This is a genomic window from Wolbachia endosymbiont of Frankliniella intonsa (genome assembly GCF_029856955.1).
Lineage (GTDB): Bacteria > Pseudomonadota > Alphaproteobacteria > Rickettsiales > Anaplasmataceae > Wolbachia.
Window position 1 is genome coordinate 519,043 of record NZ_CP097148.1, and the last position, 230,686, is coordinate 749,728.

Annotated in this window: 187 protein-coding genes, 7 tRNA genes, 1 other RNA gene and 67 pseudogenes (1 of these 262 cut by a window edge); 157 read left to right on the forward strand and 105 right to left on the reverse strand. The window is 33.6% G+C overall.

Annotated features, from left to right (window positions below; all coding sequences use genetic code 11):
• Positions 1 to 29 precede the first annotated feature (29 nt).
• The gene (locus M3L71_RS02920; protein WP_280143501.1) at positions 30 to 434 is read left to right on the forward strand and encodes an IS630 transposase-related protein; all 405 of its coding nucleotides are present in this window, start codon (positions 30 to 32) and stop codon (positions 432 to 434) included.
• Complete coding sequence (locus M3L71_RS02925; protein ID WP_280144114.1) at positions 427 to 966, forward strand: IS630 family transposase; 540 nt, start codon at positions 427 to 429, stop codon at positions 964 to 966. The genes M3L71_RS02920 and M3L71_RS02925 overlap by 8 nt, the downstream gene beginning before the upstream one ends.
• Here M3L71_RS02925 and M3L71_RS02930 read toward each other — a convergent pair.
• The 3 genes from M3L71_RS02930 to M3L71_RS02940 all read right to left on the reverse strand — a co-directional run bounded on the left by M3L71_RS02930 (position 893) and on the right by M3L71_RS02940 (position 2,680).
• On the reverse strand, positions 893 to 1,267 hold the full coding sequence (locus M3L71_RS02930) for a hypothetical protein (protein WP_280143939.1): 375 nt from the start codon (positions 1,265 to 1,267) through the stop codon (positions 893 to 895). The two genes, M3L71_RS02925 and M3L71_RS02930, sit on opposite strands and share 74 nt — an antisense overlap.
• Positions 1,267 to 1,500 (reverse strand): hypothetical protein, encoded by a 234-nt coding sequence (locus tag M3L71_RS02935; RefSeq protein ID WP_246038769.1) that lies wholly within the window; start codon positions 1,498 to 1,500, stop codon positions 1,267 to 1,269. The genes M3L71_RS02930 and M3L71_RS02935 overlap by 1 nt, the downstream gene beginning before the upstream one ends.
• A 289-nt stretch (positions 1,501 to 1,789) precedes the next feature.
• Positions 1,790 to 2,680 (reverse strand): hypothetical protein, encoded by an 891-nt coding sequence (locus M3L71_RS02940; RefSeq protein WP_280143940.1) that lies wholly within the window; start codon positions 2,678 to 2,680, stop codon positions 1,790 to 1,792.
• Between the two features lie 284 nt (positions 2,681 to 2,964).
• On the opposite strand from M3L71_RS02940, the gene alaS reads away from it, so the two are divergent.
• Positions 2,965 to 5,538 (forward strand): alanine--tRNA ligase, encoded by a 2,574-nt coding sequence (alaS, locus tag M3L71_RS02945; RefSeq protein ID WP_280143941.1) that lies wholly within the window; start codon positions 2,965 to 2,967, stop codon positions 5,536 to 5,538.
• Here the strand turns inward: alaS and M3L71_RS02950 are convergent.
• The 5 genes and pseudogenes from M3L71_RS02950 to M3L71_RS02970 form a co-directional block, all read right to left on the reverse strand.
• Positions 5,498 to 6,061, reverse strand: coding sequence for an IS630 family transposase (locus tag M3L71_RS02950; protein ID WP_349292729.1), 564 nt, complete (start codon positions 6,059 to 6,061; stop codon positions 5,498 to 5,500). The genes alaS and M3L71_RS02950 overlap by 41 nt on opposite strands.
• Positions 6,040 to 6,417, reverse strand: coding sequence for an IS630 transposase-related protein (locus M3L71_RS02955; protein ID WP_280143348.1), 378 nt, complete (start codon positions 6,415 to 6,417; stop codon positions 6,040 to 6,042). Before M3L71_RS02955 ends, M3L71_RS02950 begins: the two co-directional genes overlap by 22 nt.
• A 338-nt stretch (positions 6,418 to 6,755) precedes the next feature.
• Positions 6,756 to 7,397 (reverse strand): endonuclease III, encoded by a 642-nt coding sequence (nth, locus tag M3L71_RS02960; protein ID WP_280143942.1) that lies wholly within the window; start codon positions 7,395 to 7,397, stop codon positions 6,756 to 6,758.
• A gap of 17 nt (positions 7,398 to 7,414) precedes the next feature.
• Positions 7,415 to 7,786 (reverse strand): annotated as a pseudogene (locus M3L71_RS08555) (molecular chaperone DnaJ); the annotation flags it as partial.
• A 42-nt stretch (positions 7,787 to 7,828) separates the two neighbouring features.
• Positions 7,829 to 8,572: pseudogene (locus tag M3L71_RS02970) on the reverse strand (IS5 family transposase); the annotation flags it as partial.
• A gap of 189 nt (positions 8,573 to 8,761) precedes the next feature.
• Here M3L71_RS02970 and M3L71_RS02975 point away from each other — a divergent pair.
• From M3L71_RS02975 to trpS, 5 genes are all read left to right on the forward strand, one after another.
• The gene (locus M3L71_RS02975) at positions 8,762 to 10,561 is read left to right on the forward strand and encodes a peptidylprolyl isomerase (RefSeq protein ID WP_280143944.1); all 1,800 of its coding nucleotides are present in this window, start codon (positions 8,762 to 8,764) and stop codon (positions 10,559 to 10,561) included.
• A gap of 134 nt (positions 10,562 to 10,695) precedes the next feature.
• A complete protein-coding gene (gene rpsP, locus M3L71_RS02980) occupies positions 10,696 to 11,010 on the forward strand; it encodes a 30S ribosomal protein S16 (protein WP_006015540.1) in 315 nt (104 codons plus the stop codon).
• A 10-nt stretch (positions 11,011 to 11,020) separates the two neighbouring features.
• Entirely contained in the window at positions 11,021 to 12,007 is a 987-nt protein-coding gene (locus M3L71_RS02985) for a polyprenyl synthetase family protein (protein ID WP_064085383.1), read from the forward strand.
• Positions 12,008 to 12,069: 62 nt separating this feature from the next.
• Positions 12,070 to 12,630 carry a nucleotide exchange factor GrpE gene (locus M3L71_RS02990; RefSeq protein ID WP_280143945.1) on the forward strand — a complete coding sequence of 187 codons (561 nt, stop codon included), beginning with the start codon at positions 12,070 to 12,072 and terminating at the stop codon, positions 12,628 to 12,630.
• Between the two features lie 15 nt (positions 12,631 to 12,645).
• Positions 12,646 to 13,644 carry a tryptophan--tRNA ligase gene (trpS, locus tag M3L71_RS02995; protein WP_280143946.1) on the forward strand — a complete coding sequence of 333 codons (999 nt, stop codon included), beginning with the start codon at positions 12,646 to 12,648 and terminating at the stop codon, positions 13,642 to 13,644.
• 7 nt (positions 13,645 to 13,651) lie between these two features.
• Here trpS and M3L71_RS03000 read toward each other — a convergent pair whose 3' ends face one another.
• Together M3L71_RS03000 and M3L71_RS03005 are read right to left on the reverse strand one after the other, a co-directional pair.
• Entirely contained in the window at positions 13,652 to 14,047 is a 396-nt protein-coding gene (locus M3L71_RS03000) for a hypothetical protein (protein ID WP_280143947.1), read from the reverse strand.
• Entirely contained in the window at positions 14,025 to 14,162 is a 138-nt protein-coding gene (locus M3L71_RS03005; RefSeq protein WP_280143948.1) for a hypothetical protein, read from the reverse strand. Before M3L71_RS03005 ends, M3L71_RS03000 begins: the two co-directional genes overlap by 23 nt.
• On the opposite strand from M3L71_RS03005, the pseudogene M3L71_RS03010 reads away from it, so the two are divergent.
• The 3 pseudogenes from M3L71_RS03010 to M3L71_RS03025 all read left to right on the forward strand — a co-directional run.
• Positions 14,156 to 15,162: pseudogene (locus M3L71_RS03010) on the forward strand (IS630 family transposase). The gene M3L71_RS03005 and the pseudogene M3L71_RS03010 sit on opposite strands and share 7 nt — an antisense overlap.
• 13 nt (positions 15,163 to 15,175) lie before the next feature.
• Positions 15,176 to 15,818, forward strand: a pseudogene (locus tag M3L71_RS03020) (IS3 family transposase); the annotation flags it as partial.
• A gap of 193 nt (positions 15,819 to 16,011) precedes the next feature.
• Positions 16,012 to 16,716: pseudogene (locus M3L71_RS03025) on the forward strand (IS4 family transposase); the annotation flags it as partial.
• Between the two features lie 28 nt (positions 16,717 to 16,744).
• Here M3L71_RS03025 and M3L71_RS03030 read toward each other — a convergent pair.
• Positions 16,745 to 17,606: pseudogene (locus M3L71_RS03030) on the reverse strand (IS630 family transposase).
• A gap of 57 nt (positions 17,607 to 17,663) precedes the next feature.
• Here M3L71_RS03030 and M3L71_RS03035 point away from each other — a divergent pair.
• The 3 genes and pseudogenes from M3L71_RS03035 to rnpB all read left to right on the forward strand — a co-directional run.
• Positions 17,664 to 18,293: pseudogene (locus M3L71_RS03035) on the forward strand (transposase); the annotation flags it as partial.
• Between the two features lie 106 nt (positions 18,294 to 18,399).
• Positions 18,400 to 18,780 (forward strand): hypothetical protein, encoded by a 381-nt coding sequence (locus M3L71_RS03040; protein WP_280143950.1) that lies wholly within the window; start codon positions 18,400 to 18,402, stop codon positions 18,778 to 18,780.
• Between the two features lie 159 nt (positions 18,781 to 18,939).
• Positions 18,940 to 19,289, forward strand: an RNA gene (gene rnpB, locus M3L71_RS03045) — RNase P RNA component class A.
• 354 nt (positions 19,290 to 19,643) lie between these two features.
• Here rnpB and M3L71_RS03050 read toward each other — a convergent pair.
• Positions 19,644 to 20,414 (reverse strand): response regulator transcription factor, encoded by a 771-nt coding sequence (locus M3L71_RS03050; protein ID WP_280143951.1) that lies wholly within the window; start codon positions 20,412 to 20,414, stop codon positions 19,644 to 19,646.
• A 323-nt stretch (positions 20,415 to 20,737) separates the two neighbouring features.
• Here M3L71_RS03050 and M3L71_RS03055 point away from each other — a divergent pair, with 323 nt between their 5' ends.
• From M3L71_RS03055 to M3L71_RS03070, 4 genes are all read left to right on the forward strand, one after another.
• Positions 20,738 to 21,715, forward strand: coding sequence for an NAD(P)H-dependent glycerol-3-phosphate dehydrogenase (locus M3L71_RS03055; protein WP_280143952.1), 978 nt, complete (start codon positions 20,738 to 20,740; stop codon positions 21,713 to 21,715).
• A gap of 76 nt (positions 21,716 to 21,791) precedes the next feature.
• Positions 21,792 to 22,217, forward strand: coding sequence for a phosphatidylglycerophosphatase A family protein (locus M3L71_RS03060; RefSeq protein WP_010406878.1), 426 nt, complete (start codon positions 21,792 to 21,794; stop codon positions 22,215 to 22,217).
• The gene (locus M3L71_RS03065) at positions 22,207 to 22,998 is read left to right on the forward strand and encodes a GNAT family N-acetyltransferase (RefSeq protein WP_280143953.1); all 792 of its coding nucleotides are present in this window, start codon (positions 22,207 to 22,209) and stop codon (positions 22,996 to 22,998) included. Before M3L71_RS03060 ends, M3L71_RS03065 begins: the two co-directional genes overlap by 11 nt.
• Positions 22,999 to 23,033: 35 nt before the next feature.
• The gene (locus tag M3L71_RS03070; RefSeq protein WP_280143954.1) at positions 23,034 to 24,170 is read left to right on the forward strand and encodes a hypothetical protein; all 1,137 of its coding nucleotides are present in this window, start codon (positions 23,034 to 23,036) and stop codon (positions 24,168 to 24,170) included.
• 3 nt (positions 24,171 to 24,173) lie between these two features.
• Here M3L71_RS03070 and M3L71_RS03075 read toward each other — a convergent pair whose 3' ends face one another.
• From M3L71_RS03075 to M3L71_RS03100, 6 genes and pseudogenes are all read right to left on the reverse strand, one after another.
• Entirely contained in the window at positions 24,174 to 24,962 is a 789-nt protein-coding gene (locus M3L71_RS03075; RefSeq protein ID WP_280143955.1) for a succinate dehydrogenase iron-sulfur subunit, read from the reverse strand.
• Positions 24,963 to 25,016: 54 nt separating this feature from the next.
• The gene (gene ybeY / locus M3L71_RS03080) at positions 25,017 to 25,475 is read right to left on the reverse strand and encodes an rRNA maturation RNase YbeY (protein WP_015587883.1); all 459 of its coding nucleotides are present in this window, start codon (positions 25,473 to 25,475) and stop codon (positions 25,017 to 25,019) included.
• A 330-nt stretch (positions 25,476 to 25,805) separates the two neighbouring features.
• Positions 25,806 to 26,204, reverse strand: coding sequence for an EVE domain-containing protein (locus tag M3L71_RS03085; protein WP_280143956.1), 399 nt, complete (start codon positions 26,202 to 26,204; stop codon positions 25,806 to 25,808).
• Complete coding sequence (gene ftsZ, locus M3L71_RS03090) at positions 26,204 to 27,388, reverse strand: cell division protein FtsZ (protein ID WP_012481860.1); 1,185 nt, start codon at positions 27,386 to 27,388, stop codon at positions 26,204 to 26,206. Before ftsZ ends, M3L71_RS03085 begins: the two co-directional genes overlap by 1 nt.
• Positions 27,389 to 27,632: 244 nt before the next feature.
• Positions 27,633 to 28,133 (reverse strand): hypothetical protein, encoded by a 501-nt coding sequence (locus M3L71_RS03095; RefSeq protein WP_280143957.1) that lies wholly within the window; start codon positions 28,131 to 28,133, stop codon positions 27,633 to 27,635.
• A gap of 79 nt (positions 28,134 to 28,212) precedes the next feature.
• Positions 28,213 to 29,088: pseudogene (locus M3L71_RS03100) on the reverse strand (YifB family Mg chelatase-like AAA ATPase); the annotation flags it as partial.
• A 100-nt stretch (positions 29,089 to 29,188) separates the two neighbouring features.
• Between M3L71_RS03100 and M3L71_RS03105 the strand changes: the two are divergent.
• Positions 29,189 to 30,061, forward strand: a pseudogene (locus M3L71_RS03105) (IS4 family transposase); the annotation flags it as partial.
• 27 nt (positions 30,062 to 30,088) lie between these two features.
• Here M3L71_RS03105 and M3L71_RS03110 read toward each other — a convergent pair.
• Positions 30,089 to 30,950 (reverse strand): annotated as a pseudogene (locus tag M3L71_RS03110) (IS630 family transposase).
• A gap of 61 nt (positions 30,951 to 31,011) precedes the next feature.
• Between M3L71_RS03110 and M3L71_RS03115 the strand changes: the two are divergent.
• Positions 31,012 to 31,419: pseudogene (locus M3L71_RS03115) on the forward strand (IS4-like element ISWpi18 family transposase); the annotation flags it as partial.
• Positions 31,420 to 31,613: 194 nt separating this feature from the next.
• Here M3L71_RS03115 and M3L71_RS03120 read toward each other — a convergent pair.
• Positions 31,614 to 31,970: pseudogene (locus M3L71_RS03120) on the reverse strand (magnesium chelatase domain-containing protein); the annotation flags it as partial.
• A gap of 120 nt (positions 31,971 to 32,090) precedes the next feature.
• Here M3L71_RS03120 and M3L71_RS03125 point away from each other — a divergent pair.
• Together M3L71_RS03125 and M3L71_RS03130 are read left to right on the forward strand one after the other, a co-directional pair.
• Positions 32,091 to 32,927, forward strand: coding sequence for a polysaccharide deacetylase family protein (locus tag M3L71_RS03125; protein ID WP_349292708.1), 837 nt, complete (start codon positions 32,091 to 32,093; stop codon positions 32,925 to 32,927).
• Positions 32,882 to 34,438 (forward strand): penicillin-binding transpeptidase domain-containing protein, encoded by a 1,557-nt coding sequence (locus M3L71_RS03130; RefSeq protein WP_280143960.1) that lies wholly within the window; start codon positions 32,882 to 32,884, stop codon positions 34,436 to 34,438. The genes M3L71_RS03125 and M3L71_RS03130 overlap by 46 nt, the downstream gene beginning before the upstream one ends.
• Before the next feature lie 99 nt (positions 34,439 to 34,537).
• Here the strand turns inward: M3L71_RS03130 and lon are convergent, their stop codons facing one another.
• The 5 genes from lon to M3L71_RS03155 form a co-directional block, all read right to left on the reverse strand.
• The gene (gene lon, locus M3L71_RS03135; RefSeq protein ID WP_280143961.1) at positions 34,538 to 36,994 is read right to left on the reverse strand and encodes an endopeptidase La; all 2,457 of its coding nucleotides are present in this window, start codon (positions 36,992 to 36,994) and stop codon (positions 34,538 to 34,540) included.
• A 15-nt stretch (positions 36,995 to 37,009) separates the two neighbouring features.
• Entirely contained in the window at positions 37,010 to 38,287 is a 1,278-nt protein-coding gene (gene clpX / locus M3L71_RS03140; RefSeq protein ID WP_280143962.1) for an ATP-dependent Clp protease ATP-binding subunit ClpX, read from the reverse strand.
• On the reverse strand, positions 38,287 to 38,913 hold the full coding sequence (gene clpP / locus M3L71_RS03145) for an ATP-dependent Clp endopeptidase proteolytic subunit ClpP (RefSeq protein ID WP_280143963.1): 627 nt from the start codon (positions 38,911 to 38,913) through the stop codon (positions 38,287 to 38,289). The genes clpX and clpP overlap by 1 nt, the downstream gene beginning before the upstream one ends.
• Before the next feature lie 11 nt (positions 38,914 to 38,924).
• Positions 38,925 to 40,268 (reverse strand): trigger factor, encoded by a 1,344-nt coding sequence (tig, locus tag M3L71_RS03150; protein ID WP_280143964.1) that lies wholly within the window; start codon positions 40,266 to 40,268, stop codon positions 38,925 to 38,927.
• Between the two features lie 155 nt (positions 40,269 to 40,423).
• Positions 40,424 to 40,505 (reverse strand) — tRNA-Leu (locus tag M3L71_RS03155).
• Positions 40,506 to 40,761: 256 nt separating this feature from the next.
• Between M3L71_RS03155 and M3L71_RS03160 the strand changes: the two genes are divergently transcribed.
• Complete coding sequence (locus M3L71_RS03160) at positions 40,762 to 41,361, forward strand: BON domain-containing protein (RefSeq protein ID WP_010406846.1); 600 nt, start codon at positions 40,762 to 40,764, stop codon at positions 41,359 to 41,361.
• A gap of 211 nt (positions 41,362 to 41,572) precedes the next feature.
• Here the strand turns inward: M3L71_RS03160 and M3L71_RS03165 are convergent.
• A pseudogene (locus M3L71_RS03165) lies at positions 41,573 to 41,674 on the reverse strand (IS5/IS1182 family transposase); the annotation flags it as partial.
• Positions 41,675 to 41,769: 95 nt separating this feature from the next.
• Positions 41,770 to 41,988 (reverse strand): annotated as a pseudogene (locus M3L71_RS03170) (transposase); the annotation flags it as partial.
• 103 nt (positions 41,989 to 42,091) lie between these two features.
• Here M3L71_RS03170 and M3L71_RS03175 point away from each other — a divergent pair.
• A pseudogene (locus tag M3L71_RS03175) lies at positions 42,092 to 43,417 on the forward strand (IS4 family transposase).
• A gap of 113 nt (positions 43,418 to 43,530) precedes the next feature.
• Here M3L71_RS03175 and prmC read toward each other — a convergent pair.
• Positions 43,531 to 44,382 carry a peptide chain release factor N(5)-glutamine methyltransferase gene (prmC, locus tag M3L71_RS03180; protein WP_264374995.1) on the reverse strand — a complete coding sequence of 284 codons (852 nt, stop codon included), beginning with the start codon at positions 44,380 to 44,382 and terminating at the stop codon, positions 43,531 to 43,533.
• Positions 44,383 to 44,824: 442 nt separating this feature from the next.
• On the opposite strand from prmC, the gene rpsL reads away from it, so the two are divergent.
• The 12 genes from rpsL (at position 44,825) to M3L71_RS03240 (ending at position 60,732) form a co-directional block, all read left to right on the forward strand.
• A complete protein-coding gene (gene rpsL / locus M3L71_RS03185; protein WP_010406837.1) occupies positions 44,825 to 45,199 on the forward strand; it encodes a 30S ribosomal protein S12 in 375 nt (124 codons plus the stop codon).
• Positions 45,200 to 45,204: 5 nt separating this feature from the next.
• Positions 45,205 to 45,681, forward strand: a complete 477-nt coding sequence (gene rpsG / locus M3L71_RS03190; protein ID WP_280143965.1) for a 30S ribosomal protein S7 — start codon at positions 45,205 to 45,207, stop codon at positions 45,679 to 45,681.
• A gap of 21 nt (positions 45,682 to 45,702) precedes the next feature.
• Positions 45,703 to 47,778, forward strand: coding sequence for an elongation factor G (fusA, locus tag M3L71_RS03195; RefSeq protein ID WP_280143966.1), 2,076 nt, complete (start codon positions 45,703 to 45,705; stop codon positions 47,776 to 47,778).
• Positions 47,779 to 47,790: 12 nt separating this feature from the next.
• Positions 47,791 to 48,963 carry an elongation factor Tu gene (tuf, locus tag M3L71_RS03200; RefSeq protein WP_280143440.1) on the forward strand — a complete coding sequence of 391 codons (1,173 nt, stop codon included), beginning with the start codon at positions 47,791 to 47,793 and terminating at the stop codon, positions 48,961 to 48,963.
• 12 nt (positions 48,964 to 48,975) lie between these two features.
• A tRNA-Trp gene (locus M3L71_RS03205) sits at positions 48,976 to 49,048 on the forward strand.
• Positions 49,049 to 49,067: 19 nt separating this feature from the next.
• A complete protein-coding gene (gene secE, locus M3L71_RS03210; RefSeq protein WP_280143967.1) occupies positions 49,068 to 49,268 on the forward strand; it encodes a preprotein translocase subunit SecE in 201 nt (66 codons plus the stop codon).
• Positions 49,258 to 50,094 (forward strand): transcription termination/antitermination protein NusG, encoded by an 837-nt coding sequence (gene nusG / locus M3L71_RS03215; RefSeq protein WP_280143968.1) that lies wholly within the window; start codon positions 49,258 to 49,260, stop codon positions 50,092 to 50,094. Before secE ends, nusG begins: the two co-directional genes overlap by 11 nt.
• A gap of 2 nt (positions 50,095 to 50,096) precedes the next feature.
• Positions 50,097 to 50,537, forward strand: a complete 441-nt coding sequence (locus M3L71_RS03220; protein WP_010406829.1) for a 50S ribosomal protein L11 — start codon at positions 50,097 to 50,099, stop codon at positions 50,535 to 50,537.
• A gap of 4 nt (positions 50,538 to 50,541) precedes the next feature.
• Entirely contained in the window at positions 50,542 to 51,195 is a 654-nt protein-coding gene (gene rplA / locus M3L71_RS03225; RefSeq protein WP_280143969.1) for a 50S ribosomal protein L1, read from the forward strand.
• Between the two features lie 12 nt (positions 51,196 to 51,207).
• On the forward strand, positions 51,208 to 51,726 hold the full coding sequence (gene rplJ / locus M3L71_RS03230) for a 50S ribosomal protein L10 (protein WP_280143970.1): 519 nt from the start codon (positions 51,208 to 51,210) through the stop codon (positions 51,724 to 51,726).
• Between the two features lie 26 nt (positions 51,727 to 51,752).
• Positions 51,753 to 52,154: a 50S ribosomal protein L7/L12 gene (rplL, locus tag M3L71_RS03235; RefSeq protein WP_007301986.1), complete on the forward strand. Its 402-nt coding sequence runs from the start codon at positions 51,753 to 51,755 to the stop codon at positions 52,152 to 52,154.
• 58 nt (positions 52,155 to 52,212) lie between these two features.
• On the forward strand, positions 52,213 to 60,732 hold the full coding sequence (locus M3L71_RS03240) for a DNA-directed RNA polymerase subunit beta/beta' (protein WP_280143971.1): 8,520 nt from the start codon (positions 52,213 to 52,215) through the stop codon (positions 60,730 to 60,732).
• A gap of 34 nt (positions 60,733 to 60,766) precedes the next feature.
• Here M3L71_RS03240 and dusB read toward each other — a convergent pair whose 3' ends face one another.
• Together dusB and M3L71_RS03250 are read right to left on the reverse strand one after the other, a co-directional pair.
• The gene (gene dusB / locus M3L71_RS03245; RefSeq protein ID WP_280143972.1) at positions 60,767 to 61,717 is read right to left on the reverse strand and encodes a tRNA dihydrouridine synthase DusB; all 951 of its coding nucleotides are present in this window, start codon (positions 61,715 to 61,717) and stop codon (positions 60,767 to 60,769) included.
• A gap of 7 nt (positions 61,718 to 61,724) precedes the next feature.
• Positions 61,725 to 63,146, reverse strand: coding sequence for a hypothetical protein (locus M3L71_RS03250; protein WP_280143973.1), 1,422 nt, complete (start codon positions 63,144 to 63,146; stop codon positions 61,725 to 61,727).
• A gap of 127 nt (positions 63,147 to 63,273) precedes the next feature.
• Here M3L71_RS03250 and serS point away from each other — a divergent pair, with 127 nt between their 5' ends.
• From serS to M3L71_RS08560, 3 genes and pseudogenes are all read left to right on the forward strand, one after another.
• Complete coding sequence (gene serS / locus M3L71_RS03255) at positions 63,274 to 64,554, forward strand: serine--tRNA ligase (RefSeq protein WP_280143974.1); 1,281 nt, start codon at positions 63,274 to 63,276, stop codon at positions 64,552 to 64,554.
• 31 nt (positions 64,555 to 64,585) lie between these two features.
• Entirely contained in the window at positions 64,586 to 65,857 is a 1,272-nt protein-coding gene (gene purD, locus M3L71_RS03260; RefSeq protein ID WP_280143975.1) for a phosphoribosylamine--glycine ligase, read from the forward strand.
• A gap of 183 nt (positions 65,858 to 66,040) precedes the next feature.
• Positions 66,041 to 66,106 (forward strand): annotated as a pseudogene (locus tag M3L71_RS08560) (WPE palindromic element domain-containing protein); the annotation flags it as partial.
• 74 nt (positions 66,107 to 66,180) lie between these two features.
• Here M3L71_RS08560 and M3L71_RS03265 read toward each other — a convergent pair.
• Entirely contained in the window at positions 66,181 to 66,672 is a 492-nt protein-coding gene (locus M3L71_RS03265) for an RDD family protein (protein WP_280143976.1), read from the reverse strand.
• A 137-nt stretch (positions 66,673 to 66,809) separates the two neighbouring features.
• On the opposite strand from M3L71_RS03265, the gene icd reads away from it, so the two are divergent.
• The 6 genes and pseudogenes from icd to rho all read left to right on the forward strand — a co-directional run bounded on the left by icd (position 66,810) and on the right by rho (position 72,961).
• Complete coding sequence (gene icd, locus M3L71_RS03270; protein ID WP_280143977.1) at positions 66,810 to 68,228, forward strand: isocitrate dehydrogenase; 1,419 nt, start codon at positions 66,810 to 66,812, stop codon at positions 68,226 to 68,228.
• An 82-nt stretch (positions 68,229 to 68,310) separates the two neighbouring features.
• Positions 68,311 to 69,577: pseudogene (locus M3L71_RS08565) on the forward strand (molecular chaperone DnaJ).
• A 21-nt stretch (positions 69,578 to 69,598) separates the two neighbouring features.
• Complete coding sequence (nth, locus tag M3L71_RS03290; RefSeq protein WP_280143981.1) at positions 69,599 to 70,246, forward strand: endonuclease III; 648 nt, start codon at positions 69,599 to 69,601, stop codon at positions 70,244 to 70,246.
• Positions 70,247 to 70,525: 279 nt separating this feature from the next.
• Positions 70,526 to 70,640: pseudogene (locus tag M3L71_RS03295) on the forward strand (IS5/IS1182 family transposase); the annotation flags it as partial.
• Positions 70,641 to 70,754: 114 nt separating this feature from the next.
• On the forward strand, positions 70,755 to 71,360 hold the full coding sequence (locus M3L71_RS03300; protein ID WP_280143982.1) for a cell cycle transcriptional regulator TrcR: 606 nt from the start codon (positions 70,755 to 70,757) through the stop codon (positions 71,358 to 71,360).
• Between the two features lie 194 nt (positions 71,361 to 71,554).
• Positions 71,555 to 72,961 carry a transcription termination factor Rho gene (gene rho / locus M3L71_RS03305; RefSeq protein ID WP_280143983.1) on the forward strand — a complete coding sequence of 469 codons (1,407 nt, stop codon included), beginning with the start codon at positions 71,555 to 71,557 and terminating at the stop codon, positions 72,959 to 72,961.
• 272 nt (positions 72,962 to 73,233) lie between these two features.
• On the opposite strand, the gene guaB is transcribed toward rho, so the two are convergent.
• Positions 73,234 to 74,721, reverse strand: coding sequence for an IMP dehydrogenase (gene guaB / locus M3L71_RS03310; protein WP_280143984.1), 1,488 nt, complete (start codon positions 74,719 to 74,721; stop codon positions 73,234 to 73,236).
• Positions 74,722 to 74,844: 123 nt separating this feature from the next.
• Positions 74,845 to 75,639 (reverse strand): 16S rRNA (adenine(1518)-N(6)/adenine(1519)-N(6))-dimethyltransferase RsmA, encoded by a 795-nt coding sequence (rsmA, locus tag M3L71_RS03315; protein WP_280143985.1) that lies wholly within the window; start codon positions 75,637 to 75,639, stop codon positions 74,845 to 74,847.
• Between the two features lie 77 nt (positions 75,640 to 75,716).
• Between rsmA and M3L71_RS03320 the strand changes: the two genes are divergently transcribed.
• The 6 genes and pseudogenes from M3L71_RS03320 to M3L71_RS03350 all read left to right on the forward strand — a co-directional run.
• A tRNA-Thr gene (locus M3L71_RS03320) sits at positions 75,717 to 75,789 on the forward strand.
• Between the two features lie 24 nt (positions 75,790 to 75,813).
• Complete coding sequence (locus M3L71_RS03325; protein ID WP_265030974.1) at positions 75,814 to 76,524, forward strand: triosephosphate isomerase; 711 nt, start codon at positions 75,814 to 75,816, stop codon at positions 76,522 to 76,524.
• 150 nt (positions 76,525 to 76,674) lie between these two features.
• A complete protein-coding gene (murD, locus tag M3L71_RS03330; protein ID WP_280143986.1) occupies positions 76,675 to 78,030 on the forward strand; it encodes a UDP-N-acetylmuramoyl-L-alanine--D-glutamate ligase in 1,356 nt (451 codons plus the stop codon).
• Between the two features lie 18 nt (positions 78,031 to 78,048).
• Entirely contained in the window at positions 78,049 to 78,639 is a 591-nt protein-coding gene (locus M3L71_RS03335) for a COQ9 family protein (RefSeq protein WP_280143987.1), read from the forward strand.
• 369 nt (positions 78,640 to 79,008) lie between these two features.
• Entirely contained in the window at positions 79,009 to 79,428 is a 420-nt protein-coding gene (locus M3L71_RS03340; protein WP_264685347.1) for a helix-turn-helix domain-containing protein, read from the forward strand.
• A gap of 109 nt (positions 79,429 to 79,537) precedes the next feature.
• A pseudogene (locus M3L71_RS03350) lies at positions 79,538 to 80,141 on the forward strand (ankyrin repeat domain-containing protein); the annotation flags it as partial.
• Here M3L71_RS03350 and M3L71_RS03355 read toward each other — a convergent pair.
• The 3 genes and pseudogenes from M3L71_RS03355 to M3L71_RS03365 all read right to left on the reverse strand — a co-directional run bounded on the left by M3L71_RS03355 (position 80,128) and on the right by M3L71_RS03365 (position 82,264).
• Positions 80,128 to 80,652, reverse strand: coding sequence for an IS630 family transposase (locus M3L71_RS03355; protein ID WP_349292730.1), 525 nt, complete (start codon positions 80,650 to 80,652; stop codon positions 80,128 to 80,130). The pseudogene M3L71_RS03350 and the gene M3L71_RS03355 overlap by 14 nt on opposite strands.
• Complete coding sequence (locus M3L71_RS03360) at positions 80,631 to 81,008, reverse strand: IS630 transposase-related protein (protein WP_280143348.1); 378 nt, start codon at positions 81,006 to 81,008, stop codon at positions 80,631 to 80,633. Before M3L71_RS03360 ends, M3L71_RS03355 begins: the two co-directional genes overlap by 22 nt.
• Before the next feature lie 252 nt (positions 81,009 to 81,260).
• Positions 81,261 to 82,264, reverse strand: a pseudogene (locus tag M3L71_RS03365) (IS630 family transposase).
• Between M3L71_RS03365 and M3L71_RS08570 the strand changes: the two are divergent.
• Entirely contained in the window at positions 82,258 to 82,464 is a 207-nt protein-coding gene (locus M3L71_RS08570) for a hypothetical protein (protein ID WP_458695219.1), read from the forward strand. The pseudogene M3L71_RS03365 and the gene M3L71_RS08570 overlap by 7 nt on opposite strands.
• On the opposite strand, the pseudogene M3L71_RS03370 reads toward M3L71_RS08570, so the two are convergent.
• The 7 genes and pseudogenes from M3L71_RS03370 to M3L71_RS03400 all read right to left on the reverse strand — a co-directional run.
• Positions 82,365 to 82,631: pseudogene (locus M3L71_RS03370) on the reverse strand (transposase); the annotation flags it as partial. The gene M3L71_RS08570 and the pseudogene M3L71_RS03370 overlap by 100 nt on opposite strands.
• A 511-nt stretch (positions 82,632 to 83,142) precedes the next feature.
• Positions 83,143 to 83,742, reverse strand: coding sequence for a ubiquinol-cytochrome c reductase iron-sulfur subunit (gene petA / locus M3L71_RS03375; protein WP_280143990.1), 600 nt, complete (start codon positions 83,740 to 83,742; stop codon positions 83,143 to 83,145).
• 94 nt (positions 83,743 to 83,836) lie between these two features.
• Positions 83,837 to 86,539: a DNA gyrase subunit A gene (gyrA, locus tag M3L71_RS03380; protein WP_280143991.1), complete on the reverse strand. Its 2,703-nt coding sequence runs from the start codon at positions 86,537 to 86,539 to the stop codon at positions 83,837 to 83,839.
• 51 nt (positions 86,540 to 86,590) lie between these two features.
• Positions 86,591 to 86,663: transfer RNA gene (locus M3L71_RS03385), tRNA-Val, on the reverse strand.
• Between the two features lie 64 nt (positions 86,664 to 86,727).
• Entirely contained in the window at positions 86,728 to 87,594 is an 867-nt protein-coding gene (locus tag M3L71_RS03390) for a tetratricopeptide repeat protein (protein WP_280143992.1), read from the reverse strand.
• Between the two features lie 68 nt (positions 87,595 to 87,662).
• Positions 87,663 to 88,061, reverse strand: a complete 399-nt coding sequence (locus tag M3L71_RS03395) for a DUF1284 domain-containing protein (protein WP_265014947.1) — start codon at positions 88,059 to 88,061, stop codon at positions 87,663 to 87,665.
• Positions 88,058 to 88,585, reverse strand: coding sequence for a biotin transporter BioY (locus M3L71_RS03400; protein ID WP_349292710.1), 528 nt, complete (start codon positions 88,583 to 88,585; stop codon positions 88,058 to 88,060). Before M3L71_RS03400 ends, M3L71_RS03395 begins: the two co-directional genes overlap by 4 nt.
• A gap of 85 nt (positions 88,586 to 88,670) precedes the next feature.
• Here M3L71_RS03400 and M3L71_RS03405 point away from each other — a divergent pair, with 85 nt between their 5' ends.
• Positions 88,671 to 89,261 (forward strand): nitroreductase family protein, encoded by a 591-nt coding sequence (locus M3L71_RS03405; RefSeq protein WP_280143995.1) that lies wholly within the window; start codon positions 88,671 to 88,673, stop codon positions 89,259 to 89,261.
• A 41-nt stretch (positions 89,262 to 89,302) separates the two neighbouring features.
• Here M3L71_RS03405 and M3L71_RS03410 read toward each other — a convergent pair whose 3' ends face one another.
• Together M3L71_RS03410 and M3L71_RS03415 are read right to left on the reverse strand one after the other, a co-directional pair.
• A complete protein-coding gene (locus tag M3L71_RS03410) occupies positions 89,303 to 89,668 on the reverse strand; it encodes a glycoside hydrolase family 5 protein (protein ID WP_280143996.1) in 366 nt (121 codons plus the stop codon).
• Positions 89,643 to 90,646: pseudogene (locus M3L71_RS03415) on the reverse strand (IS630 family transposase). The gene M3L71_RS03410 and the pseudogene M3L71_RS03415 overlap by 26 nt, the downstream one beginning before the upstream one ends.
• Between M3L71_RS03415 and M3L71_RS03420 the strand changes: the two are divergent.
• Together M3L71_RS03420 and M3L71_RS03425 are read left to right on the forward strand one after the other, a co-directional pair.
• On the forward strand, positions 90,640 to 90,840 hold the full coding sequence (locus M3L71_RS03420) for a hypothetical protein (RefSeq protein WP_280143997.1): 201 nt from the start codon (positions 90,640 to 90,642) through the stop codon (positions 90,838 to 90,840). The pseudogene M3L71_RS03415 and the gene M3L71_RS03420 overlap by 7 nt on opposite strands.
• 116 nt (positions 90,841 to 90,956) lie before the next feature.
• Positions 90,957 to 92,067, forward strand: a pseudogene (locus M3L71_RS03425) (IS3 family transposase).
• Positions 92,068 to 92,374: 307 nt separating this feature from the next.
• On the opposite strand, the gene M3L71_RS03430 reads toward M3L71_RS03425, so the two are convergent.
• The 4 genes from M3L71_RS03430 to secD form a co-directional block, all read right to left on the reverse strand.
• Positions 92,375 to 92,620 (reverse strand): transposase, encoded by a 246-nt coding sequence (locus M3L71_RS03430; RefSeq protein WP_280143999.1) that lies wholly within the window; start codon positions 92,618 to 92,620, stop codon positions 92,375 to 92,377.
• A gap of 157 nt (positions 92,621 to 92,777) precedes the next feature.
• Entirely contained in the window at positions 92,778 to 93,296 is a 519-nt protein-coding gene (locus M3L71_RS03435; RefSeq protein WP_349292731.1) for an IS630 family transposase, read from the reverse strand.
• On the reverse strand, positions 93,275 to 93,652 hold the full coding sequence (locus M3L71_RS03440) for an IS630 transposase-related protein (RefSeq protein ID WP_280143348.1): 378 nt from the start codon (positions 93,650 to 93,652) through the stop codon (positions 93,275 to 93,277). The genes M3L71_RS03435 and M3L71_RS03440 overlap by 22 nt, the downstream gene beginning before the upstream one ends.
• Positions 93,653 to 94,017: 365 nt before the next feature.
• On the reverse strand, positions 94,018 to 95,532 hold the full coding sequence (secD, locus tag M3L71_RS03445; RefSeq protein ID WP_280144000.1) for a protein translocase subunit SecD: 1,515 nt from the start codon (positions 95,530 to 95,532) through the stop codon (positions 94,018 to 94,020).
• A gap of 296 nt (positions 95,533 to 95,828) precedes the next feature.
• Between secD and M3L71_RS03450 the strand changes: the two genes are divergently transcribed.
• Positions 95,829 to 96,687, forward strand: a protein-coding gene (locus tag M3L71_RS03450; RefSeq protein ID WP_280144001.1) for an IS630 family transposase whose coding sequence is annotated in 2 segments (ribosomal slippage) — positions 95,829 to 96,050 and positions 96,052 to 96,687 — 858 coding nt in all. Because the reading frame shifts where the segments join, the coding sequence is not laid out codon by codon here.
• Here M3L71_RS03450 and M3L71_RS03455 read toward each other — a convergent pair.
• A complete protein-coding gene (locus M3L71_RS03455; protein ID WP_280144002.1) occupies positions 96,660 to 96,929 on the reverse strand; it encodes a hypothetical protein in 270 nt (89 codons plus the stop codon). The genes M3L71_RS03450 and M3L71_RS03455 overlap by 28 nt on opposite strands.
• 119 nt (positions 96,930 to 97,048) lie before the next feature.
• On the opposite strand from M3L71_RS03455, the gene hemC reads away from it, so the two are divergent.
• Together hemC and murB are read left to right on the forward strand one after the other, a co-directional pair.
• Positions 97,049 to 97,927, forward strand: coding sequence for a hydroxymethylbilane synthase (hemC, locus tag M3L71_RS03460; protein ID WP_280144003.1), 879 nt, complete (start codon positions 97,049 to 97,051; stop codon positions 97,925 to 97,927).
• Entirely contained in the window at positions 97,918 to 98,802 is an 885-nt protein-coding gene (gene murB / locus M3L71_RS03465) for a UDP-N-acetylmuramate dehydrogenase (protein WP_280144004.1), read from the forward strand. Before hemC ends, murB begins: the two co-directional genes overlap by 10 nt.
• Here murB and M3L71_RS03470 read toward each other — a convergent pair.
• On the reverse strand, positions 98,791 to 99,306 hold the full coding sequence (locus M3L71_RS03470; protein ID WP_280144005.1) for a hypothetical protein: 516 nt from the start codon (positions 99,304 to 99,306) through the stop codon (positions 98,791 to 98,793). The two genes, murB and M3L71_RS03470, sit on opposite strands and share 12 nt — an antisense overlap.
• A 153-nt stretch (positions 99,307 to 99,459) precedes the next feature.
• On the opposite strand from M3L71_RS03470, the gene M3L71_RS03475 reads away from it, so the two are divergent.
• Both M3L71_RS03475 and pyrE read left to right on the forward strand, forming a co-directional pair.
• The gene (locus M3L71_RS03475) at positions 99,460 to 100,644 is read left to right on the forward strand and encodes a dicarboxylate/amino acid:cation symporter (protein ID WP_280144006.1); all 1,185 of its coding nucleotides are present in this window, start codon (positions 99,460 to 99,462) and stop codon (positions 100,642 to 100,644) included.
• On the forward strand, positions 100,641 to 101,231 hold the full coding sequence (pyrE, locus tag M3L71_RS03480; RefSeq protein ID WP_280144007.1) for an orotate phosphoribosyltransferase: 591 nt from the start codon (positions 100,641 to 100,643) through the stop codon (positions 101,229 to 101,231). Before M3L71_RS03475 ends, pyrE begins: the two co-directional genes overlap by 4 nt.
• Before the next feature lie 352 nt (positions 101,232 to 101,583).
• On the opposite strand, the gene M3L71_RS03485 is transcribed toward pyrE, so the two are convergent.
• From M3L71_RS03485 to M3L71_RS03515, 7 genes and pseudogenes are all read right to left on the reverse strand, one after another.
• The gene (locus M3L71_RS03485; protein ID WP_280144008.1) at positions 101,584 to 101,748 is read right to left on the reverse strand and encodes a hypothetical protein; all 165 of its coding nucleotides are present in this window, start codon (positions 101,746 to 101,748) and stop codon (positions 101,584 to 101,586) included.
• Positions 101,741 to 102,894, reverse strand: a pseudogene (locus M3L71_RS03490) (IS110 family RNA-guided transposase); the annotation flags it as partial. The pseudogene M3L71_RS03490 and the gene M3L71_RS03485, both read right to left, overlap by 8 nt.
• A gap of 123 nt (positions 102,895 to 103,017) precedes the next feature.
• Positions 103,018 to 103,401 (reverse strand): annotated as a pseudogene (locus tag M3L71_RS03495) (transposase); the annotation flags it as partial.
• A complete protein-coding gene (locus M3L71_RS03500) occupies positions 103,380 to 103,676 on the reverse strand; it encodes an IS630 transposase-related protein (protein WP_280144009.1) in 297 nt (98 codons plus the stop codon). The pseudogene M3L71_RS03495 and the gene M3L71_RS03500, both read right to left, overlap by 22 nt.
• Positions 103,677 to 103,874: 198 nt before the next feature.
• Positions 103,875 to 104,018: a hypothetical protein gene (locus tag M3L71_RS03505; RefSeq protein ID WP_280143202.1), complete on the reverse strand. Its 144-nt coding sequence runs from the start codon at positions 104,016 to 104,018 to the stop codon at positions 103,875 to 103,877.
• Positions 104,015 to 104,875, reverse strand: a pseudogene (locus M3L71_RS03510) (IS630 family transposase). The gene M3L71_RS03505 and the pseudogene M3L71_RS03510 overlap by 4 nt, the downstream one beginning before the upstream one ends.
• Before the next feature lie 59 nt (positions 104,876 to 104,934).
• Positions 104,935 to 105,833 (reverse strand): annotated as a pseudogene (locus M3L71_RS03515) (IS630 family transposase); the annotation flags it as partial.
• On the opposite strand from M3L71_RS03515, the gene M3L71_RS03520 reads away from it, so the two are divergent.
• Positions 105,827 to 106,075, forward strand: a complete 249-nt coding sequence (locus M3L71_RS03520) for a hypothetical protein (protein WP_280144199.1) — start codon at positions 105,827 to 105,829, stop codon at positions 106,073 to 106,075. The pseudogene M3L71_RS03515 and the gene M3L71_RS03520 overlap by 7 nt on opposite strands.
• A 53-nt stretch (positions 106,076 to 106,128) precedes the next feature.
• On the opposite strand, the gene M3L71_RS03525 is transcribed toward M3L71_RS03520, so the two are convergent.
• On the reverse strand, positions 106,129 to 106,647 hold the full coding sequence (locus tag M3L71_RS03525; protein ID WP_280144010.1) for a hypothetical protein: 519 nt from the start codon (positions 106,645 to 106,647) through the stop codon (positions 106,129 to 106,131).
• 214 nt (positions 106,648 to 106,861) lie between these two features.
• On the opposite strand from M3L71_RS03525, the pseudogene M3L71_RS03530 reads away from it, so the two are divergent.
• From M3L71_RS03530 to M3L71_RS03540, 3 genes and pseudogenes are all read left to right on the forward strand, one after another.
• Positions 106,862 to 107,038: pseudogene (locus M3L71_RS03530) on the forward strand (IS481 family transposase); the annotation flags it as partial.
• A gap of 83 nt (positions 107,039 to 107,121) precedes the next feature.
• Positions 107,122 to 107,469, forward strand: coding sequence for a transposase (locus M3L71_RS03535; RefSeq protein ID WP_264336399.1), 348 nt, complete (start codon positions 107,122 to 107,124; stop codon positions 107,467 to 107,469).
• 51 nt (positions 107,470 to 107,520) lie between these two features.
• Positions 107,521 to 108,015, forward strand: a complete 495-nt coding sequence (locus M3L71_RS03540) for an IS630 family transposase (RefSeq protein ID WP_280144119.1) — start codon at positions 107,521 to 107,523, stop codon at positions 108,013 to 108,015.
• 176 nt (positions 108,016 to 108,191) lie between these two features.
• Here M3L71_RS03540 and glmS read toward each other — a convergent pair whose 3' ends face one another.
• From glmS to M3L71_RS03555, 3 genes are all read right to left on the reverse strand, one after another.
• Positions 108,192 to 110,003 (reverse strand): glutamine--fructose-6-phosphate transaminase (isomerizing), encoded by a 1,812-nt coding sequence (glmS, locus tag M3L71_RS03545; RefSeq protein WP_280144011.1) that lies wholly within the window; start codon positions 110,001 to 110,003, stop codon positions 108,192 to 108,194.
• A gap of 8 nt (positions 110,004 to 110,011) precedes the next feature.
• Positions 110,012 to 110,425, reverse strand: coding sequence for a preprotein translocase subunit YajC (gene yajC / locus M3L71_RS03550; RefSeq protein WP_349292732.1), 414 nt, complete (start codon positions 110,423 to 110,425; stop codon positions 110,012 to 110,014).
• 127 nt (positions 110,426 to 110,552) lie between these two features.
• Positions 110,553 to 110,629: transfer RNA gene (locus tag M3L71_RS03555), tRNA-Asp, on the reverse strand.
• 181 nt (positions 110,630 to 110,810) lie between these two features.
• Here M3L71_RS03555 and rpsB point away from each other — a divergent pair.
• The 6 genes and pseudogenes from rpsB to M3L71_RS03585 all read left to right on the forward strand — a co-directional run.
• A complete protein-coding gene (gene rpsB / locus M3L71_RS03560; protein ID WP_280144120.1) occupies positions 110,811 to 111,626 on the forward strand; it encodes a 30S ribosomal protein S2 in 816 nt (271 codons plus the stop codon).
• Positions 111,623 to 112,468, forward strand: coding sequence for a translation elongation factor Ts (tsf, locus tag M3L71_RS03565; protein WP_280144013.1), 846 nt, complete (start codon positions 111,623 to 111,625; stop codon positions 112,466 to 112,468). Before rpsB ends, tsf begins: the two co-directional genes overlap by 4 nt.
• Positions 112,452 to 113,195, forward strand: coding sequence for a UMP kinase (gene pyrH, locus M3L71_RS03570; RefSeq protein ID WP_280144014.1), 744 nt, complete (start codon positions 112,452 to 112,454; stop codon positions 113,193 to 113,195). Before tsf ends, pyrH begins: the two co-directional genes overlap by 17 nt.
• A 7-nt stretch (positions 113,196 to 113,202) precedes the next feature.
• On the forward strand, positions 113,203 to 113,760 hold the full coding sequence (gene frr, locus M3L71_RS03575) for a ribosome recycling factor (protein ID WP_280144015.1): 558 nt from the start codon (positions 113,203 to 113,205) through the stop codon (positions 113,758 to 113,760).
• 193 nt (positions 113,761 to 113,953) lie between these two features.
• The gene (locus M3L71_RS03580) at positions 113,954 to 114,973 is read left to right on the forward strand and encodes a substrate-binding domain-containing protein (protein ID WP_280144121.1); all 1,020 of its coding nucleotides are present in this window, start codon (positions 113,954 to 113,956) and stop codon (positions 114,971 to 114,973) included.
• A 141-nt stretch (positions 114,974 to 115,114) separates the two neighbouring features.
• A pseudogene (locus tag M3L71_RS03585) lies at positions 115,115 to 116,173 on the forward strand (IS4 family transposase); the annotation flags it as partial.
• Here M3L71_RS03585 and M3L71_RS03590 read toward each other — a convergent pair.
• The 6 genes from M3L71_RS03590 to M3L71_RS03615 all read right to left on the reverse strand — a co-directional run bounded on the left by M3L71_RS03590 (position 116,103) and on the right by M3L71_RS03615 (position 119,092).
• The gene (locus M3L71_RS03590; RefSeq protein WP_349292733.1) at positions 116,103 to 116,684 is read right to left on the reverse strand and encodes an IS630 family transposase; all 582 of its coding nucleotides are present in this window, start codon (positions 116,682 to 116,684) and stop codon (positions 116,103 to 116,105) included. The pseudogene M3L71_RS03585 and the gene M3L71_RS03590 sit on opposite strands and share 71 nt — an antisense overlap.
• Positions 116,685 to 116,694: 10 nt before the next feature.
• Positions 116,695 to 117,042, reverse strand: a complete 348-nt coding sequence (locus M3L71_RS03595; protein ID WP_280143264.1) for an IS630 transposase-related protein — start codon at positions 117,040 to 117,042, stop codon at positions 116,695 to 116,697.
• Between the two features lie 92 nt (positions 117,043 to 117,134).
• Positions 117,135 to 117,536, reverse strand: a complete 402-nt coding sequence (locus M3L71_RS03600) for a cytochrome c-type biogenesis protein (RefSeq protein ID WP_010401557.1) — start codon at positions 117,534 to 117,536, stop codon at positions 117,135 to 117,137.
• Positions 117,520 to 118,533 carry a hypothetical protein gene (locus M3L71_RS03605; protein WP_349292711.1) on the reverse strand — a complete coding sequence of 338 codons (1,014 nt, stop codon included), beginning with the start codon at positions 118,531 to 118,533 and terminating at the stop codon, positions 117,520 to 117,522. Before M3L71_RS03605 ends, M3L71_RS03600 begins: the two co-directional genes overlap by 17 nt.
• 7 nt (positions 118,534 to 118,540) lie before the next feature.
• Entirely contained in the window at positions 118,541 to 118,888 is a 348-nt protein-coding gene (locus tag M3L71_RS03610; protein WP_280144017.1) for a ferredoxin family 2Fe-2S iron-sulfur cluster binding protein, read from the reverse strand.
• Between the two features lie 78 nt (positions 118,889 to 118,966).
• Entirely contained in the window at positions 118,967 to 119,092 is a 126-nt protein-coding gene (locus M3L71_RS03615; protein ID WP_280144018.1) for a hypothetical protein, read from the reverse strand.
• On the opposite strand from M3L71_RS03615, the pseudogene M3L71_RS03620 reads away from it, so the two are divergent.
• Positions 119,086 to 120,087: pseudogene (locus M3L71_RS03620) on the forward strand (IS630 family transposase). The gene M3L71_RS03615 and the pseudogene M3L71_RS03620 sit on opposite strands and share 7 nt — an antisense overlap.
• A 320-nt stretch (positions 120,088 to 120,407) precedes the next feature.
• On the opposite strand, the gene M3L71_RS03625 reads toward M3L71_RS03620, so the two are convergent.
• Positions 120,408 to 121,706: a Na+/H+ antiporter NhaC family protein gene (locus M3L71_RS03625; protein ID WP_280144019.1), complete on the reverse strand. Its 1,299-nt coding sequence runs from the start codon at positions 121,704 to 121,706 to the stop codon at positions 120,408 to 120,410.
• A gap of 98 nt (positions 121,707 to 121,804) precedes the next feature.
• The gene (gene dnaG / locus M3L71_RS03630; RefSeq protein WP_280144020.1) at positions 121,805 to 123,538 is read right to left on the reverse strand and encodes a DNA primase; all 1,734 of its coding nucleotides are present in this window, start codon (positions 123,536 to 123,538) and stop codon (positions 121,805 to 121,807) included.
• A 145-nt stretch (positions 123,539 to 123,683) separates the two neighbouring features.
• Here dnaG and ubiG point away from each other — a divergent pair, with 145 nt between their 5' ends.
• The 3 genes from ubiG to tsaB all read left to right on the forward strand — a co-directional run bounded on the left by ubiG (position 123,684) and on the right by tsaB (position 126,693).
• Positions 123,684 to 124,850 carry a bifunctional 2-polyprenyl-6-hydroxyphenol methylase/3-demethylubiquinol 3-O-methyltransferase UbiG gene (gene ubiG, locus M3L71_RS03635; RefSeq protein ID WP_280144021.1) on the forward strand — a complete coding sequence of 389 codons (1,167 nt, stop codon included), beginning with the start codon at positions 123,684 to 123,686 and terminating at the stop codon, positions 124,848 to 124,850.
• A 107-nt stretch (positions 124,851 to 124,957) separates the two neighbouring features.
• The gene (locus M3L71_RS03640; RefSeq protein WP_280144022.1) at positions 124,958 to 126,088 is read left to right on the forward strand and encodes a cation:dicarboxylate symporter family transporter; all 1,131 of its coding nucleotides are present in this window, start codon (positions 124,958 to 124,960) and stop codon (positions 126,086 to 126,088) included.
• On the forward strand, positions 126,088 to 126,693 hold the full coding sequence (tsaB, locus tag M3L71_RS03645; RefSeq protein ID WP_280144023.1) for a tRNA (adenosine(37)-N6)-threonylcarbamoyltransferase complex dimerization subunit type 1 TsaB: 606 nt from the start codon (positions 126,088 to 126,090) through the stop codon (positions 126,691 to 126,693). The genes M3L71_RS03640 and tsaB overlap by 1 nt, the downstream gene beginning before the upstream one ends.
• On the opposite strand, the gene M3L71_RS03650 is transcribed toward tsaB, so the two are convergent.
• Positions 126,663 to 127,247, reverse strand: a complete 585-nt coding sequence (locus M3L71_RS03650; protein ID WP_264377893.1) for an AAA family ATPase — start codon at positions 127,245 to 127,247, stop codon at positions 126,663 to 126,665. The genes tsaB and M3L71_RS03650 overlap by 31 nt on opposite strands.
• Before the next feature lie 235 nt (positions 127,248 to 127,482).
• Between M3L71_RS03650 and M3L71_RS03655 the strand changes: the two are divergent.
• Positions 127,483 to 127,875 (forward strand): annotated as a pseudogene (locus M3L71_RS03655) (class II aldolase/adducin family protein); the annotation flags it as partial.
• On the opposite strand, the gene M3L71_RS03660 reads toward M3L71_RS03655, so the two are convergent.
• Positions 127,814 to 127,963 (reverse strand): hypothetical protein, encoded by a 150-nt coding sequence (locus M3L71_RS03660; protein ID WP_280144200.1) that lies wholly within the window; start codon positions 127,961 to 127,963, stop codon positions 127,814 to 127,816. The pseudogene M3L71_RS03655 and the gene M3L71_RS03660 sit on opposite strands and share 62 nt — an antisense overlap.
• On the opposite strand from M3L71_RS03660, the pseudogene M3L71_RS03665 reads away from it, so the two are divergent.
• Together M3L71_RS03665 and M3L71_RS03670 are read left to right on the forward strand one after the other, a co-directional pair.
• Positions 127,957 to 128,961, forward strand: a pseudogene (locus tag M3L71_RS03665) (IS630 family transposase). The gene M3L71_RS03660 and the pseudogene M3L71_RS03665 sit on opposite strands and share 7 nt — an antisense overlap.
• Before the next feature lie 13 nt (positions 128,962 to 128,974).
• A pseudogene (locus M3L71_RS03670) lies at positions 128,975 to 129,295 on the forward strand (class II aldolase/adducin family protein); the annotation flags it as partial.
• A gap of 176 nt (positions 129,296 to 129,471) precedes the next feature.
• Here the strand turns inward: M3L71_RS03670 and M3L71_RS03675 are convergent.
• Positions 129,472 to 130,119: a heme exporter protein CcmB gene (locus tag M3L71_RS03675; RefSeq protein WP_280144024.1), complete on the reverse strand. Its 648-nt coding sequence runs from the start codon at positions 130,117 to 130,119 to the stop codon at positions 129,472 to 129,474.
• A gap of 109 nt (positions 130,120 to 130,228) precedes the next feature.
• Here M3L71_RS03675 and M3L71_RS03680 point away from each other — a divergent pair, with 109 nt between their 5' ends.
• The 7 genes and pseudogenes from M3L71_RS03680 to M3L71_RS03710 all read left to right on the forward strand — a co-directional run.
• The gene (locus tag M3L71_RS03680; protein ID WP_280144025.1) at positions 130,229 to 130,606 is read left to right on the forward strand and encodes a TraR/DksA family transcriptional regulator; all 378 of its coding nucleotides are present in this window, start codon (positions 130,229 to 130,231) and stop codon (positions 130,604 to 130,606) included.
• A gap of 131 nt (positions 130,607 to 130,737) precedes the next feature.
• A pseudogene (locus M3L71_RS03685) lies at positions 130,738 to 131,412 on the forward strand (IS4 family transposase); the annotation flags it as partial.
• Between the two features lie 43 nt (positions 131,413 to 131,455).
• Positions 131,456 to 132,451: an IS630 family transposase gene (locus M3L71_RS03690; protein WP_280144026.1), complete on the forward strand. Its 996-nt coding sequence runs from the start codon at positions 131,456 to 131,458 to the stop codon at positions 132,449 to 132,451.
• Between the two features lie 196 nt (positions 132,452 to 132,647).
• On the forward strand, positions 132,648 to 133,274 hold the full coding sequence (locus tag M3L71_RS03695) for a TRP75-related protein (RefSeq protein ID WP_264374844.1): 627 nt from the start codon (positions 132,648 to 132,650) through the stop codon (positions 133,272 to 133,274).
• A 16-nt stretch (positions 133,275 to 133,290) separates the two neighbouring features.
• Entirely contained in the window at positions 133,291 to 134,571 is a 1,281-nt protein-coding gene (ispG, locus tag M3L71_RS03700; RefSeq protein ID WP_280144027.1) for a flavodoxin-dependent (E)-4-hydroxy-3-methylbut-2-enyl-diphosphate synthase, read from the forward strand.
• 387 nt (positions 134,572 to 134,958) lie between these two features.
• Positions 134,959 to 135,965, forward strand: a pseudogene (locus tag M3L71_RS03705) (IS630 family transposase).
• A gap of 5 nt (positions 135,966 to 135,970) precedes the next feature.
• Positions 135,971 to 136,343 (forward strand): annotated as a pseudogene (locus M3L71_RS03710) (IS4 family transposase); the annotation flags it as partial.
• Positions 136,344 to 136,362: 19 nt separating this feature from the next.
• On the opposite strand, the gene M3L71_RS03715 reads toward M3L71_RS03710, so the two are convergent.
• Complete coding sequence (locus tag M3L71_RS03715) at positions 136,363 to 136,692, reverse strand: hypothetical protein (RefSeq protein WP_280144028.1); 330 nt, start codon at positions 136,690 to 136,692, stop codon at positions 136,363 to 136,365.
• 151 nt (positions 136,693 to 136,843) lie between these two features.
• On the opposite strand from M3L71_RS03715, the gene gap reads away from it, so the two are divergent.
• From gap to M3L71_RS03750, 7 genes and pseudogenes are all read left to right on the forward strand, one after another.
• A complete protein-coding gene (gene gap, locus M3L71_RS03720) occupies positions 136,844 to 137,815 on the forward strand; it encodes a type I glyceraldehyde-3-phosphate dehydrogenase (protein ID WP_280144029.1) in 972 nt (323 codons plus the stop codon).
• A 3-nt stretch (positions 137,816 to 137,818) separates the two neighbouring features.
• Positions 137,819 to 138,577, forward strand: coding sequence for a twin-arginine translocase subunit TatC (gene tatC, locus M3L71_RS03725; protein WP_280144030.1), 759 nt, complete (start codon positions 137,819 to 137,821; stop codon positions 138,575 to 138,577).
• 456 nt (positions 138,578 to 139,033) lie between these two features.
• Positions 139,034 to 140,218, forward strand: a complete 1,185-nt coding sequence (locus M3L71_RS03730; RefSeq protein WP_280144031.1) for a hypothetical protein — start codon at positions 139,034 to 139,036, stop codon at positions 140,216 to 140,218.
• Between the two features lie 141 nt (positions 140,219 to 140,359).
• Positions 140,360 to 140,498 (forward strand): annotated as a pseudogene (locus M3L71_RS03735) (IS6 family transposase); the annotation flags it as partial.
• 562 nt (positions 140,499 to 141,060) lie between these two features.
• The gene (locus M3L71_RS03740; RefSeq protein WP_280144032.1) at positions 141,061 to 144,657 is read left to right on the forward strand and encodes an SET domain-containing protein-lysine N-methyltransferase; all 3,597 of its coding nucleotides are present in this window, start codon (positions 141,061 to 141,063) and stop codon (positions 144,655 to 144,657) included.
• 35 nt (positions 144,658 to 144,692) lie between these two features.
• On the forward strand, positions 144,693 to 146,594 hold the full coding sequence (locus M3L71_RS03745) for a leucine-rich repeat domain-containing protein (RefSeq protein ID WP_280144033.1): 1,902 nt from the start codon (positions 144,693 to 144,695) through the stop codon (positions 146,592 to 146,594).
• Between the two features lie 32 nt (positions 146,595 to 146,626).
• Entirely contained in the window at positions 146,627 to 147,784 is a 1,158-nt protein-coding gene (locus tag M3L71_RS03750) for an IS4 family transposase (protein ID WP_280144034.1), read from the forward strand.
• Between the two features lie 80 nt (positions 147,785 to 147,864).
• Here M3L71_RS03750 and M3L71_RS03755 read toward each other — a convergent pair whose 3' ends face one another.
• Complete coding sequence (locus M3L71_RS03755) at positions 147,865 to 148,785, reverse strand: Rpn family recombination-promoting nuclease/putative transposase (RefSeq protein WP_280144035.1); 921 nt, start codon at positions 148,783 to 148,785, stop codon at positions 147,865 to 147,867.
• 239 nt (positions 148,786 to 149,024) lie between these two features.
• On the opposite strand from M3L71_RS03755, the pseudogene mutL reads away from it, so the two are divergent.
• The 9 genes and pseudogenes from mutL to M3L71_RS03800 form a co-directional block, all read left to right on the forward strand.
• Positions 149,025 to 150,504, forward strand: a pseudogene (gene mutL / locus M3L71_RS03760) (DNA mismatch repair endonuclease MutL); the annotation flags it as partial.
• Positions 150,505 to 150,577: 73 nt separating this feature from the next.
• Positions 150,578 to 151,684 (forward strand): annotated as a pseudogene (locus tag M3L71_RS03765) (IS3 family transposase).
• 195 nt (positions 151,685 to 151,879) lie between these two features.
• Positions 151,880 to 152,266 (forward strand): annotated as a pseudogene (locus M3L71_RS03770) (IS110 family transposase); the annotation flags it as partial.
• A 117-nt stretch (positions 152,267 to 152,383) separates the two neighbouring features.
• Complete coding sequence (locus M3L71_RS03775) at positions 152,384 to 153,034, forward strand: IS110 family transposase (protein ID WP_280143314.1); 651 nt, start codon at positions 152,384 to 152,386, stop codon at positions 153,032 to 153,034.
• A 32-nt stretch (positions 153,035 to 153,066) separates the two neighbouring features.
• Positions 153,067 to 153,402, forward strand: a complete 336-nt coding sequence (locus M3L71_RS03780) for a transposase (RefSeq protein ID WP_280143215.1) — start codon at positions 153,067 to 153,069, stop codon at positions 153,400 to 153,402.
• A 287-nt stretch (positions 153,403 to 153,689) separates the two neighbouring features.
• Positions 153,690 to 154,160: pseudogene (locus tag M3L71_RS03785) on the forward strand (transposase); the annotation flags it as partial.
• Between the two features lie 84 nt (positions 154,161 to 154,244).
• A pseudogene (locus M3L71_RS03790) lies at positions 154,245 to 155,250 on the forward strand (IS630 family transposase).
• Between the two features lie 334 nt (positions 155,251 to 155,584).
• Positions 155,585 to 155,881, forward strand: coding sequence for an IS630 transposase-related protein (locus M3L71_RS03795; RefSeq protein ID WP_280144009.1), 297 nt, complete (start codon positions 155,585 to 155,587; stop codon positions 155,879 to 155,881).
• Positions 155,878 to 156,393, forward strand: coding sequence for an IS630 family transposase (locus M3L71_RS03800; protein ID WP_280144123.1), 516 nt, complete (start codon positions 155,878 to 155,880; stop codon positions 156,391 to 156,393). Before M3L71_RS03795 ends, M3L71_RS03800 begins: the two co-directional genes overlap by 4 nt.
• A gap of 248 nt (positions 156,394 to 156,641) precedes the next feature.
• Here the strand turns inward: M3L71_RS03800 and ligA are convergent, their stop codons facing one another.
• Positions 156,642 to 158,597 (reverse strand): NAD-dependent DNA ligase LigA, encoded by a 1,956-nt coding sequence (gene ligA / locus M3L71_RS03805; protein WP_280144036.1) that lies wholly within the window; start codon positions 158,595 to 158,597, stop codon positions 156,642 to 156,644.
• 327 nt (positions 158,598 to 158,924) lie between these two features.
• Between ligA and M3L71_RS03810 the strand changes: the two genes are divergently transcribed.
• Complete coding sequence (locus M3L71_RS03810; RefSeq protein WP_280144037.1) at positions 158,925 to 159,101, forward strand: hypothetical protein; 177 nt, start codon at positions 158,925 to 158,927, stop codon at positions 159,099 to 159,101.
• A gap of 107 nt (positions 159,102 to 159,208) precedes the next feature.
• On the opposite strand, the pseudogene M3L71_RS03815 reads toward M3L71_RS03810, so the two are convergent.
• Positions 159,209 to 160,215, reverse strand: a pseudogene (locus tag M3L71_RS03815) (IS630 family transposase).
• A gap of 76 nt (positions 160,216 to 160,291) precedes the next feature.
• On the opposite strand from M3L71_RS03815, the gene M3L71_RS03820 reads away from it, so the two are divergent.
• Positions 160,292 to 160,603, forward strand: coding sequence for a hypothetical protein (locus M3L71_RS03820; protein ID WP_280144038.1), 312 nt, complete (start codon positions 160,292 to 160,294; stop codon positions 160,601 to 160,603).
• 180 nt (positions 160,604 to 160,783) lie between these two features.
• Here the strand turns inward: M3L71_RS03820 and M3L71_RS03825 are convergent.
• Positions 160,784 to 162,111, reverse strand: a pseudogene (locus tag M3L71_RS03825) (IS4 family transposase).
• 167 nt (positions 162,112 to 162,278) lie between these two features.
• Here M3L71_RS03825 and M3L71_RS03830 point away from each other — a divergent pair.
• Positions 162,279 to 162,419, forward strand: a pseudogene (locus M3L71_RS03830) (IS110 family transposase); the annotation flags it as partial.
• Between the two features lie 110 nt (positions 162,420 to 162,529).
• On the opposite strand, the pseudogene M3L71_RS03835 reads toward M3L71_RS03830, so the two are convergent.
• Positions 162,530 to 163,601, reverse strand: a pseudogene (locus M3L71_RS03835) (IS3 family transposase).
• Positions 163,602 to 164,041: 440 nt separating this feature from the next.
• Positions 164,042 to 166,693 carry a preprotein translocase subunit SecA gene (gene secA, locus M3L71_RS03840; RefSeq protein ID WP_280144039.1) on the reverse strand — a complete coding sequence of 884 codons (2,652 nt, stop codon included), beginning with the start codon at positions 166,691 to 166,693 and terminating at the stop codon, positions 164,042 to 164,044.
• 186 nt (positions 166,694 to 166,879) lie between these two features.
• Between secA and M3L71_RS03845 the strand changes: the two genes are divergently transcribed.
• From M3L71_RS03845 to M3L71_RS03880, 8 genes and pseudogenes are all read left to right on the forward strand, one after another.
• Positions 166,880 to 167,098 carry a hypothetical protein gene (locus M3L71_RS03845; protein ID WP_264377982.1) on the forward strand — a complete coding sequence of 73 codons (219 nt, stop codon included), beginning with the start codon at positions 166,880 to 166,882 and terminating at the stop codon, positions 167,096 to 167,098.
• 10 nt (positions 167,099 to 167,108) lie between these two features.
• Positions 167,109 to 167,300 carry a hypothetical protein gene (locus M3L71_RS03850; protein ID WP_280144040.1) on the forward strand — a complete coding sequence of 64 codons (192 nt, stop codon included), beginning with the start codon at positions 167,109 to 167,111 and terminating at the stop codon, positions 167,298 to 167,300.
• A gap of 312 nt (positions 167,301 to 167,612) precedes the next feature.
• Positions 167,613 to 167,864, forward strand: a complete 252-nt coding sequence (locus M3L71_RS03855; protein WP_280144041.1) for a hypothetical protein — start codon at positions 167,613 to 167,615, stop codon at positions 167,862 to 167,864.
• A gap of 109 nt (positions 167,865 to 167,973) precedes the next feature.
• Positions 167,974 to 168,321 carry a transposase gene (locus M3L71_RS03860; protein ID WP_264336399.1) on the forward strand — a complete coding sequence of 116 codons (348 nt, stop codon included), beginning with the start codon at positions 167,974 to 167,976 and terminating at the stop codon, positions 168,319 to 168,321.
• Between the two features lie 28 nt (positions 168,322 to 168,349).
• On the forward strand, positions 168,350 to 168,850 hold the full coding sequence (locus tag M3L71_RS03865) for an IS630 family transposase (protein ID WP_280144089.1): 501 nt from the start codon (positions 168,350 to 168,352) through the stop codon (positions 168,848 to 168,850).
• 19 nt (positions 168,851 to 168,869) lie between these two features.
• Positions 168,870 to 169,876, forward strand: a pseudogene (locus M3L71_RS03870) (IS630 family transposase).
• Positions 169,877 to 169,947: 71 nt separating this feature from the next.
• Positions 169,948 to 170,230 (forward strand): annotated as a pseudogene (locus M3L71_RS03875) (IS4-like element ISWpi18 family transposase); the annotation flags it as partial.
• Between the two features lie 310 nt (positions 170,231 to 170,540).
• Positions 170,541 to 171,819, forward strand: a pseudogene (locus M3L71_RS03880) (IS4 family transposase).
• Positions 171,820 to 172,003: 184 nt separating this feature from the next.
• Here M3L71_RS03880 and M3L71_RS03885 read toward each other — a convergent pair.
• On the reverse strand, positions 172,004 to 173,278 hold the full coding sequence (locus tag M3L71_RS03885; RefSeq protein WP_280144042.1) for an ankyrin repeat domain-containing protein: 1,275 nt from the start codon (positions 173,276 to 173,278) through the stop codon (positions 172,004 to 172,006).
• A gap of 179 nt (positions 173,279 to 173,457) precedes the next feature.
• On the opposite strand from M3L71_RS03885, the gene M3L71_RS03890 reads away from it, so the two are divergent.
• On the forward strand, positions 173,458 to 174,744 hold the full coding sequence (locus M3L71_RS03890; RefSeq protein ID WP_280144043.1) for a Na+/H+ antiporter NhaC family protein: 1,287 nt from the start codon (positions 173,458 to 173,460) through the stop codon (positions 174,742 to 174,744).
• 174 nt (positions 174,745 to 174,918) lie between these two features.
• Here M3L71_RS03890 and prfB read toward each other — a convergent pair.
• Positions 174,919 to 176,020, reverse strand: a protein-coding gene (gene prfB, locus M3L71_RS03895) for a peptide chain release factor 2 (protein WP_280144044.1) whose coding sequence is annotated in 2 segments (ribosomal slippage) — positions 174,919 to 175,953 and positions 175,955 to 176,020 — 1,101 coding nt in all. Because the reading frame shifts where the segments join, the coding sequence is not laid out codon by codon here.
• Positions 176,021 to 176,175: 155 nt separating this feature from the next.
• Between prfB and mgtE the strand changes: the two genes are divergently transcribed.
• The 7 genes and pseudogenes from mgtE to M3L71_RS08575 all read left to right on the forward strand — a co-directional run.
• On the forward strand, positions 176,176 to 177,546 hold the full coding sequence (gene mgtE / locus M3L71_RS03900; protein ID WP_280144045.1) for a magnesium transporter: 1,371 nt from the start codon (positions 176,176 to 176,178) through the stop codon (positions 177,544 to 177,546).
• A 476-nt stretch (positions 177,547 to 178,022) separates the two neighbouring features.
• Positions 178,023 to 178,199 carry a hypothetical protein gene (locus tag M3L71_RS03905; RefSeq protein ID WP_280144046.1) on the forward strand — a complete coding sequence of 59 codons (177 nt, stop codon included), beginning with the start codon at positions 178,023 to 178,025 and terminating at the stop codon, positions 178,197 to 178,199.
• Positions 178,189 to 178,593, forward strand: coding sequence for an IS630 transposase-related protein (locus M3L71_RS03910; RefSeq protein WP_280143501.1), 405 nt, complete (start codon positions 178,189 to 178,191; stop codon positions 178,591 to 178,593). Before M3L71_RS03905 ends, M3L71_RS03910 begins: the two co-directional genes overlap by 11 nt.
• Complete coding sequence (locus M3L71_RS03915; protein WP_280144124.1) at positions 178,586 to 179,164, forward strand: IS630 family transposase; 579 nt, start codon at positions 178,586 to 178,588, stop codon at positions 179,162 to 179,164. Before M3L71_RS03910 ends, M3L71_RS03915 begins: the two co-directional genes overlap by 8 nt.
• A 51-nt stretch (positions 179,165 to 179,215) precedes the next feature.
• A pseudogene (locus M3L71_RS03920) lies at positions 179,216 to 180,218 on the forward strand (IS630 family transposase).
• A 12-nt stretch (positions 180,219 to 180,230) separates the two neighbouring features.
• Positions 180,231 to 181,037: pseudogene (locus M3L71_RS03925) on the forward strand (IS4 family transposase); the annotation flags it as partial.
• Positions 181,038 to 181,068: 31 nt separating this feature from the next.
• A pseudogene (locus tag M3L71_RS08575) lies at positions 181,069 to 181,206 on the forward strand (IS5 family transposase); the annotation flags it as partial.
• Between the two features lie 93 nt (positions 181,207 to 181,299).
• Here M3L71_RS08575 and odhB read toward each other — a convergent pair.
• Positions 181,300 to 182,472, reverse strand: a complete 1,173-nt coding sequence (gene odhB, locus M3L71_RS03930; protein WP_280144047.1) for a 2-oxoglutarate dehydrogenase complex dihydrolipoyllysine-residue succinyltransferase — start codon at positions 182,470 to 182,472, stop codon at positions 181,300 to 181,302.
• A gap of 150 nt (positions 182,473 to 182,622) precedes the next feature.
• Between odhB and M3L71_RS03935 the strand changes: the two genes are divergently transcribed.
• On the forward strand, positions 182,623 to 182,913 hold the full coding sequence (locus M3L71_RS03935) for a hypothetical protein (RefSeq protein ID WP_265030418.1): 291 nt from the start codon (positions 182,623 to 182,625) through the stop codon (positions 182,911 to 182,913).
• Between the two features lie 30 nt (positions 182,914 to 182,943).
• Here M3L71_RS03935 and M3L71_RS08580 read toward each other — a convergent pair.
• Positions 182,944 to 183,896 (reverse strand): annotated as a pseudogene (locus M3L71_RS08580) (IS5 family transposase).
• Positions 183,897 to 184,224: 328 nt separating this feature from the next.
• Here M3L71_RS08580 and M3L71_RS03950 point away from each other — a divergent pair.
• The 3 genes from M3L71_RS03950 to M3L71_RS03960 all read left to right on the forward strand — a co-directional run bounded on the left by M3L71_RS03950 (position 184,225) and on the right by M3L71_RS03960 (position 187,121).
• Positions 184,225 to 185,310, forward strand: coding sequence for a hypothetical protein (locus tag M3L71_RS03950; protein ID WP_280144049.1), 1,086 nt, complete (start codon positions 184,225 to 184,227; stop codon positions 185,308 to 185,310).
• 499 nt (positions 185,311 to 185,809) lie between these two features.
• Positions 185,810 to 186,505, forward strand: a complete 696-nt coding sequence (gene uppS / locus M3L71_RS03955; protein WP_280144050.1) for a polyprenyl diphosphate synthase — start codon at positions 185,810 to 185,812, stop codon at positions 186,503 to 186,505.
• Positions 186,495 to 187,121 (forward strand): phosphatidate cytidylyltransferase, encoded by a 627-nt coding sequence (locus M3L71_RS03960; RefSeq protein ID WP_280144051.1) that lies wholly within the window; start codon positions 186,495 to 186,497, stop codon positions 187,119 to 187,121. Before uppS ends, M3L71_RS03960 begins: the two co-directional genes overlap by 11 nt.
• A 15-nt stretch (positions 187,122 to 187,136) precedes the next feature.
• On the opposite strand, the gene M3L71_RS03965 is transcribed toward M3L71_RS03960, so the two are convergent.
• Entirely contained in the window at positions 187,137 to 187,346 is a 210-nt protein-coding gene (locus M3L71_RS03965; RefSeq protein WP_280144052.1) for a zinc-finger domain-containing protein, read from the reverse strand.
• 71 nt (positions 187,347 to 187,417) lie between these two features.
• Positions 187,418 to 187,924: a pantetheine-phosphate adenylyltransferase gene (gene coaD, locus M3L71_RS03970; RefSeq protein ID WP_280144053.1), complete on the reverse strand. Its 507-nt coding sequence runs from the start codon at positions 187,922 to 187,924 to the stop codon at positions 187,418 to 187,420.
• 74 nt (positions 187,925 to 187,998) lie between these two features.
• On the opposite strand from coaD, the gene M3L71_RS03975 reads away from it, so the two are divergent.
• Positions 187,999 to 188,071, forward strand: a tRNA-Phe gene (locus M3L71_RS03975).
• Positions 188,072 to 188,131: 60 nt separating this feature from the next.
• On the forward strand, positions 188,132 to 189,070 hold the full coding sequence (locus M3L71_RS03980; RefSeq protein ID WP_280144054.1) for a gamma-glutamyl-gamma-aminobutyrate hydrolase family protein: 939 nt from the start codon (positions 188,132 to 188,134) through the stop codon (positions 189,068 to 189,070).
• 231 nt (positions 189,071 to 189,301) lie between these two features.
• Here the strand turns inward: M3L71_RS03980 and ubiH are convergent, their stop codons facing one another.
• Entirely contained in the window at positions 189,302 to 190,459 is a 1,158-nt protein-coding gene (ubiH, locus tag M3L71_RS03985) for a 2-octaprenyl-6-methoxyphenyl hydroxylase (RefSeq protein ID WP_280144055.1), read from the reverse strand.
• A gap of 161 nt (positions 190,460 to 190,620) precedes the next feature.
• On the opposite strand from ubiH, the gene M3L71_RS03990 reads away from it, so the two are divergent.
• Positions 190,621 to 191,259, forward strand: a complete 639-nt coding sequence (locus tag M3L71_RS03990; RefSeq protein ID WP_280144056.1) for a hypothetical protein — start codon at positions 190,621 to 190,623, stop codon at positions 191,257 to 191,259.
• Between the two features lie 35 nt (positions 191,260 to 191,294).
• Here M3L71_RS03990 and M3L71_RS03995 read toward each other — a convergent pair.
• The 3 genes and pseudogenes from M3L71_RS03995 to M3L71_RS04005 form a co-directional block, all read right to left on the reverse strand.
• Positions 191,295 to 191,711, reverse strand: a pseudogene (locus tag M3L71_RS03995) (transposase); the annotation flags it as partial.
• Complete coding sequence (locus tag M3L71_RS04000; protein ID WP_349292734.1) at positions 191,672 to 192,223, reverse strand: IS630 family transposase; 552 nt, start codon at positions 192,221 to 192,223, stop codon at positions 191,672 to 191,674. The pseudogene M3L71_RS03995 and the gene M3L71_RS04000, both read right to left, overlap by 40 nt.
• Positions 192,202 to 192,579, reverse strand: a complete 378-nt coding sequence (locus tag M3L71_RS04005) for an IS630 transposase-related protein (protein ID WP_280143348.1) — start codon at positions 192,577 to 192,579, stop codon at positions 192,202 to 192,204. The genes M3L71_RS04000 and M3L71_RS04005 overlap by 22 nt, the downstream gene beginning before the upstream one ends.
• A gap of 71 nt (positions 192,580 to 192,650) precedes the next feature.
• Between M3L71_RS04005 and M3L71_RS04010 the strand changes: the two are divergent.
• Positions 192,651 to 192,780: pseudogene (locus M3L71_RS04010) on the forward strand (transposase); the annotation flags it as partial.
• 152 nt (positions 192,781 to 192,932) lie between these two features.
• Here M3L71_RS04010 and dcd read toward each other — a convergent pair.
• Positions 192,933 to 193,490: a dCTP deaminase gene (dcd, locus tag M3L71_RS04015; protein ID WP_007302605.1), complete on the reverse strand. Its 558-nt coding sequence runs from the start codon at positions 193,488 to 193,490 to the stop codon at positions 192,933 to 192,935.
• Positions 193,491 to 193,561: 71 nt separating this feature from the next.
• Positions 193,562 to 194,197, reverse strand: a pseudogene (locus M3L71_RS04020) (potassium transporter TrkG); the annotation flags it as partial.
• Between the two features lie 50 nt (positions 194,198 to 194,247).
• Between M3L71_RS04020 and M3L71_RS04025 the strand changes: the two are divergent.
• Entirely contained in the window at positions 194,248 to 194,595 is a 348-nt protein-coding gene (locus tag M3L71_RS04025; protein WP_264336399.1) for a transposase, read from the forward strand.
• Between the two features lie 28 nt (positions 194,596 to 194,623).
• Positions 194,624 to 195,238 carry an IS630 family transposase gene (locus tag M3L71_RS08425; RefSeq protein WP_410543493.1) on the forward strand — a complete coding sequence of 205 codons (615 nt, stop codon included), beginning with the start codon at positions 194,624 to 194,626 and terminating at the stop codon, positions 195,236 to 195,238.
• Between the two features lie 89 nt (positions 195,239 to 195,327).
• Here M3L71_RS08425 and M3L71_RS04040 read toward each other — a convergent pair whose 3' ends face one another.
• Positions 195,328 to 196,563 (reverse strand): metallophosphoesterase family protein, encoded by a 1,236-nt coding sequence (locus M3L71_RS04040; protein WP_264687211.1) that lies wholly within the window; start codon positions 196,561 to 196,563, stop codon positions 195,328 to 195,330.
• Between the two features lie 190 nt (positions 196,564 to 196,753).
• Here M3L71_RS04040 and M3L71_RS04045 point away from each other — a divergent pair.
• The 8 genes and pseudogenes from M3L71_RS04045 to M3L71_RS04080 form a co-directional block, all read left to right on the forward strand.
• Positions 196,754 to 196,841: transfer RNA gene (locus M3L71_RS04045), tRNA-Leu, on the forward strand.
• A 20-nt stretch (positions 196,842 to 196,861) separates the two neighbouring features.
• On the forward strand, positions 196,862 to 197,947 hold the full coding sequence (locus M3L71_RS04050; RefSeq protein ID WP_280144126.1) for a GTP cyclohydrolase II: 1,086 nt from the start codon (positions 196,862 to 196,864) through the stop codon (positions 197,945 to 197,947).
• Between the two features lie 72 nt (positions 197,948 to 198,019).
• Complete coding sequence (locus tag M3L71_RS04055) at positions 198,020 to 198,700, forward strand: VirB8 family type IV secretion system protein (RefSeq protein ID WP_007302609.1); 681 nt, start codon at positions 198,020 to 198,022, stop codon at positions 198,698 to 198,700.
• Positions 198,687 to 199,478: a P-type conjugative transfer protein VirB9 gene (gene virB9, locus M3L71_RS04060; protein ID WP_280144127.1), complete on the forward strand. Its 792-nt coding sequence runs from the start codon at positions 198,687 to 198,689 to the stop codon at positions 199,476 to 199,478. The genes M3L71_RS04055 and virB9 overlap by 14 nt, the downstream gene beginning before the upstream one ends.
• A gap of 16 nt (positions 199,479 to 199,494) precedes the next feature.
• On the forward strand, positions 199,495 to 201,006 hold the full coding sequence (locus tag M3L71_RS04065) for a TraB/TrbI/VirB10 family type IV secretion system protein (protein WP_280144058.1): 1,512 nt from the start codon (positions 199,495 to 199,497) through the stop codon (positions 201,004 to 201,006).
• A 1-nt stretch (position 201,007) separates the two neighbouring features.
• Positions 201,008 to 202,000 carry a P-type DNA transfer ATPase VirB11 gene (virB11, locus tag M3L71_RS04070; RefSeq protein ID WP_280144059.1) on the forward strand — a complete coding sequence of 331 codons (993 nt, stop codon included), beginning with the start codon at positions 201,008 to 201,010 and terminating at the stop codon, positions 201,998 to 202,000.
• A gap of 30 nt (positions 202,001 to 202,030) precedes the next feature.
• Positions 202,031 to 204,049, forward strand: a complete 2,019-nt coding sequence (locus tag M3L71_RS04075; RefSeq protein ID WP_280144060.1) for a type IV secretory system conjugative DNA transfer family protein — start codon at positions 202,031 to 202,033, stop codon at positions 204,047 to 204,049.
• 100 nt (positions 204,050 to 204,149) lie between these two features.
• Positions 204,150 to 204,371 (forward strand): annotated as a pseudogene (locus tag M3L71_RS04080) (P44/Msp2 family outer membrane protein); the annotation flags it as partial.
• Positions 204,372 to 204,384: 13 nt separating this feature from the next.
• On the opposite strand, the pseudogene M3L71_RS04085 reads toward M3L71_RS04080, so the two are convergent.
• Positions 204,385 to 204,576: pseudogene (locus M3L71_RS04085) on the reverse strand (transposase); the annotation flags it as partial.
• A gap of 104 nt (positions 204,577 to 204,680) precedes the next feature.
• Positions 204,681 to 205,493, reverse strand: a pseudogene (locus M3L71_RS04090) (IS630 family transposase); the annotation flags it as partial.
• An 81-nt stretch (positions 205,494 to 205,574) separates the two neighbouring features.
• Here M3L71_RS04090 and M3L71_RS04095 point away from each other — a divergent pair.
• Positions 205,575 to 206,099: pseudogene (locus M3L71_RS04095) on the forward strand (P44/Msp2 family outer membrane protein); the annotation flags it as partial.
• Here M3L71_RS04095 and M3L71_RS04100 read toward each other — a convergent pair.
• Together M3L71_RS04100 and M3L71_RS04105 are read right to left on the reverse strand one after the other, a co-directional pair.
• Positions 206,063 to 206,605, reverse strand: a complete 543-nt coding sequence (locus M3L71_RS04100) for an IS630 family transposase (protein WP_349292735.1) — start codon at positions 206,603 to 206,605, stop codon at positions 206,063 to 206,065. The pseudogene M3L71_RS04095 and the gene M3L71_RS04100 sit on opposite strands and share 37 nt — an antisense overlap.
• Before the next feature lie 10 nt (positions 206,606 to 206,615).
• Positions 206,616 to 206,957, reverse strand: coding sequence for an IS630 transposase-related protein (locus tag M3L71_RS04105; RefSeq protein ID WP_280144061.1), 342 nt, complete (start codon positions 206,955 to 206,957; stop codon positions 206,616 to 206,618).
• A 48-nt stretch (positions 206,958 to 207,005) separates the two neighbouring features.
• Between M3L71_RS04105 and M3L71_RS04110 the strand changes: the two are divergent.
• Positions 207,006 to 207,865 (forward strand): annotated as a pseudogene (locus tag M3L71_RS04110) (IS630 family transposase).
• 205 nt (positions 207,866 to 208,070) lie between these two features.
• Here the strand turns inward: M3L71_RS04110 and M3L71_RS04120 are convergent.
• Together M3L71_RS04120 and M3L71_RS04125 are read right to left on the reverse strand one after the other, a co-directional pair.
• Positions 208,071 to 208,799 (reverse strand): hypothetical protein, encoded by a 729-nt coding sequence (locus tag M3L71_RS04120; protein WP_280144062.1) that lies wholly within the window; start codon positions 208,797 to 208,799, stop codon positions 208,071 to 208,073.
• Between the two features lie 265 nt (positions 208,800 to 209,064).
• A complete protein-coding gene (locus M3L71_RS04125; RefSeq protein WP_280144063.1) occupies positions 209,065 to 209,994 on the reverse strand; it encodes an Rpn family recombination-promoting nuclease/putative transposase in 930 nt (309 codons plus the stop codon).
• 416 nt (positions 209,995 to 210,410) lie between these two features.
• Between M3L71_RS04125 and rnhA the strand changes: the two genes are divergently transcribed.
• The 4 genes and pseudogenes from rnhA (at position 210,411) to M3L71_RS04145 (ending at position 213,054) form a co-directional block, all read left to right on the forward strand.
• Positions 210,411 to 210,947 carry a ribonuclease HI gene (gene rnhA, locus M3L71_RS04130; protein ID WP_410543489.1) on the forward strand — a complete coding sequence of 179 codons (537 nt, stop codon included), beginning with the start codon at positions 210,411 to 210,413 and terminating at the stop codon, positions 210,945 to 210,947.
• A pseudogene (locus M3L71_RS04135) lies at positions 210,938 to 211,241 on the forward strand (ATP-binding protein); the annotation flags it as partial. The gene rnhA and the pseudogene M3L71_RS04135, both read left to right, overlap by 10 nt.
• A 125-nt stretch (positions 211,242 to 211,366) precedes the next feature.
• Positions 211,367 to 212,382: pseudogene (locus M3L71_RS04140) on the forward strand (IS481 family transposase).
• A gap of 45 nt (positions 212,383 to 212,427) precedes the next feature.
• The gene (locus M3L71_RS04145; protein WP_280144064.1) at positions 212,428 to 213,054 is read left to right on the forward strand and encodes a hypothetical protein; all 627 of its coding nucleotides are present in this window, start codon (positions 212,428 to 212,430) and stop codon (positions 213,052 to 213,054) included.
• On the opposite strand, the pseudogene M3L71_RS04150 reads toward M3L71_RS04145, so the two are convergent.
• Positions 213,027 to 213,887: pseudogene (locus tag M3L71_RS04150) on the reverse strand (IS630 family transposase). The gene M3L71_RS04145 and the pseudogene M3L71_RS04150 overlap by 28 nt on opposite strands.
• A 48-nt stretch (positions 213,888 to 213,935) precedes the next feature.
• On the opposite strand from M3L71_RS04150, the gene M3L71_RS04155 reads away from it, so the two are divergent.
• Together M3L71_RS04155 and pyrF are read left to right on the forward strand one after the other, a co-directional pair.
• On the forward strand, positions 213,936 to 214,427 hold the full coding sequence (locus tag M3L71_RS04155) for a hypothetical protein (protein WP_280143174.1): 492 nt from the start codon (positions 213,936 to 213,938) through the stop codon (positions 214,425 to 214,427).
• A gap of 36 nt (positions 214,428 to 214,463) precedes the next feature.
• On the forward strand, positions 214,464 to 215,144 hold the full coding sequence (gene pyrF, locus M3L71_RS04160) for an orotidine-5'-phosphate decarboxylase (protein WP_280143175.1): 681 nt from the start codon (positions 214,464 to 214,466) through the stop codon (positions 215,142 to 215,144).
• 631 nt (positions 215,145 to 215,775) lie between these two features.
• Here pyrF and M3L71_RS04165 read toward each other — a convergent pair.
• The gene (locus tag M3L71_RS04165) at positions 215,776 to 215,988 is read right to left on the reverse strand and encodes a hypothetical protein (protein WP_280143176.1); all 213 of its coding nucleotides are present in this window, start codon (positions 215,986 to 215,988) and stop codon (positions 215,776 to 215,778) included.
• On the opposite strand from M3L71_RS04165, the pseudogene M3L71_RS04170 reads away from it, so the two are divergent.
• The 7 genes and pseudogenes from M3L71_RS04170 to M3L71_RS04200 all read left to right on the forward strand — a co-directional run bounded on the left by M3L71_RS04170 (position 215,982) and on the right by M3L71_RS04200 (position 220,620).
• A pseudogene (locus M3L71_RS04170) lies at positions 215,982 to 216,988 on the forward strand (IS630 family transposase). The gene M3L71_RS04165 and the pseudogene M3L71_RS04170 overlap by 7 nt on opposite strands.
• A 69-nt stretch (positions 216,989 to 217,057) precedes the next feature.
• On the forward strand, positions 217,058 to 217,852 hold the full coding sequence (gene dapB / locus M3L71_RS04175) for a 4-hydroxy-tetrahydrodipicolinate reductase (RefSeq protein ID WP_280143177.1): 795 nt from the start codon (positions 217,058 to 217,060) through the stop codon (positions 217,850 to 217,852).
• A complete protein-coding gene (pstB, locus tag M3L71_RS04180; RefSeq protein ID WP_280143178.1) occupies positions 217,849 to 218,607 on the forward strand; it encodes a phosphate ABC transporter ATP-binding protein PstB in 759 nt (252 codons plus the stop codon). The genes dapB and pstB overlap by 4 nt, the downstream gene beginning before the upstream one ends.
• A gap of 99 nt (positions 218,608 to 218,706) precedes the next feature.
• Positions 218,707 to 219,183, forward strand: a complete 477-nt coding sequence (locus M3L71_RS04185) for an ankyrin repeat domain-containing protein (RefSeq protein ID WP_280143179.1) — start codon at positions 218,707 to 218,709, stop codon at positions 219,181 to 219,183.
• Positions 219,171 to 219,530, forward strand: a complete 360-nt coding sequence (locus tag M3L71_RS04190; protein WP_280143180.1) for a hypothetical protein — start codon at positions 219,171 to 219,173, stop codon at positions 219,528 to 219,530. The genes M3L71_RS04185 and M3L71_RS04190 overlap by 13 nt, the downstream gene beginning before the upstream one ends.
• A gap of 210 nt (positions 219,531 to 219,740) precedes the next feature.
• Positions 219,741 to 220,148 carry an IS630 transposase-related protein gene (locus M3L71_RS04195; protein WP_280143181.1) on the forward strand — a complete coding sequence of 136 codons (408 nt, stop codon included), beginning with the start codon at positions 219,741 to 219,743 and terminating at the stop codon, positions 220,146 to 220,148.
• The gene (locus tag M3L71_RS04200; protein WP_280144129.1) at positions 220,141 to 220,620 is read left to right on the forward strand and encodes an IS630 family transposase; all 480 of its coding nucleotides are present in this window, start codon (positions 220,141 to 220,143) and stop codon (positions 220,618 to 220,620) included. The genes M3L71_RS04195 and M3L71_RS04200 overlap by 8 nt, the downstream gene beginning before the upstream one ends.
• Here the strand turns inward: M3L71_RS04200 and M3L71_RS04205 are convergent.
• The 4 genes and pseudogenes from M3L71_RS04205 to pdhA form a co-directional block, all read right to left on the reverse strand.
• Positions 220,610 to 221,490 (reverse strand): annotated as a pseudogene (locus M3L71_RS04205) (hypothetical protein); the annotation flags it as partial. The gene M3L71_RS04200 and the pseudogene M3L71_RS04205 sit on opposite strands and share 11 nt — an antisense overlap.
• Before the next feature lie 10 nt (positions 221,491 to 221,500).
• Positions 221,501 to 222,827: pseudogene (locus M3L71_RS04210) on the reverse strand (IS4 family transposase).
• A gap of 112 nt (positions 222,828 to 222,939) precedes the next feature.
• Positions 222,940 to 224,370: an Asp-tRNA(Asn)/Glu-tRNA(Gln) amidotransferase subunit GatB gene (gene gatB / locus M3L71_RS04215; protein WP_280143182.1), complete on the reverse strand. Its 1,431-nt coding sequence runs from the start codon at positions 224,368 to 224,370 to the stop codon at positions 222,940 to 222,942.
• Between the two features lie 205 nt (positions 224,371 to 224,575).
• Positions 224,576 to 225,556: a pyruvate dehydrogenase (acetyl-transferring) E1 component subunit alpha gene (gene pdhA, locus M3L71_RS04220; RefSeq protein ID WP_280143183.1), complete on the reverse strand. Its 981-nt coding sequence runs from the start codon at positions 225,554 to 225,556 to the stop codon at positions 224,576 to 224,578.
• A 65-nt stretch (positions 225,557 to 225,621) separates the two neighbouring features.
• On the opposite strand from pdhA, the gene hemJ reads away from it, so the two are divergent.
• From hemJ to M3L71_RS04245, 5 genes are all read left to right on the forward strand, one after another.
• Positions 225,622 to 226,050: a protoporphyrinogen oxidase HemJ gene (gene hemJ, locus M3L71_RS04225; RefSeq protein ID WP_280144130.1), complete on the forward strand. Its 429-nt coding sequence runs from the start codon at positions 225,622 to 225,624 to the stop codon at positions 226,048 to 226,050.
• 224 nt (positions 226,051 to 226,274) lie between these two features.
• Positions 226,275 to 227,717, forward strand: a complete 1,443-nt coding sequence (locus M3L71_RS04230; RefSeq protein ID WP_349292736.1) for an HlyD family type I secretion periplasmic adaptor subunit — start codon at positions 226,275 to 226,277, stop codon at positions 227,715 to 227,717.
• A gap of 556 nt (positions 227,718 to 228,273) precedes the next feature.
• Positions 228,274 to 229,038 carry a cytochrome c oxidase subunit II gene (gene coxB / locus M3L71_RS04235; RefSeq protein ID WP_280144131.1) on the forward strand — a complete coding sequence of 255 codons (765 nt, stop codon included), beginning with the start codon at positions 228,274 to 228,276 and terminating at the stop codon, positions 229,036 to 229,038.
• Positions 229,039 to 229,053: 15 nt separating this feature from the next.
• Complete coding sequence (gene ctaD / locus M3L71_RS04240; protein WP_280143185.1) at positions 229,054 to 230,604, forward strand: cytochrome c oxidase subunit I; 1,551 nt, start codon at positions 229,054 to 229,056, stop codon at positions 230,602 to 230,604.
• A 1-nt stretch (position 230,605) separates the two neighbouring features.
• On the forward strand, positions 230,606 to 230,686 hold the start of the coding sequence (locus M3L71_RS04245; protein WP_280143186.1) for a heme o synthase. 807 nt of this gene lie beyond the right edge of the window; the window shows 81 of its 888 coding nt (coding positions 1-81); the start codon lies at positions 230,606 to 230,608; the stop codon falls past the right edge of the window.

The window sequence follows — 230,686 nt, forward strand, 5'->3', positions numbered from 1 at the left end:
TAAAGGTATAATAAAGTATTTGAGTTATAATGGCATATAGTGTGGATTTAAGGGAAAAGGCAGTATTGATGATAGAAAAAGGGAAGACAAAGGTTGAGATAGCAGAGCTCATGGAGATAGGAATAGCAACTCTGTACCGCTGGTTAAAAAAGAAAGCTGCTGGTGAAAGCTTAAAGCCATCTAAAAACGGTAGCTTTATTCGAAAAATAGACCCAAAAATACTCGAAGAATATGTTACAAAGAATCCAGATCATACTCTGGCAGAGATGAAACAAAATCTTGGATTTGGAATAAATTCAATTTGGTATAGACTAAAACAGCTAAAAATTACTTTAAAAAAGTCACACTATATCAAGAGCGCAATCAAGAAGATAGGCAGCAATTTATTGATAAAATCTCAAAATAGAACATTCCAGCATCTTATATATAGATGAAGCAGGAGTTGATAATAAGTTATACCGAGAATATGGACGTGCTCCAAGAGGAAAGAAAATTTATGCAGATATTCCAGGGAGAACTCGAGAGAGAATCAGTATAGTAGCCGGGTGGATTGGAATGAGATTTATTGCACCAATGACTTTCAAAGGTGGGTGTGAAAAAGAGGTATTCAATATATTGTTGGAGAAGATGTTATTACCTAAATTGCCACTTGGCACAACCATAGTTATGGATAATGCTACATTTCATAAGACCACTAAAACAAAATCATTAATAGAGTCTTTTGGCTTTCATGTGCTGTATCTTCCAACATATTCACCAGATTTGAATCCCATAGAACACTGTTGGCATACCATCAAAAGCCGCCTCAGACCTCTAATGTATAAATGTACAGACTTACAACTTTTGGTTGGTAATACCATAATGGAAATTTATCCATTCATTTTAGAAAATACTATACTGCTAACATACCTACTGTTAACACTCTCATATTTTCCTTGTTTGATCGAGATGTTTCCAAGAATTTAAACCCTCTCAAGTTCGTATCATGAATCATAGGATTACCCAAAATATTCGTCGTATTTTGAACACTTTCTATATTTCGCATTGTAATTCCATTGCTAGAGTTTGATTTTTTCATTTCTTCCATTACTTGTTTTAAGTTTGGTAGTTCTGTTGTTGTATTTTCAATATCACCAGCTTCCAGCTTTTGCAAGTTCTCATTACTCAAAAACTCTTTGAGATACTTTTCATAAAACTCTTTGGCATTATATCTTTTATAACTTCGTATTTTCCCACTCTTGAGATCAGAAACAATATCATCAATCATCACTTTGGATTTTCTGCATGCACTATTTCTCCTTCAGCAACAAGAATACGATAAGATGTATCGTCAAGCATACATACATACTTAAGTTTTAAATCACCTCCTCCCAATAGAAAATATATTGTTCTGTTTTGTTCTACATCTCGCAATTCTGATTCAATACTAATCCATCTATTCCTTTTTTCTTTATTGATTGATCTTTTTTTTCCTACAGTATTTTTAAATCTTCTTGACATATATGACCCCCAAGCTGACCAATATTTCCTTATGTATAAAAGATAAATTATTTAAGTCCACATCTTTTCACTAAGATTTTTATATTTTTATTATACTAAATAATACATATATTAATATCTGAATTTCTCATTGCAATTTATTATACCTTAGTAAAAACGATATAAAATTAGAGAAAGAGTTATAAAATTTTTTGGAAGATAGGAAAATTTCTTCTCCTTTGGTTCCAGAGCATATAAGTGCTGTAAGAGCTAAGTTGATGGCACTGTTGTGCCATCAAACTCTGGAATTTTACTCGACACTAATCTGAGAAGATAGATGTGCTACCGATGTAGCATTGCTGAGCAAAGATTCTATTTCTGATGTAGATCCGGAATGCTCAAGTTGAGCTTGTTCAGGAAGGTTTTTCATAGCTTTTTCAACATCGTAGCTACTTTCCCTATTTTTTCTATGCCATACAAAGTATCCTAATCCTGCAAAAGCTACTGCTAGCACTCCACCCAATATACCAACAGCAATCCCTGCTATTCCTATATACTGTCCTCCATTTATTTCGGGTAATTTAGTCCCTTCCACATCTGTGCTATTAAATATAGAATGATCTAACACTTCTTGTGAATTACTATCAAAACGGGAAACACTACTTATATCTTCAGGAGTAATTCCATAACTAGAATTTGATTCTTCTATTTCATTTATTACGTCATTAATCTCTTTAGTAGTTACTTTGCTTGATGCAAAATCGAATTCTTGTTTTGTTAAAGAAGCTGATTTGATAGTTACATCTTCCTGCATCTGATAATCAATTTCTTCAGTAGTAGATTCTCTCAATTGGCTATTTTCATCAGTTCTTTCTTTTAGCTTTTTTGAACTATCCTTACCCAATTCATCTACAAGGTTTTTTAGATATATTTTCTTAAATTCTCTATAATTATATTCTTTACCTTTTTCTATTTCTCCACTCTTAAGACCTAAAATAATTCCATCTATTGTCGATTCACGAATTGCTTGAGGAATGTCTATTGAATTTACTATTCCTGTAACCAAGCCTATCTCAGCTGCTCTAGAAGATATAGAGAGGTCTTTTACTGTTAAATTCTCTCCTTTAATTAAAAATTCTACCCTTCTGTTTTGTTTTATACTTTCCAAGTCAGATACAATTCTAATTGTTGGACCATCCATCTCCTGCTTATTTGTTGTTTCTCTCTTTCGCATGCTATTCTTAGTGTTTTGGAATTTTTTTGGCATTTCACACTCCTTAAATTAATTAATAAAAGTATTATTTTAATTAACAAATACTTCTCTATGTTAGCGGATAAAATATTTAAACCTATATCTTTTTATTAAAATTTTTATGTAAAAGTTACTTTTATTATACTAAGTAATGTATATATTAATATTCAGATTGATAAATTGATTTTACTTCTGTTACAACTTATTATGCATAGATAACCTCAGTAAAAACGATGAAGCTAAACGAAATTAGAGAAAGATTTATAAAATTTTTTGTAAATAATAATCATGAGCAAGTTCCTTCTTCTCCTTTGATTCCAGAGCATGATCCAACACTCATGTTTACAAATGCTGGTATGGTACAGTTCAAAAACATCTTTACCGGCACGCAAAAAACTGAAATGAAACGTGCCGTCTCAAGTCAAAAGTGTCTCAGAGCAGGTGGTAAACACAATGATCTTGAAAATGTTGGCTATACATCTCGTCATCACACATTTTTTGAAATGCTCGGAAATTTTAGCTTTGGTGATTACTTTAAAGAAACTGCGATAGAATTTGCGTGGAAATTTATTACTGAAGAATTGTCTCTTGATAAAAACAGACTATCCATAACTGTTTACCACACTGATGATGAAGCATATGAAATTTGGCGTAAGATAAGTGGCTTTTCAGATGATAAAATCATAAGAATTACAACAGATGATAACTTTTGGAGCATGGGCAATACTGGTCCATGTGGCCCATGTTCTGAAATCTTTTACGATCATGCAAATCAGGATTTGCATGAAGACGACAGAATTGTTGAAATTTGGAACCTGGTGTTCATGGAATTTAATAAAGATGAAGAAGGTAATTTACAAAAATTACCAAAAAAATGCATCGATACCGGAATGGGCCTTGAAAGAATAGCAGCTGTTATGCAGAACGTTCATGATAACTATGATATTGACCTATTTTCTGCTCTGGTAAGTAAATCGCAAGAGTACTGTGGACATACGGAAAATAAAGTAGCTTATAAGATTATTGCAGATCACCTTCGTGCAGCTGCATTTCTCATCGCAGAAGGAGTGCTTCCTGGAAATGAAGGAAGAAATTATGTACTACGCAGATTGATCAGGAGAGCAGTACGTTATATCCACCTACTTGGATATAATGATTCTCTATTGAACCTTGTTTTTCCTGCACTCATAGATGGCACAAGTTTGGCTTATATGGGAGATGCTTATCCAGAGCTAATCAGAGCTAAAAGCTTAATAGAAACAACGTTAAAATCAGAGGAAGAAAACTTTAAAGACACTTTAATGAAAGGCATTAATCTCTTGGACAAATTAACTGCAGATTTAAAATCAGGTGACACTCTATCTGGAGAATCAGCATTCAAACTATATGACACTTATGGATTTCCTTTGGATATCACACTTGATATTTTGAAAGAAAGGAAAATAAATTTTGACCAAAAAGGTTTTGATAATGCAATGAAAGAGCAAAAAGAAAGAGCACGTGCTAATTGGACTGGATCTGGTGAAAAGTCTGTTGAACAAGTATGGTTTAATTTAATCGATCAGTTTGGCAAAACGGAATTTGTTGGTTATGAACGTGATGAAGTAAAGGATGCAACAGTACTCGCAATAATTTCCTCTAAAAATGAAGTAATTGATTCTGCAAAAGAAGGAGAAAAGATAACTATTATACTTGATAAAACACCTTTTTATGGAGAGTCAGGTGGACAAGTGGGAGATGTTGGAAATCTTATACAGTCTGATGGAAGTATGGTAACAGTCGAAAATACCAACAAGATTAATGACTTGTATTTGCACAGGTGCGTCGGCTCAATTTGTAAAGGTAACACAGTTACAGCTAGTATTAACAAAAAAAGAAGACAAGACTTAAGAAGAAATCATTCAGCTACACATCTTCTACACTTTGCACTCAGAAAAATCTTAGGTGATCACGTTACTCAAAAAGGTTCTCTAGTCGCACCAAATAGACTAAGATTTGACTTTAGTCACAATAAGCCAGTCACTCAGGATCAGCTGTCTTCAGTAGAAGATATAGTAAACTCTCTAATCAGAGAAAATCTTTCTACGTCCACAAAAGTTCAAGGTATAGATGAGGCAATAGACGAAGGAGCGATGGACTTATTTGGTGAAAAATATGGTGATAATGTTAGGGTTGTAAAAATTGGAGATTCAAAAGAATTATGTGGTGGTACACACGTGGAGCATACCGGAGAAATTGGTTTGTTTAAGATAGCAGCAGAATGTTCCGTTGCATCTCGAGTAAGAAGAATTGAAGCTTTAACCGGTCAAGAAGCAATTAATTATGTACGCAATAACGAAATTAGCTTAAAAAAAGTTGCAGAATGCGTAAAAGCACCAGTAAATGAAATAATAAGTCGACTCAGTATTTTAAGCCAGGAGCGCAAAGAATTTGAAATCAAAATAAAAAATCTTTATAAAAAGCTTATCAGTGTAGAAACTGTAAAAAGCACCGAAATAAATGGAATAAATTTCGTAAGCCACACTTTCAATAACGTTCCAGGAAGTATAATAAGGGAATTTGCTCTACAGCAACAAAAACCGAAAACTGTAATAGCCTTCATGGTAACAGAAAAGGAAAAAACAGTTTTGATTGTCAAAGTAAGTAAAGATTTAACTAATAAGATCAATGCAAAAGAGCTAGTATCTACTGTAACCAGAAGGGATTGCGGTGGAAATGCCGAACTTGCCCAAACAGGCTGTGATAACAATAAAATAGATGATGCCATTACAGAAATCCATAGCAAAATAACAGCTTGCAAAAACTAATACACCCTACTATAGTATTTTCTAAAATGAATGGATAAATTTCCATTATGGTATTACCAACCAAAAGTTGTAAGTCTGTACATTTATACATTAGAGGTCTGAGGCGGCTTTTGATGGTATGCCAACAGTGTTCTATGGGATTCAAATCTGGTGAATATGTTGGAAGATACAGCACATGAAAGCCAAAAGACTCTATTAATGATTTTGTTTTAGTGGTCTTATGAAATGTAGCATTATCCATAACTATGGTTGTGCCAAGTGGCAATTTAGGTAATAACATCTTCTCCAACAATATATTGAATACCTCTTTTTCACACCCACCTTTGAAAGTCATTGGTGCAATAAATCTCATTCCAATCCACCCGGCTACTATACTGATTCTCTCTCGAGTTCTCCCTGGAACATCTGCATAAATTTTCTTTCCTCTTGGAGCACGTCCATATTCTCGGTATAACTTATTATCAACTCCTGCTTCATCTATATATAAGATGCTGGAATGTTCTATTTTTGAGATTTTATCAATAAATTGCTGCCTATCTTCTTGATTGCGCTCTTGATATAGTGTGACTTTTTTAAAGTAATTTTTAGCTGTTTTAGTCTATACCAAATTGAATTTATTCCAAATCCAAGATTTTGTTTCATCTCTGCCAGAGTATGATCTGGATTCTTTGTAACATATTCTTCGAGTATTTTTGGGTCTATTTTTCGAATAAAGCTACCGTTTTTAGATGGCTTTAAGCTTTCACCAGCAGCTTTCTTTTTTAACCAGCGGTACAGAGTTGCTATTCCTATCTCCATGAGCTCTGCTATCTCAACCTTTGTCTTCCCTTTTTCTATCATCAATACTGCCTTTTCCCTTAAATCCACACTATATGCCATTATAACTCAAATACTTTATTATACCTTTATCATTTGCTTTGGGAAATACTATACCTCGGTATCTTTTAACCGTGAACGGAATCGTCAAGGTATTATGCAAATAGGGGTAGAGAAGACTTAACTGTCAAATGAGCATATCAGGTAATAAGAACTCGATTACAGCTCCATGCTCTGGAATGACATCATTTTATTCATCAAAGTAGCAGCTTTATAACGGCAGTGCACAGAGGCGTCATCAAGTAGCCCTTCATTGTCATCACAGTGTCAGCTACTCGGACGACACAATCATAGAGATCAGCTACTTGGATGATAAAAGTAAGAAATATCGAAGTGTTGTGCTAGACTTTATACCTCTTGCATTCAAACTCACATAAATCATGAATTATGCATGTTTCACACGAAGGTTTTTGCGCTTTGCAAACATATCTACCATGCAAAACTAGCCAATGATGAGCATAAAGTAGGTATTTTTTTGGCACTAGATTCAAAAGAGACTGCTCTGTTTTAAGTACATCTTTTTCTTTCACAAGCCCAACTCTATTGCTCACTCTAAAAACGTGAGTATCAACTGCCAATGTTGGAATACCAAGCCCTGAATTTAAGAACACATTAGCGCTCTTTCTCCCAACCCCTGGTAAAGATACCAAATCATCGAAATTAGTAGGCACTTTGCTATTGTGCCTCTCAATCAATATTTTACTGAGCCCGATTATATTTTTTGCTTTGGAATTATATAAACCAATACTGCTTATGCATTTTCTCAGCTCACTTTGCCCGAGATTCAACATTTTTTCTGGCGTATCAGCGATACTAAATAGCTCCTTTGTAATTTTATTAACACTTATATCGGTCGTCCGCGCTGACAGAACTATTGCAACTAATAACGTAAAATGATTGGTATAATTTAGCTCTATTTTTGGCGCAGGATTTGACTGTTGAAATTTTTCAAATATTAATTCTACTTTTTTGAGTCCATGCATAGAGCTAAAAGCTTATACTATACTGTTTGCTGTGCAAATTCAATTGCTTGAGGATTAGATAGTCCTTCAATATTAACATCAGACATATCAGTTTTTACCTCATCAAAATTCCTTTCAGCAAACTCGCTTGCCACTTCTGCAAAACATTTTCTAACAAGAGGCATGATAATTGGCATTAACAGTTTTCGTGGATCATACCGTCCTAACAGATCAGTCTCCTTTTGCACTCTATCTCTTGGATCCTCTTCTAGTAAATCTTTCATGTGTTTTTCAGTGTATATTTCACAAACTTTTGAAAATGTATGACTAAATATCTCAGTAGCTAGCAGTGCTAACAATGACAAAGCACCAAATATTGTCACATCAACATAAAGACTATTAGAAATAAACCCTCTATAATCAAAGAACCTGTTCATAATCTTTTGAGGAGGAAAGAAGTAAAAGCAAATTTGTAGGCTAGTATTAAGTTTACGCTCGCAATTTTTCCAAAGTCGCCTACATTTTTCCAACCAGGCAAAAGAAGATCTCTCAACAACCCATCTTTTTGGCAATACAGCAAAGATGCTTCACCTCAACAGTTGCACCAATAGTTACTTTCATCTGTGTTGCAAAATTTTCTCCAGTGTAGCCTGCATCAACCAGTATGTTTTTAACTTCAGAGAGACTTTCTTTAGCATTTTTAACCATTGTCAAAGCACTGCTACGATCAGTTATTTCTGCCGTTGTTATATGAATTGCGTGTGTCAAACCTTGTGTATCAACTGCGATATGACGCTTTATTACTGAAATTTTCTTGCCAGCATCATAACCTTTTTCTTCAGAAGTATCGGTATTTTTTACACTTTGGGCATCAATGATGCAGAAGATTGTTTTTGTATTCCGACCACTGTTCTCTCCAACCAATTTTTTTTAAGACAATTTCTAGAACATTTTCTCTATCTTCATTCGTTTTTTTTACTCCATTTCTTGAAGTAATCGTAAAAATTTCGCCATCTTGGAAACTCTTTTGGAAGCATTCGCTATTGACAGCCACTTTTTAGTACATAAAGCACACCACAAAATAACTCATATAAACCTAATCTTCTTGTCTTTGTTTTCTTTCGCACGCTTTCTAAAATTAGTCTAATCTTTTCGAATTTTTCACAACTTATGTCACTTGGATATGTATTCCTCATACTTTACCTCATGTCAACTATACCTCATCTTAACATATTCAGAGATCACTTACAGGCTCTTAGGTTAATATAAGCTTCCATTCAATTTAATACACTACAATATTACATATATTAGCTAATTTGTTAATAGATTTACAAATATTAAATTATTGCTATTCTAAATTTAAGTGTTAGTTAACTGAGTTTACAATGAGTATTAGAAATTTTTTTACCAAGGCAGTCGTTCTCCTTTTAGTTTGCTTATTAATCTTTATGGGGATTGGCAATCTTTTATCAAATGATGATGAAAGGAAAGAATTAGCTAAAGTAGGAAAGGAAGTTATAACATCAGATGAATATAAATTACTATATCAAAATTATGAAAAGCAAATTTCTGGATCTGATGTAAGCAAAGAACAAGTAAAAAAGCTGAAATATGATTTACTTAACGCACTTATAGAGCAAAAACTATTGTTTAACCTAATTAGCGAACTTGGATTAAAAGTTGGAGAAGAATCTATCAAAAGCCATATAAAAAATACCAAGTACTTTCAGGACGATAAAGGAGAATTTGACCATAATAAATTCCATCAAACTCTAAATAGCCTGCATATAACAGAAAAGGAATATATAGAAAAACTAGAGAAAATCCTGCCTGCAATGATGTTCATGACTTCGTTATTTAAAGATAATTATCCGGTAACTTTTGGTGAGAGTGTTGATGAGCAGATATACAAAAATCGCTACCAAACTAGAGTAGTTGATATTGTTAAAATAACTGAGAATGCAATTACAGACGTTCCTGAACCAGATGATCAAGCCTTACTTGATTTGTATGAAAGAAATAAGTCCAATTTTTATTACCCTGAGTATCGAACTGCGCAATACATTTCTCTGGATCAAAAATATTTTGAAGATCAAATCAGAATTTCAGATGAAGAGGTTGATAGTATAATAGAACATCAGGAACTTAAAAATCAAAGAGACATATTCAATGTGATATTTCCTACCAAAGAAAAAGCTGAAATAGCAAGAAGAGCACTTGAAGAAAGTAAAGCAAGCTTTGAAAAAATAATAGAAGAGTTTAATAAAGTGAAACTCGATGAAACCAGAGTAAATAATATAACTAAGGATTTCTTACCTGAAAATATGAGAGAAAAGGTATTTGCTCTCAAAACAGGTGAAGTAAGTGAAGTTTTAACAAGCAATTTTGGATGGCACGTAATAAAGGTAGAAAGCATACATCAAATCTCTGATGAAGACTTGGTTGATTTAAAAAAAGACATAAGGTCAGTTTTAACCAATCAAAAGTCTTTTGAAAAAGTCAATGATTTCATAAATCAAGTGAATTATAAGATATACAATGGTGCAACGATTGAAGAAATCTCCAATAATTACAATTTACCTATACAAACCATTGGTCCAGTAGATGCTAGTGGGAAAGACCAAAGTGGTAATGAAGTAGGAAATTCCAGTGATTTCATTTCTTTCATTTTTTCACGCGAGAAAGATCAGAAGAGTTATTTTAAGGGTGTTGGAGATACTGTTGTTGGTGTGAAAATCAGTGATATCGTTCCTCCTAAATTACAAAATTTTGAAGAAAGTAGGGAATCAGCCATAAAGCTTTGGCGTAGTGAATTTATAAAAGAAAGAATGTTTAAAATGGGACAAGAAGTAGCAGTTCAACTAAGAGAAAAGACAGATTTGGAAGAAATGCAAGGTATAAAATTGGTTAAAGGCCAGCAAATACAACGCAATGAACAAAACTACCCTTTTTCTTTCATAGAAGAGATTTTCAATATGAAAACAACTAATTCGGTAACAGATCCTATTCAATACAATAATGAAATTATAATAGGCGTTCTAAAAGAAATGCATTCATCAAATGGTAAATTAAACATGCTTGATACCGGAAAACGTGTGATGATATCGCTAAAGGAACAGTTAATTAGCTATCTAAAATCAAAGTATAGAGTAGAAGTTAATCATGCTATGATTGATGATATATAAAAAAGTTTATTATCTTCCTTTTATGAGTGATTGGAGGGGGCTATATTGTATTTTTAGGTAAAAGAGGTACAATTAGTTTGACTTTAGCTGTTTATTGTATTTAAATTGTAATTAATATATGAATAAAGGTTGACATGGCAGTTAAAATAAGGTTAGCAAGGTTTGGGGCAAAGAAACGTCCTTTTTATAGGATAGTTGTAGCCGATTCACGAGCACCAAGAGATGGGCGCTTTATTGAGAGAATAGGACAATATGATCCAATGTTGCCAAAAGACAATAAAAATCGTGTCGTGGTAAAAGCTGATAGATTAAAACATTGGCTAAGTGTAGGAGCGCAAGCAACTGAAAGGGTAATGTGGTTCATTAAAAAAGGCATAGTAGATTTAGAAACAGAATCGAAAAAAATAGAAAAGAAAAAAGTTGAGAAAGTACAAGGGCAAGAAGCATAAGTCCTATTAAATGCTAAACACTGATTTAACAAAAAGTAGTAAATTAGATGATATTGTATCTTCTGATTTATTGGCTATGAATGACTTTATCTTCAAAAATGTCAATGATGAAGGTACTAAGCTTGCTACCGATATTACATCTCATCTTATTAATTCAGGAGGAAAAAAGATAAGGCCTAAGCTCATTTTTATTATTTGTAAAATGCTGAATTACTCTGGAGAGAGTAGGATCAACATTGCTGCATCGGTAGAATTTATACACAACGCTACTTTACTTCATGATGATGTGCTTGATGAAAGTAAGGCACGCCATGGAGTTGCAACAGCAAATAAAATTTGGGGGAATAAATCAAGCATTTTAGTTGGTGATCTATTATTGACCTTAGCATTTAGATGGCTTATAGAATGTGGGAATTTAAGTGTTCTCTCTATTTTATCTAAGGCATCTAATTTGCTTGTCAAGGGTGAGATAAAGCAGATGACAACGCGTTTTGACCCTAACACAATTAGGAAAAATTATTTTAATATCATTGGAGAAAAGACAGCATCTTTATTTTCTGCATGCTGCGAGGCTGCATCAGTAGTATCTGGAGCCACAAGTGACGAAACAGAGAGGCTAAGGAATTTCGGGTTTAATTTTGGTATGGCATTCCAAATAATTGATGACGTGCTAGATTATACTGCTAATCAAGGCACTTTAGGAAAGCAACTTGGAAAAGATTTCTTTGAAGGTAAAGTTACTTTACCTTCTATTATAGCATATGAAAAAGGCAGCCCATCAGAACAAAAATTCTGGGAGAAATCTTTTTCTTCAGCTAGACACAATTTTGACCAAGCATTACAATATATTAATCATCATAATGCCATTCATGTTTCTATGGAAGAAGCTAAACACTATATTAATATGGCGCAAAGTAATATTGATACTTTTTCTGATTCTCTTTATAAAACTGCTTTGATTGACTTTTTAAATGCAAGCATAGAAAGACAAGGATAGCTAACGCTTGATATTTTTAGATTGATTGTTATATATTTATTAAGTTTGTAAGGGTGAATGATATGTCAGATAGTAATAAAGAGAAAAAAAAGAAATTTGCAGATATGGTCAGTAAACCAAAAGGGGATGATCAAGAAGATCAGCAAACAGGTGATTTAAGTGAAGAGCTTAATATATTAAAAGAACGTGCAGTTCAGCTTGAAGATCATTTACGTCGCGCTGTTGCCGATAATGAAAACGTTAAACGTATAATGCAAAAGCAAATTAGCGATGCAAGTGATTATGCAGTAACAAAATTTGCACGTGATATGATCGACTCTTGTGACAATTTAAAAAAAGCAATGGAAAACTTGAAAGATGATGATCCTATTCATGAAGGAATAAAAGTGGCGCACCAAAAGATTGTGAGTGATCTAAAAAAACATGGAATAGAAGAAATAGATCCAATAGGTAACTCTTTTGACAGCAATTTACATCAAGCTGTTGTGGAAAGAGAAGATAATGAAAAAGAGCCTGGCACTATTGTAGAAGTACTACAAACTGGTTATACAATTAAAAATAGGTTGCTTCGTCCTGCAATGGTTATTCTTTCTAAAAAATCTGCTGATTGCGAAAGTAACTAATAACACACTCAAGGTATGGAAGAAGTTGTCTTCTCAGGTATTCAGCCAAGTGGAGCATTACACTTGGGCAATTATCTTGGTGCAATTAAGCAGTGGATAGGCTTGCAGGATAAATATAAATCTCTTTTTTGTGTTGTTGATCTGCATGCAATCACAGCAAATAAGCTTCCCGCAAATGAATTAAAAAATAATATTTTTAAAGCAGCAGCAACTTATATTGCATGTGGAATAGATCCGGAAAAGTCGATTATTTTCAATCAATCCGCAGTTAGTGGTCATGCAGAATTGGGCTGGCTGCTAGGGTGCTATACACCAATTGGTTGGCTTAATCGTATGACTCAATTTAAAGATAAGGCTGGAAGCGATAGACAAAAAGCTTCTCTTGGGTTATATAGCTACCCAGTACTTATGGCTGCGGATATATTGCTGTATCAAACTAAATATGTTCCTGTTGGCGATGATCAAAAACAGCATTTAGAACTTGCACGTGATATTGCATCAGCTTTTAACAATCATTATAAATGTAGTCATTTCATCATACCTGAAATCTTAACTTTGGATTGTACATCAAGGATAATGAGCTTAAGAGATGGAGCAAGCAAGATGAGCAAATCTGATTCTTCAGAATACTCATGCATTAACCTTGACGATACAGATGACTTGATTGTCAAGAAAATAGAAAAAGCAAAAACAGATTCAATTCTAGGCTTTGATTTTGCTACTTTAAAGTGCCGTCCAGAAGTAAACAATTTGGTAAACATTTGTTCAGTGCTTAGTGATTTAAATGTGGAAAAAGTGTGTGAAGAAGTGAATAAACATGATATGAAACACTTTAAAAAAGAGTTAGCTGACTTAATCATCAGTGTTATATCACCCATACGTGAGAAGTTGAACGGTCTTTTGAAGGATCAGCTCCATTTACATAAAATATTAAAAGAAGGTACAGAAAAAGCAGCAGAGATTGCAAATAACAATATAAAAAAGATCAAGGATATTATAGGGTTTGTTCAATAGGTTACAACTATTTCTTCCCACGGCTTTCAAATCGTGCAGCTATTTTCTTTACACTAACATGAGTGAGAAGAGGTTTTTTACTAACCGGAAGTTTAGAATCGGACTTTGCTGTTATGGGGTTCATTTTAGATCTTTTATTTCCTACCGGAAATGAGTGAGATTGGGAGGCAGTTTTTTGCGATGGTGCAGGATCTTTCTTCATACCGATATCTGCTTGTGTTGCAGGGGTGGCTTTGCTCTTAGCAACTTGATTTTCCTCAAATTTTCCTACTATTGACTTTACTCTACCGTCCTTCTTGCTATTTACTTTTTCTTTTATAATAACCGCTTTTACTTCTGATGCTGCTTTATCAGCAGATTTTTTCAGGATTGGTTTACTTTCAGCTGATTTTTGCGAAGTCACTTCTACTATTATTGGTTTCGTGCTTATACCAATTCCCGCTATAGAAAGAACAGATAGAGAATAATGGGGAAAAAGTCATACTAGAGTAAGTGAAATAGCGAGGTATAAATGGCATTAAGGTCAAAACTATTAGACGAAAGAGTTGTAAATTTAGCGAAAGAAATGTTAAAAAAGGTAAGAAATAACGCATATGTTTCAAAAAAGTTACAAGCGGTGATAGCAGGAAAAGAAAGTAGTATAAGCGCTGTGGCAAGAATATGTAAAATTTCAAGGACTGCTTTGACTGAATGGATAAAGCATCTAAAATTTGGTAGAGTAGAAAAATTATTTGCCCCGTTTCAGCGGAGAAGAAAAAGCAAATTAAACAAAAATCAACGTGAGCAAATTGAAATATGGGTAGAAAGAAATCCAAATATTACTATTAAGGAAGTACAAATAAAAATCTCAGAGGAATTTGCCCTAAACATCAGCAAATCAACAGTGCACCGTGAGATACAAAGGATGAAATTTTCTTACATAACACCGAGGCCAATGGACCATAAACAAGATAAAAACAAGCAAGAAGAGTTTAAAAGATACTTCAATAAAATAGTCAATTTCCACCCTAAAAGGGAGGTGTATTTTTTGATGAATCACGATTTGGGACTCATTCAAAAATCGGACACGGATGGTTTAAAAAAGGGTTCAGAACGCAGGTTAAAATGAAAATTGGTAGACAAAATTTCTATATCTAAAGTGCGGTAAATCCAAGAAGTGGTAAGAAAATTAGCCTACTTGCTCCATATGTAAACACTGATTGTATGAATATATTTCTGGAGCAGATGTCGAAAGATTTAGGCACGAAAGAAGCCTTTCTTGTAATGGATTGTGCAAGTTGGCATAGATCAAAAAGTTTGAAAATTCAGGAAAACATTACCATCATATACTTGCCTCCTTATTCACCGGAACTGAATCCTGTTGAAAGGTTGTGGCAATATATCAAATACAATACTTTACGCAATAGTATCTACGATACCATAGGTTTACTTGAAGATGTTTTGTGTAATTTTATTGTCAATATTTCCAGTACTACTATTAAACGAGTTTGTAATGTTTCTTATTTGTTCCGTCAGTAATGGATTTTGGTATGAATTAAAGGTTTTAGGTAAAAATTATAACATCAAAACAGTGCAAAATGTTATGCAGGAAAATGGCATTCAAGCCCAACTTAGACGAAGGTTTAAGACTAAGAAACTTCAAACAGACAATAGAGTTATAACTCCTAACATATTGGATCAGAATTTCACCACTGATCAGCCAAACAAGATATGGGATTACATACATAAACACCAACGAAGGATGGCTATATTTGGCAGCAATAATAGATTTATATTCACGCATGGTAGTTGGTTGGTCAATGAGTAATTCAATAAATAAGCAATTAGTTATAGATGCTTTATTGATGGCTGTTGATAGGCGCAAACCCGTTAAAAATCTACTATTTCATAGCGATCAAGGATCACAGTACACCTCTAAAAATTATCAATTTTTACTGAATACAAAAAGTATTATTTCTAGCATGAGTCACAAAGGTTGTTGTTACGATAATGCTGTTTCGGAGAGCTTTTTTAGTTCACTAAAGAGGGAATTACTCATTGATACCTCACAACACTCCGCACAAGAAGCTAGAACCGCAATATTTGAATACATAGAAATTTTTTATAACAAACAACGTAGACATTCTACTATTAACTATTGCATTCCTGAAAAATTTGATTCATCATTTTCATGAAAAAAACGTCTTAACTACCTGTCTACTTTTTCTGGGTAAGGTCAAACATTCAACGACTCAAACAAGCACAGTAACAGTGGAGCCAACCATACGCGTCAAGTTAAGGAACTGTGGTAATAAACTTAGTGTAAGGAAGAGAAAGAAAAGATATAAGTTCTCTTAAATCTAACAAAGAAAACGGAGAACTTATACAATGAAAAGAATAGTTTGCATCTCAAAAAAGCTCAAAGAATTTTTTAATGAAAAAGCAGATAAAATCTCAGCTACAACAGGGTTCATAAAAAGAAAGAGGAAGCTAAAAGGCTCGTAGTTCATAAAAGCCATCGTTTTGGGTAATATAGGGGTTGATAATTGTAGTATAGAGACAGTGTGTCAATTATTGAATGAAGACTCGATAAATATAACAAAACAAGGTCTGGACTTTAGATTTACCAAGGAAGCAGTGGAATTTATGAAAAGAATGTATAATGAATCTTTAACGTTACTTAAAAATACCTTACAAGTTGATTGCAGAATCTTGAAGCACTTTGGAGGTGTTAAATTATTAGACAGCAGCTACATTAGCTTACCTAACAGTATGGAAGACATGTATAAAGGTTATGGTACCAGCTACAGTGGTTATGAAAGCAATACTAAGTCTGGAATAAAGTTACAATTAGTTTTTGACTACCTAAACCAGACATTAGACCAGCTTAATATAACTGAAGGAATAAGGTCAGATCAGGGTTATAGAAGCCATTTAAGCAATATATCGAACAACGATTTACTAATATCTGATTTGGGTTATTTTGTGCCAAGTTCTTTTAAACACATCAATGAAATAGGAGCTTATTTCATAAGTCGTTATAAATCCGATACTAACATATATGATATAGAGACAGGTCAAAAAATAGATTTATAGCTCTTTTCATAATAGTCCGGAAAGTTCATAGAAAAGCAGAATCAACAGCATGACGAAAAGATGTGAATAGAGGGATGTTTTTCCTAGCTCTATTTTTTATAGCAAACCAATGATGCTCAATTTTATTGAAATCTGGGGAATACGTAGGAAGATACAAAATTTCAGCACCAACTTCTTTAGCAAGTTCAGTAATCTTATTAGACTTATGAAAAGTAGCATTATCAAGGATAACAGTTTGTCCAGGTTCCAAAATCGGTGTCAAAAACTGCTCAAACCATTTATTAAAGATATCCATATTACAATGGCCCTCAAATGTTAACGGAACAACTATTTTTCTACTATTTAGAGCTGCAATCATGCTAATTCGTTGAGTTTTCTTTCCAGATTTTAGGGCATAAAATCGCTGTCCTTTCTGAGAATATCCATAGGGATAGTCTTCGGTATTATCAATACCAGATTCATCTATATATACTAAGTTTTGAGGTTCTTTCGTTGCTATAATTTTCAAAAATTCAGCACGTTTTTCTTCATTCCTTTCTTTGTATCCATATGTCTTTTTTTGCGTGTGAGTCCAATTTTTTTAAGAGCTAGATGAATCGTTGGGATACTAACATTACTCCAAAGCTTAGCCATTTCCGATAGAGTTTTTCCACCATGTTTTTTTGGCAAATTCAGTAAATTTATTCCAGTCGGTAATTTTATGATTATAACCTCCATTTCCAAGTTTTTTCGACTGAAAATCTCCTGTTTCTTTTTTTTCTTTGCTGCCACTCCCATAATGTAGTTCTTCCAATTTTAAATCTTGCTGCTACCGTTTCTCTGCTTTCCCCTTCGTCTAGTACCTCCATTGCTTTTTTTCTTAAATCATAACTATATGCTGCTGGCATACTTACCTTCACTACTATAAACTCTTATTTTAAACCGTTTGGACCATTATGAAAAGAGCTATACTAGAACATTTGGGAGATCGATCTTTTCTAGAACAGGAGGTATTGTTAGGAAAAGAGACAAGGGTTAAAGTAAGAATTATATTTAAAAAACTAACTGAAGAACAAGCTGTGGCTAGAAGAAGAAAGGCTAATAGGTTAGCAAGATCACATGGATACACATCTTCTCAAAGGAACCAAAAGTTACTAAATTGGTCAATATTTATAACTAATGTTCCAAAAAGTAAGATTAATGCTGAGCAAATACTAGTAGTTTACCGAATAAGATGGCAAATTGAATTATTGTTCAAATTATATAAGAGTAATATAAGGATTGATAAGCTGAGAGGAAAGCCATACAGAGTATTATGTGAGCTATATGCCAAATTGTGTGCAATTCTTATATTTCATGGAATAGTGGGTTGCACAGAACTGAAAAAAAATACGGAGCTTAGCTTAACAAAGGCATTTATTGAGCTAAAAAGACGGGTTAGAGAGTTATTTTTAGCACTAAATAATAAAATTAAAGGCTTAAATATTTTTCTCAAAAAGCTTACCATAACTTGGTCGCAGTTTTCATTAAAAGACAAGTGCAGAAAAACTAGGGTATCCACCTTAACTTCTCTAAATTTGCTCACAATCTCTTAACTTGACGCGTATGGTGGAGCCAACTGTGCCAACAACAAGCTCAGAGAGAACTACACAAACAGTGTCTACTATGCCGAGTACTAGAACAAGGGAGTTGACAACTCCTATGTTCACTACAACTTTATTTTCTCAATCTACTTCTTCACCACAGCCTACTCAACTTGCTATAGGGTCTAATAGGGCAGGAATGATAGGGGGATCTTTAGTTGGATCAATAGGTGTTGCTGGAATTATAGGATTCATAGCATATAAATGTATTAAGAAATATCACGTTTATTATAATACTACTCATGTGTTAGAATTAGCTGATTTGGAATCGCATTCAAATGGTAGCGATGAAGAAATTTTTATCGCTAGTAACAGAATTAGCCATATATCTATGCAAACTATGGATCAATCTGGAACGGTGCTAAACAGTATATCGGTGGAGAGTAGTAGTCGGTCAAGAAGTAGCTCATCGTCTTCAAGCGGTGTACCAGGATCTTGACTGACTGAGCTAGAGTCTAAAAGTGAAAAAAAAGCTTATCTTGGGATAGCGATGATGTACCGGAATATCACCTTTAGCTATTTGTCTGAATGTTTTTAGTATGTAGACTGTTAGGAAATTTTCTTTTGCTTTTGTGATTTTAATGTTAAAGTATAATTTCTAGGTGAAATAAGTAGCTGCTGTTGTGTGATAAACACAGCAGAGGAAAGTCCGAGCTCCAAGAAAAGGTAGTGACGGGTAACGCCCGCCGGAGGTAACTCCAGTTATAGGGCTACAGAAAATTACCGCCTAAAATATTATTAGGCAAGGGTGAAAAGGTGTGGTAAGAGCGCACCATAACAATGGCAACATTGGTAGTAAAGTAACCAACACTAGGAGCAAGATTAAATAGAAGTAGATTTTATGTTTTTCTCATATCTACTCGGGTAAATCGCATGAAGTAAATGGTAACATTTACTCCAGATAAATAGCTACATAAACAGAACTCGGCTTATATTTCACCTAGGCAATGCATGAATGTCAGCCATACTATGTAAATGTATCAAACATTTCACATATCCTGTACGCTCAATTTGACCACCTATATTCCTTTTACTTCTTGGCTTATCTCTTTTTTTATTTCCTTTTGAACTTAACAAAGCTTGAATTTTAACCGAGCTTTTCCTTTAACTCGTCATTCTCTATCTCTAAAGCCTTACTTTCTTACCTATAACTTTTTAGCTCCGCTTCCAACTTTTCTATTTTTTGCTGCAAGTCTTTGTAAAGTTCTAAAAGACTGACCACGTTACCTCACTTTTAGGATTAGTTTTTATCTTACTAAATCTACCTTTTCGCTTCTTCAATCAACAAGTAAATAAAGCATTTCATGCGCTGTCCTTGACTTGTTCTGCTTGATAGTCACTACTGCTTTCGCTTATATTAACACTAGAGTATTCTTCATCGTCAACATACTCTTTTAGAACATATCCTCTACCCCAAACGGTTTCTATGTGGCTTATTCCATCATTTGCACTTTCAAGTTTTTTACGTAATTTACACATAAAAACATCAACTATTTTGTTGTCTGAAGGTTCGTCCAAGCCATTGTAAAGATGGTTTAAAAACATTTCTTTTGTCAACACTGCTCCTTTACGCAATGCCAGCAATTCTATCATGGAATACTCTTTGTTAGTAAGGTGAACTGTTTTGCCTTTTACCTCAACAATCCTCTGATCAAAATTGATATTCATATTACCAATCTTTATCACTGATTCGGGATGGCCTTTAGTACGTCGGACTATGGCCTTAATTCGAGCTAATAATTCGCTCTTGTGAAATGGCTTGGTTAAGTAATCGTCGGCACCATACCCAAGTCCTTTAGCTTTATGGTTGGCAGCGGAGATACACGAAAGTATTAAAACAGGAACTTTGATTTTTGCACTTCTTAATCTTAACAGTATATCATATCCATCAATATCACCAGGCAGGTGTATATCTAGAATAACTAGATCGTAACAGTCTCCACCCGAGGAAACCATATTATTGTTATAATCTTGTGCAGAAGTAACAACGTCGCAAAAATGTCCATCAGAAGTTAAGGCATTAACTACAGTCCTTGCACTTACTTGATCATCTTCAATTAATAATATACGCATATTTTACACCCCATAAATAATTTATAATTTTAGTAATATATATAACCAAGGAAAGTAACAAATCAAATTTTTATTAATGAATAATAGAAATTACACTTATTAATTAATAGTTAATGTGTCGTTCCAAAATTATACAAATAGATCTAAAATACAATAGATATACTATAATAATACTATTTTTAGTAAATATTGAATAGAAGCTGTTTTTATTAAAAGAATACTTAGGTTAATAGATATTTAAACTATTTTATACTTTTATGTTATATTTTTAATTTACTTATTCTACAGTTTTAAATTATAAGTAATACTTTCAGGAATATTGAGTGGTAATATCAGTTTTAGGTGCTGGCGCATGGGGTACAGCAATTGCGATTTCATTAAGTGGTAAGAAAAATGTAATTTTGTGGACTCGCAATAAGGCCATATTTGAATCAATTAAAGAGAAAAGAGAAAGTGACAAGCTACCTGATTGTCCAATTTCTGATAATGTATCAGTAAAATTAGCTATTGAAGATGCAGTGAATGCTTCAGTAATAATTCTAGCTGTTCCCACTCAGTCTCTAAGGGAGATATGTCATCAATTGAATGATTGTAACCTAAAAAAAAATGTAGCAATAATTTTGGCTTGTAAGGGAATAGAAAAATCTACATTAAAATTACCTAGTGAAGTAGTCAATGAAATTTTACCTAATAATCCTCTTGCTGTTTTTTCTGGTCCTAGCTTTGCTATAGAAGTTGCAAGAAAATTACCATATTCGATGGTTCTTGCATGTCAAAATGAAGTATTAGGTTTAAAATTAGTATCAGAGCTACAGCAAGAAAATATTAAATTGTACCTTAGTAGCGATGTTATAGGAATACAGGTTTGTGCAGCGTTAAAGAATGTTTTTGCTATAGCATGTGGGGTTGTTCTAGGTAGGTTTGGGTTTAATGCTCATGCAGCATTAATTACGAAAAGTATGAGTGAAATTAAGGCTTTATACTCAGCAAAAGTTGGTGACGGCAATGTAGATATAAATACACTACTTGGACCAGCATGCTTAGGCGATTTGGTTGTGACATGCACATCATTAAATTCAAGAAATCTATCTTTTGGATCTAAAGTAGCTAATAGTAATGGTTCTAGTGCTCAGCAGATTTTATCAGAAGGTAAGTCGGTAATTGAAGGTTTTAACACTGCTAAGTCTGCATTTGATTTAGCAGAAAAGCTAAAGATAAAAATGCCCATATGTGAAGCGATCTATAGATTGCTATATGAAAATACTTCTATAGAAGATACTATTTCTGTTCTTGTAAATTAGTTTTATATTTCGGTATATTGTGAAATTTTTATATAAATTAATATCAACATGGTGGCTATCTGGCACGGTAAAACACATGCCAGGTACTATAGGCAGCTTGGCTGCTTACCCAATTGTTCCTATATTACTCAATGACAGAATTTTAGGTACAGCAATTATTTTTTTTTTATTCTTAGTTGGATTATGGTCTACAGGCAATTATATACAACATTACAAAGCTCCGCATGATCCAAAAGAGGTAGTAATTGATGAAGTAGTTGGTCAATTGCTGACAGTACTTCTAGTTTCAATATTATTAGAACAAGAAATGAATAGCTCTGTATTGTTGGTGTGCTTTTTCTCCTTTAGGTTTTTTGATATAATAAAAGTGTGGCCTATAAATTTGATTGATAAAAATACAAAAGGTCCTTTGGGTATTATGCTAGATGATGTTGTAGCTGCAATTTTAGCCTTTGTTTTTATAGGAGCATTTTATTGTTTATTGTTGGTTTATGCAGAATAAAAAAATTTGTTATTCAAGCTTAATTATTCAGAACCTAAAGGATTATATACTTTATGCAACGAATTTGTCCAAGTGGGAAATACATGACGAATTTGATAATGTTATATTTACAGTAAATGGTACCAGAGAATCGTTATTTAATTTTGTGTTTTGTGAAGATCAATGTACTGAGCTTTCCATATGCAGAACTCTAGATTATCTCAAAGCACGAAATATAGAAGCAACATGGATAATAAGTCCACGTATAAAAATAGGGGGTATTTTAGAAAAATGCGAAATAAAACACGTTAGCACACCAAAAAAAGTTTTACTCAATATGAAAGATTATTTTTTGCCTGATGATGCTGTTCCAAATTTGAAGTTCAATGTTGTAAATAGTAGTGAGCTCTTAGAGCAATTAGATTTACACACTTCTAAAATTTTTTATCATAGAATTAGTATTGTTAGCACATTTTTTCGCCAATTATCGAATTATGATGATAAGAGCTCAAGGTTAAGATTTTTTCTTGTAATGCTAAATAACGAAATTGTTGGAACATGCGGTCTTTATATTCAAGACAGCATAGCTGGTTTTTATAGCGATGGAGTTTTACCAATTTACAGGGGTCGTGGAATAGGAACTCAAATGGTTCTAGAAAGAATAAAGATAGCCAGGCAATTTGAGTGCAAATACATAGTAGCACATTGCATGAAACCTTCTGTAAACCTTTATAACAGATTAGGCTTTAGGGTATTGGGCAATCTTCACTTATATACCTCTTCAGTACAATCTCTTTGCTGAGAGGTTACAAATTTTTATATTTGTTTTAGAATACTATGTTTTTTTTGTATGAAATAGTTTTACTACTAATTCTAGTATTCTTCTTTTTCTCATATTCTAAATTAAAAATTAGTAATAAAATTAAGGACTTACAACATCAAAATGTTATCATAAATAATTTAATAGATACTGTGAATGATGGATTTTATATTTGGGACGCAAAAAAACGTATAGAAAAATTTTCTCCCAATTTACTAATTTTGCTTAATACTGTTTTTTATTCATTTAATGAGTTTGTAAATTTTTTTGAGCAATCAGAAAGCTTAATTAAAAGTTTTGCTGAGGCAAAGGAAATAAATAAATCTTTTACTCTAGATTTAAAGTCAAAAGACAGTGAGGTTTATTGCACATGTTATGGTAAAAGCATAATAGATTATTCTAATAATGTGATTGGTGTTTTGTTATGGATAAGGAATATCTCCGATTATAAGATAAAAGCTAATGAACTTGAGTTAGAAAATAGTAAGCTTATGCGAGAATTGGAGAGCTATAAAAAAATTTTTGACTCTTTACCATTTCCAATACTGAAGCACAATAAGAATAAAAAAGTAAGGTTTTATAACTTATTTTATGATAAATATATAGGCAGCTCTAAAAAATTTACTGTTGCGAGTGGCTCCTATAACGTAAAACCAGGAGAGTGTGTAATAACTTACAAGAACGAACCTAAGGTTTTTAATTTTGTTGAAGTTCCAGTGCAAAATTCTAATAGCATAGTAATGTATGGAAAAGATATTAGTGATGAAAAAAAATTACATACTGAGCTAAGCAATTGTTTAGCTGCACAAGAAAGTTTGCTTGAGAAGCTATCGATTGCTGTGGCGATATATAGTAAGAATCAAAAGCTAAAATTTTATAATAATGCTTTTATAAAAACTTTTCAGTTTGATCCAAAATTTTTGGAGTCTTATCCAACTTATCACGAGATTATGCTTCACCTATTTGAATCTAAAAATCTTTTAGGAAAAAAGGATTTTCAAACTATTAATAATCAAAGACATGAGTTGTTCAAAAGATTACTGGAATCATATGGTGAAACAATACATTTCATGAATGGAAGAACGTTTAGAGTATTAACAATACCCTATGCTTCAGAGGGTCTACTATTTTCTTACGAAGAGTGCCAGAAATAACACTCAAATTCCTTCTCTCTCTACCATAAGCTGTTTTACTTTCGCTATCGCTTTTGCTGGGTTAAGCCCTTTCGGGCAGGTTTTTGTACAATTCATTATTGTATGACAACGATACAACTTAAATGGGTCGTTTAAAGAAGAAAGTCTTTCTTCTTTCTTATTATCACGACTGTCAGCAATCCATCTATAAGCTTGCAGTAATATCGCTGGCCCTAAAAATTTATCACCATTCCACCAATAGCTTGGGCAACCAGTCGAACAGCAAGCACATAGTATACAATCAGACAGACCATCCAATTTTTTTCTATCTTCAGGAGATTGAAAGTATTCTTTATTTTGTAAGGCAGATTTATCTGTTTGTAACCAAGGTTTAATCGATTTGTATTGCTCATAAAATTGGCTTAGATCTGGAACTAGATCCTTTACTATATACATATGAGGTAGTGGATATATTTTTACTTCACCTTTTATATCATGTATAGATTTAGTGCATGCAAGAGTGTTGGTACCATCAATATTCATTGCACAAGATCCGCATATTCCTTCTCTGCAAGAGCGTCTAAAAGTTAAGGTTGAATCTATTTCATCCTTTATTTTTATTAATACATCAAGTACCATAGGGCCACAATTATCCATATCGATAAAAAATGTGTCTATTCTTGGATTTTTATCATCATCAGCAGACCAACGATAAATTTGAAATCTTCTAATATTTTTTGCTCCAGTAGGAGTAGGATAAATCTTGCCCTTTTTATTAACTTTAGAATTTTTTGGTAAAGAAAAATGAACCATATTGCTTACCTTTTACAGCTAAAACCCCTTTTTTGTAAATAACATATTTTGGTATTATCTACCATACTTTTCCTTTTCAAATTCAAGCAAAGCTAAAATCTTGCTCTCTAAACTTTTCATTATAATTTCTTCATCTTCTTTTTGATGATCATAGCCAAGTAAATGCAGCAATCCATGAACTAACATGTGTGCAGTGTGAGTGAGGATAGATATACAGTACTCATGAGACTCTCTTTCTATTGTATCTACTGCAATTGCTATGTCTCCTAGATCACATTCACTAGATAACTGTTCGCATGGAAATGATAGTACATTAGTTGGCTTATCTATTTCTCTAAACTTAAGATTAAGTTGATGTAGCAAGTTATCATCAGCGAGAGCTATTGATATATTTGGTTTATAATGATCTATTTTTAATTCTTTTAGAGAAGCATTAATAATATTTAATACAAAACTCTGTGGGTCCTTCGTAATACTATGCCACCTCTTATCAAGAATATTTACTTCTAACATGAATAAAGCACCAGAAAGGACATTATCCCATCACTTGACATTGGAACCAAAAAAAGAAGAATTATAGACCATCGTATCATACACACAACTATACGAATATTGTACACTAGAAGTATGTCATCCCAGTCTGGGATCCAGGAATTCTGATTAGACATTAGGTGAGTGAATATAAAAGCTATATTAAAACACAACATTTTTAATGTGGTCGCATTACAGCTGGATTCCAGTGTCAAGCACTGCTTTGTGTTTGATGAAAAATCGGCTACTTCGAAACAAACACTCATACAGCTGTATGTTGTGTGCTGAGGTAATATTGTTTGGCAACAGGTATTACACATCACTCATCCTTATTATTTCATTCCACTCAGTCTCTAAAACTGGAGAAACTGATAAACGTGATTGTTTTAATATAACCATATTTTTCAAAAGTGGGTTTTGTTTTATACTGTTTAACGTCACTTGATTACTTAAAGGTTTCAAAAGTTTTACATTCACTAGTCCAAATTTGGAATTATAAACATGATAATACTCCTTTAATACTTCAACTATTCCAAGTATAACTCTCTCTTTACCTGTATGATAAAAAAATGCAAGATCGCCTAATTTCATAGCTCTCATGTAATTTTGAGCTTGATAATTGCATACACCATTCCACTGCGTCACCTGCTCCTTTTCCATTTTTTGCCAGGAGTATTCTCTTGGTTCTGACTTTAGTAGCCAAAATTGCATTATTTTTTTCTTCTTAAATAAGCTGGTATATCATAAACATTGCTGCCCCACTTAACTCTTTCATTTGTTTGCTCAGTTGAAGCATATTCTTTTGTTTCTAATATTGGAATTTGATTATAAGGCCATTTAAAATTTTTTTCCTCTGCTGGGATCTTGTTTTGATTAACAGATGAATTGTCGTTACAGCTATCAATGCCAGTTGCAAGAACAGAAACTCTAACTCTTCCTTCCATCGCCTGATCAAAAGTAGCACCAAATATTATATTTGCATTTTCATCCACTTCTTCACGCACTCTATTTGCTGCAGAATCAACTTCAAATAGAGTCATATCTCCACCACCAGTAATATTAATCAATATTCCTTGCGCACCTTTCATTGATACATTATCAAGCAATGGATTAGATATCGCAGCTTCTGCAGCACTAATTGCCCTATCTTCTCCTTCTGCCTCTCCAGTACCAATCATTGCTTTACCCATCTCACTCATTACTGTTTCTATATCAGCAAAATCAAGATTAATCAGTCCTGGCATGATCATCAAATCAGTTACTCCTCTTATGCCAATATGCAGAACATTATCGGCGAGTTGAAATGCGTCAGCAAATGTAGTTTTCTCGTTAGCAATTCTAAATAAATTTTGATTGGGAATGACAATAAGTGTGTCTACATATTTTTGCAACTCTTCAAGTCCAAGCTCTGCAATGCGCATACGTCGCACACCTTCAAAACCGAACGGCTTAGTTACAACTCCAACAGTCAGTATCTTTTTTTCTTTTGCTCCTTTATCTTTAACTACCGCTCTTGCTTCTCTGGCTGCTTTTGCAATTACCGGTGCAGCACCTGTTCCAGTACCACCACCCATCCCTGCTGTGATAAAGAGCATATGGCTATCTTTTATATGCTCCATAATTTCATCAATTGATTCTTCTGCTGCACCTTTACCAACATCAGGCAAAGCACCAGCACCAAGGCCCTTAGTTAAGTTAATACCAAGTTGAATTTTTTTATCACATAATGACTTCTCTAACGCTTGAGCATCGGTATTTGCTACAACAAAATTTACTCCTTGTAAATTGGATTGAATCATGTTGTTCACAGCATTTCCACCAGCACCACCCACTCCCACAACGGTAATCCTTGGGTGTAATACAGGTAGCTCTGGTAAACTAAGGTCGATTGACATTTAAATTACTCAAATATTAGTGAATTCACTTGATAACAAGTTACTATCTTTGTTAACAATATGCAAACATTTTTCATTTTGATATATGCAAATAGTAAACAAGATTTACTTATTCTTAACATTAATAGATATAATGACTACATACTTTCAAATAACACTACTTAAAATGCAAAAAAAAACGGAAAGTACTTGTGTGCTTGTAAGTAAAAAAGGGATAGAAGCCTATCCCTTTGCTTTGTGAAAGTTACTTAGAGAATGCTTTTGCTCCCCCAAATGATAACACAACAGCATCAAAGAATTTTGTACGGACATTTGCATCATCAATAAATTCTAGATTACCATTAGAAACTTTAGGATTATCATCCTCTTTTTGACAAGCATTAAGTACACCTTGCTTTACTACCTCAATTTGACTTGCCTTATTATTGTTTTTATATGCAAGCATAGGTGCAGCTATTATGGCTGCTACTGCAGCAAGAACTACCAAACTAGCAATGAGTGGATGAGCAACTGCAAATGCAGACATTGCAGTAATAGCAGGACTAACAAGTGTTTCAGCTTTTGTTCCAACTGTACCAACAAAAGTTGCATAAGCTGGACTTAAAAAATAAGCAGCTGTAAGTGAAGCTACTGCTATAACTGCTAAAGAAATAACAATTGTCTCACCTTTATGTCCTGTTACAAAATTGTAGCCTTGACTACGAACATTTTTAACTTTCTCTTTCATTTTGTCTATTATTTGCATAAACCTACTCCTAAAATATTAAAATTTCACTAATGGCAGTATATGGCAAAAAAAGTTTTCTGTCAAGCAGATTAATGTATTTATACATTCTTATTCTGTAATTCAGCGCTTCTGCAGTGTGTGCTCTTTTTATTTCCTCACTTTTCGCAAGATCTGCAATGGTTCTTGCGACTCTTAATACACGTGTATAGCCTCGATTGGAAATGTAATTTTCTTTCAGTACGTATTTTAGCAATTCTAACCCTTCCTGATCTGGTTCAGTGAATTTATTTAATGCTTCACCACTGACTTCTGCATTGCAACGAATATTAAATTTACTATAACGCTCAGTTTGAATTTTTCTCGCTGCTATCACCCTTCCTCTTATAGCCTCGGTACTTTCTCCCTCCAGAGAGATTTCAGGAGAAAGTATGCTAACGTTTGGCATTTCAATGCATATGTCTATTCTATCAAGCAATGGTCCTGATATTTTGTTTTTGTAATCTGTGCCACACTTTGGAGCTTTGTTGCACGATCTACTTGCATCACCTAAATAACCGCACCTGCAGGGATTCATTGCAGCTATAAGTTGAAAATTAGCTGGATAAGTAATGTGAGCATTTGCACGTGCAATAGTAACTTTTCTATCTTCAAGTGGTTGACGTAGAGAATCAAGTACAAGCCTTGGAAATTCAGGTAGCTCATCAAGAAATAACACACCATTGTGAGCCATGGTGATTTCCCCAGGCTTTGCATTTTTTCCTCCTCCTATCATCGCTGGCATGGAGCATGAATGATGAGGTTCACGAAAGGGACGAGTTACTTTAAATGTTTCGTTACCGGCTTTTGTTATGCTAGAGATAATATTAACATCAATCATCTCCTGCTCAGTCAAATCAGGTAATAGCCCTATAAATCGCTTAGCAAGCATTGATTTTCCAGTACCAGGAGGTCCAACAAGGAGCATATTGTGTCCACTGCCATTAAGTTAAGGGAAAGTGATGGACTGTATTGTAAAATCAGGTAAGATCCACAAATTAAAAGAAGTAATGACATGAGTAAAAAAAAGAATAATCATGTTTATAAAAAATAAATTGATGAGTTTAAACTTTATAAACGCACACAGAGCATCCTCAAAAGACTTCTCACGAAAAAGAAATCTGCCCTTCATTAGTGTATTTCTCCTGATTTTTAGAAAGAGTGTAAAGTCATTACAAGTAATGCTTAATGAGTTTGTTCTGCATACAAGAAAAGATTACACAATTACGGCAAGTGCATTTACTCAAGCAAGAAAGAAGCTAAAGCATACTGCGTTTTCAGAGTTAAATGATGATATAGTTTCCCTATACTAACAAGATCAGGAATTTAAAACCCACCATGGCTTCAGAGTACTTGCATTTGATGCTTCAATACTGATTCTGCCAAAGAGCGACAAAATAATAGGCGAGTTTGGCTCAAGAGCAGTATGAAATCGAATCCAGAGATTTGAAGACTATACAAGTGCAACCTTTGAAGTTTGCTACGATGTGCCAAATAATATTGCAATAAAATCTGTGCTAAGTAGAGGTGACAGCTATGAGGTTGATTTAGCGATCGGTATGCTTGAATCCATAAAATCAGACGATTTGTTAATCTGTGATAGAGGATACGTATCTTATCGATTTCTTGCTGAGCTTACAGGAAGGAAAATCAATTATATAATTCGCTGTTCAAGTTCGTCTTTCAATGAAATAAACGCTATGTTTAAGCCGGAAAGCCCATCTAGTACGGTGGTAGTGTCTACCGCACCTATTAAAGTAGCAAGACAGCTACGAAAGCTAGGATTACCTGATGAGATGAAATTCAGGTTAGTCAAAATAATACTTTCTTCTGGAGAAGTTGAAGTATTAGTAACATCTCTGTTAGATGAGAAACGTTTTACAGTTGAAGAGTTTGAGAGATTATATTATAGCTCTTTTCATAATAGTCCGGAAAGTTCATAGAAAAGCAGAATCAACAGCATGACGAAAAGATGTGAATAGAGGGATGTTTTTCCTAGCTCTATTTTTTATAGCAAACCAATGATGCTCAATTTTATTGAAATCTGGGGAATACGTAGGAAGATACAAAATTTCAGCACCAACTTCTTTAGCAAGTTCAGTAATCTTATTAGACTTATGAAAAGTAGCATTATCAAGGATAACAGTTTGTCCAGGTTCCAAAATCGGTGTCAAAAACTGCTCAAACCATTTATTAAAGATATCCATATTACAATGGCCCTCAAATGTTAACGGAACAACTATTTTTCTACTATTTAGAGCTGCAATCATGCTAATTCGTTGAGTTTTCTTTCCAGATTTTAGGGCATAAAATCGCTGTCCTTTCTGAGAATATCCATAGGGATAGTCTTCGGTATTATCAATACCAGATTCATCTATATATACTAAGTTTTGAGGTTCTTTCGTTGCTATAATTTTCAAAAATTCAGCACGTTTTTCTTCATTCCTTTCTTTGTATCCATATGTCTTTTTTTGCGTGTGAGTCCAATTTTTTTAAGAGCTAGATGAATCGTTGGGATACTAACATTACTCCAAAGCTTAGCCATTTCCGATAGAGTTTTTCCACCATGTTTTTTTGGCAAATTCAGTAAATTTATTCCAGTCGGTAATTTTATGATTATAACCTCCATTTCCAAGTTTTTTCGACTGAAAATCTCCTGTTTCTTTTTTTTCTTTGCTGCCACTCCCATAATGTAGTTCTTCCAATTTTAAATCTTTCTGCTACCGTTTCTCTGCTTTCCCCTTCGTCTAGTACCTCCATTGCTTTTTTTCTTAAATCATAACTATATGCTGCTGGCATACTTACCTTCACTACTATAAACTCTTATTTTAAACCGTTTGGACCATTATGAAAAGAGCTATACTTGCGCTGGGGAGTAGAAACATTTTTTTCTAGGCTGAAGGGAAGATTAAATTTAGAGAATTTCACAGGAAAAAGTATTGAAACTATCAAGCAGGATTTTTGGTCAACTATCTTCATCAGTAATCTAGAAAGTATCATGATAGAAGATGATGAAGAGACATTGAGCTCACAGAATAGTAAACTAAAAAAAAGCATCAATAAATCTGTCTCATTTAATGCGATTAAAAACTTATCCTTTGATATTTTTTCTACAGAGTCAGACATAGACTGCATTATGTATCGACTATCACAGTTATTTTTGATGAACACTTTAGTGGTGAGAAAAGGGAGAAGAGTTAATCGTCATAAGATATCTGATATTCGTTCACTCAACTACCAGAAAAGAGCTAGAAAACATGTGTTTTAAATTCAAGATATCTTTTCAGTATCATTGTATTAGTACATTCTTTGCAAAATAACCTGCAATTATTACTTTTTTAAATAACTTGCACTTTTCAGACTCCCTTTTCTTAAAAATTCACCCTAGTATTTACCATAATTATCAATCACTTCAAATTTTTTGTCCAATCTTAACTTCTCTTTCCCTTAACTTAATGGCAGTGAGATTGGTATGACTCTGCTGTCTAGTGCAAGCTCGCCCATAATTATATAAGACTGAACTTTTTCAACTGGTATCACATTCATTACAACAAGCAATCCAACAGCAATAGCTAAATCATAATGACTACCTTCTTTAAGCAAATCCGCAGGGGAAAGATTAACCGTAATCCTTTTTGGAGGTAACAGAAGATTGATTGAATTTAACGCTGCTCTGATGCGCTCTCTGGATTCTGCAACAGTTTTATCCGGCAGTCCAACAATATTAAAAGCTGGAATACCATTTGCCATGTGAATTTGTGCATTAACATTTACTGTGATGGTTCCCTGAAGTGCAACGGTATTTATATTTGCAATCATACTATATTATATAAAGTTATTAATATAATATATTGATAAAGTAACGAAGTAAACGGCAGCTGTTAAAAGTGGTTTAATTTAGCAAAAAAGTGTAGTAGTCTATCACTTTGCTGATTATATATGTTTATAAGAATAATCGCTTTTCTTTTGCTATATTCAAGCGCAGTTTTCTGTAGTGATTGTAACTTTAACTTACCATATCGTGGGCTCAGTTGTGATTTGGATCTATCATATAGAAATTTAAGTAATATAAAGAAATTATTGAATAACAAAGATAAGTTTGTTGCACTTACGTTTGATGATGGACCGTCTTATAATAGAGCAGGAGATATTATTAATATTCTGGAGAGCAATAAAACAAAAGCGACATTTTTTGCGCTTGGTGGACGTATAAATAAAAAAACATGTGAGATAGTAAAGAAAATCCATGAAGCAGGTCATGAGTTAGGCAATCACTCTTGGTCGCATAGGAAGTTGACATCACTTTCAAGTGAGGAACAATTGCAAGAGCTGGAAAAGACAAATATAGCAATTAAAAATGTAACAGAACAGAATGTAAAATGGTTTCGTCCACCATATGGATGTCACAATGATAATTTGATCGAAAATACTAATCGATTAAATATGTGTTCCATACTATGGACAGTTGATTCTCTGGACTGGCAAGGCGATAAATCAGAGATTCTGGTTGAAAGAGTTTTAAGCAATGTACATAATGGAGCGATTATATTGTTCCATGATCACGATAACAAATCAAATACAGTTGAAGCTTTACCTCAGATTATTAAAATACTAAAAAAATGGGGTTATGAGCTTGTTACCTTAAGTGATTGGGAAAAGAGAATTTGTGATGTGGTGAAAGCTAGAAATATGCCAATAAAAGGAGAAGGAGTGCATTCTAAAGGAATTCTATGTGGACAAAAAACAAGGTCTTCAACCGCAGGGCATTCATATTAGGTGGTATTCAGCTTGCTATTTCTGCTATTTTTAGTTATAGGTTGTATACTTTACAAGTACGAGATAGACAAAAATATGAAGTGCTATCCAATAATAATAGGATAAAAGTTGTTACTATTGTGCCTAAACGAGGTAGGATTTTGGATAGGAATAGCGTTGAACTCGCAGTAAACAAAATTTCGTATATTGTTTTATTTGATGGGCAAAAAACCTTTACTAGGGAAGTTGATTTGCAGATGTTATCAGAAATTAAACCTGATGCAACAAAATCATCAGATACAAAAATAACTGCTCTTTATAAACGTTATTACCCGTTTGGTTCGATATGTTCTCATATAATCGGATATACAAAAAGACAGCAAGACATAAATGAAGCAGGGGTTAGTGGAATTGAATATACATATGATCATGTATTAAAAGGCAAGACCGGAAAATCTGAGCAGGAAATAAATTCTAAGAAGCGTATCATGAGAGAGTTATCTAGCATACCGAAGCAAGACGGACAAGATATACAGCTGACAATTGATGTTGATTTACAGAAGAAAATTGCAGAGATATTTAAAGACCACCAAGGTTCCACAGTGGTAATTGATGTAAATAACGGAGAAATTTTAGCATTATATAATTCACCTTCTTACGATAATAATCTTTTCACTAGCAGATTGTCAAATGAAACTTGGAAAAATTTAAACAATCTTTCATTACCGCTTGTAAACCGTGCATTATCATATCAAATTCCACCTGGTTCAATATTTAAAATAATAGATGCGCTTGCGGGTTTAAAAGATGGAATAATAACACCAGAAGAAAAGTTCTCGTGTAGGGGCTATATGAAAATAGGTGAACGAAAATTTCGTTGCCTAAAAAGCAAAGTCCATGGATATGTATCTTTAAACGAGGCAATGGCCTTCTCATGCAACACTTACTTTTATAATATAGGAAAAAAAATAAATGTAGATTCTCTACTAGAAATGGCTAGCAAATTTGGTATAGGAAGTGGAGCATTAATTGGAATGTTTAAGGAAGAAGCTCCGGGATTGTTGCCTGATGTGGATTGGCGTGCACGCAAGCTATATTCAGAGTGGTATTTAGGTGATACCATTAACTTAGTTATAGGACAAGGGTATTTACTTACAACTCCATTACAGCTTGCGGTTCTTGCAGCGAGGGTTGCAACAGGAAAGGAGGTAATTCCCCACATTGAGATGAGTAAATCAGGGCAAGACTTTCTTGATATTGATGTGAATCATGAGCATCTTAGTGTGGTTCGAAAAGCTATGTTTGACGTGGTGAATTCTAACTATAGAAAAGGACTAGGCAGTATACAAATTGCTGGCAAAACCGGAACACCAGAGATAAACTCTAAAGGTGAAAGTCATAAATTGTTTATCGCTTATGGCCCCTACCATGATCCGCGCTATGCAATCTCAGTGTTTATAGAACATGGTAAAACTCCACGCCAAGATGTTGCAATTGCTAGTGAGATATTGCAATATATGCTTGAAAAATGAACTTATGAAATTGCCATATATGTTACTTGTAATTTATATATTCAAATCAGAGCTTTGAGGTTAAAAAAAAGAAACGAAAATTGCATAAACCTTTTCAATTTAGTGCTTTAATGTTTCTGATGAAGGGAAGGTATTATCCTTATTTTCTATGGAGGTAGACACACTAATTTCGTTATTATCATCAATTGAAGTAATAGGGTGCATCAAAGCAACTTTTATAACTTCATCAATATTCTCAGCAAAAATTACATTGATTTCTTCTTTTATATTTGCAGGAATCTCTTGCATATCTTTCTCATTTTCACCTGGTATAATCACAGTTTTGATTGATCCTCTTAGCGCAGCAAGCAATTTTTCTCTCAAACCCCCAATAGCCAACACTCTACCACGCAATGTTACTTCACCTGTCATAGCAACACTTTTGTTAACTGGTATATTTGTCATAAGAGAAACAATAGATGTACATACTGCACTGCCAGCAGAGGGACCATCTTTTGGCACAGCACCCTCAGGTACATGCAAATGTATATCATTATTTTGAAATTTTTCGGGTTTTATACCGAAAAATAAACAATTTGATCGCACATAACTATACGCAGCTTTTATAGACTCTTGCATAACCTCTCCAAGCTTTCCTGTGTATTTTATTTCCCCCTTGCCCGGAATTAGGACTGACTCTATCATTAAAATATCACCACCTGTTTCAGTATAGGCGAGACCAGTTACTACCCCTACCAAACTCTCATTTTCTGCAATGCCAAAGGTATACTTACGTACCCCTAGGTAATCTTGTAAATTACCAACCTCTACGGATATTTTCTTATTTTTATCAGTTAATATTGCTTTAACTGCTTTTCTCATGAGCTTTGCAAGTTCCCTTTCCATGCTTCGCACGCCGCTCTCACGTGTATATAAACGTATCAACTCGTATAATGCTTCATTAGTTATTTTCCACTCCTTCTGATGCAAACCATGCTCTTTTTTTAATTTTGGAATAAGGTGATGCGTAGCAATACTGATCTTCTCATCTTCGCTATATCCAGATAATTGTATAATTTCCATCCTATCACGCAAAGGATGTGGCAAATTTAAGCTGTTTGCCGTAGCTACAAACATTACACTTGAAAGATCAAATTCAACTTCCAAGTAATGATCCGTAAAGTGTTTATTGTGCTCAGTATCCAAAACCTCAAGTAATGCAGATGCAGGATCACCACGCGAATCAGAACCCATCTTATCTATTTCATCAAGCAGGAAAAGCGGGTTGCATGAATTAGCTTTTTTCATGTGTTGAATGATTTTACCAGGCATTGAGCCAATATAAGTTTTCCTGTGTCCTCGTATTTCAGACTCATCACGTATACCACCAAGAGATATGCGAACAAAATCTCTTCCTACTGCTTTTGCCATAGACTTAGCTAAAGAAGTTTTACCAACACCAGGTGGTCCAACTAAGCAAAGTATAGGACCCTTTATCTCTTTTACTCTCTTTAATACTGCTAAAAATTCTATTATTCTATCTTTTACTTTCTCTATGCCATAATGATTTTCATCTAAGATTTTTTTAGCCGCATTTAAGTTAATTTTTGCATCTTTGTACTTTCCCCATGGCAAATCAAGCAACCAATGCAAGTAACTAGATATAACTGTTGCTTCAGGAGAAATGGGATTCATTTTCTTATATCTCTTTAAGTCAGTTATGGCTTTCTCTTTTGCTTCCTCAGAAAGCTTTGTTTCATTTATCTTTTTTTCAAATTCATTGAGTATATTCCCTTCATCTCCATTTTCAAACTCACCTAATTCTTTCTGTATAGCTTTTAATTGCTCATTAAGGTAGTAAACTTTTTGAGTACTTTCAACCTGTGATTTAATTGTCTTATACAAGCGGTTTTGTGCACTCAAAATACTTATTTCTCTCTCAATAAGAGCAAAAACTTTTTTTAAACGCTCTTTTGGGTTATAAACTTCAAGTATGTTTTGCTTATCTGATACCTTTATATTTAAGTGCGAAGCTATCACATCTACAATTTGATTAACCTCTTTAACTTGATCAATGGGGTCAATAATAATCTCGGGTCGACTTTTCTTGCTTAGTTTACACCAATTGTCGAATGCATCTATAACAGAACGCCTTAAAGCTTCTAAATCAATATTATCTTCATTTTCTCCATACTCATAATGACCATCTAACGCTACTCTGGCCTGTAACAAAGTGTGAGAGCTAATATATTCTATAACTCTTCCCCTTCTTACCCCATGAATCATGACTTTTACTGCATTGTCAGGCAGTTTTATTAATGGTTGTATAATGTTTGCTAACACGCCTACTTCATAAAGATTCTCTGGCTCTGGATTATCAATAGAACCATCTTTTTGTGCTATGAGAAAAATCTCGTTTTGGTGACTACTGCTACTTATTGCATACTCTAGTGCATGAACAGATTTTTCTCTACCTACGAATAAAGGCAACATTATATTTGGAAAAATTACTACATCTCTTAGAGGTAATACTGGTAATACAGTAGAATTAAAGTTTACAGCACGTCCAATACTCATAATATATGCCTCAAATTAATCATTAACCGTTATAACACTACCCTTATTATTATGATTAATCGTCGCTTTACCTAATTCTACCATTTTCTTAGTAACCGTTATAGCGCTACCTTCAAAACCTCCATTGCCGGATATATACATAACATCAAGCAAAAGTGACTCTAAGATAGCACGTAACATCCTTGCACCTGTTTTATAGCTTATAGCTTTTTTAGCAATAGCTGATATTGCTTCATCTGAAAACTCAAGGTTTACTTTACTAAATGCAAGCAATGCTTTATATTGTTTTACTAGCGCATTTCTTGGCTCTGTCAACACATGTATTAAATCCTCGTGATCCAGCTCATCTAGAACAGCAGTTATTGGAACCCGTCCTACAAATTCGGGTATCAAACCGAATTTGATTAAGTCCTCAGGTTGAACATCGCGTAAAGCATTTTTTTTCTTTTGTGCTTTAGACTGACTTATATCCGCTCCAAAGCCAACTGATGTTCCCTTTTTTCTTGCCTCAATAATTTTATTTAGGCCTTCAAAAGCTCCTCCACAAATAAATAGTATGTTACTAGTGTCTACTTGTATAAACTCTTGTTGCGGGTGTTTTCGCCCTCCTTGTGGAGGAACATAAGCAACCGCACCTTCCATGATTTTTAGTAGAGCTTGTTGGACCCCTTCACCTGAAACATCACGGGTTATTGAAGCGCTTTCAGACTTTCTTGTGATCTTGTCTATTTCATCGATAAACACTATACCATGCTGTGCCTTTGCAACATCATAATTTGCAGCTTGTAATAGACGTGACAACACGCTTTCTACATCATCACCTACATAACCTGCCTCAGTCAAAGTTGTCGCATCGGCCATAGCAAATGGCACATCCGAAACTTTAGCAAGTGTTTTTGCTAGCAAAGTCTTACCAGAACCAGTAGGGCCAATAAGCATTATATTTGACTTCTCAATGTCAATATCACTTATAGAATGAAGTTGCACCATGGATTGACAATGGTTATACATAGCCACAGATAAAACGCGTTGCGCATGTTCCTGACCTACAACATGCTTACTAAGAAAAATTTTTATATCTTCAGGTTTCTTTAGTAATAGCTTCATATCAGATATATGATCTGAATTAAAAGCTCTCTCTTTCTTTTGACTTATTGCTTTATGGGATAACTCTATGCATTCATTACAAATGAACACCTTTAAACCATCTGAAGAGTTAGTAATCAATTTATCTACTTCGTTTTGTGCCTTGTTACAAAAAGAACAGTAGTGTAAATCATTATTTTTATCCATTAAACTACCTTTTGTTTAACTTTAATGTTTTCAATCTTAATATCTTTACGCTCAGCTATTACTTTATCAATCAAGCCAATTTCCATTGCTTCTATAGGATCCAAAAATTTATCTCTTTCCATCATTCCTTCAATCTTCTTGAGTGAATGCCCAGTATGTTTTTCATAAATTTGATTTAGCTTTTTCTTAATTCGCAAAATTTCCTTAGCATGTATTTCTATATCAGTTGCTTGACCTTGATAACCACCAGATGGTTGATGTATCATAATTCTTGAATGAGGTAGAGAGTGGCGCTTACCTTTCGCACCAGCTGCAAGCAACAAAGAACCCATAGATGCAGCTTGACCTATACATAAAGTTGAAACGTCTGGCCTTATGTACTGCATTGTATCATAGATTGATAAACCAGCAGTTACAACACCGCCTGGCGAATTAATATACATATGAATGTCTTTATCAGGATTTTCCGATTCTAAAAATAAAAGCTGTGCTACTATTACGCTGGCCATGTTGTCTTCAATAGGGCCAGTTACGAAAATTATTCTTTCTTTTACTAGCCTTGAATATATGTCATAAGCCCGCTCACCGCGACTAGTTTGTTCAACTACAATTGGTATAAGAGTCATACCTTTTCCTATCAAATATTATCAAATAATTCCTTTAATTCTTTCACAGAAACAATCTGTTCTTCTTTACTAGCTTTTTCTATCATATAATCTGTCACTTTATACTCAAGCGCTTGCCCTCTAACTAATTCCTGAAATTGTCCGTCTGATTTAAAATGTTTAAATACTCTGTCAAATGATACATCTTTACTGACATATTGATTTACAATAACATTCATAATATCACTTTGAGTTAATGATATTTCATGTTCTTTACTGAACTCCATAAATAGCATTGCAAGCTTTACACGTCTTTCAGATTCTTTACAAGAATCATCCTTAGCATTCAACTCTCTTTCCACTCTCTGCTGTTCCTGTTTTACTACTTCTATAGGCAAATCAAAACTATAACTAGCATCCAAACAATCAAATAGCTCTTTCTTAATTAAGAGATCTCCCATTTCTTTACACTGATTATCAATTACTTCTTTTACATGATTTATTAGCGAAGAATGATCTTCAAAACCAATTCTCCTAGCTATTTCATTATCACTTTGCAAATCTTCGGCAATCTGAATATCATTAACTCGAACAGAAAAAGCAGCCTCCTGCCCCGCAAGGGAAATTACCTGGTAATCTTCAGGAAATCTCAACTTAAAGCTTTTTGTTTCCCCTTTTTTCATGCCAATTAATTGATCTTCAAAACCATTTATAAATGTTCCAGATCCTAAATTAACAGTAAAATTTTTGCCACTTCCACCTTGAAAGAGCTTATTTCTAATTCGCCCTTCAAAGTCAATTATCAGTTTATCCTCGTTTTTTGCTTGATAAGAAGCATCATCAACAGAGACAAAGTTAGGAAATTTTGTTTTTATAGAATCAATAAATTCTTTTATGTCTCCCTCTTTGATTTTTGCCTTAACTTTCTTCAAATTTATTTTATCAAGATCTATTACTGGCACTTTTGGCATCGATTCAAAAGATAATTTGTACAGAAAGTCGCCTTTTTCATCCTTTTTATCCAGGTTTGGTAATGACATAATATCAACCTTAGGATGGATGTGAGACTTAACTTCGATTTTTTTCATTAAATCACTTGAGCAATAGTCAATCGTATCTTTTATCACATATTCCAAAGCTTCGTTTTTATAATTTGTAACAACAAGATCGTAAGGCATCTTTCCGGATCTAAATCCAGGCAATTTTGCATCCTTCGCTATTTCTTGTAATCTAGAGTTTATCTTTTGTTCTATATAATCACTACTAACTATTATTTCATACTCATACTTTAGTTTATCTACACTAAGTTCCTTATAGGTATATATATTACTTAATGTATCTGCTTTGACTGCATTTTGAGTTATATTACTAGACATTACAACCTGTTATCAATATTTTATTTATGTTTTAATAAAGCCATTTTAACAGAATTTAAGTTAAATACAATCCTTAAGAACAGGTTCTTATACAAACAAAAGTGTACTTAGTGATTATAAATTTTCTCTTAAAACCTGAGTTATATGACTTTAAGTGCGGATAGAGGGACTTGAACCCCCACGAGCAAGCTCACCAGGACCTAAACCTGGCACGTCTACCAATTTCGCCATATCCGCAAGAACCCTTCATTAACTTATAGATAACCACTTCTGTCATCTTATGCAATTTAAAGATTAGATTTTAGTACCACAGACTGAACTTATAATACTGGTTAACTCCACTATGAATCTAAGCCTGAATTGCTTTAACTAACATTATTGAGATAAGTACTGTCTTAGAAATATTCAAGGCTTATTCAATTTATAGTATTTACACAATAAAAAAAGCTTATTAATATTCCTTAATTTAAGCTCTAAACTCTGGAAATTAATAATGAGATTAATAGCAAGCTTCTTACTCGCAATTTTTCTGATTACACAGAGTGGCTGTACGACTCTTGTGAGTGGTATAGTGGTAACAGCAACTGCAGCGGCTACAGCAATAACAATGCAAGATAAATCCTTGGGAAACATTATTGATGATACAACTATAGTAATAAGAATCAATAAGGGACTCTTAAAACACGGACTGTTCTCATCTATAAAAGTTAAAGTGAGTGAAGGAAGAGTATTACTCATTGGAAATGTTGATAATCATGAAAAGCAACTCACAGCAGAGAAAATAGCTTGGCAGCAAAAAGAGATTAAAGAAGTGATAAATGAAATAAGAGTCACACCAATTAAAATGGCTTCTATGCTAGATGTTACTGTAGATGGTATGATAACAGCAGAGATAAGCACGAGGCTTCTGGGAAAAAGAAATATTAAATCAATTAATTATAGCGTTAATACAGTTGATAGAGTCGTTTATTTGATGGGTATAGCTCAAAATAAGGCGGAATTAAAAGCTGTAATAGCAATTGCAAGAAAAGTAAAAGGAGTAAAGCAAGTTGTAAGCTATGTGAGATATAGACATAGCAAATTGCGTCATTGATGAAAATTTACTTGAGTGTTAGTACCATGTAGCTAAGCCATAAAACTCCTTTACAAATTTCGTCAGTTCATTCTTATGGTATGTATAACAATGTTACAAAAAATAATATCATAGAATTCAATAGAATAATTCCTAGAAAATCTCTACATACTAAAAAAAGTAAAATGCTATTTAACACTCCCAAGCTTAAGAATAAATAGCAAACATCTATATCTTGTGCGATATGGCGTTTTATTCCTGAGATTTTTTTACCAGCGTCATAGCCTTGTTCTTCATCAGTGTCTGCATTCTTTACACTCTGAGTGTCAATTATGCAAAAGCTGATTTTTTCTTTCCAAACATTGTTTTGTCGGACCACACTAACTATTTTTTTAACATGCACTCCAAAATACTTTTTTTTATTTCCTTTTACTTTTTCACTCCATTTTTGAAATAATCATAACAATTGCGCCATTTTGGAAACTCTTTTGGTAGCATCCTCCACTGATAACCACTTTTAAGGGCGTACAACACTCCGCAAATATATCATACAAATCAAGTTTTCTTGGTTTTGTTTTTTCCACAAGACTCCAGATCTGGTGAAATAATCTCAAACTTCTCTCGACTTATGTCACTTGGGTATACCATACGCGTCAAGTTAAGGAACTGTGGTAATAAACTTAGTGTAAGGAAGAGAAAGAAAAGATATAAGTTCTCTTAAATCTAACAAAGAAAACGGAGAACTTATACAATGAAAAGAATAGTTTGCATCTCAAAAAAGCTCAAAGAATTTTTTAATGAAAAAGCAGATAAAATCTCAGCTACAACAGGGTTCATAAAAAGAAAGAGGAAGCTAAAAGGCTCGTAGTTCATAAAAGCCATCGTTTTGGGTAATATAGGGGTTGATAATTGTAGTATAGAGACAGTGTGTCAATTATTGAATGAAGACTCGATAAATATAACAAAACAAGGTCTGGACTTTAGATTTACCAAGGAAGCAGTGGAATTTATGAAAAGAATGTATAATGAATCTTTAACGTTACTTAAAAATACCTTACAAGTTGATTGCAGAATCTTGAAGCACTTTGGAGGTGTTAAATTATTAGACAGCAGCTACATTAGCTTACCTAACAGTATGGAAGACATGTATAAAGGTTATGGTACCAGCTACAGTGGTTATGAAAGCAATACTAAGTCTGGAATAAAGTTACAATTAGTTTTTGACTACCTAAACCAGACATTAGACCAGCTTAATATAACTGAAGGAATAAGGTCAGATCAGGGTTATAGAAGCCATTTAAGCAATATATCGAACAACGATTTACTAATATCTGATTTGGGTTATTTTGTGCCAAGTTCTTTTAAACACATCAATGAAATAGGAGCTTATTTCATAAGTCGTTATAAATCCGATACTAACATATATGATATAGAGACAGGTCAAAAATAGATTTACTAGAACATTTGGGAGATCGATCTTTTCTAGAACAGGAGGTATTGTTAGGAAAAGAGACAAGGGTTAAAGTAAGAATTATATTTAAAAACTAACTGAAGAACAAGCTGTGGCTAGAAGAAGAAAGGCTAATAGGTTAGCAAGATCACATGGATACACATCTTCTCAAAGGAACCAAAAGTTACTAAATTGGTCAATATTTATAACTAATGTTCCAAAAGTAAGATTAATGCTGAGCAAATACTAGTAGTTTACCGAATAAGATGGCAAATTGAATTATTGTTCAAATTATATAAGAGTAATATAAGGATTGATAAGCTGAGAGGAAAGCCATACAGAGTATTATGTGAGCTATATGCCAAATTGTGTGCAATTCTTATATTTCATGGAATAGTGGGTTGCACAGAACTGAAAAAAAATACGGAGCTTAGCTTAACAAAGGCATTTATTGAGCTAAAAAGACGGGTTAGAGAGTTATTTTTAGCACTAAATAATAAAATTAAAGGCTTAAATATTTTTCTCAAAAAGCTTACCATAACTTGGTCGCAGTTTTCATTAAAAGACAAGTGCAGAAAAACTAGGGTATCCACCTTAACTTCTCTAAATTTGCTCACAATCTCTTAACTTGACGCGTATGGTTTATTAACACTCCTCATATATCCTAATTTATACACTCTATTTCTTACTTTATGCCTTTCTTGAGATTATGAACGGGTTCTTAGAAAGCTAGCGTTCTACTAGTCATGTTCTTTATCTTGCTTTACAACAATGCATCTTTTCATTCCAGCCAAGTCGTATACGTATTCCTGAAAAACCAGTCCATATAAGGGTATTATTTTGTCAATATTGCTTTGATCTTCGCCTATTTCCAATATCGCAAACCCATCTTTTTTAAGGCACTTTTTCAATATTGGAAAAATACTCAGGTAACAGCTCAATCCATCGATACCACCATCAAGAGCAATTCTTGGCTCTTTTTGCACTTCAGCTTGCAGATCTTTTAACTTACTTCTTTTAATATATGGAGGATTGCTTATTATGAGATCAAATAAATCTCTGCATTCTGTCCACGAATTTGGAAATATTTTAGCTCTGTTGAGAAGATTATGTTTCTTTGTGTTCTGGCAGGTAATTTTGTATGCTTCCAGGCTTTTTTCAAAACCAACTCCAATAGCATATTCATACTCACTAAGTACGGAGATCAACAAACAGCCTGTGCCTGTGCCAAAATCTGCAATTTTTATTTTTTGCTTCTTATTTTGGTAATATTTTAACACTGTTGAAATTACTGTCTCACTATCTGGTCTTGGATCTAGAACATGTTGGTTAACTATAAAATTTTTACTCCAGAATTCACGATTACCTATTATTTGCGATATTGGATATCTTTCTGCTCTTTTTTTTGTTAATTTCCAGAATAGAAGTTCTTTGTTTCTTGGTACCTGATTGATGTGATTCATGATTGTGAATGATCTTTCTACTCCAAGTACGTACTGCATGATGATTTCACAATCCAAATGTGGTGATTCAATTCTATGTGATGATAGTAGCTTTGACCCTTCTTTAATTAAAGCGCTGATTGTTTTCATTATTCTAAAAACGTGTTCCTTGTATTCAAGAACAGCAAAATTGAGTATAGAATTTTGAACTTAGGGTAGCTGCATTAAATCTAAGTGTCAAGAGTAGGATTGTAAAAATCATCCGGCTTTACTGGTAATTCGGTTAGTTCGGTTGGTATTTTTGCATTAATGTTAGAAGCTCTTGGCTCTATTATAAGCATTATTTTCTGCATATTCTCTGATAGCCATCACAGTATATTACTTGTTCCATATCTATATTAATTCGACCACAGCAAGTGATAATTTCTTAATATTAAAACCAATATGCGCTTTAGCATATAATTATCAGTAGCTTTCAAAGCAATTAGGCTGAGATTATTAGAGTAGTAATGTTTATTTTTATATTGACTATTGAGGTTTATTATTTTATAACTAATACTTAGTTATTTTTAGAGTTTTAAGTTTACAGTATATGCCTACGATAAATCAATTAATATGTAAAGGTAGATCGGGGTTAACTCGCAAGAAGAAGGTGCCAGCTTTGGGAAAATGCAATCCTCAAAGAAGGGGTGTTTGCACTAAGGTATATACTACAACTCCTAGAAAGCCTAATTCAGCACTACGTAAGGTAGCTAGAGTAAAGATTAGTGGATACGGTGAAGTGACGGCTTATATACCTGGAGAAGGTCATAATTTACAAGAGCATTCCGTTGTTTTAATACGTGGTGGGCGAGTTAAGGATTTGCCGGGTGTACGTTATCACATAATAAGAGGTGCTCTTGATCTACGTGGCGTGCAAAATCGAAAGAAAGCTCGTTCAAAATATGGTGTAAAGAAATCTGGTTAAAATTTATGGCACGTCGTAATAAAGCAAAAAAAAGAACAAGCCCTGACTCTCGTTATGGTAGTGTCTTGCTTATGCGTTTTATTAATATAATTATGAAATGTGGTAAAAAATCTATTGCAGAAAAGATTGCTTATAGTGCTTTGTCCTTAGCTGAAAAGAAAATAGGCAAAGATGCCTTATCAATTTTTGAAACAGCAGTAGAAAATGTTACCCCTTCTATAGAAGTACGCTCTCGGCGTATTGGTGGTGCAACTTATCAAGTCCCCGTTGAAATTCGTCAAGATAGAGCAATTTCTTTGGCATTAAGGTGGATTGCTAGAGCAACTTCTTCTGCTCGAAAAAAGAGCGGTGGAACTACTGTTTATTGTTTGCAGTCTGAAATATTAGATGCTTATAATAAATGTGGTGGTGCATTTAAGATGTGTGAAGAAAAGTATAAAATGGCTGAAGCTAATAAGGCATTTTCTCATCTTCGTTTTTAATATTAGCTGATTGATTGTGGTATGGAAGTTTTAATATCTAGGTATAGAAATATAGGAATAATGGCTCATATAGATGCTGGCAAGACCACCACAACAGAGCGTATTTTATTTTATACTGGTAAACAAAATAGGATTGGTGAAGTGCACGATGGTGCAGCTTCTATGGATTGGATGGAGCAAGAGAAGGAGCGTGGCATTACAATTACCTCTGCTGCAACAACATGTTTTTGGAATGATCATAGGATTAATATAATAGATACTCCTGGTCATGTTGATTTCACTATTGAAGTTGAGAGATCTTTGAGGGTTTTGGATGGTGCAGTTGCTGTATTTGATGGAGTTGCTGGAGTTGAGCCTCAGTCTGAGACAGTTTGGCGTCAAGCTGATAAATATACCGTTCCTCGTATCTGCTTTGTTAATAAAATGGATAGAATCGGGGCAAATTTTTATCGATGTGTCGATATGATAAAAACGAAGCTTGGCGCATCACCTTTAGTTATTCAGTTGCCAATAGGAAGTGAGAAAGATTTTAAAGGCATAATCGATCTTATTTCTATGAAAGCTATTATATGGCAAGAAGAAACATTAGGTGCTAAATTTTCTCATGAAGATATTCCTTCTGATTTGCTTGATAAGGCTCAAGAGTATCGGAATCTTTTATTAGATGCTGCAGCTGAAATGGATGATGAGGCGATAAATACTTACTTTGAATCTAACGATCTGCCAGTTGATTTATTGAAAAAGTGTGTGAGAAGTGGGACCATTAAAGGAAAATTTGTCCCTGTATTATGTGGGTCAGCTTTTAAAAACAAAGGCGTGCAATCACTTTTAGATGGTGTGGTTGATTTTTTACCCTCTCCTATTGATGTTGATGTAATTATTGGAACTGATCCTAAAGATTCAGAAAAGAAAATTGAGATCAAACCTTCAGAAAAAGAGAAATTCGTTGCTCTTGCGTTTAAAGTGATGACGGATAAATTTGTAGGTAGCTTGACGTTTATTCGTATTTATTCCGGTAAGTTAAAATCTAAATCTGCTGTGTTAAATGCTGGAAAGAATGAGACTGAAGGAATTGGTAGAATGTTGCTTATGCATGCAAATAACAGAGAAGATATAAACGAAGCTAAAGTTGGTGATATAGTTGCCTTAGTTGGATTAAAGAAAACAATTACTGGTGATACTTTATGTTCATCTGATTTTCCTATACTATTAGAGCGTATGGAATTTCCTGATCCTGTTATTGAAACTGCTATAGAACCGAAAACCACCTCAGATCAGGAAAAATTAGGTATTGCTTTGAATAGATTGGTTGCAGAAGATCCTTCTTTAAGGATATCAGTAAATGCGGAGAGTGGGCAGACTATATTGAAAGGTATGGGTGAGCTGCATCTTGAGATTATTATTGATAGAATGAAGCGCGAGTTTAATGTTGAAGCTAACGTTGGTGCGCCTCAAGTTGCATATCGTGAAACTATCACTAAATCTGTTGAAATTGATTACACTCATAAAAAACAATCAGGTGGTGCTGGTCAGTTTGCTAAAGTTAAAATAAAATTCGAACCTCTTGAGCCTGGTTGTGGCTTTCAGTTTGAAAGTAAAATTGTAGGCGGTGCTATTCCAAAAGAGTATATACCTGGAGTGCAAAATGGCTTAGAGTTCATAAAAGAAGGTGGTATAATTTCCGGCTTTCCATTGATTGATTTTAAGGCTACTCTTCTTGATGGTGCTTTTCATGATGTTGATTCTAGTCCTTTGGCTTTTGAACTTGCTGCTAAAGGTGCTTTTAAGGAAATGGCAAATAAAGCTGGTCCAAAAATGCTAGAACCTATAATGAAAGTGGAAATCATTACTCCTGAAGAATATATGGGTGATGTTATGGGTGATATAAATAGTAGAAGAGGCAGTGTTGTTGATATGCTGGATTTAGGTAATAATAGCAAAATAATTACTGCTTCGGTTCCTCTTGCAAATATGTTTGGTTATATAAATGTTTTGCGTTCTATATCTCAGGGAAGAGCTCAGTATAGTATGCATTTTTCTTGTTATGAACAAGTGCCACAATATGTGGTTGATGAGTTAAAGTTAAAATATAATTAAAGGTTAGTAATTATGACAGCGATAGTAGAAGCATTTGGAAAGCCCCATGTAAACGTGGGAACGATAGGACATGTGGATCATGGGAAGACAACGTTAACAGCGGCGATAACAAAGCATTATGGTAATTTTGTAGCATATGATCAAATAGATAAAGCGCCAGAAGAAAGAAAGAGAGGTATAACAATAGCAACAGCGCATGTTGAATATCAAACAGAAAAGAGACACTATGCACACGTTGATTGCCCTGGACATGCTGATTATGTAAAGAATATGATAGTAGGTGCAGCGCAGATGGATGCAGCGATATTGGTAGTGTCAGGGGTTGATGGGCCGATGCCACAAACGAGAGAGCATATATTGCTGGCAAAACAGGTGGGTGTTGGATATATCGTGGTATATATAAATAAAGCTGATGTTGCTGATGCTGATATGATAGATTTGGTAGAAATGGAAGTGAGAGAGTTGCTGAGTAAGTATGGATTTCCAGGTGATGAAGTGCCTATGATAGTTGGGTCTGCGTTAAAAGCATTAGAGGATGATGGTAGTGAGTATGGAAAGAAATCAATAGATAAATTGATGGAGAAGTTAGATGAGTATGTGGCAGTACCTCCAAGGCCTATAGATTTGCCGTTTTTATTGCCAATAGAAGATGTATTTTCAATATCGGGCCGAGGAACGGTAGTAACAGGAAGAATAGAGAAGGGGGAGATAAAGACAGGGGATGAGATAGAGATAATAGGTCTGAAAGCGACGCAAAAGACGATATGTACTGGTGTTGAGATGTTTAAGAAGTTGCTAGATAAGGGAAGTGCAGGACTCAATGTAGGAATACTACTAAGAGGAACAAAGAGAGAAGAAGTGGAGAGAGGGCAAGTATTGGCAAAACCAGGGACAATAACTCCGCATAAGAAATTTAATGCGGAGGCGTATATATTGAAGAAAGAAGAAGGAGGAAGGCATACACCATTTTTTGGAAATTATCAGCCACAGTTTTATTTAAGGACAACGGATGTAACTGGGAGCATAAAATTGCTAGATGGAAAGGAGATGGTAATGCCAGGGGACAATGTAAGTATAGAAGTGGAGTTGCAAGTACCAATAGCAATGGATAAAGGATTACGTTTTGCGATAAGAGAAGGTGGTAGAACTGTTGGTTCTGGCGTTGTTTCGGAAATTTTAGAGTAAACTTTGAATTATAGGAGTGTAGCTCAATTGGTAGAGCGCTGGTCTCCAAAACCAGAGGTTGTAGGTTCAATTCCTATCGCTCCTGCATTAATATTATGGTAGAAATGTTAAAAAACCTGTATGTTTTTTTTTGCGACATAAAGCAAGAAATAAGGAGAATTGCTTGGATAAAAAAACAGCAGCTATTGTCATCTTTGTTTATTGTAATAACTGTTATATTATGCTTTTCGATTTTCTTTTGCTTCGTAGATTTTATGTCTCTTTACGTAATTAAGACTTTATTTGGAATTATTTATGGAATATAAGTATAAATGGTATATCATTAAAGTCGATTACGGGTATGAGAAGGATATATGCGAGTTGGCAACCAATACTGTTTACTTTAAGGAGGTGTTTATTCCTTATCAGACAGTATGTGATGTAAAATCTGATATAAAAGAGTTATGTGAAATATATATATGTATGCATCTATGTGATGAAAGTAAAAATATTTTGAATCAAATGACTGGGTTTTGTGGTGATGAGTCTGGTCATTTTGAGATGATTTCAGATGATGAGGTAATTTTAAAACGTAAGGAATTTAATAGATATAAGTGGTACATTTTAAGAGTTGCCTCTAATTATGAAGAGAAAGTGCGCCAATATATATTAGAAAATTCTATGAGATTGAATATTAATAATTATTTTAATAGGGTTTTTATTCCTTGTGAAGAATTAAGTGAGATGGATTTAAAATCTAAAAAAAATGCTAAACGAAGGAAGTCCTTTCCTGGTTATGTCTTTTTATATATGAATTTATGCGATGAGGTATTAAATTTTATTAATAATATACCAAAATCTCTTAAGGTTTATGGATTTTTGAAAAATGGTAATGTTCCAAAGGTGATTGAGGATAATGAGATTCGCTCAATGTGTAGTGCGCTTTACAATGCTCAAGAAACGAAAAAGTTGAGTTATGGTTATGAGAAAGGTGAAAAAGTAAAAATTAATGATGGTCTTTTTCAAAATTTTACTGGTAAGGTAGACATGGTAAATGATGAGAAAAAAATTATTAATGTTGAAGTATCAATCTTAGGTAAGCCAACAATAATAGAGCTTGATTTGGCTCAAGTAGAGAAAATAGAGGATTAATTATGAGTAATGTAGTTGCTAAGATTAACTTGCTTATGGAAGCTGGAAAAGCAGTTCCAGGACCGAAAATTGCTTCAGTACTTGGCCCGCGTGGTATACCTGTTCCTAAATTTTGTGAAGCTTTTAATAAAGCTACTAGCGCTGCTAACGCTAGTTATAAAGTAGGTGATTTAGTAACAGTGAGAATTTCCATAAAGGATGATCGCTCTCATGATTTTACTGTCAGCGGTCCGCCTGTGGCTTATTTGCTTAAGCAGGAAGCTAAATTAAGTAAAGGTTCTGGTAATTCTGGTAAAGAATTAGTGGCTAAATTATCTATGTCTGCTATCATTAAAGTGGCAAAGTGTAAGATGGTTGATATGAAAGTGGATAATGAAGATTCAGCAGTGAAGATGGTTATAGGCACTGCAAAATCTATGGGTATAGAAGTTGTGGAAGGTTAGGTAAATGAGTACATATAATGATAATTTTAAGCAGTGTTTGGAGAAGATTGTTGAGTCTGCTTCAGCAAAATTTAATGAATCAGTTGATATCGCAGTCAATTTAGGTGTAGATTCACGTAAATCTGAAGAGCAGGTGCGTGGTACAGTAGTTTTGCCCAAAGGTATCGGAAAGAATATTAAAGTAGCTGTTTTTGCTCAAGATAAACATTTATTAGAAGCTGAAAAAGCTGGTGCTGATATTACAGGAGGAGAAGATTTAGTTGAAGAGATAAAAAAAGGTAGAAAGTTGAATGTTGATTGGTGCATCACTACTCCTGATTTCATGGCAAAAATCACTCCTATTGCAAAAGTATTGGGTGCTAAAGGGATGATGCCTAACCCTAAATTTGGTACTGTGACTTCTAACATTGCGGAAGCTACTAAAACCATTAAGTCTGGTCAAATAAAATTGAGGACGGATAAAAATGGGGTTATTCATGGTAAATTAGGAAGTATTAAATTTGATATTGATGATTTGTTGGAAAATTTAAAAGCCTTTCTTAAAGTAATTAGAGATAATAAACCTGCTTCTGTGAAAGGAGTTTACTTTAAAAGCATTTTTTTAAATTCAACTATGGGTAAAGCTCATAAAATAAACAAAGTAGAAGATATAATTTAAGGGAGCGAAATTGTGAAGCGTAAAGATAAGGATGAATTTATACAAAACATAATCAATGTGTTTGTAAATAATGATTTCTTAATATTGGTAAATTTCAAGTCTATGAGTGTTAGCAATTCATTAATTCTTAGGAATAGTCTAAAATCTGTAATGGGTGGGATGTTAGTAGTTAAAAATACTCTAGCTTGCTTGGCTTTGGAAAGGACTAGTAAATTTTCTTATTTATCAGGTAAATTTTCTGGTTCTGTTGCTATTATATACTCTAGCGCTATAGTAGAAGCTGCAAAGTTAATAGTTGATTTTATTAATGCTAACAAAGAAAAAATGTCTGTGATTTGTGCGGCTCATATAAATGAATTATTAACAGTGGAAGATGTTAATAAATTGGCTAAGCTTCCCTCTCTCGATGAATTACGTGTTAAAATTATGCGTTTAATATCTTATGATATTCCTGCTCGGTTAGCATTGTCTATTAATTCATCTTCTATGAGGCTTATGAGAGTTTTGGATTACTATAGTTCTAAAAAATAAATTTGTTGTTAAATAAGGTGGTAAGTATGAATAATGTAACAAGTGATTTGGTTGATAAAATATTATCTTTAAATCTATTAGAGGCTTCTGAACTTGTAAAAGTTCTAGAAGAAAAAATAGGGTTGCCTAGTGGTTCTTTTCTTGGTGGAGCTGTTGGTGCTGGGGTGCCTATTAGTGATAATGCTAATGCTCCTGTTGCTCAAGAAAAAGCTGAATATAAAGTTGTAATCAAAGAGATTGATGCAAGCAAAAAAATAGGAGTGATTAAAGCTATTAGAGAAGTTAATTCTACATTGAATTTAAAAGAAGCGAAAGAATTAGTTGAGTCTTTACCCAAAGATTTGACTGCTAATGTTTCTAAAGACGAAGCAGAAAAAATAAAGCAAAAACTTATTGAAGCAGGAGCAACTAAAGTTGAGCTTGAATAAAATGTTAGTATATTAATTTTATGTTGATATAGCTCTTTTAATTAGTGAAGGTATTTTAATGGTTGATTCTTCTTATATGTGTGCTTCTAGTGCTTTTCTTCCTAGAGTTTCTTATTCCAGGTCGATTGATTTAAAAGATTCTTTGTTGGATTTGGTTAAAGTCCAAAAGGGGTCATATAATTCCTTTACTCCTAATAATGAGAGTAATGAAAGACTTGAAGCTATCTTTCATACAGTTTTTCCAATATCTGATCCTTTCCATAGGGCTACTATCGAATTTTTGAATTGTAGGGTAGATGATCTTAAGTATAGTGAATCTGAATGTATAAAACGTGGTATAACTTTTTCTGCTCAGGTTATTGCTTCTATACGTCTTGTTATTATGCAGGATGGTGTTTCTCTTGAAAAATATCAAGAGATTAAAGAAGATGATGATCATTCTAAGCTTGCAACTGTTATAAAATCTGCTGAAGAGCAGGAGGTTCGCTTTTGTGAACTGCCTATGATGACTGATAAAGGTACTTTCATCATCAATGGCGTAGAGAAAGTTATCGTTTCACAAATGCATAGATCTCCTGGAGTGTTTTTTGATAGTGATAAGGGAAAAACTTACAATTCTGGCAAATTAATCTATTCTGCTAGAGTTATTCCTTATAGAGGTTCTTGGCTTGATATTGAGTTTGATGTTAAAGATCATTTGTATTTTCGTATTGATAGAAAGAGAAAGTTGCCAATATCAGTTTTATTAAAGGCTTTGGGCTTATCAAATAATGACGTACTTAATAAATTTTATGAAAAAATAGAGTATATAAAACATAAAAGTGGCTGGAGAGTACCTTTTTCCCATGATAAATTCAAGGGAGTGAGGCTTCCTTTTGATTTGAAGAATGTTGAAGGCAATGTGTTACTTAAAGCTAATGTTCGTATTACTTCAAAATTAGCTAAAAATCTATATGATAACGGATTGAAGGAGTATCTAATTCCTTATGATTCTATATGTGGTTTATTTCTTGCAGAAGATTTAATAGATAGTGCTAGTTCTACAAAAGTCTTATCTGCTGGTGAATCTATAAGATTAGAGGATATAAAAAAGCTTGAATTATTATCTATAGATAAAATATCAGTGTTGAACATAGATAATGTTTCTGTTGGACCTTACATATTAAACACACTTTTCTTAGATGAAAACATGTCTTATGAGAACGCTCTATATGAAATATATAAGGTTTTGCGTCCTGGTGAAGTTCCTGTTTTAAAGATAGTAGAGGAGTTTTTTCGTAATCTTTTCTTCAGTTCGGAATATTATGATTTGTCTAACATTGGTAGATTAAAACTTAACTCTTGCCTTGGGTTAAATTATGAGGAAAATTTAACTACTTTAACACATGAAGACATTATTGAAATTATAAGAAAAATAGTATTGTTACGTGATGGTCAAGGATCTGTAGATGATATTGATCATTTAGCAAATAGAAGAGTCCGTTCAGTTGGAGAGTTTATAGAAAATCAATTTAGAACTGGATTATTAAAATTGGGACGGGCAGTAGTTGATTCTATGTCTACTTCTAGTTTAGATAAAGTCTCTCCATCTGATTTTATAAATCCAAAAGTGTTAACCAATGTCTTAAGAGATTTTTTCAACTCTTCCCAATTATCTCAATTTATGGATCAGACTAATCCATTATCTGAAATAACACATAAAAGAAGGTTGTCAGCGTTAGGTCCTGGTGGTTTAACAAGAGAGAGGGCGGGATTTGAAGTGCGTGATGTTCATCCAACTCATTACGGAAGAATTTGCCCTATTGAAACTCCTGAGGGGCAGAATATAGGCTTAATTAACAGCTTAGCTATATACTCTCGTATTAATAAATATGGGTTCATTGAAAGTCCTTATAGGAAAGTAGTTAATAAGGTTGTTACTGATCAAATTGAGTATCTGTCTGCTATAGATGAAGTTTTATATTATATAGCCGATACCAGCGCAAAGCTTGATGAGAACAACTGCTTTGTTGATGATATGTTATACTGTAGGTATGCTGGTACCTTTGTAATGGTAAATAGTAATCAAGTAAGTTACATTGATTTATCTCCTAAGCAGGTAATATCGGTTGCTGCTTCTTTAATTCCATTTTTAGAAAATGATGATGCTAATAGAGCGTTAATGGGTTCAAATATGCAGCGTCAAGCTGTACCTTTATTGAAGCCTACTGCTCCTTTGGTTGCTACTGGCATGGAATCTTTCGTAGCTTCTGGCTCTGGTGCTGTGGTTTTAGCAAAACGTGGTGGCATAGTTGACAGCTCAGATAGTAACTCTATAGTTATACGTGCTTTTGACAAAGGAGGAATTAACTACTTGGATGTAGATATTTATCATCTAAGAAAATTTCAGCGCTCTAACCATAATACTTGTATTAACCAGAAACCACTGGTGCATGTGGGTGATTGTGTTAAGGAAGGTGATGTGATAGCTGATGGTCCTGCTATTAATAACGGTGAATTGGCACTTGGCCAAAACTTGCTAGTCGCTTTTATGTCTTGGCAAGGTTATAATTTTGAAGACTCAATCATTATTTCTAGTGAAGTTGTTAAAAAAGATCTATTTACTTCTATTCATATAGAAGAATTTGAATGTGTTGTACATGACACTCCTTTAGGGTCGGAAAAAATAACTCGTGCCATACCCGGTGTTAATGAAGAAAATCTTTATCACTTGGATGATAGTGGTATAGTAAAGGTTGGTACAAGAGTTGGTCCAGGTTATATTTTGGTGGGGAAAGTTACACCTAAGCATTCTCTTTCATTGCCTCCTGAGACAAAATTGTTAATGACAATTTTTGGTGAAAAGTCATTTGATTGTGTGGATTCCTCTTTATATACATCTCCAGATATTGAAGGGATAGTGATTGATGTGCAGGTCTTTACACGCAGAGGGGAAGAAGAAAACGAAAGGGCGTTTCTTATTAAACAAAAAGAGGTAAACGACTTTGAGAAAGAACGAGACCATATAATCAATGTTATTAATCAATATTTCTATGATGAATTAAGAAAAATTCTTATTAATTCTGGCTCTCAAGATCGAGAAAGTATTAATTTTATTGAACGTGAGGGATGGTGGGATATAGGATTGAAAAACCAATCTATTTCTAAGCAAGTTGAGAGCTTAAAAAAAGATTTTGATGAAAAAGTATCACATGCGATAGCAAACTTTAAGCGAAAAGTAGAAAAATTGCATGAAGGCTATGATCTGCCTCAAGGTGTGTCGATGTCAGTAAAAGTTTTTATTGCTGTAAAACATAGTTTGCAGCCAGGGGATAAAATGGCTGGTAGACATGGAAATAAAGGTGTGATTTCTCGAGTTGTTCCAGTAGAAGATATGCCTTATTTAGAAGATGGTACTCCTATTGATATTATTCTTAACCCTCTTGGCGTTCCTTCGCGAATGAATGTAGGTCAAATATTGGAAACGCATGTAGGTTGGGCTTGTAAAAAATTAGGAGAAAAAGTAGGCAATATTCTTGATGAGATCAATAAAATCAAACGTGCTTTTTGTGAGGCAATTAGATCTCTCAGTGATGATGATTTTGAAAAATTTGCAGCATTATATCTTGATAATAAAAAATTTGAGGATATTAATGATGATGAAATAACGGCTTCTATTTTAGATACGCCTAATAAGGATGAATTAAATAATGAATTGACTACATTAGTAGAGAATTATTTCAACTCTTGTAAAGATGCACACAGTAGTTTACGTCACTTCCTGATTGAGGTTTATAGTTGTGGCAGTAATTTATCTATTTGTAATAACATTCGCGATATTAATGATAATCACCTCATTGAATTTGCGTATAAGTTGCGTGATGGCATTCCTGTTACTGCACCTGTATTTGAAGGTCCAAAAGATGAACAAATAGTAAAGCTATTTGAACTTGCTGGATTGGATAACTCTGGGCAAGTTGTATTATATGATGGTTGCTCGGGTGAGAAGTTTGATCGCAAAGTTACAGTTGGTTACATGTACATGCTTAAGTTGCATCACTTAGTAGATGGTAAAATTCATGCGCGTTCAGTAGGACCTTATAGTTTGGTTACTCAACAACCTCTTGGAGGAAAGTCTCATTTTGGTGGTCAGCGTTTTGGTGAAATGGAATGTTGGGCATTGCAAGCCTATGGTGCTGCTTACACTTTACAGGAAATGTTAACTGTGAAGTCTGATGATATTAATGGCAGGGTTAAGATTTATGAATCGGTAATAAAAGGTGACAGTAACTTTGAATGTGGAATTCCTGAATCCTTTAATGTCATGATAAAAGAGTTGCGTTCCCTGTGTTTTAATGTGGATTTGAAGCAAAATGACATAGTAATTGAAGATATATCTCATACTAACATCGCGCAATCTTTTAATGAGGTTAGCATTTCCATTGCTAGCCCTGAAAGTATTAAACGTATGTCTTATGGAGAGATAACAGATGTTTCAACTGCAAACTACCGTACATTCAAAGTTGAGAAAGGTGGATTATTTTGTCCTAAAATTTTTGGTCCTGTCAATGATGATGAATGTTTATGTGGAAAGTACAAAAAAAGAAGACATAGGGGCCGTATATGCGAAAAATGTGGAGTAGAAGTTACATCTTCTAAAGTAAGAAGAGAAAGAATGGGTCATATAGAGCTTGCATCTCCTGTTGCTCATATATGGTTTTTGAAGTCACTTCCTTCAAGAATTGGAGCATTATTAGATATGTCTCTTAGAGATATCGAAAGTATTTTGTATAGTGATAATTATGTTGTAATAGATCCTCTTGTTTCCTCTTTTGAAAAAGGTGAAATTATTAGTGAGAAAGCTTATAATGAAGCTAAAGATAGCTATGGGGTCGATAGCTTTATAGCTATGCAAGGTGTTGAAGCTATAAGAGAATTGCTAATACGCCTTGATTTACATGAAATTAGGAAGAATTTAAGACGGGAGTTAGAGTCTGTTGCTTCTGAAATGAGAAGAAAGAAAATTATAAAGAGATTACGTATTGTTGAAAATTTTATCAAGTCTGGAAACAGACCTGAGTGGATGATACTTACAGCTATACCTATTTTACCACCTGACTTGCGTCCCTTGGTATCGCTTGAAAGTGGTCGACCTGCAGTTTCTGATTTAAATCATCATTATAGAACTATTATTAATAGAAATAATAGATTGAGAAAATTGTTAAGTTTGAATCCTCCTGAGATTATGATTCGTAATGAGAAAAGAATGTTACAAGAGGCAGTTGATTCTCTTTTTGATAATAGTCGTCGTAATGCTCTGGTAAATAAAGCTGGCGCTACTGGGTATAAAAAGTCTATTAGCGATATGCTGAAAGGAAAGCAAGGTCGTTTCCGTCAGAATCTTTTAGGAAAAAGGGTAGATTATTCTGGACGTTCTGTAATAGTTGTTGGTCCAACTTTAAAACTAAATCAGTGTGGATTACCGAAAAGAATGGCTCTTGAGTTATTCAAGCCTTTTGTTTACTCAAGGCTTAAAATATATGGAATCGCTCCAACTATTAAATTTGCTAGTAAGTTAATAAGAGCAGAAAAGCCAGAAGTCTGGGATATGCTTGAAGAAGTAATAAAAGAGCATCCTGTTTTACTAAATAGAGCGCCTACGCTACACAGGCTTGGTATTCAGGCTTTTGAGCCAGTCCTTATTGAAGGTAAAGCAATACAGCTTCATCCACTTGTTTGTACAGCATTTAACGCTGACTTTGATGGTGATCAAATGGCAGTACATGTGCCAATTTCATTGGAAGCTCAACTTGAAGCTAGAGTGTTGATGATGTCAATTAATAACGTTTTAAGTCCTTCTAATGGAAGACCGATTATAGTTCCTAGTAAAGATATAGTGCTTGGTATATACTACCTAACTTTACAGCAACTTAAGAAGGATGATTTACCACTTTTTTGTGCTTTTTGTGAAGTTGAGCATTCCTTAAACAACGGTACTCTGCATATTCATTCTCATATAAAGTACAAAATGGAACACATCAATAGCGATGGAAACATTCAGTATAAAACTATTTGTACAACTCCTGGACGTTTAATATTATGGCAGATTTTTCCTAAACATGAGAATCTAAGCTTCGATTTAATAAATCAGGTATTAACAGTTAAGGAAATAACTAGTATTGTTGATTTAGTATATCGTAGCTGCGGTCAAAGTGCTACAGTGGTATTTTCTGATAAATTTATGACACTTGGCTTTGAGTATGCTACATTTTCTGGTACTTCTTTTAGTCGTTGCGATATGGTCATACCTGAAACTAAAGCTACACACGTTGATTATACAAGGGGTGAAATTAAGAAATTTTCTGCACAGTATCAAGACGGACTAATCACTAAAAGTGAGAGGTATAATAAAGTTATAGATGAGTGGTCTAAGTGCACAGATATAATAGCGAATGATATGTTAAAAGCGATATCTGTGTATGATGAAAATAGTAAGTACAATTCAATATATATGATGGTTAGCTCAGGTGCAAGAGGTTCTACTTCCCAGATGAAGCAGTTAGCAGGAATGCGAGGGTTAATGACCAAACCTTCTGGTGAAATTATAGAAACACCTATAATTTCTAATTTTCGCGAAGGATTAAATGTATTTGAATACTTTAATTCTACTCACGGTGCACGTAAAGGTTTAGCTGATACTGCACTTAAAACTGCAAACTCTGGATACTTAACTCGTCGCTTGGTTGATGTATCTCAAAATTGCATAGTTACAAAACATGACTGTAAAACGAAAAATGGCCTTATTGTAAGAGCTATAGTTGAAGGTAGTACTATAGTTGCATCTCTAGAGAGTGTTGTACTGGGTAGAACAGCTGCAAATGATATATATAACCCAGTAACCAAAGAGTTATTATTAAAAGCAGGTGAATTAATTGATGAAGATAAAGTAAAGCAAATCAACATTGCAGGTCTTGATGCTATAAAAATTAGATCGCCTTTAACTTGTGAAATAAGTCCTGGTGTGTGTTCTTTGTGTTATGGAAGAGACCTTGCAACTGGTAAAATTGTTTCAATAGGTGAAGCAGTTGGTGTTATCGCTGCTCAATCTGTTGGAGAGCCAGGTACTCAGTTAACGATGCGTACTTTCCATATAGGTGGGGTAATGACTAGGGGTGTTGAATCCTCAAATATTATAGCTTCTATTAATGCTAGAATAAAACTGAACAATAGTAATATAATTATAGATAAAAACGGAAATAAAATTGTGATAAGCCGTTCCTGTGAAGTCGTTTTAATTGATAGCCTTGGTAGTGAAAAATTGAAGCACAGTGTGCCTTATGGTGCTAAACTTTATGCAAATGAGGGTGAGTTAGTAAAAATTGGTGATAAAGTTGCGGAATGGGATCCGTATACACTACCTATTATTACGGAAAAGAGTGGTACAATATCTTACCAGGATTTAAAAGATGGAATTTCAATCACTGAAGTGATGGATGAATCTACAGGAATATCAAATAGAGTAGTAAAAGATTGGAAATTGCACTCTGGTGTAGCTAATTTACGTCCTCGTATTGCACTGCTTGATGATAATGAAAAAGTAATAACACTTTCAAGTGGTGTGGAAGCATGTTACTTTATACCAGTTGGTGCAGTGCTTAATGTACAGGATGGCCAAAAGGTTCATGCAGGTGATGTTATCACAAGAACGCCTAGAGAGTCAGTTAGAACTCGTGATATTACTGGTGGCTTGCCTAAGGTTATAGAATTATTTGAAGCACGTCGTCCTAAAGAGCATGCTATCGTTAGTGAAATAGATGGCTATGTAACGTGCTCTGAAAAAGACCGTAGAGGAAAACGCAGTGTAGTAATTAAACCTGTAGATGAGCGAGCTTCTCAAGTTGAGTATTTAGTATCAAGAAGTAAGCATGTAATAGTCAATGAAGGTGATTTTGTGCGTAAAGGTGATTTATTGATGGATGGCGATCCTGATCTTCATGATATTCTACGTGTGCTTGGGTTAGAAGCGTTAGCACACTATATGATTTCTGAAATACAGCAAGTTTATAGATTGCAAGGTGTGCGCATAGATAACAAGCATTTAGAAGTGATCTTAAAGCAAATGCTACAAAAAGTAGAAATTACCGATCCTGGTGATACTATGTACTTAATTGGAGAAAATATCGACAGGCTGGAAATTGATAGAGAAAATGATGCTATGAATAACTCTGGAAAACGACCTGCTCATTATCTTCCTATTCTGCAGGGAATTACTAGAGCAAGCCTTGAAACTAATTCCTTTATTTCTGCTGCCTCTTTCCAAGAAACAACAAAAGTACTTACGGAAGCAGCATTTTGCGGAAAGAGTGATCCTTTGAGTGGGTTAAAAGAAAATGTTATAGTAGGAAGGTTAATTCCTGCTGGTACGGGTCTGATTATGAATAAGGTGAAAGCACTTTCGCTTTGTGAAAATATAGATAAATATGAAAAATATTTTGATATTGAGACTTATGACGAAAAATTGCTGAGTGATAATAGTTATCAATTACATTCTGATGAAGAAGAGAGTGTGGTGGCATCGCACTATGATCAGTCAAATTGAATATAGCTAATGAGGTAGTATGTTTAATCTGTTTTTAACTAAAAAAATCAATTATATTTTCTTTCACCTCTGTGCTGTCTATTATGTTATTTACTCTTACACGAAATTCAGATGAGTTTTGAAGCCCGCTACTGTACCATCCTATATGTTTGCGGGCCATCTTTATTCCTGTATCGCTTCCATAGTACTCAAGAATACTGTCATAATGCTTGAGTATTATGCTTAATCTCTCTGAGGCTGTTGGCTCATAAACTTTATTTCCACTCAAAAAGTTTATTGCTTGATTAATCAGCCAAGGTTTGCCGTAAGCACCACGACCTATCATCACTCCGTCTGCCCCTGATTCTTTGAGCGCGTTTTGAATATCGTCCAAATTTTTAATATCCCCATTTACTATAACCGGAATTTTTACCTGCTCTTTGACATTTCTAACGAATTTCCAATCTGCTTGACCATTATAAAGCTGTGCCCTTGTTCTTCCATGTACAGTAATCATCTGTGCTCCCAAATCCTCTGCAATTTTTGCCAAGCGCGGAGCATTACGATTTTCGTCATTCCATCCAGTACGCATTTTTACTGTAACTGGCACACTCACTGACTTGACTACAGCTTCTATTATCTCAGCAGCCTTTTTTTCATCACGCATAAGTGCTGACCCTGCGTAACCGTTTACAACTTTTTTAACTGGACAACCAAAATTTATATCTATGATTTTTGCACCCATGCCCTCATTTAACTTTGCAGCTTCCGCCATAACATCAGGCTCACAACCAGCAAGTTGTACAGCGGTTAGTTCATCGACTTTTGCTTTTTGCATGCTCTGGCGAGTTTGCATGATCATAGCTCTGCTTGCAATCATTTCTGAGACTAGCAAACTTGCACCAAGTTTCTTTACAATACTCCTAAATGGATAGTCAGTCACTCCAGACATTGGCCCTAAAATAACTGGAGAATCAATCGTCAAACTTCCTATTTGTAGGGACATAGGCTTTCTAGTCGCTAGAAAATGCATTTTTAACACTATTACAAGCTGCTATTATAACATCTTGCACAGATGAATTTACTTTCTCTATAAGAGAAGGCTCTACCTCTACCACCTCGCACCTCTCATAATGACCAGGCGTTAAGTATATCGTTTCTTGTTTTTTATCACCCCACAACTCGTCATTTAATTTATAACTCTCACGATTAAATATCTGATTTAGTTGATCATCATTTATCATTTGTAGATTTGGCTCAAACTTTTTTTGCTCCTCGCTGTTGTTATCTTTATAGTAAACATTAATTTCAATATTAGCTAAAGAAGCTAATATACTAATTTCTTCAATAAAAATAAAATAACTTTGACTTTTTATTGCTTCAAGATAAGCTTGATAGAGTTCAGGTTTGTTAAGGAATGATTCTGTAATAAATCCACTATTATACTGGGTATTGTATTCATTTTCACCAAGGCCATAAAGAGCTTCTGCATATTCTTTTAAATTATGTATAGCTTGATCGCGTGATATATTAAGTTTACTAACAGCTTTACTAACTAACTTTTCTACATTATCTTCAGCATTTTTAATTTCCTTATTCATTTGTTCAACCAACTTCCTTATTTTATCAGACTTACCAGTTAAATCGCCTGGATTATTTAAAAACATATTAAAAACCTTTTCTAGCTGCTCCTTTAAAGGAGTTGGCATACTTGAATCACTTAAAGATTTAAATTGACTTAAAAATTTGTTCCATTCCATTCTCATATCTTGTGCTCTTTCACCCTTATATTGACCGGAGCTGCTATCACCAAACACTGCATGAAAAAAGCAGTTTCCATCACCTGTAGTATTATATCGAACAATTTTTGTTTGTTTAGGTTGCTCACTTTCTATTGAGCCCATACTCACACCACTATCTGTAGATGGAGAATAGGAATTTCTACGTACCCTCTTATCCGAATCATCTGTTTTTCTTGATATAACATCTAGTCCACTGTACAATGATTGACTTTTTATTAATTCTCCATTTTTAACAGTATTATCCAACATTACCAGACTATCCATACTTGTTAACTTTGGCTCTTTTGGATTCTGTTCTCGTAACTCAACTCCTTTTTCTTCACTCTTTTCTTCCTTTATAATTCCTTTTCCATCAACATAATCTTTTACCAAGTAAAATAAAGGTTCAATAACCATCTTGTATGTTGCTGTAAGCACTATTCCCATTAAGATCCAAGCTACAGGATGAAAAATTAGCATAGCAAGCGGTAAAGTTAAGAAAGTAGATCCTATTATTAACCCCAAACAGCCAATAGTAACTGTAGCTGCTAAGTATATACCAAGCGCATAAATGGCAAATCTTCCGCCAGCCTTAAGTTTAGTGAAGTGAGTACTCTCTTTAGATTTATTGTATCTTTCTATGATGGCTAACATATTATATTTCGCGTTTATCAATTCTAGCAAATTATGAAGGTAAAATCAATATTAGCATTTATATGTAAAAATATTGAGCATTCAAAGCTTTTGAAGTAGAGTAATGATGTTAGTAATAGCACAACATATGCATGATATAGAACATATACGCAAAAACCCTAAAGGATTTGAAAAAGCAATAAAAAGCAGAGGGGTGAAAGAATTTACTGCAAAAGAAATATTAGAGATAGACCATAAAAAAAGATCACTGACTACTAAATTGCAAGCTTTAAACAAGCAACGAAACGAGGTCACGGAAGAAATAAAGAGGCTTAAAATGAACAAAAGCCCATGTGAAGAACAAGTAAAGTTATCAAAAAGCATCACAAGTGAGATAGAGACAATCAGCCTCAAGGAGCAAACAGAAAAAAATAAGTTAGTGGATATTTTATCTAACTTACCAAATATTTCTGCACAAAATGTACCAATAGGTGAAGATGAGAGCTCCAACGTAGAAATCAGAAAATATGGAAAGAAAAGAAAATTTGATTTTACACCAAAATTTCATTATGAACTCGGAGAAAGGTTAGGCTTGATGGATTTTGAACAAGCAGCAAAAATTTCTGGATCAAGGTTTACAATACTAAAAGGACAGTTAGCTAAGCTTGGACGAGCATTAATAAATTTTATGCTGGAAACACATGTTAATGAATTTGCCTATACTGAGGTGTATCACCCAGCCCTGGTGAAAAACGAGGCGATGTATAACGTTGGTCAGCTACCAAAATTTTCTGATGACTCATATTTAACTACCGATAAATTAAGATTAATTACCACAAGTGAAGTAGTTTTAACAAATTTAGTTGCTGACAAAATAATAGAAGAAAAAGAACTGCCTATTCGGTTTACTGCATATTCAGAATGTTTTCGTAAAGAAGCTGGCAGTGCAGGACGAGATACAAGAGGTATGATAAGGCAACACCAATTTGGTAAAGTGGAGTTGGTAAGCATCACAACTGAAGACCAGTCAAAAGACGAGCTTGAACGTATGACAAATGCTGCTGAGGAAATATTAAAAAAATTAGAACTACCGTATAGAATAATGCTGCTTTGTAGTGGTGATATGGGCTTTGCTGCACAAAAGACTTATGATATAGAGGTATGGTTACCTGAGCAAAATAAGTACAGAGAAATATCAAGCTGCTCAAATTGCGGTACGTTCCAGGCAAGAAGAATGAATACTAAATACTTCTTAGAAACTGACAGAAAAACAAAAAAATACGTTCACACTTTAAACGGCTCAGCTTTAGCCATAGGAAGAACAATTGTTGCCATAATGGAGAATTATCAAAATTCCGATGGGTCAGTTACAATACCAAACGTGTTGCAAAGATACATGAGTAATGATACTGTTATAAGCAAACAATAATTTTGACATATAGAAAAGCGAGGAAATAAAGATGAAGGTTCTGGTTATAGGTTCTGGTGGGCGTGAGCATGCTTTACTTTGGGCTTTAAAGAAGTCTCCTACCTTGACTAAGTTATATGTTACTCCTGGTCGCCCGGCCATGGAAAATTTTGGAGTTCTTATGAATATAAATATTCAAGATTCAGTGGATGTTACACAATTTTGCAAGAAAGAAAATATAGAGCTAGTGATTATTGGTCCAGAGCAGCCGATAATTAATGGGCTTGCTGATGATTTAACTGCGGAGGGGATAAACGTTTTTGCTCCAAGTCAAGCAGCTGCAAAACTTGAGGCATCAAAGTCTTTTACGAAGGAACTATGTAAACAATATGGTATACCGACCGCCAAGTATGAACGTTTTATTGATGAAAGGTTAGCTAAAAATTTTGTCCGTAGTAATAAAATAAAATTGCCGCTTGTAATTAAAGCAAATGGAATTGCAGCAGGGAAAGGTGTCATAATATGCCACACAGAAAATGAGGCTTTTTCAGCAATAGATTCAATGCTAGTGGAGAAAAATCTTGGTGAGTCAGGTGAAGAAATAATCATAGAAGAGTTTTTAATTGGAGAGGAAGTAAGTTTTTTTGCTCTTATTGATGGGTTGAAAGTAGTAACCTTTGGTTGTGCAAGAGATTATAAGAAAGTTGATGAAAATAACGAGGGCCAAAATACTGGAGGCATGGGGTCATATTCATCACCTTCGATTATAAGTAAGGACATGGAACAAAAAATTATACAAAAAATAATATATCCTACAATTCAAGCACTGACTAACATGGGAACATCCTATAAAGGAGTACTCTTTGCTGGTTTAATGATTTGCAAAGATAGTCCAAAGCTTCTTGAGTATAATGTTAGGTTTGGGGATCCGGAAATACAATCTATTTTACCTAGACTTGATCCAAATTGTGATTTGTTAAAGTTGATGTTGTCAGTTGCAGAAGGCAAGTTAAATACAAAAATGGTGGAGTTTAATCACAAAACTACAGTTTGTGTAGTTGTTGCAAGTAAAGGCTATCCTGGTGATTATCAAAAAGGAGAGGTAATTAAAGGATTGGATAAAATTGAAAACATTCCTGGTGTGCTAGTTTTTCATGCTGGTACTAAGTTGGATGAAAGTGGTAATTGGATTTCCGATGGCGGAAGAGTGCTAAATATAGTAGCAGAAGGAAACACTGTGGAAGAAGCTAAAAGTAAAGTGTACTCAGCGTTAAATTTTCTAGAATGGTCAGGTGGGTTCTTCAGGTATGATATTGGTAGTTAATTTAGCTTATGCAGAAACAAAAAAAGTCACTTTGTAAGCAGTAAAATAAAGAAAAACATGATATCTGTTCAGATTCATGTGAAACCAGTGCTTCTTTTCTTGTCATGAAAGTAGCTGACACTGGGATCAAGGTTGATGAAAGCACACTAGCATAGAAAGTGGTTACAACGTTTTCGATGAGATTATATGGAAAACTGGATTCCAGTGTCAAGCACTGGAATGACACCGTCTATTATGCAAATTACCTGCTAATTGCAATGTTCGTACAGATGTGGGTCACGCGCTGGAATAACACCCTTGGTGATAACAACTAAAGAAAAACATCAACTAGGTTCATAGTCTATCACTACTGTTTTTGCAATTTTGTCATTAAGGAAATGTTTATGCTTATCAAATGTTGCAAACAATATGATAATAATTGGTAAAATTATAAATAGACTAGAAATACTCAATATTGTATAAAAAATTATAAAATATAACACTCCAAAAGTTCCTGTTCTGATTATTGTTTGTGTTATAGTGATTTTTTCAAGTGTATTTTTGTCTTTTATATGCATACGAAGCAATAATTGTCCCGGAGTTCCGCCGAATTCTATTATCGTAAATGCGTAAAATGCTAATGCCAATATTAGCGCTGTTACATTAAGAATTGTTCCGTTGTCTGAAATTATTTTAACCGCATTGGGTGTTAAAGAACCTAAGGTACATCCAACGTTAAATCCAATAAAATACTTTATCGCCGTTAATAAAATATGATCAAACGCAAATGCAAAAATGCGTCTCGTAACTCTTGCATAGCTTATTTTAGTATCCATACAACCCCACCCGCATTACTAACTGACATAAGAACATGTTATTAAATAACTGTAAATATTTCAACTTGTACAGTACTAGCTACTTGTGTCACTCTATCATTTGAATTAACATTAAGTCATGTGTAATTAGGAAAGTTATGTCAACACCAATCACAGTTGCGTATGGTGACGGTATCGGACCAGAAATTATGGAAGCGGTGCTGTCGATATTGCGTGAAGCGAAAGCAGAGATCTCAATAGATATTATTGAAATAGGAGAGCGTGTTTATAGTAAGGAATGGTCTCATGGAATTTCTCCGAGTGGTTGGGAATCTATCGAAAGGACAAAGATATTACTCAAATCTCCAACAACAACCCCTCAAGGTAAAGGGCACAAAAGCTTAAACGTTGCGCTCAGAAAGAACTTAGGGCTGTATGCAAATATTAGACCATGCATTTCGTATCACCCTGTTATAGAAAATAAATTCGATAAATTTGATGTTGTTGTAATACGTGAAAATGAAGAAGACGTTTATACGGGAATAGAGCATAGGCTCACTGGTGATTCTTACCAATGCACTAAAATTATTACTAGATCTGGATCAGAGAAGATATGCAGGTATGCTTTTGAATACGCGAAAAAACACAACAGAAAAAAAGTAACTTGCCTGACTAAAGACAACATAATGAAAATGACTGACGGCGCTTTTCATGCAGCGTTTGATCGTATTGCAAAAGAATACCCAAATATAAAGATAGAACATTATATAGTTGATATTGGAATGGCAAAAGTTGCTACAGAGCCCGAGAATTTCGATGTTATAGTAACTGAAAATCTATATGGCGACATATTATCAGATATAGTGGCACAAACCTCAGGTTCTGTAGGGCTTGCAGGAAGTAGCAATATAGGTAATGAATATGCAATGTTCGAAGCGGTTCACGGCTCTGCTCCTGATATTGCAGGAAAAAACATAGCTAATCCTTCTGGTCTTTTAAATGCTGCAGTGCATATGTTGGTCTATATCGGTCAAGTGAGTAATGCAAAGCTAATTTACAATGCATGGTTAAAAACCTTAGAAGATGGAATACACACTGCTGATTTATATAAGGAGAAAAAGAGCAAGCAGAAAGTTGGGACAAAAGAATTTGCACAAGCTGTTATAGATAATCTAGGGAAAAAACCCATAACGTTATCTGAGCTTATAATTAGCAGTGATTCGGATAGTAAAATAAATAAAGTACAAGACAATTACGAACAAGATTACAAAGTTAAAAAGCTAGTGGGTAGTGATATAACGCTTGCTTGGGACAAATCCAACAATTTTGATCAAATAGTTAGGTTATTTGAATCGAGTAATCTGAAAATGATAGCAATATACTCAAAAGGACTTGCAATTTGGCCAGGAGGCTCAAAGTCTTCGAGTGACCAAATAACCTGCAGGTTCATTGCAAATAATGAAATTACAAATAGTGATGTGAATAACTTGCTAGTCAAATTTGAGGAACATAATTTTGATGTGGTGAGAATGGATAAGTTGTATTTGTATGATGGGAAAGAGGGTTTCTTCTCTTAGTGGTTGCTTGATATTTTTATGCTTGTGTGAAACATTAAATATATTATACTAATAGTATCGTGTATCTATGTGAGGCGTAGTAATGAGTCAACATTTTAAGTTAACTGGTCAGGAGTTTTATGATAATAATGATCTGTTTAACGTACTAGAGATAAAAGCTGAACAAATTGTAGGTAAGGATTACCAAGCTCTTAGCAAGTTTCTGAAAAAACAATATAATAAATTGATACTTGTAAACCATCCTGACAAAGGTGGAGACAAAAATAGATTTGATCGAATTTATAAAGCTTATCAAGAGCTAAAAAAATATATTGAGCCTTTGGAATCAGGAAATCCTTGTGTGAAAGTCAGTATTGATGCTGAAAGTGATGGACATTTAACGGCAAGAGAGTTTCACTATAGGAAGAAGCTATAGGTAAGGATTTTGATAAATTAATCTCTATATTAAAAAAGAATGATCGTTCGTTTGAAAAAGATCTAGAAAAATTCATGGAACTCCAAGCTCAAATAAATAGGATTTTGCAAAATCCAAATTTAGATAATTTTAAGAAGAGTGTAGAAAGTGCAAAATTAACGAAAGAGCTATATCAATATATAACAAAGCCAAGCATACAATTATTCAATTATATTACTCCTCTAGAAGAAAAGAGAAGCCTAGTTAAAGAAGATAAGAAAGCATTAGCGTTGAAATTTATAGAGCGTAAAAATGCTCTACTGCTTGTCCCAAAATAAGTCTTCTGCCTTTAGCTCTATTAACTACAGTTACTATAGGTTGCTATTTTTCATGGTGGATCATAGCATTTAATATCATTGGTAATAAAGTCACTGGTTCATTAGTGAATTATTATATGGAAAAGTATAAAAACTCAGAAATTTCTACTGATGAATTCATAAGTAAAATTAGCTATATCGAGCTAAGCAGTAAACTTCTTATCAACTATCCTTTAGCTGCTTTTTCTGTTTATTTAGTTACAACAAATTTCATTGCTAATGGATTAACTGTTGGTGGGGCTATACTTGTTCCACTATTGTTATTGGCAGTATTAATTGAAGCATTAGCTCCTATTTTCTCAAAAGGCTGTGAAATATACACTGAAAAACACATGAAAGATTTACTAGAAGAGGATCCAAGAGATAGAGTGCAAAAGGAGACTGATCTGTTAGGACGGTATGATCCACGAAAACTGTTAATGCCAATTATCATGCCTCTTGTTAGAAAATGTTTTGCAGAAGTGGCAAGCGAGTTTGCTGAAAGGAATTTTGATGAGGTAAAAACTGATATGTCTGATGTTAATATTGAAGGACTATCTAATCCTCAAGCAATTGAATTTGCACAGCAAACAGTATAGTATAAGCTTTTAGCTCTATGCATGGACTCAAAAAAAGTAGAATTAATATTTGAAAAATTTCAACAGTCAAATCCTGCGCCAAAAATAGAGCTAAATTATACCAATCATTTTACGTTATTAGTTGCAATAGTTCTGTCAGCGCGGACGACCGATATAAGTGTTAATAAAATTACAAAGGAGCTATTTAGTATCGCTGATACGCCAGAAAAAATGTTGAATCTCGGGCAAAGTGAGCTGAGAAAATGCATAAGCAGTATTGGTTTATATAATTCCAAAGCAAAAAATATAATCGGGCTCAGTAAAATATTGATTGAGAGGCACAATAGCAAAGTGCCTACTAATTTCGATGATTTGGTATCTTTACCAGGGGTTGGGAGAAAGAGCGCTAATGTGTTCTTAAATTCAGGGCTTGGTATTCCAACATTGGCAGTTGATACTCACGTTTTTAGAGTGAGCAATAGAGTTGGGCTTGTGAAAGAAAAAGATGTACTTAAAACAGAGCAGTCTCTTTTGAATCTAGTGCCAAAAAAATACCTACTTTATGCTCATCATTGGCTAGTTTTGCATGGTAGATATGTTTGCAAAGCGCAAAAACCTTCGTGTGAAACATGCATAATTCATGATTTATGTGAGTTTGAATGCAAGAGGTTAGTATCTCCTCTTTTTTAATTCAAGTAGCTCACAGAGGTGAAAAAGATTACTTTACACATTTTTCCATTTTCCTTATCATAAGAATTAAGGTATTTTATTATCTTCAATCTGTGCAGATTAAACGACAAAAGTATTATACAGTTGGCGTCTTATTTTTAATTTTTTGCACTATGTGCACCTTATGTCTTCACAATATTTCTAGGTTTTTACCTACATAAGCTGAAACGAGCTTATAAAACGTTTAAGACAGTATAGAACGCCAATTTTCAGGATTAGAGAGTAACAACTAGCTAACGTGAGAGATCTTTTCCCTGGTTGGAAAAATGTAGGCGACTTTGGAAAAATTGCGAGCGTAAACTTAATACTACCCTACAAATTTGCTTTTACTTCTTTCCTCCTTAAAAGATTATGAACAGGTTCTAAGAGATAAGAAATATAAACCAAAAAGCCATTGGATGACAAAGTTAATGCTTTTTTAGTTTTAATGGTTTATATTTTATTTCTATAACAGTAAAGGAATATTAAAATGGGAGATGTTTTTTCGATGTCAATGGAATCTTCTAAAGACAATAAAGATAGAAACGAACAATTTCTCATGCAAGTAGCTGCTTGGTTGGTTGATAACACTAGCTTAACTTTTGATCAAATAGCACAATGTTGCAAGTTATCCCTTGAAAAAGTACAAGACATAGCTGATGAGGAAATAGAAGTTGAAAAGTATGACCCTATTATTTCTGAAATAATTACTGAAAAAGAAATCGATAATTGCAAAAAAAATCCAAATCGTGTACCAAATTTGATTATAAAAAATATGAAAAAAAGGGCAAAGACGACTAGCTTTCTTGCCTTTGCTTCCACAGCAAGGCGTAGAGATAAACCTAATGCGATTTATTATTTGGTAAAAAAATTTCCTATCTTGAACAATAATGTGATAGCTAAGCTAGTTAGTACAACAAATTACACAGTTGAGCAGGTAAGAGATGGATCTCATCATAACATACTCAATATCAAACCTCAAGATCCTGTACTACTTGGTTTATGTAGCCAGGAAAATTTAGAAGCGGAAGTAGAAAAAGCGAAAGTAGAAGAAGAGAAGAAACAAAGATTAAAAAATATAAATAACAGCTATTGATGATTCTCAAATTCTTGTACTTTGTTAATATTAAATTGACTTGACTTGTTAGTTTTTATCAGTATAATGTAAGTAAAGTATCTAGTTTAATAATAATTAAGTCTAAATACGCACTAAAAACTAGCTCAGCCTAATTTATTGTTTTATACTCACATTTTAGGTTAGTAAGCATCAATTAAAATTTTTGGAGGATTATGACAACAATCAATGAAGATGTCTTAGCAAAAGGAGAGGTTGTAGGTCAACCTGAAAAAAGCGAACAAATTCATAGTGCTGACGCAGTAAAACAAATGACCAGTGAAGGTGCTGAAAAAAACAAGAAAACGTTGGACCTGAGCGAATTGAAAGAGAAAACAGCAGAAGAATTGTTAGAGCTAGCTGAAGAAAGAAAAATTTCAACTAGTGGTAAAGGCAATGGCAGGATGCTAAAACAGGAAATGATATTCAGTTTAATGAAGAAAATGAGTGAAGAAGGAGGCATAACCACAGGAAGTGGAGTGGTGGAAATATTGCCTGATGGTTTTGGTTTCTTACGTTCATCAAGTGCAAATTATGCTCCAAGTACCGATGATGTTTATATTTCCAATGGCCAAATAAAGAAGTTTAATTTACGTACAGGAGATATGGCATGTGGAGAAATAAGGCCACCTGGTGATAAAGAAAGATATTTTACTTTAACTAAGGTTCAAAGTATAAACTCTACTGAAATCAGTGAATTAAGAAAGTACGTACACTTTGATAATTTGCTTCCGCTTTATCCTGAAAAAAGCCTCATCCTTGAAAACAACAGTAGCGTAGATAATAAAAAAGATATAAACATGCGTGCTGTAGATATAGTTACACCTCTTGGAAAAGGACAAAGAGCATTGATAGTTGCTCCACCTCGTACAGGAAAAACGATATTGCTTCAGCAAATGGCTCACTCTATAGCTACAAATCATCCTGAAATAGAACTAATAGTATTACTTATAGATGAAAGACCCGAAGAGGTGACAGATATGATACGCTCTGTAAAGGGTGAAGTGGTAAGCTCTACATTTGATGAACCTGCCTACCGTCATGTCCAACTTGCTGAAATAGTAATAGAAAAAGCTAAAAGAATGGTTGAACACAAAAAAGATGTAGTGATTTTGCTTGATTCTATAACTCGCCTTGCACGTGCTTATAATGCAGTCATTCCTTCGTCTGGAAAGGTTCTAACCGGTGGTGTAGATTCAAATGCGCTGCAAAGACCAAAACGCTTTTTTGGAGCAGCTCGTAATATTGAAAATGGTGGTTCTTTGACAATCATCGCTACAGCCCTTATAGAAACTGGTTCAAAAATGGATGATGTTATTTTTGAAGAGTTTAAAGGCACAGGTAATGCTGAAATTATACTAGATAGAAAACTTGCTGATAAACGTATATTCCCTGCTATTGATATTACAAAATCCGGAACAAGGAAGGAAGAGCTATTAGTTGATAAGGCCATACTAAATAAAATATGGGTATTGCGTAGGATACTTAACCCTATGGGATCTGTTGAAGCAATGGAGTTTTTACGTGACAAATTACTTTTAACAAAGAGCAATGCTGACTTTTTTAACTCCATGAATCACTAAAAGTAAGCCAATTCTGATGGAGCAAAAAAGCAAAGCTCTCTTATAGCTAAAATAATTTGGATTTATCAAAATATATTAAGCTGGCAATCTACCTTAAGTTGCTATTCCAACTTATAGCACTGATTTTGATCAAAAATTTTATGTAGTCAGTTTATTTACAATCGATTTTCCAGTGTCAGCCACTTAGATGACATCTTTTTGACTCTTAATATTAATATGTTTATACAATTGTGTGCCAGTGTTGAAATGACCCACTCAAAAGGGGATTGTATTTACTCTGAATCAGATGATAAATTAGATGCTTGGTAAGCGTAATTTGGAGCTTCCTGTGTAATGATTATATCATGAGCATGACTTTCTCTTAACCCTGATGAAGTAATAGTGACAAATTTGCAGTTTTTTTTCATCTCTTCTATATTACGGTTGCCAGTGTAACCCATTGCAGCTTGCAACCCACCAATTAACTGACAGATCACTCCTGAAGCTGGACCTTTAAAAGGGACTCTTGCTTCTACTCCTTGTGGGACTAAATCAAGTTTTGAATCTTGAAAATAACGGCTAGCTGACCCTCGTTTCATTGCACTAATAGATCCCATTCCTCGATATTCCTTATATGCTCTACCCTTATACATGATAATCTCACCTGGGCTTTCCTCAGTACCAGCAAAGATTGAACCTATCATCACAGTATCAGCACCAGCTGCAATAGCTTTTGCAACATCTCCCGAATATTTTATTCCACCATCAGCAATTAGTCTGACGTTTTTTGTTTTACAAACCTCTGCAATATTCTTGATCGCAGAGAATTGTGGCATACCAACGCCTGTAACTATTCTGGTAGTACAAATTGATCCTGGCCCTATTCCAACTTTCACTGCATCAACACCAGCATCAATTAACGCTTCAACAGCCTCCTTTGTTGTAATATTTCCGCCGATTAATTGCGTATTCGGATACATCTTTTTTATTTCCTTAATGGTGCTGATAACGTTCTCGGAATGACCGTGAGCGGTATCTACAATAACCACATCAACTTCTTCTTCGACCAAAGCTTCACATCTTTCTATACCGTCTTTTTTACCAGTACCAATTGCAGCGGCAACTCTGAGTCGACCTTTACTGTCTTTACATGAATTTGGATATCTATTGTATTTTTCGATGTCTTTAACTGTGATTAGACCTATGCAACAAGAATTTTCATCAACAACCAAAAGCTTCTCTATTCTATTTGCATGCAACAATTTCATTGCTGAGGCGCTGTTTACTGCCTGCTCTCGAACTGTTACTAACTTATCTTTTGTCATCACCTCGGAAACTTTTATATTCATGTTCTGGTCTTCAATAAACCTCACATCTCGATTAGTTAAAATTCCCACTAACTTGCGTTGATCAACTACAGGAATGCCGGAATAATTATACTCTCTCATTAATGAAACTGCTTCTGCAACCGTTTTATCTGGGGAAATTGTAATTGGGTTATACACGATCCAGCTTTCATATTTTTTCACCCTTCTTACTTCTAACACTTGTTCATCTATTGATAAATTCTTATGTATGCAACCTATTCCACCATGTTGGGCAATAGCTATTGCAAAGCCTGATTCAGTGACAGTGTCCATTGCAGAGGATATGAGAGGGATATTTAGTTCTATATTATTTGTTAGATAAGTTCTTGTGTCTGCATCACGAGGCAATACATCAGAATAGGCCGGTAAGAGAAGTACATCGTCAAACGAATAACAAGCTTCCATTTTTTTCATATGCTTTATTTAAAGCTTATACGCCAATTAATGAAATTGCAATAGAGCTTTTGCAAAATTAGCCTGGCTCCAGCTATTTTTAGATCAAAATAGGATAGAAGAGGGATGTAGCTCCTAATATATTTATCGCAAAATTACATTATTTGCTAGCAAACAGAACTGCTCAATAGTTAAGCTTTCTGGACGTTCGTCTCCACTCAGTTTAGCATTCTCAAGAATAGTTGAGACATCACTAGTTATACTTTGCAAGCTATTTCTCAGCATCTTTCTTCTTTGAGCGAACACAGCACGTGTTAGCTTTGTTAAGGTTTCTAAATTTACTGCAAATCTTGGAGTAGGTAAAGGTTTTACTGTAATTACTGAAGAATATACTTTTGGTCTTGGAAAAAATTCCTTAGGTTCAATATCAAATTCCTTCTTTATGTCGCATAGTAACTGGCTTAGCACTGATAGGGAACCATAATCTTTAGAATTAGGTTCTGCTGTAATACGCTCTGCTACCTCCTTTTGGAACATTAACGTCAAATTCGTAAAAAATTTTATATTATTTAACCACTTTAAAAATAACGCTACTGAGATATTGTAAGGCAAGTTAGCAATGACTTTGACTGGACATTCTACCAGCTCTTTTTCTACAACATTAAGTGCATCTGCTTCTATAATTCTATATTTTCCCTGATGCTCATTTAGCAATTGTTCGTGATGTTTCACTAAACTACTATCTTTTTCTATAGAAAGTAGAAACTTTGGATTATATGCTAATATTTCTCTTGTTAACGCACCATACCCAGGACCAATTTCAATAACATTAAAATCTTTCAGGATACCAGCTAAGGCAACTATTCTTTTTATTATCTCATTCGATAAAATAAAATTTTGCCCTAGACTCTTTTTTGGCTTCAGTAAAAATTTTCTCATATAATCTTATTATGCAGTATTTTAAAAATTAGTTGACGAAAATTCATCAATAATTGTATATTGTCAGTGTATTTAATGCCGGCTTAGCTCAATTGGTAGAGCAACTGACTTGTAATCAGTAGGTTGTCAGTTCAAGTCCGACAGCCGGCACTCTCATTCATATAAGAAAAATTGATGTCTTTTTTAATAGTAGCAAATTGGAAAATGAATGGAACACGTTCTTCATTTGTTAACTTTATAGGCAAACTTAACAACAAGAGCAACGAAATTACCTCTAAATTAGTAATTTGCCCTCCTTTTACATCATTTCAAAGCAATATAGAGTTGAACAACAATATTAAAATAGGAGGACAGAATTGCCATCATAAAGAGTTCGGTTCTTACACAGGTGAAATTAGTGCAGGAATGTTGAAGGAACTAGGATGTAGTTACGTAATACTTGGACATTCTGAAAGGGCTCATGAAAAAGATAGTGAAATAAAACTTAAATCGAAAACAGCAATAGAATCAGGATTACACCCAATCATCTGTGTAGGTGAAAACTCAGAAGATTATAAAAATAAAAAAACAAAAGAAGTAATAGAATATCAATGCAAAAATCGTTTGCCAACACAAGGTGAATATACCATAGCATACGAACCGATATGGGCAATAGGAACAGGAAATGTGCCAAATAATGACGCAATTGCTGAGGTGATAGAGATAATAAAATTGTGTACTGGTAAAAAACACATTATATATGGTGGCTCAGTCAGCTCAGAAAATATAGGAAACTTGCTCAGTATTCCAAATCTATTGGGAGTTTTAATTGGTAGTGCAAGCTTAGATTTTGATCACTTTTATCAAATTATACAACAAGTCGAGAAAAAATTTTCTCTTAATTAATTCTAAAGGATAAATACTCTTATTGTCATGGCAAGGGAGTTGGCAAAATGTGTCAAGGAGTTTTCTATTGGCTAAGGTTGTGACAATAAAGTTAAGCACTGCCAAAAACTATGGAAGAAGTCATTATAATTTGTATTATATCTTTATAAAATGGTTCGCATAAGTTATCTAGAAGTGGAACTAAACAAATACAAAAATCAAAGTGTTGCGGTTTTCGGCCTTGGTAAAACTGGTTTGTCCGTTATTAATTCTCTAACAAAAAGCAGTGCAAAAATATATTCATGGGATGATAATAAAGAGCAAATAGCAAATGCAAAAAAGATATATAAAGAGTGTAACTTTACTCATCCCAATGAGTATAATTGGCATGAGATAAGCACACTAATTTTGAGCCCTGGAGTGCCAATACCAGCGCATTGGGTAGTAAAACTTGCAAGAAGCTTTGACTGCAAAATAAAATCAGACATTGAGCTATTTCTTGAAACTAAAACTACAAGCCAGAAGGTTGTAGGCATCACTGGAACAAATGGCAAATCAACCACCACGTCACTAATAGGGCACATATTAAAATCCACAGGGAAAAAAGTAGCTATTGGCGGGAATTTAGGTGTGCCTATTTTGGATTTAGAAAGAGATGCAGAAATTTATGTAATTGAATTCTCCTCTTTTCAATTGGAGCTAATAAATAAAATGAATGTAGACATTTCTGTATTGCTCAACATCACACCAGACCACATAGATAGACATGGAAGTATGAATAACTACATAGCAACTAAATTAAAACTGATAAACAGTAGCAAGATTGCCGTGATAGGATGTGATAACAAAATTAACGCTGATGTATTCAATAAATTCACTGGGAACAAAATTCCAATCTCAGCTTCGATGTCACCCTCTTTGTCATCCCAGTGCCTAGGCACTGGGAAACTAGAGAATCATAGCTTATCAGTAAGCGACGTGAAAATAAACCTAGTATCCAATGTAGAAAATATAGTAGCTGCACACGCTGTGTGCAAGTTACTTGGAGTAGATAGCAGCACTATTGTCAATGAAATCAAATCCTTTCCAGGGCTAAGACACAGAAATGAATTTCTTGGCAAAATACATAATGTACTTTTTATCAACGATAGCAAAGCAACCAATGCAGAATCGACCGAAAAGGCAATTTTATCTTATAAAAACATATATTGGATTGTTGGCGGAAAAAGAAAAAAAGGCGGAATAGAATCATTAAGCAAGCATTTCACCAAGATTAGAAAAGCTTTTCTTATTGGAGAATCAACTGAAGTTTTTGCAAACATTATGGAGAACAAAATAGATTATATGAAGTGCTATAATCTAGAAAACGCATTTAAACTGGCTTTTGAAGAGGCCATAAATAGCAAAGAAGAAGTAGCGATATTACTTTCTCCTGCATGTTCTTCTTTTGATCAGTGGAAAAATTTTGAAGAGCGCGGTGAAGCATTTTGCAGAATGTTTGAAAATCTCAGGTATAATTATATGTGATGTTTAGTATAATATTGTATGGAACAAAAGTTAATAGTAGATGAGATGATTAAGGTTATTCCATTTGAAGGAATAAGTGATGCAACCTTATTGAAAGTGTGCACGAACCTTAACCTAGCCAATAGTTTTTGTAAATTTCAAAATGGAATATATAGTGCTTTGGAGTACATAGAAGAGGACTTAAATAGCTCAATGGAAACTGAACTTTGGAATTCCAATTTAGAAGATATGAAGGTAAGAGAGCGGGTAAAGTTAGCTGTCCAAATACGCCTTTCAAACTATGCTAAGTTACCAAATTACAGAGAGTTTTTAAAAAACGTTTTATCATTCTCTATATTACCAAAAAATGCATACTTTTCTAGTAAACTCTTGTACAGAACTGTTAGCGCGATTTGGTATGGCATTCATGATCAATCAACAGATTTTAACTACTATACAAAAAGAGCAATATTAGCTGTAGTGTACTTAAGTACGATACTTTTTTTTATCAATGATTATTCAGAAGATTTTGCAGATACCCTGTCGTTTCTTGACAAACGTATCAACAATGTCATGACATTTCAAAAGTTTAAAACCCGTTTGAATAGAATGGTAAGAAACTTCTTATAGCCTCTTTACTTATACGAGTTACTCGTATTTATACCTAAAGCTGCCTTGATTTTCATGTTAAGATAATTGAACATCCACTAACAGTGAGCTTAACAAAGAACTTGATTGAAAGCAATACATTAGAAAGTAGTTTTGCTGGAAACTTGAAGTAGACAGAATTGATACACATAAAGCTGATCCATGTACAAAAGTATCTGTTCAGATACACGAATAATGCTGTGTGATCCATAGAGGTTATTACAATAAGAATGTAAGATCAAATAGAAATTTGGATTTGCAGTAGTTTATAGACCTTATTACAATTGCAAAGGATAAATTAGTTAATCTAGGGTTAAACTACGTCTGAGTTGGATAAAACTATACAAAGAGTTGGGTCATGCAGGAAAGGTATGTCAGCATTATGGTATTTCACGTTTTACCTTACGTAAATGGTACAAACGTTATGAAGAGTTAGGTGAAAAAGGATTAGTAGATCTCAGTAGTAAGCCTAAAACTTCACCTTTGCAAAAGATCAATGAATCAGATGAGCAGCTTATTCTTCATCTAAGACAAACTAGAAAGCTAGGGGCAAGGCGTATTCAAACCGAGTTAAGACGTCTATATGATTTATCCTTGTCATTGGCTACTATACACAAAATTTTCAAAAAACATGATGTAAGTCTTCTGCATGTTAAACGTCATTATCGCAAACAGGTCAAGCGTTATAACTGTAAAGTACCTGGAGAGCGTGTGCAGATGGATGTGTGCAAAATATCTTCAGGGCTTTATTCAGGAAATTGTGGACTTTAATATATCGGATTTAGTAACTTCAATAAATTGTGATATCTCTCTTACAGATTCATTCAAACTTAATTAAGTGGGAGTATTGTTAATGCGAAAAGGGTTTAATTAAAATGGTATGGCGTGTGAGGAAGACATACATCAATCGGTAGAAAGTGGATTTGATATTAACTCAAAAGATGTAAGCGGAGTCACTCTCTTGCATAAGTTTACAAAAGAAGGCGATTTAGTTGGAGTAAAATCATTATTAGAGCAAGAAGCTGACTTTAATGTTGTGGACAATGAAAATAGAAATCCACTGCATTATGCTATTATGCATGGACACAAAAAAAATTGCTAAACTTCTTGTTAATCAACTGACAATTAATTCTAGAGATAAAAATGGATTTACTCCACTTCACCTTGCTACACTACAAGATTACACAGAATTAATGGATTTTTTAATAACAAAAGGCGCAAAAGTTAATGAAAAAGATGCTGAGGAAGGCTATACTCCTCTTCACATAGCTTCATTATACGTTTCTAAAAAGAGCGTCCAGATTTTAATTGATAGCGGAGCAAATCTTGAATGTGAAGATAATAACTTTCGTACTCCTTTATTTTTGACCATTTATCAATGTACTACACATTATGAAAGTAGAGCAGAGATTATAGAATATCTGATAAAGAAAGGTGCAAACATAGAAGCAAAAGATGCAGAAAATAATACTACGCTTTTTCTATAGTATTTTCTAAAATGAATGGATAAATTTCCATTATGGTATTACCAACCAAAAGTTGTAAGTCTGTACATTTATACATTAGAGGTCTGAGGCGGCTTTTGATGGTATGCCAACAGTGTTCTATGGGATTCAAATCTGGTGAATATGTTGGAAGATACAGCACATGAAAGCCAAAAGACTCTATTAATGATTTTGTTTTAGTGGTCTTATGAAATGTAGCATTATCCATAACTATGGTTGTGCCAAGTGGCAATTTAGGTAATAACATCTTCTCCAACAATATATTGAATACCTCTTTTTCACACCCACCTTTGAAAGTCATTGGTGCAATAAATCTCATTCCAATCCACCCGGCTACTATACTGATTCTCTCTCGAGTTCTCCCTGGAACATCTGCATAAATTTTCTTTCCTCTTGGAGCACGTCCATATTCTCGGTATAACTTATTATCAACTCCTGCTTCATCTATATATAAGATGCTGGAATGTTCTATTTTTGAGATTTTATCAATAAATTGCTGCCTATCTTCTTGATTGCGCTCTTGATATAGTGTGACTTTTTTAAAGTAATTTTTAGCTGTTTTAGTCTATACCAAATTGAATTTATTCCAAATCCAAGATTTTGTTTCATCTCTGCCAGAGTATGATCTGGATTCTTTGTAACATATTCTTCGAGTATTTTTGGGTCTATTTTTCGAATAAAGCTACCGTTTTTAGATGGCTTTAAGCTTTCACCAGCAGCTTTCTTTTTTAACCAGCGGTACAGAGTTGCTATTCCTATCTCCATGAGCTCTGCTATCTCAACCTTTGTCTTCCCTTTTTCTATCATCAATACTGCCTTTTCCCTTAAATCCACACTATATGCCATTATAACTCAAATACTTTGTTATACCTTTATCATTTGCTTTGGGAAATACTATATATGCCATTATAACTCAAATACTTTATTATACCTTTATCATTTACTTTAGGAAATACTATACTTGTATAACAAGAAAGAAAGCACTGGTCTCACATGCATCTAAACGGATACATAACCTTTCATTCACAATTCATCTTTGAATAGCCTAATTTCCTTTAGCTATAAAATACAGCAATCTGATTTTTATACCAAAATCCATTACTGACGGAACAAATAAGAAACATTACAAACTCGTTTAATAGTAGTACTGGAAATATTGACAATAAAATTACACAAAACATCTTCAAGTAAACCTATGGTATCGTAGATACTATTGCGTAAAGTATTGTATTTGATATATTGCCACAACCTTTCAACAGGATTCAGTTCCGGTGAATAAGGAGGCAAGTATATGATGGTAATGTTTTCCTGAATTTTCAAACTTTTTGATCTATGCCAACTTGCACAATCCATTACAAGAAAGGCTTCTTTCGTGCCTAAATCTTTCGACATCTGCTCCAGAAATATATTCATACAATCAGTGTTTACATATGGAGCAAGTAGGCTAATTTTCTTACCACTTCTTGGATTTACCGCACTTTAGATATAGAAATTTTGTCTACCAATTTTCATTTTAACCTGCGTTCTGACCCCTTTTAAACCATCCGTGTCCGATTTTTGAATGAGTCCCAAATCGTGATTCATCAAAAAAACACCTCCCTTTTAGGGTGGAAATTGACTATTTTATTGAAGTATCTTTTAAACTCTTCTTGCTTGTTTTTATCTTGTTTATGGTGCATTGGCCTCGGTGTTATGTAAGAAAATTTCATCCTTTGTATCTCACGGTGCACTGTTGATTTGCTGATGTTTAGGGCAAATTCCTCTGAGATTTTTATTTGTACTTCCTTAATAGTAATATTTGGATTTCTTTCTACCCATATTTCAATTTGCTCACGTTGATTTTTGTTTAATTTGCTTTTTCTTCTCCGCTGAAACGGGGCAAATAATTTTTCTACTCTACCAAATTTTAGATGCTTTATCCATTCAGTCAAAGCAGTCCTTGAAATTTTACATATTCTTGCCACAGCGCTTATACTACTTTCTTTTCCTGCTATCACCGCTTGTAACTTTTTTGAAACATATGCGTTATTTCTTACCTTTTTTAACATTTCTTTCGCTAAATTTACAACTCTTTCGTCTAATAGTTTTGACCTTAATGCCATTTATACCTCGCTATTTCACTTACTCTAGTATGACTTTTTCCCCATTATTCTCTATCTGTTCTTTCTATAGCGGGAATTGGTATAAGTTTTTTTTGATGCTTGTGAATAGCTGCAAATCTCTTCCTATTTGTTGCAGATATCCTTTTACAAACCCTACTGTTTGTCTTAAACCAATTCTAAAGAAACTGACGATTATATGAACTAAAATCACAACTTTATCACTATAAATATAGTTGCCGCCCTGCATTTTTGGACTATTTTCATACCAATTTTCTATGGCGTCATTGATATAACAAAAAATGCTTCCTCTTTCTTGGAGAAATTTGTTATATTCATGGCAGTTACTGACTCTCATTTTTTGTGGCATATTTTTTCTTCAACAGTTAAATGGCTATTTATAATGAATTTTGTCAGTAACTGCCAGTTCTTTTCACTTGAGCGATGCAACAAAGCCATCCCGATTCCAATGAAATCACTCTTTCCCTTAATTCATATTGATATGGTGACTCCATTTATTCCCTCACTTTCAGCTTTTTCTTGATTTACCATATCTCTTCCCCTCTTGTCTCTATCTTTATGTATTAAGCTATATAACTCAAAATCTTGATAAAATGCAGAAAAGTTTTTTTAATTTCAGCTCCATCCTCGAAGAGTTAGAAAATAACTTTAAGCAAGTTAGTCAGAATTTTTCTGACGCAAAGGAACAAGTTTTAAATTTAGCTGTCAACTCTGAAGATTTGGCAGGCAAGTTTCTTAATTATCACCCAAATATGTGCATAGTATAAAATTAGCTTGATAGACTTCAAGAGCTTTGCCTATGAAGTGAGTGTGCTTCTTGAAATGCAATATACTTTTATTACTTTAATTATGAAAATCAGTTAAGCCTTCTTGCCAATTACTAAAATATTTTCACTTGGAAAAAAGTAGTCAGGTATAGACATATTTTTTGGTGCAGGACCGCCAATTACTCGGCCTGATGTGTCATAATATGAACCGTGACAAGGGCAGAACCAACCGTTGCCGTCTTTTGTAGCGTGATCAACTGGTACACATCCAAGATGGGTGCATATTCCAATCATAATTAACCATTCATCTTTTCCTTTGTATACTCTTTTTTCATCTGATTCAGGATCTCTCAAATTTTCTGCATTTATGGCTCTTGCAGCCTCAATCTCTTGTTTTGTGCGCTTGCGGATAAATACTGGCTTACCTTGCCATTTTACCTTTTTTCCTTGTCCTTCTTGAATATCAGATAGATTAACCTCAACCGTAGACATCGCTAAAACCTCAGCAGAAGGATTCATAGACTTAACCAATGGCCAAAGACCGCTTGCAGCTCCTATACCTGCCATGGCACACGTAGTTAATGTGATAAAATCTCTTCTACTCTTATTTTTGGCAAAATCTTTAACAAGAGATGTTTTTTTATTCTTCTCATTCGTCAATGACTTTTTATTTTTAGTTAACTTCTTATCCATCAATCTCTACTTGAACATAGACATATATTTTAATTTAAATATTATAGATTAATCAATAGAAATTTGCACTATTTGCTCAACCTTTGCTATACAGTTAAGAAGAAACAGAGTTTTCAATTTCGGAAATACTATCTTCAGTGGAATCGGGATCCTCAATTTTCGCTACTGAGACCACCTTTTCTCTACTCTCTGTTTTAAACAGAGTGACTCCTTGAGTGCTACGTCCTGCAATTCTGATATCATTTACTGAAATACGAATTAACTTTCCTTTATCTGTAATAAGCATGATATTATCACCCTGTTCAACTGGAAAGCTAGCAACAACATTACCGTTTCTGTCGATAGTAAGGATATTTGTAATACCAACACCACCTCTATTTGTTACCCTATACTCGTACGCAGAAGTTCTTTTACCAAAGCCATTTTCAGTAATAGTTAATATGAACTCCTCATTCATTGCAAGTTTTAAGAACAGTTTGTTATCTATTCCTAAATCATTCAAAGTCTTTTCCAATTTAGAATCAATGGAGTTATTAATTGCAGTCCCCAGTCTTTTTGCAAGTGGAACTTTTAAGTAAAGTTCTTTTGTTTCTGTTGCTACACCTATCCCATTTAATATGGTCATAGATATCACGCTGTCATTCTTTGCAAGTTTGATACCTCTTACGCCATCTGAATTGCGACTTTTAAATTGACGCACATCACTTACAACAAATCTGATACTTTTGCCGAATCTTGTTGAAAGAAAAACATGATCAATTTCATTGCATACTTTAACTGATATTAACTTATCTCCTTCATCGAGCTTGATTGCTATTTTTCCATTGCTTGGAATATAGTGAAAATCTGCTAAAGAGTTGCGCCTTATGTTCCCATGAGCAGTAGCAAAAACTATGTTTTGATTTTCGTCATTTTCACTTGGTAATGGCATTATATTAGTTATAGTTTCACCATCGCTAAGCGGGAATATATTAACAAGTGCTCTTCCACGTGCAGTTGGCTCTGCAATAGGTAACTTATAAACTTTTAATCTATAAACTCTGCCAATATTAGAAAAGAATAAAAGGCTAGTGTGGGTATTCCCAACAAATAATTTTGTGGTTACATCCTCTTCTTTTAATCCTTGTCCTAGCTTTCCTTTTCCACCACGACGCTGAGTTCTATAATGAGAAAGCTTCACACGCTTGATATAACCATTCATAGTTACGGTTATCACCATATCCTCTTGTGGAATTAGATCTTCAGCTTCAATGTCCGTATCTGATTCCTCTATTGAAGTTTTTCGCGGCACAGCAAATCTGTTCTTTATTTCTTGTAGATTGTTTTTTATTTCTTTCATCAACTTCTCTCCTGAGCCAAGAAAAGCGATATATTCTTTTATCAGGTTGATCATTGAACTTAGCTCAGCTTCTAATTTGTCTTTTTCAAGGCCTGTTAAACGTTGCAATTTCATGTCAAGAATAGCTTTCGTTTGCAGCTCAGTTAATCTATACACTCCGTCTTTCAAAAAGCTTGTGCTGTCTGAGATTAATCCAATAATTGTGTTTATCTCAGCTGAAGTTTTCCATTCTTTATTTAAAAGTTCTCTACTTGCTTCCGCAGGATCTTTTGCACCACGGATGATTTTTATCACTTCATCTATGCTCAAGACCGCAATGTAGAGCCCTATATATATATGAGCTTTTTCCCTAGTTTTTCTTAGACGAAACTCTGTTCTCCTGATTAATACTTCTTTTCTAAAATCAATAAAAGCAGCTATAATTTCTTTCAACGACATCAAAGCAGGCCTGTTGTTGTTGAGGACTAAAGTGTTAACACTAAAACTACTTATTAGTGGAGTTAGTCCCAATATTTGATTAAGTATAAAACTTGCTTCAGCATTTCTTCTGAGGTCAATTACTACCCTAATACCAGACTTATCAGATTCATCCCTAATTTCTGTTATGCCATCAATTCTTTTTTCTTTTACAAGCTCACCTATCTTCTCAATTAATTTTACTTTATTTACCTGGTAAGGTATTTCATCAATCACTATTGCTTGCCTATCTTGTGACAGCTCTTCCATGTGAGTCTTGCCTTGCACAACAATTGATCCACGACCCGTTGCAAATGCTGATCTTATTCCAGAACTTCCAAGAATCGTTCCCCCAGTTGGGAAATCCGGTCCTGGCATCACTTCAAGTAACTCATCCAAAGTAACTTCAGGATTATCTATATATAACATACAAGCATCTATTATTTCTCCAAGGTTGTGAGAAGGAATATTGGTTGCCATACCAACTGCAACACCGCTTGCACCATTTACCAATAGATTCGGAAATTCTGCAGGCAGTACAACAGGCTCTGTTTCATTTCCATCATAGTTTGGCCTAAAATCAACTGTATCTTCGTCAATATCATTTAGTAAAAAATGCGACACTCTGTGGAGCCTTGCTTCTGTATATCGCATTGAAGCTGGCGGATCTCCATCTATCGAACCAAAGTTACCTTGCCCATCAATAAGTGGTAAAAGAAGAGAAAAATCTTGAGCCATCCTGACCAAGGAGTCATAGATAGCCATGTCACCATGTGGGTGATATTTTCCCATTACATCCCCGACTATACGAGCTGCTTTTTTATACGGTTTACCGGCATCGAACCCAGCCCTCGACATCGCGTATAATATGCGCCTATGAACAGGTTTAAATCCATCTCGCACATCAGGTATAGCTCGACTTATGATCACACTCATTGCGTAGGAGAGATAAGAATCCTCTAGCTCTTTCACTATTGAAACTGGTACTATGTTGTCTTGCATTTTCTATACTTTGATTGAAATAATTGTAATATTAATATTCAACTAGGCTAATGGGCAATGACAGACTTGAACTGCCGACCTCCTCGGTGTAAACGAGATGCTCTACCAGCTGAGCTAATTGCCCCTCTAGATATAATTCTATAGTTCAATGTTGTTGTTGTAAACAAAAATAGCGATACAAGCAACTCTTATGGAATCGCTGAGTGCGCACTATGGAGTTGTATAAATTTTAGCCTTGCTGCTACCTTGTATAAAGGTATTCTTTCACTTGCATTTTTTGACATGTTCAACAACTTTGAATAACATGCTGTGGCATTTTTAAAATCTGAGAGCTTATCTAGAATAACAGCTAAATTATAGGTATAAAAAATATTGTTTTGATCTAAAGAAATTGCTGCTTTCATATATTCTTTAGCTTTTACGTAATCCCCTTTTTTCATATAGATCAAACCTAAATTTGCTGATAAAGGGGCGCTATTTCTGAGTGTATCATACAATTTCAACATTTCACTCAATGCTAAATTAGGATCATATTGTGAGATTATCGTCAGAAAATTCTTTAATACATAAGGGTTGCTAGGATATTCTTTTAACAGTCTTGTGTAAATCTCTACAGCTTTTTTAAATTCTTTGTTAGCGTAATAGATGTTCCCTAGTCCAATTAAAGCACTTTCATGATAAGGAAATTTTGCGATAATCTGATTGAGGAGAGAAGTAGCTGTTTCACTATCTCCTAACTCAAAGGAATCTTTTGCTTTTTTTAAAATAGAGTATATGTCAAAATTCTTGCCAGAATTCTGCGAAATTTTCATATTAAATTTGTCACTTTTTCTCTCGATAACATCAAGATCTTTATATTTTTTATCAGCTTTTATATGCTTGACAACACTATCAAAGACCTTCTGTATCTCCAAATTTTCACTAGCATAGGTAACAGAAGACCTCCATAAAATCACAACGCAAATTAACATGCAGACAAACATAGATCCTAGTGTTGTGGAATTGGCTGCAGGGCGTAACCAGTAAATCTTATTTCTTTGAACTATACGCAACACATTACAAATTCATAAATGCTAAATTACTTATCTAATATAATAACAAAGATATTATTAATTGGCAGATACTATTTAGAATGAGTTAAAAGAGCACTTCTACACATTCCATATGGTTGCCAATTACACTCCTCACATGCGTAGTCAAATTTCTCTAAAGACATTTTCTTTCTAATTCTTTTTAATGCTTTACTCCAGGTCAAAATCTCGCCAATTTTTATTCCTAAAATTTCCATATGCCTTCTATCTAGCTCTAAAACTTTAGCTTGTGTGGTACATTTACCTTGTTTAGTCTGGTTTGGGCAAACACTACAAATAGTGTCAAGATTATCAACTACTTCGATTTTAGTATTAGGATCACTAATTACTTTACTTGCTATCTTTTTGTAATTTTCTACAAAGCTCTGAGAATATCCATACCCTTGAAATGCAAGAGTGCACATAAAATGATGAGGACGAAACCTTATCACTTTTTCAAATACTCCAAAGCTGCTACAAGTAGAAAAATTTTTACCAAACCAGGAAGGATGAATGGTAAAACACCTACCATTATTGCTTGTTTCAGACCCACGTAAATAGTAAGCCAACTAATACCACAAATAAAGATTACGAGTGTACCCGCCAGACAACTTAAAGAATTACACATAAATGATTTATATTTAGACTTAAGTAATTCATTTACTCTGCTCATTACTACAACAGCAACTAAACAGCCAATCAAATATCCACCTGTTGGCCCGAGAAAAATGTGATAACCACTAGAAAAATTCGCAAAAACAGTAAATCCTGCTGCACCAAGTGATAGATATGTAAGCACAGAATAGAATGCTGTTCTGCGGTTAAATTTAAGCCCAATAAGCATTACTCCTAAAGTTTGCAATGTGATAGGCACAGGATGCAATGGTATGCTTATTTGAGCCATCAAGAATAAAAGTAAAACGCAAGACAATATTTGAGCCAGTGTTGATCTGCTGCTAGATTGTGTTATAAACATACTTTCCCAATAAAAATAACTTATTAAATGTCATATATGTGTATGAGAGGTTTTGCAATTTAAATTTTGCTCATATTGTGCTACAATGAATTATTTATGCACTATTAAACTAAAAATGATGAGTAAACAAGATATATTATCGTTGATGAAAGCAAGACACAGCGGACGTTCATACGATCCTACAAGAGCAATATCTCAGGAAGACATGGATATTTTAATGGAAGCTGTAAGGCTGACTCCCTCATGTTTTGGTGATGAACCCTGGAGATACGTAATATGCAACAAACAGAACAATCAAAGCGCATGGGAAAAGCTGCTAAATTGCCTTGATGAATCTAATCAAAAGTGGGCAAAAGATGCACAAATACTAATTATATCTCTAAGCGCTAAGAATTTCCGTAAATCTGACAAAGGTGAAAATTTTTGGGCTAATCACGATACTGGTGCAGCAAATTATGCACTTATGCTACAGGCTGCAGCTATGAACTTAATGGCTCATCAAATGGGTGGATTTGATAGAGATAAAATAGTAGAAAAATTCAACATATCCGATGATTTTAATGTAATGTCAGTGATAGCGGTTGGTTACGAAGAAGATGGCGCTGAAACAAGTAAGAAAAAAAGAAGACCAATAGAAGAAATATTTTTTTATGATGAGTGGCCAAAAACTAGTTAACTTACTTTGACCACCCCTCTCTCAATACCTTAAAAATAGGATTATCTGGTAAGTAATTTTTTTTTCATTGTACCTTTTTCAATTGCTTGCCAGTCTTTCCACGAAAGCTTCTCGTTTCCAAGTTCATAGTCCATACCTTCCCACACGTCTTCACGAAAACCATAAACAGCAAAGTGCCAATTATATTCATTAAAAATAGAAGTAAGATCTCGAAAATAGTTCTCTAATCCTTTTGAACAGCGATGCCCGCCAAACTCTCCAACAAAGATCTTATAATTTGGTATATTATATTTCTCTTGGAAAACTTTGACTGGTTCTATATATGATCTGAGTGTATTGCTATTCCAGTACTCTGTTTTATTTGTGTCATACCAAAATCCATTACTGACGGAACAAATAAGAAACATTACAAACTCGTTTAATAGTAGTACTGGAAATATTGACAATAAAATTACACAAAACATCTTCAAGTAAACCTATGGTATCGTAGATACTATTGCGTAAAGTATTGTATTTGATATATTGCCACAACCTTTCAACAGGATTCAGTTCCGGTGAATAAGGAGGCAAGTATATGATGGTAATGTTTTCCTGAATTTTCAAACTTTTTGATCTATGCCAACTTGCACAATCCATTACAAGAAAGGCTTCTTTCGTGCCTAAATCTTTCGACATCTGCTCCAGAAATATATTCATACAATCAGTGTTTACATATGGAGCAAGTAGGCTAATTTTCTTACCACTTCTTGGATTTACCGCACTTTAGATATAGAAATTTTGTCTACCAATTTTCATTTTAACCTGCGTTCTGACCCCTTTTAAACCATCCGTGTCCGATTTTTGAATGAGTCCCAAATCGTGATTCATCAAAAAAACACCTCCCTTTTAGGGTGGAAATTGACTATTTTATTGAAGTATCTTTTAAACTCTTCTTGCTTGTTTTTATCTTGTTTATGGTCCATTGGCCTCGGTGTTATGTAAGAAAATTTCATCCTTTGTATCTCACGGTGCACTGTTGATTTGCTGATGTTTAGGGCAAATTCCTCTGAGATTTTTATTTGTACTTCCTTAATAGTAATATTTGGATTTCTTTCTACCCATATTTCAATTTGCTCACGTTGATTTTTGTTTAATTTGCTTTTTCTTCTCCGCTGAAACGGGGCAAATAATTTTTCTACTCTACCAAATTTTAGATGCTTTATCCATTCAGTCAAAGCAGTCCTTGAAATTTTACATATTCTTGCCACAGCGCTTATACTACTTTCTTTTCCTGCTATCACCGCTTGTAACTTTTTTGAAACATATGCGTTATTTCTTACCTTTTTTAACATTTCTTTCGCTAAATTTACAACTCTTTCGTCTAATAGTTTTGACCTTAATGCCATTTATACCTCGCTATTTCACTTACTCTAGTATGACTTTTTCCCCATTATTCTCTATCTGTTCTTTCTATAGCGGGAATTGGTATCAGCAGAACAAATATATCCTGGATAGAAAAATTTCCCCTGGTTTAGTTTTAAATTTGTATAAACAAAAGGCTCGTATATGTGAAATGAATAAAGAACATTGTGATCATTAAGTGGTTTTAATTTATCGAAAGCCTGAGGATCGCCATAACTACTGCTGTCTATAATGCACCCCATAAACTAGACAAAAAAATGGTTGATCCGAGTAGGAAGGTAAAGGGGTAAAAGAATGGAAACAAAAAAATATGAACCAGAGTTAAAAGCAAAGATAGCTTTGGAAGCAATAAAAAATCAAAAAAGCACAGCTGAGATATGTAGTGAATATAAAATACCATCAACAAATCTATATGATTGGCGTGATAGAGTATTGGCAAGGTTAAAAGACCTATTTGTTGAAGAAAGTGAAAGTGCGAGAAAACAAAGAATCTTAGCGCAAGAAATAGAAAGTTTACATAAAGTAATAGGAGAATTGACAGTGGAAAATAGCTATTTGAAAAAAATTACTGAAATAAGCAAAAGATAGAGTAAGGTTTATAGAAAAAGATTCTGATCTGTCAATTAGGAAACATGCTGATTTATTGGGGATTTGCAGATCTAGCCTATATTATAGGCCTATAATTAATAACGAAAGTGAAGTAGCAAATTTGATTCAAGAAGTATATTTGGCTTCTGATTGCCGTTATGGATATCGTAAAATTACTGCTGAAATCATAGCGAGTGGGGTAGTAGTCAATCGCAAAAAAATCTTAAGAATTATGAAAAAAATGAAGATTAGTGGGCTGTATTGTAGAAAAAGATGTAATACAAGTATTAAAGAAAAAAAGCATAAAATATATCCTTATCTACTCAAAGATTTGATTATTTGTAGAGTTAATCAGGTATGGGCTACTGATATAACATATATTATGGTAGAAGGTAAGTTTGTCTATTTTGTGGCAATAATGGACTTGTATAGTCGCTATATTATTGCTCATTCATTATCACCATATCTCGATGCTGGATTTTGCCTTTATACTCTCAAAGAAGCTCTAAAACAAGGTAAACATGAGATTTTTAATAGTGATCAAGGGGTACAGTTTACTTGCTACAACTTTATTACGGAATTAGAGCATGCTAATATTAAAATCAGTATGGACCATAAAGGACGTTGCTTCGACAATATATTTGTTGAGCGCTTATGGAGAACTTTAAAGCAAGAAGCTATATATTATTATAGACCAAATAGTATCAGAGATTTGAATCTTATAATAAATGACTTTGTTGGTTGGTATAACTATAGAAGGCTACATCAGACTCTAAATTATAAAGTTCCTGCTGATCTTTATTATCATAAACAGTAAATGAATATATTGATAAATACTTTAAATGTGTGTCGACGTATTTATCAACATATTCATTTTAAAAATCGGATCACTTTAAAAAAATGGTCTAGACAAATGGGTGCACTATACTAGTATGACTTTTTTCCCCATTATTCTCTATCTGTTCTTTCTATAGCGGGAATTGGTATAAGATTTGCCCGAGCACTAAAAAACAAAATCAATAGCCTAATTAATATTGGGCCAAAAGGTTTGTAGAGCCTTTCTTATGTCGTGCTTGATCAGAATCGGGTTTAAATCTTGCGATTATGGAGGCAAGAACAAAATTTTACACCCAATATTTTCTATCAAATTTTTTGTCCTTGCAGATTCTCGCATTGTCGAGAACAATAGTCTGTCCAGGTTTAAATACAGGGACAAGTACATTTTCTACATAAGCATCAAAAATCTCGCTGTTGCAGTAGCCATCAATTATCCATGGTGCTTTAACTTTTCCTTCATTCAGTGCTCCAATTATGCTTACCCTCTTTCTTTTAAACCTTGGGCAAATAACCTCTTTCCTCTTTGAGACCAACCATATTCATAAAATTCATTATCCTCTATTCCAGACTCATCTATGTATATCAAGTTTCCTTTATTTATTTCTTCTACTTTTTTTATGAACTCTTTGCGTTTCTCTTTATCTCTTTCTCGATAAAGAAAAGTTTTTTTTATATGTATAGTTTACTTTGCTAAGGTATAGTATTTTCTAAAATGAATGGATAAATTTCCATTATGGTATTACCAACCAAAAGTTGTAAGTCTGTACATTTATACATTAGAGGTCTGAGGCGGCTTTTGATGGTATGCCAACAGTGTTCTATGGGATTCAAATCTGGTGAATATGTTGGAAGATACAGCACATGAAAGCCAAAAGACTCTATTAATGATTTTGTTTTAGTGGTCTTATGAAATGTAGCATTATCCATAACTATGGTTGTGCCAAGTGGCAATTTAGGTAATAACATCTTCTCCAACAATATATTGAATACCTCTTTTTCACACCCACCTTTGAAAGTCATTGGTGCAATAAATCTCATTCCAATCCACCCGGCTACTATACTGATTCTCTCTCGAGTTCTCCCTGGAATATCTGCATAAATTTTCTTTCCTCTTGGAGCACGTCCATATTCTCGGTATAACTTATTATCAACTCCTGCTTCATCTATATATAAGATGCTGGAATGTTCTATTTTTGAGATTTTATCAATAAATTGCTGCCTATCTTCTTGATTGCGCTCTTGATATAGTGTGACTTTTTTAAAGTAATTTTTAGCTGTTTTAGTCTATACCAAATTGAATTTATTCCAAATCCAAGATTTTGTTTCATCTCTGCCAGAGTATGATCTGGATTCTTTGTAACATATTCTTCGAGTATTTTTGGGTCTATTTTTCGAATAAAGCTACCGTTTTTAGATGGCTTTAAGCTTTCACCAGCAGCTTTCTTTTTTAACCAGCGGTACAGAGTTGCTATTCCTATCTCCATGAGCTCTGCTATCTCAACCTTTGTCTTCCCTTTTTCTATCATCAATACTGCCTTTTCCCTTAAATCCACACTATATGCCATTATAACTCAAATACTTTATTATACCTTTATCATTTGCTTTGGGAAATACTATAGTTATATACTGTGCTTCTACACATATTACCAAATTCTTCAATTATCTTTTCAATTCCAATATCCTGATTTCCATTCAGAAATTTGATAAATCTATTCATATCTTTAATCTTATGGCCATATCCTTTGTGATAGCCTGAAGATGGTTTCTGTTTCTTTTTTCCTTTTCCTCCACTATATTGGTTTTATGCTCACTAAATTGGTGAGCATGTTACAACGTTTTTGACGACGAAAAGACTGGATAACTACTTTCATGACAACCATTTAGTTGTCTTTTCTCGTCTATCTTATTTTGTCACTCTGCTGAACAGATACTAAAGTACTAGCTTTTGTGGGTTGATGCACAATTCTATCAGAAGTTTTGTGACTATAATTGCAGAAAACATCGAGCACAGGATTCCTATCGATAAAGTGACAGAAAACCCTCTAATTGCTCCGCTACCAATAATGAACATTATTCCTGCAGCAATAAGTGTAGTGAGATTTGAATCAAGAATTGTTTTTATTGCGTTTTTAAATCCTTCTTCAATGGCACGAGCTGTTCTTTTTCCTGCTCTTATTTCTTCGCGGATGCGTTCAAATATTAAAACATTTGCATCCACTGACATGCCAACAGTTAGCGCAATTCCAGCAATTCCAGGGAGAGTAATAGTTGCTTCAAGTAAGGTAAGAATGAGTAGTATAGAGATTACATTAAAAACGAGTGCAACAGACGCTAATAAGCCTAATTTGCCGTAAGTAATGATTATAGATAAACCAACGGCTATGATAGAGATTATTGCTGCAATTTCTCCTGCTTTTATTGACTCTTCTCCAAGGCTTGGACCAATGTTTTTTTCTTCAATTATTTTAAGTGGTGCAGGTAGTGCACCTGATTTTAAAAGTATTGCAAGTTCACTCGCTTGTTTTTCAGTGAAATTACCGCTAATTTCTCCCTCTCCATTTAGAATAGGTTCACGTATTGTTGGTACAGTTAAGACTGTGTTATCTAAAACAATTGCAAAAGGCTTTCCTACATTTTCTTTAGTAATTTTTGCAAATTTTTTACTTGCTATGCTGTCGAATTTGAAATGTACTGTTGGTTTACCTAAATTGCCAAATCTAACTGATGCGTTAACTAATGAATCACCGCCTATTTCAGTTTTGCGGAATATCGGGTAGGAATTACCCAAAGAATCCTTGAGCATAATCGTAGTGTCATGATCGATATCTTGCATTTTAGCTACATTGGTGTTTGCCAAATGGAAGGCCAGCTTGGCTGTTTTGCCAAGCAGAGATTTTATCTGCTGAGTGTCTTCTACTCCAGGAACTTGGACTAATATCTTATTTTGTCCTTGTTTTTGCACACTTACTTCCTTAGTACCAAGCTTATCTAAGCGTCTTTGAACATTAACTATTGACTCTGAAACTACTTCATTGATTAATGAATTCTTATAATGCGGTTTATATGAAATGAAAATTGCAGTATTTTTTCTACTCAATTCTAAATTTGGGTTTATTTTATGTATTAACGTTGAAACTTTTTTGTAATCATCAATATTATTTAAAGTTACAACCACTTGTTTATCGTTTTTTGCGCTAAATTCAATCTTTTGTGTTAACAGACCTTCTTTTATTTCATCGGTTAGCATGCTTAGTTTCTCTTTGAAGTAAAAATCTAAGTCTACATTTAGAAGCAGAGATGATCCACCTTTCAGGTCAAGCCCTAAATTTATTCTCTTTTTTGAGGTAAAGAACTTATTATCAATAAAATTTGGCAGTATTATATATAAGGACAGCAAAAAAATTAGTAACACTGAAAGAGATTTAACTATTATCTTGTTTGGCATAAATTTAAACTATATTAGTGCATTGTAGACCGAATAGTTGCTAATCACAAGCACCTAAAAGATTAGGACCGCCTAAAGCCCTGATCTATAATTGATGGTCTGCGTTTGTTTTTCTAAAATATCATTATAAATCCATGAATGAGGTTCAGAGGTAGCTTTAAGATTCTCTATTTGTTTATTTTTTCTAATGCTATCAATCGGAAGGTAAATGCATAAACCAAGTATTGAGAAAGTATAGCTCTTTTCATAATGGTCCAAACGGTTTAAAATAAGAGTTTATAGTAGTGAAGGTAAGTATGCCAGCAGCATATAGTTATGATTTAAGAAAAAAAGCAATGGAGGTACTAGACGAAGGGGAAAGCAGAGAAACGGTAGCAGCAAGATTTAAAATTGGAAGAACTACATTATGGGAGTGGCAGCAAAGAAAAAAAGAAACAGGAGATTTTCAGTCGAAAAAACTTGGAAATGGAGGTTATAATCATAAAATTACCGACTGGAATAAATTTACTGAATTTGCCAAAAAAACATGGTGGAAAAACTCTATCGGAAATGGCTAAGCTTTGGAGTAATGTTAGTATCCCAACGATTCATCTAGCTCTTAAAAAATTGGACTCACACGCAAAAAAGACATATGGATACAAAGAAAGGAATGAAGAAAAACGTGCTGAATTTTTGAAAATTATAGCAACGAAAGAACCTCAAAACTTAGTATATATAGATGAATCTGGTATTGATAATACCGAAGACTATCCCTATGGATATTCTCAGAAAGGACAGCGATTTTATGCCCTAAAATCTGGAAAGAAAACTCAACGAATTAGCATGATTGCAGCTCTAAATAGTAGAAAAATAGTTGTTCCGTTAACATTTGAGGGCCATTGTAATATGGATATCTTTAATAAATGGTTTGAGCAGTTTTTGACACCTATTTTGGAACCTGGACAAACTGTTATCCTTGATAATGCTACTTTTCATAAGTCTAATAAGATTACTGAACTTGCTAAAGAAGTTGGTGCTGAAATTTTGTATCTTCCTACGTATTCCCCAGATTTCAATAAAATTGAGCATCATTGGTTTGCTATAAAAAATAGAGCTAGGAAAAACATCCCTCTATTCACATCTTTTCGTCATGCTGTTGATTCTGCTTTTCTATGAACTTTCCGGACTATTATGAAAAGAGCTATAACTATGGTAGCTGTTATGTGAATAGCAAGAAATTCACTATAACTTGGATCTTTCCAACCGAGAGGACTAGATAGAGAAGGATGAGAGGAAAATCTGGGAATTGCTACTACTGAACTTAATGATGTTAGAATAATAGCGACAGTGGCACCTACAAGAGGTAAAATATTCTTTTTATTAAATCTGCCATTAGAATCTTTTAAAATATCAAACATACATACTCGTCGATTACTAAATGTTCGTGATACTATGCACTAATTATAAAGTATTCAATAACTAAACTGGAGATAATAAAAAATGGACATAGAATATAGACATATAATATGAAGGATATATGCTAGTTAAAATAGGTACGAGAGGAAGCGACCTTGCGATCATCCAAGCTTTGGAAGCAAAACAAAGATTATTAGAGTCTTTTCCTAATCTATCCGTTGAGATCATTAAAATCAAAACTTCTGGTGATAAATATGCTAATGTAACCCTTGCTGAAATAGGAGGTAAAGGACTGTTCCTCAGGGAGATTGAGGCTGAATTACTCAAAAATAATATAGATATGGCGGTTCATTCGCTAAAAGATGTACCTGCGTTTTTCTCGAAGGACTTAACAATTCCTTGTGTTTTAGAGAGGATAAGTCCATGTGATGTATTTATTTCTCATAAATATAAGAGCCTAAAAACTTTGCCACAGCAGGCTACAATTGCAACTTCTTCAATAAGAAGAAAAGTTCAGCTGTTAAATCTCAGGCCAGACTTAAATGTAGTGACACTGCGTGGAAATGTGACAACTAGACTGCAAAATCAGAATTTTGATGGAATGATTTTAGCTGAAGCAGGGCTGATAAGATTAAAAAAATATCACTTAATTACAGAGTTATTGCCACCAAAAGTCATGTTAAGCGCAGTAGGGCAGGGGGCAATTTGCATTCAATGCCGAAAGAATGATATAAAAGTTATCGATCTTTTAGAGAAAATTAATAATAATATGTCTTTTATAAGGGCAAAATCAGAGCGCAGTTTCATGAAGACAGTAAATGGTTCATGCTTTACACCGCTTGCAGCTTTAGCAGAATATGTGAGTGAAAACATGCTACATCTTTATTGTATGTTAGCGGGCGAGAGAGTTATATACTTTACTGAACGCACTTCGTTTGTAGAAGATGCAGAAAAAATGGGTATGGATGCAGGATTAGAGTTAAAATCAAAATGCTTATAAGCTTACCTAAAGTATGTGGAATCTACCGTTATAATGTTTCAATGTCTAAAATGACTTGGTTAAATGTTGGTGGCCAAGCTGATGTACTATTTAAGCCACGTGACATTGAAGATCTAATGTGCTTGATAAAAGATGCGGAGTTACCAATTAGCGTTATCGGTGCAACATCCAACATAATAATTCGAGATAGTGGCATTCGAGGAATAACGGTGAAATTAGGCAAGGAATTTGCGTATATTAAATGTAAAGATAATAGCTCCATAGTTGCAGGTGGTGCTGCACTGCTTAGTAACCTTGCCTACTTTGCAGGGGAACAGCAAATTAGTGGGCTTGAGTTTCTTGCTGGAATTCCAGGAACAGTTGGCGGTGGAATAGAAATGAATGCAGGTGCATATGGTAGTAATATCGCAAGTGTTGTACAATCCATAAAAGCAGTAAACCTAGAGGATGGAAACCTATATGAGTTCTCCAGCGAAGAAATGGGATATTTTTATCGTGGACATAGTCTAAAAGGCAGGTGGATTTTTATTGAAGCCGAATTTAAAGGAGTAAGTTCAGAGTATGAGCTTATATTTCAAAGATTGAAAGAAGTTATTGATAAAAAAAATAAAAGCCAACCAGTAAGAGGAAAAACTGCTGGTTGTATATTCAAAAATCCAATAGGCTGCAAGGCATGGAAACTGATTGATGAATCTGGCTGCCGAGGATTAGATAATGGTGTAGCTAAAATTTCTAAGAAACATTGTAATTTTCTACTCAATTACAATAATGCAACTGCACTTGACTTAGAAAACCTTGGCAACAGAGTACAAGATGCAGTGAAAGATAAATTTAACATTGAACTTGAGTGGGAGATAAGGGTTTTAGGTAGCTAAATTTATAGTTGTATCTCTTGGCTGTTCAACGCTATCTATTTGTAAAGTCTCCTTATTGTTATCATTTGATGCAGTATGGTTGTTATTCTTTTCCTGCGAAAAAAAGGTTCCTTTTACTTTTTCAACTATAGGTGGTAGATATATCATTGCAAGCACTGTTAGGGTTGGTACAGCAAGTCCTATTATTGCACCAAGGTTAGCTGCTGAGTTTATATCTAGCTTTATACCAGGAACAGCATTTATAGCTGCACTTAGAACAATTCCGATTACTACCTGAGGAATAAATAGTATACTGAATAACTTAAATAACTCTAAGTCTGAATCTCGATCAGCGAATATGGACATGAACAACGCAATGAGTATAGAAATAAATGCTGCAGAAACAACAGTAGCAATGCTGCCTATAATAAGAGGAGATAAAGGTGCACTTAATGCATAACATACAAGACCTGTTGTAGCACCTGTAAGCGCTCCTATTGGTACTCCTATTGCCTCTCCTATCATAGCTGGTATAAATAATACATCAGTTATTAAATTTGGCATATTTTAAAAACTTAACCAATAATAGAATATTCACTATTTTTCTCTTATTTGTCAAGTTATCTTAACCTAATTCCAAAAATTGTTGTATAGTATCAATTTGAAGTTTTGTTTTTAATGCATAAGTTCACAATACTCTTTTCTATACTGTTTGCGGTAATTGCTTACTATTTAAACAATGAAGTAATATTTGAAATAGCAAAGCTATTTAGTGATATATTTATCAGTTTATTGAAATTGATTAGTTTACCTTTAGTTTTTCTATCAATAGTTTCAACAATTTCTGGACTTAAAGACTCAATTGAAATTAAAGTATTACTTAAGAAGACGCTTTTTTATACGCTGCTTACAACCATTATAGCTGCATTTGTTGCGCTATCTTTCTATTTATTCATAGATCCAGTAAGAAAAAATTTCATAAGTAACACAATAGAAAGTGTGAGTGACAGCAATCACAATTACTTTTCATACTTAAAATCACTCATTCCTTCGAATTTTGTGCAAGTTTTTCTTGAAAATAACGTTATTGGCAGCATACTGATCGCTTTTTTAATGGGTGGAGCTATTATCTCACTTTCAAGAGAAAAGCAGGACGTATTACATCAAATGTTTTCTGCACTGTTTGATACACTGCTTAAAATTGCTCAAGGATTATTAAAGTTTATTCCTCTTGCTGTATGGTCTTTTATCACATGTTTTTTACATGAGTTAAAGGGTGGCAGCGAATTCCACAGTCTTTTTTGGTATTTTGCTTGCATAATGTCTGCAAATTTCGTGCAAGCATTTGTGGTTTTACCACTACTCATGTGTTATAAAGGTATATCACCAATTCAGACGCTAAGAGGAGTTATGCCGGCACTTACGCTTGCATTTTTTTCTAAATCATCCAGCGCGACGCTGCCTACAACTATAGAATGTGTGCAAAATCAGCTAAAGGTGCCAAAGAAATTGTCGTCTTTTATTCTACCAATATGCACAACAATCAATATGAATGCGTGTGCTGCATTTATTTTGATTACAGTGATGTTTGTTGCAGAGATGAATGGGCACACATTTTCCTTAAGTGAGATGTTCATATGGATTTTTTTAGCTACAGGAGCTGCAATTGGTAACGCTGGAGTGCCGATGGGGTGCTATTTTATGGCAACTAGTTATTTGGTATCAATGAATGTTCCTTTGTACATTATGGGATTGATTTTGCCTATTTATACAATCATTGATATGTTTGAAACTGCAATAAATGTGTGGTCTGATATCTGTATAACCCAGATAATTAATAAAGAATTTCAAACTCAAGAATGATATTAGATAATACAATAATAAAAGAATTTGAAGAGGCTGGTGCGATTTTGCACGGACATTTTGTACTCTCGTCAGGGCTGCACAGCAACACTTACATACAATGCGCTAAAATTTTTGAAAATCCAAGCAGAGCAATGAACGTTTGTGAGCTATTGGCGAATAAAATAAGAAAAGAGCTTATTGAACCCATAGATTTAATACTATCTCCTGCGATTGGTGGAATAATCGTGGGTTATGAGATTGGTAGACAGATTGGAATCCGAACAATATTTTGCGAACGTGTTAATGGTAAATTTGAATTACGCCGTGGATTTGAGATTAAACAAGGTGAGAAAATCTTACTAATTGAAGATGTGATTACCACAGGTAAATCTTCACTTGAAGCAGTAAAATGTGGAGAAGAGAAGGGAGGTAAAGTTGTTGCTGAAGCTTCTTTGATAAAGAGAAGTAGTGAGACAAAACTACCTTTTTCTGTTATATCTTTGATTGAACTAAACATTCAAAACTATAGCGAGAAAGAACTGCCAAGTGAATTAAAACAATTACCTATAATGAAACCTGGAAGTAGAGAATATTTAACAAAGTAATTCTATATATGGCTCAAGTGGTTCAGTAACTTTTACGTGTTATATTTTTTTCACCAAAGTTAGATATTACAGTTTATTTTCCCTGTATTCGTTCAGCAGAATGGCAAAATAAGATAGACAAATAAAGATATAAAGTAAAACAATAATAGGTGTCATTCCAGCGCGTGACGATGGAATCCAGAAAGGAACAATGGATCCCAGTGTCTGAGCACTGGGATGACAAGGTAGGAAGCACTGGGATGAAACCTTTTTGCTTCAATATTTTGCACAGTAGCCATGCAACTTGACAAATACTTTTCTCTTGATTTAGCTAAGGTTTTTATGAATTTTGCCCATAAAAACCCTGTTATAACTAAAAATACACTAAATCTTGGTTTGCACATGTTTCATTTTTTGCCATAAGAGACAATAATTCTGCACTCTCATTGAAACTATTTGCAGCAGTTTTTAAAACCTCAGATTTTGCTTCTATGAGTTCGCATTCAATCTTGTCTATTCTCCTAAGAAACTCACTCAACTAACTCTTCTTGTTGAACTAATATGTAGCCAAATTCCCTCGCTTTTTTGATCAAATTTTTTACAATTCTATCTTTATAGCGTGTTTCATAGTATTCCATTCCTTTTTCTACATATTCCTGTCCGTATTTGAGCATACTATAAAATATGCATGCCATTTTTCTTGCAGTAGCTGTTATTTCTTTTGGTTCTCCCAGTCGTTTTTTCAATCTTCTGTAGTATGCACCCAACGCACTTTTACTCTTTCCTACAGAATGAGCAGCTATTCGCAAAGCATTTGCAGCACGGTTAATGACTTTACGTGTTCTTGTATTAAACACTTTTTCCCCTGTAACTTTATTAGCAGGACTGAGTCCCAACCACGACGAAAAGTGCTTTTCTGTTGGCCATTTACTGTGGTTTATACCAACTTCTGAAATTATGGTTTGTATACTTAATACATCAAATCCAGGAATTTTAGTGAAATCCATACCAGTGATTCGGTGCAGTTCCTCATACAAAGCAAAGCTTGGCTTACTTTTGCTATTTTTATTCTTTTGCTTACTTAGCTGTTTGCTTTCACAAGACTTTGTTTCAAACGTTTTATAATAGGCTTCAATATTTCTATCACATTCTGCTATTTTTCTTGATAAATATTATATAGTTCAAATTCTTGCTTTAGCGTGAATAAGTGTTCTTCTCTATAGTCACCAGCTAACGCTTTTGCAATAGTAGACTGATCATTTTTCATTCGCACGTCCCTGAATTCTGCTAATTTTTCAGAATCTCTTTCGCCTTCAATTATAGCTTCAATGATTTTCATACCAGTTATCCCAGTAATATGACTAATAACCTTGTGTAATTGTATATTCATTTGAATTAATGCCTTCTGCATACGTAGAATATGCGTAGATGCACTTTCAGTGAGATTTCTGCGCTGCCGCACGTAACTGCGCAATACACACATCTGATTATCTGGCCTAAACGATCCATAAAGCAGTCCTTAGCTATGCAGTTGTTGGAGCCATTGGCAATCTTGAACGTCAGACTTCCTACCAGGTACATTCTTTACATGCCGTGCATTTACCAATCTTACCTCGAATTTATATGACTCAAGTATTTGAAATAAAGTAATCCAGTATACTCCTGTTGATTCCATAGCTATAGTATTTTCTAAAATGAATGGATAAATTTCCATTATGGTATTACCAACCAAAAGTTGTAAGTCTGTACATTTATACATTAGAGGTCTGAGGCGGCTTTTGATGGTATGCCAACAGTGTTCTATGGGATTCAAATCTGGTGAATATGTTGGAAGATACAGCACATGAAAGCCAAAAGACTCTATTAATGATTTTGTTTTAGTGGTCTTATGAAATGTAGCATTATCCATAACTATGGTTGTGCCAAGTGGCAATTTAGGTAATAACATCTTCTCCAACAATATATTGAATACCTCTTTTTCACACCCACCTTTGAAAGTCATTGGTGCAATAAATCTCATTCCAATCCACCCGGCTACTATACTGATTCTCTCTCGAGTTCTCCCTGGAATATCTGCATAAATTTTCTTTCCTCTTGGAGCACGTCCATATTCTCGGTATAACTTATTATCAACTCCTGCTTCATCTATATATAAGATGCTGGAATGTTCTATTTTTGAGATTTTATCAATAAATTGCTGCCTATCTTCTTGATTGCGCTCTTGATATAGTGTGACTTTTTTAAAGTAATTTTTAGCTGTTTTAGTCTATACCAAATTGAATTTATTCCAAATCCAAGATTTTGTTTCATCTCTGCCAGAGTATGATCTGGATTCTTTGTAACATATTCTTCGAGTATTTTTGGGTCTATTTTTCGAATAAAGCTACCGTTTTTAGATGGCTTTAAGCTTTCACCAGCAGCTTTCTTTTTTAACCAGCGGTACAGAGTTGCTATTCCTATCTCCATGAGCTCTGCTATCTCAACCTTTGTCTTCCCTTTTCTATCATCAATACTGCCTTTTCCCTTAAATCCACACTATATGCCATTATAACTCAAATACTTTATTATACCTTTATCATTTGCTTTGGGAAATACTATACTGTTGTAACTTTACACTTTTTCAACCACCGTGCTAAGTTATGAAGGTCTTCATACCAAAATCCATTACTGACGGAACAAATAAGAAACATTACAAACTCGTTTAATAGTAGTACTGGAAATATTGACAATAAAATTACACAAAACATCTTCAAGTAAACCTATGGTATCGTAGATATAGCTCTTTTCATAATAGTCCGGAAAGTTCATAGAAAAGCAGAATCAACAGCATGACGAAAAGATGTGAATAGAGGGATGTTTTTCCTAGCTCTATTTTTTATAGCAAACCAATGATGCTCAATTTTATTGAAATCTGGGGAATACGTAGGAAGATACAAAATTTCAGCACCAACTTCTTTAGCAAGTTCAGTAATCTTATTAGACTTATGAAAAGTAGCATTATCAAGGATAACAGTTTGTCCAGGTTCCAAAATCGGTGTCAAAAACTGCTCAAACCATTTATTAAAGATATCCATATTACAATGGCCCTCAAATGTTAACGGAACAACTATTTTTCTACTATTTAGAGCTGCAATCATGCTAATTCGTTGAGTTTTCTTTCCAGATTTTAGGGCATAAAATCGCTGTCCTTTCTGAGAATATCCATAGGGATAGTCTTCGGTATTATCAATACCAGATTCATCTATATATACTAAGTTTTGAGGTTCTTTCGTTGCTATAATTTTCAAAAATTCAGCACGTTTTTCTTCATTCCTTTCTTTGTATCCATATGTCTTTTTTTGCGTGTGAGTCCAATTTTTTTAAGAGCTAGATGAATCGTTGGGATACTAACATTACTCCAAAGCTTAGCCATTTCCGATAGAGTTTTTCCACCATGTTTTTTTGGCAAATTCAGTAAATTTATTCCAGTCGGTAATTTTATGATTATAACCTCCATTTCCAAGTTTTTTCGACTGAAAATCTCCTGTTTCTTTTTTTCTTTGCTGCCACTCCCATAATGTAGTTCTTCCAATTTTAAATCTTGCTGCTACCGTTTCTCTGCTTTCCCCTTCGTCTAGTACCTCCATTGCTTTTTTTCTTAAATCATAACTATATGCTGCTGGCATACTTACCTTCACTACTATAAACTCTTATTTTAAACCGTTTGGACCATTATGAAAAGAGCTATACTATTGCGTAAAGTATTGTATTTGATATATTGCCACAACCTTTCAACAGGATTCAGTTCCGGTGAATAAGGAGGCAAGTATATGATGGTAATGTTTTCCTGAATTTTCAAACTTTTTGATCTATGCCAACTTGCACAATCCATTACAAGAAAGGCTTCTTTCGTGCCTAAATCTTTCGACATCTGCTCCAGAAATATATTCATACAATCAGTGTTTACATATGGAGCAAGTAGGCTGATTTTCTTACCACTTCTTGGATTTACCGCACTTTAGATATAGAAATTTTGTCTACCAATTTTCATTTTAACCTGCGTTCTGACCCCTTTTTTAAACCATCCGTGTCCGATTTTTGAATGAGTCCCAAATCGTGATTCATCAAAAAACACACCTCCCTTTTAGGGTGGAAATTGACTATTTTATTGAAGTATCTTTTAAACTCTTCTTGCTTGTTTTTATCTTGTTTATGGTGCATTGGCCTCGGTGTTATGTAAGAAAATTTCATCCTTTGTATCTCACGGTGCACTGTTGATTTGCTGATGTTTAGGGCAAATTCCTCTGAGATTTTTATTTGTACTTCCTTAATAGTAATATTTGGATTTCTTTCTACCCATATTTCAATTTGCTCACGTTGATTTTTGTTTAATTTGCTTTTTCTTCTCCGCTGAAACAGGGCAAATAATTTTTCTACTCTACCAAATTTTAGATGCTTTATCCATTCAGTCAAAGCAGTCCTTGAAATTTTACATATTCTTGCCACAGCGCTTATACTACTTTCTTTTCCTGCTATCACCGCTTGTAACTTTTTTGAAACATATGCGTTATTTCTTACCTTTTTTAACATTTCTTTCGCTAAATTTACAACTCTTTCGTCTAATAGTTTTGACCTTAATGCCATTTATACCTCGCTATTTCACTTACTCTAGTATGACTTTTTCCCCATTATTCTCTATCTGTTCTTTCTATAGCGGGAATTGGTATCACTACATATCTCAGCTGTGCTTTTTTGATTTTTTATTGCTTCCAAAGCTATCTTTGCTTTTAACTCTGGTTCATATTTTTTTGTTTCCATTCTTTTACCCCTTTACCTTCCTACTCGGATCAACCATTTTTTTGTCTAGTTTATGGGGTGCATTATAGACTCCATCAATGATTTGACCGTTCCTTCCAAGAACATGCTTGCATACGGGCACTTAGGCACCATTGAAAATGTCGATCATAACTGCAGAGGCGCTCCCTCTACAACTATACTTGAAAATTACTAAAAACTTAAATTTGTGTGTTTCTTTCTGATTTGACAGATTTTGTCTGTTCGATGCTTGCATTTCCTTTACTTGTTTTTCTAATTTTTTTAAAAAATTTATTATTTTTGTTCCTTGTAATTTTATTATTGTTTCCTTAAGTAGTAACGTTGATATTGGCATTGCTATTTCTTCTATCTCTTTTTCTGTTTTCCTTTCCAATTCCACTACTTTTTCTATTCCTTCGTCTGATATTTCAGTGTCTTTTTTTAGTTCTATTTCAAATTTTCTTTTTTTTAACTCTGATTTTGCTTCTTCTAATGATTCTAATGCATTCCATAGCTTTTCACCAGAATTCTGACTCCGTTTTGGTGACATAGACTGACTGCCTTTGAACTTTTTTGGTGATATGGGCTGATTTTTACCATCTTTAAGCTTTTTTGAGTTTTCACCAGCACTTACTTTAGCCATAATAAACCTCGCATATTAAATAATGCTATTACATAATATCTTTAAAGCTCAAGGTCAAATAGTATCTTTACATAATATAAATCATAAACAGAAAATTTTAGTGTAAATTGCCATATTTACTTTGTGCTACGGTTTGAGATAGAATAACAACTTGCTTCAAATATGGAAAGGCAGTACAAACTCTATAATCAAGTTACTGAACTCTCATTTACTCCTCTTTTTTTGTAAAACAATCTACAATTCATTAGAAGATCTTCAGATAGACGTTGATCATTGGTTGTGTTTTTACAATGAGACAAGACCTAATTCTAGTAAATATTGTTATGGCGATGTAGACTTTCCTGAATAGAAAACATATTGCTTTTAGAAAAATATTAGTAGAATTACATAAGAGACTGATATTAGTTTTCAATTTTTCTGTTATAGTATTTCCCAAAGCAAATGATAAAGGTATAACAAAGTATTTGAGTTATAATGGCATATAGTGTGGATTTAAGGGAAAAGGCAGTATTGATGATAGAAAAAGGGAAGACAAAGGTTGAGATAGCAGAGCTCATGGAGATAGGAATAGCAACTCTGTACCGCTGGTTAAAAAAGAAAGCTGCTGGTGAAAGCTTAAAGCCATCTAAAAACGGTAGCTTTATTCGAAAAATAGACCCAAAAATACTCGAAGAATATGTTACAAAGAATCCAGATCATACTCTGGCAGAGATGAAACAAAATCTTGGATTTGGAATAAATTCAATTTGGTATAGACTAAAACAGCTAAAAATTACTTTAAAAAAAAGTCACACTATATCAAGAGCGCAATCAAGAAGATAGGCAGCAATTTATTGATAAAATCTCAAAATAGAACATTCCAGCATCTTATATATAGATGAAGCAGGAGTTGATAATAAGTTATACCGAGAATATGGACGTGCTCCAAGAGGAAAGAAAATTTATGCAGATATTCCAGGGAGAACTCGAGAGAGAATCAGTATAGTAGCCGGGTGGATTGGAATGAGATTTATTGCACCAATGACTTTCAAAGGTGGGTGTGAAAAAGAGGTATTCAATATATTGTTGGAGAAGATGTTATTACCTAAATTGCCACTTGGCACAACCATAGTTATGGATAATGCTACATTTCATAAGACCACTAAAACAAAATCATTAATAGAGTCTTTTGGCTTTCATGTGCTGTATCTTCCAACATATTCACCAGATTTGAATCCCATAGAACACTGTTGGCATACCATCAAAAGCCGCCTCAGACCTCTAATGTATAAATGTACAGACTTACAACTTTTGGTTGGTAATACCATAATGGAAATTTATCCATTCATTTTAGAAAATACTATAGTTAATTCTTGCTTGCTAGATTAAGTTGTGTCTGGTAACCATAATGGCAAATCTTGTTAATTTGAGGCGTGGATTTTAGCCTCTCTCATCCTTACATTAGTTACATATTCTTTCGCAGAGGGCTAATGAATTTATTAGTAAAATTCAGTAATTTATAACTGACAATTAGAGCTGTTAATTAGCAACTCACTTTAAATAAGTTACTCAACTGTGACGGATTTAGCTAAATTTCTCGGACAATCTACATCTAACCCTTTTTTTTCTGCAATAGAATAAGCAAGAAATTGCATAGCAACACTGTAGATAATTGGAGAAACAAAATTATCAACTTCTGGAAGTTGCACCACATCTATGCAAATTTCCTTTAAGAGCGGTGCTCCTTGCTTATCACTAAAGGCAATTACTTTACCTTTTCTTGCAATAATCTCTTGTATATTGGATAGCGTTTTAAAGAATAAATTATCGTAAGGAATAATTGCGATAACAAGTACAGTAGAGTCTATCAAGGCGATAGAACCGTGCTTCATTTCTCCCGCTGCAATACCAATTGTGTTGATATATGAAAGCTCTTTTATCTTCAATGCACCTTCCATTGCAACTCCATATGAGCTTCCTCTCCCAATTATAATTATATTATTGTGCTCTAATATACTGCCTGATATATGTTGTATTTCCATCACATTCAAAACATGCTCTACATGTTCGGGAATGGAATTAATAGCACCGCTTAGTTCCTTTATCCTCTCTCTACCCAGTATACCTTTTATTTTTCCAAGCTCTACAGCAAAGCATGCTAAAATTGCAAGCTGCGTAGAAAAGGTTTTTGTCGAAGCAACACCAATCTCAGGTCCAGCAAGAGTATGCAATACAATATCTGAGGCTTTTTCTATGCTGCTATTAAATGTATTAATTATGCTAATGATCATTTGTTTCTGCAATCTCGCATAACGTAGTGCTTCCATAGTATCTGCAGTTTCACCAGATTGAGAAATGAATAAGCCAATACTACCTTCTTCGAGCTTGACGCTGCTATACCTAAATTCTGACGAGATTTCTAGATATACCCGAATTTGAGCAATACTTTCCAGCCAACACTTTGCTATTAGTCCAGCAAAATAGGATGAACCGCATCCAACTATAGTAATGTAACCTAGTTCAGAAAATAATTCTTTGTTGATTTCTTTATATTGTTTATAAAATTGATTTATTGTTTTGTTTAATGCATACGGTTGCTCAAAAATTTCTTTTAGCATAAAGCTAGGGTAACCATTTTTACTAATTAGAAAATTTCTTGGACTGCTATTTTCTGTTCTGCGTTTAACTTTTATACCATTATTATATATACTGAATTCGTTAGATTTTATTACTGCAATATCATTATCTTCTAAATGCAATATTTTTTCTACAAATGAATTCAAAGTATTAGTATCAGAAGCAGCAAACACTTTATTACAGTTATATCCTATTGCTAAAGGCAAATTTCTTTTTGCAACAAATAAAGTATCTGGATATTCTGCAAATAATAGAGCCAAAGCAAGTGAACCTTGTAAATTGTTTAGACACTGTAATATAGAATCAACTGGTGACAATCCTTCATTAAGATATGCAGTTAATATGTTTGGTATTACTTCTGTATCAGTGTCGGTATGAAAAGATACTCCCTTTTCCTCCAGATCCTTTTTTAATATATTGTAATTTTCAATTATGCCATTATGAGCAACAACAACATTATTTATATAAATGGGATGAGCATTTTTAAGATTTGGAGCTCCATGTGTAGCCCAACGAGTATGTGCTATACCAACTTTGCTACTAGATATCTTGCTCTCATGAACAACTTCACACAATCTTTCAACTTTACCTTCTGATTTTTTTACTTCTATCTTACCTCTATTATTTATAATTGCTATACCTGAAGAGTCATAGCCTCTGTATTCCAATTTTTGCAACGCGGTTAGTAAAGTTGTTATTACTGAATCACCGCTACTTACTATACCTAATATTCCACACACTTCTTAAATTATGAAGCATTTTTGTCTTTTTTACTTTCCTCTAGTTTATTTTTCTTGCCATTCTTTTCAACTTTGCTTTTTTCAATAGATTTAGCTACTGGCTTTTGAATTTCTTTATTTAAGATTTCAGATATAGCAGACTTTAGGATTGTTATTTCAATTTTTGGTGCTATTTCTAGTATTAGTTGTGCATTTACTTCGTCAACTTTGTTTACTTCACCTATTATTCCACTAGAAGTTATAACCGTATCACCACGTTTTATTTGATCTATCATCCTTTTATGTTCTTTTAGTTTTTTGTGATTGGGGCGAATAATGAGAAAATAAAATACTACAAATATTAAAATGAGTGGAATAAAGTTAGCAACAGATGCTGATACATTATTAGTCGCATCTGCCGCAAAAACCTCAGAAATGAACATATTTAATCCCAATTATTAATAAAATTAAATAGATTAAGCAGCAATTACAATATCATGTCAAGTCTCTGAAAGAAATTAATTAAAATTAATAAGAAACTTAAAGAATTTTAAGGTGTTTCTGCTGTAATGGCGGGAGTGATGAGACTTGAACTCACGACCTCATGCGTGACAGGCATGCGCTCTAACCGACTGAGCTACACCCCCCATTGCTTTTTAACGTTTGCAACCTTAAAGCTAATCAACGTGTTGCCACTTGTCAATATTTTTTGTTTGCGCTTTTTTGTCTTTTTTATTACCATGTAAATAACTTAATTTCACACATGGCTTATGCAAGTAGTCCCGTTAGGGTTATGCCATGGAGGATAAACTATTTGGAGGAGTAAATATGACAAATTTGCCTAAAGTTACTATACGTGATTTAGCTGAATCTGGTGTGCATTTTGGCCATAAAGTTAGTCGCTGGAATGCGAAAATGGCCCCATATATATATGGTATACATCAACAGAATCGTATACACATAATAGACTTGCGAAAAACATTACCATTGTTAGAGGCGGCGATGAAAGCTTTATACGATGTTGCATCTCAAGATGGCCGCATTTTATTTGTTGGTACGAAATTTCAAGCTTTAGATATTGTTGCAAGTGAAGCAGTTCGTTGTGGTCAGTATTATGTAAATGATCGATGGCTTGGTGGTATGCTTACTAATTGGAACACTGTTTCTTTTTCGATAAAAACTTTGATACAATATGAGAAAATATCCAATGATAAAGATAGAATCTTAACAAAAAAAGAATTAGGAAACATTGAAAAGAAAAGAAAAAAGCTTGATAAAGAATTGGGTGGAATTAGAGAAATGGGAGCAGTTCCTGATATTTTATTTATTATTGATACTAACAAAGAGCATATAGCGGTTAAAGAGGCTAAAAAACTGGGTATTCCTGTAGTTGGAGTGCTTGATACCAATTCTGACCCAGATGGTATTGCCTATCCTATACCAGGAAATGATGATTCAAGAAAATCAATAGAGCTCTATTGTAAATTAGTTGCTGATTCTATATTAGCTGGAATAGAGTCTAGTTTGACAAGGTCTAGAGTTAAGGATGATGAGCTTATTCAAGAAAAAGAAGAGGATATTGTGCAAACTAAAAAGAAGCGTATTAAGGTTGAAACAGCAAAGGAGGTAGTAGTAAGTAAATGAAGATGGATTCAAGTAGTATAAGGGAATTACGCGATAGAACAGGGCTTGGCTTAAGCGATTGTAAGAAAGCGTTAGAAGAGTGTGATGGTGATATTAAGAAAGCCGTTGATAGGTTACGTACAATAGGATTTGCTAAAGCTGACAAAAAGTCTGATAGAGTAGCTTCGGATGGGCTTATTGCTATGTTCTTGGCTAAAAATTATGGTGTATTGGTTAAAGTCAATTGTGAAACTGATTTTGTTGCTAGAAATGAGAAGTTCATAGCATTAGTTTCAAATTTAGCATCAATTGCTTGTCAAGAACGTTGTACTAGTCTTGATGAGTTAAAAAATGCCAAATATGAAGATGTTGGTACAGTGCAGCAAGCTATTATGAGTGGTACATCGGTTCTTGGTGAGAAGTTAGAGTTAAGCAATCTTTGCTACCTAGAGACTAAGGATGGGATTATTGCTGGCTATGTACATGGTAATATGCATGGCTTAGGTAAGATTGGTGCTTTAGTAGCATTGCAATCATCTGGTGATAAACAAGAGATTGGAAAGCAAATAGCTATGCATGTAGTTGCTATGAAACCTGAAGCTTTATCTATAGATGATTTAGATCAAGAAAAATTAAACAATGAGCGTTCTATAATTGAGGAGCAAGTAAAGAGCTTAAATAAACCTGAAGAGGTAGCGAAAAAAATAGTGGATGGACGAATGGCTAAATACTATGAAGAAGTTGTTCTGCTAGAGCAGAAGTTTATAAAAGATGATAAAATGAAGATTGCTGATTTTATAGAATCAAGTGCTGTTAAATTAGCTAATTATAAGTTACTTACTTTGGATGGTGCAAATAAGTAACAAAACTTCAGAATTAAAGTACCCCAGAGTGTTATTCAAAATCTCTGGGGAGGCTTTGATGGGATCAAAGCTATTTGGCCATGATATGGAAGTTATAGATAAACTATCCAAAGACATAGTTGAAGTTTGTAATCTCGGAGTTCAAGTTTGTATTGTTGTTGGTGGTGGGAATATTTTTCGTGGTGCATCAGCATCTTTAAGTGGCTGTGAAAGAGCAAGCAGTGATTATATTGGAATACTTGGTACTGTCATTAATGCTTTAATTTTGCAAAATTTTTTAGAAAAAAGCTCTATAGTCTCTAGGGTGTTGTCTGCTATACCCATGACTACTATATGTGAGCCTTATATAAGAAGGAAGGCTATTCATCATTTAGAGAAAGGTAGAGTAGTCATTTTTGCAGCAGGCACAGGTAACCCATTTTTTACTACAGATACAGCTGCAGCTTTACGTGCTGTTGAAATGAATTGTGATGTTATTTTAAAAGGTACTCAAGTAAGTGGTGTATATTCTGCCGATCCAAAAAAAAATGAGAATGCTGTGATGTATGATAGGCTTTCTTATACAGATCTGCTAACTCGTGATTTAAAAGTTATGGATGCATCAGCAATTTCACTTGCTCGTGAGAATTCTATCCCAATTGTAGTTTTTTCTTTAAAAAGAGAAAAAATGGTTGATATTATTAAGGGTCAAGGCACTTATACTATAGTTTCAGATTGTAAACATTAGGTAATTTATGTTAAACGAAATAAAAGCTAAAACAAAAGAAAGAATGCTAAAAACTATTCAGTCTTTTCACGATGATATGAAAGGTGTACGTACTGGTAGAGCTAACGCATCATTACTTGATGGTATAGTTGTAAATATCTATGGTGGACATCAAAAACTGAACCAAGTTGCAGGAGTTTCAGCTATAGATAACAAAACTCTATCAGTTAAAGTTTGGGATGCTAATGTTATCGGTGAAGTAAAAAATGCGATAATCAATGCTAACCTGAATTTAAATCCTGTTGTTGAAGGAAATACTATACGTATAGTTCTTCCAGACTTAACACAAGAAACTCGTGAAAAATTAGTGAAATTATTGCATCAATTTTCTGAAAATGCACGAGTTGCAATTAGAAATATACGCAGAGATGTTATGGAAGAAATAGAGGAAATGAAGAAAAATAAGGAAATCTCAGAAGATGATTTTCATGTTGCCAAAAAGGAAATACAAAACATTACTGATGATAATGTAAAAAAAGTCGATGATGACTTATCTATTAAAGAAAAGGATATATTGCATCATTAAGTTAATATGAAAGAATTTTTCAGTATTGAAAAAAATAAGAGGATTCGATATAGATACAGTTGTATGAATGCTATGATTCAGATCTCATCATTACGCACACATTTGATCGTTATACCTTTTGAAATCTAGAAAAAAAGCTTTTCAGTTTGATTTTTTATTACGATAATTAAGTTTACACTCTTGAGCGAAAATGATGCTGAAACGCCTTTTCCTTATTTTTGCATTTGTATTACTCATCCCACTTTCAAATGTTGATGCCAGAAGATATATCAGAATTGTTGGATCTTCAACTGTTTTTCCTTTTATCTCATTTATATCTGAAGAATTCAGCCGTATATTTTCCTTTAAAACTCCAGTTGTAGAATCGATAGGAAGTGGATCAGGGTTCAAAATGTTTTGTTCAGGAATAGGGGAAGGCACACCAGATATCACTACTTCATCTCGCCCTATGAAGGAAGTAGAGAGAGAATTATGTAAAAGAAATAAAGTGAATGAAGTAATAGAGATCATAATTGGCTATGATGGAATTGTTATTGCAAATTCAAATCAAAGCCATAGATTTGATTTTACAAAAAACGACCTGTTTGAAACTTTATCTTCATATTCTGAAGACAATGATAGATTAGTAAAGAATAACAAGAAATTTTGGTCTGATGTAAATCAAGCTCTACCAAAAACAGAAATTAAAATCTATGGCCCACATCAAAATACAGGTACACATGAAACTTTGATTAATTTTATTATGCTTGATCAATATTCATGTATGAACTCAAGGATTTTCAAAGAGAATTATCAAGAACAAGAAAAAAGAAAGAAAGCATGTAGTAATATCAGAGATGATGGAAGATATATAGAAGTTGGAATTAATGAAAACATAATAATACAAAAATTGAAGAGCAATAAAAATGCTTTAGGAATATTTAGCTTCAGCTTTTTAGCGAAAAACCAAGATGAGATTCAAGGAAGCACAATCGCAGGAATTGAGCCAACTTATAAAAATATATCATCGGGGGAGTATATGTTAGCAAGGCCTTTATATCTTTATATAAAGAAAGAACACTTAGATACTGTTGATGGATTAAGGGAATTCATTAGAGAAGTTGTAGACTCTATTAGTACTGAAGGTGGATATTTATCTAGGCTTGGCTTAATTCCACTTTCAAGCGAAAATATGAAAAAAGTCTTGGAAAAGGTTCGTGATATAATATTATGACTTTGATATTTTTTTATTGGAAGTGTTAAATAAACCATACGCGTCAAGTTAAGGAACTGTGGTAATAAACTTAGTGTAAGGAAGAGAAAGAAAAGATATAAGTTCTCTTAAATCTAACAAAGAAAACGGAGAACTTATACAATGAAAAGAATAGTTTGCATCTCAAAAAAGCTCAAAGAATTTTTTAATGAAAAAGCAGATAAAATCTCAGCTACAACAGGGTTCATAAAAAGAAAGAGGAAGCTAAAAGGCTCGTCGTTCATAAAAGCCATCGTTTTGGATAATATAGGGGTTGATAATTGTAGTATAGAGACAGTGTGTCAATTATTGAATGAAGACTCGATAAATATAACAAAACAAGGTCTGGACTTTAGATTTACCAAGGAAGCAGTGGAATTTATGAAAAGAATGTATAATGAATCTTTAACGTTACTTAAAAATACCTTACAAGTTGATTGCAGAATCTTGAAGCACTTTGGAGGTGTTAAATTATTAGACAGCAGCTACATTAGATTACCTAACAGTATGGAAGACATGTATAAAGGTTATGGTACCAGCTACAGTGGTTATGAAAGCAATACTAAGTCTGGAATAAAGTTACAATTAGTTTTTGACTACCTAAACCAGACATTAGACCAGCTTAATATAACTGAAGGAATAAGGTCAGATCAGGGTTATAGAAGCCATTTAAGCAATATATCGAACAACGATTTACTAATATCTGATTTGGGTTATTTTGTGCCAAGTTCTTTTAAACACATCAATGAAATAGGAGCTTATTTCATAAGTCGTTATAAATCCGATACTAACATATATGATATAGAGACAGGTCAAAAAATAGATTTACTAGAACATTTGGGAGATCGATCTTTTCTAGAACAGGAGGTATTGTTAGGAAAAGAGACAAGGGTTAAAGTAAGAATTATATTTAAAAAACTAACTGAAGAACAAGCTGTGGCTAGAAGAAGAAAGGCTAATAGGTTAGCAAGATCACATGGATACACATCTTCTCAAAGGAACCAAAAGTTACTAAATTGGTCAATATTTATAACTAATGTTCCAAAAAGTAAGATTAATGCTGAGCAAATACTAGTAGTTTACCGAATAAGATGGCAAATTGAATTATTGTTCAAATTATATAAGAGTAATATAAGGATTGATAAGCTGAGAGGAAAGCCATACAGAGTATTATGTGAGCTATAGTATTTTCTAAAATGAATGGATAAATTTCCATTATGGTATTACCAACCAAAAGTTGTAAGTCTGTACATTTATACATTAGAGGTCTGAGGCGGCTTTTGATGGTATGCCAACAGTGTTCTATGGGATTCAAATCTGGTGAATATGTTGGAAGATACAGCACATGAAAGCCAAAAGACTCTATTAATGATTTTGTTTTAGTGGTCTTATGAAATGTAGCATTATCCATAACTATGGTTGTGCCAAGTGGCAATTTAGGTAATAACATCTTCTCCAACAATATATTGAATACCTCTTTTTCACACCCACCTTTGAAAGTCATTGGTGCAATAAATCTCATTCCAATCCACCCGGCTACTATACTGATTCTCTCTCGAGTTCTCCCTGGAACATCTGCATAAATTTTCTTTCCTCTTGGAGCACGTCCATATTCTCGGTATAACTTATTATCAACTCCTGCTTCATCTATATATAAGATGCTGGAATGTTCTATTTTTGAGATTTTATCAATAAATTGCTGCCTATCTTCTTGATTGCGCTCTTGATATAGTGTGACTTTTTTTTAAAGTAATTTTTAGCTGTTTTAGTCTATACCAAATTGAATTTATTCCAAATCCAAGATTTTGTTTCATCTCTGCCAGAGTATGATCTGGATTCTTTGTAACATATTCTTCGAGTATTTTTGGGTCTATTTTTCGAATAAAGCTACCGTTTTTAGATGGCTTTAAGCTTTCACCATCAGCTTTCTTTTTTAACCAGCGGTACAGAGTTGCTATTCCTATCTCCATGAGCTCTGCTATCTCAACCTTTGTCTTCCCTTTTTCTATCATCAATACTGCCTTTTCCCTTAAATCCACACTATATGCCATTATAACTCAAATACTTTGTTATACCTTTATCATTTGCTTTGGGAAATACTATAGCTACTTGCATTTGTTGTAAACTCACTTTTACTCTATAGTTATCTTTTTACTACCTTATCTATTTTCTGAACTGATTTTCGTATTAAAAAACATCCAATAAGAAGAATTATAAAAGGAATAAACCATAAAATGTAGGTACTAGATTTTACAGGTGGTACAATGATAATTGAATCTCCATAAGAATTTTTTAACTCTGAAACTATTTGCTCGTTAGTATATCCATCACTGATCTTCTTGCGAATTGTCTTACGCATACCATATGCAACTTGAGACTCAGATTCGGATAATAATTCACCAGAGCATACTGGACACTTTATTACTGCAAATAAGCTACTTGCTCGCTCTTCCATGCTTTCGTCTCTTAGTTTATCATCCAAAGTAAAAGCATTTATGCTTAAATGGAATATCAATGTAAAAAGTAAGCTAATTACTATTCTCATTCCTGGTGAATTGAGTGATAAAATCAGTAGTGGATAATTTTCCAATAAAGCCTGAACCTACATTATTGTCGTACTTTATTGAAAATTGAATGTCGTTATCAGTGATTTTTTCTGATAAGGAAGATATTGATTTTTCCAATTTATCTGCAGTCTTTGAATCATTAGTCATAAACGAAATTAATTCTTTATAATTTGATATGGCTACATTGATTTTATCTTCAAATGAAGATGTAACTAAATTGTAATTACTTACTCCACCATTCGCAGCAATAGAAAAGTTATTACTCTCAATCAAAAATTTTTCTATGTTGAAATTAATCTTAGAAGCTGAAATATGGTTTACAAATTCATAATCTAATTTAGCGTCGACACTAAGGTAATTTTCAGGACTTGCAGTATGTTTATAACGGTAAGTATAAAAATCAAATTCTAGTTTAGTATTTTCATTCAGTTCTTTATCAAAGTGAAATTGAATGTAATTACTTTTATCATTCACTTCAGTTATAACACTTTGCTGATTTTCTAAAACATCACATTTTAATCCATAATCTTCGTAACGAAATGTATCTATATAGTCTATTACAGTGCTATTTGTGTTGAATTTTAATGAAGATAGTAAATCATTTAGTTTAACAACAAAGTGGCTACTCACGTGTGTGTGACACTTTATATTCTTTTTCTCATCACTACGGACAGCAATGTTTACTTTATTGCTTGGTATATAGATATATACTGACTTATCAAATAATCTGTTTTTTATCACTAAAGCTTCAGATGAAACAGTTAATTGCTCATTAGAAAATTTTGGATTCGTTACACGAAAAACTAGGTTAAAAGGAAATCCCTTAAAATCATGTGAAATATCAACTTTTTCGTCATTAATGTAATCAGTTAAAAGACTTTTTAACTTAAATGCAGAAAAATACCAAAAACCACTATACGCTAGAGGAATAAACAAAGGTAAGGAGATGAGAATATAGATAAAAATTTTACGCATTATCCTCTTATTTATCTAATGATATATTTCTTGTACCTCTGGGCAAGGTTACGCACAAACCGTCAATATCTTTTGTGATTTTTATTTGGCATCCAAGCCTCGATGTCTCTGTTAAACCGAAAGCTAGATCCAGCATGTCATTTTCCTCATCAGATATAGGATTATGTGTTTCTACAACATCATAAAATTTTGGATCAACAATCACATGGCATGTAGAGCAAGCAAGAGAACCTTCACATGCACCTTCAAGCAGATCTGGATCACTTCTATGGGCTAAATTAAGAAGAGTTTCTCCCTCTGCAGCTTCATAACTTTTCTTACTTCCATCAGGTAAAATAAAAGTAACGGATGGCATACTATTAAAATCTCTACTAATTTCTCTATATTCTACAAATAATAACTAATATTTGCAAACTCTTTGTAATTCCATTGCCTATCTCTTGTCATCTATATTCCTATCAAGAAAGTTACACCAATTCCCGCTATAGAAAGAACAGATAGAGAATAATGGGGAAAAAGTCATACTAGAGTAAGTGAAATAGCGAGGTATAAATGGCATTAAGGTCAAAACTATTAGACGAAAGAGTTGTAAATTTAGCGAAAGAAATGTTAAAAAAGGTAAGAAATAACGCATATGTTTCAAAAAAGTTACAAGCGGTGATAGCAGGAAAAGAAAGTAGTATAAGCGCTGTGGCAAGAATATGTAAAATTTCAAGGACTGCTTTGACTGAATGGATAAAGCATCTAAAATTTGGTAGAGTAGAAAAATTATTTGCCCCGTTTCAGCGGAGAAGAAAAAGCAAATTAAACAAAAATCAACGTGAGCAAATTGAAATATGGGTAGAAAGAAATCCAAATATTACTATTAAGGAAGTACAAATAAAAATCTCAGAGGAATTTGCCTAAACATCAGCAAATCAACAGTGCACCGTGAGATACAAAGGATGAAATTTTCTTACATAACACCGAGGCCAATGGACCATAAACAAGATAAAAACAAGCAAGAAGAGTTTAAAAGATACTTCAATAAAATAGTCAATTTCCACCCTAAAAGGGAGGTGTTTTTGATGAATCACGATTTGGGACTCATTCAAAAATCGGACACGGATGGTTTAAAAAGGGGTCAGAACGCAGGTTAAAATGAAAATTGGTAGACAAAATTTCTATATCTAAAGTGCGGTAAATCCAAGAAGTGGTAAGAAAATCAGCCTACTTGCTCCATATGTAAACACTGATTGTATGAATATATTTCTGGAGCAGATGTCGAAAGATTTAGGCACGAAAGAAGCCTTTCTTGTAATGGATTGTGCAAGTTGGCATAGATCAAAAAGTTTGAAAATTCAGGAAAACATTACCATCATATACTTGCCTCCTTATTCACCGGAACTGAATCCTGTTGAAAGGTTGTGGCAATATATCAAATACAATACTTTACGCAATAGTATCTACGATACCATAGGTTTACTTGAAGATGTTTTGTGTAATTCTATTGTCAATATTTCCAGTACTACTATTAAACGAGTTTGTAATGTTTCTTATTTGTTCCGTCAGTAATGGATTTTGGTATAAGATAGATACCACCAGCATCTCACAGAGTTGCAAGTATAGAATTTTCTTAGTTTTAGATTTTACTAAATATATTACTGAATTAACATTATTAAACTTGATCTGCCATTTCTTCTGATCTTAAGTTATAATTTTACTAATGCCATTTGATTAATTGCAACTTCAGCATTGCTATCTTTCAATAAATTTGCAGGACTATTACAATGGTATATGATTGCAGCAACAACAGATTAATTTATATATGAATATGGCTCAACTTTACAGCATAATCAGTTAGCATAATTTGCACAAAGCTACAGAAGAGTTGTTTATGGTAATTGAGGAGCTACAACCACATGACGTCTACCATTAATAACTATTTCACTTATTGCAACTGCTGCAAAAACAAAACAATAATATACTTTTGTCAGTACAGCAATAGGTGAAAGAGAGGCAATGCTGCTTGCTAGCAATATTTGAGAACCATAAGGTAAGATACTTTTTGTGATCGCAGTAAATATTTCTAATAAATACGCACTACGGTGTGGTGCAATGTTATATCTTTGTGCAAGTCTTTTCGCAATATTACTAGTTAATAAAATAGCAACAATATTGCTGGAAACTAAAATAGTAAACAAAGATGATATTCCTGCAATCATAAGTTCAGCTTGACTTCTTGTGAGATTCACCTCATCGGTGAATTTATCTATATTTTTCTGACTGTATTCGTACATTAAGTGGCTTAATCCACTACTGAAAAGAATAAATATCATTACCTCATTCATCTTATTAAAACCCCTACATATATCATGAGAATAATCAATAATAGAATAATCAAAAAAAGCTATTCCTAATATTCCAGCAACAACCATATTAACAGCTAATGTTACCAGTGTGTTTATTTCAAATAAACCCATAATTATTAAAGATATATAAGGGATAATTTTGACTATGGATAAATAATTCAGACTTGAGAGAGAAACAACTTCTGTGCTATTTGAAATCATTACTAGATAAGTAAGTATTATAAGACCTGTAACAGATCCTGTCTTTAGGGTTAGTTTTAGTTTATCCTTTACTGAAGCTCCTTGTGAAGAAGTAGCAGCAATAGTAGTGTCAGATATCATTGAAAGGTTGCTGCCAAACATAGACCCACCTATCACAGCTCCAACGCCCACCGCACAATCAAAAGCTCCATTTTGTGCTAGATTCACAGCTATTGGTGTTATAAGTGCAATAACTCCGATTGATGTGCCTATTGCACTTGCAATAAACGCAGAAATTAAAAACATTCCAGGAAGTAATAATTGTGCTGGAAGAAAGCAAATAGTTAAGCTAGCAATAACATTTATACTACCAAGCGATTGAGTAACAGTAGAAAATGCCCCAGCAAGGAGAAAAATCAAACACACGGTAAGAGTAGTTTTATTCCCCATACCTTTTATAAGTGTATCAATACTATGCTGAATTTTGTTTTTATTGAATAGAACAGCAAAAAATAATGCTGGTAATAAGCAAACTAACGGTGAAATTTGATGAAGAGGATTGCCAAGTCCGATAAAAGAAAAATAAATACCACTTCCAAGGTATAAAGCTAGAAAGATAATGAGAGGAAGAAATGAAAACACTTATCGTAGTTGAACAAACCAGAAATATACTAGAATAAGCTATTTTAAGCAACTACTAATACAGTGTTTTTCTAATAATTTTGAACATCTTAAGCCATCTACTTTTGAATAAATTCCATTTGCATTTCTTGTATACTATCCTCTATTTGCTTTATTTGTTCTATTAGCCTTTCCTCTAAGTCAAAATTACCGCCCAGCCTTGCTTTAATTTTTTCTTCTTGTAATACATTTAATTCTTTCCGTAATACTATGTTATTCCAGACAGTTTCTGCCGATCTCTTCTCACTTAATTGACTATTTAGTACGCTAGTTTTTTCAAATATAAACTTTATAACACTAGACTCCTGTAGTAGAATTTCTTTATTAAAGTTGCTCTTACTAGTTACCATATTAATTACGCACTGTTGTAATTTTTTCATCTCATTAGTAAATTCGAAATGAGAAAATTGCTCAAAAAATATAGGACGGTTCAAGATTTCAGGAAATTCTACGGCTATACGCAAAATTATGGCCTGATTTTGCTCTGCTTCAATTAGCTCTGGAGATTTATTGTAAAGATACTCACCTTTTGTTGCTTTGCTATTAAAAATCAGCTTTTTAAAGTTTCTTCTTAATTCACTGACCTTATTGTAAAAATAATCTCTATAATACCTTCTAATACTGCTGTTACCGATAGCATTGACATATTTCATGAACTTGTGCTCAAGAATTGAATATTTTTCCGGAGCAAATTTTTCATAATTTTGCAAATTGCTACCAATTATGTGATGCCATAAATATTCAGAGTGCAGTTCTGTTGAGTGGTTAAAAGCAGAGAGTACTTCTTCTGTCTTATATTCTAGCTCATTGCATATATCGTATGGGTCCTTATTGTTTGGCAAAGTCACGAACTTCAATGTGTATCCAGGCTCCAGTATCGGTAGAACAAGTTCTGCAATTCGAATAGCAGCATGACGTCCGGCACTATCGCCATCCATACAGATGGAAATTTCTTTAGCAAATTTCCATAGATTTTTTATCTGCTCTGCAGAAATTGCGGTACCAAGCGGAGCAACTGTATTGCTAATTCCCGCTTGATGTAGTGCTATTACATCCATATATCCTTCAACAACAAATAGATGCTGTTTTTTGCGTATTTCACTCAAAGCAAAGTTTAATCCATATAAATTTTCTCTTTTCTTAAAGAGCTGATTCTCTGGGCTGTTTAAATACTTCGGCTGTTGCTCAGAGTTCAGCGCACGTCCGCCAAAACCAATAACTTTGCCCGTGATGTTGTGTATAGGAAATATCAGCCGATCATAGAAATAATCACGAGAATTCTTATTTATTAACCCAACATCGATCAAAATCTCGTCTTTAATACCAGAGGAGTTCAAATATTCCTTCAAGCCAGAACTTGGTGCATAACCTATCTTAAATTTATCTATGATTTTGAGTGAGATCTTGCGCTGCCTTAAATAAGCCATAACACCTCGATTTTTCTGCGCGAACCAACTTGCAGCTAAATTCAGTGCTGAAAACAGTTTGTCATTTTCTTTAGCAAAGCTGAGGTTTTTGGGTAACTCAACACCTGCAACAGATGCCAATTTTTCCAACGCTTCCTTAAAACTTAAGTCTTCAGTTTGTGAAATAAATTCAAACACATCACCATGAGCTGAGCAACCGAAACAATAATATAAACCCTTAATATTGCTGACCGAAAAAGATGGAGTTTTTTCGTTATGAAATGGGCAGAGTCCAACAAAACTATCTCCTCTTTTTATTAACCTAACTTTTTTTCCTACTATGTCGGACAACAATAATTTTGACTTTATAATATCTATATGATCCATTTTACCGAATTAGTAGTGGTAGGATAAAAATTATATAGAATTTATGCATATCTGACTCTAAATTTATTGAGAAAGATCAGGAGAGCTTGACAAAAAGCTCAAAATAAATTACCCATATAAATACCCTTAAGTTGCAATTTCTTATATGTCAGATGTGATATCAGTTGCTTCAGACCACGCAGGTTATGAACTAAAATCAGAAATAAAGGCTTACTTGGAAACTTTAGATTATACAGTGATAGACCATGGCTGCACTGCTGAACAAAAGAGTGTAGACTACCCTGACTATGCTGCTGAAGTTGTAGAAGATATAACAAACAAAAAAGCAAATTATGGAATATTAATTTGTGGTACAGGTTTGGGCATGAGTACCGTGGCAAATCGTTTTGAAGGAATCTATGCTGCTTTATGTAATAGTGTTGAGATCGCAAAATTAGCTCGCGAGCATGGCAACGCGAATATACTTTGTCTTGGTGCAGGGTTTACTGCGAGTGGATTAGCAAAAGACATAGTCAAACAATTCCTCGAAACAGAATTTTCAAAAGAAAGTAGACATAAAGAACGCCTTGATAAACTTAGCAATATTAGCAAGAAAAAAACCACAAAAACTTATAACGAAGATGAAATATCAAAATTCGCTAAAATAGCAGGTGAATGGTGGAATGAGAATGGCAAATTCAAGCCATTGCACATGATGAATCCTGTGAGAGTATCATACATCATTGAGAAAATAAAAGAATTAAAAAAATGCGATTTAAAAGAACTATCATTGCTCGATGTTGGTTGTGGTGGTGGCATTTTGTCAGAGTCAATGGCTCGTATTGGTATTAGCGTTGCAGGAATAGATGTATGTGAGGAAAACATAAAAGTGGCACAGTCGCATGCGAAGAAAGTAGGGTTAAATATAGAATACACACACACTAGCATTGAAGAGCTAAGCAATGACAAGAAGTGTGACGTGGTTTTGTTGATGGAAGTGGTTGAACATGTCGATAATTTAGAGTTTTTCATGAAAAAAGCAATAGAGCTGTTGAAGCCAGAAGGGCTAATTTTTATATCGACGATAAATAGAACTATTAAATCCTTCTGTCTTGCAATAGTCGGCGCAGAGTACATATTAAACTGGCTGCCAAAAGGCACACATAATTGGAATAAATTTCTCAAGCCATCAGAAATTGCAAATCATCTAAGGGAAAACAACGTAATACTGCAAAACATGGCTGGTATGGAATATAATGTAATAAAGCGTGAATGGAACTTGACCAAAGGTGTGGATGTTAATTATATACTTTGTGGAAACGTTGTAACTTGAAATCTCATTCAAGTACTAGAAGGTAATGCAAATATTTTAGGCAGTTTTACTTTACTTAGCAGCTAATTTATCATATGTATTTACATAGGATATCGCTATATTAGAATATGTTACAATTACTAACCTTACTTGCTGTTATCACTTCGGTTGTATTTTTTGGTCATCTAGTTCCAATGGAAGTGAAAACCTTCTTGTATTCAATAAGCCTTAGTATAAAAGAGATCTTACTATTTATAATGCCTTTTATTGTTTTTGCATTAATCTTTAGTAGTGTTAACAATCTTAAGCAGTCGGCTATAAAGTTTATATTGTTACTTATTATAACGATTTTCTTGTCGAATCTAGCTTCAAGTTTAATAGCTTATTCTGTTGGGCATTTCATCACACAAAACACTTATTCAATACAAGATATAACATATGAAGAAACAATTGTTCCTTTATGGTCATTTAGGATACCTGCATTGCTTTCTAATTTTTGTGCCCTTGCTTGTGGATTTGTGTTAAGCATATTAGTGTCCACAATATTACCAAAAAAAAGCAAAGAGCTCTCGAACAAAATGTTAGATTTAACTCTCTTTATTTTGAAGACATTTTTGACGCCAATTATTCCAATGTTTGTACTTGGTCTTGCTTTAAAAATGGAACATGATCAGGTTTTACCCATAATATTTAAGGATTACTCAATAATTTTTATTATTATATCATCTGCAACTTACCTTTATGTTTTTCTCTTATATGGAGCAGCAAATTCGTTCAAGATCACAAGCTGGATAGCTAGTATAGGTAATATGATACCAGCATTTATTACTGCAATGAGCACAATGTCTAGTAATGCAGCTATGCCGCTTACTCTTGAAGGAAGCAAAAAAAATGTAAAGCAGCATGATATAGCATCGTCTGTTGTGCCAATAACTGCTAGCTTTCATTTGGTAGGTGATTGCTTTTTTATTATAATACTATCAATGATAATGACTTTTGGTGGTGCATTGTCTGCAACAGACTATGTGACTTTCCTTCTCTACTTTCTGTTATTTAAATTTGCTATTGTTGCAGTTCCAGCGGGAGGAATTATGGTAATGTTGCCTGTTCTTGAGAAGTATCTTAAATTCTCTCCAGAGATGCTTTCATTAATTACAGCATTGTATATAGTATTTGACCCAATAATAACTTCAGCAAATGTTATGGGTAACGGTGCGTTCACTATGATGTTTACAAAGCTCTATGATAAGCTTAAGTGATGTCCATTCTAGCAATTAATACTGTAGGTGCTGGTAGTTCAATAGCAGTAATTGATTACGATGGTAATTGTTTTGTAGAACGCAATTCTGCAAACAATAGTCATGCAGAATCATTTTTTCAAATACTGAATACTTTGTTTGATAAGCATAATTACAGCTACGATAAAATAGACCATTTAGCAGTGATAGTTGGACCAGGAAGTTTTACTGGAATCAGAGTTGGTATATCAACTGCACAAGGTATAAATCTTGCTACAAATAAGCCGTTATATGGGGTTAGTGAGCTGGAAGCTCAAGCATATGCAATATCGCTACTTTGTGCAAATAGCAAAAAAAATATTAAAGCTATAATCGAAGATGATCAAAAGTTTTATACACAGTTATTTGATTTCAATTTGTTACCGCTATCAAATCCTGCTTTAGTAAGTGAACTCCAGCCTGAAACGGACTGCATTACATATATGGATTGCAGTTTACCAGAGTTAAATGCTAGCCATGCAGGGCTATTAGTCCGTTATAGACTAAAAAATAAACAAAAATTAAATGGTGTTGAGGCTCTATATTTAAATGAGCCTCAGTATATGAAATCGTTGCCTATTGCGTAAACACTATTAATTTGGCCAAGTTTGTACATCTGACTTACTATTTCTTCTGCTACTTCTTTTATACTCATATTTGAATTTTCTATCTCTATAGCATTTGGTGGCACAAATAAATTTTCCGCTCTAAATTTAATACTATTTATATTGGTAACCTTCCTATTTTTTCTTTGCTTTTTTAATATAGTACGCTCTTGTAATATCAATGGATTGCACCTAAGTACTATGGGAAGGATTTTTGTGCTCATTTTTTTACTAAGTTCTACTATTGAGTTATATATTGTTATGTTGTCATTATTATTTTTCATTAAGTCATCAAGAAATATATAATTTTTTGAATCAATTGGATAGGCTTCTACTGCCTGAAGCATAACCTGCACAATGTTATATATTCTATTTTGAACTTCTTTGGAAGTTTGATTATATTCAAATCCACTTACAATTAGTGCATTTATCATACTAGATAATACTATTGCTGTAGAAAGTTTACCACTTCCTGGAAGACCAGTGATATATATGAAAAATTTTGTTAGCTGTTTTTTTATGTCAATATTTACCATATTACTCTTAATATTAAAACCTATAATTATAATAACATAAAAACAAGGCTTTAAAACATATGAAATATTACATAAAAAGCAGTTTTTATAGTTAAAATATTATGCAATCTAGAAATGTAAACTCTAATCACCTAAGGCAAGTAAAAGTGCTTATTATTTTAAAGTAGGTTCACTTTTTAGTTTATAATAAACTTTTTTTCACGTATAAATCCTTAGAAAATTTTAGTCAAGAGCTATGTTATTAACAAATAGTGAGTTGAAAAGAGACCTAGTTAACGCCTATCAGATTTTATCTTATCTTAAATGAGATGATCATACGTATACTCATCTCTCTGTACGTTCTGAAGATAAAAAGTCATTTTATGTTTATCCGTTTGGTATACGTTTTTATGAAGTAGATGAAAGTTCATTGATGAAAGTATCGTTTGATGGGAATATAATTGAAGGCAAAGAATATCAATATAATAAAACTGGCTATGTAATCCATGTCTTCATTTATCAAGCAAGGAAAGATATTCAAGCAATTTTTCATCTACATACACCTTCTATTGTAGCAGTTTCTTCTCTCAAGGATGGATTACTCCCAATAAGTCAGTGGGCACTGCACTTTTATAATAAGTTATCTTATACCAATTCCCGCTATAGAAAGAACAGATAGAGAATAATGGGGAAAAAGTCATACTAGAGTAAGTGAAATAGCGAGGTATAAATGGCATTAAGGTCAAAACTATTAGACGAAAGAGTTGTAAATTTAGCGAAAGAAATGTTAAAAAAGGTAAGAAATAACGCATATGTTTCAAAAAAGTTACAAGCGGTGATAGCAGGAAAAGAAAGTAGTATAAGCGCTGTGGCAAGAATATGTAAAATTTCAAGGACTGCTTTGACTGAATGGATAAAGCATCTAAAATTTGGTAGAGTAGAAAAATTATTTGCCCCGTTTCAGCGGAGAAGAAAAAGCAAATTAAACAAAAATCAACGTGAGCAAATTGAAATATGGGTAGAAAGAAATCCAAATATTACTATTAAGGAAGTACAAATAAAAATCTCAGAGGAATTTGCCCTAAACATCAGCAAATCAACAGTGCACCGTGAGATACAAAGGATGAAATTTTCTTACATAACACCGAGGCCAATGCACCATAAACAAGATAAAAACAAGCAAGAAGAGTTTAAAAGGTACTTCAATAAAATAGTCAATTTCCACCCTAAAAGGGAGGTGTTTTTTTTGATGAATCACGATTTGGGACTCATTCAAAAATCGGACACGGATGGTTTAAAAGGGTTCAGAACGCAGGTTAAAATGAAAATTGGTAGACAAAATTTCTATATCTAAAGTGCGGTAAATCCAAGAAGTGGTAAGAAAATCAGCCTACTTGCTCCATATGTAAACACTGATTGTATGAATATATTTCTGGAGCAGATGTCGAAAGATTTAGGCACGAAAGAAGCCTTTCTTGTAATGGATTGTGCAAGTTGGCATAGATCAAAAAGTTTGAAAATTCAGGAAAACATTACCATCATATACTTGCCTCCTTATTCACCGGAACTGAATCCTGTTGAAAGGTTGTGGCAATATATCAAATACAATACTTTACGCAATAGTATCTACGATACCATAGGTTTACTTGAAGATGTTTTGTGTAATTTTATTGTCAATATTTCCAGTACTACTATTAAACGAGTTTGTAATGTTTCTTATTTGTTCCGTCAGTAATGGATTTTGGTATTACCATGATTATAATTCCCTGGCACTTGATGATACAGAAGGAAAAAGATTAATAGCTGATTTGAAAGAAAATTTTGTGATGTTAATGCGCAATCATGGATCTATAACATGTGGTCAGACTATACAAGAAGCAATGTTTTATACGTATCACTTAGAACAATCTTGTAAAACTCAATGCCTGACGCTAGCAATGAATAGGGAGTTGTCAATTCCAAGTGAAGAAATTTGCTCAAAAGCCGTAAAGGATCTTCTGTCTTTCGAAAGCAATCTTGGTGAGAGAGATTGGTACGCATGGGTTAGGTTGATTAAAGGTAAGTTATAAAAGTTTCTGACTCTTCGATAGATATTAGATTTCTTGCATAATCAGCCAGTCTGAAATCCAATAATGGTTTCACACTCTGTAACTCTTCAATTCATGCAAGAAGTCTAATGTCTCCATCTCTACTTAAGTTAACACCCTTAACTAAGCAGATACAAGTAAATAACTAGTAAGTTTTTTCAATCCTGCTCCACAGCAAATTTTAATGCTATGTGAGTAGTTATAGTGCTGTTAACAATTAAAATGACAAAAACTAAGATGGTGATTAGTAGTGTATAAATATTCAAGGATAAATTTTCAAATTGAGTTAGCAATTTGAAATATACAAAAGTTGGCATTATCATTGGCAAAGCAAGAATTTGCGACACTCCTGATGCTAAGTTATTTCGACCAATCATCAATGCATTTCCAGTAGCTGAAATATTAATGATTATCAGCGTATTAAATAATAAAGACACTCCAACTGCTATTGAATGTTCAATATTATTGCCTAGAATTGCAAAGCTGAACATGAAAGAAATCACTGAAATCGGTAACCCAAATAACAACCAGTGAGCGAAGATTTTATAAGCAACTATCAGCCTAGAAGAGAGTGGCTGTACAAAGATTTGCTCTAATATTCCATCATGATAATCAGATGTAAATAAATTATTTGTAGAGATCTGCAAAACAAATGTAGCACATATCCATGTTAATGTTAATATAACTTCTTGTTTACTGTTGTTTTCAAGTGTATATGAAGATAAACTTAACATTATAATAAAAATACATACTATATAAGTAAGATTATTATCATTTATTACTAATTTTTTTACCGAACTAATCATACCAGGATTTTAAATGTTTATTATAAATTATAGTGTTTACTTTGAGGGTAGTATAATTTTTTTTTGTTTATAAGTTATATAAGTTTTAATATATTTTATTGATAATGCTATGGAAAAATTAATAAAAATAAAGTTACCGGAAGATTACTTTCCTTCAGAAAATGAAGAATATATGAACGTAAAACAACTGGAATACTTTAGCTTAAAGTTAAAATCAATACTCTCTGAACTGGAGAAACAAGATCTAGAAGATAGTAGTATTTATTCTGATAGTGAAAATGGAGAATTAATTAAGCGCCGAAAAGATAGAAAAGAAAAAATTAAGGAGGCGTTGGAAAAAATAAAATTAGGCATTTATGGTTACTGCGATGGAACGGGAGAAGAAATAGGAGTCGAAAGACTTAAAGCTAATCCGCTTGCTATGTATTGTATTGAAGAACAAGAGAGAATAGAAAAAGAAAAGAACGTGTATAACATTAATGATTAGAACTTGTCGGGAGTGTTAAATAAACCATACGCGTCAAGTTAAGGAACTGTGGTAATAAACTTAGTGTAAGGAAGAGAAAGAAAAGATATAAGTTCTCTTAAATCTAACAAAGAAAACGGAGAACTTATACAATGAAAAGAATAGTTTGCATCTCAAAAAAGCTCAAAGAATTTTTTAATGAAAAAGCAGATAAAATCTCAGCTACAACAGGGTTCATAAAAAGAAAGAGGAAGCTAAAAGGCTCGTCGTTCATAAAAGCCATCGTTTTGGATAATATAGGGGTTGATAATTGTAGTATAGAGACAGTGTGTCAATTATTGAATGAAGACTCGATAAATATAACAAAACAAGGTCTGGACTTTAGATTTACCAAGGAAGCAGTGGAATTTATGAAAAGAATGTATAATGAATCTTTAACGTTACTTAAAAATACCTTACAAGTTGATTGCAGAATCTTGAAGCACTTTGGAGGTGTTAAATTATTAGACAGCAGCTACATTAGCTTACCTAACAGTATGGAAGACATGTATAAAGGTTATGGTACCAGCTACAGTGGTTATGAAAGCAATACTAAGTCTGGAATAAAGTTACAATTAGTTTTTGACTACCTAAACCAGACATTAGACCAGCTTAATATAACTGAAGGAATAAGGTCAGATCAGGGTTATAGAAGCCATTTAAGCAATATATCGAACAACGATTTACTAATATCTGATTTGGGTTATTTTGTGCCAAGTTCTTTTAAACACATCAATGAAATAGGAGCTTATTTCATAAGTCGTTATAAATCCGATACTATAGTATTTCCCAAAGCAAATGATAAAGGTATAACAAAGTATTTGAGTTATAATGGCATATAGTGTGGATTTAAGGGAAAAGGCAGTATTGATGATAGAAAAAGGGAAGACAAAGGTTGAGATAGCAGAGCTCATGGAGATAGGAATAGCAACTCTGTACCGCTGGTTAAAAAAGAAAGCTGATGGTGAAAGCTTAAAGCCATCTAAAAACGGTAGCTTTATTCGAAAAATAGACCCAAAAATACTCGAAGAATATGTTACAAAGAATCCAGATCATACTCTGGCAGAGATGAAACAAAATCTTGGATTTGGAATAAATTCAATTTGGTATAGACTAAAACAGCTAAAAATTACTTTAAAAAAAGTCACACTATATCAAGAGCGCAATCAAGAAGATAGGCAGCAATTTATTGATAAAATCTCAAAAATAGAACATTCCAGCATCTTATATATAGATGAAGCAGGAGTTGATAATAAGTTATACCGAGAATATGGACGTGCTCCAAGAGGAAAGAAAATTTATGCAGATATTCCAGGGAGAACTCGAGAGAGAATCAGTATAGTAGCCGGGTGGATTGGAATGAGATTTATTGCACCAATGACTTTCAAAGGTGGGTGTGAAAAAGAGGTATTCAATATATTGTTGGAGAAGATGTTATTACCTAAATTGCCACTTGGCACAACCATAGTTATGGATAATGCTACATTTCATAAGACCACTAAAACAAAATCATTAATAGAGTCTTTTGGCTTTCATGTGCTGTATCTTCCAACATATTCACCAGATTTGAATCCCATAGAACACTGTTGGCATACCATCAAAAGCCGCCTCAGACCTCTAATGTATAAATGTACAGAATTACAACTTTTGGTTGGTAATACCATAATGGAAATTTATCCATTCATTTTAGAAAATACTATAGTTTTGTTGTATTCTGTATCTATCAGGGAGTTAAGCTTGATAAAGAGAAGAAAAACGACTTGTCTCAAGATAAACCAAACGGAAAAGTTGATGCAAGCAATGTCGTTAGTCATGAAACACCACTGATTGACTTGTTGAGTTGATAATGCTCTTCTTGTAAGGGTGTTACGTAAAATTTGTAACACCTTAAATTTCCTTTAGATTATGTAGGTTTTGGTAGTAAATTTTTTAGAAAGATGTTTGTATTATAAAGTTGGTAGAGATTCTGATTTACTTGAAGTTTGTTAATCGGTATCTTTTAAAATGCAATATTCACTATAGTATGCTTAAGATCTTTTCTAAAGTTTTATTTATATTAATACTTTTGGTTTCTAGTTTCTTTACTGTACATAATGTTGAAGCGAAGTCTAATGTAAAGTTCAGTAAGAGGTACATACCTCCTGGTAACCCTGGTGGTGCAAACTTTCATGCAGACGAGGATTTTGCTGAGTCATATAAACTGTATGAGAAGCGTAGGGAGCTCCTCAAGAAAAAAAAGTTACAAGATCTAGCTATAAATAAAGAAGATCTAATCAAAAAATTAAAAGAAAAAAAAATTGCTAGCCTTGATAACGAGCCAAACAACGTGGGAGCTTGCATAGTTGAAGATGGGGAGGATGCTATGATCAATCAGCATGGTATTAATCTTGCACGTTTAAAGGGTGCTGTATTTATAGATCAAGAGCCAGTTTCTCAGTATGAAAGTAAGCAGCATAAAAGTGAACAACAAAAAGGGAAAAAAGTTACTTCAACACGAGAAAAAAAAGTTTCCCCTATAAATGTTACTATAAAAGAAAGTCCATCAAGAAGAACGTGCTCTCATGATTCTATTACTGATCTAAATAGAACACCACAGCATAGTTTAAATGGCTCAAGTTCATTTGGAAGTGTAGTTGACACAGTAAAATAGTGTCACGATTAATAATATGCTAGATAGAGACCTGACATTGAGTGATGATGCATATGAGCCATCGCCGGTTTCCAGGCATAAAACTCATACTGTAAAAGTTGGACAAGTGAAGATAGGTGGAAATAATCCTATAGTTGTTCAATCCATGGCACTTGGTGCACATATAGATTCTGACAACATAAAAAGCAGTGCTCAGAAATATGCAAAAGAAGTAATAGAACTAGCGCATGCAGGTTCAGAATTGGTGCGAATTGCTTTGAATTCAGAGGAAGTAGCAAAAGCAATACCTTATATAGTAGAGGAAATAAATAAAGAAGGCTTTGATGGTAAGATATTAGTAGGCTGTGGACAATATGAGCTCTACAGGCTGATTCAGGATTATCCAGACAACATTAAAATTCTGGGTAAAATTAGGATAAATCCAGGTAATATAGGCTTTGGTGATAAACGTGATGAAAAATTTGAAAAAATTATAGAGTATGCAATAACGCATGATCTTCCTGTCAGAATTGGAGTAAATTGGGGTAGTCTTGATAAGTACCTTTCACAAAAATTAATGGATGAAAACTCCTTATCTAGTAATCCAAAAACTTCTGATGTTATATTACGTAAGACGCTTGTAATGTCTGCTCTTGGTAGTGCAAAAAAAGCTGAAAAGATTGGCCTTAATGCAGAGAAAATAATCATTTCATGTAAAGTCAGTAGAGTGCAAGATTTAATTTTAGTTTATACTGCACTTGTAAAATCTTCCAATTATGCGCTGCATTTGGGTTTAACCGAAGCTGGTATGGGTAACAAAGGCGTAGTAAATACCACAGCAGGGCTTACTTATTTATTGCAAAATGGTATTGGAGACACTATCCGGGCTTCTTTAACTCAGCGCCCTGGTGAATCACGCACTAATGAGGTGGTAGTATGTCAGGAAATACTGCAGTCTATAGGTTTGCGCTACTTTAACCCTCAGGTGAGTTCATGTCCTGGTTGTGGACGCACAAGTAGCGATCGTTTTCGTATATTAACTGAGGAAGTAAATGGCTACATAAAAACTCATATGCCGGTATGGAAGAAAAAGAATCCTGGTGTAGAGTATATGAAAGTTGCTGTTATGGGATGCATAGTAAATGGTCCTGGAGAGAGCAAACATGCAAATCTGGGGATCAGCCTGCCTGGGTATGGAGAAAAACATGTTTCAGCAGTCTACAAAGACGGCAAATATTTCAAAACTTTACAAGGTGATAATATTTTTGAAGAATTTAAGGAAATTATTAGTGATTATGTGGAGAAGCATTACACATGAGCCTTTCACAAGTTTGTACTTAGACTACATTCTGTTTAGTGAACGTCAAATGAGACAATAAAGAACGTAAATTTAAAAAATAGATAATAGGGTTTCTTCTGCCTTTTTTTTATATGGTAAATTTCTTAATATTTAGATTGGCCCAGAGTAGTATAGAGATGTTATTCCAGTATCAAGGACTGAAGTTTCCTGATCTACAATATTTGTACAGTTATGAAATAGATGCAATTTGACATAAAAGCTTTACTTTTTGAAATTTTGGGTTACGTTTAATTTAACATATTTCAGTGGGGAATTTATTGTAATACCAATTCCCGCTATAGAAAGAACAGATAGAGAATAATGGGGAAAAAGTCATACTAGAGTAAGTGAAATAGCGAGGTATAAATGGCATTAAGGTCAAAACTATTAGACGAAAGAGTTGTAAATTTAGCGAAAGAAATGTTAAAAAAGGTAAGAAATAACGCATATGTTTCAAAAAAGTTACAAGCGGTGATAGCAGGAAAAGAAAGTAGTATAAGCGCTGTGGCAAGAATATGTAAAATTTCAAGGACTGCTTTGACTGAATGGATAAAGCATCTAAAATTTGGTAGAGTAGAAAAATTATTTGCCCCGTTTCAGCGGAGAAGAAAAAGCAAATTAAACAAAAATCAACGTGAGCAAATTGAAATATGGGTAGAAAGAAATCCAAATATTACTATTAAGGAAGTACAAATAAAAATCTCAGAGGAATTTGCCCTAAACATCAGCAAATCAACAGTGCACCGTGAGATACAAAGGATGAAATTTTCTTACATAACACCGAGGCCAATGCACCATAAACAAGATAAAAACAAGCAAGAAGAGTTTAAAAGGTACTTCAATAAAATAGTCAATTTCCACCCTAAAAGGGAGGTGTTTTTTTTGATGAATCACGATTTGGGACTCATTCAAAAATCGGACACGGATGGTTTAAAAAAGGGTTCAGAACGCAGGTTAAAATGAAAATTGGTAGACAAAATTTCTATATCTAAAGTGCGGTAAATCCAAGAAGTGGTAAGAAAATCAGCCTACTTGCTCCATATGTAAACACTGATTGTATGAATATATTTCTGGAGCAGATGTCGAAAGATTTAGGCACGAAAGAAGCCTTTCTTGTAATGGATTGTGCAAGTTGGCATAGATCAAAAAGTTTGAAAATTCAGGAAAACATTACCATCATATACTTGCCTCCTTATTCACCGGAACTGAATCCTGTTGAAAGGTTGTGGCAATATATCAAATACAATACTTTACGCAATAGTATCTACGATACCATAGGTTTACTTGAAGATGTTTTGTGTAATTTTATTGTCAATATTTCCAGTACTACTATTAAACGAGTTTGTAATGTTTCTTATTTGTTCCGTCAGTAATGGATTTTGGTATAAGATGGCAAATTGAATTATTGTTCAAATTATATAAGAGTAATATAAGGATTGATAAGCTGAGAGGAAAGCCATACAGAGTATTATGTGAGCTATATGCCAAATTGTGTGCAATTCTTATATTTCATGGAATAGTGGGTTGCACAGAACTGAAAAAAAAATACGGAGCTTAGCTTAACAAAGGCATTTATTGAGCTAAAAAGACGGGTTAGAGAGTTATTTTTAGCACTAAATAATAAAATTAAAGGCTTAAATATTTTTCTCAAAAAGCTTACCATAACTTGGTCGCAGTTTTCATTAAAAGACAAGTACAGAAAAACTAGGGTATCCACCTTAACTTCTCTAAATTTGCTCACAATCTCTTAACTTGACGCGTATGGTTTATTTAACAATCCCGCATTTCCAAATTTTGTGAAGATTCAAATTCTTCTTGCATATCCAGTATGTCTTCTATTACTTGCTGATCTTCATCTCTTTCTTCTAATTGAAATGCTGCTGCTGCTTGAGGTGTTTCTAGCAGTTTTTTTAATATTTCTGTGCGCAGTTTCTCTGGTATTGATTTCCACTGTAGCATTACTAGCATTTCATTGTGCAGCACTGACATTTTCTGTAGTGTTTTCACTTTTTCTGACAGTCCTTTATTTTCTTTTTGCAATGCTTCTATTTTTCTTTGCTGATACTGATTATCTGAATTTGTCATTGGTAATCCATGCATAACCTACTCCAAGTTAAAATTTAGATATTATTAATTAAGTGATACAGTTTCTTTAGTCAATCAATATATTATAACATTAGGATTAACAGCTAAAAGAATAGAATGAAATATCAGGCAATATCCTCTATAATAAAACTTTTAAGATGGAAAAATGACAATTCGTGTAGGAATTAATGGTCTTGGTAGAATAGGCAGAAGTGTATTGCGTGCTATTTTTGAAGTAGAAAACTATAGCGAGCAAATAGAAGTTGTGGCGGTAAATGGGTCTCTCAGTGCTGAGCAGCATGCACATTTGATTAAATATGACTCTGTTCATGGCAAATTTAACGGCGATATTGATTTTAACGAGTCTGAAAATTGGCTATCTATAAATGGCAGGAAATTTTCTTTATATAGAGAACGTAGCCCTGAAAATATTCCTTGGAATGTTGATGTAGTGCTTGAATGCACTGGTGCATTCAACAAGCGTGCGGAAGCAGCAAAGCATAATGCAGAGAGAGTAATTGTCTCTGCTCCAGTTTCAGATGCTGATGTAACTGTAGTTTACGGCGTAAATAACGATATGCTAAAAAAGGAGCATAAAGTGATCTCAGCAGGTTCTTGTACTACAAACTGTCTGGCTCCGATTGTACACATTTTACACTCCAATTTAGGTATAAAAAGCGGTTTTATGACCACTATACATGCCTATACGAATGATCAAAATATTCTTGATGGCAACCATAGAGACTTACGCAGGGCAAGAGCTTGTGGCCTTTCTATGGTGCCAACTACAACTGGAGCAGCAAAAACAATTGGTTCTGTTATTCCTCAGTTAAAGGGTAAGCTAGATGGTACTGCTATTAGAGTTCCGGTTAGCAACGTTTCTATGGTTGATTTTAAATTTACGACTGATAAGAAGGTAACAGCTGGAGAAATAAATGAAATGTTTAATAATTCAGCAAATCATGTGCTTTCCGTATGTAACGAGCCTTTAGTTTCAATAGACTTTGTCCATAACCCTTATAGTGCAATTGTGGATTTAGCTGGTACATATGTCACAGGTGATATCTGTAGAGTTGCAGCGTGGTACGATAATGAATGGGCTTTTTCACTGAGAATGTTAGATATAGCTTTATTGTAAAGTATGAACGAAAACTCACAAAAATATGCTTCATTTTATGAGCACTTTGCGGAACTTAGAAAAAGGGTTATTTTTTGCTTTCTATTTTTTTGTGTTACCTTCGGCCTTTGTTACTACTTTAAAGAAAATATATACCGCTTTTTACTTGCACCTTTAATAGAAGTTACAAAAGATAGCAATGATTTTTCTCTAATCTATACAGACTTAACAGAAGCGTTTTTTGTATATCTCAGGGTTGCAATAATGAGTGCACTGTTGTTTTCTTTTCCTGTGTTTGCATGGCAATTCTATATGTTTCTAGCACCTGGCTTATATAAAAGAGAAAGGGCAGTGTTATTGCCATACTTAATTGCAACACCGGTTTTGTTTGTAACGGGAGCCGATGTAGTTTACTACTATATATTTCCCTTAGCCTGGAAATTTTTTATTGCTTTTGAACATAGCGGTAAATCTTTCGGTATACCAATAGAGTTTATGCCATCAGTTAGTGAATATTTAGACCTTGTTCTTCAATTCATGTTTGCTTTTGGTACTGCATTTCAAATTCCAGTCATACTAACCTTAATGGTGAGAGTAGGGCTAATCACTGCACAAAGTTTGTCAAATAAACGCAGAATTGCGATAGTGGTAATTTTCATTATTGCTGCAATCTTAACTCCACCTGATGTACTAAGCCAAGTAGGGCTTGCAATTCCAATGTTGGTATTATATGAGCTGTCTATTCTGATATGTAGATATATTGAGAAGAAAGCAAAGGATTGAATCAAGAATATTATTTATAAACAAAGAATGAGCACCGGAGCGCTTTTTCTTGTTTGAGTGTTTTTGGCACCACAGCATTTTATTGATTTATTGACTTGTTTGCTTAAATATATAATAATTAAAGTATATTATTATTTTGAATAGGACAATTTTATATGCCAAGGTATGAAGAGTTAAACGAAACACAACAAGGATCATATGATAAGTTACAGACTTCGATAAAAGAAGGTGAGAATATTATCGAGAAGCTACTTGTATGAGACTGTGTTATATAGCGAAACTAGATTTCACTTTTACACACCTAGATAAGGGGTAACAGCAGACACTAGAATGACAAAATCGTTATTCTGCTACTCATTATCGCCGTATAACTATAGCTATATGTGAACTAAAAAAGTAATATTCACTAGATCTTAATATTTTAGATCTATATTTCAATAAAATATTACAATTAGTATGCATGATCCATTTAAAAGTGAGGATTACAAAAAAAATCTTGATTCTCTGATCAAAGCTATAAATCTAGGAAATCCAGAGAAACAATGTTATAAAACAGTAACAGATCTGTCTAATGCTTTAGCGGGTTTTACAGATAAGGCAGAAGATGTAGCTAAGCTTGTTATACGTGATGACTTGAATAATTGTGTAAAGAAGGCAAATAAAAAGCCATTAATTTTTAGGATATTCAATAGAATATTAGGAAGAGATGTTTCGATTAGGAATATAAGTAATTTTATAAAAGATAAATTGCCTCCTTCAACTGCTAGAACAGCAATCGAATATACAGATGTTATTCAAAAAATTTCAGATTTAGAGCGAATAGAAAGAAGTCAAGATAAATATAGGTCATATGGAATAAATTTCGAAAATAGACAGCAAAAGAAAAATCTCTTATATGAGCGAGAAGATTCAGGTTATGGAGGTTCATTAAACGAAGATCCTGAGTATGAAGAAATATCAAATTATCAAGAGGAAAAAAGTAAATCTTTAACAAAAGATTTGCGTAATCTACAATCAATTAAAGAGGAGCCGATTTATGCAACAATCTCTAAAGAACATATAGAAGCAAAAAGAGAACATATGAAGAAACAACAACTTCAATCTCTTGCACCACCAAAACCACCAAGAGTACCACCAGTACCAGAGAAAATGTTTACTGCCAATCAAAAAATTAGACAAGAACCGAAAAAAGATAAACCTGCAGTACCACCAAAGCCTAAAGATTTAGGCGAAAAAGTAAGCACAGAGCAAAAAATAGTAGTGGAAAAATCAGCTGAGAGTAACCCTATACTACCACTAAAATCTGAAAATCAAGATGGTAAAGAATCAGCAAAAAAATCTGATGGACCAAAAGTACTAGTAGTTGCTATGAAAAAAGAAGTGACTCGCGAGAGTAGTAAAGTAAAGGCATTAAAAGAAAGATTTGAGCGAAATCAAGTAAAGAACGTGTTGCCTGCTGAAAACAAAACTACTTCAGTAACACAAGCGGATATCAGTGTGAAGAGAAAACAATCTTGTTCATTTCCAGTAGGGAATAAAAAATCTTCGATCAACCATCTTGCCAGCAAAAATTTACCTTCCACGAATGTAAGTGTAAAAGAAATGGTTGCACGAATTGAAAAGAGAAAAGATGGAAGATAGTAATATTTTGGTATTTCCCTACTCATGAAAATTAGCTCTTATCATAACATTTTTACAGCCATAAGAGGAATTTTTTCGGTTCTGTCGCATTTGTAGGGAAGTAGAAAGAAGAATGATATAATTGTCTAAAAAAAAGCAAAGATGTTTCGTGTCAATCAAAAATTGTTGCCATATTTCAAAGGATTTAGCTTTTCAGAGGATGTTATCTGTATACATGAAATGTCTATTCTCTTTGAGCTATCGAGATTTGGAAGAAATGATGAGTATAAGGGGAGCAAAATTTCTGTAACAAAGCTAGGTAAATTAGTTCATATGTAAATTTAGCAAAAGTAAGCTAATATAGCTGATTTTAGCGTATAGTAAAATTATTATAAATAAAAGTTCGCACGGTACACTTGGTAGACCATAAGATTCCAAAGAAAAAAGTTCTCACAATAGCTTATTTTGGTTGCTGGAAATGGTTATCTTATTAAAATTTTTAGTGAAATATGTTGCTAGATTAATATTGATAACAAAAAGAAAATTGGGGGTAAGTTAAAGCAAAAACAAAATTTAAAGATGGAATGAAGCTCTTCTACAAGCTTAGCTCAAAAACTTAAATAAAATAGCCTGAAAATAAAATGTCAAAATATGCGTAGAAATTACTTGCATTGCCGATTTTATTTATTATAATGGGTAAATATTAGGTTTTGTATATGGAGGCGGTAAGGGTTCTATGTCGCACATAGCATTTCCAATAGATTATTTAAAAAAGAGGAAATTGGCTTCAGAAGTATTGAAAGAAGTGCAATATGTAAAGCAGATGGTTTCGCAACGCAGGACTCTCCTCGTCAAACGCTCAGATGACAATTAATCCAGTTGACAGATTTGCTAAGGCTATAGGTAAAAAAAATGTAGCTCCTTTTAGGGAATTTTTAGATACAGAAGAAGGAAAAAAAATGTTTTCGACTGTATTCGAAAATAATGTTCATACTCGTATGTCCAGTATCTTAAATGGAGCGAGGACTAAGGCAAAAGATGCTTTTAAGGATTTGTATCATCTTTGGTTTGATGAGAAGAAAGGATACCTAAAAAAATTGAAGGAAGCAGGAGTAGATCTGGCTCGCGTGTCCGGTATCTTACATGCAGCAGGGGCTAAGGCACCAAAAGCTTTTGAGGATTTGTGTGATCTTTGGTTTGATGAGAAGAAAGAATACCTAAAAAAATTGAAGAAAGCAGGAGTAGATCTGGCTCGCGTGTCCAGTATCTTAAGTGGATCAGGGGCTAATGCACCAAAAGCTTTTAAGGATTTGTGTGATCTTTGGTTTGATGAGAAGAAAGAATACATAAAAAAATTGAAGGAAGCAGGAGTAGATCTGGCTCGCGTGTCCGGTATCTTACATGCAGCAGGGGCTAAGGCACCAAAAGCTTTTAAGGATTTGTATGATCTTTTGCTTGATGAGAAAGGAGAGAAGAAAGAATACCTAAAAAAATTGAAGGAAGCAGGAGTAGATCTGGCTCGCGTGTCCAGTATCTTAAGTGGAGCAGGGGCTAATGCACCAAAAGCTTTTGAGGATTTGTGTGATCTTTGGTTTGATGAGAAGAAAGAATACCTAAAAAAATTGAAGGAAGCAGGAGTAGATCTGGCTCGCGTGTCCGGTATCTTACATGGAGCAGGGGCTAAGGCACCAAAAGCTTTTGAGGATTTGTGTGATCTTTGGTTTGATGAGAAGAAAGGATACCTAAAAAAATTGAAGGAAGCAGGAGTAGATCTGGCTCGCGTGTCCGGTATCTTACATGGAGCAGGGGCTAAGGCACCAAAAGCTTTTAAGGATTTGTATGATCTTTTGCTTGATGAGAAAGGAGAGAAGAAAGAATACCTAAAAAAATTGAAGGAAGCAGGAGTAGATCTGGCTCGCGTGTCCAGTATCTTAAGTGGAGCAGGGGCTAATGCACCAAAAGCTTTTAAGGATTTGTGTGATCTTTGGTTTGATGAGAAGAAAGAATACATAAAAAAATTGAAGGAAGCAGGAGTAGATCTTGCTAGTGTGTCCAGTATCTTAAGTGGAGCAGGGGCTAATGCACCAAAAGCTTTTAAGGATTTGTATTATCTTTGGTTTGATGAGAAGAAAGAATACATAAAAAAATTGAAGAAAGCAGGAATAGATCTGGTTACTGTTTCCAGTATCTTAAGTGGAGCAGGGGCTAAGGCAAAAGATGCTTTTAAGGATTTGTATTATCTTTGGTTTGATGATGAAGGAGGGGAGACAAAATATCTAAGAGTTCTAGAAGAACAAAGAATAGATCTGGTTACTGTGTCCAATATCTTAACTCGAGCAGCGGCTAAGGCAAAAGATGCTTTTAAGGATTTGTATCATCTTTGGTTTGATGAGGAAGAGGAGAAGACAAAGTATCTAAGAGTTCTAGAAGAACAAGGAATAGATCTGGCTAGTGTGTCCAGTATCTTACATGGAGCAGGGGCTAAGGCAAAAGATGCTTTTAAGGATTTGTATCATCTTTGGTTTGATGAGGAAGAGGAGAAGACAAAGTATCTAACAGTTCTAGAAAAACAAGGAATAGATCTGGTTACTGTTTCCAGTATCTTAAGTGGAGCAGGGGCTAAGGCACCAAAAGCTTTTGAGGATTTGTATAATCTTTTGCTTAATAAGGAAGGAGAGAGGAAAGAAGACCCAAAACATTTGGAGAAAGGAGGAAGAAGTTTTGCTAGTGTGATCAGTAACTTAGGTAAGGCAAAAGATAAAGGTTTGTCTTATAGAGAGGGAAGAGAAAATTCAGAGGAGTATAATTCTCAAGCTGAAGAACAATTATTGTTGCCAGAAAAGAATGATTTTACAATTACAGAAAGTAATCCTTTAATCGATAAGGATTCGTTGAAAAAGTATACGTTAGAAGAGTTCAAGAAAGAACTTGAGAAAGAGGGAAAAATTGAGTATAGGCCAGGTGTTGAAGCTGAAAGTAGAAGAGGCATTTATAAGAATAATGTAGAGAAAGGAGAGCCTAAAATTTTGATCGCGCAAGTTGCTGCATTGAAAGGAGAAAAGAATTGGGGAGTATTTGCAAAGGATGAAATAAAAGCAGGAACTTTTTTAGGGACTTTTGCAGGAGAGAGGATGAGCCAAGATGAAAATCTGGAAAGTTTATATGTGTTCAACGTTGGTAAGAAAACCATCATAGATGGAGAGAAAAAGCGCAACTGGGCAAGTTACCTAAATCACGGATCAATAAATAACGTTAACCTTCAGCACTTTATAGAAAAATTCCAGAACAAAGGACAGGTTACGTTTTATGCAAAAGTGGATATTTCTCCCAATTCACAACTACTTTTTGATTATGGGGAAGGTTATTTTTCTAAATTAGGTAATTACAACCCCATTTACTTACATCCAACAGATAACGATCTAACACCATCACAGCGTTATAATAGTGTAAAAGATGTTTACTATGATCATGTTATTGAGCTTGATGAAAAAATTGCTCAAGGTTTAGGGTATAGTAGGGAAAAGTACTTTGTAGTACCTAAATTGTTTCAAAAAATATATAATAATGAAGATATATCAGATGATAAAACATTATCAAAGGGGTTAAATACACCAATTTATGCAGTAAAATTAAATGGAGATAAAAAATGGGAGTTTTATAGTTATGATAAACAACAACAAGCAACGTCCTTGATGCTTGCATGTTATTCAGGGAGAGAAGGTTCAGTAAAGTCTTTATTAAGAGAAAACAGTATTGATATTACGCGCAGTACGTTACATGGTGGACGTAATGCACTATTTTTTACGATTCTAAGTGATACGGACGATAAAGGTACTAAAGAGAGCATTTTAGGCTTCTTGGTTAACAAGATAAAAGATCTATATAAGAGTAATAAAGTAAATGAGTATGTAAGTGAGTTGTTATATGCTCCTGATGGTTCTGGTAAAAATCTATTTGATCATATGATGGATAAAGGTGAGTACTCATTGTATAAAGCATACTATGAGAAGAGTAGTAAACCGTGGCAAAAAAAGGTGGCAGAAGAGTATATAGCTGATCAGGGGATACTTAGTATTGTACTGAGCTTAGGTACACAAGAGCATGTGGAAGTGATAGATGCATTATTAAAGCGATTATCAGCATCTTTTACTAGAACATGCCTCAAAAATGATGTAAAGGATAAGGAAAATGTTGACTATAGGAAAGAACAGTTGAGTAAATTAAAACAGCTTACAAACCTTAGTGAAGCCATGAAGAAAGAGATGATAGAAATATTAGAGGAGAAATATGGATCATCTACTGATGAGAAAGAATTAGAAACATCAGATCAGCACAGTCAAATTGAAAAAAGGAGGAAAGTTTTCGGCCACAATCTAGCCGCTACTGATGAGAAAGAATTAGAAACATCAGATCAGCACAGTCAAATTGAAAAAGGAGGAAAGTTTTCAGCCGCAATCTAGCCGCAAGGGAAATTTTCAGTCCTGATATAAACGAATTGAAATTACTGGAATCAACTGTAGTGAGCAAAGGGGAAACTTTTCCGAATTGGGTTGATGTAGGAAGAGATCGGTTAAAGGGCTGGGGATCTAGATCTAAAAAAATTCAGAGTATTGAGGAATATTTAGCACAATTTAAACCTGGTATTGATAAGTTTTTGGATCTATCCAATATAGGTTTGGAGGATTGTCAAGTTCAAGAATTAACTGAATTTCTAAAAGCAAACAAAAATGTGGAGATTGATTCCTTAGACTTTTCTAGTAATAACCTTAGCCCAGAAGGAGCAGTAGAGTTAATAAATGCTCTAATAGAAAGTAAGCAAGGAGCATTTTCTCTAGATTTATCTAACAATGATATAGGTTCATACGGTTCTAAATCACAAGCTATTGCCTTACTTGCTAAGCTCATTAGGAGCAATAAGATTACCCATTTAATTATCAATGATATTGGACTCATTACTCCCGATTACAGTAAAATATTTGGAGCTTTGAAAAGTAATACCAGCATAGAAAAATTAGATCTTTCTGGAAATTACGTATCTCAAGGTTTTAGCAAAAGAATTGCTAAGCAAATAGCTCGTGGTTTACATAATCATCCAAAGCTGGTTTCATTGAACCTAAGTGAAACAGGTATAACTGATAGTGTGATGGAAGATGTTGTAAAGTATTGTACAGAATCAAGTATAAAAGAACTAGATATAGGGAACAATGAAATAACTGAAGAAGGAATGGATTCATTAGTAAAGCTTGTGCAGCAGTTTAGAGAATTGGAGAGTTTGAAGTTATATGATAATTTTATAGGTGAGGGTATAAAAAAGTTAGTAAATGTATTAGAAGATACCCGTATTAGTATTTTAGACCTTTCTCGCACTTCCTTACATGATGCTAAAGACGTAACAAGTGCAATGATAAAATTAGTCGATAAATCAAAAATTACTACTCTTAATCTTCTTGGTAATTCTTTAGATGAGGAAGTGATAAAAGAAATATTTATTGCTATATCAAACAAGCAAGAGAAGGTGCTTAAGGAGCTTAATTTATCACATAATTTCATAACGAATGAAATGGATGAAGATGATTTATGGAACAAGCTACATAATGGATTAGGCAGTAATAATTCTTTAGAATTCTTGAGTTTATCGGATATGGATATAACAGATAGTGGTTTAGAAAAAGTAGTTAATGCATTAAAGGGCAGTAACATTCAGGGTTTAAATATTGATAATTATGGTGGTATAGGTCAAACTACCATACAAGCGTTACCAGGGCTTTTAGAGAGTAGCAAATTACGCTTTTTAAGTATTGCTAATTGTGGTGGATATACTGTAAAACATCCTTCTTTGGAAATAAAAGGGTTATTTAATACCTTAAAAAAGGATCGATCTTTAATATATTTAGATATTTCAGGCTATTCTCTTAATGGGGGGTCTATTGATATTATTTCTGAGTATTTAGGTTCCAATATCGGTCTTAAGTATCTTAACCTTGCTCATAGCAAGTTGGAAGCTGGAGATTCAATAAAAAGTTTATTTCAGTCGTTAAAGAATAATAGTCAACTTCAGTACCTGGATATCAGAGGTATTCCAATAACTAATGAAGTAGCAGACGAGATAATCGAATATGTAAAAGTAGAAAACATAGTAAAGTTTTTGTATGTAAGTCAAGACCAATTATCTCCTGATAAACAAGAAGCTTTTGTAGATCTATTTTCAGAAGTTTCTGTAGTAATAGATTCTAAGCCAGTGATTCGAAAAGATGTTATCAGTTCAAAACGCAAGCTCTCTGATTTGGGTATCAATCAAGAACCATCAGCTAATCAAGATGAAAATGGTCCTCCTACAAAAAAACAGCAGGTGAGTCTAGAGCCCATAAGTGTTGAAAGTAGTATCAGAAAGGTATAAAGAACTGTTATTGCAAGAAAATGTAGGCAATAATGGATCAAATAGAAAGAGTACTAAATTTAATAAAAGATGAGGATTTAGAAAGGCTAGGAAAATTAAGTGAAGTAGATAAATGTAATACTAAATTGTTGGGCAAGATTATATTTAAAGGTCTAATGAAGTTAATATTAATGGGGCAAAAAACAAGCCCAAGAGCGCTAGAAATGGTAATAAACAGGTGTATAATGGATAAGAATAGCGATAAAAGTACAGTAACATACAGTGGTTTGTCAAAAAGGTTAAAAGTTATAAATCCAGAATATTTTAAGGGAGTATATATTGATTTGATGAGCAAGATTAAAAAGCTATTACCCCAAAAAACATCAAATAACTTACATAAGTTTGATTCGACGATCATAAATTTATCGGGATATCTCATAAAAGATGGGCTAAAAATAGGCGGTAAAAGTAACGACAGTCAAGTTAAAGTGAGTGTAGGATTAAAGGATCAATTGCCTACAAGTATAAGATTTTGTAAAGGACAAGAAGAAAGTAGTGAAGATATAGCATTAGTGAGAGCCATTAATGAAGCTAAAGTTGAAAAAGAGGATATTTTATTATTTGATAGAGGAATCAGAAAAGTTGGGACTTTTGCCGAATTTGATGAAAAGGAGTACAAATTTATCACAAGAGTTAAAGTAGGAAGAAAACATGATGTTATAAGCAGGAACAAAGTTATAAGAGAACAAAAATCGGATGGATCAGAGATTTTAGAAGATATAATAGTTAATCTTTATCGTGCACGAGGTAAAGTAGCAGAAAAGCATGACCTACGTTTAATAAAAATTCGAAATAAGGCAGGAGATGAAATATGGTTTTTAACCAACTTGCTTGAAATGCTAGCTTATGAAGTAACAGAGCTATATAGGCGCAGGTGGGACATAGAGGTATTCTTTAAATTTATAAAGCAAAATCTTGGATATAAGCACTTTTTAAGCCATACTATGAATGGCATGAAAGTGTATATTTACATGATTATTATTACGGCTTTGTTATTTCTTGTTTATAAAATCAAAAATAATCTACACGGATTCAAAATAGCACTATTACAATTCACATTGGATCTTAATGATTCTTTTATACGTTCAATTGTTTTACTATCAGGAGGGAATTTACATGCCGTCAATCACCTTGTATCACGCCACTTATAGCACTTTCAACACTTATGGTCTAGAGCCTCAAAGTTATTTAAGTAATGCTTCAGTCCAAGGTCATTTGACTAAGAATAAGGTTAAATTAATTTCTTAATATCATCTAAAGAAAGTCCGGTTATTTCAGCAATAACATCAATAGATACACCGGCCTTAAGTGAGTTTTTTGCCACAGCAATTTTAGCCTGTTTTTCGCCTTCTGCTTTGCCTTTTTCATGGCCTATTTGGATGCCTTCTTGTCTACCTTCTTGTCTACCTTTTTGAGTGGCATCATCGAGTTTTTGTTCCAAGATAGCAGCTTCTTTTTGTAAATCCATTACCCTTTCTTCATAAGCTACAAGATCTTTCTCATTCCAATGAAACTTATCTAACTCGTCATATGCTAGCTTTATTATTGGTGACTTTTCTGCTATTTTTCTTAAATCTTCATCCGTAGTTTCTTCTGCATATTTGAAGAAAAATAGCCAACGATCTACCACATTTTCTAGCTGCTCTTCTCTACTCTTAGGAAACTTTGGCAGCTCAATGAAGATAAATTGAAAATCTTTTAAGTCATGCTCGTTAGTTTTTTCATCTCTTATGGTATGGCTAGATATATAATCAGGCTTATCAGGAAATAAATTACAATTGGAAATAGCAATAAAGAAAACCTTCTTTAAATCAATGTACTTACCACCTTTATCAGCCTGCCTTGAGTAAGCCTTAGCAGCATAAAGTTGGGCACGTTTTTCGAAGCCTTTATCACGAGCGAGTTGCATTTCAATCACGTATCTGGCCCCAGTGGAATCTCTGCACAGAACATCAACAATACTCTGCTTATCAGAGGCAATTTCAGGGTCCATAATGGTGCTGAGGAACTCAACATCTTGAATAGCATTGACTCCAGTAAACCCCAAAATATCATTCAAAAAGTGGATAAGGATATTCTTATTTTTTTCAGTACCAAAAATTTTCTTAAATGTTAAATCAAGCTTAGGATCTAAAAATTTTGAAAGAGCCATGAGAAATTAAGATAAAAAGCATTAATAATCATACACAATTCTGAAGAAATATTCAACTAAAATTCAAATATGTTAGTCAGAGAATGATCTACTCAGAAGGACTAGCGTTTTAAGCTTTATAGGGTTTCTATACATCTTTATTACAATTATTTCTGTTTTGAAATCAGTGAAGATGCCTAATAGAGATTGATTTTTATTAACATTGAAGCTATATCTTCATCAGACTGAGAGTTGAAAATATGGCAATAATTCTTTTAGACACAAAAACTATAAATCGTATAGCAGCGGGAGAGGTAATAGAAAGGCCAGCAAAAGGAATTAGTAGAAAATGCAATAGATGCTGGAAGTTCAGAGATAGAGATCAAAATAGAAAGTGGTGGGCGTAATCTTATAACTGTAACAGACGATGGAAATGGAATAGAAAAGGAAGATTTGGAACTTGCGTTTATGCGCCACTCTACTTCAAAATTAAGCGATAGTGAGTTAATAGAAGTCAAACATCTTGGCTTTAGGGGAGAATTCAATTGCAGCAGTAAGTAGAATGAACTTATCGTCTAAGGCAAGTGGAGCAAAGGAAGCATGGTCTATAAGTTATGAAGGAGGAGAAAAAATAGGAGAGGTTATCCCTTGTTCTTTGCTACAGGGTACATATATTGAAGTTCGTGACTTATTTTTTGCCACTCCAAATAGACTAAAATTTCTAAAAACCGAAAGGGCAGAAACACAAAGTATTGTTGATATTGTGAATAACTTAGCGATGATTAATTATAGTATTGGGTTTACTCTCACTTCCGGTAATAAAAAGCTCTTAAAATATGTTAAGCAAACTTCGCTGTTCAACAGATTATGTGAAATAGAAGAATTTCAAAACAATTCACTGGAAGTTAAAGAGGAAGAAGAAGGCATCAAACTTAAGGGACACATCTGTAAACCTAATGTCAATCGTGGCAACTCAACTCAAATTTATACGTTTGTTAATGGAAGGCCAATCAAGGATAATCTACTTATTGGTGCAATTAGATATGCGTATCACGATTTTATTCCAAACAATAGGTATCCTTTTGCATTGTTGCATTTAGAAGTACCATATGACCAAGTAGATGTAAATGTGCATCCAAATAAATCGGAAGTAAGATTTCAGAATAAAAGGCTAATATATGAAATAGTGAGAAGAGGGATAATAAAAACACTATCAACGAGATTTGCAGCGGGTGATCAAGGTATTGAAGAGGAGATAATTTTTAATGATAGTAAAAGCCAAGAGCAGGTTGATAGTCAAGAGAAAAAAGATCAAAAAGAGTTTTATGAAAAGAGACCAAGTCTTTTAGAAAATCGTCTAATGAAATAATTCAATTCACCAGATGAAAGAAGGCAAAGCTTACCAGAAACGTTTAAATATGGAGAATCTCCACCCCAAAAGGGAACGATGGTTTTAGAAAGGAAGCAAATTGATTTGGTAGAGCTCTAGGATATGCACGTTGTCAGGTCCACAATACTTACATTATTGCTGAGGCTGGAGATAGGCTGATTATAGTAGATCAACATGCAGCCTATGAGAGGTTGATATACGAGTGCTTAACAAGCATAAAAAGACAAAAACTTCTCATTCCTGAAATAGTTGAAATTAAAAACCAAGCTGGAATGGAGATGGTTAAAACTTATAAAGATAAGCTTTTTGAAATGGGTTTTGGTATTGAAATAGAATCAGAAGATAAAGTAAGGGTATATAATTCACCCCATAAACTAGACAAAAAAATGGTTGATCCGAGTAGGAAGGTAAAGGGGTAAAAGAATGGAAACAAAAAAATATGAACCAGAGTTAAAAGCAAAGATAGCTTTGGAAGCAATAAAAAATCAAAAAAGCACAGCTGAGATATGTAGTGAATATAAAATACCATCAACAAATCTATATGATTGGCGTGATAGAGTATTGGCAAGGTTAAAAGACCTATTTGTTGAAGAAAGTGAAAGTGCGAGAAAACAAAGAATCTTAGCGCAAGAAATAGAAAGTTTACATAAAGTAATAGGAGAATTGACAGTGGAAAATAGCTATTTGAAAAAAATTACTGAAATAAGCAAAAAGATAGAGTAAGGTTTATAGAAAAAGATTCTGATCTGTCAATTAGGAAACATGCTGATTTATTGGGGATTTGCAGATCTAGCCTATATTATAGGCCTATAATTAATAACGAAAGTGAAGTAGCAAATTTGATTCAAGAAGTATATTTGGCTTCTGATTGCCGTTATGGATATCGTAAAATTACTGCTGAAATCATAGCGAGTGGGGTAGTAGTCAATCGCAAAAAATCTTAAGAATTATGAAAAATGAAGATTAGTGGGCTGTATTGTAGAAAAGATGTAATACAAGTATTAAAGAAAAAAGCATAAAATATATCCTTATCTACTCAAAGATTTGATTATTTGTAGAGTTAATCAGGTATGGGCTACTGATATAACATATATTATGGTAGAAGGTAAGTTTGTCTATTTTGTGGCAATAATGGACTTGTATAGTCGCTATATTATTGCTCATTCATTATCACCATATCTCGATGCTGGATTTTGCCTTTATACTCTCAAAGAAGCTCTAAAACAAGGTAAACATGAGATTTTTAATAGTGATCAAGGGGTACAGTTTACTTGCTACAACTTTATTACGGAATTAGAGCATGCTAATATTAAAATCAGTATGGACCATAAAGGACGTTGCTTCGACAATATATTTGTTGAGCGCTTATGGAGAACTTTAAAGCAAGAAGCTATATATTATTATAGACCAAATAGTATCAGAGATTTGAATCTTATAATAAATGACTTTGTTGGTTGGTATAACTATAGAAGGCTACATCAGACTCTAAATTATAAAGTTCCTGCTGATCTTTATTATCATAAACAGTAAATGAATATATTGATAAATACTTTAAATGTGTGTCGACGTATTTATCAACATATTCATTTTAAAAATCGGATCACTTTAAAAAAATGGTCTAGACAAATGGGTGCACTATAATCCCTCGATACGTTTGAATAGTTGTGTGGGACATATATATGCACCCGTTTACAATCTTAAATTAATAAAACTATCGAGGTTATCATGGTTAGATCTCATCAAAATTTTATTGGTATTGACATCGGAAAATTCAAGAATGTTGTTGCAGTTCACAAGCAGAAGAATGCTGTCGAATTTGACAATAATACTTCTGGTTGGCAACAATTGTGTCAAAAGTTCTCAGATATCTTACCTAATTCTTTAGTGACTTTAGAAAATACAGGAAAATATGAGCTTGGTTTGTCGAATTTTCTTATTGACAAGAATATCACTGTACATCGAGCTAATACCCGCAAAGTAAAAAGTTTTATTTTATCTCACGGAACTTTAGCAAAATCCGATAAATCAGATGCAAGGGCTCTTGCTCAATATGGATTTGAACGCCATAGAACTCTCTCTCTATTTGTACCTACTTCTGAAAAACAATCAACATACTGTAATTGCGATTGAATGATGGAGAGACATACTCCATTATTTTAGCACGAAGTAACAAGTTCAATGAATCTGTTCTTCAAAAATAATTTAAACCTTTACAGTAGGAGTAGTCTTATGAAATATTATAGCGGATTAGATTTGTCACTCAAAGAAACTTTTGTAAGTATCGTTGATGAGAAAGGAAAAATTGTTAAAGAAGAAATTGTTGCAAGTGAGAGCAGTGCAATAGCTGAGTTTCTGCTTAGTCAAAGCAGAGAATACGAATCCATAGGAATAGAAAGTGGGCAATTGTCAATATCGATGTGCAAAGAGTTAAGGAGCTTTGAATTACCAGTAATTTGTGTAGATGCGAGGCATATGGCAGCATCATTGTCTGCGAGAATCAATAAAAACGATAAAAATGATGCAAGGGGTATAGCACAAATGATGAGAGCTGGGCTGTATAAAGAGGTATTAGTAAAATCAGATGAGTCTTGTCAAGTTAAGGTAACGCTCGGAAGTAGAAGGCAGTTAATGTATTGCAGAGAGCAAATTATGGGAACAATAAGAGGGCTATTGAAGATATACGGAATAAATCTTGGCAAGAAGTCAAAGATTGTAATCTTTTCTTTAAAAGTGCAAGAAGCAATAAAAGATCTAGATAAAGTCAGTAAGGATTCAATTGAAGCATTAGTTTGTAGTTTGGAAATAATAGAAGAATCAATAAAAAGCTTGATAAAATATTATCAGAGAAAGGCAAGAAAGACGAAGATTGCAAATTATTAACTACTGTACCAGGAGTTGGTATTATAGTAGCAATGACGTATAAGGCTACAATTGATAATCCACATAGGTTTGAAACATCTGATACAGTCGGAGCCTATATGGGATTGACGCCAAGACAGTACGCTTCTGGAGAAGTTAATCGTCATGGTAGCATATCAAAGATGGGACCGGTAGAATGTAGAAATATGTTGTATGAAGCTGCGCATACAATACTGACAGTTAGCAAGAAAAAATTCAAATTAAAAAGCTGGGGAATAAAGCTTGCAAAAAAGAAGGGTGTAAAGAAAGCAGTAGTTGCATTAGCAAGAAAACTAGCTTTAATTATGCATAGAATGTTGGTTGATAAAACAGAATTTTATTATCAATAAACACTAAAGGAGTATAGGACAATAATTTTATTGAAAGTAAAGATAGTAATGCCGATGGAAGGGATAAGCAAGAGCTATGGTTGAAGCGTAGACTTCGTAAACAACATGTTGCCATCCACTTCCGCCCTAACAAGTATAGTGCGGCTTGGCTAAAATTAAACTAGCCATATCAGACCGCGGAGAGAACCATGGAAGCATGCTATTTTTAATTTATATCAAGGATTATGGAGGAAATATGCTATTTTGATCTATGTGAAAATTATTGTTGACTTGTACGCAATTAGAGAACCTTGGTTGCACTTTGTCAACGTCGTGATGACATCACGCAAATGAGAACTCAGGAAAAATGTAGACTGGAAGCACCTGAAAACGACCATATAAGGGAAAGTTGTCAAAAAACTATTGAATTCTTTAATGGCCAAATAGATGAACTCAATAATGCTATACAAAAAATCATTGATGAAAGCCATGAGTTACAAGAACATCAAAAAATCCTTAAAACAGTTCCTGGAATAGGTAAAAAGTTATCACAAGATTTTCTGTGTTTAATACCAGAGCTTGGTTGCTTAAACAGAAGGGAAGTAGCAAGTCTTGCTGGAGTTGCACCTCATCCTAGGGAAAGTGGTAAAGCTGTTGGTTATCGAAGGATTATAGGTGGTAGAAGTAATGTCCGTAAAAAGCTTTTTACAGCTGCGATGTCTGCTGCAAGGTCCAAATCTGTACTTGGTGCCTTTTATTCCAAGCTTGTTGAAAGTGGTAATACCAATTCCCGCTATAGAAAGAACAGATAGAGAATAATGGGGAAAAAGTCATACTAGAGTAAGTGAAATAGCGAGGTATAAATGGCATTAAGGTCAAAACTATTAGACGAAAGAGTTGTAAATTTAGCGAAAGAAATGTTAAAAAAGGTAAGAAATAACGCATATGTTTCAAAAAAGTTACAAGCGGTGATAGCAGGAAAAGAAAGTAGTATAAGCGCTGTGGCAAGAATATGTAAAATTTCAAGGACTGCTTTGACTGAATGGATAAAGCATCTAAAATTTGGTAGAGTAGAAAAATTATTTGCCCCGTTTCAGCGGAGAAGAAAAAGCAAATTAAACAAAAATCAACGTGAGCAAATTGAAATATGGGTAGAAAGAAATCCAAATATTACTATTAAGGAAGTACAAATAAAAATCTCAGAGGAATTTGCCCTAAACATCAGCAAATCAACAGTGCACCGTGAGATACAAAGGATGAAATTTTCTTACATAACACCGAGGCCAATGCACCATAAACAAGATAAAAACAAGCAAGAAGAGTTTAAAAGATACTTCAATAAAATAGTCAATTTCCACCCTAAAAGGGAGGTGTTTTTTTGATGAATCACGATTTGGGACTCATTCAAAAATCGGACACGGATGGTTTAAAAAAGGGGTCAGAACGCAGGTTAAAATGAAAATTGGTAGACAAAATTTCTATATCTAAAGTGCGGTAAATCCAAGAAGTGGTAAGAAAATTAGCCTATTTGCTCCATATGTAAACACTGATTGTATGAATATATTTCTGGAGCAGATGTCGAAAGATTTAGGCACGAAAGAAGCCTTTCTTGTAATGGATTGTGCAAGTTGGCATAGATCAAAAAGTTTGAAAATTCAGGAAAACATTACCATCATATACTTGCCTCCTTATTCACCGGAACTGAATCCTGTTGAAAGGTTGTGGCAATATATCAAATACAATACTTTACGCAATAGTATCTACGATACCATAGGTTTACTTGAAGATGTTTTGTGTAATTTTATTGTCAATATTTCCAGTACTACTATTAAACGAGTTTGTAATGTTTCTTATTTGTTCCGTCAGTAATGGATTTTGGTATAAAAATCAGATTGCTGTATTTTATAGCTAAAGGAAATTAGGCTATTCAAAGATGAATTGTGAATGAAAGGTTATGTATCCGTTTAGATGCATGTGAGACCAGTGCTTTCTTTCTTGTTATACAAGTATAGTATTTCCTAAAGTAAATGATAAAGGTATAATAAAGTATTTGAGTTATAATGGCATATATAGTATTTCCCAAAGCAAATGATAAAGGTATAACAAAGTATTTGAGTTATAATGGCATATAGTGTGGATTTAAGGGAAAAGGCAGTATTGATGATAGAAAAAGGGAAGACAAAAGGTTGAGATAGCAGAGCTCATGGAGATAGGAATAGCAACTCTGTACCGCTGGTTAAAAAAGAAAGCTGCTGGTGAAAGCTTAAAGCCATCTAAAAACGGTAGCTTTATTCGAAAAATAGACCCAAAAATACTCGAAGAATATGTTACAAAGAATCCAGATCATACTCTGGCAGAGATGAAACAAAATCTTGGATTTGGAATAAATTCAATTTGGTATAGACTAAAACAGCTAAAAATTACTTTAAAAAAGTCACACTATATCAAGAGCGCAATCAAGAAGATAGGCAGCAATTTATTGATAAAATCTCAAAAATAGAACATTCCAGCATCTTATATATAGATGAAGCAGGAGTTGATAATAAGTTATACCGAGAATATGGACGTGCTCCAAGAGGAAAGAAAATTTATGCAGATATTCCAGGGAGAACTCGAGAGAGAATCAGTATAGTAGCCGGGTGGATTGGAATGAGATTTATTGCACCAATGACTTTCAAAGGTGGGTGTGAAAAAGAGGTATTCAATATATTGTTGGAGAAGATGTTATTACCTAAATTGCCACTTGGCACAACCATAGTTATGGATAATGCTACATTTCATAAGACCACTAAAACAAAATCATTAATAGAGTCTTTTGGCTTTCATGTGCTGTATCTTCCAACATATTCACCAGATTTGAATCCCATAGAACACTGTTGGCATACCATCAAAAGCCGCCTCAGACCTCTAATGTATAAATGTACAGACTTACAACTTTTGGTTGGTAATACCATAATGGAAATTTATCCATTCATTTTAGAAAATACTATAGCTTCCTCTTTCTTTTTATGAACCCTGTTGTAGCTGAGATTTTATCTGCTTTTTCATTAAAAAATTCTTTGAGCTTTTTTGAGATGCAAACTATTCTTTTCATTGTATAAGTTCTCCGTTTTCTTTGTTAGATTTAAGAGAACTTATATCTTTTCTTTCTCTTCCTTACACTAAGTTTATTACCACAGTTCCTTAACTTGACGCGTATGGTTTATTTAACACTCCCATTCTTCTATCAGTTAATTCATTCCCGTCAGATTAAGTTGTGTTTAGCACAATTTGTTCCACTGTTCTTCATATAAAATTTCCACACCCAATTCCATTGCTTTTTTATATTTTGAACCTGGATCTTCTCCTGCAATTAAATAGTCAGTTTTAGTAGAAAGGCTTGAACTGATCTTTGCCCCTAAAACTTTAGCTCTTACTTTTGCCTCCCCTCTGCTCATAGCACGTAGCTTACCAGTAAACACTATAATTTTGTTATTCAAAAAAGAATCGCTGGAGTTGGAACTCACGGGAAGAATTTGCAGACATGCAGTAAGATCATTTAACATTTTAATGTTACGTTCCTGAGAAAAAAACGATTTTAAAGATTCAGCTACTTTTTCTCCTATACCATCTATACCTACCAACTCAACATCATTTGATGACATCGAATTATACCAGTTATCATAAGATACATAATAATTTGCGAGCAATTCTGCTGCAACTTGGCCGATAAATCTGATACCCAAAGAAAATATGAACCTATCTAGAGTGATTACTCTTCTGTTTTGTATAGCACTTAATAGATTAGCTATTGACTTCTCGCCCCAACCATGATGCTCTTTTAAGGAAAACTCTTTTAATCTTTCCTCTAAAATAAAAATGTCTGGAATTTGTCTTATTAGTTCCAGGTCATAAAAAAACTTTATTTGTTTTTCACCAAGGCCAACAATGTCAAATGCATCTTTTGACACAAAATGTTTTAGTTTTTCTACTATTTGAGCCTTGCAATTAAATTCTTTAGGACATCTTACTGCAACTCCTTCAATCTGCACTTTACTACCACATTCAGGACATATGTCAGGAAACACAAATTCAGGCATATTTGCATGACGAGAACCTTCATCTACTTTGACAATTTGAGGAATTACATCTCCAGCTCTTTTAATTGTTACAACATCTCCTTCTCTTATGTCTTTACGTTTTATCTCATCTTGGTTATGTAGACTTGCTCTGCTAACTAGCACTCCGCCAATATTGACTGGTACCAAATCTGCAACTGGAGTTAAAACCCCCGTTCTACCCACCTGTATAAATATTTTATTTAACTTTGTCTTTGCATAAACCGCAGAAAATTTATATGCAAGCGCTGAGCGTGGCGCTTTGTGTGTACTTCCCAGACGACTTTGTAGCACCAAATCATTCACTTTATAGACTATCCCATCGATATCATAATCCAAGTTATAACGATAATCATAGATCTCGTTATAGAACTTTAGCATTCCATTCAAACTACTTGTTAAGGAACGATGCTCATTTACGCAAAAACCAAGTTTCTCAAGTTTTTCTAGTACTTCACTTTGACTTTTCTCTATTCCACCAATTAAAGAATAAGCAAAATATCTAAGAGGCCTTTTTGCTGTAATGTTCGCATTCAATTGCTTTAAAGAACCAGCAGCTGCATTTCGAGGATTAGCGAATTCATTATTTTCATTTAACTTTAAAAAGTCGCTGTTACTGATATATATTTCACCCCTTACTTCTAGTCTTCCTTGCACATCTTGTAAAAACTTAGGAAAGCCCTTTATTGTTGCAACATTGTGAGTTACATCCTCTCCTACAAAACCGTCACCTCGAGTTGCAGCTTTAACAAATTTCCCATCTTCATAAATTGCAGAAAATGACAATCCATCAATTTTTGGCTCACATAATATCTCTATTTCATCTGCAATTAAAAATCTCTTTATTTTAGACAAAAATTTTTCTACACCTTGTTCATCATAAGCATTCTCAAGAGAAAGCATAGGTTCTTGATGTTCCACCTTAGAAAATCTCTCATCAGGCGTAGCACCAACACTATCTTGTGTTGCATAAGCTTCTGGCTCTATTACAGCTAACTTTTTTTTCAGTTCATCATATTCAGCATCACTTATCTCTGGCTTACTTTTTTGATAATATAAGATATTATGATAATTAATTTGATTTTGCAGTTTTTCTCTCATCTTTTCCAAGTCAGTCATGATACCAATATAATGCTCTTTGTCGTAAAGTCATGAATTTTTTCAAAAGTTACTATAAATTTATACTACTGCCCTGAAAAGCAATACTAATATTAATATAATTTTTGTACTTGTATATTAATGTTAGTATAGTTTTTAAATTAAGGAGTATATTATATGGCAAAATATAGTAATAATTCGAACGATCAACCAAGCTATTATAATCTAAGATCACATTTTGACATGTTCAATTCACTACCAAAAAATTAGGAAAGTCAATCGAGTTACGACACACAGAATAAAGTATGGAAAGTACACAGGAACCAGCCAAAAAATTCAGAAGGTCAATTGAGTTCTGAAACTTTAGCATATGGTGTGATTGATACATTAGGAGGCTGGTTGGGCATAGATAAAGCAGCAAAAAAAGCAGCAGAACAAGTAATATCTAAAACGGGTAACGATTTAAAACTAGAAGCTAGAAAAGCAGCTCAAGATGAAGTAAAAAAATTGAAGGAAAAATGCTGACGTTAGCTGAAGATAAAGCTAACAGAGTAGCTAACCAAAAAGCTCAGGAAGTAGAAAAAAATATATTGAAGTCCATTGATAAGACAGTAAAGTCATACCAAAATCCATTACTGACGGAACAAATAAGAAACATTACAAACTCGTTTAATAGTAGTACTGGAAATATTGACAATAAAATTACACAAAACATCTTCAAGTAAACCTATGGTATCGTAGATACTATTGCGTAAAGTATTGTATTTGATATATTGCCACAACCTTTCAACAGGATTCAGTTCCGGTGAATAAGGAGGCAAGTATATGATGGTAATGTTTTCCTGAATTTTCAAACTTTTTGATCTATGCCAACTTGCACAATCCATTACAAGAAAGGCTTCTTTCGTGCCTAAATCTTTCGACATCTGCTCCAGAAATATATTCATACAATCAGTGTTTACATATGGAGCAAGTAGGCTGATTTTCTTACCACTTCTTGGATTTACCGCACTTTAGATATAGAAATTTTGTCTACCAATTTTCATTTTAACCTGCGTTCTGAACCCTTTTTTAAACCATCCGTGTCCGATTTTTGAATGAGTCCCAAATCGTGATTCATCAAAAAAAACACCTCCCTTTTAGGGTGGAAATTGACTATTTTATTGAAGTACCTTTTAAACTCTTCTTGCTTGTTTTTATCTTGTTTATGGTGCATTGGCCTCGGTGTTATGTAAGAAAATTTCATCCTTTGTATCTCACGGTGCACTGTTGATTTGCTGATGTTTAGGGCAAATTCCTCTGAGATTTTTATTTGTACTTCCTTAATAGTAATATTTGGATTTCTTTCTACCCATATTTCAATTTGCTCACGTTGATTTTTGTTTAATTTGCTTTTTCTTCTCCGCTGAAACGGGGCAAATAATTTTTCTACTCTACCAAATTTTAGATGCTTTATCCATTCAGTCAAAGCAGTCCTTGAAATTTTACATATTCTTGCCACAGCGCTTATACTACTTTCTTTTCCTGCTATCACCGCTTGTAACTTTTTTGAAACATATGCGTTATTTCTTACCTTTTTTAACATTTCTTTCGCTAAATTTACAACTCTTTCGTCTAATAGTTTTGACCTTAATGCCATTTATACCTCGCTATTTCACTTACTCTAGTATGACTTTTTCCCCATTATTCTCTATCTGTTCTTTCTATAGCGGGAATTGGTATCAGTAGAAGCAAATGCTGAAAAAGCAGTGAAAAAAGTAGGACCAGAAGTTGCAGATTTGCTAAAGCCAGAAATAAAAACTCAGGTAGAAGAAGAAGTAAAAAAATATACTGAAGAAAAGATTGAAAGCCTTATCAAACCTGAGATCACAAGCAAAATAGGTGATTTTCTCACTGAACAAAGTGAAGAATCAAGCAAATTTCTAGAATATGAAATGAATAAGTTAATCGAAAATGCACATAGGGATTTGGATACAATCATCGAACAGACAAAATCTGTCAAATCAGAAAGAAACACACAGATTTAAGTTTTTAGTAATTTTCAAGTATAGTTGTAGAGGGAGCGCCTCTGCAGTTATGATCGACATTTTCAATGGTGCCTAAGTGCCCGTATGCAAGCATGGTGTTGGAAGGAACGGTCAAATCATTGATGGAGTCATTTAGACTACCTAGGTTAGGAGATTGTACTGTCAACCATACGCGTCGAGTTAAGAGATTGTGAGCAAATTTAGAGAAGTTAAGGTGGATACCCTAGTTTTTCTGCACTTGTCTTTTAATGAAAACTGCGACCAAGTTATGGTAAGCTTTTTGAGAAAAATATTTAAGCCTTTAATTTTATTATTTAGTGCTAAAAATAACTCTCTAACCCGTCTTTTTAGCTCAATAAATGCCTTTGTTAAGCTAAGCTCCGTATTTTTTTTCAGTTCTGTGCAACCCACTATTCCATGAAATATAAGAATTGCACACAATTTGGCATATAGCTCACATAATACTCTGTATGGCTTTCCTCTCAGCTTATCAATCCTTATATTACTCTTATATAATTTGAACAATAATTCAATTTGCCATCTTATTCGGTAAACTACTAGTATTTGCTCAGCATTAATCTTACTTTTTGGAACATTAGTTATAAATATTGACCAATTTAGTAACTTTTGGTTCCTTTGAGAAGATGTGTATCCATGTGATCTTGCTAACCTATTAGCCTTTCTTCTTCTAGCCACAGCTTGTTCTTCAGTTAGTTTTTTAAATATAATTCTTACTTTAACCCTTGTCTCTTTTCCTAACAATACCTCCTGTTCTAGAAAAGATCGATCTCCCAAATGTTCTAGTAAATCTATTTTTGACCTGTCTCTATATCATATATGTTAGTATCGGATTTATAACGACTTATGAAATAAGCTCCTATTTCATTGATGTGTTTAAAAGAACTTGGCACAAAATAACCCAAATCAGATATTAGTAAATCGTTGTTCGATATATTGCTTAAATGGCTTCTATAACCCTGATCTGACCTTATTCCTTCAGTTATATTAAGCTGGTCTAATGTCTGGTTTAGGTAGTCAAAAACTAATTGTAACTTTATTCCAGACTTAGTATTGCTTTCATAACCACTGTAGCTGGTACCATAACCTTTATACATGTCTTCCATACTGTTAGGTAATCTAATGTAGCTGCTGTCTAATAATTTAACACCTCCAAAGTGCTTCAAGATTCTGCAATCAACTTGTAAGGTATTTTTAAGTAACGTTAAAGATTCATTATACATTCTTTTCATAAATTCCACTGCTTCCTTGGTAAATCTAAAGTCCAGACCTTGTTTTGTTATATTTATCGAGTCTTCATTCAATAATTGACACACTGTCTCTATACTACAATTATCAACCCCTATATTACCCAAAACGATGGCTTTTATGAACTACGAGCCTTTTAGCTTCCTCTTTCTTTTTATGAACCCTGTTGTAGCTGAGATTTTATCTGCTTTTTCATTAAAAAATTCTTTGAGCTTTTTTGAGATGCAAACTATTCTTTTCATTGTATAAGTTCTCCGTTTTCTTTGTTAGATTTAAGAGAACTTATATCTTTTCTTTCTCTTCCTTACACTAAGTTTATTACCACAGTTCCTTAACTTGACGCGTATGGTACTATCAACCGTTCCAAGCTGAAGCGTTTCCCTGTAACAAATTATATGTAGGAGTTAGCATGAAAAAAGCAAAAAGTAAATTAGAAATAGTGAATCCTAATGCAGCAGGAATAGACATTGGTTCAGCTGTACACTATGTGTGTGTACCTGAAGGAGGAGATGAGCAACGCGTTCAGAAATTTGGTTGCTTTACTGAAGACTATAGTGCACCCATTTGTCTAGACCATTTTTTTAAAGTGATCCGATTTTTAAAATGAATATGTTGATAAATACGTCGACACACATTTAAAGTATTTATCAATATATTCATTTACTGTTTATGATAATAAAGATCAGCAGGAACTTTATAATTTAGAGTCTGATGTAGCCTTCTATAGTTATACCAACCAACAAAGTCATTTATTATAAGATTCAAATCTCTGATACTATTTGGTCTATAATAATATATAGCTTCTTGCTTTAAAGTTCTCCATAAGCGCTCAACAAATATATTGTCGAAGCAACGTCCTTTATGGTCCATACTGATTTTAATATTAGCATGCTCTAATTCCGTAATAAAGTTGTAGCAAGTAAACTGTACCCCTTGATCACTATTAAAAATCTCATGTTTACCTTGTTTTAGAGCTTCTTTGAGAGTATAAAGGCAAAATCCAGCATCGAGATATGGTGATAATGAATGAGCAATAATATAGCGACTATACAAGTCCATTATTGCCACAAAATAGACAAACTTACCTTCTACCATAATATATGTTATATCAGTAGCCCATACCTGATTAACTCTACAAATAATCAAATCTTTGAGTAGATAAGGATATATTTTATGCTTTTTTCTTTAATACTTGTATTACATCTTTTCTACAATACAGCCCACTAATCTTCATTTTTTCATAATTCTTAAGATTTTTTTGCGATTGACTACTACCCCACTCGCTATGATTTCAGCAGTAATTTTACGATATCCATAACGGCAATCAGAAGCCAAATATACTTCTTGAATCAAATTTGCTACTTCACTTTCGTTATTAATTATAGGCCTATAATATAGGCTAGATCTGCAAATCCCCAATAAATCAGCATGTTTCCTAATTGACAGATCAGAATCTTTTCTATAAACCTTACTCTATCTTTTTTGCTTATTTCAGTAATTTTTTTTTCAAATAGCTATTTTCCACTGTCAATTCTCCTATTACTTTATGTAAACTTTCTATTTCTTGCGCTAAGATTCTTTGTTTTCTCGCACTTTCACTTTCTTCAACAAATAGGTCTTTTAACCTTGCCAATACTCTATCACGCCAATCATATAGATTTGTTGATGGTATTTTATATTCACTACATATCTCAGCTGTGCTTTTTTGATTTTTTATTGCTTCCAAAGCTATCTTTGCTTTTAACTCTGGTTCATATTTTTTTTTGTTGCCATTCTTTTACCCCTTTACCTTCCTACTCGGATCAACCATTTTTTTGTCTAGTTTATGGGGTGCATTATACACCATGGATAATTGATGGCTACTGCAACAGCGAGATTTTTGATGCTTATGTAGAAAATGTACTTGTCCCTGTATTTAAACCTGGACAGACTATTGTTCTCGACAATGAGAGAATCTGCAAGGACAAAAAATTTGATAGAAAATATTGGGTGTAAAATTTTGTTCTTGCCTCCATACTCGCCAGATTTAAATCCGATTCTGATCAAGCACGACATAAGAAAGGCTCTACAAACCTTTTGGCCCAATATTAATTCGGCTATTGATTTTGTTTTTTAGTGCTCGGGCAAATCTTACTTCTGTTAGCTATAGCAGATATAATGTTCTTGCAACAACTAATTCACTACGGCAACTGCACCGTGACAGTGTTTGTATTTTTTTCCAGAGTTACAAGGGCACTTGTCATTTCTTGAAACTTTTGGAAGTCTGCTATTTTTAGTAGAGCGTGACCTATTGCCTATTTCTTGATTGTCTAGCAACTTAAAGTGCGCTAGGCGGTGAATGGTAAGCTCCCCCCACTTTTCAAGCATCGACTCAAACATTAAGAAAGCTTCGCGTTTAAATTCATTCAGTGGGTCTTTTTGCCCCATGGCACGCAAATTTATGCTTTGTCTTAGGCTCTCTAAGACCGAAAGGTGCTCCCTCCATAAATGATCAAGTGTCATGATCATCACTTGTTTCACTATCGTATTCCACAAATCTGTAGTTTGTTGACTATTGAAATATTTTTCTTTCTCAGTAAAAAATTCTTGTATCTTGTCATTTATATAATCCAAGGCTTCTTGTTTATTCAAAAACTCTTCTAGATTAAGCGTTATCCCGTATCTTATGTGGAATTCTTTTGCAATATCTTCAACATAATCTTCGTAATAACCACTTTGTACTATACCTTCTATTATATCCTCATTTACTTCACTATATACTTCAACTAAATCATTGATTTCATTGTTTAAAATATGATTTCTCTGCTTAAAAATAACTTTACGTTGATTGTTGATTACATCATCAAACTTTAGCAAAGACTTCCGCACATCATAATTTCTAACTTCAACTTTCTTCTGTGCTTTTTCAAGTGCTTTATTAATCCATGGATGATGAATAGCCTCGTTGTTCTTTAGTCCCACTCTTTGCAAAAAATTCCTCATTCTATCAGAACCAAATATCCTCATTAAATCATCTTCAAGTGATAGAAAGAACTTAGAAAGTCCAGGGTCACCTTGACGGCCAGAACGGCCACGCAGTTGATCATCTATTCTCCTGCTTTCATGCCTTTCGGTTCCAATAACACATAAGCCACCAGCTTTTATAGCAATTTCCTTATCTTTTTTTACTCTTTCGACTATTTCTTGATATTTTTTTTCTCTTTCATCAGCATTTTTTATTTTCTCGAGCTCTATTTTTTCAATCATTTCAACATTTCCACCAAGCTGAATATCAGTTCCACGTCCTGCCATGTTTGTTGCTATAGTAATGCTGCCTGGTATTCCAGCTTGCGCTATTATATACGCTTCTTGTTCATGATAACGAGCATTCAATACTGAATGCTTAATAGAATGGCTTTTCAAAAGATCGGAAAGTTTTTCAGAATTTTCAATACTCACAGTGCCAACAAGCACTGGTTGAAGGCGTTTGTGGCATTCTTCTATGAACTTCAATACAGCATTAAATTTTTCTTTTTCTGTGCCATAAATTTCATCATCAACATCTATTCTCTTAACAGGCACATTAGTTGGAATTTTTACTACATTTAATCTATATATATCACGAAACTCCTCTGCCTCTGTTGCTGCTGTTCCTGTCATACCAGAAAGTTTGTTGTACATACGAAAGTAGTTCTGAAATGTGACTGATGCTAAAGTTTGACTTTCATGCTGAATTTCAAGATTCTCCTTTGCCTCCAGTGCCTGGTGAAGACCATCAGAATATCTCCTACCTTCCATCATGCGCCCAGTAAACTCATCAATAATTACCACCTTACCGTTTTTCACTATATAATCTTTATCAGCAGTAAAAAGCTTATGTGCACGAAGTGCTTGATCTATATAATGAGTCAGTATAATATTGCTAGTATCATAGATCGAGGAATTTTCAGGAATGAGGTTATACGATCTTAGTAATTCCTCCACTCGTGAAATGCCATTTTCAGTGAGGAACACTGCTCTACTCTTTTCATCGACTTCATAGTCAGAATCAACTAATTTGATTACTATTTTATTGATATGCTTATATATCTGATTATTTTCCTCAAGTGGTCCAGAAATAATGAGCGGAGTACGCGCTTCATCAATCAGTATGGAGTCTACTTCGTCTACTATTGCATAATTGAAGCCTCTCTGAACCATATCTTCTTGAGAAAATTTCATATTATCTCGTAGATAATCAAAGGCAAGTTCATTATTTGTTGAGTATACTATATCTGCGCTATAAGCCTTTTTTCTCTCGTCGTCTTTCAAATTATTTGTAATAAATGCAACAGAAACTCTAAGAGAATTATATAATTTACTCATCCACTCTGTATCTCGTTTTGCAAGATAGTCGTTAACAGTGACGACGTGCACACCTTTTTCTTCTAAGGAATTTAAGTATGCAGCTAAAGTTGCAACAAGTGTCTTCCCCTCTCCTGTTTTCATTTCTGATATCATGCCGTTATGGAGCACCATTCCACCAATTAGCTGAACGTCGAAATGCCTCATGTTAAGGAATCTTCGCGATGCTTCGCGTACAACCGCAAATGCAGGTACAAGAAGGTCATTGAGTGTTTTTCCGTTTTTCAGTTCTCGTTTAAATTTCGCGGTTTTACCAGCAAGCTCCTCATCAGATAAGCTCTGCATTTCTGGCTCTAGCGCATTAATCTGCTGAGCAATTTTTCTGAAGGATTTTATTATCTTCTTGTTCGTTGATCCAAATATCCTTTTTATAAAAAAAAGTGACAACGTAAAGATGAAGAATATAAGAATAGTTGTTAAAACTAACGTAGAGTCTGGCATAAACTTAGGTAAAGTTTTATTTAATATGAGATTATATTACTAAACGTAACCTGCGGCAATTAGATTCAGAAAATCTTTATTTACAAACTAAGGAAAAGATTCTTGCAGATGAAATGTAAAAGAGTCTATTTATTTTATTAAATATTATAATTAATAATTAAACTTTCTTGATAAATTATTAAAATAGTGTTAAGCTACATTTATAAAACGGTTAGTGGAGTTACAATATCAAGCAATATTATAAAAGTAAAATTAGAGAAAAATAGTTGTCCTTTTGAAGAATTAGAAGAATTTTTTGCTTCATTAAAATTTGGTACAAAAGGGTTTAAAGATTCTTCAATAAAATTAGTTTGCCAAGGATGGGAAGATTTCACCTTAATTCTACCAAGAGAAGCAGTACCTTAATTCTTTCGCTTTGAAGCTTTTATCTTTGCTTAGTAAGGGAAATGAGCTGGCTTTACCTATTATATTAAAATACCTTTCTTGCAGAACTGTATTTAAAGATTTTGGTCAAAAACTACAGGCTAAAATGGATCAAGATATAAAAGAACAAAACGATTCTAAAATTTCTCAGGAGATTGAGTTATGCAAAAAAAAGACATTTTAAATCTTCTAAATGGTGGTAAATCATTATTAGACGTTCAATTGAATCAGCGGTATAAAAAATACTATTCGTCAATAGATAATGAGATTGAAGAGTGAAAGACTAAAATTTTAAAAGAACTAGAAGATTATATTAGCAATACTAACGTTAATAAAATGTATCGAAGCCTTAATAGTAAAAAGAAAAACGAAGAATCATTAAAAGAAGTAGCGTTAGGATCTTGTTCATTGGGTGGAATTTGCGTATTAATATTTTTTTCACTTGGTTTTTTTTATTTTTTTAGCAACAACCATTGATCCACCTGCTCATATGAGTATGTATAAAGTAAAGGTTTTTAGGTGTATAGGAGCTTCACCTTTAGTTTTTGCAGCATTAGCACTAACAGTAGCAGGTGTAGCTTACTTAACAAGTTGTTATCTAAATCATAGTTTTACAAAAGAAATACAAGACTATATAGAGCAACCAATAAAATGTATGGATAAGGCAACTAATAATAAAGAATTAGACAATTTTCCTTCTGACAATTATGAAAAAGTACAACCTTCAGCACCGCTTGAGGAACTATAGTATTTCCTAAAGTAAATGATAAAGGTATAATAAAGTATTTGAGTTATAATGGCATATATAGTATTTCCCAAAGCAAATGATAAAGGTATAACAAAGTATTTGAGTTATAATGGCATATAGTGTGGATTTAAGGGAAAAGGCAGTATTGATGATAGAAAAAGGGAAGACAAAGGTTGAGATAGCAGAGCTCATGGAGATAGGAATAGCAACTCTGTACCGCTGGTTAAAAAAGAAAGCTGCTGGTGAAAGCTTAAAGCCATCTAAAAACGGTAGCTTTATTCGAAAAATAGACCCAAAAATACTCGAAGAATATGTTACAAAGAATCCAGATCATACTCTGGCAGAGATGAAACAAAATCTTGGATTTGGAATAAATTCAATTTGGTATAGACTAAAACAGCTAAAAATTACTTTAAAAAAAAGTCACACTATATCAAGAGCGCAATCAAGAAGATAGGCAGCAATTTATTGATAAAATCTCAAAAATAGAACATTCCAGCATCTTATATATAGATGAAGCAGGAGTTGATAATAAGTTATACCGAGAATATGGACGTGCTCCAAGAGGAAAGAAAATTTATGCAGATATTCCAGGGAGAACTCGAGAGAGAATCAGTATAGTAGCCGGGTGGATTGGAATGAGATTTATTGCACCAATGACTTTCAAAGGTGGGTGTGAAAAAGAGGTATTCAATATATTGTTGGAGAAGATGTTATTACCTAAATTGCCACTTGGCACAACCATAGTTATGGATAATGCTACATTTCATAAGACCACTAAAACAAAATCATTAATAGAGTCTTTTGGCTTTCATGTGCTGTATCTTCCAACATATTCACCAGATTTGAATCCCATAGAACACTGTTGGCATACCATCAAAAGCCGCCTCAGACCTCTAATGTATAAATGTACAGACTTACAACTTTTGGTTGGTAATACCATAATGGAAATTTATCCATTCATTTTAGAAAATACTATAGAGTAAGTGAAATAGCGAGGTATAAATGGCATTAAGGTCAAAACTATTAGACGAAAGAGTTGTAAATTTAGCGAAAGAAATGTTAAAAAAGGTAAGAAATAACGCATATGTTTCAAAAAAGTTACAAGCGGTGATAGCAGGAAAAGAAAGTAGTATAAGCGCTGTGGCAAGAATATGTAAAATTTCAAGGACTGCTTTGACTGAATGGATAAAGCATCTAAAATTTGGTAGAGTAGAAAAATTATTTGCCCCGTTTCAGCGGAGAAGAAAAAGCAAATTAAACAAAAATCAACGTGAGCAAATTGAAATATGGGTAGAAAGAAATCCAAATATTACTATTAAGGAAGTACAAATAAAAATCTCAGAGGAATTTGCCCTAAACATCAGCAAATCAACAGTGCACCGTGAGATACAAAGGATGAAATTTTCTTACATAACACCGAGGCCAATGGACCATAAACAAGATAAAAACAAGCAAGAAGAGTTTAAAAGATACTTCAATAAAATAGTCAATTTCCACCCTAAAAGGGAGGTGTTTTTTTTGATGAATCACGATTTGGGACTCATTCAAAAATCGGACACGGATGGTTTAAAAAAGGGTTCAGAACGCAGGTTAAAATGAAAATTGGTAGACAAAATTTCTATATCTAAAGTGCGGTAAATCCAAGAAGTGGTAAGAAAATCAGCCTACTTGCTCCATATGTAAACACTGATTGTATGAATATATTTCTGGAGCAGATGTCGAAAGATTTAGGCACGAAAGAAGCCTTTCTTGTAATGGATTGTGCAAGTTGGCATAGATCAAAAAGTTTGAAAATTCAGGAAAACATTACCATCATATACTTGCCTCCTTATTCACCGGAACTGAATCCTGTTGAAAGGTTGTGGCAATATATCAAATACAATACTTTACGCAATAGTATCTACGATACCATAGGTTTACTTGAAGATGTTTTGTGTAATTTTATTGTCAATATTTCCAGTACTACTATTAAACGAGTTTGTAATGTTTCTTATTTGTTCCGTCAGTAATGGATTTTGGTATTACAACTTTTGGTTGGTAATACCATAATGGAAATTTATCATTCATTTTAGAAAATACTATAGAAAGTATCATGATAGAAGATGATGAAGAGACATTGAGCTCACAGAATAGTAAACTAAAAAAAAAGCATCAATAAATCTGTCTCATTTAATGCGATTAAAAACTTATCCTTTGATATTTTTTCTACAGAGTCAGACATAGACTGCATTATGTATCGACTATCACAGTTATTTTTGATGAACACTTTAGTGGTGAGAAAAGGGAGAAGAGTTAATCGTCATAAGATATCTGATATTCGTTCACTCAACTACCAGAAAAGAGCTAGAAAACATGTGTTTTAAATTCAAGATATCTTTTCAGTATCATTGTATTAGTACATTCTTTGCAAAATAACCTGCAATTATTACTTTTTTAAATAACTTGCACTTTTCAGACTCCCTTTTCTTAAAAATTCACCCTAGTATTTACCATAATTATCAATCACTTCAAATTTTTTGTCCAATCTTAACTTCTCTTTCCCTTAACTTAATGGCAGTGCTCTTGTCATCTCCACTGCCATTAAGTTAAGGGAAAGTGATGGACTGTATTGTAAAATCAGGTAAGATCCACAAATTAAAAGAAGTAATGACATGAGTAAAAAAAAGAATAATCATGTTTATAAAAAATAAATTGATGAGTTTAAACTTTATAAACGCACACAGAGCATCCTCAAAAGACTTCTCACGAAAAAGAAATCTGCCCTTCATTAGTGTATTTCTCCTGATTTTTAGAAAGAGTGTAAAGTCATTACAAGTAATGCTTAATGAGTTTGTTCTGCATACAAGAAAAGATTACACAATTACGGCAAGTGCATTTACTCAAGCAAGAAAGAAGCTAAAGCATACTGCGTTTTCAGAGTTAAATGATGATATAGTTTCCCTATACTAACAAGATCAGGAATTTAAAACCCACCATGGCTTCAGAGTACTTGCATTTGATGCTTCAATACTGATTCTGCCAAAGAGCGACAAAATAATAGGCGAGTTTGGCTCAAGAGCAGTATGAAATCGAATCCAGAGATTTGAAGACTATACAAGTGCAACCTTTGAAGTTTGCTACGATGTGCCAAATAATATTGCAATAAAATCTGTGCTAAGTAGAGGTGACAGCTATGAGGTTGATTTAGCGATCGGTATGCTTGAATCCATAAAATCAGACGATTTGTTAATCTGTGATAGAGGATACGTATCTTATCGATTTCTTGCTGAGCTTACAGGAAGGAAAATCAATTATATAATTCGCTGTTCAAGTTCGTCTTTCAATGAAATAAACGCTATGTTTAAGCCGGAAAGCCCATCTAGTACGGTGGTAGTGTCTACCGCACCTATTAAAGTAGCAAGACAGCTACGAAAGCTAGGATTACCTGATGAGATGAAATTCAGGTTAGTCAAAATAATACTTTCTTCTGGAGAAGTTGAAGTATTAGTAACATCTCTGTTAGATGAGAAACGTTTTACAGTTGAAGAGTTTGAGAGATTATATTACTTGCGCTGGGGAGTAGAAACATTTTTTTCTAGGCTGAAGGGAAGATTAAATTTAGAGAATTTCACAGGAAAAAGTATTGAAACTATCAAGCAGGATTTTTGGTCAACTATCTTCATCAGTAATCTAGAAAGTATCATGATAGAAGATGATGAAGAGACATTGAGCTCACAGAATAGTAAACTAAAAAAAAAGCATCAATAAATCTGTCTCATTTAATGCGATTAAAAACTTATCCTTTGATATTTTTTCTACAGAGTCAGACATAGACTGCATTATGTATCGACTATCACAGTTATTTTTGATGAACACTTTAGTGGTAAGAAAAGGGAGAAGAGTTGATCGTCATAAGATATCTGATATTCGTTCACTCAACTACCAGAAAAGAGCTAGAAAACATGTGTTTTAAATTCAAGATATCTTTTCAGTATCATTGTATTAGTACATTCTTTGCAAAATAACCTGCAATTATTACTTTTTTAAATAACTTGCACTTTTCAGACTCCCTTTTCTTAAAAATTCACCCTAGTATTTACCATAATTATCAATCACTTCAAATTTTTTGTCCAATCTTAACTTCTCTTTCCCTTAACTTAATGGCAGTGATAGTTAACCTCTGCTCCATAGTTTATTAAGAGCTCTACTGCTTCCACATTATCATTCGTAGCAGCAATATGTAAGGGAGATCGCCCAATTAACATATCCTCTATATCAACACTTGCTCTATATCGTAATATGGCCTGTAATAGGCTCCCTAATATTGATGTATTATTCCTTGCAGCAGCCCAATATAAAGGAGTCCATCCAAATACATCAACTGTCTCAATATTTTCGTCAATATTCTTATCGTTTTGTATTATACAATCCACCATTGCTTCATCAACATTTGCAACAGCAATATGTAAAGGAGTAAGTTTAAGCGCCCCATTCTTCTTAACATCTGCTCCACTATTCATTAAGAACTTTACTACTTCTTTATGGCTATTCCTGGCAGCCTCATATAAAGCAGTCAATCTCGCTAGATCCTCTGCATTAACATCTGCATTATTTTTTACTAAGATTTTTGTTATTTCTATATCGCCATTTACAGCTGGCTGATATAAAGTAGTCCGTTCAGATGAATCCAACTGATTAACATTTGCCCCTTCTTCTATTAGCTTGCGTGCTACTTCTGTGTTCCTATTTTCAACAGCCCAATGTAAAGCATTCCATTCGGAAAACGGACTTGGTGCATTAATATCGATTCCTTTTACTTTAAGCATAGAATTGATTAAATTGTTCAGCTTAAAATCAATAGCTAAATATAATAACGTGTATGAAAAGCGTTCATGCAAACAATCTATTTCAAACCAATAATTTATATTAAACTCATTTTCTTCCCACTCTTTATACACATTTCCACTTTCTTTCTTTATTCTATTTAGTGTTTCTAGTATCTTTTGTGTATCCAGCATCACTGGTACCTTTTCTGAGATCTTTCGTGCATTTAGCACATCCTCTAGCGCCACTGCTTTTGGTTCTTCTGATGTCTCTTGTACACCTAACTTTTTTATCATTCTTTTTACCATCTGTTGCGCATTTGATACCCTTGACTCCTTTAGTATCTTTTTTGCTTCTTCTTTTGTCTGCGGTACATTTACCACCTTTAGTCTCTTTTTTAATGGCTGTTGTGTCTCTTTTACTCTTGGAATCTTGCTTGATACTTCTAATCCATGCGATATCTCTTCTAACATTCTTGATGTTTCTGCTTGCCCTAGTATCTTTACTTCCTTTAATAGCTCTTTTATTCTTTCAATTACATTGTCTTTACTTAAATTTACCTCTTGATCAATTACACCTAATATTATGTTCCACTGTTCATATGTCATTACCATAGCTTTACCTCATACTACAGAGTATTTTTTGATGCTATATATTATGGTAGAATAGTCAACGCATTTTCCATAGCGTAACTTGAGAGTCTAAAAGGACTGTTATTAACTTACAGAAAACCAAGCTTGCCTGAAACCACTTAATTGATTATAATCATAAGTTTTAAGGCAGTAAAATGACAGCTTTTTTTCCTTTGGTTATTTTTTTAATCTTATACCTTGGAAGTGGTGTCTATTTTTCCTTTATTGGAATTGATAATCCTCTTCGCCAAGTTTCACCGGTAATTTGCCTACTACCGGCGCTATTTTTTGCTGTTGCATGCAGTGCAGGTAAAATTCAACGTAACATCGATACTGTCATCGAGGGTATGGGCGATAAAAACACCCTTACTATGTGTTTAACTTTTCTATTTTCTGGAGCATTTTCTGTGGTGACTCAATCAATTGGTAGTGCAGATACTGTTGTTGATTTAATTCTCAATTTCCTTCCAGCAAGATTACTACTGCCTGGAGTATTTTTGGCTTCCGCTTTTATATCAACTGCAATTGGTACGTCTATGGGAGTTGTTTTATTAATGGTACCAATAGCTGTTAACTTAGCAAAAAGTGGGGCTTTTGGTCTTGAAATAGGAACTGCAACTGTAGTTGGAGGTGCCGTATTTGGTGATAATCTTTCAATGATATCTGACACTACTATTGCAGCTGTTTCTTCACAGGGGGCCACGATAAAGGATAAACTTAAAGTGAATTCTAAAGTAGCATTTGTTGCCAGCATTATAACGCTTGTCTATCTGGCAATTATGGCAGATAGTACAAAAATTATTCTTACATCAAATTTAGATTATTTATCAGTAATAAAGATTATTCCTTATATTTCTTTAATAATCATGGGGTTATTTGAAGTTACTACTTTAGTAACAATAACTATAAATATAATTGTTGCTAGTGTATTAGGGATGACTTTTTTTGACTATACTATCATTCAACTCTCTCATGACATATATGACGGTTTCAAAAAAGTAAACGAGATAGTGATATTTGCTCTATTTATTGGCGGATTGAGTCATATAATGTACAAGCAGGGTCAAAAGGCATTACACAAACTTATCGATGAAAGCAATATCACAAAAACTAAAGCTGAATTTGTAATAGCGGGCATAGCATCTATGTTTACTGTTTTAGTTGCTAATAATACCATTGCTATTTTATTAAGTGGCGATATTGCAAAAAGGCTCGCGCAAAAGCATAATATTCCGTCATACCGTAGTGCATACTTGTTAGACATTTTTGCTTGCGTTACAAAAGGCATTTTGCCTTATGGTTCCCAGCTGCTGCTAGCAGGTAGCATTGCTTCTGTCTCACCTATTTCTTTGTTAACACAAGTTTATTACTGCTTTATTTTAGCAGCAGTTACAGTAGGTGAAATAATCATCAATGGCAGACGTTGCGCAGCTACAACTTAATGTACGAAGATTTCTCTTCATATTACATTTTTGTGCCCATAAGAAACGAGTTGCCATTTTCATCAGCTACTTGTATAATGGATATATTCACAAAATTGTTCCATTTTTCTCAATAGATTTTGGTTTTCTTTTCCCCTTATTAGCAGAGCATAAAACTTAGCTTTTTAATAAATCTCATTTTAACTCCAATACACTAACTATGAAACAATCTATATTGCCATCAAAAACGGAATTTATATTGCCAACTTCATGTCCAGTCCTTAAATCCTTTACCATTTGATATGGATGCATAACATACGATCTGATCTGACTGCCCCAACCTATATCGCATTTCTTGCCATATTCTTCGGCCATTTTCTGTTCTTTTTTTTCCAATTCAATTTGATATAAACGTCCTTTAAGTAGTTTAAGTGCTTCATCTTTATTTTTATGTTGAGAACGACCATTTTGGCATTGAGCTACAACGCCTGTTGGAATATGCGTAATACGTACCGCGCTTTCAGTCTTATTTACATGCTGACCACCTGCTCCAGAAGCACGGTAAGTGTCGATCTTTAAATCCTTTTCATCCACAACAATATCTATTGAATCTTCAATCACTGGAGTTACTCCTACACTTGCAAAACTGGTATGACGTTTACCATTTGCATCAAATGGTGATATTCTAACCAATCTATGAACTCCACTTTCGCTTTTTGCCCACCCGTAAGCTTTTTCTCCGATGATCTTTATTGTTGTAGATTTTATACCAACTGCATCACCATCTAATTTTTCTACAACTTCAACTTTAAAATTGTGATAAATTTCTGCCCATCTTGTATACATGCGCATGAGCATCTCAGTCCAATCATTGCTCTCTGTTCCACCAGCTCCTGAGTGGATTTCTAAAAAGCAGTTATTGTTATCTGCTTCACCAGTAAATAAGGATTCTGTCTCTTTAAGTTTGATTAATTTCTCTAGCTTTACTAACTCACCTTTAACTTCAGAAAAAAATTCTTCATCATTCTCATCAATAGCAGATTTCATCAAGCTGATAGCATCGTTGTAATTGCTTTCTAGCTTTGAAAACGATTCTATGTCATGATTAATTTTAGAGCGTTCTTTTAAAATTTCTTGTGCTTTTTGATTGTCTTGCCACAGATTATCATTCAACGCTTGAGAATCCAGCTCTTCAAGACGCAACTTCAATTTTTCTATGTCAAAGACACCTCCTGATAAGAGAAATACTTTTATTTAAGCCTTGAAAGTATTCAAGGATTTCTGGATGGGTTTTCATTATACTTTAGACTTTAATATATTTATTATCACTAACAATAACAGCAAATAAAATAGAAATTTAACCATATAATAGTTAATTCAAAATAATTTTATTATACTTGAATGTTCAATAAAATCAAGTGTGTATATTTATTAAAAAAATAAGGTAAAGTAATGAATATTAAAACAAGTTCTCATTATGGTTTAGACAAAAAGGCTATTGATGATTTAATAGAGTCTCTCGATAATCAAGAATTAGAGAATGTTCGTAATATTGTAAAAACGATAGATAGCGTTCAGTTAGCTTATTTTTTATCTACTTCGATCAGTGATCACAGGGAGAAATTAGTTAATATCCTCGATCAACATTTGTTAAGTGATGCCTTAGTACATGTAGTACCAGATTTACAAGTAGAGATCATAGAAATACTGGGAATAGAAAATACAGCAAAGTTACTAATGCTTCTTGATATAGAAGACATAGTAGCTATAGTGAAAGATTTAGATAGAAAGTCTATAGAAAATATACTTAACTACTTACCCAATGCAACTCAAAAATTAGTAGAGGAATTGTTATCATACCCAGAAGAAAGTGCAGGAAGGTTGATACATAAAAATATGGTTATAGCTCCATATTATTGGACGATAAATCAGCTAATGGAATTCTTACGCAACTATAAAAAAATACCAGAAACATTTTATCAAATTTTCATCATTAACTCAAAATTAGAACCCATAGGTATTTTCAACTTAAATAAGGTAATATCTCACTCAGGAGAAACAATAATAAAAGAGATAATGAGTAAAGATATAAAAATAATAAAAACTGGAATGGACCAAGAAGAAGTAGCAAGAATATTTAAAGATTACGCTCTATTATCAGCTCCAGTAGTAAATAAGAATGGTAAAATTATAGGTGTAATCCTTATTGAAGATGTAATCAAAATTGTTCAACAAGAAGCAGAAGAGGATGTGCTTAAAATAAGCGGTGTATCTTCTAAATCTGATATAAATGCCCCTATACATAAAACTATAATTAAAAGACTACCTTGGTTACTGTTTAACCTCTTAGCTGCAACAATATGTTCTATAGTAGTTGGCTTTTTCGATAACGTAATACAAAGTTTTATAGTACTGCCAATAATTATGCCAATCATTGCATCGATGAGCGGAAATGCAGGATCCCAAACAGTAACACTAACTATCCGGGCAATCGCAACAAAATATCTAACTGAGCAAAATGCAAAAAGAATACTGATGAAAGAATTTTTAATAGGTCTTATAAACGGGGTGATCTTATCTACTATTTCATTAGTAGTGTTAGCAATAAGGTTTCACAATGTCAAAGTGGAGATGATTTTTGTGGTCTCCATGATTATGATGTCAATTATTGCAACGTTCATCGGAACTTTCATTCCTATAATGCTTCATCGTTTAAGATCCGATCCTGCTGTTTCGTCTTCAATCTTAACATCAGCAACAACTGATATTCTCTCAGCTCTTATATTTTTTGGTCTAGCCACGATCTTTTTATTAAATAGCTGAATCTTGCTATATAAAAAAATTGCTTTACAAGCTTTAACTGCCACGTTATCATTACTCACAGGTGAATTGAAGAAGAAAATAACAGTCGATAAAGAAATAAAAGTACATGAAACTGAGCTGCTTTAGTTTTAAAATAAAATGCTAGAATATGCAAAAAAGTCCTTGCTCTGCTAAATCTTTTTAGCTATAGCGCAATTTAATGTAATCAATATGTGGGGTATGGTGTTAGATGCACTGTATTATGTATGTCATTGGGAAAGCAATACTAGCTTTCTCAGGCATATATCTAGTTTAGTAAGAAATAAAAAGAAAAACACACTGTTACTCAGCAATTAAAGTTACTTAGGGTTACTATAAAGTTTCTACAGTAAATTGCTTTGGTACAACTGCATAAGAATCAAATGTTGGAACCAATCTTCAGAAAAGAGGTTTACGACAAAACAATCAAAATATGAATATTAAAATATAGGGGCTTTATGTTAGGTAAAGAAAATACAAAGGGACAAGTAATAGATAATCAAATGGATTATGTAGATGATGAGTCAACAATAGGAGCAAAAGGAGGTATTAATCATGAAGATAGATCATCTATAGTATTTCCCAAAGCAAATGATAAAGGTATAACAAAGTATTTGAGTTATAATGGCATATAGTGTGGATTTAAGGGAAAAGGCAGTATTGATGATAGAAAAAGGGAAGACAAAGGTTGAGATAGCAGAGCTCATGGAGATAGGAATAGCAACTCTGTACCGCTGGTTAAAAAAGAAAGCTGCTGGTGAAAGCTTAAAGCCATCTAAAAACGGTAGCTTTATTCGAAAAATAGACCCAAAAATACTCGAAGAATATGTTACAAAGAATCCAGATCATACTCTGGCAGAGATGAAACAAAATCTTGGATTTGGAATAAATTCAATTTGGTATAGACTAAAACAGCTAAAAATTACTTTAAAAAAGTCACACTATATCAAGAGCGCAATCAAGAAGATAGGCAGCAATTTATTGATAAAATCTCAAAATAGAACATTCCAGCATCTTATATATAGATGAAGCAGGAGTTGATAATAAGTTATACCGAGAATATGGACGTGCTCCAAGAGGAAAGAAAATTTATGCAGATATTCCAGGGAGAACTCGAGAGAGAATCAGTATAGTAGCCGGGTGGATTGGAATGAGATTTATTGCACCAATGACTTTCAAAGGTGGGTGTGAAAAAGAGGTATTCAATATATTGTTGGAGAAGATGTTATTACCTAAATTGCCACTTGGCACAACCATAGTTATGGATAATGCTACATTTCATAAGACCACTAAAACAAAATCATTAATAGAGTCTTTTGGCTTTCATGTGCTGTATCTTCCAACATATTCACCAGATTTGAATCCCATAGAACACTGTTGGCATACCATCAAAAGCCGCCTCAGACCTCTAATGTATAAATGTACAGACTTACAACTTTTGGTTGGTAATACCATAATGGAAATTTATCCATTCATTTTAGAAAATACTATAGTACCATACTTAATTAAAAAAGATAGTAGTCATAAAGCACAAACAATAGTCTCACATGTATCTGGTGAGAGTGGTAATACCAATTCCCGCTATAGAAAGAACAGATAGAGAATAATGGGGAAAAAGTCATACTAGAGTAAGTGAAATAGCGAGGTATAAATGGCATTAAGGTCAAAACTATTAGACGAAAGAGTTGTAAATTTAGCGAAAGAAATGTTAAAAAAGGTAAGAAATAACGCATATGTTTCAAAAAAGTTACAAGCGGTGATAGCAGGAAAAGAAAGTAGTATAAGCGCTGTGGCAAGAATATGTAAAATTTCAAGGACTGCTTTGACTGAATGGATAAAGCATCTAAAATTTGGTAGAGTAGAAAAATTATTTGCCCCGTTTCAGCGGAGAAGAAAAAGCAAATTAAACAAAAATCAACGTGAGCAAATTGAAATATGGGTAGAAAGAAATCCAAATATTACTATTAAGGAAGTACAAATAAAAATCTCAGAGGAATTTGCCCTAAACATCAGCAAATCAACAGTGCACCGTGAGATACAAAGGATGAAATTTTCTTACATAACACCGAGGCCAATGCACCATAAACAAGATAAAAACAAGCAAGAAGAGTTTAAAAGATACTTCAATAAAATAGTCAATTTCCACCCTAAAAGGGAGGTGTTTTTTGATGAATCACGATTTGGGACTCATTCAAAAATCGGACACGGATGGTTTAAAAGGGGTCAGAACGCAGGTTAAAATGAAAATTGGTAGACAAAATTTCTATATCTAAAGTGCGGTAAATCCAAGAAGTGGTAAGAAAATCAGCCTACTTGCTCCATATGTAAACACTGATTGTATGAATATATTTCTGGAGCAGATGTCGAAAGATTTAGGCACGAAAGAAGCCTTTCTTGTAATGGATTGTGCAAGTTGGCATAGATCAAAAAGTTTGAAAATTCAGGAAAACATTACCATCATATACTTGCCTCCTTATTCACCGGAACTGAATCCTGTTGAAAGGTTGTGGCAATATATCAAATACAATACTTTACGCAATAGTATCTACGATACCATAGGTTTACTTGAAGATGTTTTGTGTAATTTTATTGTCAATATTTCCAGTACTACTATTAAACGAGTTTGTAATGTTTCTTATTTGTTCCGTCAGTAATGGATTTTGGTATCAGATCAGGGTTATAGAAGCCATTTAAGCAATATATCGAACAACGATTTACTAATATCTGATTTGGGTTATTTTGTGCCAAGTTCTTTTAAACACATCAATGAAATAGGAGCTTATTTCATAAGTCGTTATAAATCCGATACTAACATATATGATATAGAGACAGGTCAAAAAATAGATTTACTAGAACATTTGGGAGATCGATCTTTTCTAGAACAGGAGGTATTGTTAGGAAAAGAGACAAGGGTTAAAGTAAGAATTATATTTAAAAAACTAACTGAAGAACAAGCTGTGGCTAGAAGAAGAAAGGCTAATAGGTTAGCAAGATCACATGGATACACATCTTCTCAAAGGAACCAAAAGTTACTAAATTGGTCAATATTTATAACTAATGTTCCAAAAAGTAAGATTAATGCTGAGCAAATACTAGTAGTTTACCGAATAAGATGGCAAATTGAATTATTGTTCAAATTATATAAGAGTAATATAAGGATTGATAAGCTGAGAGGAAAGCCATACAGAGTATTATGTGAGCTATATGCCAAATTGTGTGCAATTCTTATATTTCATGGAATAGTGGGTTGCACAGAACTGAAAAAAAATACGGAGCTTAGCTTAACAAAGGCATTTATTGAGCTAAAAAGACGGGTTAGAGAGTTATTTTTAGCACTAAATAATAAAATTAAAGGCTTAAATATTTTTCTCAAAAAGCTTACCATAACTTGGTCGCAGTTTTCATTAAAAGACAAGTGCAGAAAAACTAGGGTATCCACCTTAACTTCTCTAAATTTGCTCACAATCTCTTAACTTGACGCGTATGGTTTATTTAACACTCCCCTTTAGACTCAAAAAAACATTTGGATTTAGTTTTAAGAATAAATCTGAGATAAACCGCTCTTAAGAGATGCTCTTAAAATGCTACTTGATTAACAAATTTTCTGATATCGGTATGCCTATTTTCGAACTTATCTCATAAATCTCTTACATCACTCCTCCTCATTCCTTGCCATTCAACAAAGCCACCCACCTTGAAAACTTCAGAAAAACTTACTTGTCGCTTTTAACCTGCTTAAATTTCCAAAACCAATCTATTTGGATCTTCTATGTAATTTTTGATTTTCACAAGGAAAGTAACTGCTCCTTTGCCATCAACTATTCTGTGATCGTAAGAGAGGGCAATGTACATCATAGGTCTGATTTCAATTGAGTTACTCACAGCAACTGGCCTGTTTTGTATAGTATGCATTCCAAGTATTCCAGATTGCGGAGGGTTTATTATCGGAGTAGAAAGAAGTGAACCGTATACGCCACCGTTTGAGATAGTAAATGTTGCACCTTCCATTTCCGATACTTGCAGCTTACCTTCTCGTGCTTTTTTGCCAAGGTCAACTAAGGTCGATTCAATTTCAGCAAATGACATTTGATCAGCATTCCGAATAATCGGTACAACAAGACCTTTATCAGTGCCAACAGCAACACCTGTGTCATAGTAATTTTTATATACAATTTCATCACCTGAAATCTCAGCGTTAATCTCACGAATTTCTTTCAGTGCTTGCACTGATGCCTTTATAAAAAACGACATGAAACCTAGTTTTATTCCGTATTTCTTTTCAAAAATTTCCTTATATTTTGCTCTTAGATCCATGACATTTTTCATGTCAATTTCATTGAACGTGGTCAGTATTGCAGCGGTATTTTGCGATGCTTTCAAACGAGCAGCAATGACTTGCCTTATTTTGCTCATTTTCACTCGTTCTTCTCTTCTCTCTCCACTTGCTACACTTTTTGGCGATTCATATTGTTTTACCGCAGGTTGTTCAGCTTTACTCATATGGTCTATCACATCTGCTTTGGTTACTCTGCCTCCCATGCCAGTTCCTTTTATACTTTCTGCACTGATTGCATTTTCTTCCATAATTTTACGAGCTGAAGGGGCATCTTTTTTATCAGCGCTTTCGCCTTTATCTTCTTTTTTCACTTCTTCTTTTACTTCTCCTACAGCAAGTTTTGCCAGTAATTGATCAGGGCTGATTACATCATCTTCTTTCACAAAAAATTCGGTTATTTGTCCTGAAGCTTCTGCAGTTAGTTCTAGCGCCGTTTTATCAGTTTCAATTTCAAAGATCAAGTCATCTACTTTTATTGCTTCACCGATATTTTTCTTTATTTTTACTATACCTTCCGTAACCGATTCACCACCAAGAGTTTTTGGTGCTCTGACTTCTATAATTTTTCTCATAAAACAACTTCTTTATAAAACTTTCTATAAATTTATACATGAAAAGAAACATAAATAAACTAATAAATTCATTAGGCCTTTTATCATAATGCTTGATTATTTCTTTTTATATATTTAAAATTAAAATACTAAGTAAATTGAAATAAGATTATGGATTTTGATAAAGCAGGCAATGCAGAAGATTTAGATAACGAAAAACTTCAACTGATATGTAAGGCTTATAACAGAAGATTACTATCAAGTCAAAGAGTTGTTGATGGCATCAATTCAATGAATTACAGTAAACTTAAAATCTTATGCAAGTATAATAATAAGTTTAGTTACAAAGGTATTGAAGAATTACTATCAGATAAAGAAATTGTTAATAACATCAACGATTACGATGATGAAATGTTTAGGTCTATGATAAATCATGCAACTTCGGAGGGCTTTGTTGCATAGCTCCTGATAGGGCAGGTAGGTACAGTAAATTCATGCAGCTAATTCGAACTTAGCCATACCTATATCAGTGAATTTATTAAGCAAATAGCACTTAATTAGTAGTTCTTTTTCACGATTTATTTCAGATTTATTCTTGAGACTAAACCCAAACGTTTTTTCAACCTATAGAAAAAACATTCAACAAAGGATCTTAGTCCATATTTTGTTTCTTGTGTCCATTTCTTTATACCGTTCTCATAGTTTTCACATAATTTAATCACATTAATGTTGCTATTTCTTTCTAATTGATAATCAATTTTCTCATAGATTTTCGCACCTTTTATTGGTCGAATGATTGGTTTTATATTATGTCCTTTACGCACTTTATACATACTAGCTTTATCATAAGCTGCATCTGCGCGAACAGATGAAATATTATATTTATCTACTGTTCCCTTTAACATATCGCATGATAATCAAGTGTAGTACCATTAGTGCACTTCATATCTATAACTTTTATTATTTATCCTTAAAATAATATGTAACTTTCTTACTTGATCATATCCATTATATTTTCTTACTTTTGCATTTTCTTTATTACGTTGATGGGTGTTGTTATAGATACAAATACTGGTGCTATCTATAGCTATTTCAATGTTTTCCATACCATTTTTATCAATTCTACAATCATCAATTTTCAAGTTAAGCTTTTTGAATCTTCTAGAAGCTTGAGTATAGCTAATGACTTTGAGGTCTTTTCCCATTTGCTCTATACAACCTTTTACGAAACCAACTGCTTGTCTTAAGCCAATCCTAAAAAAATGGACTACTATATGTATCAAAATTACAACTTTATCACTATAAATGTTATTGCCACCTGCAACTTTTGGACTATTTTCATACCAATTTTCTATGGCTTGATTAACAAAATGAAAAACATTTCCTCTTTTTTGAAGAAATTTGTTATATTCGTAGCAGTTACTGACCTTCATTTTGACTGGCATATTGGTGGTTAAATACCTGTTTTATAATGATTTCTGTCAGTAACTTCGAGTTTTTTTACTTGAGCCATCCAACAAAGCCACTTCGGAGCACAATATTCTAGAAATACTAAAAGGTGGAGAGGTTTGCAATACCAATAATGAATTTGAGAGTAGTGATAGTGAGGAAAATGAAGAAGATTATGGATATTATGATAATTCTGATTACGAGGAAGATGAAAAAAATGATCTGAATAACTTTGCTAAAGAAGCACTAGGAAATAAAGGAACTAATGAAAAACGTATTGATGATGGTCAGTCTCATAATATTAATCACGTAATATTTATATACATGACTAATAGTAAGAAGTTTGCTGATAAAGATTTTACAAAGTTATACGACAATAAGGAAATTCTTGAACGCATTAATTCAGTTACTGATGAAAGATTTGAACTCATACTTAGTATTGATAGGTTTGACGGTACCAGTATTATAGAATTACTAGAAAATCAAAATGCTGCTAGGAACATCGATCTTATTGATAAAGAAACGTTGAAATATATAATTGAGAATGATAAATTTAGTCTTAAAGATATCATAAAATTACTAGAAAATCAGGAAGTTGTTGAACGCATTAATTCGGTTGGTCCTAAAAAATCTAAAATCATACTTAATAGTGATAAGTTTAATGATACCAGTGTTATTGTAGAACTACTAAAAAATAAGGAAGTTGCTGAGAACATCAATCTTATTAGTGAAGGACTGCTTAAATACGTAGTTAAGAGTGTTAGGTTTAGTAAAGTACTAAAAGATCGAGAATTTATTAAGCTTACTAATTTGATTGATTCTGAAAAATCTAAATCCGTATTTAGGAAATTTGATCATACCATTATTATAGAATTACTAGAAAATCAGGAAGTTGTTAAACGCATCAATTCGATGAATAGTGAAATATTTAACTTGATATTTAAATATCTTGATAAAGGATATATTATGAATTTACTGAAATATCAGAGTTTGTTTGATCAAATCAATTCTGTTGATGGGAGTAAAGTTAGTATCATGATAAGTAATAATTTTTATACAGATGAAGAGATTGTAGAAATACTAAAAGATCAGAGTTTACTCGCTCGAGTCAATTCTATTGATCTTGAAAAAATTGAACTTATATCTAATAGTAGTAAGTTTTATCGCCCCATGATTATGGATTTACTAAAAAGTCAGAATTTTATCGATTCTATTAATACTGAAAAATTTCGACTTCTACTTAATAGTATCAAATTGCATGGCAAAAGGATTATAACACTACTAAAAGATCAAAATGCTGTTAAGCATATCAATTCTGTCAATAATGAAGAGCTAAAAGCAATAACAGATAATGTTACTGGTAAGGTATTTGTCAATATATTTAAAAATTTTAAACCTAGCGTAAAGTAGACTTTGAGGCTTGCTATACTCCTGCGTAAAGCTGGTAAAATTACAGATATTAATATCGATTACTTGAACAACAAGGAACGTATTTACGAAGATATAATTAAATATGTTCCCCAAGAGCTGGACATAAATATAGAGTCACTTATACCACTCCCTACATTTAAAAGATATACTGAATGCGAAGAACCTGTGTCAAAATTATATAATTTATCTTTAGAGCAGGTTATTGAGAATATAAATCCACATAAAAGAGCCAGGTATTCCTAACACCACTAAATTCATTTGTTTATAATAATTTCACTATATCGTAAAACCATCTATATCAGACTATTTTTACTATATTTTCTTGGTAAAATCACTGGCAGCTGACACCGAGGTTGAGAAAATTTTTGTAATATAGACTATCAATGATTTTTCAGTAATAATATAGTTTTAGGTGGATATAGTGAACGTTTCATACAGAGATATAGACATTAAGCTAATTAGAACAGGTTGAATTCAAATGTTGAATCTAGAATCTCTGCCAAAACATCTAGCAATTATTATGGATGGTAATGGTAGGTGGGCAGACAATCAAGGAAGGGTAAAAATTGATGGCTATAGAAAAGGCAGTGAGGTTGCATTTGATATTGCTAAGCATTGCACAGTCCTGGCCATACCTTACTTAACTTTGTATGCATTTTCCATGGAAAATTGGCTCAGATCTGAAAACGAAACAGACTACCTATTTAATTTATTTTACTCCACTTTAACTAATGAAGATAAAATGAAATTCATTTACAATTGTAACATTAAGTTAAATTTTATTGGTAATTTAAGTCTATTGCCCAGTAAAATATTCGATCAAATCAAAAAAGCAGAAGAAGTGACACATAAGAAGGATGGTCTATTACTCACTGTTGCAGTTAGTTATGGAGCAAAGCAGGAAATTATACATGCTATCAACAACGTCATAAAAGGAAATATTGATTGCGTATTGGAAGAGGAATTTGAAAAATTTCTGTATACTAAAGATTTGCCAAAATTGGATTTATTAATTCGCACTGGTGGCGAAAAAAGGTTAAGCAATTTTTTATTATGGCAAGCAGCTTATGCTGAATTGTATTTTTGTGATACTTTGTGGCCCGATTTTTCTTGTCAAGATTTGACCAAAGCACTAGAAGATTATACAAAAAGAGAAAGAAAATATGGTAGATAATAACTTTATGGTTAGAATATTGTCCTCAATAGTAATATTACTCATATTTTCTTTTGCTACATATTTCAGTGATTTATCATTTTATCTACTAATTTTTTCAATTGCAGTTTTATCTTCTTTTGAATGGTATAATCTAACTCAGGGCAATAGAATCTTATACATTTTCGCATTACTATTAATCGCACTACCAAATGCCTCGCTAATATGCCTATATAATCTACCACACGGAAAATATGCATTAGTATGGCTTATCTTAACTATTTGGAGCATCGATATTGCTGCCTATTTTTTCGGCAAAAATTTTGGTAAAACTAGAATTTGTCCAATCATTAGCCCTGGGAAAACTTGGTTAGGACTTTTTGGTGCAGTCTTAGCTGGAATAGTGTGTGCAATTTTTGGCTCAATATTTTTGAGTTTATTTCCAATTTTTTATTCTCCAATAATTGGTTTGATAGTTGCTATTCTAGCCCAACTTGGAGATTTCACTGAGTCACTCATCAAAAGAGTTTACAATGTTAAAGATAGTGGAGGTATTATACCAGGCCATGGAGGAGTACTCGACCGTATGGATAGTTTCATTTTTACTGCCCCTCTCATTGCTATTTACATAAGCTAGAAAAATGAAGTACTATTAACCTTTGGTTCTTTCCTTCTTGCTTATTACTTTCACTTCAACAGATTGAAATTCTTCGGCACTCACTATTTCATCCATTGACTTATTACAATAAGGACAATACATTTCTCCTTCTTTGTGTAAGTATACTATTGGATGACCAGAACCATCATCATTCTCATCACCACGGCAGCAAACTATTAGATTATTATCCCTCACTTTTAACATGTCTCTCCTTTATCTTACAATATTTTACACATCTAACATACTCGTTTGGAAATAAAAAAGACAACAAATACTTATTCTCCATTTTCTACCCTATTTAGATTAATCAATTCACTTTGGACACTTTTTGACACAAAGTTGCTAACATCTCCTCCTAATCTCGCTATTTCCTTTACAAAACTTGATGAGATAAATTGAGTATCCTCAGATGCAGGAAGAAATATAGTTTCGATTTCAGGAAAGAGCTTATAATTTACCCAACTCATTTGAAACTCGTAATCAAAATCCGATACTGCTCTCAGTCCTCTAATAATAACAGAAGCATTTTGCTCTTTGGCAAACTTCACTAGCAACCCATTAAAGGATATAATATCTGCATCAATTCCTGCTCCTTTCACTTCATTTTTAGCCATGCTTGTGCGCAGTCTTATGTCAAAATTAGTATGTTTATTAACATTCTCTGCAACACCAATTATAAACTTATCGACTAGCTTACATGCTCTTTTTATTATGTCAAGGTGCCCAAAAGTTATGGGGTCAAATGTACCAGGATAAATTCCTATTTTGTTACTAATGTTCATTCTTTGTTTCTATACTTCAAAAACTTTTGATGGACATGATAACGTTTTTTATCTAAAAATGAAAGTACGTAGTTGGCCTGATAGCTCAGTTGGTAGAGCAAAGGACTGAAAATCCTTGTGTCGCTGGTTCGATTCCTGCTCAGGCCACATTCTTTTTCTTAATGTTCTATAATATATTATAATATTAATATAATTATTTAGGAAATAATGTATAAATGTTACAATAGAATATTTAATATACTATTAATTACATTTCTACTATTAAGTAATATCGCTTATAGTGAAAAAGTAAACAAAGAATTATCTGCTTTGACAGTGGAAAATGCAGTAAATTATAATATAATTGTTGGTTTATTGCAAACAGATGAATCTCAAAATATCTATGAGATATTCAATAATTTTGGGGTTAAAACTATATTCATTGACTACGACAAAATAATTAATCTAAAAGAAATCCAAGAAGAGTTCGCAAAACAAGATGAAATATTGGCAAAAAAGCTGATACTAGATCGAATAAAAGTTGAAGTTGCAAAATTTATCAAAGAGCAAAAGATAAACAGAATATTTATTTCAGATAACTTTCATTCAGCTCTTAACCCTTACCGCCAGCTTGTGAATGAAGCAATTGTAAAAACAGTAGATGACAATCCTACAATTCATTTACTTGCCATATGCGGTGGTTTACAAGACATTATGCATGCAAAAGAAATTGAAATAACAAATGTTGTTAATGATGAGAAGAATCATTTAAAATCATCATCCTATCCACAAAAAGAGAATATATCTCTTCAGCAGATAAAAATTGTTCCAGGTAGTCGTTTGGAAAAAGTGGTAGCTAGATTTTTACTACCTAATCAAAATGGCTGGTTTTCAACTTATTTTCCGAATGCTCATTCAGGTACAGTAAGTAATACTACAGAGAATAGAAGAAGGCTAGAGCTACTTGGATATAAAATTGCAGCATTTGGCAATGACGGGGTAATAGAAGCTATCGAAGATAAGCATGGTAATATTTACTTTCAAAGTCATCTAGAAGCCCTTGTTGTCAAATCAGATAAAAACTCTCGTTTGTCAAGCCAAAAGGTACGTCAGGTTTTAACACTAGTTGCTATAGCGATTATAAATGATTTTCTTCATCGCGTTTAATGCTAAAATAAGGAAAATCATTTAATGTCATTCCAGTACCCTTTTTCTTGTCATTCCAGTGCGTGAAGCTGGAATTCAGTTTTTCATTTCATCAAATTTAGCATAAGCTCAAGTTTGCTTATAAATTTTTCTTGATGCCAGTGTCTGGGCACTGGCATGACATTATGGAATTTGGGCTCCAGTGTCAACTACTCTAATGACACCTGATTATGATGAAAGAAATCTAATGATTTATATAAACCCCATAGCATGTCGAACGAAGCGTTTTTTAAGAAAATCTGAATTTTCAACTACCATTAAACCAAGATTGCTCAGAACTTTAACGCAAAGTATTCTGTTGGAAAATATTCTATTTAGTCCATCAGTTGCAAGTGCCATAGTAAAATTATCAAAGTATCTATCACGTGAAATTTTCTTCAATAGATAATTACTGCCAACATCAATGCCAGAGGATTTTGCAGCAGTTATTTGTCTAATAACACTCTCTACATCTCTTATTCCAAGATTCAGTCCTTGACCTGCAACTGGATGGATTGAATGTGCTGCATCGCCAATAAGCAAAATTCTGCTTTTATGAAGCTTTCTCGCAAAAGTAAAACTCAAAGGGTAAGATTTTCTTTCACCCTCTAATTCAATTTCTCCCAAATAAGAACCAAATCTTTTTTTGAGTTCTATGATAAACTCCTCTTCAGATAAGCTCATCAGCATTTTTGAAATTTCGCATTTTTCTGTCCAAACTATTGAAGAAGTATAGCCACCTTTCATTGGCAAAATTGCAAATGGACCACCAGGAAAAAACCTCTCTACAGCTAAGTTTTGGTGATGTAGTTCATGTTTTACATTAAATACCATGCTATTTTGTTTATAATCAAATTTTATCATTGGTATAGAAAACAACTCTGGCAACTTAGAGTTTTTACCTTCAGCACAGATAAATAGTGATGATATCAATTTTTGATCATTATCAAGAGTAACTTCCATGTATCCTTCGTCACAAGAGATTGTCTTATAGGAACGTGGAGAATATATATTGAGTTTATGCAAAAAATTGTTATTGATTGCATTCCATATAATAGCGCTCTTGATTACGTAGCCCATTGGCTCTTCACCAACCATTTTATGGTCATAATGCACAGTAAATGGACTATCTCCATCTAATATGCATATATCAACTATTGGTTCAGCTTCGCCTTCTAAGAGCCGCCAAATCGCTAATTTTTCTAGTATTTTTTTTGATCCTTGAGAAATAGCAAATGCTCGATTATCATCAACTGCACGTGGTAAACTATTTTTCTCAATTACGGCTACAGATACAGAGTCATTACTCAGGCCAATAGCAGTAATAAGACCAATTAGCCCACTACCTGAAATGATTACATCGTAATTCATTTTATTAACCTAAAATTACATTCTAACCATTTTTAAAATAGTTTAAACAAACTTTGTAGACACTGAACTTCTCATTACTATCTTAGTTATAACCAAAATAGTAATAAAATATTAATTATTTTACACTAAATTAGGTCTAATCTTATTAAAGGAGCTAGATTATGACTACAGATTGCAAAAAAGAATTATCAAATTGCATTTCTAGGTACAGAGAAGAAATTGTAAACAACAAAAAAGCAATTGAACAAACCATAACTGGCAATAATAAAATTAATATAAGCGATTACTTTTATCAGGGTGATACAATCTGTAACAAAGAGCTGTTTAACATAGGAAGTGAGTGTCAAGATACAAAATATGGTAGTCGACAAGAATATACGTATGATGAGTGGAAGGAAAAAATTGAAAAATCTCACGCTAAAGATTTTCTAGGGATGTTACAAAACGAAGTAAAAAATAAAATATCAAAGAGTCTTGAGGATTATAAACAGTATCATGAAAATGCTACTGAAGCTATAAAAAAAGAATTAGACATAGATTCGAAATTAAAGGCAATATTCAAAGAAAAGCAACAACCAGAAACTGATGAAACTCGAGCATATTATGACGTTATACGAGGTTTATATGAAAATGGAGACATGCGCTCTCAACTAAAGTGCAATGATCTTGATTGTTTTAATAGAACAATAGAAGATAATCTATCTCAAAAACAATCCGAGCTAGCTGCTATAAAGGATGACTTTTTGGATAATACGCAAAATATTTTTCAACATATTCAAGTTGAAGATAGTATTTTTTAGAAATAGGGAGTGTTAAATAAACCATACGCGTCAAGTTAAGAGATTGTGAGCAAATTTAGAGAAGTTAAGGTGGATACCCTAGTTTTTCTGTACTTGTCTTTTAATGAAAACTGCGACCAAGTTATGGTAAGCTTTTTGAGAAAAATATTTAAGCCTTTAATTTTATTATTTAGTGCTAAAAATAACTCTCTAACCCGTCTTTTTAGCTCAATAAATGCCTTTGTTAAGCTAAGCTCCGTATTTTTTTTCAGTTCTGTGCAACCCACTATTCTATGAAATATAAGAATTGCACACAATTTGGCATATAGCTCACATAATACTCTGTATGGCTTTCCTCTCAGCTTATCAATCCTTATATTACTCTTATATAATTTGAACAATAATTCAATTTGCCATCTTATTCGGTAAACTACTAGTATTTGCTCAGCATTAATCTTACTTTTTGGAACATTATAGTATTTTCTAAAATGAATGGATAAATTTCCATTATGGTATTACCAACCAAAAGTTGTAAGTCTGTACATTTATACATTAGAGGTCTGAGGCGGCTTTTGATGGTATGCCAACAGTGTTCTATGGGATTCAAATCTGGTGAATATGTTGGAAGATACAGCACATGAAAGCCAAAAGACTCTATTAATGATTTTGTTTTAGTGGTCTTATGAAATGTAGCATTATCCATAACTATGGTTGTGCCAAGTGGCAATTTAGGTAATAACATCTTCTCCAACAATATATTGAATACCTCTTTTTCACACCCACCTTTGAAAGTCATTGGTGCAATAAATCTCATTCCAATCCACCCGGCTACTATACTGATTCTCTCTCGAGTTCTCCCTGGAACATCTGCATAAATTTTCTTTCCTCTTGGAGCACGTCCATATTCTCGGTATAACTTATTATCAACTCCTGCTTCATCTATATATAAGATGCTGGAATGTTCTATTTTTGAGATTTTATCAATAAATTGCTGCCTATCTTCTTGATTGCGCTCTTGATATAGTGTGACTTTTTTAAAGTAATTTTTAGCTGTTTTAGTCTATACCAAATTGAATTTATTCCAAATCCAAGATTTTGTTTCATCTCTGCCAGAGTATGATCTGGATTCTTTGTAACATATTCTTCGAGTATTTTTGGGTCTATTTTTCGAATAAAGCTACCGTTTTTAGATGGCTTTAAGCTTTCACCAGCAGCTTTCTTTTTTAACCAGCGGTACAGAGTTGCTATTCCTATCTCCATGAGCTCTGCTATCTCAACCTTTGTCTTCCCTTTTTCTATCATCAATACTGCCTTTTCCCTTAAATCCACACTATATGCCATTATAACTCAAATACTTTGTTATACCTTTATCATTTGCTTTGGGAAATACTATAGTTCAAACTTTTTGCTGGGTGATTTTGGATAATGCAACTTTTCATAGAAAATAAGTGAATTTGTTAAAAGTGTCAGTGCTGAAGTTATATATCTGCCTCCATATTCTCCTGATTTTAATCAAACCATTGGTTTGTTATAAAAAATTGAGCCAGAAAGAATATCCAGCTATTCGAACTATTAGAAAAAGAGCTATATATGAGCATGTTTTAGCACAGACATTATTTTTGTAACTAGGCAAATGCAATCAGTGTTAGCGGCTTGAAAGGATATCAATTAATAAAGAAATGCATCTAAAGTAATCACTTAACTAACGGCAAAGTGATACCATGTTGGTTCATATATTTTCCTTTCATATCATCATATGATTTCTCGCATTCACTTTCGCCGCTTAAAAACACAAATTGGCATGCGCCTTCATTAGCGTAAATTTTTGCAGGAAGTGGAGTGGTGTTCGAGAATTCAAGTGTGACGTGACCTTCCCATCCAGGTTCTAAGGGAGTAACGTTTACTATAATACCACACCTTGCATAAGTTGACTTACCAACACAAATTACCAGTACATTCCTTGGTATACGAAAATACTCCACTGTGCTGGCAAGTACAAAACTATTTGGTGGAATTATACATACATCTGTTTCCTTATCTATGAAACTATTCTCAGAAAAATTCTTGGGGTCTACAATAGCTGAATTAACATTAGTAAAAACCTTAAACTTATTATCTACTCTCGCATCATATCCATAAGACGATAATCCGAAAGATACAACACCCTTACTGCTTTTATGATTCACAAAAGGTTCTATCATTCTAGAGTTTTCAGCCTTTTCCCTTATCCATTTATCTGGCATAACTGCCATAATTGTCCTTTAAAGTTTTGTAATACTTATAATAATATGTAATAGAATTTAAATGTAAACCTGAATTAGCGTTACACTCTGGAATGGCAAAGTTTCCAGTATAAACTACCTATACAAAAATAAATTGGCAATATTTCAAGCCTGCCAAGCAGCATCAAAAACGATAGAAATAGCTTTACTCCACCACTAAAAGAGGAATAATTACCTGAAGGACCTATTAGGTTACTAAATCCTGGGCCAGAATTTGTAAGCATTGCAGAAACAGAGCTGATGCTAGTTATAAAGTCCGCATTGCTCAAGTAAGACATCACTATTGATGATATAGCGAACGTTAACATGTAAATTGCAAAAAACGTAAAGACAGATTGGACTTCATCATTTTCCAGTATTTTACCATTGAGTTTTACTCTATCGCTTTCACTTGGATTTAATAAAGAGCTAAAGTAATTCCTTATAGATTTTAGAAAAATGACTAAACGGAAGATTTTGATTCCACCACTAGCAGAACCACCACATCCACCAATAAAGGCTAAAAAGAAAGCTAAGACTGAAATAAAGCTCCAATTCAAGTAGTTGCACATTACATAGCCAGTTGATGTGATAAAGGAGGTAATGGTGAATGTGCTGTACCTAAATGATAAAAATACTCCTAAGTCAAAATTTTTATATAACCAAAAACAAGCAAGCAAAGATGAGATAACAACTATAGTATTTCCCAAAGCAAATGATAAAGGTATAACAAAGTATTTGAGTTATAATGGCATATAGTGTGGATTTAAGGGAAAAGGCAGTATTGATGATAGAAAAAGGGAAGACAAAGGTTGAGATAGCAGAGCTCATGGAGATAGGAATAGCAACTCTGTACCGCTGGTTAAAAAAGAAAGCTGCTGGTGAAAGCTTAAAGCCATCTAAAAACGGTAGCTTTATTCGAAAAATAGACCCAAAAATACTCGAAGAATATGTTACAAAGAATCCAGATCATACTCTGGCAGAGATGAAACAAAATCTTGGATTTGGAATAAATTCAATTTGGTATAGACTAAAACAGCTAAAAATTACTTTAAAAAAAAGTCACACTATATCAAGAGCGCAATCAAGAAGATAGGCAGCAATTTATTGATAAAATCTCAAAAATAGAACATTCCAGCATCTTATATATAGATGAAGCAGGAGTTGATAATAAGTTATACCGAGAATATGGACGTGCTCCAAGAGGAAAGAAAATTTATGCAGATGTTCCAGGGAGAACTCGAGAGAGAATCAGTATAGTAGCCGGGTGGATTGGAATGAGATTTATTGCACCAATGACTTTCAAAGGTGGGTGTGAAAAAGAGGTATTCAATATATTGTTGGAGAAGATGTTATTACCTAAATTGCCACTTGGCACAACCATAGTTATGGATAATGCTACATTTCATAAGACCACTAAAACAAAATCATTAATAGAGTCTTTTGGCTTTCATGTGCTGTATCTTCCAACATATTCACCAGATTTGAATCCCATAGAACACTGTTGGCATACCATCAAAAGCCGCCTCAGACCTCTAATGTATAAATGTACAGACTTACAACTTTTGGTTGGTAATACCATAATGGAAATTTATCCATTCATTTTAGAAAATACTATAGCTATTAAAAACGTCTGTATCGCAGTAGCCTTCAAAAATCATAGGCGCCATAATTTTTCCCTTATTAAAAGCTGCAATCATACTAATACGCTGACTTTTGTGTTATCAATTCCAGATTAGTCGATATATACAAGAATTTCAGTGTTTTTTGTTGCTATGAGTTTTTTAAGCTCAGAACGTTTTTTCTGCGTCCTTAAATAGTCCTAATTTTAATTTGTTTTAAGTTTAAAGTCTTTCGTTAGGTTTGCAGAATACATTTCCTTATTATCTTGGTTATAGAAAGTAAATTTGTGATCGTCTAAACCTAATATTGCAAAGCCAAAGCCGAAAAAGTTTCTAACTTCGTGTGCTAAGTAATTTCTACTATTTGGATAGTTAAATTCTACGTTTTGATAAACAGGTTCTTGATCTTGAGCGTGTAATAATGCACCGCCGTTTCCAACTATAATCTGATCTGGAACATTATCCATTAATAAAATCTGGGCTATATGAATGTGGCCAGAAACTATGGTAGTAACATTGCTTGGAAATTTATCTCCAAAAGCTTCAATTTGTGTAAGATTACCATGGCTTTTTAATGTCAAAAATTCTTTTTTTGGAGATCTCCAAAGTGGTTTATGAGTCAAAAACCACGTGGGCTTATCTTGTATCAATTTATCAAACTGCCTCTCAAAAGCATCAACTGTGCTTTGGGTTGTAAAAATTTCCTCACCGGATGAAGAGTCGAAGATAAAAAACTTCATCGGCCCAGCATCTAAGAACCAACTGGAAATAAGATCTTCACATTTTTGAGAGAAAAAGGGGTATGAATCTAAATATCTGAACCATCCTTCATAAGCTCTATTACAACTCTCATGATTTCCACGAACAAAAAGAAAAGGAGATTGTGTTAAAATATCTTTTGCAGGCTCAAACCAATCAGCGTACCAAGCTTCTTTGCTATATCCATAAATATCGCCGCACTTTTTTGTGTTTCTACATTTCGTTTGTCTATAATGATAATCACCAACATGGATAATTAAATCTGGTTTATGAAAAGCGATTGAATCTAAATTTTTTTTCAAAGGCCAGCTATCTACAGAATTACATTCTTGCTGAAATAACATATTTATTCTACATCCTGTATCGCCAATGAAGGCAATTTTGCTGATCTTTTCTGCTAATACGGGAACTTTTATATTGTCAATACTAATGTTTTGAGCATTTGTTTCTACTATCAGTTCACAAACTGTTTCGGTATTGTTAATTGAGCTGCGACTTAGCATTTCTACTTCCTTATTATCGACGTAAGCAATGGGACACATGTTATTGTCTATAATCGCACGTATGCTTAATTTATTTTCTGGAATGATTTGAGACCATGTGTACAATATTTGTGCATGAGTGGAGTGAAAGCTAATTGTGAGAGATAGAATTAAAAAAATGAAGATATTAGCTATTTTCATTTGTATAAAAACCTAAATTAATAATTAGTAGTAAGATTATCTTAAATGATTAAAGTTTGTAACCATAAAGTTCATAGTTAAATTATACAGGTATTTCCTAAATTATCCTAGTACCAGATTGACACTTTAGATGAAAAATCCTAAAATGATTAAGTAATTTAAAGTAATTATATAGAAACTAGAATAAAGTGCGGTCGTGGTGGAATTGGTAGACACGCAGCGTTGAGGTCGCTGTGGCTCACAAAGCCTTGGAAGTTCAAGTCTTCTCGACCGCACCAAGTTGTTTGGTGTAGGTGAAATGTTTATAGGAAATCAAAGTAGCAATAAGGTAGAAAGAGCTATCAGCGAAATCAGGCGTGGTCTTCCAATTTTAATATATGATGATGAAAATAACTATCTATTGCTTGCTGCTGCTGAAACTTTAGAAAAAAATTTATTTAGTCAATATAAGCTTATATCAGGTAATGTGTATGTTACTTTGACTGCAAGTAAGGTAAAATACATATGTCAGAGTAAAGAACATAGTAGCAAACGTCTGTTGATAAGCAATTTTGATGAACTGCTCCATTTAATAAACTGTTCAAAGGAAGATTCGATAAAAGAGTTGCAATGCTCAAAGACAATAGATGCGTATGCTGTTGCCTTGCTTAAGTTCTCAGAATTATTGCCATACGCGTTAGTGGCTGATATGACTTTTGAGAATAAACATGAAATGCGAAATTGGTGTGAAGAAAATGACATTATTGCACTAAATACGTTACTTGTGAATGATTTTCAACAAAATCATAGTGTGTATGAAGTGTGCAAAACATCATTATTTTTAAAACAGACTCAAGAAGTAGATATCATATCTTATAGAACCAAAAGTGTCGGAAGAGAACATTATGCAATTATAATTGGCAATCCAGATAAAGATAATGAGCCATTAGTGAGAATCCATTCTTCATGCTATACAGGAGACTTATTAGACAGCTTATCATGTGATTGCAGAAGCCAGTTACATCAAGCGATTCAAATAATGACCGACTTTGGGAATGGCATTATATTATACTTGATGCAAGATGGGAGAGGCATTGGTTTAACTAATAAGTTAAGAGCATACAGTATGCAAAGAAAATATAATCTTGATACTGTTGATGCAAATAGAGTATTGGGTTTTGAAGATGATGAAAGGAGCTTTGCTGTTGCAGCTAAAATACTTAAGAAATTGAACATTAACAAAATACAATTACTTACAAACAATGGTAGAAAGTTATCAGAGTTGAAAAATAACGGTATAGAAGTTACAAAGTGTATACCACTTATTATGGAACGCAATGAATATAATGATTCATATATGGAAACAAAATTTGGCAAGTTAGGCCATGGATTAAGGGTTTATTAGCTTTTTTGTTATAACTACTTTGTTAGCTTGCTATGTTAATTAATATAAGTTAAGATTTTTAAGAATATTGAGATGCTGAAATTTTTAAAACAAGAAAAAAGTAATGAGTCATTGGATAAGGATATAAATTGGAATTCAAGTCGCTATAGCACAGTTGTTGCTCAGAGAAATACTTTACTTTTATTTACATTAATATTACTAGTTGCAATTTCTATAAGCATATTAGCTATATTTAAAATTAGCACAAGTAGCACTATTGAGCCATTCGTTATAGAAATTGACAAAAAGTCAGGAATAGTGCAATTGGTTGATCCTGTTACAGTAAAACAATATTCTGCAAATGAAACGCTGAACGATTATTTTATTTCAGAGTATATAAAAGCAAGGGAGGTTTTTGACCCATATAATTATAATTATAATTATTATACAAAAGTAAGGTTGTTTTCTTCGCCTAGTGTATATAGTGAATTTAGCAATTATATAAAATCGCAGAATATGAATGACCTTTTTAATTTATATTCAGATGCTAAAGGTGAGTTGAAAATTCGTTCAATTCAAAAATTAGGTAATGATGCTCTTCAAGTGAGATTTTCTATAGAATTTACACGAAAAGATGGAAATTCCTCAAGGAAAAATAAGATAGTTGTGATGTCGTATAAATATGCATCGCTTGAAATGAATGATCAGCAAAGATATATTAACCCGTTAGGGTTTCAAGTTATTTCATATAGAGTAGATGATGAATATGTGTAGGATATTGTTAGTTTTAGCTTTACTAATAAGTGGCAACTTAAATGCATCTATTAATAATAAACCTATTTCTGTAGATAGTAGAATAAAGACTTTTGTATATAGCCCTAATGAGGTGTTTACAGTAATTTTTAGTCAAGGTTACTATTCTTATATTGAGTTTGCAGAAGGGGAAAAAGTCAAAAATATTGCTGTTGGTGATGCATCAAGTTGGAAAATTAATCCTTATGATAATAAACTGCTTGTCATGCCATTTGAAGTCAGTAGTCGCACTAACATGATTATTACGACAACTAAAAAGAGAAATTACATTTTTGATCTAATTTCAAGACCAAATTACGATAAATACCCAGATGCTGATGCTAAAAAAGTGGATCATGATTATTCCGTTGAAAAGGATATATCTTACGTAATACGTTTTTATTATCCTCAAGAAGAAGATGAATTTGATGTTGATTTAGATGAGGTTTCTTTACCTACTCAAATACAATACATTACAGAAAAGCCAGAAAAAATAATACAAGAAAATAATACGAGGTACAACTATACATATATTGATGAAGGTGGTAACGTAGATATAGTTCCAATTGAGTTATTCGATGATGGTTATTTAACCTATTTAAAGTTTAGAAATAGTAATAAAATTCCTCAGATTTTTATAGAAGGCGAATCCTGTAAAAGGCTGTTATTTGATGATTATGTTGTAATAAAAGGAGTACATAAAAAGCTATTAATGCGTTATGAAGGTAGTGAAGTTGAAGTTATAAATAGGTCACTTTAGTTGTGGTACATATAATATGAGCAAAGAAAGGCATAATAGTGTAGAAGATGAATCAGAGATAGAAAGCAAGGTAGTAACAGTTGGCTCTAATCAAGGTTATAAGGCATTGATGATAGTTATGGTAGCGCTCTTAGTTGGTGGAGTGTACTATCTTTATTTTAGTACTTCTAATAAAGAGGGTCCAGAGATTGTTAAAAAAGAGGAAACAAAGCAAAACATTCAAGAATTGAAAGGAAAGTTAGAACAAGTTCCAGATAATGTAGTAGTTTCCGAGAGGATAGCAACTGATCTCTTGCCACCCTTACCTCCTCTTCCTATTCCACAAGTCATACCAGAAGTAAAACAAATCAAAAAAGAGGAAGTGACAAAAAAAGAAGAGCAACTAAAAGAAATTCCCTTGTCAAATATACCTGTTTTACCAAAGCAAAATTTTCCTTCTGGTAATGTTATTAGCAATTTGCCTACTTCATTTCCTACAATAGGGGGTGGCGGTTATCCTAGAGACAGACGTAGTGCACAAATGTTAGCAATTTCAGGTAGTAGTGGGGAAGGTAAAGCTACAGATGCTGTTTTATCCAATACCTCAGCACAATCGAGCAAAGCTACCAAAGCTGGAAAGCTTGGTTTAATGATTATTCAAGGTAAGGTTATTGACGCTATTCTTGAAACTGCAATAAGTTCTGACTTACAAGGAATGCTACGTGCTGTTGTTAGTAGAGACGTTTATGCAGAAACTGGTGATACAATTTTAATACCAAAAGGTTCAAGGTTAATAGGTGGTTATTCATTCGACTCAAATGTTGCAAAAGCCCGCGTGAACATAAATTGGAATAGGATCATTCTTCCTCATGGTATAGATGTTGCTATTTCATCATCTGGTACCGATGAGCTTGGAAGGGCAGGGATAGCTGGAATAGTTGATAATAAAATAGCAAGTGCATTATTCTCTTCAGTGGCACTTGCTGGTGTTTCGATTGGCTCATCCTTTATAGGACAAAAAGCCTCTAATCTTATCGATGCGCTAACTGCCATGGATGCAGTGAAGTCTATTACTGCAACTGAAATAGATATTTCTTCTCTCAAAGGGGCTATTGTTGAGAGATTGGAGAATTCTATAAAAACTGAAGTTGGGAGGGTAGGAGACGAAAAATGGAAATTGGGTATTAGGGCTATTGAAAAAATTCGAAATGCTAAAAGTGATCAGGATTTGCTGAGAATAATAAAGGAAGAAATAGCAAGTGTGATAAAAAGTTCTGGAGCTAGTGGAGTTGATACAATTACTAGTGACAATATCGGTATAACTTTAGACGATGTACGTCAACTGTTGAGGCAAACTCAGAAAAGAAGCAAATCTGTTTATGATGAAGCAATTGGGAAGTCAATCAATGATTTTTCCAAAGACATGCGAGATATAGTTGATAGGAGTGTAGATAAAAAACCAACTATTTATGTTAATCAAGGAACTGCATTGAAAGTATTTGTTAACCAAGATATAGTATTTCCTCCACAGTCAATATTAAATAACTGAAATGAGCTATGCTGCACTTGATACATACTTGGAGCCATTACAAGGGATATTTCAAGAGGAAGGTGTAAATGAAATATCAATAAATAAACCGAAGGAAGTATGGATTGAAAATCGCGGTGAAATAAGATGCGAAAAGTTAGAAATATTTGATCTTAATCATTTAAAATCTCTTAGCAGGTTGATTGCTCAAGCTACAGAACAAAAACTGAGCGAAGAGACACCGCTGCTTTCAGCTACATTACCAAATGGTTATCGTATACAGATAGTGTTTCCTCCAGCATGTGAGCCTGATAAAGTAGTCATTTCAATTCGTAAACCTTCTTCTATGCAATTGGCATTGGATGATTATGAAAAAATGGGGGCTTTTTCTGAAACTGTTATAGGAGTAACCGATAATCCAGTAGATCGTCACCTAGATTTGCTACTGAAACAAAAAAAAATAAAAGAGTTTTTAGAATATGCTGTAATAAGTAAGAAAAATATCATAATTAGTGGTGGAACTTCCACTGGTAAAACCACTTTTACTAATGCTACTTTGCGTGCTATTCCATCTGAAGAAAGAATTATTACTGTTGAAGATGCAAGAGAGATAGTTTTGAATGATCATCCCAATAAAGTCCATTTAATTGCTTCTAAAGGAGGGCAGGGCAGAGCAAAAGTAACCACTCAAGATTTGATAGAAGCGTGCTTACGTTTAAGACCAGACAGAATAATAGTTGGTGAGCTGCGTGGAGCGGAAGCTTTTAGTTTTCTCAGGGCAATAAACACTGGCCACCCAGGGTCAATATCAACTCTTCATGCGGATAGTCCGGCAATGGCTCTTGAGCAAATAAAACTTATGGTTATGCAAGCAAATCTTGGAATTCCCCCAGATCAGATCATACCATACATTAGAAATGTAATTGATATCGTTATTCAGCTAAAAAGAACCAGTGGAGGCAAAAGAACCATTTCTGAGATATTATTTACTAGATCTTCAAATGAAAATGCTTAAATTTATACGTAAGTTAAGAAAAAGTAGTTTATGAGTAATGGAAATCACCTACGCAATATTCTCATAGGAGGTGTAGTATCTTTTAGCATATTTGAATTTTGCTTCTATTTGTCTGGTATATTATTCTACCTGTTTGTTGACGGTCCAGATGGTGTAGATTTTAGAGCAATTAATCCTAGCTTGACACCTTTTCCTCAATCTCTCTGGCCGACAATTTTTGATCATATACAATATTGTTGGCATCATCCAGAGCTATATAGCTTTGAGCTCAAAATTAAATTAGTTGTATCTTCTGTACTGCCTCAAATTGTTTTGATGATTATTTTGTGGAATGTGAGAGAAAGACTAATTGAGTGGCGGCCATTTAAAAAGAAAGAATCACTTCATGGAGATTCACAGTGGGCATCAGAGAAAGACATACGAAAAGCGGGATTAAGAAGCAAAAAAGGTCTATTGCTTGGTAAAGATAAGAGAGGATATTTTATTGCTGATGGGTTTCAGCATGCATTGCTCTTTGCACCTACAGGCTCTGGTAAAGGTGTTGGTTTTGTAATTCCTAATTTGTTATTTTGGAATGATTCGGTAATTGTGCATGATATAAAATTAGAAAACTATGAAATAACAAGTGGTTGGCGAGAGCGACAAGGACAAAAAGTATATGTATGGAACCCAGCGCAGCCAGATGGGGTAAGCCATTGTTATAATCCACTGGAATGGATTAGTGAAAAACCTGGACAGATGGTTGACGATGTGCAAAAAATAGCTAACCTAATCATGCCTGAACAAGATTTTTGGCAAAACGAAGCAAGAAGCTTATTTGTTGGGGTGGTACTATATTTACTTGCTGCACCAGAGAAAGTTAAATCTTTTGGTGAGGTTGTGCGTACGATGCGTAGCGATGACGTAGTTTACAATCTTGCTGTAGTTTTGGACACAATGGGTAAAATAATACATCCGGTAGCGTATATGAACATAGCAGCTTTTTTGCAAAAGGCTGACAAAGAAAGATCAGGTGTTGTGTCAACTATGAACTCGTCTCTTGAATTGTGGGCAAACCCATTGATCGATACTGCAACTTCATCAAGTGATTTTAATATTTTGGATTTTAAAAGGAAGAAAACTACAGTTTATGTTGGTTTAACTCCTGATAACTTAACTAGGCTCAGGCCTTTAATGCAGGTTTTTTACCAACAGGCAACTGAGTTTTTATGTAGAAAATTGCCATCGGATGACGAGCCTTACGGCGTATTATTTTTAATGGATGAGTTTCCAACACTTGGAAAAATGGAGCAATTTCAAACGGGCATCGCATACTTTCGTGGCTATCGAGTAAGGTTATTTTTAATTGTTCAAGATACTGAACAGCTTAAAGGAATATATGAAGAAGCAGGAATGAACTCCTTTTTATCAAACTCAACCTATAGAATAACTTTTGCAGCCAATAATATTGAAACGGCTAATTTGATATCTCAGCTTATAGGAAACAAAACTGTACAACAAGAATCATTAAACAAACCTAAATTTTTAGACTTGAATCCTGCATCAAGATCATTGCATATCTCTGAAATACAGAGAGCATTGCTCTTACCTCAAGAAATTATTATGCTGCCACGTGATGATCAAATAATTTTGATAGAATCGACTTATCCAATTAAGTCAAAGAAAATTTTGTACTATAGTGATAGCACATTCACAAGAAGGCTGATTAAACCAACACGTTTGCCTACACAAGAGCCATATGATCCAAACAAGGTCTTTTCTTCTGCTAACAAAGATAAGATTAGTAATGAAGAAGAGAGTAATGCTATTGAAGATGCTGATTATCCTGTTGAAGCTAAAACTGAAGATGCAGTATACGATGAGCCAGAGATTGAAGATGGATTTGAAGACGAGGATATTGATGATAAATTTGAAGGTGGTGATGGTTTTGATGATGAGGAAGACGATGATGGGTTTGATGATGAAGACAGTAAGGATGAATTTGACGATGATGATGAATTTGAAGATGAGGACAAACTAGACGGCAATAAAATCGAGGATAGATGTTAATTTTACCTATTTTTTAGCTTAGAAAATAATTAGTTTTTTCATATTAAATCATTTTTAATTAATTAGTACTAGATTAGCTATTTTAACTAGAGGAATAGTCATGATGAGTAAAAAAACATTAGCAGTTACAGCACTTGCTTTATTGTTGTCACAACAATCTTTTGCAAGTGAAACGGAAGGATTTTACTTTGGTACTAGATGTTACGGTCAATATTTGAACTTTGGTAAGTCGAAAGCAAAAATTGGAAGTAAAGATGCTACAGATGCCAATAAGGTATCTGTAAATGACAGGGGTGCTCAGAGTACAGAAGGTCAGCTACTAATACCAAAATCCATTACTGACGGAACAAATAAGAAACATTACAAACTCGTTTAATAGTAGTACTGGAAATATTGACAATAGAATTACACAAAACATCTTCAAGTAAACCTATGGTATCGTAGATACTATTGCGTAAAGTATTGTATTTGATATATTGCCACAACCTTTCAACAGGATTCAGTTCCGGTGAATAAGGAGGCAAGTATAGCTCTTTTCACAATAATCCGAACGTATCGTAATACGCTACTGGCCCACTATCGTCATAAATACATATCTTATCACGTTCGAACTATTATAAGAAAGGCTATATATGATGGTAATGTTTTCCTGAATTTTCAAACTTTTTGATCTATGCCAACTTGCACAATCCATTACAAGAAAGGCTTCTTTCGTGCCTAAATCTTTCGACATCTGCTCCAGAAATATATTCATACAATCAGTGTTTACATATGGAGCAAGTAGGCTAATTTTCTTACCACTTCTTGGATTTACCGCACTTTAGATATAGAAATTTTGTCTACCAATTTTCATTTTAACCTGCGTTCTGACCCCTTTTTTAAACCATCCGTGTCCGATTTTGAATGAGTCCCAAATCGTGATTCATCAAAAAAACACCTCCCTTTTAGGGTGGAAATTGACTATTTTATTGAAGTATCTTTTAAACTCTTCTTGCTTGTTTTTATCTTGTTTATGGTGCATTGGCCTCGGTGTTATGTAAGAAAATTTCATCCTTTGTATCTCACGGTGCACTGTTGATTTGCTGATGTTTAGGGCAAATTCCTCTGAGATTTTTATTTGTACTTCCTTAATAGTAATATTTGGATTTCTTTCTACCCATATTTCAATTTGCTCACGTTGATTTTTGTTTAATTTGCTTTTTCTTCTCCGCTGAAACAGGGCAAATAATTTTTCTACTCTACCAAATTTTAGATGCTTTATCCATTCAGTCAAAGCAGTCCTTGAAATTTTACATATTCTTGCCACAGCGCTTATACTACTTTCTTTTCCTGCTATCACCGCTTGTAACTTTTTTGAAACATATGCGTTATTTCTTACCTTTTTTAACATTTCTTTCGCTAAATTTACAACTCTTTCGTCTAATAGTTTTGACCTTAATGCCATTTATACCTCGCTATTTCACTTACTCTAGTATGACTTTTTCCCCATTATTCTCTATCTGTTCTTTCTATAGCGGGAATTGGTATAAACAAGTATGAAGGAGATTATAATCCACCTTTTGCTGCAAATGTAGCACTTGGTTATACAGGGGAATTAGGTAATAATAGCTATAGAGCTGAATTAGAAGGAATGTATTCTTACGTGAAAGTGGATAATGTTGGTTTAACAAGCGGCCAGATGACAATATCGTACACAGAAGGCGGCAATCAATATGGATCAATTATTAACCATGACAAAATTGAGAACATATCTGTAATGGCAAATGTTTATCATCATTGGAAAAGTGAGAGTTTCTCTTTTTCTCCTTATGTTGGTATTGGAGTTGGTGCAACAAGAATGACAATGTTTGAAAAATCGTCAATAAGACCTGCAGGTCAATTAAAGGCTGGCTTTGATTATCATATAAATGAAGATGTAAATATGCATATCGGATATAGAGGTTTTGGTGTTATTGGTAGCAGTGAATACAAACCGGAAACTTTAAAGTTGGATGCTAAAACAAACAAAATGTCTCAACAAACAGGTGATAATAAAATGACTACTATAGTATTTTCTAAAATGAATGGATAAATTTCCATTATGGTATTACCAACCAAAAGTTGTAAGTCTGTACATTTATACATTAGAGGTCTGAGGCGGCTTTTGATGGTATGCCAACAGTGTTCTATGGGATTCAAATCTGGTGAATATGTTGGAAGATACAGCACATGAAAGCCAAAAGACTCTATTAATGATTTTGTTTTAGTGGTCTTATGAAATGTAGCATTATCCATAACTATGGTTGTGCCAAGTGGCAATTTAGGTAATAACATCTTCTCCAACAATATATTGAATACCTCTTTTTCACACCCACCTTTGAAAGTCATTGGTGCAATAAATCTCATTCCAATCCACCCGGCTACTATACTGATTCTCTCTCGAGTTCTCCCTGGAACATCTGCATAAATTTTCTTTCCTCTTGGAGCACGTCCATATTCTCGGTATAACTTATTATCAACTCCTGCTTCATCTATATATAAGATGCTGGAATGTTCTATTTTTGAGATTTTATCAATAAATTGCTGCCTATCTTCTTGATTGCGCTCTTGATATAGTGTGACTTTTTTTTAAAGTAATTTTTAGCTGTTTTAGTCTATACCAAATTGAATTTATTCCAAATCCAAGATTTTGTTTCATCTCTGCCAGAGTATGATCTGGATTCTTTGTAACATATTCTTCGAGTATTTTTGGGTCTATTTTTCGAATAAAGCTACCGTTTTTAGATGGCTTTAAGCTTTCACCATCAGCTTTCTTTTTTAACCAGCGGTACAGAGTTGCTATTCCTATCTCCATGAGCTCTGCTATCTCAACCTTTGTCTTCCCTTTTTCTATCATCAATACTGCCTTTTCCCTTATAGCTCTTTTCATAATGGTCCAAACGGTTTAAAATAAGAGTTTATAGTAGTGAAGGTAAGTATGCCAGCAGCATATAGTTATGATTTAAGAAAAAAAGCAATGGAGGTACTAGACGAAGGGGAAAGCAGAGAAACGGTAGCAGCAAGATTTAAAATTGGAAGAACTACATTATGGGAGTGGCAGCAAAGAAAAAAAGAAACAGGAGATTTTCAGTCGAAAAAACTTGGAAATGGAGGTTATAATCATAAAATTACCGACTGGAATAAATTTACTGAATTTGCCAAAAAAACATGGTGGAAAAACTCTATCGGAAATGGCTAAGCTTTGGAGTAATGTTAGTATCCCAACGATTCATCTAGCTCTTAAAAAATTGGACTCACACGCAAAAAAAGACATATGGATACAAAGAAAGGAATGAAGAAAAACGTGCTGAATTTTTGAAAATTATAGCAACGAAAGAACCTCAAAACTTAGTATATATAGATGAATCTGGTATTGATAATACCGAAGACTATCCCTATCGATATTCTCAGAAAGGACAGCGATTTTATGCCCTAAAATCTGGAAAGAAAACTCAACGAATTAGCATGATTGCAGCTCTAAATAGTAGAAAAATAGTTGTTCCGTTAACATTTGAGGGCCATTGTAATATGGATATCTTTAATAAATGGTTTGAGCAGTTTTTGACACCTATTTTGGAACCTGGACAAACTGTTATCCTTGATAATGCTACTTTTCATAAGTCTAATAAGATTACTGAACTTGCTAAAGAAGTTGGTGCTGAAATTTTGTATCTTCCTACGTATTCCCCAGATTTCAATAAAATTGAGCATCATTGGTTTGCTATAAAAAATAGAGCTAGGAAAAACATCCCTCTATTCACATCTTTTCGTCATGCTGTTGATTCTGCTTTTCTATGAACTTTCCGGACTATTATGAAAAGAGCTATAAATCCACACTATATGCCATTATAACTCAAATACTTTATTATACCTTTATCATTTGCTTTAGTAAATACTATAGCATGCATTTTTTATAGTATTCTAAAGTATGGGCAAGAGTATGTTAAAAAAGGAATGAACTATTATGAAACACGTTACAAAGAGAGAGTTAAAAAAAACTTGATCAAAAAAGCACAGGAATTTGGCTACATCTTAGTTCAAAAAGATGAACTTGTTGAGGGAGTTTCTTAGAAGCTTTAACAGCAGACAAGTTAGCAATAGCGTCAACTATTAGGTTATCAATCTTTTTCTTTTCTTCTTGACTCATAAGGCGATAGAAGTATTCCACTCCTTCACTCCACTTAAATTCTACAGCTTTATTAAAACCCTCTGCTGCATCATCATGTTTTTCAAACCCTCCAGTTTTTTTATCAATCCAGAAAGTAAACACAGGGTCTACACTTTTCATAGGATCCAATAATTCATTTCTGACATATTTGCGGTTGTTAGTTGCAGGCTTGCCATCATCATCTACTTCTTCGGAAGAGAAGCCACTTTTGTAAGACTCAAGTTGTTTCTGAAAAAGTTGAGGAATCTTATCTGTCACACAATACCTGCATGCCATATTATATCTACAAAGTGGATTATTTATTTCTCCTATTTTCTCTTCAGTCAATTTCTGACCTAAAACAGCATTATTTAGTCTTACACCCGACCAATAACTCTCGTCTTGGAAAACCTTATACAAAAACTGCAGCTCATCGTCTTTGAGATACTCTACCTGCTCTATATAAGTCTTTACCCATTTTTCAACAGACAAGCGCCTACCAGCAGTGATATTAGAGTCTTTATGTTGAATAGAATCTTGCAATTTTTTAAGTACTACAGCACGATGCTCTATTTCTCTTGGCACTTTACCCCCTATATAAAAATATTTACTGCATTATGCAAAAGTTAGAATCAAATAGCAACACTAAAATTATCAAGGATAAGAAAATTTTATGAAAAACATTTTTTATATTTAGATATTATGCGTTTAACTGATACGTAGAATTGGTGAGAAAATCAAATAGGCCATAGCGAGAATAGCGGAAGAGTTAGATGTAGGCTTTAATATATCAGACTAATGGATAAAGAAGTATAATAAGTTGAAAAGCGCTCTAAGGGAGCTACAGTACTTAAGCTTTTTCCTTGAGCTGTGAAATATCAGCTTGAGAAAGTCCTGTAGATTCAGCTATTAAGTCAACAGACACTCCAGCCTTAAGTAGGTTTTTGGCCACAGCTATTTTAGCTTGTTTTTCTCCCTCTCCCCTACCTTTTTGATGGCCGATTTGGATGCCTTCTTGTCTGCCTTTTTCTTGACCAACTTTAAGACCCTCATCAAATTTTTGAGCTAAAGCAGCTATCTCATCCATTATGCGTTTTTTCATTTGTTCATATGCTAGTAACTCTTCTTCTGACCAATTAAACTTATTCATCTCTTCATAAGCTCGTTTTATTATTACGTCACTACCAACTATCTTATCCAGATCCTCTTCCCTTGTTTCTGCTGCATATCGGAAAAAATAACACCATTTTTCTACTATATTTTCTAGTTGGTCTTCTTTTGTCTTTGTAAATTTTGGTAGTTCTATGAATACGAAGTAAAAATCCTTTAAGTCATGTTCAAAGCTATTTTGATCTAAAATGACATGATTAGATTTGTACTCAGCCTTATCTGGAAAAATAATACAATCAGCAACAGCTATGAAGATAATTTCCTTGAGATTATGATAATTATCACCTTGATCAGCTTGACTTGAGTAGGCTTTGGCAGCATAATACTGAGCACGCTTTTCGAAGCCTTTGGTCTTAGTAAACTGCATTTCTATGATGTATCTTGAACCTTGAGAGTCTTTACAAAGAACATCGACAATACTCTGCTTTTTAGCGGCAATTTCATGGTCTAAAATGGTAGCTAAGAATTCAACATCGTGAATAGCAGCTAAGCCAGTAAAGCCTAAAATATCGTTCAAGAAATGAATGAGAATATCTTTGTTTTTCTCAGTGCCAAATATTCTTTTGAAGGCATAATCATTGCGAGCATCAAGAAACTTCGAAAGAGCCATGAGAAAGTAAGATAAAAAGCATTAATAATTATACACAATTGTGAAGAAATATTCAACGTTTTTGTGCTAAAGTCTATTAAAGTTAGCTAAATTTCAATAGTTGGCAAAAAATTACCTTCATAGATGACCATAGAATGCTACTGCGCACCTTAGATGTTTATTTTATTATCTTTTACAACTCCCTCCATAAACCCCAGCAAATGAATTGATGAGCTATTAAGAGATTAAAAATATTTATTTTCAGTGTGAGAGATTAACCTCCTAATAAAAATACTAGCCCAAAAGCTCAATTACGATTTACCTAATATCGAGAGGACAGGTTTGTCAATCCCTCACACCTTACATTTTAAAATATTCAAAAAATAATATCAACATATTTCGGTAGCAAATTTACGTTGAATCTATATCCTGTAAGTATGGGCGAAAAAAAGAAGGTTACAATATATACAGATGGAGCATGTTCCGGAAATCCAGGTCCTGGTGGATGGGTAGCTGTGATGATGTATGAAAATAAAAGTGTCTTTATCAAAAAACGTATCTCTGGAGGTGAAGAAAACACAACGAACAATAAGATGGAGTTAAAGGCTGTGATTAACGGGCTAAAGATGTTGAAAGTTTCTTGCAAAGTTGTTTTACACACTGATAGTCAGTATATTAAACAAGGTATAACAGAGTGGATCAATAAGTGTAGAACAAATGGTTGGAAGACAGCCAATAAAAAATCAGTAAAAAACGTTGAGTTATGGAAGGAATTGGATGAAATTGTCTTGCAGCATGATATTAACTGGAAGTGGGTTAAGGCTCATAGTGGTAATACCTATAATGAAGAGGAAGATAGACTTGCTAGAAAGGAATCTAAAAAGCTAAAATATAGAGATTGTGAGGTCAAGAAATCACCAAAAAATAGAGGGAACTCTAAGTTTCATAGATTGGGTGGAGTATTATGGCAATAATTCTTTTAGACACAAAAACTATAAATCGTATAGCAGCGGGAGAGGTAATAGAGAGTCCAGCAAAAGGAATTAGTAGAAAATGCAATAGATGCTGGAAGTTCAGAAATAGAGATCAAAATAGAAAGTGGTGGGCGCAATCTTATAACTGTGACAGATAATGGAAATGGAATAGAAAAGGAAGATTTGGAACTTGCGTTTATGCTCCACGCTACTTCAAAATTAAGCGATAGTGAGTTAATAGAAATCAAGCACCTTGGGTTCAGAGGAGAAGCTTTACCTTCAATTGCAGCAGTGTATGTGTGATTCATAGAGGTTATTACATCAAAAATGTAAGATAAAATAAAAACTTTGACTTGTGATAGTTTAAATACCTTATTAAAATAATATGAATAAATTCATCAACAAGAGGCAATCAGTAAATGGATACCAAAGTTAAGTTGCGTCTGAATTGGATAGAATTATACAAAAATTAGGTCATGCAGGCAAAGTATGTCAACACTATAACATTTTACGCTTTACCTTACGAAAATGGTACAAACGTTATGAAAAGCTAGGTGAACAGGGATTGTCAAACCTTAGTAGCAGGACTAAAACTTTACCCTTACAAAAAATCAACAAGTCAAATGAACAGCTCATTCTTCATCTGAGAAAAGCTAGAAAATTAGGAGCAAGACGTATTCAAGCTGAATTAAAGCGTTTACATGATATCTCTTTTGCATTGGCTACTATACACAAAGTTTTGAAGAAACACGATGTAAGTCTTTTACGTATTAAGCGCCACTATCGCAAGCAGATTAAGCGTTATAACTGCAAAGTGCCAGGAGAGCGTGTACAAATGGATGTTTGCAAAATATCTTCGGGGCTTTATCAATATACTGCTATAGATGATTGTACGCGTTATAAAGTTATCGCATTATACTCAAGGCGTACTTCAAAAAATACTCTGGATTTCCTAAAACAATTAAGGGAAAGGGCTCCATTTCATTGTCAAAGGATTCAGACCGATAGAGGACAAGAATTTTTTGCTTACGAAGTGCAAGAGTGTCTAAAAGAATGGAAAATAAAATTCCGTCCAATTAAGCCGTTTTCCCCACATTTAAATGGTAAAGTAGAAAGAGCGCAGCGTACAGATTTAGATGAATTTTATAGTAGCGTTAACATTAAGGATTATGAATTGCAAGTCAAGCTTAGGGATTGGGAAGAATATTATAATAAACAACGTCCTCATAGCTCTCTTCAGGGAAAGACTCCTTGGGAAAAATATAAAGAACTGGAAAAAACAATTCCTTGTCTAAGTGAAATACAAAAAAATTATATCTCATCAAAAGAAACATTTGTCATGCAAAATTACAAACACAACCAAGAGTTAAAGTCACTTCAAAAAATAAAACCTCTTAACAGGTATTTTAAGTTCAGACTTGATCTGACAAATTAGTTGCAATAACCTCTATGAATCACACAATTTAACTCGATTAATGATGTGCCAAATGGGTCATCAATTATAAAAGAGATAAGAAAGCGCAATATGGTTGAACCTGAATCATTACCTTTTATGTTCGGCATTCTTAATCGATATAATGACTATGGTTGGTCTGATGATAATGGCTATTTCAAAACAGAATTAGGGCAGTGGTATAAAGATACAGCAAAAACCGACTATATGCTGCAGCTCCTTGCAGGTAGTAATACTTATGATTGTACGTATTCTAGTTTTTATCATCCACCACAGTTGTACTTCTTACAAGGAAGTAACGGTAAATTTCTGTACAGAAAAGCATTTTTACGTCGTAGTCACAGCTCAGATCAATACAGTTACCCATATGCACTACTTGGAGTAATATTTGTAAAAAACACTACAAACAGCGATAAAACGCGAACGCTTCATTTTAGTGCTTCATCACGTTGGAGTTCAGGATATGAAGGAGCAGGGTTATTCGTAGGAACACCTAGTCACGTTAATACTAATAAATCGGCAATCTCAAGAATAACTTGGACAAATATTTACAACTACTCAACTAATTCTGCAGTATTTAGTAGTTCAAATAATATTATAGCTCTTTTCATAATAGTCCGGAAAGTTCATAGAAAAGCAGAATCAACAGCATGACGAAAAGATGTGAATAGAGGGATGTTTTTCCTAGCTCTATTTTTTATAGCAAACCAATGATGCTCAATTTTATTGAAATCTGGGGAATACGTAGGAAGATACAAAATTTCAGCACCAACTTCTTTAGCAAGTTCAGTAATCTTATTAGACTTATGAAAAGTAGCATTATCAAGGATAACAGTTTGTCCAGGTTCCAAAATCGGTGTCAAAAACTGCTCAAACCATTTATTAAAGATATCCATATTACAATGGCCCTCAAATGTTAACGGAACAACTATTTTTCTACTATTTAGAGCTGCAATCATGCTAATTCGTTGAGTTTTCTTTCCAGATTTTAGGGCATAAAATCGCTGTCCTTTCTGAGAATATCCATAGGGATAGTCTTCGGTATTATCAATACCAGATTCATCTATATATACTAAGTTTTGAGGTTCTTTCGTTGCTATAATTTTCAAAAATTCAGCACGTTTTTCTTCATTCCTTTCTTTGTATCCATATGTCTTTTTTTGCGTGTGAGGCCAATTTTTTTAAGAGCTAGATGAATCGTTGGGATTTTAACATTACTCCAAGGCTAAGCCATTTCCGATAGAGTTTTTCCACCATGTTTTTTTGGCAAATTCAGTAAATTTATTCCAGTCGGTAATTTTATGATTATAACCTCCATTTCCAAGTTTTTTCGACTGAAAATCTCCTGTTTCTTTTTTTCTTTGCTGCCACTCCCATAATGTAGTTCTTCCAATTTTAAATCTTGCTGCTACCGTTTCTCTGCTTTCCCCTTCGTCTAGTACCTCCATTGCTTTTTTTCTTAAATCATAACTATATGCTGCTGGCATACTTACCTTCACTACTATAAACTCTTATTTTAAACCGTTTGGACCATTATGAAAAGAGCTATACAATGTAAATTTAAAGAAATTGATCAGAAAAATAAAAACTTATCTCAAGAGTTAAAAAGGAAATTTGAAGAGCTAGATAAAGCAGATGGTTTAATTAAAAATCAATCTTTTGAGTTAGACAGAATAAGACAAGATTGTAATAACGAAGTGAAAAATTTAAGAAATTCACTTTTAGAGCGAGACAGTCAAATAAAACAACTTCAATATGTGATAGATAAGATAGAAGAATCGATAAGAGAAAATGAAACAATTAAAGATTATAGCAAAAAAATAATATTAGGGGAGACTCAGAAAATAAAATTTATATTAGGGCAACTTGTTCAATTCACGCCAGGTGAAGATTATAGACCATTAGAAGAAGCTTCACTGGGAGATCTTGGATATGAATCATTCATTGCCACCCCAACCAAATCGCCAAATTCACTATTGACAGAATCTTATGAACTTAATCAGAGTGAAGGTATTTGCAAAACGTAATAACTAGCTTTATTATAAAAAAAATTATACAAGATAATGAACCCAATAATATGCGCACTGGATACACAAGATTTGAATGAAGCCATATCTTGGGCTAATGGTCTGCGTGATAAGGTTGGCATGGTAAAACTTGGGTTAGAATTTTTTGCTGCACATGGTCCTTCTGGAGTGAGAGAAGTTGCAAAATGCAATGTACCAATTTTTTTAGATCTAAAATTGTATGATATTCCAAACACTGTAGCTAGAACAGTTGAAGCAATAAAAGCTCTAGATGTTGAAATGCTAACATTGCATATCAGTGGTGGAACAAAAATGCTTAAAGAAGCACTAAGTATAGTGCAAGGAAAGAAAATAAAGCTAATTGGAGTAACAGTACTAACTAGTATGGGCAATGAAGATCTGAGTGAACTCGGAGTAGCAAGGGAAGCAAAATCACAGGTAATTTTGCTAGCCAAGATTGCAAAAAAGATTGGACTGCATGGAATAGTTTGCTCTGCACTAGAAGCTCAAGAAGTGCGCCAAGAATGTGGTAAAGACTTTAAAATTATTACTCCAGGAATCCGTATGAATTCAGCTCATAATGATCAAAAAAGGACAGCAACACCAAAAGAAGCAATAAATTCAGGAGCTGATTATATCGTAATTGGCAGACCAATTACAAAAAGCGGCAATCCCGCAAGTAGTGCAGAATTAATATTGAAATCCCTTACTGATTGAAGCAGGAGAGCGGCAAGATAGATAAGGTACCATAGAATAAAAGCAACAAACGGTATGTATACGTTCAGCAGGGTGGCAAAACAAGGTAGACGAGAAAAGATAACTAAATGGGTGTCATCCCAGTGCTTGACCATTTTTCTTTTTTTTCTGGATTACAGCGTCACGCGCTGGAATGACAGGGCTGTGAGTGTCATCGAAGTAGCCGATACAGGCCTTTTTCTTCTGTCATCCCAGTGCCCTGACACTGGGATCAAGTTAAATTTACAGGTATAAAAGTAATCAACGTTTCTGGTGATGATAGAAAAATGGATCCCAGCACAGGATACCATTTATTGTTTTGGCAAATTTGTACAGCTACGTACTTTATTTGCACATTCTTCTGAACAGATACTCAGTGAAAAAAAAAGTGCTTGACACAAAAAATGGATGCTGTATAGTACTGACAATTAAGTATAATATTTACCGCGGTGTAATACTACACTACTTTTTTTACTTCAACAAGTAATCATTATTATTTTTTTCTCACTACCAAGTAGCTTACGTTCATTTGTATCTACCATGAAGCCAATGCTGGAATCCAGAAAAAAGACCGGTGAATGGCAGTATACATATACAGTTGTATGAACGTTGTTTACCACAAGGGCGCCATCCCAGCACTGGTATCCATATTGTAAACAAGCGTTTGAGTTATACTAAGCTGCCATTCACCGGTCTTTTTTCTGAATGCAGGTTGCATGACAACAAAAAGGTACTGATACCAATTCCCGCTATAGAAAGAACAGATAGAGAATAATGGGGAAAAAGTCATACTAGAGTAAGTGAAATAGCGAGGTATAAATGGCATTAAGGTCAAAACTATTAGACGAAAGAGTTGTAAATTTAGCGAAAGAAATGTTAAAAAAGGTAAGAAATAACGCATATGTTTCAAAAAAGTTACAAGCGGTGATAGCAGGAAAAGAAAGTAGTATAAGCGCTGTGGCAAGAATATGTAAAATTTCAAGGACTGCTTTGACTGAATGGATAAAGCATCTAAAATTTGGTAGAGTAGAAAAATTATTTGCCCCGTTTCAGCGGAGAAGAAAAAGCAAATTAAACAAAAATCAACGTGAGCAAATTGAAATATGGGTAGAAAGAAATCCAAATATTACTATTAAGGAAGTACAAATAAAAATCTCAGAGGAATTTGCCCTAAACATCAGCAAATCAACAGTGCACCGTGAGATACAAAGGATGAAATTTTCTTACATAACACCGAGGCCAATGGACCATAAACAAGATAAAAACAAGCAAGAAGAGTTTAAAAGATACTTCAATAAAATAGTCAATTTCCACCCTAAAAGGGAGGTGTTTTTTTTTGATGAATCACGATTTGGGACTCATTCAAAAATCGGACACGGATGGTTTAAAAAGGGGTCAGAACGCAGGTTAAAATGAAAATTGGTAGACAAAATTTCTATATCTAAAGTGCGGTAAATCCAAGAAGTGGTAAGAAAATCAGCCTACTTGCTCCATATGTAAACACTGATTGTATGAATATATTTCTGGAGCAGATGTCGAAAGATTTAGGCACGAAAGAAGCCTTTCTTGTAATGGATTGTGCAAGTTGGCATAGATCAAAAAGTTTGAAAATTCAGGAAAACATTACCATCATATACTTGCCTCCTTATTCACCGGAACTGAATCCTGTTGAAAGGTTGTGGCAATATATCAAATACAATACTTTACGCAATAGTATCTACGATACCATAGGTTTACTTGAAGATGTTTTGTGTAATTTTATTGTCAATATTTCCAGTACTACTATTAAACGAGTTTGTAATGTTTCTTATTTGTTCCGTCAGTAATGGATTTTGGTATCAGCTTATAAAGATGACAAAGCTTCAAAAAAAGCCTAACATAGTGGAAAAAGCTTTATGAAAATCAAAGTTGGAGTAATAGGCTGCTTAGGCAGAATGGGTAAGAAAATACTCAATGAATTAATTACGAATACCAAAGTGGAAATAGCAGGTGCTGTTGCTCGCTTGGGCAGTGAGTATATAGGCTTAGATATTGGGCCTATTGTAGGCAATAATTGCAATTTAGGAATCAAAATCACAAGTTCTATTAGTGAGGTATTTGAATCGTCCGATGTTGTAATAGATTTTACAACTAAAGAATGTATGCTAGAATGCCTTAAGGCGGCCGTGAAATTTAAAAAACCTCTAGTTAGTGGCACAACTGGAATAGAAGGTCTAAATTTAAAAGAATATGCTGCTAAAGTTCCAATATTATGGTCAGCAAATATGAGTATAGGAGTTAATGTGTTGCTGAAATTGGTAAAAGAAGCTGCCAAACTTTTAGGTAATGAGTATGACGTTGAAATTTGGGAAATGCATCACAATTTTAAAAAGGATTCACCATCTGGAACAGCTATAGAGTTTGGTAAAGCAGTTGCTAACGCTGCAAAAGTGGATTTTGAGCTCAATCAATATTCACATAATAATTCAAATATAAGAGGGAAAGGAGGAATAGGCTTTGCAGTATCTCGTGGAGGTGGAGTAATAGGAGATCACAGTGTCATGTTTGTCAATTCCGATGAACGAGTAGAATTAAATCACAAGGCAATTGACCGCACAACGTTTGCTAGAGGGGCTATTCAAGCAGCAATATGGTTGTGCGAGAATAAAAAGGAAATTCCAGGACTTTATTCAATGCAGGATTTGGTATGAGCGATAAATACGCTTTCGTTAAAAATTTAAATCTTTGGTATGGCTCCAAACAAGTTTTATTTGATATAAATTTGAATATTTGCAAAAAGAAAGTCACAACTTTTATCGGACCTTCTGGGTGCGGTAAATCGACATTTTTGCGTTGTTTTAATCGTATGAATGATTACGTACCTGGATGTAGAGCGACTGGTGAACTGGTAATCGATGGGCTGGGTAATATATATTCACGTGATATGGATGTTGTATTGCTCAGAGCAAAAGTTGGTATGGTATTTCAAAAACCCAATCCTTTTCCAAAGTCAATATATGATAATGTTGCTTATGGGCCTAAATTGCATGGCATGGTGAAAAATAAGCAAAAATTAGATGAAATAGTAAAAAGTAGTTTAACTAAGGTTGGTTTATGGGAAGAGTTGAAAGATAGATTGCAAGATAGTGCACTAAATTTATCTGGTGGCCAGCAACAAAGATTATGCATTGCTCGTGCAATTGCAGTAAAGCCAACTATTTTATTAATGGATGAACCATGCTCTGCCCTTGATCCAATGGCAACCAACGCAATCGAAAATCTTATACAAGAATTGAAATTGAGGTTCACCATAATTATGGTAACTCATTCGATGAAGCAGGCTAAAAAATTATCTGACAGCGTAATTTTCTTTTGCAATGGCAAGATTGTTGAATTCGGAAGTACTCAAGAAATCTTTGAAAATGCTCAGTCTCCTTTAACGAAGGAGTATATTCTGGATCATTAGCTTAATAGTTGATATTTTAATTTTTTTCTATGTATAATTTTATCAAGTTTGTTGTGATAGGTGGTTAAAATGTTTAGTACAAGTGAAGCAACAAAAAAGTTGTTTAAAGCTATTGAATTTCAAAATGCTAGTGGTGAAAGAATAACACCTGAGGAAGCTTGGAATCATTTTCAACAAGCATTGAAAGAAGGAGCGAATGTTAACGCTTTTGAGGATGGGATGACACCTTTGATGTACATTATTTCAGCTTTTGTTACTAGTAATAACGAGGAACATCAATATTTAGAGCTTATGGCTAAGTTGCTTGTAGAGCATAAAAAAATTGATGTAAATATTAAAAGCAAGCAAGCTGTTATTAAGAGAAAACCAAAGGAACATGATGGTTATCCAGTTTACGAATTTGAGGGGAGAGAAGTAGTAGATAAGGATATAAGGGGTTGTGTATACCTTGACAATTTACAACCTGTTAATGAAGGATTTATACCTCAAAATTATGCTCGTGCAGAGGAGGAAATTAAGACCGGCAAGAAGGAAAAAATACAGCTCTACACATTGCTTGCAAGTTGGGAAATGTAAACATGATAGAAATATTACTTACACATCCAAATATCAAACCTAATATTAAAAACTATGAAAACAAAAGTCCAAGAAATTGTATTGCAGGACATGTCAAGAAAGCAATAGAACCAGAATTCCTAAAGATAGAAGCAGTCGCTCAAAAAAGGAAACAAACTAATTATGCTTGTGCTTTTTTGTTATCTGGAGTACTTGCTGTTGGTCTATGTTTCACAGTTTATAACCCAGTTCCGTTTGCTGCAACTCCGTTGCTTTTTTTTGCAATAGGATGTGGTTGTCTGTATAGAGCAAATACAGTTCTTAACGATGTAAATTTCTCTCAGGTTGATTTCGAACATGCTAAGTGATTTATCTGTTCAGGTAAGGTGTAATTCCAGCACTTGATGCTGGTTTTCATTTAATCTCATTGAATTTAGCATAAGCTCAGTTTACTTGTAAATTTTTCTGGATCCCAGTGTCAGCTACTAGGATGACAGGAGTATGAAATGGGTCTACTTGACCATTTATAGTATTTCCCAAAGCAAATGATAAAGGTATAACAAAGTATTTGAGTTATAATGGCATATAGTGTGGATTTAAGGGAAAAGGCAGTATTGATGATAGAAAAAGGGAAGACAAAGGTTGAGATAGCAGAGCTCATGGAGATAGGAATAGCAACTCTGTACCGCTGGTTAAAAAAGAAAGCTGCTGGTGAAAGCTTAAAGCCATCTAAAAACGGTAGCTTTATTCGAAAAATAGACCCAAAAATACTCGAAGAATATGTTACAAAGAATCCAGATCATACTCTGGCAGAGATGAAACAAAATCTTGGATTTGGAATAAATTCAATTTGGTATAGACTAAAACAGCTAAAAATTACTTTAAAAAAAAAGTCACACTATATCAAGAGCGCAATCAAGAAGATAGGCAGCAATTTATTGATAAAATCTCAAAATAGAACATTCCAGCATCTTATATATAGATGAAGCAGGAGTTGATAATAAGTTATACCGAGAATATGGACGTGCTCCAAGAGGAAAGAAAATTTATGCAGATATTCCAGGGAGAACTCGAGAGAGAATCAGTATAGTAGCCGGGTGGATTGGAATGAGATTTATTGCACCAATGACTTTCAAAGGTGGGTGTGAAAAAGAGGTATTCAATATATTGTTGGAGAAGATGTTATTACCTAAATTGCCACTTGGCACAACCATAGTTATGGATAATGCTACATTTCATAAGACCACTAAAACAAAATCATTAATAGAGTCTTTTGGCTTTCATGTGCTGTATCTTCCAACATATTCACCAGATTTGAATCCCATAGAACACTGTTGGCATACCATCAAAAGCCGCCTCAGACCTCTAATGTATAAATGTACAGACTTACAACTTTTGGTTGGTAATACCATAATGGAAATTTATCCATTCATTTTAGAAAATACTATAGAACTTTAGCATATTCTTCCAAGCCTTGCTTTTCTTGCACTAATTCAGCTTTTTCTTTACTTAACTTTTGTATCTCTTTTTGCGCTTTCCTTAACTTCTCCTATAACTTTTCCTTCTCTACTTTTCTCCTTTCAAATTCACTCTCTACCGAATCACTTAGCTGCTTGAGTTTTTGTGTTACTTCAGCAAAAACTTCATCTTTTTCCCTTACCTTTCCATTTAATTCCTCCACCTCTCTCATTTTTGCTGTAATTGTTCTAATATAGTTTGATTATTTCCAGTTAATCTTGTATTTTCTTTTTCCAATTTATTAATTCTTTCGTTTAAGCTTTCATCTACAACTTGTGCACTTTTGTCTTGCATTTCAGTACTGCCTATTTGAGCTTCTTTGCTGCCAAGCTCAATTTCTTGAGTTGTTTGAATGTTAATATTTCTATTGCTATTTTCTATCACAATCTCAGATGATTTATGATTGCCTTTCTCCTTATTTCTAAATTTTATTTGATACAAGAATAAGTTACCTATTTTTACATCTTTATTTGCTTTCAATTGATCATCAGTAACACGATTACGCTCGATAAGTTCTATACCATTAGCATCAATATTAATTATAATAGTGCACTTTTTTCCGTCCTCATCACACCAATTCAGAGTCATTTCGTATGCACCATCAGTTACAACATAGTGCCTTATTCCTTCTTCAGAAACAAAACCGTGCATTCCATTTTTTCCATTGCTATGCAGAGTTGAAAATCCTGAAATTCCATTATCTTGACAGAAATTACTATTCAAAAACTCAATGACTTTGAATTTGTTTTTATTAGCTCCCAATTTAACTTCTGCACAACTACCATATATTGACACTGTTTCAACACCCATACGCGTCAAGTTAAGAGATTGTGAGCAAATTTAGAGAAGTTAAGGTGGATACCCTAGTTTTTCTGCACTTGTCTTTTAATGAAAACTGCGACCAAGTTATGGTAAGCTTTTTGAGAAAAATATTTAAGCCTTTAATTTTATTATTTAGTGCTAAAAATAACTCTCTAACCCGTCTTTTTAGCTCAATAAATGCCTTTGTTAAGCTAAGCTCCGTATTTTTTTTCAGTTCTGTGCAACCCACTATTCCATGAAATATAAGAATTGCACACAATTTGGCATATAGCTCACATAATACTCTGTATGGCTTTCCTCTCAGCTTATCAATCCTTATATTACTCTTATATAATTTGAACAATAATTCAATTTGCCATCTTATTCGGTAAACTACTAGTATTTGCTCAGCATTAATCTTACTTTTTGGAACATTAGTTATAAATATTGACCAATTTAGTAACTTTTGGTTCCTTTGAGAAGATGTGTATCCATGTGATCTTGCTAACCTATTAGCCTTTCTTCTTCTAGCCACAGCTTGTTCTTCAGTTAGTTTTTAAATATAATTCTTACTTTAACCCTTGTCTCTTTTCCTAACAATACCTCCTGTTCTAGAAAAGATCGATCTCCCAAATGTTCTAGTAAATCTATTTTTGACCTGTCTCTATATCATATATGTTAGTATCGGATTTATAACGACTTATGAAATAAGCTCCTATTTCATTGATGTGTTTAAAAGAACTTGGCACAAAATAACCCAAATCAGATATTAGTAAATCGTTGTTCGATATATTGCTTAAATGGCTTCTATAACCCTGATCTGACCTTATTCCTTCAGTTATATTAAGCTGGTCTAATGTCTGGTTTAGGTAGTCAAAAACTAATTGTAACTTTATTCCAGACTTAGTATTGCTTTCATAACCACTGTAGCTGGTACCATAACCTTTATACATGTCTTCCATACTGTTAGGTAAGCTAATGTAGCTGCTGTCTAATAATTTAACACCTCCAAAGTGCTTCAAGATTCTGCAATCAACTTGTAAGGTATTTTTAAGTAACGTTAAAGATTCATTATACATTCTTTTCATAAATTCCACTGCTTCCTTGGTAAATCTAAAGTCCAGACCTTGTTTTGTTATATTTATCGAGTCTTCATTCAATAATTGACACACTGTCTCTATACTACAATTATCAACCCCTATATTACCCAAAACGATGGCTTTTATGAACTACGAGCCTTTTAGCTTCCTCTTTCTTTTTATGAACCCTGTTGTAGCTGAGATTTTATCTGCTTTTTCATTAAAAAATTCTTTGAGCTTTTTTGAGATGCAAACTATTCTTTTCATTGTATAAGTTCTCCGTTTTCTTTGTTAGATTTAAGAGAACTTATATCTTTTCTTTCTCTTCCTTACACTAAGTTTATTACCACAGTTCCTTAACTTGACGCGTATGGTACACCTAGGCACTCAATTTTAATTTTTCACTCAAAACCAAGTTTACGACATCAGGGCTGGCTTTTCCTTTGGTGGATTTCATGACTTCACCAACAAAGAACCCATACAATCTTGTTTTACCACCCTTATATTCTTGAACTTTATCTTGGTTGTCATTGATGATTTTATCTATTACCTCTGAGATTTGACATGTGTCAGTTATTTGCTTGAGATTCTGCTCTTCTATAATAAGGGATGCAGGCTTTCCAGTTTCAAACATAATATCAAAAACTTGTTTACCAAGTTTAGCAGAGATCGTTCCATCGACGATAAAGTCGAGGAGTTCGGATAAAGCATCTGCTTTAATTGGAGAGCTAACAATATCAATATTTGTTTTATTTAAACGACCGAAAAGCTCGACGGTTAACCAGGTAACTGCAATCTTTGAATCATGCTTTTTTGCTAATTTTTCAAAATAATCGGCAATTTCTTTATCAGAAGTGATAACGTCCGCATCATATTCATTGATACCTAATTCCTCTATGTATCGAATTTTTTTTTGATCTGGCAACTCGGGTAAAGATGATTTAATAGAATCAATTTTGTCTTGGCTTATTTCAACAGGTAGCAAATCAGGTTCAGGGAAATATCTATAGTCACTTGAATCTTCTTTGCTTCTCATCACTTTTGTTTTTCCTAAAGTGACATCAAACAATAAGGTATCTTGACTTATTTCTCCTCCGCTTTCCAAAATTTTGATCTGCCTTTGTGCTTCATAATCTATAGCTTGTACAATATAACGTATTGAATTTAAGTTTTTTATTTCACAACGAGTGCCAAATGTGCTACTACCCTTTGGGCGAACAGAAACATTTGCATCACAGCGAAGTGACCCCTTTTCCATATCACCATCACATGAACCGATGTAACGCAAAATCTGCCTCAATTTTTTCATGAATTCTGCAGCTTCTGCAGATGAACGAAGATCTGGCTCTGAAACAATTTCCATTAAAGCAACACCTGCACGATTTAAATCTACGTAAGTTTTGCTTTCTTCATGAATACTCTTTCCTGCATCTTGCTCTAAGTGAATTCTTGCGATTCTTATTTCTTTTTCATTATTATTGATAAACACTTTACCATTTTTAACTATCGGCTCAAAGAACTGGGTTATTTGGTAACCTTGTGGTAAATCGGGATAAAAATAATTTTTACGATCAAAGTAAGAGCACTTATTAATTTCTGCAGAAAGTGCAAGACCGGTACATATTGCTTGCTCTATGCAGAAATAATTTAATATTGGCAATGTACCTGGCATTGCTGCATCAACTAGAGAAACTTGAGTATTGTGCTCAGTGCCAAATTCCGTTAGTGAACTAGAAAATAGCTTTGTCTTAGAAGAAACCTGAGCGTGTACCTCAAGTCCAATTACTGTCTCCCAGTTTTCTTTTGTCATGTATTTTATTCAATTAATAACTTTATATTCTGCAAACTAGCACAAAAAGTCAAATAAAACTCATTTAACCTATGATCCAAGAGAGGTGTATATCAATAATATAAGAGTTACTACAGTTTCTATTGACTGGGCTGTTATATAATAAAGTTAAGTGCTGCCAAAAAATATCTATAGTAGGCCAAAACATAATTTTGATGGCAACTGATTAGCTAACAAATTTATAAACATCAGTATATAGTTCATCAATGCCTGGCTCTTTACTATTTTTAGCAAAATCTTCTGACTTTTTTACTAAATCTCGTATTTCCTTATCAATAGCTTTGCATTCTTCATCAGAAGCGATTTTATTGTCTGTTATATACTGCTTTAGGGTGCTTATAGGATCATGATTTTGCTTCATATCTTCAACTTCTTCTTTTGAGCGATAAGTAGCAGGATCTGACATTGAATGTCCACGATATCGATATGTCTTCATTTCAAGCAAGAGAGGTCCTTTTCCCCCACGTACGTGCTCAGCTATTTCACTTGTTAACTCATAGACAGAGAAAAAATCCATTCCATCAACTTGTTTTCCAGGAATACCAAAACTCTCTCCTCTTTTATATAGTTCAGTTACTAAAGTTGATCTTTGTACAGAAGTTCCCATTGCGTATTCGTTATTTTCTATGATATAAACCACAGGTAACTTCCACAAAGATGCCATATTAAATGATTCATATACTTGTCCTTGATTTGCAGCACCGTCACCAAAATATGTGAATACAACGTTATCTTTTTTCTTGTATTTATTAGCAAATGCTATTCCTGTGCCAATTGGGACTTGTGCACCTACTATTCCATGTCCACCAAAGAAATTTTTTTCAACATCAAATATGTGCATGGAGCCACCTTTGCCTTTTGAACACCCTGTTTCTTTGCCGGTTAGTTCTGCCATCACAACATTCGGATCAGAATTACATGCAAGCATTAAGCCATGGTCTCTATAGCTTGTGATAAAAGCATCACCAGATTTTGATGTAGCTTGAGTCCCAACTGCAACTGCTTCTTGCCCTATTGATAAGTGACAGAATCCGCCTATTAATCCCATTCCGTATAATTGTCCTGCTTTTTCCTCAAATCTGCGTATGAGAAGCATTTTTCTGTAGAATCCAATCACCTGTTCTTTAGTGAAATTTTCTGCTTTCATATTGACTTTCTTTTATTAAATTGAGATCATACCAGAAATTTTTAACATTTTATAATACTATCTATATGGACTACTATCACTGGCTTGAAGCTTTTCACGTTATCTCTGTAATTATGTGGGTGGCAGGTATGCTCTATTTGCCAAGGCTTTATGTTTACCATGCATCTGTAAAACCAGGGTCAGAAAATGACAGCTTACTTCAAATAATGGAGAAGAGACTCCTTAGATATATCATAAACCCTGCAATGCTTTTCTCCCTTAGTTTTGGAATTATGCTAATGATTATTAGGGAAGCATATCGCGAAGGGTGGTTTCATATAAAAGCGCTAGCATTATTCTTAATGTTTGCTATTCATGTCCTACTTGCAAAGCATAGGAAAAATTTTGCAGTGGGCTTGAATAAGAAAACTCACGTTTATTTTCGTGTTTTAAACGAAGCAGTAACAGTGTTAATAATAATTATAGTTATTATGGTTATTGTAAAACCTTTTTGATTTTCTAGCCTAATGCTGAACCATTGAATGGAGTATAAGAATTGTTACTAAATATTTTATTCTGATGTTCCGTAGTCTAAGTAAAGTACTTAAGGTATAGATTATTTGTTTTTGTGTGTTATCCTGGTTAACAAGAATTCGCAGTAGTATTATAATGAGTAAGTTAAAAAAAGCTTAGTGCTGGACTTTCTTTGACAGGCCTGATTGGTAGTGATGATATAGATATGCAAAGGGCAGGAAATAGAAAGAAGAAATATCAATTTTTGGATAAGACGTTCGCATGGATTGATGCGATGATAAATTTTGTTTTTAAACGTGAGAGTAATAACGTAAATGAAGTCCTAAAAGTCACATGGGGACCACTATTTTTTGGTTTAGTGGTGATATTCATCTTTTTTGGAATAGGTGGTATTTGGTCGGCTATAGCTCCAATTGACGGAGCAGTGCATGCAAGTGGAGAAGTTATTGTCTCTTCAAATAGAAAAATAGTGCAACACTTGGGTGGGGGAATAATAAGCAAAATTTTAGTAAAAGAAGGTCAAACAGTTAAAAAAGATGAGCCTTTAGTTTTATTAAGTGATGTTAACGAAAAGGCAAATTTGAGTATAATTAAAGAAAAACTCTTATCATTTTTGGCAACTGAAGCAAGACTTATTGCAATTAGGGGAGACTTAGATACGCTAGAATTTTCTGATGAGGTTAAAAGATTATCTAACGATGAACTTGTAAACAAAGCGATAAAGAATCAGGTAAAGTTGTTCAACTCTCAGAGAAAGAGTATATTAGGAAAAACTGACATACTGCAACAACGTATAAAGCAGTTAAATGATGAATTAGCAGGGCTAAATTTTCAACTAAATGCAGCCCATAAGCAATATGACTTGATAACTGAGGAGTTAGAAAGAAAAAGACAATTACTTGATAGTGGCCATATAAGCAAACCACACATTTTAGCTTTAGAAAAACAGTTTGCTGAAATTGAGGGTAGAGTTGGACATTACCGTTCTGCAATATCTCAAGTACAGCAAAAGATTGGAGAAAATGAGTTAGAGATTATAAATGTGAAGAATGATGCTCAAGAAAGAGCAAATGCTGAGCTTAAGGAAGTTAATACATCTATTGCAGACTTAAAAGAGAGGCTGATGGTTGCTGAAGATTCGTTAGTACGTACAATAATTAAATCACCTCAAGATGGTATAGTTACAGATATAAGATACCACACTGAAGGTGGTGTTATACAATCTGGAGTTCCAATCATGAGTATAGTACCATCAGATGATGATCTAATAATAGATGCTAAAGTTCTAACCAGAAACATAGAAGAGATACTGTCAGCAAAAAAGAAAGATAGCAATATAGTCTCTATCGACGGACTAGAAGGGCTGAAAGTTAAAGTAAGGCTGAGCGCTTATAGTGCACGTCGCTTAAGTTTAATTAACGGTATAGTAAACCATATTTCCCCTGATGCTCTTGATGATCCAAGGATGGGGCGTTGTTATTCAGTGCGAGTGGTGATACCAAAATCAGAACTTGCTCAATTTAAAAACGTATACCTATATCCTGGTATGCCAGCAGAAGTATATATAGTTACTCAATCCCGCACTCTTTTATCGTTCTTGTTTACACCTATAATTGCAACATTCGATAGATCTTTCATAGAGAGATAATTTATTTTGCTTTTCTAAAAAATTTGTTTACAGAGTTTGATATGCAAAAAAATTTACACACAAGTAGTGTATTATTTTATAATTATTTTCTATAATATGTAAATCTTTGATTTAAGATGCAAATGCTAACGTAAACATTAAAGGTTAATTAGTAAACTCAGCTGTATAATAGAATTAAAGGAATTAGTAAGATTTTTACCTCAATGAATTATAAATAGGCAAACTTACCTAAAGTTTAATAGTGTCTGTTACTGCTTTTAGGTGTGAGGCTAGAGGGTTATGAGCAATAACAGACACTATTAAACTTATTATAGAACTTCCTTAAAGTAAATACTTAACTTAAAATATTATAATATTTTAACTTAAAATAGATTCATGTAAATGCTTTTTCCTCAAGTTAGTATCGTATTAGTATATTTATTAAATGCTAAAAAAACATTAATCATCATTTACTTTTGATTCAATATTTAGCAAAACACTTGTGTACATTCTATAATCTCTGTTTGCATAGTAAGTGTATATATATTATTATACAGTTAGTTTTACAGCAAGAAATATGGTGAAGTTATTTGCATTATTGATAATGTTTTACTCAAACATATCAATTGCTTCTGCTCCTACTTCTTGGCAATTTGGATTTCCTGCGCCTGCAACTGAGATAATGGAGGTTGTAGTTAAGTCACATTCGTTTGTGATGAGTGTAATGATTGCAATTATGCTTTTTGTATGGTCCATGCTTGCTTATGTAGTATTTCGCTTTCGTAAGGGCAAAGTGAAAAATGTCAGCAAAATAACTCATAATATCTTTGTAGAAATTATCTGGTTTGTTATACCAACGATTATTGTTGGGATATTGGCTTTTAAAAATGCTGAATTAATTAAACTACAGGAGAAAGTGCCAAAAGCTGACATAACACTAAAAGTTATTGGTCATCAATGGTATTGGAGTTACCAGTACCCAGAATATAAAGGTATTTCATTTGACAGCTATATAAAAGGAAAAGAAGACTTTACCGAAAGAGATTTAAAACTATTCTCTGTTGATAATAACGTTATTTTACCTATCAATACTAATATTCGTTTACAAGTTACAGCAGGAGATGTAATACATAGCTGGGGAATACCGGCTTTTGGTATAAAAATTGATGCAATACCAGGTAGGCTGAATGAAGCATGGTTTAACGTTACAAAGCCCGGTATTTATTATGGGCAATGTTATGAACTATGTGGTCAAGGTCATGGATTTATGCCAATTGTTGTTGAAGCAGTGAGTAAAGAAGATTTTAATAAGTGGATTGAAGATAAAAAATTAGTAAGTTAAGTTTGGAGTATAGATATGAGTGATGTACCAAAAGGTATAAGACGTTGGCTGTTTTCTACTAATCACAAAGATATAGGGACACTATACATTATTTTTTCCATATTAGCTGGAATTATTGGTGGATTATTATCGGTAATTATTCGTACTCAGCTAATGCACATTAATATACTTAACAATAATTACCAGCTATATAACGTAATGATTACGGGGCATGCGGTAATAATGGTGTTTTTTATGATAATGCCAGCCTTAATGGGAGGATTTGGTAATTGGTTCGTACCTCTCATGATTGGTGCACCAGATATGGCATTTCCTCGTATGAATAATTTAAGTTTTTGGTTGTTAGTTTCATCTTTTATTTTGCTTATCCTCTCGGTATTTGCTGGCGAAGGTCCTGGAACAGGATGGACTTTATACCCACCTCTATCGCAAATCATGTCTCACCCAAGTGCAGGAGTTGATCTTGCTATACTTGCACTTCATGTTGCTGGTATGTCATCAATTGTTGGGGCGATCAACTTTATAGTCACTATATTCAATATGCGTGCAAAAGGTATGTCACTCACTAAAATGCCACTATTTGTTTGGTCTGTTTTACTAACGTCATTTATGTTAATTGTTGCCTTACCGGTACTTGCTGGTGCTATAACTATGCTGCTAACTGATCGCAATATTGGCACTTCCTTTTTTGATCCTGCTGGTGGCGGTGATCCTGTGTTATTTCAACACCTGTTTTGGTTTTTTGGTCATCCAGAAGTTTACATAATTATTTTTCCTGCATTTGGCATCATAAGTCAAGTCGTATCAACTTTTTCCCATAGGCCAGTATTTGGTTATATGGGAATGGTTTATGCCATGATAGGAATAGCAACGTTTGGCTTCATGGTTTGGGCTCACCATATGTTTACTGTTGGGCTTAGCGAGGATGCTGCTATATTTTTTAGCACTAGCACAATTTTCATTGGTGTTATAACTGGTGTAAAAGTCTTTAGTTGGATTGCAACTATGTGGGGTGGAGCGATTGAATTGAAGACACCAATGCTGTTTGCATTAGGTTTTATTTTCATGTTTGTTGGAGGTGGTATAACCGGAATAATTCTTTCTCACGGTGGAATAGATAAGCTTTTGCACGACACCTATTATGTCGTTGCTCACTTTCACTATGTCATGTCGCTTGCTGCATTATTTGGAGCTTTCGCCGGTTTTTATTATTGGATAGGCAAAATGTCAGGTAAGCAATATAACGAGTGTTTAGGAAATATACACTTTTGGCTCACTTTTATTAGCACCAATGTCACTTTCTTACCCCAGCATTTCCTGGGATTAGCAGGTATGCCAAGGCGTATACCTGATTATCCCGACGCGTTTATCCCTTGGAATTATATATCCTCAATTGGCTCATATATGTCCTTTCTTTCAGTTATGTTTTTTGTATTTATAGTTATACATCTCTTTAAGTGGGGCAAAAAAACTGGAGATAATCCTTGGGAAGGTGACACTTTAGAATGGACGGTATCTTCACCACCGCCTTTTCATACTTTTGAAAAACCACCAGTGATAAAATAGAATGTACACAAGTGTTTTGCTAAATGTTGAATCAACAATACTGGATTTTTGGCATTTGCTGAAGCCAAGGATAATGTACCTT

Coding starts and splice junctions, on each gene's coding strand:
- M3L71_RS02920 (WP_280143501.1), top strand. CDS start 30: ATGGCATATAGTGTGGATTTAAGGGAAAAGGCAGTATTGATGATAGAA.
- M3L71_RS02930 (WP_280143939.1), bottom strand. CDS start 1,267: ATGATTGATGATATTGTTTCTGATCTCAAGAGTGGGAAAATACGAAGT.
- M3L71_RS02935 (WP_246038769.1), bottom strand. CDS start 1,500: ATGTCAAGAAGATTTAAAAATACTGTAGGAAAAAAAAGATCAATCAAT.
- M3L71_RS02940 (WP_280143940.1), bottom strand. CDS start 2,680: ATGGATGGTCCAACAATTAGAATTGTATCTGACTTGGAAAGTATAAAA.
- alaS (WP_280143941.1), top strand. CDS start 2,965: ATGAAGCTAAACGAAATTAGAGAAAGATTTATAAAATTTTTTGTAAAT.
- M3L71_RS02955 (WP_280143348.1), bottom strand. CDS start 6,417: ATGGCATATAGTGTGGATTTAAGGGAAAAGGCAGTATTGATGATAGAA.
- nth (WP_280143942.1), bottom strand. CDS start 7,397: ATGCATGGACTCAAAAAAGTAGAATTAATATTTGAAAAATTTCAACAG.
- M3L71_RS02975 (WP_280143944.1), top strand. CDS start 8,762: ATGAGTATTAGAAATTTTTTTACCAAGGCAGTCGTTCTCCTTTTAGTT.
- rpsP (WP_006015540.1), top strand. CDS start 10,696: ATGGCAGTTAAAATAAGGTTAGCAAGGTTTGGGGCAAAGAAACGTCCT.
- M3L71_RS02985 (WP_064085383.1), top strand. CDS start 11,021: ATGCTAAACACTGATTTAACAAAAAGTAGTAAATTAGATGATATTGTA.
- M3L71_RS02990 (WP_280143945.1), top strand. CDS start 12,070: ATGTCAGATAGTAATAAAGAGAAAAAAAAGAAATTTGCAGATATGGTC.
- trpS (WP_280143946.1), top strand. CDS start 12,646: ATGGAAGAAGTTGTCTTCTCAGGTATTCAGCCAAGTGGAGCATTACAC.
- M3L71_RS03005 (WP_280143948.1), bottom strand. CDS start 14,162: ATGCCATTTATACCTCGCTATTTCACTTACTCTAGTATGACTTTTTCC.
- M3L71_RS03040 (WP_280143950.1), top strand. CDS start 18,400: ATGTTCACTACAACTTTATTTTCTCAATCTACTTCTTCACCACAGCCT.
- M3L71_RS03050 (WP_280143951.1), bottom strand. CDS start 20,414: ATGCGTATATTATTAATTGAAGATGATCAAGTAAGTGCAAGGACTGTA.
- M3L71_RS03060 (WP_010406878.1), top strand. CDS start 21,792: ATGCCAGGTACTATAGGCAGCTTGGCTGCTTACCCAATTGTTCCTATA.
- M3L71_RS03065 (WP_280143953.1), top strand. CDS start 22,207: ATGCAGAATAAAAAAATTTGTTATTCAAGCTTAATTATTCAGAACCTA.
- M3L71_RS03070 (WP_280143954.1), top strand. CDS start 23,034: ATGTTTTTTTTGTATGAAATAGTTTTACTACTAATTCTAGTATTCTTC.
- M3L71_RS03075 (WP_280143955.1), bottom strand. CDS start 24,962: ATGGTTCATTTTTCTTTACCAAAAAATTCTAAAGTTAATAAAAAGGGC.
- ybeY (WP_015587883.1), bottom strand. CDS start 25,475: ATGTTAGAAGTAAATATTCTTGATAAGAGGTGGCATAGTATTACGAAG.
- M3L71_RS03085 (WP_280143956.1), bottom strand. CDS start 26,204: ATGCAATTTTGGCTACTAAAGTCAGAACCAAGAGAATACTCCTGGCAA.
- ftsZ (WP_012481860.1), bottom strand. CDS start 27,388: ATGTCAATCGACCTTAGTTTACCAGAGCTACCTGTATTACACCCAAGG.
- M3L71_RS03095 (WP_280143957.1), bottom strand. CDS start 28,133: ATGCAAATAATAGACAAAATGAAAGAGAAAGTTAAAAATGTTCGTAGT.
- M3L71_RS03125 (WP_349292708.1), top strand. CDS start 32,091: ATGTTTATAAGAATAATCGCTTTTCTTTTGCTATATTCAAGCGCAGTT.
- M3L71_RS03130 (WP_280143960.1), top strand. CDS start 32,882: ATGTGGACAAAAAACAAGGTCTTCAACCGCAGGGCATTCATATTAGGT.
- lon (WP_280143961.1), bottom strand. CDS start 36,994: ATGAGTATTGGACGTGCTGTAAACTTTAATTCTACTGTATTACCAGTA.
- clpX (WP_280143962.1), bottom strand. CDS start 38,287: ATGGATAAAAATAATGATTTACACTACTGTTCTTTTTGTAACAAGGCA.
- clpP (WP_280143963.1), bottom strand. CDS start 38,913: ATGACTCTTATACCAATTGTAGTTGAACAAACTAGTCGCGGTGAGCGG.
- tig (WP_280143964.1), bottom strand. CDS start 40,268: ATGTCTAGTAATATAACTCAAAATGCAGTCAAAGCAGATACATTAAGT.
- M3L71_RS03160 (WP_010406846.1), top strand. CDS start 40,762: ATGAGATTAATAGCAAGCTTCTTACTCGCAATTTTTCTGATTACACAG.
- prmC (WP_264374995.1), bottom strand. CDS start 44,382: ATGAAAACAATCAGCGCTTTAATTAAAGAAGGGTCAAAGCTACTATCA.
- rpsL (WP_010406837.1), top strand. CDS start 44,825: ATGCCTACGATAAATCAATTAATATGTAAAGGTAGATCGGGGTTAACT.
- rpsG (WP_280143965.1), top strand. CDS start 45,205: ATGGCACGTCGTAATAAAGCAAAAAAAAGAACAAGCCCTGACTCTCGT.
- fusA (WP_280143966.1), top strand. CDS start 45,703: ATGGAAGTTTTAATATCTAGGTATAGAAATATAGGAATAATGGCTCAT.
- tuf (WP_280143440.1), top strand. CDS start 47,791: ATGACAGCGATAGTAGAAGCATTTGGAAAGCCCCATGTAAACGTGGGA.
- secE (WP_280143967.1), top strand. CDS start 49,068: ATGTTAAAAAACCTGTATGTTTTTTTTTGCGACATAAAGCAAGAAATA.
- nusG (WP_280143968.1), top strand. CDS start 49,258: ATGGAATATAAGTATAAATGGTATATCATTAAAGTCGATTACGGGTAT.
- M3L71_RS03220 (WP_010406829.1), top strand. CDS start 50,097: ATGAGTAATGTAGTTGCTAAGATTAACTTGCTTATGGAAGCTGGAAAA.
- rplA (WP_280143969.1), top strand. CDS start 50,542: ATGAGTACATATAATGATAATTTTAAGCAGTGTTTGGAGAAGATTGTT.
- rplL (WP_007301986.1), top strand. CDS start 51,753: ATGAATAATGTAACAAGTGATTTGGTTGATAAAATATTATCTTTAAAT.
- M3L71_RS03240 (WP_280143971.1), top strand. CDS start 52,213: ATGGTTGATTCTTCTTATATGTGTGCTTCTAGTGCTTTTCTTCCTAGA.
- dusB (WP_280143972.1), bottom strand. CDS start 61,717: ATGTCCCTACAAATAGGAAGTTTGACGATTGATTCTCCAGTTATTTTA.
- M3L71_RS03250 (WP_280143973.1), bottom strand. CDS start 63,146: ATGTTAGCCATCATAGAAAGATACAATAAATCTAAAGAGAGTACTCAC.
- serS (WP_280143974.1), top strand. CDS start 63,274: ATGCATGATATAGAACATATACGCAAAAACCCTAAAGGATTTGAAAAA.
- purD (WP_280143975.1), top strand. CDS start 64,586: ATGAAGGTTCTGGTTATAGGTTCTGGTGGGCGTGAGCATGCTTTACTT.
- M3L71_RS03265 (WP_280143976.1), bottom strand. CDS start 66,672: ATGGATACTAAAATAAGCTATGCAAGAGTTACGAGACGCATTTTTGCA.
- icd (WP_280143977.1), top strand. CDS start 66,810: ATGTCAACACCAATCACAGTTGCGTATGGTGACGGTATCGGACCAGAA.
- nth (WP_280143981.1), top strand. CDS start 69,599: ATGGACTCAAAAAAAGTAGAATTAATATTTGAAAAATTTCAACAGTCA.
- M3L71_RS03300 (WP_280143982.1), top strand. CDS start 70,755: ATGGGAGATGTTTTTTCGATGTCAATGGAATCTTCTAAAGACAATAAA.
- rho (WP_280143983.1), top strand. CDS start 71,555: ATGACAACAATCAATGAAGATGTCTTAGCAAAAGGAGAGGTTGTAGGT.
- guaB (WP_280143984.1), bottom strand. CDS start 74,721: ATGAAAAAAATGGAAGCTTGTTATTCGTTTGACGATGTACTTCTCTTA.
- rsmA (WP_280143985.1), bottom strand. CDS start 75,639: ATGAGAAAATTTTTACTGAAGCCAAAAAAGAGTCTAGGGCAAAATTTT.
- M3L71_RS03325 (WP_265030974.1), top strand. CDS start 75,814: ATGTCTTTTTTAATAGTAGCAAATTGGAAAATGAATGGAACACGTTCT.
- murD (WP_280143986.1), top strand. CDS start 76,675: ATGGTTCGCATAAGTTATCTAGAAGTGGAACTAAACAAATACAAAAAT.
- M3L71_RS03335 (WP_280143987.1), top strand. CDS start 78,049: ATGGAACAAAAGTTAATAGTAGATGAGATGATTAAGGTTATTCCATTT.
- M3L71_RS03360 (WP_280143348.1), bottom strand. CDS start 81,008: ATGGCATATAGTGTGGATTTAAGGGAAAAGGCAGTATTGATGATAGAA.
- M3L71_RS08570 (WP_458695219.1), top strand. CDS start 82,258: ATGCCATTTATACCTCGCTATTTCACTTACTCTAGTATGACTTTTTCC.
- petA (WP_280143990.1), bottom strand. CDS start 83,742: ATGGATAAGAAGTTAACTAAAAATAAAAAGTCATTGACGAATGAGAAG.
- gyrA (WP_280143991.1), bottom strand. CDS start 86,539: ATGCAAGACAACATAGTACCAGTTTCAATAGTGAAAGAGCTAGAGGAT.
- M3L71_RS03400 (WP_349292710.1), bottom strand. CDS start 88,585: ATGTTTATAACACAATCTAGCAGCAGATCAACACTGGCTCAAATATTG.
- M3L71_RS03405 (WP_280143995.1), top strand. CDS start 88,671: ATGAATTATTTATGCACTATTAAACTAAAAATGATGAGTAAACAAGAT.
- M3L71_RS03410 (WP_280143996.1), bottom strand. CDS start 89,668: ATGTTTCTTATTTGTTCCGTCAGTAATGGATTTTGGTATGACACAAAT.
- M3L71_RS03420 (WP_280143997.1), top strand. CDS start 90,640: ATGCCATTTATACCTCGCTATTTCACTTACTCTAGTATGACTTTTTCC.
- M3L71_RS03440 (WP_280143348.1), bottom strand. CDS start 93,652: ATGGCATATAGTGTGGATTTAAGGGAAAAGGCAGTATTGATGATAGAA.
- secD (WP_280144000.1), bottom strand. CDS start 95,532: ATGCCAAACAAGATAATAGTTAAATCTCTTTCAGTGTTACTAATTTTT.
- M3L71_RS03455 (WP_280144002.1), bottom strand. CDS start 96,929: ATGTTTGATATTTTAAAAGATTCTAATGGCAGATTTAATAAAAAGAAT.
- hemC (WP_280144003.1), top strand. CDS start 97,049: ATGCTAGTTAAAATAGGTACGAGAGGAAGCGACCTTGCGATCATCCAA.
- murB (WP_280144004.1), top strand. CDS start 97,918: ATGCTTATAAGCTTACCTAAAGTATGTGGAATCTACCGTTATAATGTT.
- M3L71_RS03470 (WP_280144005.1), bottom strand. CDS start 99,306: ATGATAGGAGAGGCAATAGGAGTACCAATAGGAGCGCTTACAGGTGCT.
- M3L71_RS03475 (WP_280144006.1), top strand. CDS start 99,460: ATGCATAAGTTCACAATACTCTTTTCTATACTGTTTGCGGTAATTGCT.
- pyrE (WP_280144007.1), top strand. CDS start 100,641: ATGATATTAGATAATACAATAATAAAAGAATTTGAAGAGGCTGGTGCG.
- M3L71_RS03500 (WP_280144009.1), bottom strand. CDS start 103,676: ATGGAGATAGGAATAGCAACTCTGTACCGCTGGTTAAAAAAGAAAGCT.
- M3L71_RS03505 (WP_280143202.1), bottom strand. CDS start 104,018: ATGAACTTTCCGGACTATTATGAAAAGAGCTATATCTACGATACCATA.
- M3L71_RS03520 (WP_280144199.1), top strand. CDS start 105,827: ATGCCATTTATACCTCGCTATTTCACTTACTCTAGTATGACTTTTTCC.
- M3L71_RS03525 (WP_280144010.1), bottom strand. CDS start 106,647: ATGGCTAAAGTAAGTGCTGGTGAAAACTCAAAAAAGCTTAAAGATGGT.
- M3L71_RS03535 (WP_264336399.1), top strand. CDS start 107,122: ATGGCATATAGTGTGGATTTAAGGGAAAAGGCAGTATTGATGATAGAA.
- yajC (WP_349292732.1), bottom strand. CDS start 110,425: ATGTTCATTTCTGAGGTTTTTGCGGCAGATGCGACTAATAATGTATCA.
- rpsB (WP_280144120.1), top strand. CDS start 110,811: ATGACAAATTTGCCTAAAGTTACTATACGTGATTTAGCTGAATCTGGT.
- tsf (WP_280144013.1), top strand. CDS start 111,623: ATGAAGATGGATTCAAGTAGTATAAGGGAATTACGCGATAGAACAGGG.
- pyrH (WP_280144014.1), top strand. CDS start 112,452: ATGGTGCAAATAAGTAACAAAACTTCAGAATTAAAGTACCCCAGAGTG.
- frr (WP_280144015.1), top strand. CDS start 113,203: ATGTTAAACGAAATAAAAGCTAAAACAAAAGAAAGAATGCTAAAAACT.
- M3L71_RS03580 (WP_280144121.1), top strand. CDS start 113,954: ATGCTGAAACGCCTTTTCCTTATTTTTGCATTTGTATTACTCATCCCA.
- M3L71_RS03595 (WP_280143264.1), bottom strand. CDS start 117,042: ATGGCATATAGTGTGGATTTAAGGGAAAAGGCAGTATTGATGATAGAA.
- M3L71_RS03600 (WP_010401557.1), bottom strand. CDS start 117,536: ATGAGAATAGTAATTAGCTTACTTTTTACATTGATATTCCATTTAAGC.
- M3L71_RS03605 (WP_349292711.1), bottom strand. CDS start 118,533: ATGCGTAAAATTTTTATCTATATTCTCATCTCCTTACCTTTGTTTATT.
- M3L71_RS03610 (WP_280144017.1), bottom strand. CDS start 118,888: ATGCCATCCGTTACTTTTATTTTACCTGATGGAAGTAAGAAAAGTTAT.
- M3L71_RS03615 (WP_280144018.1), bottom strand. CDS start 119,092: ATGCCATTTATACCTCGCTATTTCACTTACTCTAGTATGACTTTTTCC.
- dnaG (WP_280144020.1), bottom strand. CDS start 123,538: ATGGATCATATAGATATTATAAAGTCAAAATTATTGTTGTCCGACATA.
- ubiG (WP_280144021.1), top strand. CDS start 123,684: ATGTCAGATGTGATATCAGTTGCTTCAGACCACGCAGGTTATGAACTA.
- M3L71_RS03640 (WP_280144022.1), top strand. CDS start 124,958: ATGTTACAATTACTAACCTTACTTGCTGTTATCACTTCGGTTGTATTT.
- tsaB (WP_280144023.1), top strand. CDS start 126,088: ATGTCCATTCTAGCAATTAATACTGTAGGTGCTGGTAGTTCAATAGCA.
- M3L71_RS03650 (WP_264377893.1), bottom strand. CDS start 127,247: ATGGTAAATATTGACATAAAAAAACAGCTAACAAAATTTTTCATATAT.
- M3L71_RS03660 (WP_280144200.1), bottom strand. CDS start 127,963: ATGCCATTTATACCTCGCTATTTCACTTACTCTAGTATGACTTTTTCC.
- M3L71_RS03675 (WP_280144024.1), bottom strand. CDS start 130,119: ATGATTAGTTCGGTAAAAAAATTAGTAATAAATGATAATAATCTTACT.
- M3L71_RS03680 (WP_280144025.1), top strand. CDS start 130,229: ATGGAAAAATTAATAAAAATAAAGTTACCGGAAGATTACTTTCCTTCA.
- M3L71_RS03690 (WP_280144026.1), top strand. CDS start 131,456: ATGGCATATAGTGTGGATTTAAGGGAAAAGGCAGTATTGATGATAGAA.
- M3L71_RS03695 (WP_264374844.1), top strand. CDS start 132,648: ATGCTTAAGATCTTTTCTAAAGTTTTATTTATATTAATACTTTTGGTT.
- ispG (WP_280144027.1), top strand. CDS start 133,291: ATGCTAGATAGAGACCTGACATTGAGTGATGATGCATATGAGCCATCG.
- M3L71_RS03715 (WP_280144028.1), bottom strand. CDS start 136,692: ATGCATGGATTACCAATGACAAATTCAGATAATCAGTATCAGCAAAGA.
- gap (WP_280144029.1), top strand. CDS start 136,844: ATGACAATTCGTGTAGGAATTAATGGTCTTGGTAGAATAGGCAGAAGT.
- tatC (WP_280144030.1), top strand. CDS start 137,819: ATGAACGAAAACTCACAAAAATATGCTTCATTTTATGAGCACTTTGCG.
- M3L71_RS03730 (WP_280144031.1), top strand. CDS start 139,034: ATGCATGATCCATTTAAAAGTGAGGATTACAAAAAAAATCTTGATTCT.
- M3L71_RS03740 (WP_280144032.1), top strand. CDS start 141,061: ATGACAATTAATCCAGTTGACAGATTTGCTAAGGCTATAGGTAAAAAA.
- M3L71_RS03750 (WP_280144034.1), top strand. CDS start 146,627: ATGGATCAAATAGAAAGAGTACTAAATTTAATAAAAGATGAGGATTTA.
- M3L71_RS03755 (WP_280144035.1), bottom strand. CDS start 148,785: ATGGCTCTTTCAAAATTTTTAGATCCTAAGCTTGATTTAACATTTAAG.
- M3L71_RS03775 (WP_280143314.1), top strand. CDS start 152,384: ATGAAATATTATAGCGGATTAGATTTGTCACTCAAAGAAACTTTTGTA.
- M3L71_RS03780 (WP_280143215.1), top strand. CDS start 153,067: ATGACGTATAAGGCTACAATTGATAATCCACATAGGTTTGAAACATCT.
- M3L71_RS03795 (WP_280144009.1), top strand. CDS start 155,585: ATGGAGATAGGAATAGCAACTCTGTACCGCTGGTTAAAAAAGAAAGCT.
- ligA (WP_280144036.1), bottom strand. CDS start 158,597: ATGACTGACTTGGAAAAGATGAGAGAAAAACTGCAAAATCAAATTAAT.
- secA (WP_280144039.1), bottom strand. CDS start 166,693: ATGCCAGACTCTACGTTAGTTTTAACAACTATTCTTATATTCTTCATC.
- M3L71_RS03855 (WP_280144041.1), top strand. CDS start 167,613: ATGTATAAAGTAAAGGTTTTTAGGTGTATAGGAGCTTCACCTTTAGTT.
- M3L71_RS03860 (WP_264336399.1), top strand. CDS start 167,974: ATGGCATATAGTGTGGATTTAAGGGAAAAGGCAGTATTGATGATAGAA.
- M3L71_RS03885 (WP_280144042.1), bottom strand. CDS start 173,278: ATGACATATGAACAGTGGAACATAATATTAGGTGTAATTGATCAAGAG.
- M3L71_RS03890 (WP_280144043.1), top strand. CDS start 173,458: ATGACAGCTTTTTTTCCTTTGGTTATTTTTTTAATCTTATACCTTGGA.
- mgtE (WP_280144045.1), top strand. CDS start 176,176: ATGAATATTAAAACAAGTTCTCATTATGGTTTAGACAAAAAGGCTATT.
- M3L71_RS03905 (WP_280144046.1), top strand. CDS start 178,023: ATGTTAGGTAAAGAAAATACAAAGGGACAAGTAATAGATAATCAAATG.
- M3L71_RS03910 (WP_280143501.1), top strand. CDS start 178,189: ATGGCATATAGTGTGGATTTAAGGGAAAAGGCAGTATTGATGATAGAA.
- odhB (WP_280144047.1), bottom strand. CDS start 182,472: ATGAGAAAAATTATAGAAGTCAGAGCACCAAAAACTCTTGGTGGTGAA.
- M3L71_RS03935 (WP_265030418.1), top strand. CDS start 182,623: ATGGATTTTGATAAAGCAGGCAATGCAGAAGATTTAGATAACGAAAAA.
- M3L71_RS03950 (WP_280144049.1), top strand. CDS start 184,225: ATGACTAATAGTAAGAAGTTTGCTGATAAAGATTTTACAAAGTTATAC.
- uppS (WP_280144050.1), top strand. CDS start 185,810: ATGTTGAATCTAGAATCTCTGCCAAAACATCTAGCAATTATTATGGAT.
- M3L71_RS03960 (WP_280144051.1), top strand. CDS start 186,495: ATGGTAGATAATAACTTTATGGTTAGAATATTGTCCTCAATAGTAATA.
- M3L71_RS03965 (WP_280144052.1), bottom strand. CDS start 187,346: ATGTTAAAAGTGAGGGATAATAATCTAATAGTTTGCTGCCGTGGTGAT.
- coaD (WP_280144053.1), bottom strand. CDS start 187,924: ATGAACATTAGTAACAAAATAGGAATTTATCCTGGTACATTTGACCCC.
- M3L71_RS03980 (WP_280144054.1), top strand. CDS start 188,132: ATGTATAAATGTTACAATAGAATATTTAATATACTATTAATTACATTT.
- ubiH (WP_280144055.1), bottom strand. CDS start 190,459: ATGAATTACGATGTAATCATTTCAGGTAGTGGGCTAATTGGTCTTATT.
- M3L71_RS03990 (WP_280144056.1), top strand. CDS start 190,621: ATGACTACAGATTGCAAAAAAGAATTATCAAATTGCATTTCTAGGTAC.
- M3L71_RS04005 (WP_280143348.1), bottom strand. CDS start 192,579: ATGGCATATAGTGTGGATTTAAGGGAAAAGGCAGTATTGATGATAGAA.
- dcd (WP_007302605.1), bottom strand. CDS start 193,490: ATGGCAGTTATGCCAGATAAATGGATAAGGGAAAAGGCTGAAAACTCT.
- M3L71_RS04025 (WP_264336399.1), top strand. CDS start 194,248: ATGGCATATAGTGTGGATTTAAGGGAAAAGGCAGTATTGATGATAGAA.
- M3L71_RS04040 (WP_264687211.1), bottom strand. CDS start 196,563: ATGAAAATAGCTAATATCTTCATTTTTTTAATTCTATCTCTCACAATT.
- M3L71_RS04050 (WP_280144126.1), top strand. CDS start 196,862: ATGTTTATAGGAAATCAAAGTAGCAATAAGGTAGAAAGAGCTATCAGC.
- M3L71_RS04055 (WP_007302609.1), top strand. CDS start 198,020: ATGCTGAAATTTTTAAAACAAGAAAAAAGTAATGAGTCATTGGATAAG.
- virB9 (WP_280144127.1), top strand. CDS start 198,687: ATGAATATGTGTAGGATATTGTTAGTTTTAGCTTTACTAATAAGTGGC.
- M3L71_RS04065 (WP_280144058.1), top strand. CDS start 199,495: ATGAGCAAAGAAAGGCATAATAGTGTAGAAGATGAATCAGAGATAGAA.
- virB11 (WP_280144059.1), top strand. CDS start 201,008: ATGAGCTATGCTGCACTTGATACATACTTGGAGCCATTACAAGGGATA.
- M3L71_RS04075 (WP_280144060.1), top strand. CDS start 202,031: ATGAGTAATGGAAATCACCTACGCAATATTCTCATAGGAGGTGTAGTA.
- M3L71_RS04105 (WP_280144061.1), bottom strand. CDS start 206,957: ATGAAAAGAGCTATAAGGGAAAAGGCAGTATTGATGATAGAAAAAGGG.
- M3L71_RS04125 (WP_280144063.1), bottom strand. CDS start 209,994: ATGGCTCTTTCGAAGTTTCTTGATGCTCGCAATGATTATGCCTTCAAA.
- rnhA (WP_410543489.1), top strand. CDS start 210,411: ATGGGCGAAAAAAAGAAGGTTACAATATATACAGATGGAGCATGTTCC.
- M3L71_RS04155 (WP_280143174.1), top strand. CDS start 213,936: ATGAAAAGAGCTATACAATGTAAATTTAAAGAAATTGATCAGAAAAAT.
- pyrF (WP_280143175.1), top strand. CDS start 214,464: ATGAACCCAATAATATGCGCACTGGATACACAAGATTTGAATGAAGCC.
- M3L71_RS04165 (WP_280143176.1), bottom strand. CDS start 215,988: ATGCCATTTATACCTCGCTATTTCACTTACTCTAGTATGACTTTTTCC.
- dapB (WP_280143177.1), top strand. CDS start 217,058: ATGAAAATCAAAGTTGGAGTAATAGGCTGCTTAGGCAGAATGGGTAAG.
- pstB (WP_280143178.1), top strand. CDS start 217,849: ATGAGCGATAAATACGCTTTCGTTAAAAATTTAAATCTTTGGTATGGC.
- M3L71_RS04195 (WP_280143181.1), top strand. CDS start 219,741: ATGGCATATAGTGTGGATTTAAGGGAAAAGGCAGTATTGATGATAGAA.
- gatB (WP_280143182.1), bottom strand. CDS start 224,370: ATGACAAAAGAAAACTGGGAGACAGTAATTGGACTTGAGGTACACGCT.
- pdhA (WP_280143183.1), bottom strand. CDS start 225,556: ATGAAAGCAGAAAATTTCACTAAAGAACAGGTGATTGGATTCTACAGA.
- hemJ (WP_280144130.1), top strand. CDS start 225,622: ATGGACTACTATCACTGGCTTGAAGCTTTTCACGTTATCTCTGTAATT.
- M3L71_RS04230 (WP_349292736.1), top strand. CDS start 226,275: ATGCAAAGGGCAGGAAATAGAAAGAAGAAATATCAATTTTTGGATAAG.
- coxB (WP_280144131.1), top strand. CDS start 228,274: ATGGTGAAGTTATTTGCATTATTGATAATGTTTTACTCAAACATATCA.
- ctaD (WP_280143185.1), top strand. CDS start 229,054: ATGAGTGATGTACCAAAAGGTATAAGACGTTGGCTGTTTTCTACTAAT.